We start from the raw sequence: 230,686 nt of genomic DNA, 5'->3' as shown, positions 1-230,686 counted from the left end.
TCTTTGGTATTCTTCATTCATCCGGCTGTATGGCACGGTAATAAATACGCTACCGCTATTGCGAATGTTGTATTTATTCTTGTCAGTTTCGGAGTTTTGCCGCAAGCCTACAACTTCATAGCGAAACACACGACTAGCAGATGAAGAAACGCTACTAGCACCCAATGTGGTTTGACCGAACATTACTTCTCTATCTCCTGTTTGGTTTACAATCCCTGTAGCAGCAACTTAAGCTGGTGTAACGCTGGCTATTTTGCCGCCTTGCTTATGGATTTGCTGGATTTTCTCAGAAAGCCGTTCGTAAGGTACGATGAAAGCTGTGCTGCTTCTTCTTACGCTCGGATAGCCGGGATTGCGAAGTCCTGTAACTTCAATGCGGTAAACACGATCAGCTTGTCCGACAGCGTTGCCTAAGTTCCGCTTCGGCGCTAAATCTGCTGTTGCACGGAAACTCCAGTTACTATTGCTGCCGGAGGGGCCAATAATTGAAGATGATTGATTGCTCGCTAATTCCCGTGCTAACCGTGACTTCTTACCTTCTACTTGGGCGCGATCGCTATTTGCATAGCCTCTGTATAACCGGAAAATCCGGTTAAAACCTACTGTCTTCTGCCCAGGCTGAGTTTCAAAACCACGATAGTAAGGCACGATGTTATCGCCGAAGTTGTTTTGATACTCTACAGAATCAATGTAAGAGTCAATTTCTGCGTCGTAACCTTTGTTTTGGTACAAGTCGAGGTGATGAACAACTTCTGACTCGTCGTAAGGAGCGCGACCCAACAAATGCTTATAGTTGAGTTCGATCAAACGAGTTTGGAAACTGCTATAGAAAAACTTGGTTTTGTAGAGTTCTGATTTGGCAACGCTACGCACAAACTCCCGCACTGTCAGGTTTCCATCCCGCAGGAGTGATTCTGCGCTTACCAGACGTTCTGATGCCATGATGTAATCATTACCCAAGACTTGCCGATACACGGCATGAATCACGGCTTCGACTTCTGCTTTGCTGGCGTTGGGGCGCAGTTCAACTCGACGTGCTTCGCTGTATGGCTCTGTCCCTAGCCTAGATGCTGCTGCTGTAATTGCCATCTTTTATCCCCTTATTGATGTTCGGCGGTTTGCGCCGACTGCTTGCTCTAAAAAGCTTTTTGAATAAGAATTCAGGAGTCAGAAGTCAGAATAACTAGATTTAACCAACGCTGAATTCTGGATTCTGCATTCTTCTTTTCATCCCTACATAAAACTATGCCCGGAGCTTGATCCAACTGCTAGGTGATTACCATCCAGCACTTGTATCCCTCTCCGGGCAGAAAACTATCTAGCTGAGAGCGTTGATAGTATAGTCGATGTAGGTGTTAGCTTCGTTAGCAGCTTGACCAGACAAACCATGATTAGCTTTGATGTATTTCAGAGCTTCTACGTACCAGCTAGGAGACAACTCGAAGGAGCTGTTGATTTCAGCCAAACCAGCAATCAGGTATTCATCCAATGGGCCAGTACCACCAGCAACCAAGCTGTAGGTAATGATGCGGAGGTAGTGACCAACGTCACGAGCGCACTTGGATTTACCACGGCTATCAGCAGCAAAGTTAGGGCCAGGAGTGTTGGTGGTGTAGGGGAATTTTTGGTAAACAGCTTGGGTTGCACCATCGATCAAGCGTTGAGCGTTGGAGGTCAAACCACGAGCAGCTTCTAAGCTTGCAGCAGCACGTACATAACGACCGTTAACAGCTTGTAATTCAGTGTTGCCCAAAAAGCGTCCTTGGGTATCAGCAGCTGCGATAGCTTCGGTAATTGGTGTTTTAACCATCTTTTCAAATCTCCTTGGTATTTTTTAGTCTTTTTACCTGGTTGCCTAAATACTTGCGTATTGAGACTCTAGACTGCTATTAAGCAACAGCAGCAGCAGCGCGATCAAAGTAGCCAGCTACTTCGGAGATCAATGCACTGCAATCACCTTTGGTGATACCGTTGGGATCGTTAGCAATCCCAATAGCTGCATCTTTCATTTTTTGAACGCCAACAGCTACGGAAGAACCAGGAGTACCTAGGGCGCTGTAGGTTTCACGCAAGCCATTCAAGCAGCGATCATCCAGGACACTTGCATCACCAGCCAAAATAGCGTAGGTTACATAGCGCAAAATAATTTCCATGTCGCGCAAGCAAGCAGCCATGCGGCGGTTTGTATAAGCATTACCACCAGGAGCGATCAATTGGGGTTGTTCTTCAAACAAAGAACGAGCAGCGTTGGTAACGATAGAGGAAGCATTGCTGGTGATGCGGTTAACAACATCTAGGCGCTTGCTACCATCTTTAACAACAGCAGCTAGAGCATCCAATTGCTCGTTGCTCAAGAACTCGCCTCTAGAATCGGCTTGAGAAGTTACCTTGGTGAATACATCTAATGTCATGGACTCTAATCTCCTAATTCCTTAGTTGAGAGATGTCTCGATTAAAACTGGTAATGTTTTATCAATTTGGGATGGCATCTAACAGACCAAGTAACCATTTCTCGTTTTGCTGCTTCTCAAGTCCGCCTGTTGCTTCATGAGGAAAATTATGAGAACTAGGGTTTGTTTTATGAGAAACCAGCAAACTTTACGAATTGATTGCCTTGTTTATGTTCTGTCTGTTATTTACCCCTCCAGCTTATGTTTATACAACGCTATAGATCCTTTATTTGTTACAAATTGTGAATAAATAAGTTGCAGTCATAAGAACCACCTCAAATCCTTTACATACAAGGGCTGTAACTGAGAATATGCGCTTTTTTTTGTTACACAACTTTACATTTGATAATTTTTTCCGAAAATATTGCGTGTTTAATATTTTCTTAAGCTTCTTGGAACCCTTACAGAGCAAGATATTGCTGTTTTACACCAGTTTTTGCATCCGGAAGGTTATTGTGAAGAAACATAAAATAAATATTTCGCAACATTTTCGTGAGTGCTGGGTTTAGGGTCAAGAGACGGTTCTCATCGGTCATAGGTCATGGCTAATTTGTTTGTTTTCCCTGACTCCAAGGCTAAAGCTACGCGCGATCGCACCACAGAATCGGTTTCTTGCGCGATCGCAGTTTGTAAAGCCGCCTTTGCTGTTGGTGTGGCTAATTCTTGTAAAGACACCGCCGCAGCATAACGCAGTCCCCAATCTTCAGGAGAAACCAAAGCCCAAATCAACTTTTCTTGTACACAACCAATCACTCCTGCATCTTGAGAATTGCTGGCAATTTTTCCTAAACCCCGTGCTGCAATTCGTCGCACATTACCTTGGCAATGATTTGCTACAGTTGTCCCCAAAACTTCCGCTAACAAATCCATCGCTTCATCTGAACCAATTTGAGCTAAGACTTGAATAATATAAGCTTGTAATCCCTGATCACGAGAAGTTTCATAAGCAGTAATTAAGGGTTTTACTGTGACATTTCCCAACTTAACTAAGGCCTCTACTGCTGCATTTTTCACCCTTGGGTGATGATGACTTAAAGCTGTAATTACAGCATTGATAGAGTCGATTTCTGGAGTATCACTCACAGCTATAGCCCTAATTGCTGTAATTACTTCTTCTGGTGTTGCAGCTTGATTAATTTGGGAAATTAATTGCTCATTCATGGTTCTGCTCACTGATAAAAAATTGCATGGCAAAATAAAGTAAAAAGGTAAAAGTAAAAAAGAGCAAACGAATCAGGTTAGAAAAACGCTCAGGGTCAACTAGTGAGGCAAATCAGATTTGCCACTAATTGTAGACCAATGAATTTTCAACATGGCAGGACTTACGTAAGTGTCACAATTGGTGGTTGGTGCGTGACGCTATAAATCTGATGACTACGTTCAAATCTTCTCGTTGCGTCACACACCCTACGTCAGCCCTATATGAATTTCCCTTTTTACTTTTTACTTGTGATACTAATTTCAAAAAAATGTATTTTGACTTTTAAAGTTGAATTAGTAAATTATCTATCGCTTGAAAAATTAATAAAGCTGTCTCTTCGGCATAACTATGACTTTCTAGAAATGCTTCTAAAATGCGCTTTAAGTTTAATAACTTCAAACTATTAGGAACCTGGGCTTTTAAGATAGCCTGGATAGCTTGTTGATGACCAACTGCGCCTAAGTCAAAAACAGCCGCCCAACGTAAATACATATTGTCGTGGTTGAGGTTTTTGACGATACGTTCAATGTATTCGGGTTGTTGCGTTAACAGATACATATATCGCGCCGCCGCACATTGAACTCGTTCTGAAGGATGTTGCAAAAAATCTTCGATTTGCGGACGTGCAGACCAAACTTGGAGTGTTGCTAATGCTTCAATCAAGGCTTCATAAGGTTGTTCTTGACTGGTTGCTAACAGATGTAACAAAGGAGTCACAGCCCTTTTATCACCAATAGCAGCTAAAGCGGCGATCGCGGCTTCCCTTAAACGCAAATCCTCATCGCACTCTAACGCTTTTACTAACGCTGGTACAGCTTGGGGATTTTTCAATTGTCCTAATGCGCGGGCGGCTTGACGGCGTAGCGGATAACCCCCACCGGGAATGCGATAACGTTCATCAAATAAAGCCTCGCATAACGCCACACAGCCAGCTTGGACTTGATGTTTACCCAACCACCAAGCAGCGTAATAACGAATTTGATTATCCTCACTAGATAATGCCGCGATCGCACTTTCTGGTGAAAGAATTGGTTCAGCAGAGTTAGTAATAGTCATAGTGAAAAGGGTGTAAGGGATTAAGGGTGTAGGGGTGTAGGAATTTTTTTACACCCTTATACCCCTACACCCTCACACCCCATCAAAAAGAGAATTCCTGATTTTTGCTGAAATTTACACTTGAGAGATTTTGATTATCTTACCGCCGCGCTTGTGTATTTCTTGGTAGGTGGTTGAAAGACGTTCGTAAGGTACAGTGTACACTTGGCGGCTACGGCGTACTGATGCTTTAGAGCCAATTGTACCGGCGATCGCTTCAATTACAAACATCCGACTATCTCCGCGTTGAGCCGAACTAATTAAAGTTGGCGCTGCTGAGACAAACCCTGTGCCTGCGGAAGTTGGCGGTAAAATTCCATTAGCTAAATTCAATGAAACTTTCGTCCGCAAGCGAGAATTTCTGCGTCCCATTTGAGCATTATCACTATTACCAGAACCGCGATAAAGCTCACATATCCGATTAAAACCAACAGTTTTCATGCCAGGAATTGATTGAAATCCCCGGTGATAAGGCACAACAGCATTTCCAAAAGCATTTTCATATTCTGGGCTGTAAATGTAAGATTCAATATCTGCATCATAGCCACGCGCAGCATATAAATCTACATGGTAAGCAATCTCTGATTGATCGTAAGGCGCACGTCCCAATAAGTGCTTATAGTTTAATTCGATAAAACGCACTTGGGAGTTGTTATAAAAAAAGCATTCTTTGTAAAATTCAGATTTTGCCAAAGTTTCTACAAATTGCCGCACGCTAATTTTGCCATTCCGCAATAAAGCTTCGGCACTAGTAAATTTTTGGCTGGCGTAGATTCCTTGACGACCAAAAATTTGCTGATAAGCAGCACGAAATACTTTTTGTAATTCGTCTTCGCTCCAATTTTGGCGTAGCTCTACTTTAATGGCAATTGCATCTCTAATGCCTAGTCGGTCTGCAATAGAAGCACTCATTTGGACTATCGCTCCTTTTTCAATTTTGGTTAGCAATAAATTTGGGTCTTTGGCAGTAGAAAACCGCAACAATTTAAGTAGAAAATTTTCCTACTAATTGAGCAATTTTCTATTGACAAAGACCCACAATTTTGTATTAGCTTAAAGCGTTAATTGCATAGTTGAGATAGGTGTTAGCTTCCCCAGCAACATCACCATTTAAACCATGATTGTCACGCACAAATTCGAGTGCAGCTACATACCAGCTAGGAGATAAACCCAAAGCACCATTGAGTTCACTTAAACCAGCAACTACATATTCATCTAAGGGGCCAGTACCGCCAACCACACAGCAATAGCTGATGGTGCGGAGATAGTGATCAATATCGCGTACACACTTGGATTTACCTTCGGGAGTAGACGCATATTGAGGGCCACTCATTTGAGTGGTGTAGGGGAATTTTTGATAAACATGATTGGCGGCTGCTTCTGCCCATTTTTTGCCATTATTGCTAAATGCTTTCGCAGCATCTAAACCTGCACGAGCGCGGTTGAACCGACCAAATACTGCTTGTATTTCGGTATTGCTGAGATAAGAACCACGCAAATCAGCAGCAGATATCGCTTCCGTTAAAGGTGTTTTCATAACTCTCCTAATCTCCTCGATTTTTGACTAATTCCTAACAACCAGTTTGCGAACAGTTGGAACAAACAATTTATTAAACAACAGCACCAGCAGCACGATCAAAATAGCTGGCTAATTCACCAATTAATTGGCTACAATCACCTTTTGTAATACCATTAGAGTCATTAGCAATTGCAATAGCAGCATCTTTCATTTTTTGAATTCCAGAAGCTACAGCATCGCCAGGAGTACCTAGTGCTTGATAGGTTTCACGCAGACCATTTAAGCAGCGATCGTCCATCACACTAGCATCACCAGCTAATACAGAATAAGTAACGTAACGCAGAATAAATCCTAAGTCACGGATACATGCAGCTTGGTTGCGGTTGTGGAAACAAGCACCACCAGCATTAAAAATTTGTGGACGTTCAGCTACTAAAGACCGATAAGCGTTAGCCACAATTGAAGAAGCATTACTGGTGAGTCTGTTAACGATATCTAACCGCTTATTGCTATCAGCAACCATAGCTGATAATGCGTTTATTTCTTCACCGCTTAAATATGAACCTTTTTTATCGGCTTGTTCAACTACTTTGGAAAAAGCGTCGAGCATTTTTGATTCCTCCGACCATTAATTGCAGATATTTATGTGGTTCATAGCAATTAATCTATGGAGCAAAATTCATTGCATTACAAAATCACTACTTCAAATAGTTAATTTGAAATAATAACTTTTTGCCGCAATTAACTATTCTTTAAAACAGCTAACTTTGCTTGTTTTTTTAATTGCTTTTAAAACCTTGTTCGTATTTTATATATTGGTTGAGTTAGTTTATTCTTAAGTTTTATGAAATAGTATTTCTCCATACAGCTTTTTCGCTAAACTATCTCCCTACATAGCTTTGAGGCATCATCAGAAAATTTTTGCTTTACATTCCAACATTTTTAGAAAACTTACTTCACATATTCCCTGGACTTTTTTGAGCTTAGTAACAAATAAAACTTATATATCTAGAATTTCTGACAGTGTAGCTTGAGAAAGTGATTAGCACAGCAGGAATCAAGCTACTGTTCAAGCAGAACCAAAAGTTGAAAATTTAGGGTTGTTGATTGTTAACTTTAAACTTTTGGCTACTAACAGGTGTTAGTAGACTGTGAACAATTTGTTAGAGAAATTTTGTAATTTAAATCACAATTTTGATTTTTATTGCATCAGATAAAAATCAAGAAGATGTCAAGTCTGAAATATATGCTGAATTTGCTTATAACTTTCTGTTTACCAGCCTTTCATCTATTACTACAGCTTGTAAATGAGATTTTTGCCCAAAATTTCTGTGTAAGCTTTTGTAAACCAAAGTAAAGCGAAATCTGAAAATTATTTATATTCTTTTTTCAAGAAGAGACGGCGATTCTGCGGCGGAGGACTTCTAACAAAGTTGTAAAAGTTTGGGGTATTGGTGCTGTAACTTCAATCCAATCTTGTGAAATGGGGTGTTGTAACTTGAGCCGCCAAGCGTGTAATGCTTGACCAGGAAGATTTACACCCACCGAACGACCAGAACTATAAACAGGATCACCCACAATGGGATGACCAATTTTGGCGCTATGAACCCGAATTTGATGGGTACGACCTGTTTCTAATTGAAATTTAATTAATGTGTAATTACCTAAGCGTTCTAGTATATGCCAGTGTGTAACTGCTGTGCGTCCACCTTGTTCTACAGGAATGACAGCCATTTTTTTGCGGTCTTGGGGATGGCGACCGATCGGAAAATCTATCTTACCACTTTCAGTTTTTGGCGCACCGTAAACTACACCTAAATATTCTCGCCGCGCGGTTTTGGCTTGGAGTTGTGCTTGTAAGTGTTGATAAGCAATGTCGGTTTTGGCGATCGCGATCGCACCGGTGGTATCCTTATCCAATCGATGCACAATTCCCGGACGTTGAACTCCGCCAATACCGGGAAGGTTTGGACAATGCGCCAACAAAGCATTTACCAATGTGCCATCATAATGTCCTGGTGCGGGATGGACAACTAAGCCAGCAGGTTTATTGAGGATAAGTAATTGTTCGTCTTCGTAAAGAATATCAAGGGGAATATCTTCTGCCTGTAGCTCTAGGGGCTGTGCTTCTGGTATTTGTAGAATGATGCGATCGCCTATTTTCACATTCTCCTTTTTAGACGTGCAGACTTGACCGTTAACTTGGACATTTCCCTGTTCAATCAACTGCTGAATGCGAGAACGAGAAACATCCGATAACTCTTGTGCAAGATAACGGTCTAAACGTGCGCTATTTTCTAAAACTTCTAAATTAATGTCGGTCTGCATTGAGTATAGGGAGTGGGGAATAACGAAAAATTAAGGGTTTTGACAAGGGTGTAGGGGTACGCTGACAGGTGAGGTTTTGTAGGTTATTTATGCCCCAAAAACCTTGATTTAGGGTGTAGGGGTGTAAGGGTGTGAGGGGAATGGAACTCTGATTCAATCATGATTTTTAGAGTCGCTACTCATCACTCTGTTGAAAACCTACACTTGTGAGGTAGGGGTACAGGGGTATAAGGATGTATCTAAAACCCTTACGCCATAAACCCTTACACCCTTACACCCAATCTTCATAGACAATCTTGGTGCGTAAGTCCTGTTCACACTTCACACTTCATCAGGGTTAATTCCCCTATCGCGGAGTAAAGCGCGGAGTGCTGCTAGTTGAGTTTCGGCTTGTTCAGCGCGTTGACATTCTCGTTCAGCACGTTGGCGTTCTTGCTCGGCTGCTATTTGTGCTTGCTCGCGTTGTTGCGCTAATTCTAAATAGGTGAGAAACTTCTGTCCATCGGGACGATAAATTAGAAGTTCGCCGTCTGATAACTCAAAGCGAATACCCAGACGCGGACTTATCCAGTTAATCATTTGGGGAATTTCGGCTAATTCATGTTCTGAACGCAACCAACCGCTTAACTCTGTTGTCTCTGGGTCATATATATAGTATTCTTCCACCCCATAGCGATCGTAGAATTTATACTTAGCAATCATTTCTTTGGCAGTGTTGCTAGGGGAAAGAATTTCAAATACCACTTGTGGCGGAATGTTACCTTCTTGCCATTGTAAATAAGAACCGCGATCGCCTTTTAGTCTACCAAACACTACCATCACATCAGGCGCTCTCCGCGTCACATTATCACCTTCAACAGGATACCAAAACAGATCACCCGCGACAAATACATTAGGTTCGTTGGCAAATAATAAATCTAAATTCTTTTTAATCAATACAATCAATTCAAACTGCTTTGTATTTTCCGCCATCGGCTGTCCATCAGTTTCCGGGTAGATGATATCTTTTTTGGTAGAAGAAGGTAATTGAGTCACCATGAGCGTAAGTCCAAATTACACAAGTGGCATAGTTAATTCTAGCTTAATAATTCAATAGCTATAATTCAGAATCCAGAAGTCAGAATTCATTAGATTTGAGTAACTCACCAAGCATTCCCAAATGAGCAGCAAACAAATCTTGACTTTTGAACACTGAATTCTTACCTTTTCTCCAACCCTGCACACGATGATTAATTACTGTACTTCTTTAAATTCTCCGGATCTATTGCTATATTTCCGACAATTAAAATCTTTAAATAATAATTATATTTATATCTTCAGAGGTTGTTTATCATAAAAATAACTGGTTTTTATCTGAATACAGAAAAATCTATGATGTTGCCATTTAGCATTTAGCTGAATTTAGATATCCAGCTTCTATCAAGTACACTTTTGACTTTTACATCAGATTGGATTGACAGAACACAAAAATATTTCCGGGTAAATATTTTTCGACCGATAACAGCAAAGCCTGTTTTTAGTGCTGATGCTTCCATTAACTGCTGTAAGTCTTGTTCAGAATCAATATTCAACTTATTACTGGGAAAAATTATGCTACGGAGTTGCAAGATATACTAAAGTAATAAAAAAACAGATGACTCAGTATATACTTAAATTTGCATTTTTAGCCAAAATATCCGTATTTAAAAGTTTTTTTTGTTACTGATGGGTTGGAGCCAATACGTCTAAATGCAAAATATGATGTACTGTTAAACTAGCCAGATTATTACAAGCGAAGAAAGCAAAATTGTTTTTTGGATAATGTTTACCATGAACAAATCCAACTACTTTTTTGTTAAGCGATCGCTTAGTTTGGTATTTCTTAGTTAAGTGTAGTTAGGTTAGCAACATCTTATCAGAGATTGACTACTTTAGAGTTAGGGGTAAAGAATCTCTGTACGAACCCAAATATGACCGCTATATTTAGCTGAATAGAATCTCAAAAATATTTGCTTGTGGATACCAACTAGGTAATTCACAAATTTGCCTTGCCAATATGTACTTTTATCTAAAGATATTTCTATGAAAACCCTCCCTATTAGTAGATATAGATTTTTCCAAAAAATCCAGCCCTTATCTTTATTGAAGAAAATCACCAGTAAATCTGTCACTGGTTGTTTACAAGTCTTTAGTACATCTGGCGCTTGGTCAATATATATAGATGAAGGTAAGCTAATATATGCCTGCTATTCCGAAAAGATGTTTGAACCGCTTTACCGGAATCTACAACATTTGAGTGAGCAAATTTCGACCTTACCGTATGGAATTGACGCTCAACTCAGGACAATATTTGAAAATGGCGCTGGTAGTCAAGCCATACCTAACCCAGATTATTTGGCAATTTGCTGGTTAGTTAATCAAAAGTATATTAGTCCAACAGAAGCAGCCGTACTCATCGAACAACTAGCATTAGAAGTTCTCGACTCATTCTTGAGCCTAGAAGAGGGTAGTTATGAATTCATCCCCGAAAGCTTTTTGGATGATATGCCTAAATTCTGCCATCTTAATCTCCGCTTGTTAGTCGAACGCTGTCAAAAGCGCGGAAAAGAGGGCGTTTATCAAGATAGTTCGCCATATACCGAAAGTAGTTCTGTTGGGTTCAATCATCAAGAGTTCCGTTCATCAACAACTGTGGCGCAGCCATCACCATTTACCACCCCAACCCGGACACAACCCAAACCAGAACCACAATTACCCAAAATTAACCGCTATCCATCGCAGGCTACTAGCCCTAGCCATCATAATTATCAAACTCATTCTTCACCATCACCAGAGAAGAAAGTCTACACAATCTTTTGTATTGATAATAGTCCTGCTTTATTAAATGTCGTGAATAATGCTTTAGATGAGCAAATATTTTCTGTAATTGGAGTTACAGATTCTTTAAAAGCTTTAATGGAAATTTTGCGGACTAAACCAGACATTATTTTATTAAATGTAGATATGCCTGATTTAGATGGCTATGAGTTATGCACTTTATTACGACAACACACATATTTCAAAAATACACCCATAATTATGCTGACAGAAAAAGTCAGCCTCATCGACAGAGCAAAAGCTAAAATAGTCAGAGCTTCTGGCTATCTGACTAAACCTTTTACCCAAGGAGATTTAATGAAAATTATCTTTAAGCATATTGTCTAATTTTCAGATTTAGTTAGAATAAATCAACTAAATCGCTGATATGGAGATTCAGAATTGAGTATTACATGGGTAGGGACAATTCTGATATTAGAAGAAACTCTCAGTGAACTAGCAAATGTGCTGGGAGATAAAGGTTATAAAATTATTAAAGCTAAAACTGCAAAAGAAGCTTTAGAAATGGCTTTAGAAGAAAAGCCAGATGCAATTATTACTAATGTATTTATGCCAGGGATGAATGGTTTTGAATTGTGTCGCTTCCTCACAAGTCATCCCAGACAAGCCAAAGCACCTATCTTAATTTGTAGTACCACAAATCAAACCAGTCATCTAGTGTGGGGTAGAAAACAGGGCGCGGATGCTTATTTAAGCAAGCCTTACACCGCCGAAGAATTGCTGAATGCTATTCAGTTGGTTGAGATTAACTAATTACAGCAGATTCGATGTTTATAAGATACAGCAACTGATTGAAAAAAGTAATGAGTAATGAGTCAGAAATTTACTTATTACTCATTACTTAAGAGGTTGTTTGAAAAGTGTTTGGCTGTGCTATTTAGTACATTCAGATCCCCCCTAACCCCCCTTCAAAAGGGGGGAAAAAGAATCAAAGTCCCCCTTTTTAAGGGGGATTTAGGGGGATCTAAAATGATTTGATACATGATTAAGGACTTTTCAAACATCCTCTAATACTCAATATTTGATTTCTGAAATGTACGTAGGATGTGTTAGCGACAGCGTAACGCATCTATGGCAAAGTTTTCGGTGCGTTACGGCTTACGCCTAACACACCCTACACATACTAGACTCTAGCTTGAAATTTTTAAGCCTTCATTGCCAAATGCAGATTAATCGACTCGTCAAATTTCCAAGTGTAATTACCCGCAGCAGCAAAAGCCTCAGCGACGTGTAACACTTTTGCTTCTAAAATATCTTGTAATGACTCACCCTCATAATCAGCCTTATGCGCCATTTTCAACATATTGTAGTTGATAGTATCATGGGGCAATTTTAGCTGGTCAAAATCTGGAGTCAAATCATATTCGCTATTCTCTAATATATGATGATCGCCAGAATGGTAATGAACATCAAACCACTCTCTGGTGATTCCTCTTCCATTTGGTGCAAATAATATTTGAGACTCTGGAGAGTCGATAACACATTCTGAAATACCTACAGCGATAAACTCAACAGCTAACATCGCTATTAAGGCGTTTCGCATATCGGCTTCTTTATTAATCAAAGTATCCATCGTCATAATTGGTTCTGCTTTTTCAAGCTGGGCTAGGAGTTTAGCACCTTCAGGAGAAAGCTTACCAGTACTGGAATCATTCATGATTCCCACAGCAGTCATCAACTTTTTCCAATAATCTAAATGACTACCTTCTTCAAAACCATAGTCTTTGGCAATACCAGAAATACCATGTTGTAGGGAAGCTAAGATTTTTTCGCGTTCTTTACCTGTGTAGTTGAAGACTAAAAGCAAATTACGGCTGGAATTTTGTTCAGAGAAACGGTTCAAAAACTTCTTGACGTTTCTGATAACAGTGCGAGGAAAGGTTTTGACTATTCCCCAATAAATTGCTGAATATGACACTAGAGAAAAATAATCACCTGCACACATACCTTGGACGACTTTAGAAGCACCCATGATTTGTTTCACTCTCTGAGAGAGTTGAATTATCTCATCAGGCATTTCGGTTAACAACCCCAACTCATCAACAAGAACTTTACCTTGTTGCAATTCTTCCAATTTAATCAAAGGTGTATTCATGATGGTTTTCTCTCTACAAGTAGGTGTGTTGATTCTGACCAAAGTGAACAATTAGCTGAAAGTTGGGAGATGGTTTCAACAGAATTTGCTTGTAATTATCAGCATTGTGTCTTCTCTTCATCCTCCAAAGTGACCCTATTCAGATATGTCTATAGAGTATGAATAGGCAAACAGAGTCTGACCAGAAGTTGTTATATACAACAACAGCCGCTTTAAATCAGCAGATGATTGCAGCAGTTATTCCCAGGGGAAATCCTCAGACTGCACCTGCCTTAATACAGCTATTGATATTCAACAAACTGGTTTCTCTTGCGTGGGAAGATTTGAGAGAATCTAAGACTTGTTGCTAATAATCAAGAAGGTTTTGAAAACATCCTCTTCAGAGGATTCAGTACCTATACTCACCACCCTAAAATGCTGCAAAGTATCATTTTTTATGGGTGGTTTAGAGTAATCTGTCAGAGTTCATTACAACATTAAAAAGTTTTCAGACATCCTCTATGAGTAAGGTTAATTCAATTGAAACTAGTAAGTAGTATAACTTAGCTTTTTTGTATTCTAAATAAATTATTCACGAGTAAGAACATACGGATTTATCACAAATAATAAAAAAGGAATTTATGTCACATGCTATAATGCTGCTTTTTATACATATAAAATAAATATTATTAATACATTACTGACAGTATTAATACATAAACAAAATTTGATTAAGGAATTTTTAGGTTAATGTAAAATAAAAACTTTACTAGATAAATTAAGCAATTCAGGCATAAATTGCTTAAAACAGTCTATTTTATGATTTTTGCTCTTTAATCAATTTTTTATAATTTAGTAACTTTAATCACCTTATATAAAATTAATATAATTTATCAGTGTGTATCTACGTAAGTGATATATATTTAAAATCATAGTGATATTACTGATAAAAACTTCGGATCAAATTTAAATTTACACTTTAATCTTTAACTAAACTACATTTATTTTTTTGCGTGTTAAGTTAACTGCTGATGTCAAGTTTTACAGCAGAAATAAAGGGTTTAAAGAAGGGTGAAGGGGTATATGGGTGTCAGGGCTTGGCTGTGATCATATTTCACTTTAAAAATAATACAGAGATACAAGCAGCGCCTCGACTGACCTCGACTTCTCCTGAAGGAGACGCTGCGCGAACGCTCGGTACAAGTCGCTCGGCGAACAGAAGCAGAGGTACAGAGAAAGTGATTACTTATCATCAAAGATTATTGGTGATTCTAAATCACGTTACGGCGGACGAAATGCAAAATCAGGTGCGATATATCTAGACTCTTTGATCAAACTGGACGACAAGCGGATAAGATATCGTGCAGATTCACTACAGAACCAATAACCGCGATCGCCGGCGCATCAAATTTGGTTTGTTCAACTTGCTCTACAATTGTGCCTAGCTGACCAATGAGTTCTTCTTGATCTGGTCTTGTACCCCAGCGCACTAACGCAATTGGTGTTGCTAAACTTAAACCCGCCGCCGTTAACTCTTCAATGATGTGCGACAAATTATGAACGCCCATATAAATGACAATTGTCTCAGAACCTTGGGCGATCGCTTGCCAATTTACCGTCGGTCTATACTTACCAGCCGACTCATGCCCAGTTACAAAAGTTACTGAAGAACTATGCAATCTATGGGTCAAAGGTATGCCAGCATAAGCTGGAGCGGCGATTCCCGATGTAATTCCTGGCACAACTTCAACAGAAATCCCGGCTTGGACTAAATCTGCCATTTCTTCGCCACCACGACCAAAAATAAACGGGTCGCCGCCTTTGAGTCGTACTATTATGGTGTGGTCTTGGGCTTTATCTATTAATAACTGCGTGGTTTCATCTTGTAATAGTGAATGTCTCCCCATCCGCTTACCAGCGTTGATTTTTTCGGCTTGGGGATTAATCATAGCTAAAATGGCTGGACTCACCAACGCATCATAAATCACGACATCGGCACATTCTAATAAACTTTTGCCTTTGAGAGTCATCAGTCCGGGATCTCCCGGCCCTGCACCTACTAAATAAACTTTTCCCAAATTCTTCTGCTCTTCTTTTTCTGTGCAGTTCATTCCTTCATCAAATCCCAAATCAAATCAGCTAACTCTGCACTTGCTCCCAAAGGTTGAGCTAATTGGAAAGTCACAGCCGGAAATTTTAATTTTAGCGTTTCTGTGAGTTGTGCGATCGCATCGGTTATGCCACCTGCGAATAAAAAATATGGCAAAATTGCAATTTTTTCTTTACCAGCAGCTACCAACTGTTCTACCTGTGCTTCTAAACTAGGAGCCACAGACCAATAGGCTGCTACTGCACCTATATTTGCTGCTATGGTTTCCACTGGCTGTTGAAAACCCGGACGGCGACTCCCATGAGCAATTAAAACCCAGGCTTGGGTTTTAATCTCAGCCATTTGTTGAGATAGCAACTTGCTTAAACCAGGGTTGCTACCTATATATGGTAGTAATTCCAAATTAATATCTTTGCCCAAGGCTTGTTGTGCTAATGCTATTTCTTCAGGGATTTCTTGCATCACATGGACTCCCGGTAAAAGAAATAGCGGTATGATTTTGAGGCTCTCGCATCCAGCCACAAATGCACTATGAGCAAATTCTTTGATTTGGATGTGTAACGGTTCTGGACGTGTTTCTAAGTAAGCCAAGCCGACTAGCTTTTTGCTTGATGAGTAACTTTGCTGTTTTTGACTTAAGAATTCTGTCAATTGCTGTAAAGCGATTTCTGGACGAGGGTCACGGCTTCCGTGCGATACCAACAGATATGCAGATGACATGGGTAAAGGTGTAACTCTTGCTAACTAAGCTTAATCTTAGATGCGGGAGTTAGTGAAGGCTATTGCTGTTCAGCACTGTACGTATAAAAATTATGAAAAGCTCCCACCGTTTCAAACTTGTACCCTGGTAGCCAAGCACCAAGGGTTAAATCTGTCCGATACACACTAAACAACAGAAAATCTTGCCGTTCCGTTGTGGTTCTGACCAAATCTCGCATTTGGGGGTTAGTGGAATCAACAAGTTTGTCACAGCGAGAATTAAGTAAGCTCTCAATTAACTTTGAGGTTTTTTGACACACATCATTTTTGAGATATTGGGTGAGTTGATTGACTGCATAATCTTCATACTCCTTGGATGTCGGATTGGTTTTAGACATGGCTACGCCAACTACAGCAATGCTAGTAGCGATCGCCAATGCCATCATCGTCAAAAGCTTCATATTTCTCACTGTCATCTTCTGATAGCCATTAGTGTTCCTGGACTATACATTAGTAAAGTCCGTTCCTTGAAAAAAACCCTTGCTCAATTACTAAATAGATGCTATGATTATTAATCGATAAGTCAATGGCGAGCGTAGCCAAGTGGTTAAGGCAGTGGTTTGTGGTACCACCATCCGTGGGTTCGAGTCCCATCGTTCGCCCTAGTTAATACAAATTACTCTAATTAAAAGTTATAAACCGGAATGGCTACAATCACCTTTAGCTATCCCGGTAACACTTTTATCAAAACTTTAATTTTAAGTCCTGCCTTGGAATCAACTCTGAGTCTCATAGCGATTAGCCTGAGACTTTATAGCGGTTTTCATTCCAATGATGTACATCAAATCTAGCCCCCCTATCAACTTGTACCGCACTCAACTGAGAAACCCTATATTTCTAGGCGGGATAGGTTTCATAGTTTTTTGCATAAATCTCAATTAAAAAGGGAAGCAAATTTTAGTTTTTTGCTTCCCTATAAATCCTTGATTTCCCAATGTCACTGTTAGAAAATTCCTAAAAGAAAGATAAAAGTCATTCCGCAGAATAGCATGAATGAGACAATTAAAATGTTGCCTATGCTGTGGTCGGTAGTTGTTAATTTATGTGAATGGTCTTGCATATATACCGTCCCTGTTTCTAATTACTTCGTGGTGCAATTATAGCGAGGGCAAATTTAAATTATTCTCACTAATATCAAAAGTTGATTTTATTTGATTTAAATACAAACTCATTGTTGATATCACAACATAAAGATTAAATTTTGTTGCTAAAAATCAGGAGATAATTTTGTTATTTGATAGAACTTTAAATTGAATGACTAATATAACTAACTGTAACAGAATGTATATAAAATGATGAGTATACTGGCCACAAACAAGTATGAATTTTTTACATTTAAAGCAAAATAATTTTACTTTTTAATTAGCAGTGGTTGATAAATTGAGCTAAGGAGAAAAGGAAATAATTTATCAGGCGATCGCTTTTCGATATCAATTGAGAATTGAGGCATTTCCAGCAATAAATATAGTGAATCAGCCTAAAGTTACGAAAATTGTCCGCCTATAGCTAGAGGGAATAATACTGATTATTCGATAGTTTAGGTAAAGAAGAACACGCAAGAAGTCCATAGACTTTGTGAAACACAGATAGAAAGAGTTTATCTGTGTTTATTCGTGTTTGTACCTATTGACTGTGAGGTGAATATGTCTGAATTGATTCAAGCAGTTCTAGAAAGTGAAGAAAAAAATGATTTGCGTGCTTTTATTAGTGAATTACGCCAACAAGAAAAAAATTATTTGCTGAGAAATGACATACTCCAGGTATATAGTGAATATTGTGCTAAACATGGTCAGCCGGAACAGTCTCACAACTTATCTCTGTTAGGAAAACTCCTCTATTACACGCAAGAAATTATTCAAGAAGACTCCAACTTTTGTTTTATTATCCGTCCTTATATTGCTAGTCAAGAAGTTTATCGACTCACAGCAGATTTGAGTGCGGAAGCAATGACAGTACAAGAACTGCTGGATCTGCGCGATCGCCTCGTCAATAAATATCATCCCAACGAAGGTGACTTGTTAGAATTAGACTTCGCCCCTTTTTACGACTACACCCCAGTTATCCGCGACCCGAAAAATATTGGTAAGGGTGTGCAGTATCTCAACCGTTATCTTTCTAGTAAACTCTTCCAAGACCCCAAACAATGGCTAGAAAGCTTATTTAACTTTTTGCGCCTGCACCAATATAACGGTATTCAACTCTTAATTAACAATCGGATTCAATCACAGCAGCAACTTTCCCAACAACTCAAAAAAGCGATCGCATTTGTCAACGAACGCCCCAGTGATGAACCTTACGATGATTTTCGCTTTCAATTGCAAACAATGGGTTTTGAACCTGGTTGGGGTAACACCGCCCAACGAGTACAAGAAACTCTGAATATTTTAGATGAATTAATTGACTCACCCGACCCCCAAACCCTAGAAGCGTTTATCTCCCGCGTCCCGATGATTTTTAGAATCGTCTTGGTTTCCGCACATGGTTGGTTTGGACAAGAGGGAGTTTTAGGAAGACCCGATACAGGTGGTCAAGTAGTTTATGTTCTCGACCAAGCCAGAAATTTAGAAAAGCAACTACAAGAAGATGTCTTACTCGCTGGTTTAGACGGACTCAACGTTAAACCAAAAGTAATTATTCTCTCGCGCTTGATTCCCAATAGTGATGGTACTTTATGTAACGAAAGGTTAGAGAAAGTCCACAGTACAGACAATGCTTGGATTTTGCGCGTACCTTTGCGGGATTTCAATCCCAACATGACCCAAAACTGGATTTCTCGCTTTGAGTTTTGGCCTTATCTCGAAACCTTCGCTATCGACTCAGAAAGAGAATTATTAGCAGAATTTCACGGTAAACCAGACTTAATTGTCGGTAACTACACTGATGGGAACTTAGTAGCTTTCTTATTAGCGCGACGGATGAAAGTTACCCAGTGTAACATCGCCCATGCTTTAGAAAAATCTAAATATTTGTTTAGTAATCTTTACTGGCAAGATTTAGAAGATAAATATCATTTCTCTCTACAATTTACTGCTGACTTGATAGCCATGAATGCTGCTAACTTTGTCGTCAGCAGTACTTATCAAGAAATTGTCGGTACGCCAGATAGTGTGGGACAATATGAGTCTTATAAATGCTTCACCATGCCAGAGTTGTATCATGTGGTGAATGGCATTGAGTTATTCAGCCCGAAATTTAACGTTGTTCCGCCTGGAGTGAACGAAAGTTATTACTTCCCCTACACCAAGACTCAAGAACGGGTAGAAAGCGATCGCTTGCGTCTCGCTGAAATGTTATTTACATTAGAAGACTCTAGCCAAATTTTCGGCAAACTGGATGACCCCAACAAGCGCCCTATCTTTTCAATGGCGCGTCTCGACCGCATTAAAAACTTGACTGGTTTAGCTGAATGTTTTGGTCAAAGTAAAGATTTGCAAGAGCATTGTAACTTGATTTTAGTTGCGGGTAAATTACGCACCGAAGAATCAGACGACAACGAAGAACGTGACGAAATTATCAAACTTTATCACATCATTGATGAATATAATCTTCACGGCAAAATTCGTTGGTTAGGTGTCCGGTTATCAAAAAGTGATTCTGGCGAAATTTATCGCGTGATTGCTGACCATCAAGGTATTTTTGTCCAACCTGCTTTATTTGAAGCCTTTGGTTTAACAATTTTAGAATCAATGATTTCTGGACTACCAACTTTTGCGACTCAATTTGGCGGGCCGCTAGAAATCATTCAAGATAAAGTTAATGGCTTTTACATTAACCCTACGAATTTAGCAGAGACAGCCACGAAAATTTTAGATTTTGTTACCAAATGTGAACAAAATCCCGACTATTGGCAAACAATTTCTCAAAAGGCAATTAACCGAGTTTACACTACCTATACTTGGAAAATACACACCACCAAGCTGTTATCTTTAGCTAGAATTTACGGCTTCTGGAATTTTACCTCCCAAGAAAACCGCGAAGATTTATTGCGTTATTTGGAAGCACTGTTTTACTTAATTTATAAACCCAGGGCGCAACAACTTCTCGAACAGCATAAATATCGGTAATTATGTAAGGAAAAAATAAAAAGGCAAAAGGTAAAAGTAAAAAGGCAAAAGCTTATTTTATTTTGCCTTTTTACTTTTATTTTTATCTTGTTAGATGAAACCAAGTTCTTGGCCCGACTATGCCATCTACATTGATATTGCGACGATTTTGAAAGGCTTTGACAGCACTTTCTGTCAACGCACCGTAAACCCCATCTACACGAATTGTATAGCCATTAGCTATGAGTAACTTTTGTAAAACTCTCACAGCTAGACCTGAATTTCCAAAACGTAAATTAGGTACAGTACGACCACCCAATCTTGTAGACCTAGCTAATAAAAGTTCATCGTCACTCAATTTTTGGGCGATGAGGCGTTGTGAACGCGGAAACTTGATATTTACAGGTTGAAAGTTCTTAAATTCTGATAAGCTATATAAGTCTTTAGCAGGTTTTTTGTCTGTTTTTTTTACTAGATTTTTTTCAGAATTAGCATTAAAAGCTACTAGAGTAGCTTCAGATTTTTCTTGAAGCTGCATGAATTCAGACGGCGTGGTTTTTCTATCTAAATCAAATTGAGATGACTGCCCCTGTGGTGTTTTCTGCACGCCATTATCTAGCTGAATTACATGCTGCTGGTTGATATGAGACGGAGATGGTTGTTTGACAATTAACACGCCCGTCATCAGCAGGACAATATCACTCATTTTTTTTGATGTTATTAACACCCATATTTCCTTTGACAGAAAAATCGTCGTTGTTCCGGAATGGTGTGTCCTAGAAATAAAAAAATATAATAATTTTGCGTAATCATAAACAACTGCGATCGCCTAGCAATCCTCAATTATGCTTGACACAATTGCATCTGAATCGTTGATTTGGTTTTATGTCCTGCTTTCCTTGAAAATAATAAACTCTAGATAATAAAAAATTTTCTCTATCTGAAGCAGTATCTCTAATGGTTAATAAGATTTGAATAAGAAATTACTTTGATTTTTCAGACTTGATAAAGATACAAAAATCTGGTTACGTAGCGAACAAAAATTTAAATTAATTCTATCTCTCAGCAGAAGCGATCGCTCATCAAAGTAACAGCGATCGCTATCTGAATAATTATTACTATCCAATACTGGTAATTACTGGATGAAAGTAAAAAGCAAAACCTAAAACTGTATATGCCGCTAACAACAAAATACCTTCCAACCAATTAGATTTACCATCAGAACTAATACTGTTGGCAATTAATACCGACACAGCCACGGCGACTAATTCAAAGGGATTAAAATCTAAATCCATTGGTTGACCAAATATCCAGCCTGCTATGACTAACACCGGGGCTACAAATAAAGCAATCTGCATACTGGAACCCACAGCTACAGATACCGAAAGATCCATCTTATCTTTCATTGCTACAGTCACAGCCGTGGCGTGTTCTGCGGCATTACCCACAATCGGCACTAAAATTACACCTGTAAACAGTGCTGTTAAACCTAGTTGGGATGTGGCTACTTCTAAAGAATCAACTAACATTTCTGATTCCAGTGCGACTAGCAAGGTACAAACCAATAACACCCCAGTCCACAACCACATATTTGGTTTCTCGTGGGAACCTTCATTGTCTTCCGCCTCAGCCACGCCCACATCATACAAATAAGTATGGGTTTTCATCGAAAACAGCAATGTCAAGGCGTAAACCACAATTAACACCACTGCCACAGCCAAGGAAAGATTTTGTAGAGTTTGTTCATTAATGCCTTTGGAAGTATAGTTCATTGCCGTGGGAAGTAACATGGCAATCACCGCCAAATTCATTGAGGAAGCATTTACACGCGCTACAATAGGCTGAAATGTTTGCTCTTTGTGGCGCAATCCTCCCAGAAACATCGAAAGACCCATCACCAGTAATAAGTTACTGACAATCGAACCTGTAATACTGGCTTTGACTACACCAACCAGTCCCGCGTTCAAAGCAACTAAAGCAATGATTAATTCTGTTGCATTACCAAAGGTGGCGTTTAATAACCCTCCCAGCGTTGGGCCAACCACCACAGCAATTTCCTCTGTTGCTGTTCCCATCCAAGCGGCTAAAGGCAAAATCGCCAAACCAGCAGTGACAAACACTATTAAGTCTCCCCATTCGAGAAAATGCGCCGCCAGCGACACGGGAATAAACAGTAACAGCACGAAAAAAAGAATGTTTTTACCTGACATTTGGTTACTTTAGTAAAAGTTATCCTGGAAAAAGCTGAGTGAAATATGGGGAAGATGAGGTAGTGAAGTAAGTAAAGTGAGTCAACAAAAAATGATTCTTCCCTGTTTTGCTTCTCTTCCTCATCCCCCGCAGTACTCATAACTCAGCACTCCAATAGGATACTCTCAAGTTTTAGTTAACCCATTGAGAGAATTTACTAAACTCGTGGCAATTTATCAAAATTGATGAAAACAGATCAATGCTCAATGTAAACTAACGTTGTGTTTTACAGATTTTCTGCAACATTTTGTAGTAAAAATATCAATTTTCAGGTAGCATACTACACAGGAAATAGAGTTTAATAGATTGAAAGACAATTCATGTTGACCAATAGTCCCTAAATGGTGCAAATGCCCAGATTTATCTGCGGGGTCAGTCTAAAATCTAAAATTGTGAAATAGCTGAAAAATTAGCGATACTTGAAAAACAGAGATAGGATAACGCAGATTTCACACTCTAGTCAGACTGCTGTCTCAAGAATTAAACTGTATCCTATAGCCATAGTTTTAGTCTATACCGGATTTTGTGTTCAAGCCTGTGTAGATGAGGTTGAAAGAAAACGCTTTCCGCGTTGCTGCAAGTTTTTTGTTTTGGATAAATATACTACATGACTTCTGCTGCTGAATTGCCAGCCAGCCCTGGCGCTACGTCTATTGATCATTCAATTACCCAAGATACTCACCAGCATGATCCCCTAAAAACAGCGACTGGTGTGTATGTCACAGTGCATGGTCATTTTTATCAACCACCGCGCGAAAACCCTTATCTAGACGCAATTGAGCGTCAACCCAGTGCTGCACCTTTCCATGATTGGAATGAGCGGATTCACTATGAATGCTATCGTCCCAATGCCTTTGCCAGAATCGTCAATGACCAAGGCGAAGTGATGGGGATCGTGAATAATTACGAGTATCTCAGCTTTAATATTGGCCCTACCTTGATGTCGTGGCTAGAACGCTATGATGTGGAGGTTTATCAACGAATATTAGAAGCAGATGCCAAAAGCGCCGATCGCCTGCAAGGTCATGGCAATGCGATCGCGCAAGTATATAATCACATCATCATGCCTTTGGCTAACGAACGGGATAAATACACGCAGATTCGCTGGGGCAAAGAAGACTTCAAATCTCGCTTTGGTCGTGATCCCGAAGGCATCTGGTTAGCAGAAACAGGTGTAGACTACGCAACTATCGAAGCTTTAATTGCTGAAGGGATTCGTTTCATTATCCTTGCACCATCCCAAGCACAACGTTGTCGTCCTCTACCCAAACAAAATGATCCCCAACCAGAATGGCACGAAGTTGGTGGTAGTCAGATTGATCCCACCCGTCCCTATCGTTGCTATTTGAAAGGAAATAAAGAATGGGGATTTGAAAAAGGAGATATCCTCAACTCACCACTCCCGACATCGGACACTTCTAAATATATAGATATCTTCTTCTACGATGGCCCAATATCCCGCGACATGGGTTTTACAGATGTCACCTATAGTTCCCATCACTTAGCCGGACGTATAGGTTCAGCTGTGCGTGGGGATCATCGTCCCGCCCAATTGATATCTGTGGCTACCGATGGGGAAACCTTTGGACATCATAAAAAAGGCACAGAAAAAACCATCGCCTACGCCTTTACCACCGAACTTCCCCGTCATGGGTGGACAGTCACCAACTTTGCCCACTACCTCAGCTTAAACCCACCAACTTGGGAAGTAGAACTCAAGCCTATCACCGCTTGGAGTTGCGCCCACGGTGTTGATAGATGGCAGGATGACTGTGGTTGTGGTGGTGAGGGTGGTGTTTGGCATCAAAAATGGCGGCGACCTTTACGTAACGCCTTAAATTGGCTGCGGGATCAGCTAGTGGAAGTGTATGAAGAATATGGGCAGCAATTTTTCAAAGATCCGTGGTTAGCTAGGGATGAGTATATCAAAGTCATCCGCGATCGCTCACCCGCTAATGTCAGCCGCTTTCTCTCCCGCCATCAAACCCACAAACTCAATGCCGCCGAACAAGTAGATGCTTTGCGCCTATTGGAAATGCAGCGTCACTCTTTACTAATGTTCACCAGTTGCGGCTGGTTTTTTGAAGAACTATCTCGCCCAGAAGGTACTCAAATTCTGCGTTACGCCGCCCGCGCCTTAGAACTGGCGGGAGATGTCGCAGGTGTGCAGTTAGAAAAAGGCTTCGTCAAACGCTTGGGTTTAGCACCAAGCAATGTAGACTTATTCAAACATGGCGGTGAAATATATCGTCAGTTAGTCTTAACTGCTCAAGTTAGCTTCAAGCAAGTTGCTGCTCACTATGCCATTACTTCACTGTTTAATAATCATCGACCCGTAGAGACTTGCAATTTACCAGGGCAAGATACCTCTGGTAAACTGCGTCATCATTGCCAAAAGCGAGTTTATTGCTACACAAGTAATGAGTTAGACTACCAACGGCAACGCATGGGAGCATTGACTTTAGTTGTCGGACATTTAAAATTAGTTTCCGAAATTACTTGGGAAAGCGAACATTTAGTGTTTGCTGTGCTGCATTTAGGCGGTTGGGATTTTCACTGCTGCATTCAACAGTTTACAGGGCGACGTGATTACAGCCAGTTAAAAGAAAAATTGTTCACCGCACTCCAGCAAGCCAGTGCAGCCCAGACTATTTTGGTGATGACACAGGTGTTTGGCAATGAAACCTTTAGCTTACAGAATTTATTTGCTGAAGAACGCCACCGGATTATGCGGTTAATCAGTCAAGAAACATTAACTCGACTTGACCAACTGTATACCCAAACATACCGCGAAAACTACGGCGTACTCATGGCCTTTCATCGGGATGAACTCGAAGTACCCCAAGAATTGCAAGTGGCTGCCGAGATTGCTTTAGGATATCGCTGTATGACGACATTGCGATCGCTAGAGCAAGACATCACAGAACCGCAATCTTGTGGAAATCACATTGTAGAATTAGAAGCGATCGCCACAGAAGCCAAGCATCTGCGTTGTCGCTTCAATATTCCCGAAGGTAAGCAAATATTAGAGCAATTAATTTTGCGATCGCTCTGGCAATTATTACATGACACCAACGGTAGTTTTGCCACCGATATCCAACTCTTAGAAAGATTGATTGATGTGGGATATCAACTCAACTTAGGTATTTCTCTCTATCGTTCTCAAGAACTATACTTCAGTTGTCTGCACAGTCAGATAGCACCCGCTTGTTTTGCCAGCCTGATCAATAAACAGGATACTAGTCAATGTCGGCAGTTATTAAAATTAGGTCAAAAGTTAGCCGTTGATGTGAAGGGAATTTTAAGTCAGTTAGATTAGTATATTCCTCAAACTTAGATCCCCGATTTCTTCAAGAAGTCGGGGATCTTGCTATTCACGAATGATTGATAATTGCTATAAAACTAGATTAATCGGCCAAATAATCTTGTCTGATATATATGAGGAATGATCGCTCCTATTAGCCTAAATTAAGGGAGCGATCGCTGCACAAACAAAAGTGGAACATTAGTAATTATGTATTGAGTAGCAATCTCATTTAACATACTTAAGATAGATTTACTATACGTCATCAGGCTGATATAGTAACTTGTCTGATTTATTTAAAATCCCCAACTCTACCCTTTTAGTCGTAGTCAATTTTGGATTGACTGATGATTATTGAGCAATCAAACTATTAATTATCTTTTATGACTCGCATTATCGGTTTAATTAGTGGTACATCCGTAGATGGCATTGACGCTGCTTTAGTAGATATTTCTGGTACAGATTTAGACCTGAAAGTTGAGTTATTAGCAGGACAAACATATCCTTATCCGGCTGAACTCCGAGACAGTATTTTAGCTGTTTGTGCAGGTAAAGCCATTTCAATGGCAGAATTAGCAGCATTAGATGATGCGATCGCCTTTAGTTTTGCCCAAGCCGCGCAAAACATTCAAACTGGTCATCAGCCAGCAATTTTAATTGGTTCCCACGGGCAAACAGTTTATCATAGACCACCACAAAGCCAGGGATTTGGGCAACCCCAGTCTCTAGGCTATACACTGCAATTGGGACGAGGTGAATTGATTGCTAGTATCACAGGAATTACTACCATCAGTAATTTCCGTGTTGCTGACATTGCGATTGGTGGTCATGGCGCACCACTAGTACCCAGAGTTGATGCCTTTTTACTAAGTCATCCAGAAGAAGCACGCTGCATTCAAAATTTAGGCGGTATCGGGAATGTGGCTTATATCCCACCCCGCCGCGACAACTGGTTAGAAAAAATGCGCGGTTGGGATACAGGCCCAGGCAACAGCTTGTTAGATTTAGCAGTAGAGCATTTAACTAATGGTGCTAAAAAATATGACGAAGATGGTAAATGGGCGGCGACTGGTAGTCCTTGCCAATCTTTAGTCGAACAATGGTTGCAGCAAGACTACTTTCATTTACCACCGCCCAAATCTACAGGACGTGAGTTATTTGGTGTAGATTACTTAAATCAATGTTTAAAAGATGCCGGGCCATATCAACTCAGTCCGGCGGACTTTCTCGCCACCCTTACCGAACTGACAGCAGCTTCTGTTGTTCACAGTTACCAAACCTTTTTACCGCAAATGCCACAACGGGTATTTTTATGTGGTGGTGGTAGTCGGAATCTGTATTTAAAAGAACGTTTGCAGTCATTATTAAAAACAATCCCCGTTTTAACTACCGATGAAGTCGGCTTGAGTGGAGACTTTAAAGAAGCGATCGCTTTTGCAGTTTTAGCCTACTGGCGACAGCTAGATATGCCTGGAAACCTACCATCAGCCACAGGCGCACCCCATGAAGTCCTGCTGGGAGAAATTCATCCAGCCGAAAAATAAGTTTTGCGGACTTAGCACCTGACATTTTTAGGTTTCAAATATATCTTTAAGTCGTAAGGGTACTTGATTAAGACAAGGAACTGAGAAGGTGGGTCATACTTTTTTAATGGAACCAGGACGCTGGTCATTACAAGGCAATTGGCTAGAACACAATGGAATGCCAATCAGCGTTAAGGGTATGACCCTAGTTGCTTGGAATCGAGATAACTGGTTCACAATGGCAACCAAGCTGATTTTTCCTGGTAGCGATCGCTCAGAAATTTCCTTAGTATACAAAGGGCGGTTGCATGAAGGTGAACGCCAGTATACTTTTTTACTTCAACATAATTTGTTCGGACAGATCGAAGGCGAAGGTTGGATTGGTCTCGATACAATTGTGCAACGCTATTGGGTATTGAGCGATCGTCAACGTCGCAGTGGCTTTGAAACAGTCTATCGTCTCTCAGATGACGCTTATTATTTAAGTTCTGGTGTCATGTCCGGTCATTCCCTCACCAGTACAATGGAAGCCAGTTTAGAACGGCAACCGCTCAAATAGTGCTGAGTTGGAAATGCAGAGTGATGAGTTGTAAAGATACTCAGGACTTATGCAAAAACCGCTAAAACTCTCATTTCTCAGGGAACTCTGCATCTTGCGTCTGGAGTTGTTTAACGTTCCCTAGTCTGTGCATTAATCCTGACCCAATACGGTTCAGATAAGAACCCTAAATGACAACAAAAGCAACAAATAATAACTAATGACTCAATAAAAAACGAAAAAATGATTTTGGAGGGGGTTTGGGGGACGCAACCGTCCCCCAATCGGGGGTGTGGGGGAGAATCCCCCAAATCTTGCTCATTGTCTAATAGGTAGAGCAGAAATTGAGAAATCAACTCTCATCACCTTAACTGAATCGTATTGAGTCCTGACCTTGAAATTACTGGGTTTCTACTTAGGACTCAGTACTCAGCACTTTGCCATATATCAGCGATTGTAAATCAATAGAAACTATAGATAATTATTTAGTCAAATTTGGGCAGACTAGAAATACATCAACATCAGCGTGCGGAATGTGAGCAAACTTCAGGATGAATCTACCATTCCGTAGATTTGAATTGGCATCTTCCACCAATTGTAAACACTAATTGCTGACAAACCGCAGGCCAAGAGTAGCAATTCTCCCCCCAGAGAACTAAAAACTGCTTCTGAACTTGATTGATCTAGAAACTCATTCTAAATCAATCAAAAACGCCAGTTTGAAAATACTTGTTTTCCTACACACTTAACATCAATCTGCTTTTGGAGTCGAATGTTTTATGTCAGACCCCAACATTGGACGCTTACTCGGCAAACGCTACCAGCTTCAGGAACTAATTGGTACTGGAGCAATGGGTCGAGTTTATCGTGCTAAAGATATTTTGTTGGGAGGCGTACCAGTAGCAGTCAAGTTTCTTGCCCTCTCGATTCAAAATGAAAAGATGCGGTTACAAGAACGCTTTGAGCGAGAAGCCAAAACCTGTGCTTTGCTGGGACAAAAAAGCATTCATATTGTGCGAGTCATGGACTATGGCGTAGATGAAAATAATACGCCCTTTTACGTGATGGAATATCTTCAAGGACATGGCCTCAGTCAGATTATTCGTCAGCATCATTTAGCTTTACCCAGATTCTTGAGCATGGTGCGTCAAATCGGACTGGGGTTACAGTGCGCCCATGATGGGATTCCCGTTGATGGCGCTATTTATCCGATTATTCACCGTGATATCAAACCCAGTAATATACTCGTCATTCAAGACTCCAGCTTTGGGGAGTTAATTAAAATTCTTGATTTTGGCATTGCTAAGTTACTCCAAGCCAATAACAACGAGCAAACAAAATTTTATTTAGGAACTTTAGCTTATTCTTCTCCCGAACAGATGGAGGGTAAGGAATTAGATAATCGGTCAGATATTTACAGTTTAGGTGTGATGATGTTTGAGATGCTAACTGGCAAAATGCCGTTAGTCGCTGCAACTCATTCCTTTGGCGCGTGGTACAAAACCCATCACTTGCTAGAACCACGTTCTTTTGCCGCAGTCAATCCTGGGTTAGAAATACCCAAACAAGTAGAAGATTTGGTCATGAGTTGTCTGGCTAAATCACCAAGCGATCGCCCCCAAAAAGTAAGCGAAATTTTGCAGGCCTTAGAATCCATCGAACAGAATTATCGCTCGCCCATCATTCAACCAGATAAACCCGCACCCAAAACAGTAGCAACTCGCAGCTTAACAATTCCTGTAGAAGTTCAGCCCCAGACAAAAGCTGATATAGAGGTATTATCTGCTCATGATGAAATCTTACGTACTACTGCTTGGCCAGACAACAAACCCATAGCGGATATTGTCTTCCCCAAAACAATTCGTTTGAATAACGAAGTTTTACCAACTCTTTGGGTGATGCTACCACAGCAGGAAATTATCAAACGGTTTGCCTGTAATCGTTATAATCAATTTCTCTTTCTGCCTGCACCGCATCCGATGACACTGTGGATTACTGTTATCTACAATCGTCAACATGGTGTAAAGTGGCTGCCTTACTATCTTGATCTCAAAACTAGTTTCGGCCAAGAAATAACTAGATTACTTGCAAAAACTGGTTATTATCGATTGTTATTCTTTGCCAGAGAAGCACCAAGTCGCTGTTCTCACATCTTACTTTGCAGCATCGCTACGGCTCAACGCCAAAATCTCGAACAATGGGCTGAAGAAAGTAAAATCTCAGCATCATCTGTTGATCCACAACTTAGTAAAAATGTACTAAAAAGTGAATACGAGAGAATTAAACCCCAAATTTTATCTAAATTAGAAGCAACGGCTACAGACATTCCCTTTGATCTTTCCGGTGAGAATGTGGCAGATTGCAAAATGTAAACTTTTGTGACGAAAAAACTATATTCGGTTGTAAGCCTTACGTTATAGCAAATATAATGATTAGCGATGGCGAGTGGTCAACTAAATTTAATTGGATCTACGCAGATAGTGCTATGTGTCCAATACAGCACCCAAATTAGTTTGTTTAACTAGCCTTGAGTTAATTACCTGGGCTACCTAATGCGACTAATTTATCCCCTACAATACAGTTTACTCTTAACAATTATGTGCAGCCTTTTAGATGGCTGGTCATAGTTTTGGGTTAAAACAATCAATCTACAATCGCTGAACTAAAGTTGACGCCCCAGCATCCCCAGCTCCTTTCCTTCTTGGAACCGAGCAAGAGAAGGAGGTCGCCCACTGCGACACAAAAATAAGTCTATGCCAGAGTGGAACCTGAGTCTAAGCCCCACTGGTGTTTAAGAAGCTCTTGGTAAGTAGCCTCGCGCACAACCATTTGCTCATAGAGCTTGACCAAAAAGTCTTTCGCTTGGTCATGGCTCATGTGCTGTACTTGAGTAGCAAATGAACGGATGCTGAATTGTTGTTCCAAAGATAATTCAATTGGCTGGTTCATAGTAAACTCCGAAAAACAACGCGTAAAAGTGAGATTTAGGGTTAGAAATCCCTCAAAGGATAGTTTTGGGACTAGCAGTAGCTCTACATTTGTTCCTACGTATTAAGAAAGATAACAATTGTTTGACTATTTGCCCACACCCTTGGGGATTAAATTTTTTGTGTCCTTAACCGTCTTTGCCTAAACCTACTGGTATACAACTCAAGTATATTGAGGCAAATTCCGGGAAATTGCACAAATAGTGAATCTAAATACCTGATGTTAGCCTTTCCGAGTCAAGCTTCTCTGGGAGGGAGAAACTGGTGAGTGCAAAGGTAAATATAAGGTATTAAACCTGAATTATATTCGCTATACCGTATTAGGTGCAAGATGTCAATTCAACAAATTATATAAACTCTACCTCCAACTGCTAAATTTTGGAAGTTAAGAGTATTTTTATCAAGTTGTAAAAAATAAAAATGCTCAGGCTGAACAAATTGCTGAGTATATCTACTAAAGATAACGTTTGGCGAAAATTTGAGTCAGTTGATTCCAGGATTTACTCGTAAAGCTTGGGTTTAGAGGTGAAAGGGTGTTGTATTCAAAACCCCTACACCCTTTCACCCTTGATTTTTCATATCACTGCGTAAGTTTTACATTCTAGACTGGTGGAGGTGGGCTGTATAGTCAGGTAGTGCAGAGAAATGAAGAAAAAGCCATTAACCACAGCAAACTTTACCAGAGGGGCTGCTGGCTGGCGGAAAACAAGAGAAATGTTTGGTCAAAATTACTTTTGACCATTGACAATTGATTTGTTCAGTCTTGTATTTCTACGATCACAACTGTGATGTTATCATGCCCGCCTTGTTCTTTGGCAGCTTCTATGAGGGAGATAGAGGCTTTTTCCAGTATAGGGATGTTTTGCAGACACTCAGCAATTTGTGGGTCTATTAGTTCTTCAGTAAGACCATCACTGCATAATAGCAAGCGATCGCCCCCTTTTACGTCCAGTGGTTGCAAATCAAATTGATTCAGGTCTTCTCGACCCAAACACCGGGATAAGACATGACGAAAAGGGTGCATTCTGGCTTCTTCAGGGGTGATGTCGCCAACTTTAATCGCTCTGGCTACCCAAGTATGGTCTTCGGTGATTTGCTCTAGTTGTGAATTACGCAAGCGATATAATCGAGAGTCGCCAACATGAGCGCACCAAGGAGTTTCTGCTTGACGGAAAAGTACTACAACTACGGTAGTACCCATATCAGCGCGTTCGGGGTGATTTTGCTGATCTAGTAAAATTGCTTCATTAGCTTGCCACAAAGCTTTTTCGAGGATTTTTTCATTTGGTTCAGGCCCATCCCAATTTGCTACTAAATAGGCTTGAATTTCCCTTGTCGCAATGTGGCTTGCTTCTTCACCGCCTGCGTGACCACCCATACCATCAGCAACGACAAAAAATCGTCCTTCAGGATCGATATAATAAGCATCTTGGTTACTCGAACGAATAAGACCCGGATCACTAAAACCCGTGAATTTTAATTTCATAATTTTTTAAGGCAATATTTAATACATACGTTCATAACGGTCGAGGCGAAGAAGCAAACGGATCAGGATTACTGAGACGGCTGCTGCAATCAAGCCAGCTACCACCGCTAACCATACATAATGATTCACCAATAAAATGGTAGCTGACAGAGTAAATCCACTGATTATCAAAGCGTAGCTAATTCCAAGCTGAATACTTGCCTGTCGTCGCAAGAGGCGTTCTGATTCGATAGAACGTACCCGCACCCGCATATCCCCTCGCTCTAATTTTTCCAGAGTATCTTCTAGCCTGCGGGGTAGGCCGAATGCGGTGGTACTCACCTGTACTGCTTGACGACTTAATTCATTTAAAAAGCTATTGCTATCAGCGCCATTCATGTTTGTCATAAGCTGCATTGCATAAGGTTGGGCAACTTCCATAAAGTTAAATTCTGGATCTAAGCCCTTACCTACCCCCTCTAGAGTGGAAAAAGCTCGCATCACAAAAGTAAACGTTGCAGGAAATCTAAATGGCTGATTATAAGCTATTTCGTATAGATCATCACTAATTGCTGCAACTGATTGTGTTTCAAACGGCTTATCCATAAAATTGTCCAGCATATACTGGACAGAACGCCGGACTGGCCCAATATCATCGACTGGTGCGATCGCGCCTAAATTAATTAGTGATTCTACTACGCGATCGCCATCTTTTTGAGCAATGCCAAACAAGGTTTCCATCAGTCCTTCTCGGACATTGGACTTAATGCGTCCCATCATCCCAAAGTCGTAGAAGATTAAACCACCCTCGGCACTGACAGCAATGTTACCTGGATGGGGGTCAGCATGGAAAAAGCCATTATTCAGCAGTTGATGTAAATAAGCTTGAGCGCCTTGACGCGCAATCAATTTCCGGTCTAAACCCGCCGCTTCTAAAGCTTCATATTGACTGATTTTAATGCCGGGTAAATATTCTAAGGTCAGAACTCGTGGTGAAGCGTAACGCCAATAAACTCTAGGCACTTTCACCCAGTCATAACCGCGAAAGTTGCGGCGAAATGTATCAGCGTTACGGCCTTCCCCAAGATAATCAATTTCTTCCCAAAGAATGCGACAACATTCTTCATAAATCCCCATCCAGTCTCGTCCCTTCCCCCATTTGGGATGGTTTTGGAAGTAACGAGCAATTCCTTTGAGAATCTGTAAATCTATTTCAAATAACTTTTTTAATCCAGGACGCTGCACCTTAACGACAACAGCTTCCCCACTGTGCAGCACAGCTTTGTGTACTTGTCCTAAACTTGCAGCCGCTAGTGGAATAGGTTCAAAACTTTGAAAAAGTTCCGGAATTTTCTTCCCTAATTCTTGCTCAATAATCGTTTCTACTTGCTCATAGCTAAATGCCGGCACTTTATCTTGCAGTTTTGACAACTCTTCGACATATTCACTGGGAAAAATATCAGCACGAGTTGAAAACAATTGCCCAACTTTAATAAAAGTCGGACCTAAATCTAGTAATGTATTTCTTACCCAAATTGCTTGGGCTTTGCGCCTTGCTGCTTGTTTGGCTTCTGTTACACCACCTGGATAACTCCAAGATTTGTTATAACGCCAAACTTTGAACATAAAAGTCAACACAAAAGACCAAATGTCCACAAAACGGCGTTTGCTAGAGTAGTTTTCACGATTCCAACGGTATGCTTTGTCTGAATAACTTTGTTCCATATCTTTTGCGTACCGTTGGTTTGTCACTGAATCAACTGGAAGATAAGACACTCTGATTCCTAAACTTTGTTTGATTAAAGAGTCATTTGTCATTCGTCATTGGTCATTTGTCAGTCGTCATTTTGACTCTTGACTATTAACTCTTGACCATTAACTAAACAGAACTGCTGCGATATCGCTGTAGTTCATTCCGCAATAGGGCAATTTCGGCGCGTAATTCGTCAATGTTGGCTTGCAAATCAACTGGGTCTTCTCCGACTGTTGTGGTTTGACCAACATTAGCCGCCTCTGCGGCGCGATTTGCTCTGGCTGTGACTTCTTCTGTAAACTGACGCAGTTGCTCTCTAGCTTCAGCATCAAATTTACCTAACTCACTGAGCGCATCGGTCAAGGCGACTTCTAGGCGCTCATTAATCACTTCCGCTACTGCTCTGCCTACAAAAAAGGCTTGTAAAAGGGGGTTACTCATAAATTTTTGTTACGCTCATCCGCAAGAGAATTATAACTTGCTCGTATGCTTTGCCGCTTCTATCTGAGAGTTTTGGAGTCAATTTTACAGGTTTAAAGTTACCCCCCTTTACAATTCTTTATTATAATCATATAACTGTATATGTATTTAGTTACATATAAAACTATAGATTAAGAAAATCTAAAAATTAATTAATTTAACTTGCTTGTGTTCTTTTCGGAGTGGTTGATTTTTTATTTCCATAGTGAAGTAATTCATTATATATATTTACATTTATTGGTTTAGTCACAAATTTTTAAATATTTTTTCTGCTTAAATGAAAATTAAAATACTGAATTTTGTTTAAGTTTTAAAAAATACAGTAGTTCAGGGATTATAGTAGCAGATATTAAATAATAGTATTTTATCAAGATTGGCATATTTCTTTATACATAATTATGTCCATCAAACTTTGTTGTTTGACCAAAAATCCACTAGGTAAGTTGACTTTAATTTTTGTGGCTATTAGTTTGACCCTTAGTAGCTGTACACCAGAAAGAAGAGCTATGCTCAGAGCTACGGCGGAAAACTTTCGTAACCAAGCTTCTGAGGCGATTAATTCATATAGAGAGATTAATCAACTGCAACTGCGAGATTCTACCGGGGATGACCCAGATAAAATTATTGAGGAATTATTAAATAATCCTATTCTGGAAGATGATAGTGATGGTGGCAGTATTAATTTTCAAGAATTAGATTTAATTATTTTAGGAGAAAAAAAGCAACCAACAGAACTTGATACCGCTTTAAACAATTTACAGGCAGAATATGATCAAGTTGCACAAATATTTAGCAATCTGGAAGCTATTGATTATGGTAGTAGCAAGATAGTAGCACAAACAGCGCGACCAGCAAGGTGTTTAACAGTGAAAATGCTGCGTTTGGCGAAACTTTTGCAAGAAAATCCACCCAAGCCAAAAAACCCTGAACGAGCAGATATTGGAGCCGAATTAATTAAGCTGCGCCAAGCCTACAGACAAGCGAATATATCAAATTCCGAGAAGGAAGGAATTGAAAAGCAAGTCGGTGTGTTAGTTAATCAGTGGCGCAGTTTAGATGTTGAGGAAAAGGAACTGATAGAAGCAGCGATCGCTAAATTTATAGTAGCAGCAGATAAAGGACAAAGACTATCCAAACTCATTGATGAATATCCCCATCTTAGCTTTGATGTGGTGGCGGCGAGAATTACCCAAATCTTAAATTTAACTACAGATATCACTGGTAATAATTACGGTTCACTCAGAGGCAGAATTAATATTGTTGAGCAAGAAATTAAATCTGATCAAACTCTGAGCAGTTTTTTTATTGATGTTGTCAATGGACAATCTCAGCCTGATAAATCTCAACTTAAATGCCAAATTTAACAAGGTAATCATGATGAATAATCAGCCTGTGAATAACATTATAGCGGTGGTTGGCAATAAAACCATAGATAGTTTAGCTACAATTATTCAACAGTTACAAGCGGAACCCAAAAATAGCATTGATTTACCAAAATTGCAGTCTACAGAAGATGAATTAGAAGATATTTTACTTATGTTGCAATTTGAATTAAAACAAGCTAAAGATAAAAGTAATTGGGATTTAGTCAATACCTTAAGACCAGCAATTCAGGAATGTAAATATACCATTGATAGTGTGAGAGCCGCCATTATTAATAAAATTGTGATTGAAGTTAATTCTGATAATTTTGCCGAAATGCAGAAAATTTTGGCGAATATAGATGAAGCCAGTAAAACCCAAACGCAGATTAATGTGGCAATTGGTTTGTTTGGCTTTGTGCGGAGGTTATTATCTGGGAGAATTTTGCTTTAGCAATTTATGAAGCAGAATTCAGAAATCAGGAGTCAGAATGCAGCATGAATTCTGTATGACACTTTGGCAAGCTTAGTGCATCGCTGGGTAATGAATGTTGCTGGAAAACCTCGTCCACCGTGAGCGAAATCAAAATCAAACTTTCTTCTTCATTTAAACTCTATCCCTTTATGGGTGGAGTATTCTGGATTCTGTCTTCTGACTCCTGTTTATTTTATCTGCATTGATAACTGGCACAGGAACTAAACTAATACCCCGGACAAAAATATCTACACAAGTTTCAATATATTCATCACTGGTATAACTCTTGTACTTGAGTTTAGCATTATGACAGAGCATAGCTGCTAATAGCATTCCCGTAAACATATCAACTGCTGGTGCGGGGTCAAGTTCGGGTCTAACTGTACCGTTTTGCTGGCAAGATTTGAGGTATGTAATGAGTTTTTCGCTTAAAGGTTGAGCAGCTTCTTGAATAACTTGTTTAGCTGCTTCTGGATGACGTTTAGCTTCCCCAATAAAAGTACGAATTAAATCTTCTTGCGCTTCTAACATGGAGTTATAAAGTTTGGCATAGTGTCTCAAATCAACACTGAGATTTTGTGTCCAGGTTTCGGGATGAGCCAAAGCTTCTAACTGGAGTGCTACAGCATTTTCAATAACTGCTTTCAGGAGTTGTTCTTTGCTGGCAAAGTGACGAAATAAAGTGACTTCATTCACGCCAGCAACGCGAGCTATTTCGCGGGTGGTTGCGCCTTGCACACCTAAACTGGCAAATACCTGTGAGGCTGCTGTAATTAAACGTGTGCGGGTGAGGGTGGATGAACGGATGTTTTTAGTCATTTTGCTTGCAAGTACTTACTTGCATTATATTTAAGGTTGAATAAGATTTTATTAAGCAACTTACTACAATATCTAACAAAGAGTTGCAAAGTTATAACAGACTAATACTACTGAGATTAATAAAGCTTTACGAAATGTCTATCTACGTGTGTAACGATGCTTAACGCCGATGGGGAAATATTCGCGATCGCCTGTTGCGGTTAAAGTTACCTGTGGTGTTTGATATTCTGGGGGGACATAATTAGCAAACTCACCGTTGAGGCGTAAAAGTTGCACCAAAATTGACTCGGTGATAACTTGGCGTTTGTCTTCACTTTCTTCAACATCGGGTGCGAGTTCTACAACTACAGATAAAAATCGGTTCTTGTCTGCATCTTCTTTGACTTGCAAGACAAATTTCCCTGTTACCCACTCTTGTACTGCGGGTTGTTCTAAACCGACAGAGACGTTTTCGGGATAGATATTGGCACCAAAATAAGACACCGTAAAGTTAGAACGTCCAAAAACGTAGACGAAAGGTAAGGGGTGTATTCCTCTGGGAGAGTGCTGAGTGCTGAGTGCTGAGTTTTGAGTGCTGAGTGCTGAGTGCTGAGTGCTGAGTGTTTCTAGTGGGTTGAAGTTCCATTCTGCTAAAAACTCAAGCATTGCATCGTAGGTAATAATTCCGCCAGTGTCGAGGATGTCGTAACGTACTAGAGGAATGCCATTATCGCCAGAGAATAATAATGAGTTATTCTGCACCTCAAAAAAGCGACTGGTGGGGTCATATTGTACTAATGTGGGTAGACGAGATTCGCCGAATAAAGTTCTAGCAGCATCGGGGTTGTTCGCTAAGAAACGGCGAATGCAAATACTCAACGGTGTTTCATTTCCCAACACCCCAGCATCCGCAGTTCCATAAAGTGAGGCGAAATCATAACAAGGATTTTGGGAACCTAGTCTGTCACCAACTAAACTGCGCCATTCTTCGCTGAATACTTCTCCCGCCATAACTAGTTTGATGTGATATTGTGACCACTGCACGCCACGACTTAAACCAGTATCAATAACATCCTTGAGAAATGGCGGATATCCCAACAGAACCACTTGTTCAAAGTTTCCCCCTAGTTCTTGAACGACGCGCAAGATTTCTTCTTTGTTGTTACCAGGAGTAATAAGGGTAATGGGATAACCTTTACTCGCTAAATAGCGACAACAATTTGTTGTGAACATTCCCCCTACCCAAGTTCCCAGGGTGAAACAAACTACAGCCAGGGTGCGTCGAGTATCTGCAAAAAAACTATCATGAAAAATTTGCTCAAAGCGGGTGGCTATTTGCAGTTCATCGGTGAAGAAGCGAGGCCAAAATGTGGGTTTACCTGTAGAACCAGAGGAAGCGGCTATCATATCGCACTCTGCTAACTGTCCATTGCGGCACAAATCTGGCAGAGGATAACGTTGTATATAATTTTCTTTAGCGATCGCAGGTAATTGCTGAAAATCTTCTAAACTTTGAATTGTCGCTGGATTAATGCCTCTTTCGGCTAAAAATGCCTTGTATGCTGGCACATTCGCCGCCACATCCCTAAACAATGTTAAGACTGTTTGTGAACTAACAGTGTTGTGATGTCTCTGTAGTAGGGTTTCTATAGGAGTAGAGATAAAGTCCGTAAATGCCTTAATACTGCGCTGTTGTTGGGAATTAGCGTTCATAAATCTATATGCAGTCGTTGAATATCAAGCTAGATTTGATTTTAAACGCACTGGTAAACGCGAAGTAAGGCTGAGTGTTCAGTTGGCTAAAAACTTTACTAACTAATATGTCGAAAATGCAATTAATACCATTTATGGAACTGTTACGACTGGCACAGTTTGGCGTTTTCTGCGGTTGCAAGACAGTACAATTACTATTGATTTGACTGAGTATCCCTTACCACCAATAGAGTCTATTTTAAGAAGATTGGTGTATATGGTGAGTTGTCCGTAAACAGAACTACCTCAGTTGTAGTAATTTATAAAAACCCTACCTTATCCTTCAGCACCATGCAGGTTTATTGCAGTAAACAACACGCAAATTTTGAAAGTAATCGGTTTTGTACCTCTTGTGGTGAACCGTTACCGCTTGCGGTTGGGCAGATTGTTAATCAACGCTATCACATTATACGTCAGCTAGGGCAGGGCGGTTTTGGACGTACTTATTTGGCGGAAGATAAACAAAAAGCGAATCAAATGTGTGTGCTGAAGGAATTTGCACCCCAAGTCCAAGCACAGCAAGATTTACAAAAAGCCAAAGAGTTATTTGAAAGGGAAGCCAATGTGCTGAAGCAACTCCAGCACCCACAAATTCCTCGGTTTCATGCTTCTTTACAGGTGCAGTTAGGCAGTAAAGATTTTTTCTTTTTGGTGCAAGATTATATCCAGGGTGAAAATTATTGCCAGTTATTAGAACAGCGTCAAGCTCAAGGACAAACTTTTAGTGAAGAAGAAGTGATTCTGCTGCTGCAACAAATTTTACCTGTGTTGTCCTACATCCACTCAAAAGATGTTGTTCACCGCGATATTTCACCCGATAATTTAATTTGGCGACGTTCAGACCATTTACCTGTATTAATTGATTTTGGTGGGGTGAAACAATTACCCGCTTCCCAAGGTTTTTGGTTTACTAAATTAGCCGTGAATCATACTTTGTTAGGTAAAAAAGGCTACGCACCAGAAGAACAGATTCGCCAGGGAAAAGTATTTTTAAGCAGTGATTTATATTCTTTAGCGGTGACGATACTCGTATTATTAACAGGGAAGGAACCGCAAAAATTATACGACAGCTATCAAGGGCTGTGGTATTGGGGTAAGGAAATTAAAGTTAGCCCCAAATTAGAATCGGTATTGAAAAAAATGCTGGCTTATAAACCAAGCGATCGCTATCAAACAGCCGAACAAGTCCTGAAAGATTTACCATCGCCTGCTGTCACCCAACCCAGCAATCCTTATATTACCAAGTTGAAAACTCAAATTGTTGCCCCTGGGCAGAAACGCGCTAACGCTATAGTCAGTAAAATTCACCAAAGAACTCAAGCTGTCAGCCGCAAATTACCTTTACCTATGTGGTTACGTCCCTTTGCTGTGAGTATGGCGGGGACAGCCATAGTTGGGTTAACCGTGGCGGGAACTTGGGCGGCGGTAAATGCGGTTGTGCGGGGTATCACATCTATCAGCATACCTTCGATTTCTTTGCCCACCATGCCATCATTACCGAATCCCCTAGCGCAACCAGTCAGTAACAAAGGAAATGGGGATGTGATGGCGCGTCGCCAAGAATTAGAAATTTCTGAAGTCTTCTTTATTCGTATGGTAGACTCGTTGTTTTATAGCCAAAAGCCGGAAATGCAAGGGCGAACCATCACCTCAAAATCAGAAGATAAGGCTTTGCGGGATGAATGGTTGAGAATTGCTGATGACTTGTTGGATAAACTAGAACAGGCTGAACTTAGTCCCGCAGCCCGCCGGAAATTGGGTAGTTATAGTCAACAAGATTACGAAAGATGGAGACAGCAAGCCAGAAGTGGAAAGTTCGGTGACTATACAATGAGTCAGTTGAACAGAGAAACCAATCAAAAATTTGAAGAGTTATTTCCCGGAAAACAACGGGAGAAACAGAACCAACAAACTTACGGTCAAATTTGGTATGCGATCGCGGCTGATAAAGTTAGTAAAATACAATCGAACAATTAGTTAAGGTGTCAGGGTGATGAGTGAGTATGGAAGCAGGGGTGCAGGGGTGCAGAGGTGCAGGGGGCATAAAACGAAAATATATTACTTAAAACTCAGCACTCAGCACTAATGACTAAATTTTATTGCTCTAAAGGTCATGTAAATCCCGCAGGTAGTCGGTTTTGTCTCCAGTGTGGTGAAAATTTGCAAGATGTACCTGTAAGTTATGGTATCCAACCTGGGTTAACTTTAAGCGATCGCTATGTAATTGTTCGTCAACTCGGACAAGGTGGGTTTGGACGCACTTATTTAGCGGAAGATATCAACCGTTTCCGCGAACTTTGTGTTTTAAAAGAATTTTCTCCCCAAGTGCAAACAGCCTACGTGCTGCAAAAAGCCGAAGAACTGTTTCAGCGCGAAGCCAGCGTTCTCTATAAATTGCAACATCCCCAAATTCCCCGCTTTCGGGAACTGTTTCGCACAAATCTTCAAGGTAAGGAATATTTGTTTTTAGTCCAAGATTATGTCGAAGGACAAACTTACAATTCCTTATTAAACACCCGCAAGCAGCAAGGGTTACGATTTACAGAAGTAGAAGTCAGACAACTATTACAGCAAATTTTACCAGTTTTAGATTATATTCACTCCCTGGGTGTAATACATCGAGATATTTCCCCAGATAATTTAATTTTACGCGCTGCCGACCAACTGCCAATATTAATTGATTTTGGTGGTGTTAAACAAGTAGTCGCCACCGTAGCTTCTCAATATTACCAACCAGATGCAGCAGGTCAAATGCCTGCACCAACCCTACTAGGAAAAATCGGTTTTGCACCATCAGAACAAATGCAAACTGGTGCAGTATCTCCCCATAGTGACTTATATGCGTTGGCAGTCACCATATTAGTATTATTAACAGGTAAACAACCGCAAGAATTATTAGATAACTACACCCTAACTTGGAAATGGCATCAAGAAGTTAGTCTGAGTCCGATGTTAGGACAGGTGTTAGACAAAATGTTAGCACCCCGACCAAGCGATCGCTATCAATCTGCTAGTCAAGTTCTGCACGTCCTGAACCCAACACCAAGTAACTACGCCGTTACTCAACCACCAGTACCACCAGCGCCAGAAACATCTGCAACTGTCGCTGTCTCGCCTTCTCCTCATATCAACTCCACACCACCCCGCCCAATTTCACCCTCTCCCGCACCTATTCCCCAAGCCAAAAGTCGGTGGACAACAACGAAAACTTTTATGGCAACATTAGCTGTAGTGGGTGTGATTGGAGCAGTTTGGATAGGCACAAATCGCAATCGTAATGATGGTGGAAATGTTGAACCCACACCCACACCAACGGTTACTCAACCTGTGGATGCTTCCGATAATTATTCCCCAGAAGAAAAGCAACGCAAAGAAAAATTAAGCGATCGCCGTCAAGCACTGGGAATTGATCAAGACTTTTATATAAACGTGGTAAATCAAATTTTTTGGCGGAGAAATCCGAGTTTACAAGGACGCACCCTCAGCAATAAACCAGAAGATGAAAGTCTGCGGGCGACTTGGGATAAAACTGCTGATGAATTATTAGGTAAACTAGCCTTTCTCAGCGACCAATCCCGACGGCAACTAGGGAATTATACCGCAACCGACCGCGATCGCTGGAAAGCTGCCGTAAATAACATTAACGTTGGTAGTCGCGCTTTATATGATTTAGGCGATGCAGCTTTTTACCGCGTCTTTCCCGAACAGCGTGGACGAAATTTTATGAATGAACCCATCGGTCAAGTTTGGCATGGGTTTGTGAACGATCAACTAAATGCTATCCTCAATGGCAATGCTTTTGCCAAGATTGTCTTTGATACAGGCGCAACAAGTGAAACCGTCAGTGGAACTCTCAAACCAGGAAGTGGTAAAGTTTTCATAGCTGGACTAGCTCAAGGGCAAACCTTAGACTTAAACCTCAAAGCTAGTTCTAAAGTTTTGTTATCAATTTATTCCCCTTCTGGTAAACTCAAACTCTTAGAAGACTCAACAAAACGCACTTTAACTACAGAGCTACCAGAAAAAGGATACTACGAGTTTGTGATTGTTTCTACAGCCACAACTCCAGTAGATTATCAACTCACCATCTCTGCGGAAAACCCCATCCCTGTAGAGACACCCGCACCCACACCCACAGAAACACCAATAGAAACGCCCACACCTACAGAAACGCCTACAGAAACACCTACGCCTGTGGGAACAGAACAATGAAGAGGCTATTGATTAGACCTCTTGCATAAATATTTTTTTGTCTCACGCAAAGGCGCAAAGAAAAGAGTGCAAATAACGACTTTTGCAAGAAGTCTATTGAGAGTTTTCTGGAAAATACTCACAATACAGATTTTATTATTTCATTCGCACTAAATAGACACAAATTTTCCAAAGCATCCTAAATTGCTACATATTACAAGAGCTATCAATCTAATATACCTTGCAAGCAGGATTGCTTGGGCGATCGCTAATCCTCATCCAAAACCGCCAGTAATACAAGAGCGATCGCACGTCATCTGATAAAATTTCTACTTCCTGCACTCATCGGAAGTAAGGAAGCTATCAAAAATAATGCAGAAATGAAACCATACTCTCTAAAGTGGCTATATGGGCAATTAAAGCACAATAATGACTTTAAGGCTCATAATTACTGAGAGTGGCGGGATATAGGTGCGGAAGTCTCACTTTCATTATTTAAGTGACCAGAACTAAGTAGAGCGAGGTGTTTTGGTGAAATGACTACTCTAATCTGTTTGCCTTGGCACATTTCCCCGAAAGGTTCGAGAAGGTCTTTATTAACATCTTTGTTGCCTGAATCATTCGCTAATTTTGTTAAGAATCCTTTTAATCCTAAAAAAGCTATTTCATAGATTGCTCTTTTGATAAAAACACCCTTAAAATAATCACTGTGTACGTCGATTTTTCTACACTTTAGAAAAGGAATTTTTTCAATATTTAAAAATGGTAAGTTAATAACAGAAAGTCTTGCATACTCCCATATCCCTAGCTTCGGTTTTCCAATCGCTTCGCTGACAACTGGAAATTTAATTCCTTGGAAATTGGGATTATCAATACAATCAATATAATCAGTGCAATCAAAATAAGTAAATAAATCTGCAACTTGGTTTTGTTCACACTTTTCAGATAGTTTTAAACTGTTGTTACTTGAATCGCGAATTTCGAGATAACCAGATGGTAATTTTACTTCATTATTAACATAATTAACAATTCCATAAGCATCTGGTTCGCGTTTATTTGTATTCTTATTAATTATTCTATCACGATCAGAATTTTTTCCATCAGGATAATCATTGCTAACAGTTAAAATACCAAGTCTAGAACCCCGGATGCGATCATTAGTTGGAAAGCTAAAATAATTCGCTGTTGCTGAAAGTATTCGCAAAACTATATCTCCTTCGTTACTGAAGATATACGCTTCCTTCACGCGGTGCAAAGAAGCTCGTAAGAAATTTGCTCGTCCGGTGATAATAGTTTGTACAGGAATATCAGGTGCAACTAAAATTAGCCGTTCTAAATTGAAAGATTTACCAATATTTGAATTAGGATTTTCATCAAGAGAGTTTGAATCAAATACATCAGAAAGTATCCTAATTGTATTTGTAATTACAAAACATCCCATACTATGCCCAATGAAACTCAATTTCACTCTATTATTATCTGGCTCACTCTGTTTCTTTTCTACTTCAATAGCTTTATCAAGTTGTTTAATCAATTCAACTAAATCTGGAACACCAAAGTGATTAGCTCGGTAGCTATCGCGAAAGTAAGCAACGGATCTTAATGAAATTAATGCTACAATAATTCCAATTACAAAAGTAGCTATAGCAATTATTAATGAAGTTCCGAGCCTATCTAATAAGAATTCTAGTATGAGTTTAAAAAATTCTGGTATGGGTTTAAAAAATTCTAGTATGGGTTTAAAAAATTCTAGTATGGGTTTAAAAAGTTTTAGTATGGGTTCAAAAAATTCTAGTATGGGTTTAAAAAGTTTTAGTATGGGTTCAAAGGGTTGTATTAATAGAAATTCAAATGCTATAACTATACACAAAGAGACAGGTAAAGTTGGTGCAAGCAAGTCGAAAGCCTTACTACATTTTAGTATTAATAAAAGTAGCAAAACACTAATAAATATACTAATAATCAATAGTAAAAAGTAATGATTGTATTGGCTGTGAAGAATATGTAAAAAGCCAAACAATAAACCGCCAAAAAGTACCAATAAAAAAACATCAATCAAGCTTTCAATACATTTATTGTTATGTTGATGGCGATGAGATAAAGAAATCCAACTTAAAAATATATAAAAAAAGACAACACCCCATAAAAAATATACATCAGAATCTTTAGGAATTACTGATTGATTTTTCTGTTCTGAAACTAATAAAATTATAAAAAATGAAAGGATAAAAAATCCAGAAAATAACAAAAATCCTAAAATAGTACCAGGCATTGATACCAAATTCTTTCCTAACAGTGGTTTTTCAGAAGGCCAGCAGTAGCCCAAAAAAACGTAGTTTTTATCTTTATCCTTTTCTAAAGAACTTGTATCTTTTGAAAAATAATCAAAAATCCCTTTATGCCAAAATGGCTCTTCTTTTTCTCCTTGAGCGTAGCCATGAACAGCAATAATTAACTCTGATTTTTTTCCGTTATTATTTAATTTTTTAGCAATATCTTGGATATCAGGTTTATTAGGTTGTTTTTTACTATCATTAGGTTTATATGGAAGACATTGAATAGTCCATATTCCTTGCGAGTTATGGCTTGGGTCTTCAACATTTAATTTTGCTGTACTCTTTACAGTATATCCACAAAAATAAGGCTCTTTAGAATTAGAATCGTTCATATTTTTGTTTACCAGATTTTTTTCTTACAAACAAAATAAACTAATGAAAATTGAAAATTATGATGAAATTTATTCTTTTTTGAAATTATCTTTGTACTAATCAGATATGTATATAGTGTGTTAGACATGACTATACAAGATGGCAAGTCCTGTAAAAGAGCAATAGCCACCCTATCACCCCAAGCCTTCAAGCAAAGCCAAGTGATAGTGATAAGGAGAATATACTTTGCAATCCCTCTAAAGCAATGGAAGTTTGCCAACTTAAGCTACGGTGTGCTTAAGAATTGTTACAAACGTCTTTGTAAAATCCTAGTTGTAATCTCTTCAACAACTGAGAAATAGAGCGTTGCATAAATGCGGGATGAGTAGAGAGTTCCGAGCAAAGCACAGTAAAATATTGACTTTTCGCGTCTACTCTGCAATTGCTATTTGCAGTATGCACACAATACAAATCTGCAACACTCAAAATTATTACAGTGTGTTAAGACTCCGCTATTTTTACAAAGTAGAGTGCTTATAATCTCCTAAATAAACTTATAAATTATTAAATTAGTCTATAATCAGATAAATTAACCTGCTTACTATGGTAAATTTCAATCTGATGTCTACATGTTCTGACTAACGAAGATTTACTGCTGCATAACATCCCTACATTTAAACGATATATAAAGTATGAGGCCGCCTCTAGGCGAACTAATTCTCTTGTTTGCCTACAGCTTGTGTAAATCAAATCCAAAATTTTCCTCATGCCTACACAACAACGCAGACGTGGTGCAGTTCTTACCCCAAAAGGATTGCATAAACTTCAGGATGCAAAACAACAAGCAGAATTTAATAAAAACTGTAACAAGCGATTTACTCTTGATGATCTGAGTTATCAGACAGGTTTAGACACTCATACCTTGTGTAAGATTTTTAGGCGTGATAGCAAAGTTGATACGCAGTCGCTGACTCGATGCTTTCAGGCATTTCAACTATTATTAGAGCCGGATGATTATGAAATTCCCATGTCTCCACCGTTCATAACTAGCTGCGATTTACAACAAAGAGAAACAGACAGAAATAAGACTTTAGAAAGACAGGATGAAAAAGAACCTGGACTAAAATTAAAGCTAGATGTAAATGAGGACAGGTTGCCGATGACTGCACCTGAAGAAATTCGCCAAAGAGGAATAACAGTACTCAAAGAATTATCGGGAGAATCTTTAGTAAAGGCTGTTAAATTGTTGGAATCCTTTTCTCAAGAGTCTTCACGGCTAAGTGAAAACAAGCTGAAAAATGACCAGGGTGTTGCTCAGAATATTAAGCCCAGTTAAACTAAAAATCTATGGTAAACAGGGTTGGGTGCATCCAAGTTTTTATTTAGCAACTAGAGAATAAATGTCATTGCGAGGAGGAACGACGAAGCAATCGCATGGTTTTGTTCTTAGTGCGAGACTTTGCGATTGCTTCACTTCACTTCGTTGCGTACCCTACGGGAAGGCTAACGCCTACGCAATGACATACAAAAAAGTGGGATGCTCCCAACAGGGTTGCTGGGCCAATACGCTCATCCTCATCTAAAATCACCATTGCTATGAGGTTGTTTGAAAAATCTAAATTATTACTCACCGGGCGATTAGAAATCGCGGCTACACAGACGAAACCCACACTTCGACAAGCTCAGTGACCGCCTACGTGGGTTTGAAAACCTTGATTTTGTCTTAGTCCACCTGCGTGGACTTTGCCTGTGTAGTAGCGAATTCTATTCGCCCAATACTTTTCAAAAATCCTCTACAAAAGCGATCGCCCATCATCTGATAAAAGTGATACTTCCTGCACCTCATAGCAAGAAATGTCACCTATCACCTGTTTCCTACGATAAGTCATTCAGGCGACTCCATTCATTCCAAGAGCCGTCGTAATTGCGAACATTTGGATAGCCTAGTAGATACTTTAAAACAAACCAAATATATCCAGAACGTCCACCGATCGCACAATAAGGAAAAATTTCTTTATCAGGTGTAATACCTTGGCTGGTATAAAGATTTTTCAATTCAGCAAATGATTTAAAAGTACCGTCCTCATTCAGTGTCAGGATATGCTCAAGATGAACTGCGCTAGGGATATGTCCAGTGCGTTCATTGGCTTTGGGTGGCTGATTAAAAAACCACTCACCGTTGTATTCTTGAATTGTGCGGACATCTAACAAAATGCGTTCCTGTTGATGAATTGCCGCTTTCACTTCAGAATGTAAGACTCTAAAACTATGATCAGGCGCTTGGGGTTGATAATCAGTGGTGGGAAATGTAGATAACTCAGTTGCGAGTGGACGATTTTCTAACTTCCATTTTTGATAGCCGCCATTGAGAACTCGAACATTATCGTGACCAAAGACTTTTAACAACCAAAAAATCCAGCCGCCGATGCCGGGATAATTGCCATAAGCAATAACTGTTGTATCATTACTGATACCAGAGCGTGCCATGAGTTTGGTAAAAGCGATCGCATCTAAATTAATTTTGAAATCTGGTAAAAGTAAGTCTGTAAAAATATTCCAAAATACAGCACCCGGTATATGGGCATTTTTGTAAGGCTCTGGACTTGTATCTACTTCAACAATACGAACATGAGGATCATGGAGATGATCTGCTAACCATTGGGTATCAACGATAACTGATGGATCAGCGTAATCAGAATTGGCAGTCATAGTTAATTTATCCCAAAATCTACACTTAAAACTCAGCACTCAGCACTCACCACTCACCACTCAGTACATTGCTCTAAGATAAATTTGGGGCGATATTACTTCTAGACCTCGAAAGTGTACAATTTGCCTATGGTCGCATTACAAGATATATTTCGGGCAATTGCTCAAGCTCAAGATGAACAGACATTGCGATCGCACATATCCACAGATATCAGTCAGTATTTTGCCGCTACACGCAGTGGGCTATTTTTCTTTGATCAAACTCATCTGATTGACAAAGCAATACTAATTGCCTTATCACCCCAATACAACCCAGTCGCACGTTACTTACTAGAACGCCACGCCCCAGTTCACGAAGCCTTAGTAGTCGAACCAAAAACATGGAAATTGATTTGTCCCCGTCCTGATCACTATCATGTCATGGCCGGGCCAATTGTCAGCACTGGTAAATTAGTAGGTGCATTAGGTTTTACCCGTCAACAAAACATACCTGCATTCGATTCGCAAAACCTCACAGATTTAAGTGCGATTTGTCTGCATATTTCCACTTGGGTAACAATGACAAAATCCCCACCTCCACCTTTCCAAACCGCAAATTTAACCCCTAGAGAAGTGGAAATTGCTACCCTAGTAGCGCAAGGTTGTAGCAACGCAGAAATAAGTCGTGAATTGTGGATTACCCAAAACTCTGTTAAACAAGCTTTAAAAAGAATGTTCCGCAAGTTAGAAGTTTCATCTCGCACGCAAATGTTAGCAAAGCTTTCTAAAATTACCCAGTTCAAACAACTACCAAAAAAGTAATGAGTAATAAATTTACTTATTAGGACTTACGTAAACTCTAAGATTTCTTGGCGTTCTTGGCGACTTGGCGGTACCCTGCGGGAAGCCGCTTCGCGTCTACGATAAATTAAGCTTTTGAGCAATTTTTGCGTAAGTCCTGCTTATTACTCATTACTTATTACTCATAGTCTACTTCACTTACTTACTGCAAAAGTGCTGTAATTTACCAATGTCTTTGCCTTGTCTCTAATTTACTAGCCTTTTAATAAATAAATATTTATTTATAACTTACATAAGAAATACTGAATTAACTTGTTAACTGTCTTAAATGTCCGATTTTATTAACTTTAATAGTCTTAAATGTCTTAACTGTCCGATTGCTAAACTTATTTCTTGATTTGTAAATTAAATTAAAGCAGCAAATAGCTGTTTAACGTATTGACAAACAAAAATTCATTGAATAGTATTATCACATAGTTATCACATTTGATTTTGTAAAAAATCAAAATACATTGATAACTTCTTGATAGTTCCCTATATCTATGATTGATTTAATAAATCAATCTGAACAATAAATAAAACCGCCCCAAGTTTGCCAAGATATCGAGAGAATATAGCAAGTCTAAAATAAGGCTTTGATGTACACTAAACAGCTTCTAAAAAGTCTCTAGCCAGATTTTAGACTTGCTTTGGAAATTGCTCTGTAGGAATCCTATTTGATTTCTGAAGACACATATATAAAAAGGGCTTAACTAGCTTTGAGCTAGTAAGTTTTGCAATACCCATAAAAGTTGTAAATGAGTGAAATAATTCACTTTCAATTGTGCTGGGATTCATCTATGTTTTCAGAAATCAAATGGGGTTCTTAAAGGAGAACTCTGAACTAAATTATCAAAAATATTGGAGAAAAAAATGACAGTTACTGCAACAATTAACAATCTCTATATCGTCCAAAATCAGTGGGGTGGTGCTTCTGCACCTTGGAATCCTGGTGGCGCATGGGTAATTGGAGGTAGATCAAATCAACGTGTTGTCGCGCTCAAAGTTACATCAAACGACAATGGTAAGACTCTAAATGGAACCACCACTTATGCTGGTGAAGGCCCCATTGGTTTTAGAGCTACCTTAACTACCAGCGATACATATAAAGTAGAAAATCAGTGGGGAGGTTCTTCTGCGCCTTGGAATGCAGGTGGAAATTGGGTACTAGGCAGCCGGGGAAATCAAAATGTTGTGGCAATTGATATCACATCCAACGATGGTGGTAACACCTTTAACGGAACAATAACTTATGCAGGCGAAGGCCCCATCGGTTTTAAGAGTGCGGCTGCAAACGGCAGTGTCTACACTGTAGAAAACCAATGGGGAGGTTCTTCTGCACCTTGGAATCCTGGTGGTACTTGGGTACTAGGCAGCCGGGATAATCAAAATGTAGTAGCACTCAATGTTACATCTAATGATGGCGGCAAAACCTTAACTGGAACTAACACATATACAGGCGAAGGCCCCATCGGTTTTAGAGGCAACCTGTTTGGTAGCAATAACTACAACGTAGAAAACCAATGGGGAGGTTCTTCCGCGCCTTGGAATGCAGGTGGAACTTGGGTAATTGGTAGTCGCGCCGGACAAAATGTAGTGGCGGTGAATGTTACATCTAATGATGGTGGCAAAACCTTAACCGGAACCATTACTTATGCTGGTGAAGGCCCCATCGGTTTCCGCGCCACCAAAATCTAAAAAGGCGATCGCGCATAAAGATTAGTATAGTCAGTCAGGTAGGGTAGGCGATCGCATATCCTACTTGACTAGTACTGGTTCTGGCTTAGGTAACGCAGAGACTATCAGTGGGTCGTAGCCTAATTGTTGAGTAATTCGTTGTCTAGCTAAAACCCGATACTCCCAAAAATGTTCTCCCGCAGCACATAGTCCTAAATACATATTCAGAACTTGCGGTTTTGTTCGCAGAATTGCCCAGAGTTGTTGCCAGAACTGCACACGAATTTCTGGTTGACGTAAACCTTGAAGCCAGATTAACTTAACAACCAGCCGCAATGCCTTTCCTGGAGACAATTGCATAGTTTGTTTTCGCTGGGGGAGGGAACCAAGACTCAGACATTGCTGAAAACAGCGTCTCAGATAGTTTCTGGGTTCATATAAAGTCCATAAGCCTTCTACATATTCTCTCGCAATTTCATCAATGGAGCGTGAGGGGATGAAATTCATTAAGGTATTCTGGTCTCCCACTTCAGTTGCACCAATACCCTTACTCTCTAACAAACGCTGCTCTTTTTGCAGACGGTTCCATAAAGCAGTATTAGGCAAAGCTTGAAGAATACCCAACATTGGTTGAGGAATATTGGTTTGTTCGACAAAAGCTTGAATTTTCTCTCCTGCGCCTGGGCGTTCTCCATCAAAACCGAGGATAAACCCTGCATAGATGAGTATACCTGCTTGATTAATTTTCTCACAGGCTTGCACAAGAGGACTACGAGTATTTTGCAGTTTTTGTGTTAATTGCAAACTTTCTTGGTCTGGAGTTTCTATACCGAGAAAGACAGCATAGAAACCTGCTTCATTCATCAATTGCAACAGTTCTTCATCTTCGGCTAAATTCACAGAAGCTTCAGTGATGAATGTGAAGGGATAGGAGTGTTGTTTCATCCACGGAATCAACTCTCGCAAGAAACGTTTGACGTTCCGTTGATTGCCAATAAAGTTATCGTCAACAATAAACAGTGACCCTCGCCAGCCTAAATCATACAGAGCTTGTAACTCAGCAATGGTTTGCTGAGGCTCTTTTGTGCGTGGTTTGCGACCGTAGAGTGTAATAATATCGCAAAATTCGCAGTTAAAGGGGCAACCGCGAGAAAACTGGATAGCCATCATCAAGTAAGCATCCCGTTGCAACAAGTCAAAACGGGGCATTGGGCTTTGGCTGACATCAGGTTTTTCCAGGGAGCGAAATATTCCTTGTTCTTGACCTTGATTGAGGGCTGCTAAAAATTGCGGAACAGTTAATTCCCCCTCATCCAAAATTAAATAATCCGCTCCAGATTTCAAAGCATCTTGTGGAATAGATGTTGGGTAAGGGCCACCAACTGCTACTTTTTTACCTAAGCGGACTGCTTTTTGAATCAGGGTATGAAAATCTGGTTTCTGCACCAGCATGGCCGACAAGATGACGAGATCGCACCACTCCCAATCAGCTTCTGTTTCCAGATTGACATTGCGATCGCAAAATCTAATTTCCCATTCTTTGGGTAATAGTGCTGCAACTGTGATAATTCCTAATGGCGGTAAAACGGCTTTAAGTCCGGCGATTTCCATGAAGCGATCGTAAGACCAAAAAGATTGGGGAAACTGAGGGTAGAGCAATAATGCTTTCATAAAATCCTGGTTGCAAAACTTCTGCTATCTCGGACTCCCATCAATAGCCGACATGATCTGTCTGGAAACTGATATGTTGCTCCAAACAAATTAACGCCTAATATCTGCACTACAGCTTAGGCATATAGGCATGATAAAAATAATAAAAGACTAAAATAAATTCAGTCTTTTAAATTAGCAATACACCTGTCAGAAGATTGAGAATATCTTCCTACTAACTGAGTCAACAAAGACATCTTAAATACTACAACTCAGAAGGCTGTTCTTCTCTCTGTCTAAAGTTAGAACAACCTAAAATTACTAGTCTTACCAATTCTGTATGAAGACGCACCGAATGATATGACGAACCAAAAAGGATGCTCTGTAAAAAGTGAAAAGTAAAAAGTGAAAAGTAAAAAGATAATTCCCATGAATAAATTGATGGGCTTCAAACCATTTTCTTTTTCTTTCTTTTAACTTTTTACTTTTGCTTTATTTGGTCAAACTATTGTTGTTTTGCCTCTGGTTTTTGATATTTACCTGGATACTTTCTTTGGTAATAGTCTTCCATAATTTGTAGAATCATCGGCGCGGCGACGCTACCACCACCACCACCAGAATGTTCTGCAAAAGCGACAATTAGCAGGTCTGGATTATCGGCTGGCGCATACGCACCAAACCAAGCATGATTTTGTTTAACACGACGTTTCCAAGCTTCGGCTGTACCACTTTTACCCGCTACCGGGGGAATTGTCGGTTTATTTAAAACCTTCCCTGTACCTTCAGAAACAACTTTACGCAGTCCATCGCGCAAAATTTTAACGGTTGTTGGCTTCATATTTAAAGATTCGCGCCAACTTTGAGCATCTTCATTATCTTTAAGTAAATGTGGCTGGACTCGATAGCCGCCGTTAGCCGGGACTGCAAACATCACCGCTACTTGTAAAGGTGTGGTTTGTAAAGCACCTTGACCAATAGACATATTAATTGTGTCGCCTACAGTCCAGGGTATTTTCCAAGTTTTCTGTTTCCAGTTTTCATCGGGGACTAACCCTTTGGCTTCTTCTGAGGCGAACTCAAAGCCGGTTTTTTGACCAAATCCATATTTGCGAGTCCATTCAATTAAAGCCGGGCCGCCAACACCTCTACCTATTTGATAAAAGAAAGTATCACTACTCCATTGCATTGCACCAACAAATCCCAAAGGCCCGAAACCTGCGTGGTTCCATTCGCCAAATCTGGTTCCGCCAATGGTTAAAGAACCGTAGGTTTGTAAAATTGTGCTGGGGGAAAATTTGCCTGATTCTAAACCGGCTGTGGTTGTGACAATTTTAAAGGTGCTGGCGGGGGGAAAGACGCTGAGGGCGCGATTCACTAGGGGATGGTCTTCACCTTGTACTGATTCCCAGTCTTTTTGTGTGAGTTTTTGTTTAGAAAAGATGTTGGGGTCAAAGGTGGGATGGGAAACTAAGGCTAAAACTGAGCCATTTTTCGGGTTGATGGCTACTATAGCACCATCGCGATCGCCTAAAGCTTTTTCGGCAGCCCTTTGAATGTCTAAATCTAAAGTTAAATGCAAATCATTCCCGGCTTTGGCTTGTTTTTCTCCTAATACCCGCAATGGTCGTCCAGCCCCATCTACTTCTACTTGCTGACCACCCCATTCACCCCGCAACATTTTCTCATAAGCTTTTTCGACTCCCATTTGACCGATAACATCGCCTAAACGATAGCCATCTTTTTTTCTTTCTTTTAACTGTTCTGCTGTTAATTCTCTGGTATAACCGAGTACATGGGCTAAGGCTGTGCCGTGGGGATAGTAACGTACAGCTTCCGTATGAATTTCCACTTCTGGGAGTTCGTTTTCATACTCTTTGATTGCTGTGACTTGGGCTTCGTTTAAATCACGGGCAATTCTAATTAAAGAAGATGAATTTGCGCCTGCTTCATCTAGCTTTTTTTCAATGTCTGCTTGGGGAATCTCTAAAATGCTGGCTAACCTCGGCCCCACAACTGGCCAAGAAGGTTTTGTGTGCGCCATTGGCCAAAGATACACAGAACGGGGATAACGAGTACTGGCTAAAAGTTTGCCATTCCTGTCAAAAATATTTCCCCGTTCTGGCTGTTTGGCAATAACTCGAATGCGGTTAGACTCGGCGCGTTGGCGGTGTGTGTTTCCCTCAACAATTTGCAAATATGCCAACCGCGCCCCGATACCGCTTAACATTGTGAGGGTAAATATCATCAAAAATATAGACTGAAAATTGCGCCCGACTGTGCGTGTATTTTTTTTGCCACCTAGAGGAGAAGGGTGTAATACTGCCATAAATAAGGTTAATTACTGATAAGTACTATCTGTATACAATGGTTCTGGGCTTCTACCGGGTATTACTGTTAATCACAATAATTTTTTGTATATAGTTTTACTTAAATAAGTAAAACCATATCGCTGATTCAGTTTATCAAGAATTATTGCAATTAGCCATTCGCAAAGTCTATGACCAGAGTAAATTATTTTGGAGAAATTTAGGGGCGAGGGGGACGAGGTAGACAAGGGGGACAAGGTAGAGAGTGTTTTTGAGGGGAAATGTTTACGTATATGGGATATTTGAATAAAATAATCTAATTCCAAGATTCGCAGATATACTCAGTCTCCCGACTCCCTGTCTCGACAAGATGTTTAGAAATCAAATAGGATTGCAATATATCAATGGACTGGATTACGCTACTGCGATCGCTACAGTCTGATTTTATTCAAAGGCTAACATCTGGTTCTCTGCTACATTGCGAAACAGAAGGTCAATACAGCGAAGTAACTATAATTTCTGGGGAGAGATTAAAGATACTCCGCGACTTTTGCTGGCAAATGGCTGAAAAATACAAGCGGGTTTCGCCAGTGCGTGATGTTTTTATCAGCTATCTCAAAGGTAAATTAGGCGAGGAAGTTGTTAAGGAACGTTTGGCTGATTTAATTACCGAAGTTGATTATGAGAAACGCTTTGGTGGCGATGGCAAGATAGATTTTACCCTGACTACTAACCCATCAGTGGGGATTGAAGTCAAATCTCGGCATGGTAGCCTTGATCGGGTGAGATGGTCTGTTAGTTCGGAAGAAGTAGAAAAAAATGCGGTTGTAGTTTGTATTTTAATTCAAGAAGAAGTACACGAAGCGCAATCTGAGTATCATCTTTTTTTAGCCGGATTTCTACCGACTCGGATGATTAAACTCAAAACAGGTAGAATTGCCTTTGGCATAGAACAATTATTATATGGTGGTGGTTTGCGTTGTTATTTAGAACAATATCAATCTACTATTAATTATCAAGAATATCGGACAGAAGATAATCAGAAAACACCAATGTTAGCGGCGCGTCCCGCAGTTAATCAAGATAATCAATTTTTGATTGTGCAGACAGAAATTGATTATGTCAAACTAGGGAATGATTGTTTTGCTAAGGGAGAATATGCAAATGCGATCGCTAACTATAGTCAAGCTTTAAAATTACACCCAAATGATGGAGAGATTTATTATCAACGAGGATTAAGCTATTATCAACTAGGAGATTATACAGAAGCGATCGCAGATTATTCCCAAGCAATTCAACTTAATCTCAATGATGCCAAGTTATATATTAAACGTGGATTAGCAAGTTACCAGTTAAGCGATTATACTTCAGCAATTCATGATTACTCCCAGGCAATTAATATCAATCCTCATCTGGCAGTAGCTTATAAAAATCGTGCCGATGCTCGTTCCCATTTAGGAGATAATCAAGGTGCAATTGAAGATTACAGCCAAGCACTTAAAATTAATCCTAACTATGCCATAAATTATCAAAACCGTGGCATGTCCCGTTATTTTTTAGGATATCAGCAAAGCTTTACTAAAGCTATTAAGTTAAACCCTCACGATGCTATTGCTTACAAAAATCGTGGTAACGCGCGTGCAGATATGGGTGATTATGAAGGTGCAATTGATGATTATACTCAAGTAATTACAATTAACCCTCATGATGCCCATGCTTATTATAATCGAGGTAATGCTCGTTATGATTTAGGCGACAATGCCGGAGCTTTTGAAGATTATACTCAGGCTATACAAATTAACCCAAATTATGGCGATGCTTATTATAATCGCGGCAATGTGCAATCAGCGATCGGCGATAAACAAGCAGCAATGATAGATTTTCAAAAAGCTGTAGAACTTTATCGCAAAGAAGGTAAATTAGATGCGCTTAAAGATGCGCGAGGACGAGTTTTAGATTTACAAATTGAAGAGTCGCTAGATATTTTGAATTTTTAATTTAGGTGATACCAATGGAGTGTATTCAAGTTAACGCCTAGCTACGCGCATTAATAAGAATAAACCTATGCCTAAGAAAATAAAATTAGGCAACCAAGCACCCAAAAAAGGAGAAATCACACCAGCTTGTCCGATCGCACCACTAATAAAAAATAGTAAATAGTAAGTAAAAATCACAATCACGCACACGCCAAAACTTGTACCTCTCCCAGTACGTTGCGGGACGCTTCCCATTGCTGCGCCGACTAAGCCAAACACTAGACAGACAAAGGGTAAAGCAATTTTTTGTTGAATTCTCACTTGCAGCTTGCGAATTTTTTGGCGATCGCCTCCTAATCTTTCCACTGTTAATTGTTCTAAAGATTCGGAAATATTCATTTCACCATAGTCACGGCTTTTTTCTACCAAACTCAGTGGTGTGCGGGGTAGTTTGAGTTGCTGCTGTTCAAAACGTAAAATGTTGCGATAAGAACCATTAGATGCAACTAAATAAATAGTGCCATTATAAAAATCCCAAACGCTTTGCGAACCATTCCATTGTGCTGATTCTGCCACAACCACCTGATTTAAACCTGCTGTAGAACGGTCAATAATAGTTAAACCTTTCATCCGTTTACCGTCAAACTGGTCAGCATAAAATAACCGTGCTAACTGCTTAGTTTTACTACCATCGGCTTCTTGAATATCGCGGTATTCTGGATAAAAAATATTTTGTTGTTTTAAAACTGGCTTATCAGATTTAATAGCACTTTGAAGAGTTTGATTTGCTTGGTAATTGGCTGTTGGTGTAATTTGTTCGTTAAAGACAAATGTCATACCTGTAACTAATAAACTTAACACAATAGCAGGTAGCACCATCCGATAAACACTTACTCCACACCCGCGTAATGCTATGAGTTCACTATCGCTCGAAAGACGACTGTAAGTCATCAAAGTCGCCAGCAGCGTGGACATAGGAAAAGCTAACACAATAAAATATGGCATCTTTAACAAGAAAACTTGAATAGCTATGCCTACAGGTAGACCAGATTCAACAATTTTTCTAATTAGATCAAATACAGCATCAATTGTTACACCAATTGAGGAAAATGCCCCAACTCCAAATAAAAATGGTGGTAGCAATTCACTGAGCAAATAACGATCCATAATCGTAAATGGCAGCAGTGAATTAATACTATAAAAAGACTGTTGCTTTGTGGAAATCATAAGCAATTAAAATTTAATGGTTCAACCCTGGTTAATGCGTAGTTTGTAACTTATAGCAGTCCTATTTGATGTATGAATAAAAGAGACAAGGGAGACAAGGCAGAGAGATGTTGATAAATCATTGAGGATTTTTATATCAATTTAAATTTTTCGGTTTTTTAAACGTGAAAATTATCACCTAAATAGTATTGCCTCACAAGAGGATTGCTGTACAGTTCTTCAGCCGTACCAGAAGCGAGAATTTGTCCTTCGCGCATAATATAGGCGCGGTCAGTAATAGCCAGAGTTTCACGCACATTGTGATCTGTGATTAAGATTCCCATACCGCGATCGCGCAGTCCTGCTACAATTTCTTGAATTTCTGCTACTGCGATCGGATCAACCCCAGCAAACGGTTCATCTAACAATAAAAACTTTGGCCCTTCTCTTCCCGCCGCCAACGCCCTAGCTAATTCTGTTCGTCGTCGTTGACCACCAGAGAGTTGAATCCCTTTACTATTAGCTACTTTCTCTAACCGAAACTCCTTCAGCAAAGTATACAATCGCTTCGACCACTCTCGTTTGGGAACATTGGTTTGCTCTAACACCAAGAGTATATTATCCTGCACACTAAGTTGGCGAAATATACTGGCTTCTTGGGCTAAATAGCCAATACCCAAACGCGCTCTTTTGTCCATTGGCATACCAGTAATATCTTGAGTATCTAGCCAAACGCGCCCTTGATTGGGTCTTTCTAAACCTGTGGCAATATAAAAGGTCGTCGTTTTGCCAGCGCCATTGGGGCCTAGTAAACCAACGACCTCACCTTGAATCACGGAAAGATTGACACGATTGACAATGGCTCGCTTGCCGTAAGATTTGTGAATATTCTCTAAAACAATTTTCACTATCTGCGTTAATTGATACTAAGTAGTAATCGTGAACTGCATACACTAGGACTGCTGAAAAAGGGGCTAGAGGCTAGAAACTAGTTTTTTCCTCAGCACTCATCGCTTTTTCAACTTAGGTTAACCATGCCAATTTTAGATTTTAAATTATTGTGAGGATAAACCAGGAGGTTATTTTCTGCAATTCTACTTAAATGTTAATTGGCTGGCTTGAGATTTGGGGTTTTGGGGGCTGGTGTAGTATTTTGTCCACCTACTTCCGAGTCTTCCACCATATAAATCGATTCGACTTGACGATTACTTTGGGGTAAAGCAACAAACCTGCCTTCATCAATTAAATATGTCACCTTCTCTGCCCGAATACTATTGCCGCCTTGCTGCAAAATATAGACGTTGCCACTAAAATCTATGCGGCGTTCTTTGCTAAAGTATTGTGCTTGAGCCGCCGTTGCTTGGATTTGCCGCGCTGGATACAACATCTGCACATTACCACGGGCGGTGATAATTTGGCTTTTAGCGTCATATTCTTGGATATCTGAGCGAATAGTTAAAGGGCGATTACCACCAGCAGACTGCGCGGTTGCTGTTTGTGTTTGGCTAGGAAAGGTAAATGCGCCTAAAAGTGCGGCTGGGAGTACCAAGGCTAGACCAAAGCGACGTAGGGGTGATGTTAGCGATTGATTGCAGGGCTTCATAGAAATTGGGGGTTCAGAATTTCTGATTTTATACTAATTATCTCAAGTACTTTCTCCAGCGATAACCTCTACAATCTGGAATAGCTTGGGATAAGTCATGGCTGGAAAACTGACGTTTGGCAGAAGGTTGAAGTTTCATGAAAATTTTCATCATGATCATATAAGTCTAATGCGGATTTCCCAAACAAGCGATCGCTCTCTGGATTTGGAATGTTATCATAGCTGAGGAACGTCTTCGCATTTCTATCAGTACCTGGAGAGGTGGCAGAGTGGTTGAATGCGGCGCACTCGAAATGCGTTAAGGATGTAAGTTCTTCGGGGGTTCAAATCCCCCCCTCTCCGTTCTTAAATAAAATCCCTCAAAAAATTAGGGTAGTAACAAATATCTTGTTGACTACCCTAAAGTTTATTTATCTGACTTAATTACTACACAAAATTACTTAACTTCATTAGCAGGAAATTTCGGAACTTTACCTTTTTTCACTGCGACCACAACATCAAAGGTAGAACAGTAAGAAAATGTAACGTTGTTAGCTTTGTTGTAAAGGTTAACAACTTGACCTGCACCACCAGGTTGAATTCCAATTGGTTCAAGGTCGCCAAAGAAAAAACGACGCAGTTGATCACCACTACCAGGTGTACCTTTATGCTTGGTGATCAAATCGATTTCTTGTTGAGGAGTCAAACCTAAAGCATCTTTGCCTTCAGCCGCAATTGCTTGAGTTTGTGAAGGGTTTACGCTTGGTAATGTAACATTAGCAACTGTCAACAACCCAGCTACGGCAACACCTGTTAGTAAAGAAGGGGCGAATTTCATTGGTTAATATTCCTTGTGTTTGAGATTTATAGCAGCTATCCAGAGCATCTCAGACACTACTGAACCTCATCTGAAACTTAGCCATAAATTGTCTGAGTTTATTCCTTGAGAAGATTCAGTTTAAACTCAGCATTTTCTCAGGTAAGTGTGATGTCCAAAAATCTTAGGTAATTTTTAACAGTGTTCCAGCCTGTTATCAGCTAAATATAAGCTAATATCTTTTAGTATTCTGGATGTTATAGGACTTATATTTGATTTATGAAAAAAATCAGTAAACTCAGGTCAGGCTTCTTTCCTACTCCCTACTCCCCATTCCCTACTCCCTGCCTATCGCGCTTGCGCTGCGCTTCTCTGCGAGACGCTTTGCGAACGCGCACCACACAACTAGATTCAGAAATCAAATCGGATTCCTAATATTTGTATTGCAACTATAAGTGGTATTGTTGTGACTAGCCTGAGAAGATGGCATCGTTTCATTGATAGAATTCCCAGTCAAGCCTATCTCTGGCTCGCAATCGTCATTTTCGGCGCATCTGGCGCAATTACGCGCAAATTAACAGAAATCGGCTCGCAAAACTTAATAAATGGCAGAAACCCGATTTCTTTATGTAATGTTTTGTTTGTCGGTAATATCTGCGCCTTATTGGTTCTGATGCTTATCTATAGGCAGCAGTGGAACAAAACAGCATTGAAGCAAATATCTGTGAAGAATTGGTTAGTGTTGTCGGTGGTTTCTATCCTATCAGGAGCTTTAGCCCCTGGGTTAATTTTTCAGGCATTGGCGCTCACCAATGTCAATAATGTGATTTTGGTTGGCAGACTAGAACCACCACTGGCTTTAGCTTTATCAATTTGGTTATTAAAAGAACGGGTAAATCTATGGGAAATTGTGGGTGCGATCGCGGCTTTTATTGGCGTGACACTAACTGTTATACTCCAGCCAACGGGAACTCATATAACTAATATGCCTGGGTTTCACTTGGGTACAGGCGAAATTCTAGCAGCAGTCGCAGCAGTCGCAGCCGCCATCGCTACCGTGATAGGGAAAAAATCTGTCTCCCACATTCCTTTAGGAATTTTTACAATTTATCGCACTGCTTTAGGTACTGTCGTATTTTTCTTTCTGGCTTTAAAGTTATACGGTCAACATCATTTTGTCGAAGTATTTTCGCCTTTTTTGTGGCGGTGGATGTTGCTTTATAGTGTGGTGATTGTAGTTTTAGGCCAGTCCCTGTGGTTTAAAGGTTTGAGAGCTTCTACTGTATCCGTAGCTTCTTTAGTTGGCTCATTTGCTCCCATTGCAGGCATTTTGGCGGCTTATTTTATCTTAGATGAAGTCCCAACTTTACCTCAATATATAGGTGGTAGTTTGATTGTCGTTGGCATATTTATTAGCCAACTGGGAGTGATGCGTCAAACTCGTAGAGTAACCACCGCCAATCAGGTAAATTCTACCGAGGTGCAACAAGTAGAAAGCGAAATGGGATTTAAAGGTATTTAATAACCAATCAATATACTTTTAATTTGGTATGAGGGGTTTGTTTCAAGCAGATGTAGGTTCTTGAGGTAACATTTCTGCATCTTCACCGACAACCGCCTTATCAGAATGATTCGATACAGCAAAGCCATCTCCAACATCTTTAATAAAACCAGCCACTGGTACGGCAATAATTAATCCTAAAACGCCACCAATGTAAGTTCCTACTAATAAAGAAATTAACACCCAAATAGGTCTTATCCCTGTGAAACTTCCTAATAAACGTGGAGCAATCACTTGGTCAATGAGTTGATCTATGATCAAAGCTACGGCTAACACTTTGACTGCTAACCAAAAATCATGGGTAGCGATAATTAAAGTAATTATAATCAAACTAAACACATCACCAAAGGGAATTAAGCTTAAAATTCCTACTCCTAAGCCAAAAAGTAATCCAAACTGGACTTGAAACAGCAAAAACATGAATGTTTGAGCAAGTCCCATCAATAAAGCTAATGTGCCTTGACCAATCAAGTAATTTTGAAAGTTTTGTTGGATTGATTTACCAATTTTTTGGGCAGAATCCCAAGGTAACTTCTTAAATATACCTTGCCACAATCTTGCCCCATCTAACAACAAGTAAAAACTTAAAACTACGGTAATTAATGCACCAGAAATGCTATCAATTGTGTCGATGATAATGCTTAACAGCTTATCTGAAAGATATTCCACTTCTTCGGGAATTTTATCAGTAATTTTGGTAAAAATCTGACTAAAATCTATGCGGCTTTTCTGGCTAAAGGCCCAATCATTTAAAACCTGTAATTTTGTCTCACTAGAATCAATCCATTGGGGTAGTAATTTCACCATTTCATTAAATTGCTGAGAAACTATGGGCAATAACGTAGTTGCAAAAGTTACTAATATCAACGTAGCTAAGACAAAAACTAGCGTAACTCCATAGTTGCGGTTTAATCCTTTCCTCTCTAGTAACGCAACAGGGTAATTTAAAATAAAAGCAAACAAAGATGCTAATACAAGAATAGTTACTAAAGGTTGAAAATATTGAAAAAACTTTAATAATAGCCATCCATTAAGAAATAATAGCGGAAACAAGAGTGTTAAAATTAGCCATTTTAGGAGGCGGTTAACTGATAAATTGATATTCATAATTATTCCTAATTAATTTGTCATGCTTAGTATCAACTTATCAAAAAATTGCTGACTTTATTTTTTTAGGGATGTATCTTAGCAAAAACTCACAGGGGCGCAATATATTTATTGCGCCCCTGTGAATTGCCTGAGCAATAAAAAGATTCAAAAGTAGCAGTTTTAACGCAGGCTGGCCAGTGGTATGCCTAACCAACCTGCAAAATTTTCTTTTTGTGTGTTATTGGGATTGTTAACCGGAACTACTTGATATTTACTTGGACGTGGTGCCGCCAGAGTCACAGAACAGGTACGTAGTTCATCTTGATGGAAAACGGTTACTTGAATTACGTCGTTTGCTTGGTAATCTTTTAAGCGATCGCTTAGTTGATGGGAAGTGACACGGATACCAGCGATCGCTAGTAACTCATCACCCGCATCAATTCCTGCCAATTGTGCAGGCGAACCAAATTCTACAAACTTGACAATTTCTCTGCCATTTTCGGTATTTAATCTCAATCCAAGGTAAGGTTCTTCTTCTTTATCGGCAATCACCTGTAAGCCAAAAGGTTCTAGATACTGATTAAACGGCAACTCGTCCGTGCCATTAATGTAGCGATTAAAGAAGTCCGTCAAATCCATCTCTGCGACAGATTCAATTACTTCCTGCAACTCTTCGGGTGTATAACCAATTTCCGATTTGCCAAATTTGCGCCACATCAACCGCATCACATCATCCAAAGAACGCTGATTTGCCGATCGCTCTCGAATCAGCAAATCTAGCAATAAAGACACCATTTCTCCCTTCAAATAGTAAGAAACTTGGGAATTATTGCTATTAGCATCTGGGCGATAAAGTTTAATCCAGGCATCAAAACTGGACTCAGCCAGTGATTGCACCTTCCGCCCTGGGGTAGTCAAAAATCGGGAAATTTCCTTACTCCAATTATGAAAATATGATTTGGCACCATAAATTCCTGCCCGTAGAGGAATCAGCAAATCATAGTAACTGGTTGTTCCTTCACAAAACCACAGAGACGAAGTGTAGCTTTCCCGGTCGTAATCAAACACCTCTAAAGCTTTTGGGCGAATCCGTTTTACATTCCACAAGTGAAAGAACTCGTGCGCCACCAATTGAATGAAGCGATCGTATTTATCTGGTGAATTAAAACCAAAACGCTGATAAATCAAAGAACAGCAGTTTTTATGTTCCAAGCCACCATAGGCTTGAGCAAACAAATGCAGCAGAAACACATATCTGTCGTAAGGCAACCCGCCAAACATCTGTGCTTCTACATGAATGATTTTTTGAATATCCGCAATTACTTGTTGTGCTTGGTAATTACCCTGTCCCCAAATCGCCAATTCGTGAGGTTTTCCCAAAACCTCAAAGCGGTATAACTTATGATCACCAATTTCAAAGGGAGTATCGACAAGAGTATCAAAATCGGCTGCGTAAAAAGTGAATGACTGTTCATCAACTGAAGGTAAGGCTGTCGTCACTCGCCATTCGGGATGCGGCGGTACAATCGTTACTTGAATTGGCAACGTTTCATAGCCCCGGACTCTAAAAAACAGGGCTGCACCGTTAAAATAACCGTGGGTACCATCCAAATGGTTTGTCCGTACCGATAGCTCATTGGCAAATATACGGTAACGTACAGTTAATTCCGAAATACCGTTTGTGTTGATCTGCCAGTGGTTTTTGTTGATTTTACGCCAAGGTAAAGGTTGCTCTCCACTAAAAGCGGCAAAATCTTGGAGATTCTTGGCGTATTCCCGCACGAGGTAAGAACCTGGTGTCCAGACGGGCATTTTCAAATCCAGGGTTGGGGATGAGTGATTAACCAGCTGCAAGCTCACTTCAAACAGATGGGTTTCTGGTTGGGGCATTGCGACCAGGTAATGAATCGTCGGTACGGTTTCCTTAACGCCAATTTCGAGACGAGGTGCTGTTGCTTCAGTCATTTGTAGTAGTAGACAGGAGTGATAAGTTATGAGTTTATAGTTATTAGTCAATAATTAATAGTCAATGGAGGGACTTTGTAAAGAACGAGGAATCAAGCAGTGTGAAAGCACGATTTGGAAAAAATTTACAATTAATTAATATTTTATAATTAATATCAAAGCTTCCAGTCTTTTTATCCATAATTAATTAATTTTTCCCACCAAGCATCTGTTTCCAGCATTTTTGATGCTTGGGCGTTTTTCATCAAAAATAGTCAGTAGAGCTGATTTCAAAGCTGGTCACTCAACTCTTTATGCTCCACACCATTGCCAAAATTTACGTTTGTGGCTGCTACCGTTTCTTTTTTTCAAGACTTCCTAACACCAGCATCAGTCGTTAGTCCCAAAGTTCCTCAGTCTCGGACTTGGATAGCTAATGTAAATCAGTTGTCGTAGCAGTTGAATTTCTTTGAATCCACATTCAACCCAGAATTAGACTTTCCCTGCCAAATTCATCAGTTGCTTGAAGTTAACCAAGTAAATGATGTTATTAGCATTATCGATTGTGATCCATCCTTTTTCATGCAGTTTTTCCATGATTTTGGTGGTTTCCTCAACTCCGATTTCTGTCACTTCCGCCAAATCTTTAAAGGGAATATTAAAAATTTCTTTACCACGTTCGGAGTCTTGTCCATAACTTTCACCCAAACTAACTAAGGTATGAGCCAGTTTGACGGCTGGTGGTGAAGAGCGAATTTGTAAACGTTGGTTAAATTGTCGGATTCTTCGCACCATCAGTTGCAGCATCCGATGGTGTAATTGTGGATCTTTAAACAAGATTTGAATAAAACGCTCTCTAGAAATACTCAGTAATTTTACAGGTGAAAGGGCAATTACATCAGTAGAACGTGGAGATTCATCTAAAATCGCCATTTCGCCAAAAAAATCACCCCGACCTAAAATCGCTATAGCCACAGAATCTTCGCCAGAGGTACGGCGGACTTTTACCCAGCCGGATACCACAAAGTAAACGGCGTTACCCCAGGCATCTTCCATCAATACGGCTCGTCCTACGGGATATTCGTGATCAACGGCAACATTGAGCAGCCATTCTAAAGTTTGTGGGTTGGCTGTACTCAGCAAGGGGAAAAGTTCACTAAAAACCTCAGTCTGCATGAAATATCTGTAAAAAATGAATTCAATAATGGAAAATTTAGTTGACTGCTATAAGTTTTAAACCTGTTACCATAGTATTAATACATATTTAAAATGTAATAATTAAGACTAACAAGCTATGGTTTTTCGGTCTAATGTTCCCTTACAACATAGCAATTATGTCAGGGATCGAAATCAGAGGTTTTACTGACCCAATTGTGATTTATTATTTGCTCATTGAATCGCTATTTGCTGTGAGTATTTTGACTTGTTGGTCTAAATTTTCCACAATGCGATTTAAATTATCTAAAGCATCTGCTTGCTCTGATGTGAGGCTAGAGTTAAGTATGAGCCGTTGATGCAGTTCTTGTAATTTATAGCTCAGTTGTTGAGAAATACCCAAAACATCACGGCTGAGACGACCTAATTGTTGTTGTTGATAAAACTTTAAAGCGGCTCCCCGCAGTACTTGTAGTGTGGCTTCTTCACCGTAAATCCCTGGCATGACTCGCAGGCGTAATAACAAACGGTTTTGTTGATATAAACATTCTTTTTCTATTTGTTTTGGTTCTGTAATTGTGGCTATAGGTAAACCGGCAAATCGCTTTAATTCATTCAGTACGCCTTGAAACACTGACAGGGGTAAATTATCCAGTACTGACTGGACAACACCGTTATCACTCCAGAGTATCCTACCTTGATAGGGTTGTCTTTCTAAATACAAGCGACCAATGCCACCACCCAAAACTCGACCGAGTAATTCTTCTAGTAGTTTTTTGGGTGGGAGTAGTGCCAGCACTTCCACCGGAGTGGATAGTTCTGGGGTAGGCACTGGCAGGATGGTTAAATTTGTTGCCAGGGATGCTTCGGTGATTTCTGCTTTAAGCTTTTGAGCTAAGGCTGAAAGGTTGGGTTCTGGAATATTTTTAGGAGTTTCCATGTTTTCCACCATTGATGTTGGTGGTTGCTGTTGAGATGATTTGAAATCAGCTTGATTTAAGGTGGGGATATTGGAGCTAAAGGTATTTTTATAGTTGAGGTAGGCTGAGAGGATGTGGCGGTGGCTGTCGCTGGCAATTTCATGAGCCACCATTGTGCAGTTGATATAAGCGAGGATGCGATTTACGTAATCAAGGGCGCTACTGTCTTGCGGATGCACCATCCCCAGGAGTAATTTGTTACCTTCTAGTCGAAAGGGCAGAATTTGGTGGTACAAGCAAGCTTCAAAGGACAAGAGATGATCAATTAGCTGAAATATTTGTTGGCGATCGCTTTCTTGCTCTAAGTTGATCGGTATATTCGATAGTACCTGCTGCTCACTGGCTTCGGTATCATTTGATTTGTCCTCTGAAGACAACATAGGTTTAATTATTTACAGTTTCCTTATATTTTATTTTGCTCTAAGCTAGTTGGCAGTAAATAAAGATACTTTGTGTTCTTGGTAAAAATTAAATTAATCTCAGTAAGATAATGCCAGGTTCGATAGGTATAAATTTTTCTGTACTAGTTAGTCTTGGTTGCTTTTAGGGAGCAGGGAAAGGCTTTCCGCAAAGTCCTTAATGAATTCATGGCTAGGAATTGCGGTGGCTACTTATGCTTCTGATTCTTCGGTTCTCAAGGATTGGGCGGTGAGATAAATTTTTGTCCATTCTCCCATTGCTTGATGAGTTTTCAGACTTAACTGTTGGGCGATCGCTTCTAGGGAATGACCTGCTTTGCGTAAATCTAGCACTTTCTGACCCAATGGCGTTAATTTCTGATAAAGTTGCTGCCATTGGTTAGGTGTCAGTCCTAAATTATGTTCTTCTAAGGAAATGGATAGCCAGCTATTGACCAGTTCTGGTTTACCTTTGAGGGCAAAAACTCTGACTGCATGGTAGCTGATTTTCTCCCGCAGACGATAGATTTCTCGAATGGGTTTTTGCAGTTGTTTGGCAATTTCGTCTTGAGATTTGCCTTGGAGATATAGCCGCAACCAATCTACTGCGTCTTGTCCGAGATTTTCTTGTAAGTAGTCGGCAAATTCTGTTTGCACGGACTGGCGCAGTGCTTGTTGTTCTTCTAGTTGTTGGGCTTCTTGATATTCGGCGATCGCTTGATTATCTACTAAGTTGACGCGATTATCACTGTCATCGGTGAGAATTTCTTCGGAAACCAGTCGCACCATATCGCTACCTGGTACTTGAGTTAAGCCACCGCGCTGAGTCCGACGCAAGTAATTGACAAATCTGTAAACTAGTAGCGGTTGATTGCGGACTGGCCGCAAGGCATACTCTTCAATGCTGGCAAATAGTAATGTATCTTGCAGTCTTCTGTCGGTGGTAAATTCGGCAATGCAGGCCATTTGTTGCTGCATATAATTATCGCTTTGCAGCAGTTCTTGAATCACTTCTTGTAAAACATCCATAACACTGCGCTGGCGATCGCGGCTGAGTGCTACCCAAGTTTGAATTTTATGGCGTAAGCTGACTAAACTCCCCAAGCGAGTAATTAAGTTACGATAAGCTCGTTCTCTACCAAGACCCAAGTAGCGTTGATGTAAAATTTTCCAGCGATATTCCATTGCTTGTTTAGCAATTTCTAGTTGTTTGGGGTCTAATAGTTCAAATCTGTTTAAGTCTTTGCCCAAAAGCCACAAAACAATACTCTCTCTCACAGATGTACTTTGTTCTGGAATTTCTACAGCTAGGCGTTTATGCCAATACTGGGCCAGTTTGTCTGCATCTGTTGCCATAGTGAGATTGTTTTCCTCAAAACCTTGCCTTAAAGTTTGCATCACAACCCCCGTTGATCGTCACTCACTCTTAACATCTTGGCTGGCAGTTGTCCATGAATCGGTCGCTTTCATGAAGACATTTCAGCGATTCTATTTTTATTTACGTTTTTATTCTCAAACTTTATGCAGAAGTTTTCAGATTAATTTGTGATTTTTATTCTCTGCACAATAAAAAATTTTGTAGTTAGCAATTTTTTCCATATTTCACAATTTTCAATTTTTGTCAACTTATCATTAAAATACCTAAAAAGCTAACTAATCCTAAATCAATCTGATCAGGACAAACTAGGATTAAAGGGCTTCAGTTAGTAAAAACGAGAAAGTCTACACTACTGCTCAAGAACTAGTGAGATTTCTCGAAATTCCAGACGTTAGCTTGAGTGGATAAGTTTCACGTCATCAAGTCTTTATTTCGTGTTTTAGGAAATATGTAATTTTTCTTATCAATTTCTACTAACTTGTCTATGGCGATCATATCTAAAAGCCATAGTTTACAGTTCACTCCTTAATTTCTATCGGTAGAGGAAGTTGTGTGAAAGATTGCGGCGATCGCTAACACTACAATTTTCTTAAAATCTCATGCTGTGGGTAAAGCAATTTTTTTTAATTATACGCAAAACTGACAACCAGTCCTCGAAGTAATTTGTTTCTTTTAAGAGTTAGTTGCCCAGGAGAGTAATGCTTGTGACAAATGGAATAAAATTGAAACAGCATACTTAGCAAAAAGTCAATAGTCTAGTCGCAATTATTAATCATTGATTAGCAATTGGACTGGGGACTTTTGACTTTAGCTGTGGGATGAACCTGCTAATTTTATCTGCCGTTACCAGACCTGATGATCGGATTTTCTACAGAGTCACGATACTGCTGTACTTCTGCGGTGTAAGCAATTGGTAAAACAGCCTCAACGTTTTCATGAGGACGAGGGATAATGACCCAAGATTCTAATGTGCCTCCATAAACATTTTCTGCTGCTTCCACACCGGCAGCCATCGCGGTTTTCACTTCCGAAACATCTCCCCGAATATTCACCGTAAAGCGTGCGCTACCAACTCGGATATAACCAACGAGGGTAACTCGTCCTGCTTTTACCATTGCGTCTGCTGCGGCTAACACAGCAGGAAAACCCTTTGTTTCCAGCGAACCAACTGCCTGTAGTGACATTCTTCATCTCCTGATATAGATAAACGTATGTATCGCTGCAAAATTAATTGTAGGCAGCTTTGTTACAAATTTTAATGGCGAAACTGTTTAGAAGATCCGGAAAGGCTCAGATTTCTGGGTGAAGTGGATGGGCAGAACTGTTTCCACATTTTCCGGGGGATTAGGAACTATATAATGGGTGATTACTGTTTCTGCCTTTACCTGCTCCCCAGCGTTTATACCTTGTTCAACAGCTCTGTTGACTTCAGCAACTTGTCCTCGGACAGCAACAACAAAGCGACCACTTTCCGCTAGTCCATAATATACCAGCGTGACTGCGGCAGATTTCACCATTGCATCTGCTGCGGCTAACACAGATGGAAAACCTAAAGTTTCAATTACGCCAACAGCCATTGGCATGGCATTAGCTCCTGAGACAATAAATAGAGTGATCTTTATTTTACGCGGGGTTGGCTCCAATGGTGACATTCAGGAGTGTTTTTTTTCGGTACACTGAGTCATTAGCTAACAAATCAGCACAATTTTGGTGATGGGGTGCTGTAAACTATAATTTATGTTTCCTAGCTTTTTACCAGCCGCAGTTAGGCAATTAACTGAACCAAACTCGATCGCCCTAGCTTGTAGTATCCAAAGTCAAGCGATCGCTACTCCTTTATCTGCCGAACCAATCACCACCACTTATGTGAAACAAGGCAGTGGTGGCACACCAATTTTACTCATCCACGGTTTTGATAGTTCTGTATTAGAATTTCGCCGACTACTACCACTACTGGCAGAAAATAATCAAACCTGGGCAGTGGATTTACTCGGTTTTGGCTTTACCGACAGACTCCAAGACATAGCATTTAGTCCCGTCGCCATTAAAACCCATCTATATTATTTCTGGAAAACCTTAATTAAAGAGCCTGTAATTTTGGTGGGTGCATCGATGGGAGGTGCAGCCGCCATTGACTTTACCCTCACCTATCCAGAAGTCGTCAAAAAACTGGTGTTGATTGATAGTGCTGGGTTAAAAGCAGGTTCACCTTTAGCAAAATTCATGTTTCCGCCCTTGGATAATTGGGCGACAGAATTTTTGCGTAATCCCAAAGTCCGCGATCGCATTTCTCGCACTGCTTATAAAAACCCCAATCTAGTAACTCTAGATGCTACATATTGTGGCGGACTGCATCTAGAAATGCCGAGTTGGCATCTAGCTTTAATTGCTTTTACCAAAAGTGGTGGTTACAGTGCTTTTAGATTTAAGCAACTAGGACAAATTCTGCAACCTACATTAATTCTCTGGGGCGACTCAGACAAAATCTTAGGCACTACAGATGCAAAAAGATTCAAACGTGCCATTCCCCATAGTAAACTCATTTGGATTCAAGACTCAGGTCATATTCCCCATCTAGAACAACCACAAGTTACTGCCCAGCATATTCTCGAATTTCGAGATGAATCATAAAAATTACAGAGGCTATAGCGGTTCTTACTTGCTTGTAATACAGTCGGAACCCCACCCCGCATTTGCTAACGCAAACGCTCCCCTCCCCGCGTGCGGAGAGAAGTTGCGTGCGGGGGTTCCCCCCGTTGAGCAAACTTCGGGGGAGGGGTTGGGGGCTGACAGGTGTAGGTTTTTTACGTTATGCCCCAAAAACCTTGATTTAGGGTGTAGGGGTGTAAGGGTGTTAGGGGGGTGGAACTCTGATTAAATCGTGATTTTTAGAGTCGCTACTCATCACTCTGTTAAAAACCTACACTTGTGAGGGGGTTGGGGGTGGGGTTGAAATGTATCTCATCCAACCGAGAATCGCTATAGTACAGGTCGGCGGAAATATGATTAGCATTTCGCTCCCCCCTAACCTAGGCTAGGGGGGAGCGAAGTACTACCAGGCAACTTTATCAGAGTTGTGTGTACACCCCGGACTTGCGGGGTGGAGTCGAAGCAGCTGCTAGGACTATATTTGATTATTGTTTAGCAGGAGCCACGACAGCTTTGTTAACTACGCTCTTCACACCTTTGATTTCTTGTGCTAGAGGCTGAATTTTATTCAGTTGATCCTGATTTTTGACAGTACCATTCACAGTGACTGTACCTTTTTCATCAGCAGCAACTGTAAGCTGACCATCAGGAATGTTGGCTTCTAATTTAGAACGTACTTCACTGGCTAAGTCGCCTGTTGCTCTTTGGGTATCGCCACCAGTAGCATTGTTGCGTTGTTCTCGCGCCCGGATATCTTCATTAAGTTGTCGGCGGCGCAGTTCACTTTGAGCGTCTTCTTTTGCTTCTTGAGTTGTTTGTGCAGCTGGGAAAGCAGGATTTTGATTTACTGTGTCGGGTGCTGATTCGCTGGTGCGAGAAGGATTTTGACAAGCAACAGCACCAAGAAGTAATAAGCTACTAACAAAAAAGGGCGCTAGTTTTTTCATTGGTTTAATGATCAATAGATTGACAATGAAGGGTTTTTTGTTTTAGTTAAAGTAGGTCGTCTCGGCGATCAACGATGGTGACAGTGGGATCTACACGATCGCCTGTTACTGGATAATTAGCGCGACCAGTTTCAATCACTGGGGTTTCTTGATGTCTTGTCCAATCCCCACCGCGACGGGATTCGGTATCAACATCAGTCGCATCAAAAATGTCAAAGTCTTCAATCCCGCGACGTTGCAGAATAGTTTGGGCGTGTTGAATTTCTGTGTCTGTACCATCGACCATGACTAAGTAATCGCCGCGTTGAAAGCGATCGCTATAAATTCTTGCTCTGTCTTCGGGAATCCCTAATCCCACTAATGCACCAACCAAACCACCAGCAGCTGCACCAATCGCCCCACCAGCTACAGTTGTGGCTAAAGCGGTTGCTAATGCACCACCAGCAATCACAGGCCCAATTCCGGGAATGGCTAATGCACCCAATCCAACTAATAAGCCGCCTAAACCACCCAATGCACCACCTGTAGCGGCTCCGGCTTTCGCACCTTCATCAGCTTTGTTACCGACACCAGCCACACCATGACCATTTGTGTCTTTAGCAATTAGTGAAACGCGATTCATGGGGAAACCAGCATCTCTCAGTTCATTGAGTGCGGCTTCTGCATCATGGCGGTGGGAAAATACACCTATGGCGCGGCGGTTTTGGTGTAAGGGTGTTGTGGCGTGGCTGTGGGGGTCAAAAATTTGCCAATGTTGAATTCTATGGCGGTTGAGAATCGCCGCCGCCCGATGAATTTCGTCATCTGTACCACTGACTGCAACGATGTAATCGCCGTGATTGATGCGCTCGTTATAAAAGCGGGTGCGGTCATCTGGTAATCCATAGCGTACAGCATCCAGGCGATCGCTATAATTCACTTCTTTTAAAGCTGTTTGATTGATTGACTCCCGATGAATCAAGGAAATTTGGCTCAGAGGAAAGCCAGCCACCCGTAAATCATTAATTGCGGCTTCCGCATCTTGACGCAGACTAAAGTAACCTAAAGCATGTTTGACATAACTTGTTGTGGGATCAACTTCATGAGCATGGGGATGATTGTAAATGCCATACTCTTCAATTCCCCGACGATGTAAAATGGCTTCAGCTCTGGCAATTTCATCATCTGTACCATCGACGATGACCAAATAACCACCGCTTTGGACACGTTCGTTATAAACTCTAGCCCGTTCTTCGGGGATTCCCAAACCAATCAAAGCGCCAATTAAACTACCAGCTACTGCGCCAATACCAGCCCCAGCAATAGTAGTGGCGATCGCTGTTGCAGTTGCACCCGCCAACATAATCGGCCCAATTCCAGGGATGGCTAAAGTTCCCAGCCCAACTAATAAGCCTGTTAAACCGCCTAAAGCGCCGCCTGTAGCTGCACCCACCGCCGCACCTTCGTCAGATTTATCGCCCACGCGATCGCTGACTTGCGTACCAGCAATCTCATCTTTACCATCAGCATCTCTCGCAATCACAGAGACTCTATCCATCGGAAAGCCAGAATTTCTCAATTCATGTAATGCTTCTTCAGCATCCCTGCGATTAGAAAATACACCTATAGAGCGTCTCCGTACACCAGCAACCATTCTCACTTCTCCTAATTAATTAAAATCTTGTGATCACAAATTTATTGAGTTCAATAATCCTATTACTATCCTTTTTCGCCATAATTTCCCTCAATCTCGCGGCGTAATTATCTTCTCTATCAACAGATATACGTACGTAGATAATGAATCCAGAAAATTTATTTTTTAAATAAAAAATGGCACCAATAACACACTTTTTACCTAAATAAATATCCCCGATTTATTAAATAAATCGGGGATGTGATGTAGCAAAAATATTTATGATTATTTTATTAGCAACCATAGGACTAATATTCAACTTCTAAAAACAATTAGTTAATTTAGACAAGACTTCTTCCCTACTTTCTTGGCACACCAGTAAATTCGGGAATAAAACCGTATTCCTATAGTTAAGTATAAGAAATAAATTAAACCTAAATTGAAATGAACGGGTTTCGACACTTCGACAGGCTCAGTGCATCGCTCCGCTCAACCCTCTTTTATTAGGTCTATTGAGCATTGAGCGACTCGCCCTGAGCGTAGCCGAAGGGAGTCGAAATGCGTCTTCTAAATAATTGTGTCCACCTAAAAGCAATAGCTCAACAAAACTAATTAAAGAACTGTACCGCGTGTAGATTCGGTCTCAATTGGTTTAATTAGATATAGCTGTAACATGTGCCAAAAAATAGCAACAATTGGCGGAATTTGTTGGAATAATTTCACTATGCCAGGCTGATTACTGTTTTTAATTGCCGCAATTTTCAAGTTATTTTCTGAACACTGTTCTAAGCGCCAGAAAAATAACGGGTGATTTGTATTCAAGATGAGGGGAAATGCGCGTGCAGAAGTGTTATTTGTCTCTTGAATAACTCTGTTGTTGTATTTACGAGGATGAATCCCAATCACTTCGTAAAATGATGCGCGTTCAAATACAGTCATTGTATGGGTAGCAAACACAGTCAGCAAAAAGAATCGCACCCACAATTTTGCTGTCCAACTTTTCCAGAGTTTAGTTTGCGATCGCAACAATGCTTTAAAGAAATCTCCGTGGCGATTTTCGTCTTGACACCAACTCTCAAACTTGCGGAACAACGGATAAAACTGATATTCTGGATGCTCTTGCATGTGCTGATGCACTAAAATATATCGCCAATAACCAATTTTCTCCGATAGGTAAACTGTGTAAATAATCCACTCTGGCGGGAAAAAGGTATATGTGCGGTTTTTGGTTAAAAAGTTTAAATCTAATGACAGGTTCAAATCTGCCATTGATTTATTCAAAAACCCTGCATGACGAGCCTCATCCCGCGCCAAATATTCAAACGCTTGAGATAGCAACGGGTTATTTTTTTTCAGACGACGTGATAATTCTTTAAATAAAAGAAATCCAGAAAACTCCGAAGTACAAGAACGTTCTAAAAAGTCAATAAAGGCGCGGCGTTTTTCTCCTGTAATGTGATCCCATGACTGCTTAAACTCATCATCACGCACAAAGTGATGGCGGTTGTAATCAGCCCGCAATTCATCAATCACAGCCTTGATTTCAGCCTCATTAGCCGATATATCCAATTTCGCCACTGCATCAAAGTCTGTAGTGTAAAACCTGGGTGTTAATAAAGTTTCTGCAACAGGCGCTTTAATACCCGGCTTTAGCAATTGCGGCTCTGGGGTTGCAACTGAATCGACCATGAGACTCCTTTACATTATTTTATCTTTTAATAGTTATATAAGCATAAAATGTTGTAAATCCGCATCAGTTGAATTATGGAAAAGCAAATATCACGAGATAACCTTAATGCTCAGGTTTCTCAGGGTTGTAGCTGTGGTTTTGCGGCTAATTTCCCCGCTTTTAAGAGAAGTAGCAATGCAACATCGCTAAATTTGTCTAAATATTGGGGAATATAAAGAAATATTAATAGCTGTATAGTTATACAAGTATTGATAGTTAAATGATTTTGGGAGAGCAAAAATCTCTCAGAATAGTATCGGCAATGGTAGTTGCTGGTTGAAGTGATAGTGATGCCGATACTTTTCCCCTCTACATCTAGAATAACAATCCTTCATCTCTGACGTAAATTCTTTTAAAAGTGCTGAGTTTTGAGTGCTGAGTGTTGTTCACTGAGCGAAGTCGAAGTGTGAGTGCTGAGTAATTAAAACCAGCCCCTAATCCCTAACCTCTAGCCTCTAGCCTCTAACCTCTCACCCCTAACCTCTAATCTCTCCATTTAATGTAAGTCGGTGATAAAGGAATCCAAAATGAGTAGTAACCTAGCCCTCAAACTGCGTACTGGTACGCAAAAAGCCCACACCGCCGCCGAAAATGTGGGATTTATGAAATGTTTTCTGAAAGGTGTGGTTGATAAAGACTGCTTTGCAAAGTTTTTGGGTAACTTGTATTTTGTTTACAGTGAACTCGAAGCAGCATTAGCCAATCAGCAAAACAACCCGGTAATTGGTGGAATGTACTTTCCTGAATTAAATCGTCAGGCAGCTTTAGAAACAGACATGGTATTTTACTATGGCAGCAACTGGCGCAATTTAATCGCACCTTCTAACAATGGCAAAAAATACATCGCCCGGATTCAACAATTATCTGCTTATGAACCTGCATTATTAATTGGTCACGCCTACACGCGCTACATGGGCGACCTTTCTGGTGGTCAGATGTTACAAAAAATTGCTCAATCTACCCTCAAGCTGTCTGGCTATGAGGGTACTTCTTTTTATAACTTTGACCAAATTCCCGACAAAAAAGCATTTAAGGACAAATACCGCGAAGCTTTAAACGCTGTAGCAGTGGATGATGCGACAGCCGAGAGAATTGTTGCTGAAGCTAACTATGCCTTTAGTTTAAATATGCAAATGGCTGAGGAACTAGAAGGAAGTTTAATTAAAGCGATCGGTCAAGTATTATTTAATAACTTGACCCGTGCTAATAATCCTGGTAGTACAGAAGCAACTGCCACTAATTAATTTTCGCAAAATTTTGCTGTTTGGTTTGAGTCAACACATCATGCACTACAACTGATATCTAAACTAGACAGCAGTTACAAGAAAGAGAGATGAGAGGCTAGAAGCTAGGGACTAGAGAATAGTAGTTTTACTCAGCACTTTCCAGGTAGTTAAAGTTCTTCTCTAGCCTCTAACCCCTAGCCTTTAACCTTTATTTGCAATACAAACAAGTACTTAGGCTGATTTTTTGTGAGTTTGAAAATCTAGCCTACCCATTACATTGGAGGTTTTGATGGTATTCATATTACCCAGTGTCAAGTTTGATTTGGATTTGATCAAAAAGTACGACACAGCAGCACCGAGATATACAAGTTATCCACCAGCTACCGAGTTAAACGAAGCATTTACAACAGATGATTTTCATACAGCGATCGCAGCTTCCAACCACAGAAAATCTCCGCTATCATTTTATTTCCACATTCCTTTCTGTCAAAGTGCTTGTTATTTCTGCGGCTGTAATACAGTAATTTCCAACAACAAGAATATTGCCAAGCCTTATCTAGAACATTTAGCACAAGAAATCAAGCAGATGTCTACCTTAATTTCTCCCGATAGAAAGGTATTGCAAATGCACTGGGGTGGCGGTACACCGAACTACTTAGACTTAGAACAAGTAGAATTTTTGTGGAAGAAGATTACACAGCATTTTGAATTTGACCCCCAAGCCGAAATTTCCATTGAAATTAATCCCCGCTACGTTGACAAAGAATATATTTTCTTTTTGCGGGAGATAGGATTTAATCGTGTGAGTTTTGGTATCCAAGACTTCAATAATGAAGTCCAAGTCGCTGTGAATCGCATCCAGCCAGAGGACTTATTATTTAATGTCATGGATTGGATTAAAGCAGCTAAGTTTGATAGTGTGAACGTTGATTTAATTTATGGTTTACCTTATCAAACACTGCAAACATTTCGAGAGACGATTAGAAAGACCGTTGCATTAGATCCCGACCGCATTGTGGTGTTTAACTTTGCCTATGTGCCTTGGTTAAAACCAGCACAAAAAAATATTCCTCCAGAAGCATTACCAAAACCGCAAGAAAAGTTAGAAATTCTCAAAATGACCATTGAGGAATTAACCAGTAGCCAGTATTTATTTATTGGGATGGATCATTTTGCTAAACCGAACGATGAATTAGCGATCGCGCAAAGAAATCGCACCCTACAACGCAACTTCCAAGGTTACACCACCCACGCTGGTACAGATTTGTTTGGGTTTGGTGCTACATCAATTAGTATGTTGAACGATGCCTACGTCCAAAACCATAAACAACTCAAAGATTATTATCAAGCAGTTGATAATCATGTTTTACCTGTGAGTAAAGGTATCAAACTTACTCAAGATGACATTATCCGCCGGGATGTCATTATGTGTATCATGTCTCATTTTCAGTTGTACAAACAAGATATTGAAGAGAAATACAACATCAATTTTGATGAATATTTCTCCCAAGAATTAGCAGCATTACAACCATTAGTTGAAGATGGACTACTAAAATTATCTGCCCATCACCTACAAATTACCGATACTGGCAGGTTATTAGTGAGAAATATTGCCGTTGTTTTTGATGCTCATAATCAACAACAAGATAAGCAATTTTCTAGGGCAATTTAATTCTAACTGGTGATGAAATTCTGCATTATTTTCAGCATCTTGGTATCACTGTGTAAGTCCTAAGAAGCAATACTATAGTCATATTTTAGTCAATGTATTAGGTGTAAGCCGTAACGCACCACAAGCTTTGCGGTAAATTTTGCTGTAATATTCATGCAGCAAGGTTGAGTGCGAGCAAATGAAAAAAATCTGGCTGCTGAGTTTGACTATAGCGAGTGTTGGTGTATTGCCCTTATGGTTGGGTCTGGGTTCTTTACCAAGGTCGATATCTTCGACAATTCCCACCGCCAAAACCATCCGCTACTTTGAACGCACTTTACCCCAAGGTACAGCTCATGTTTTGTTAATTCCAGCCAACAGCAAATTTGTAGTCACTCCAGCATTATCTCCGCAGACAAACACTGTAGAGGAATTTGCCCAAAAGCATCAAGCTGTGGCTATTATCAACGCTGGCTTTTTTGACCCAGCCAACGAAAAATCTACATCTTATATTATTGCTAATGGTCAATTGGTAGCTGACCCCAGAAATAATGAGAGATTGATTAATAATCCCAAATTAAGACCTTACTTGATTGCAATTTTAAATCGGAGTCAATTTCGCCGCTACTTGTGTGGAGAAACAACCCGCTATGCCATAGCTGTGCATAATGAAACCCCACCAGCCAAATGTCGCATAATTGACGCTATTGGTGCTGGGCCACGACTGTTACCAAAACTCACATCAGAGCAAGAAGCTTTTGTAGATAATACTAACGGACGCGATGCAATTGGAAGTAAACAACTCAACGCTAGAACGGCTGTTGGTATTACCCGCGATCGCAGTATTCTTTTAGTGATGGTAGCTCAAAAGCCTTCACAACCAAATAATTCTGGTGTATCTCTATCGCAACTAGCAGATTTAATGAAAAAGCTGGGCGCATCCGAAGCCATGAACTTAGATGGTGGTAGTTCATCTTCCCTTTATTACAACGGTAAAGCTTTCTACGGCAAAGTTGATTCACAAGGCAATGTCATCAAGCGACCTGTAAAATCAGTTTTATTAGTTAAAGACATAACAGGAGACAGGTAATAGGCTTCCAGCCGAACGGTGACAGATGACAGGGTTAAAGGCTTTGTGCTGTCATTCATTTTATGGGGTAGACATCAAAATTTTTACACCCTCATACTATAAAGCTGCAAGGTAACATAACAAGGCTGACAGTTGACCATTGCCAAACCATTGAGGTGACAACGATCCTAATTGACTAAGCTAGAAATAAATTTAGGTTTCCATAAAGGAATGCAACTATGGCGATCGCTCACCGTTGCCAGACAATTTAAAGCTTGTCATAACCATCATAAAGTTGTCCAGGAGTCAGCACATTATCTAACTGCCAAATTTGAAATTTAGAACTGAGATAAATTCGTTCTGGGGTGGTATATAGTCCCATTGCGCGGTCAAAAAAACGTTCAAATCCCGATAATTGATGGCGATCGTTCACTCCCAACAACATTAACCGCGAACTTTGATAAGTAGTAAATGCCAGACTAATTTGCTGGAGCTGCAACCAGTCAATAAAATGATGCGAAGCAAGTATTTCTACAGGAAGAGCAGCCTGGGCATTAGATTGTAAAAGCATAAACAAAAAATATATCAATGTAGATTAGGTGGAACGAGGTGAAACCCAAAAATATCAAGGTTTTTGCATATTGGGTTTTGTTTCTAAACCCAACCTTTTTAGTTACCAAACATACATACGTATAAAATCAGGTTAACAGGTGATTTAAGTTAATTTAAATACCACTAATCAATAAAAATTAAACCAGCAATTATACATAAATAAACTGTCTGCAACTTCTTTTGACATCAGTTAAGCACAGTAATAGTACTGTAAATTTTTATATCAATTTAAGCTAAAAAAGTATAAGTATTTTTTTCATTTTTAGGTGTTCGTTTCACCTTTTCTAGTTTGCTGAGGTACAAGTTTCTCTGCGTTTATCTGGGTGCATCTGCGGTTAATTCTTCCTCTCTACTACCTCACTAGAGTCAGAAATACTATAGCCCAATTAACCCTCCAGACAAAGATTGAAACATTATGGCATCTACTGTTACTACTGCTATAAAGCAAACTCTAGTCATTATTGATGCAGGAATTGATGACTATCAAATACTAAAGTCAGGCATCCTACCCACCGCTAAAGTCACCGTCCTCAACAAACATACAGATGGTATTACTCAAATCAGCGCCCTGTGCAGCAACTACCCAGCAGCAAGTATTCAGATAATTGCTCACGGTAGCCCAGGTTGCTTGCAACTAGGTAATAGCCAACTCAATTTAGACAACCTCCACAGCTACAGCCAACAACTACAACAATGGCAAGCCACAGAAATTCTGATTTATGGGTGTGAAGTTGCTCAAGGAGAACAGGGTAAAAGCTTTATCCAGAAGCTACACCAAATTACCAAGGCGAACATTGCCGCCTCAGCCGGAAAAATTGGCAACGCCCAACAAGGAGGAAGTTGGGAACTAGAACACAAGCTAGGGGAAATCACTTCCGATGTGGCTTTGTCAGCAGAAATTAGACAAGCCTACCCTGGAGTTTTAGTCACCTTTACCACCGCCACCAACTTCAGCGTTGGCACTAGTCCTTATTCAGTCACAGTGGGCTACTTCAACGGTGACAGCATCCTTGACTTGGCTGTTGCTAACTCCGGCAGCAACAATGTCTCAGTGTTGTTAGGCGACGGCTTAGATGGCTTTGGCACCGCCACCAACTTCAGCGTTGGCACTAGTCCTTATTCAGTCACAGTGGGCTACTTCAACGGTGACAGCATCCTTGACTTGGCTGTTGCTAACTCCGGCAGCAACAACGTCTCAGTGTTGTTAGGCGACGGCTTAGGCGGCTTTGGCACCGCCACCAACTTCACTGTCGGCACTAGTCCTTATTCAGTCACGGTGGGAGACTTCAATGGTGACAGCATCCTTGACTTGGCTGTTGCTAACTCCGGCAGCAACACCGTCTCAGTGTTGTTAGGCGACGGCTTAGGCAACTTCGGCACCGCCACCAACTTCACTGTCGGCACTAGTCCTTATTCAGTCACGGTGGGAGACTTCAACGGCGATGGCAAGCTCGACTTGGCTACCGCTAACGAAAACAGCAGCAACGTCTCAGTGCTGTTAGGCAACGGCTCAGGCGGCTTCGGCACACCTACCAACTTCACCGTCGGTAATGCTCCCCAGTCAGTCACAGTGGGAGACTTCAACGGCGATGGCAAGCTCGACTTGGCTACCGCTAACGAAAACAGCAGCAACGTCTCAGTGCTGTTGAGTACCACCAAAATCAGCATTGCTGCCGGCACCAACCCCAAAGAAGGCATTGCAGATGGCACATTTACCATTACCCTCGATTCTCCTGCCCCAAATGGTGGCTTAACCGTCAACTTCAACACCAACGGTAGCAACGCCACTACTACCAATGACTACACTCTAGAAGCCGGCACAAATATTACTGCTGTCTCAGGCAACACTTTTACCATTGCTCCTGGACAAACTACTGCCACCTTAAGAGTTGTAGCTGTAGCTGATAATGTCACCGACCCCAATGAAACAGTTACTCTTAACCTAGAATCTGGCTCAGACTACATCCTGGACACAAATAATACCGCTACTTTAACAATTGTAGAACCTGTTGCCCCGGTCATTACTCTCACCAGCACAACTCCCATCACCTACACAGAAAATGATGCGGCTACAACCATCGACTCTAGCCTCACCGTTAACGATGTTAATTCCACCAACCTAAATAGTGCCACCATCAGCATTACTAGTGATTCTATTAGAGACGGAGATATCCTTGAGTTCACTAACCAAAATGGCATCACTGGCAGTTATAGCGATGGTGTTTTGACTTTAACTGGTACTGCCACCGTTGCCCAATATCAAACCGCACTGCGAAGTGTTAAATATCGCAACAGCAGCGATAACCCCAGTACCACCACCCGTACCATTAGTTTTGTTGTCAATGATGGCGACCTAGATAGTAATACTGTCACCCGTAATATTAGTGTGAGTGCAGTTGATGATGCCCCTACTATCATTGCTACTAGCCGCACCCTCCAATACACCGAAAACGCGACTACAGCCATTGACTCTAACCTGATAGTTAACGATCCCGACTCCACAAACTTGACTGGTGCCACTGTCAGCATTACTAGTGGTTTTGTCAGCACAGAAGACATTTTGAGCTTTACTAATCAAAACGGCATCACTGGCAGATACAGCAACGGTGTTTTGACTTTAACTGGTACTGCTACTGTTGACCAATATCAAGAGGCACTGCGAAGTATTACATATCGCAACCGCAGCGAAAAACCCAGCACTGTCACCCGCACCATCAGCTTTGTCGTCAATAATAACTTTTCCAGTAATACCGCCACTCGTAATATTAATGTAAGTTCAGTCAATGATGCCCCTGTTGTTGTTACTACTAAGAATGCTGTTAAATATATCAACAACAGCAGCATAACTATTGACTCTAACATTACTGTTACCGATGTTGATTCCCCTAACTTAACTATTGCCGTAATTCGCATTAATGATGGTTTTAATAGCCTAGAAGACATCCTTGAGTTCACTGAGCAAAATGGGATAAATGGCGACTACGATAATGGTTTTTTAACCTTAAGTGGTACTGCCACAGTTGCTCAATATCAAGCAGCACTGCGAAGTATTAAATATCGTAACAGCAGCGATAACCCCAGTACAGGTACTCGCACTATCAGTTTTCTTGTTTATGATGGCGTTGCAGATAGTATCGCTGTTACTCGTAATGTGAATGTGGGGATAAATGAAGCAACAGGATTGACTAACCCCAAAGATGATGTCTTTTTCTTGTCAGGTGAGAATGAAAAAGTCAGACTGAAAGTTCAGTTGACAGGACGTAGTGCCAATGTCGTCAATGAACTGGGTTTCTTTACTGTTGATGATCCTCAAGGTACGATTGACGGTATCGCTCCTGGTGCAAATGGTTATGCCGAAGCTGCATTAACCAGGTCAAAGGTAATTTTATCGGCGCTAAAGAATAACCCCAATGGCTTTGACTATAATAATCTCAGCACCATACTAGAACTAGATAATAGTCAGAATTTCCGCTTTTTATTAGTGACAGACGGTACCCTTGATTCTGTACGCAACAATTCCAGCTTGATTAACAAGTTACTGTTTTCTAGTGTCACCACACAAAAAGTTACTGACTTGGGTGAAAATGCTTTCTCTGTGGGTTGGAAAGACCCTTTTAATAACAATGCGACAGAGTTTAATCATTTAGTGGTGAGAATTCAGCAAACAGATCAAGATTTACCTTTGGGTACAAATCTGCAAAATAATTCCCAAGCGGAACTGATTGATTTACGAGATGTTCAAACTGCGGTGAAAGCCGAATTTTCGGTTTATAGAGAAGCAACCTACGACAACTATGTCGGCTTCTATCAGGTAGTTGATGAAAATGGGGGAATTGATACCAATGGTGACGGCAAGGTTGATTTACTTACAGGACAAGCAGGTTATATTGAGGCTGCGGTGCGGAATCGAGTCGCGGGAATTGATTTGGCGGTAAGTAATCAAGGTAGTGCTTCTTTGACTGGTACTTTCCAACCAGGGGGAATCTTTGTTCCGTTTATTATTGTGAATGGTCGTCCCGATGCGCTGTTAGATAGTAATCCAAATAATGATCCGGCCATTTATTTCCCGTTTTTGGGGGCTAATGCTGACAAAACTGATCACATTCGCTTACTAGGAAATAATACCTTTGGTTTTGAAGATATATCTGGTGGTGGCGATCGCGATTTTAATGATTTAATCGTCAAAATCAATCTTTCAACCGTGGTATAAATTTTCTATTCACAGGCAGATAATACTTATTAAGTAGGGTGTGTTACGGCTACGCAAGGATTTCGGAACTTAAGAAGGTGAAAAATAGCCGTAACACACCATCTTTCTCGATGCGTTCAGCGTTGCCATAATACACACCGTAATTTGAAGTATTACATTTTAAAATATCCTCTCAGGATAAGCAAATTTTGACCCAATTTCTACTTCACAGTTGACTGTGCATAGGCTTCATATACGCCTTTGACGTTGTACCAATTGAGAAAAATTCGAGCTACTTCCAAAGCTAATTGGGGTTTACCTAATTTAATCAGCCAGCGTAGAAAGGGAGCCATTGTATTTTCATTCAGCAGGCCATTAAGTGAGAGAATTCCCCACAGTAAACGGTGCAGCCATGTCATTTGAATCATCATTCGCACTTCCCAAGTGGGATGCTTTTGGTAAAACAAAACTCCCATGCGTCCGCGTTGAATTTCTTTTTCAATCAAGTTTGGAATTTGTTCTAAATTAAAGGGTGGATGCCAATGATATCCTACGGCGGCGGGACATTTAATTAGTTGTAGTCCTAAATTTTTCAGTCGGACACCTAATTCCAAATCTTCCCATCCATAAAGTTGAAAACCAGTATCAAATAAGCCAGCTTTAGTCAACCAATGTTTAGGAATAGCGACGTTACCTGTAGCGAAAAAAGCCGCAGAGAAATCGGTAATTTTATAAGGTTCCGCCGTGGGATTCTCGAAGTTACAAGTATTAATTACTGCACCGTAAGTAAAAAAGCGATCGCTTCCTAATTTCTCTTTTCCCTGCAATAATGCGTCAGCGTGAGCTTGTAGAAAGTTTTCCAGCACTACTAAATCGCTATCGATAAATATAATCGTATCACCAAGTGCTTGCTCTACCCCCAAATTCCGCGCCGCCGCCGGGCCAGCATGGTCTTGCTGAAAGCATCGCACATGGGGAAACTCTTGCTTGTGTGCCGCCAACCATTCTAAGGTTCCATCATTAGAACCATCATCTACTAAAACAACTTCGTAATCAGTAACGATAGTTGACGCACTCAATTCCTGCATTTCCAAGGCTCGGAGGCACTTTTCTAAAATCGGCAGACGATTGTAAGTTGGTATCACAACACTGAAAAACACATTCTCACCCACAACAGAAATTACCCATCTCCAGCTTATGACAATACTGTACTAGACACGGTTCCTGATTGGTCAAGGAGTGGAGAGAGGCAAGGTAGAGGGGGTAGACAAGGTAGAAATATTACTCCCTTATCCTCCTTGTCTCCCTTATCCTCCTTGTCTCCCTTGTCTTTCCTTCCCCCTACGGTCTATTTGTATCAGAAACGATATTAGTTCAACCAAAATCCAGCTACTTTTGCATCTTTCAGGCTAAGTCTCGCTAAAATATCATCGCTGCCATCTTTAAACGACAATTTCCATAAGTAAACTTGATAGTCTTGCTGATTTAATTTTGTTAAGAAAACAGAGGAATAACCTTTCTTGAGGCGTGGCGCTAATTGTTTACTCACATGGGTAAATATTTGTTTGGTTAAACCTTCTTTAAAATCTGGACTTCCTTGAGAGATAAACTGGGTATAATTGTTTTGTTCAATGGCATTGATGAGATTTGTAAAAGTTTTTTGTACAGTTTGTTCTGGTTGATTACTGGGTGTTGATTTAACTCGTTCTTCCACAGTAGCAGCCTGTACATCTTTTGCCATTACTAAAGTCAAGGGTGACATAGTAATAATTGCTGCAATTACCAAGGCTATTTTATTCACTTGCATCAAAATTCTCTTAATTCATATATTATCTGTCACCGATAATAACTCAAAAAACTTCAGATCCTTGATTCCTTTAAGAAGTCAAGGATCTGGTTTGCTCATCATATCTGCAATAGTCCTTCGGGATTAACTGAGAAGAGCGATCGCCTCTGTAAACCTTCCCGGTGTAAAATCTCGTTGGCGGCTAATAAACCACTACTCACAGCACGTTCCATTAAACCGCAGGGAAAAGGCATTTTTACCCAGTCACCCGCAAATATTAAGTTCGGAATATTAGTACTGGTTTCGGGACGTTCAGCATAACTATGGGGTGGATATCCTGAAAAGTTATGTTGGTTCACTAATTCTCGATGCAATATTTTGGCTTGTTTTAACTCTGGCACAATGTTGTATAGTTCTTGTTCAAAAGTTTCTAGCAAAGCTGCTTGGGTAGGAAATTGCTTTTCTTTGTAACAATAGGCATGTAATTCAACCACACTACCACCAGTGCGTTGTGACCACTCAATAAATTGTTGTTGAATGCGATGATAAAGAGTGATGCTATCTGTTAATTGGTAGCCAGATAAAGAAGTAAAATTACTTTGTTGCCATTCAAAATCGCGGTCAAACCAAAAGCGACATACGGCAAAAGGGTCAGCAATACTCAGCTTTTCGACTTGGCTTTGTACTGTTTTATCAACATCGCCATTGATGCGCTGAAATAATGTTTGCACGCCCGGAACATCGGTAGCAAAAATATAATAATCAGCTTGGAGTTTTGCTGGCGATGGCAACTCTTGATTAACTGCTACTAGTTGCAATTCATCACCATCTCGTTGTGCTACTTGAAACTTAGCTAAATCTCGTTTAGCCGGGCCTTTGATAACTTTACCATCCGCCGCAAATTTAGCCCCATGACAAGGACATTGAAAACTACCATCCTCTGCTTTTTGGACAGTGCAACCTTGATGAGTGCAGGTGAGAGAAATTGCTTGCTGAGAACCTACAGGTAATGCAAATACTTCATCAGCCGCGCCAAAATACTCTATCTTGTCATCTGCGATCGCAGTATTTTGTTTCACCGTCAACGGCGCAGAATTATAATTACCATCGGTGCTATATTTCACACCCTCAATTTTACCGTTGGCTGCCACAACTTCAGTCACAGTTGCATCGGTAATAATTTTACCGCCACGCTGCACAATTGCCTGAGCGATCGGTTGGACTAAACTTGTCCCCATATCATCTTTAGTACCATTAAAAGCCAGTCCTTCAGGATTACCAAAAAAGTAAAAATGAAAGAACTGCATCAGTTCTCCCACACTCATTAAATCTGGTGCATTCAAGCTAGATTTGGCAAAAGGCAGAAAATATAAATCATATAAACCTTGGGGAAATTCTGTTTCTACCCAATCAGCCACAGATATATTATCAAATCGCTGATAATTTTTGTCTCTTTGAAAGCCTGTGATAGCTTGAAAGACTTGCAGATGTTTGATTTTCGTTAAATTAATGCCCCAACGCAAACGATTAGGAGATGCGATCGCTAAGTCTATAATATTCCAAGGAAAAGCCGAATGACTGGGGCGAAATACCTCTGGTTTGTATTTAGCATCTTGATAAACCACAGAGTAAAAGTTTAGCGATTGAAAATTATCCTTTATTCCCAATTCTGCTACTAAACTATTCAAGTTATAGTACTGGGGAAAAAAGCCATGAAACCCATGTTCCATCATAAAGGTTTCACCAGCCGCCTCGATTTGCCAACTAGCAATTTTGCCACCTAATTGGGGAGATTTTTCTAATAGTGTGACAATAAATCCTCGTTGACTTAATTCATAAGCACAAGCTAAACCTGCTAAACCACCCCCAATCACAACAACAGTTTTAGGTTTATTTAATATTTGTGGCAAATCTAGAGTATCTTTTTGAAATACCGTTGGTTTAGGCTTACTAAACCGCGAGTATCCTGTAACTCCTGCAACTGTACCAACACCGAACAACTTCAGCAGTGTACGACGGGAGATAGTAGATGATTCCAGCAAATTAGGTATTTGGCTCATTGGTTACAAAATTAACTTTTCCCATCTAACAAAGTCGTGAAATGATCACTGTGAGTTCGCAGATTGTATTGTTAAGAATATTTCTGTGATCACCGTGCTAAGTCCCGAACTGAATTATTTTGCCAGAATGGCAGAAATTGTCAAGAGTAAACAATCCTATAAACTAAATGAGATGAAATATTGGCGCGAAACCATCGCTGTCACCCAGCGCATCTTAATTGAATTACTCCGTCGGCGACGTAGCCTCATTTTTTGGAGTATTTTTCCAATTTCCGTCTTAATTCTCGGTGGGTTTATTTTAGCAGAACGCGCAAAATTACCAATCAACGCAGCTTTTGAATATACTGCACCTTCCACATTAGTCGGTGCAGCTTTATTTTTTAGTTGTTTGGGTGGGACAGTTGCAACTGTCGTTGCAGAACGAGAACAGCAAACTCTCAAACGCTTGTTTCTCTCACCATTGAGTGGTATATCCTACTTTCTCGGAATTTTTTTAGCTCATAGTTGCATTGGCTTAGGACAAGCTTTACTCGTGTATACTGTTGCTGCGTTGTGGGGCGCGACATTTAAAGGTTCAATTTTTTTAGGATTAATCATTATTTTGATGAGTATCGCTGCTTATGTCGGCTTAGGTTTTATTTTAGGTACACAATTAGCTAGGCGAATTGAAGATGTAAATTCCTTAGTTGCTGCCTTTGGTGTACCTTTATTAATCTTAGGTGGAGCCTTTTTACCAAGTTCATTGTTTCCGAAAAGTTTAATCAAAATTGCTCAATACAACCCGATTTATCACATGAATGAGGCATTCGTGGGAGTTTCCACAAATGGCAAGCAACTTAGTGAAATTGCATCACATTTTTGGTTTTTATTAATTTTTACTTTGGTAATGATAACTAGTGGATGGTTATCTTATCGCAGAATGTTACTAGTAGAAAGAAAATTATGAATAGGGAAAAATAAATTATTTTGATAAGTAATACATATAGCGGTTCTCACTTTAGTGATACCATTTCACTTTAAAAATGATACGGATATGCAAGTAGCGCCTCGACTTCGCTCGGCGACCAGAAGCAGAGTTGCAGAGGAAGCGATTTCTATCAGTAATTTCGTGAAATGGTATGAGGTACAAGAACCCCACCCCCAACCCCTCCCCGCAAGCAAGGAGGGGCTATGATGTACCTCATGTGATTAGGAAACGCCATAAACTATGGATTCTTCAATAACAACAAATTCTAATTCTGACCAATTACGAAACCTACTATTCTCTTAACTGAACCGTATTGAACTATAACCAATTACCAATTAAAACATAAGCAGACCAAAAACTAGGCGCTTTGTAATTAGGATGTTGCAAGATTTTGAGTTGAGCATGACGGAGAGCTTGAGCTTTGCTGATGTTTCCTTTGTTTAGCTCTTGATAAAATTCACTAACAAACAAAGCTGTTGATTCATCATCAATTTGCCACAGAGAAGCTAGGGTGCTACGCGCACCGGCTCTGATGGCTGTACCTGCGAGTCCTAAAGCGGCGCGTTTGTCTCCGGTTGCAGTTTGACAGGCGCTTAATACTAATAGTTCGACTGCTTGTGTTTGAGTTTCATCTCGATTGCGAAGTAAGCTGTCAAATTGTTTGACATTAATCGGCCCATCGGCAGCTAAGATAAAGGTCTTGTCAGCACTAGAACTAAACTGGCCGTGGGTGGCTAAATGTACGATATTGAAAGGAACTGAGTTGACTGCTTTTTCGAGAGCTATGCTGGTAAATTCCTGATCTATTAGATTGGTTGTAGCAATTCCCGCACTGGAAATCGAATTAACTTCCATGTGAATTGCTGGTAATGGTGCCAAGTTGGGAAAGTCTGCTGGAGGTTGCGTTAATCCAGCTGCTAAAGCTTTTAATTGTTGTTGTACTATGGGCTGAGGATTTTGCAGTTGTAAACCAACACTTAAAGCGATCGCATATTTTTCAATTAAGAATTTTTCCCCATTGTAAAGCGATGCCATTGGGATGTTACGCAAGACACCATCCAGTACAAAAACCAGAGTGTCAACTTTCCTGGCTGATAATTCCGACTCAACAGGTTTAATCAGCCAGTTATAAATAATCTGCGATTGGCTTTTCACAGCATTAGTCGCTGTGGGATTCACCAAGAGTTTTTGCAGGTTGGTAACAATTGTTTCTACTTCTGCTTGAGTAATATTGATGCTGTAAAGTTTTAGAGTTTGGTTGGGTAGTTTGACAATTACCTGGAGTTGTTGCGGGAGAATAATCGGATAAAAAATCGCAGTGGTGGGATTTTCGATATCTACAACTTGATCGAGAACAATATTTTTCCCTTCTAAACAAGCTTCTTGGAAGAAGTTATCTATTTCTGCTAATTGCAAAGCTTCTATGCGCTGACGTGCTTGATCTAAGATTTTCTCATTTTGTTGCTCTGCTGGAGATTGCAAGAGTAACTCGACTGATTGACGATAAAGCGGTTCAACGCTCTCTCGAAAATTAAATTGTATGTCTTGATTGATGGTTGCTAAATCACTCCGTATAGATTTGATAGTATCGACTGCGGCATCATAAGCAGCGATCGCACCTGTAAAATTTTTTTTCTGCCAAAGTACTCTGCCCAACTGCCACTGCAAACGATAGGCAATATCTGGGATAATGCTACTCTGGGCTAAAATTAACCCTTGTTGAGTTAGACTTTGCGCCTCTGACCATTGTTGAGTTTGTTCGTACAAATGACCTAAACTCAAAAGCGCATTGGCTTCGGTGCGGCGATCGCCTAAACTCTGAGATTGTTTGACAGTATTAGCTAAAATTTGCGCGATTTTTCGCATATCTGGCAGTTGAGAGTACAGATGAGCATATTTTTGACGATTCGCAGTTTTTAGTTTAATCAAGCTTTGGGCGTAATTAATCTGGGAGTAAATAGCCTTGCGACTAGGGGGGAGTTGATTCAGTTGAGATTGAATCTCAGGTAATATTGACAGCGCCTCTGTGAGTTTTTGCTCTTCAATTAACAGACTTAGATAATTCAGTTGTGCAGAAACTTTGGTTAAAGGTGAAGTAGATAGTTTGATAGCTTGTTGATAATAGGCGATCGCATCTGGTTTTTTTTCTTGTTTGCGTGCATTGTTGCCCAAACTCAACACAGTAGCTGCCGTATCATAATCAGATTTTAAGCGTTGAGCGATCGCTAAACTTTGTGCTAAAACTTCTTGGGATTTTTCCAGACTTCCCGATATTAACAAGGCGTTACCCAGCGATCGCAATCCTACAGCTTTTTCCAGGGAATCTGGTTGTGATTGCAACTGTTGATTAACTACCTCTAGCATTTTAATGGCACGACGGTAAAAGCCTTGTGTGTGCCAAGCTTGTGCTTGATTAATTTGCGATCGCACCACACCACTATAATTGTGTGTTTGCTGATAAATTTGCTCAGTTTGCTGCCAACTGATTAAAGCTGCTTCTGGCTTGCCCATCAACAGTTGCAGACGACCTTGAATTTCTAGTGATTGGGCGAATATTGGCGAATTTTGACTATTTTCCAGCAATTGTAAACTTTCAATAATTGCTTGCTGCGCCTTTGTCAGTTCGCCTAATTGTTGGTAAGCCAGGGATAAATTACTGAGGGTAGTAGCTAGTTTAAGTTTATCTCCTGTCTGTTTATATGCTTGGGCTGCTTTGGTTAATACTTCTACCGCTTCCGCAAAACGTCCAGCATCATAAAGAGTTTTACCTTGTTCTAAATCAGTAATGGTTACATTTGTCAATGAAGATGCTGTGTAAATATGATCAGGTAAAGTTGCCAGCACAGGCGAACTCAGCACCAACAGTAGACTGACTACAAAATACAACAATAAACTTAAAATGTGAGTGATTTTGCGGATATTGAGCCAAAAATCCCTAATTTTGGTTTTGATGGGCATGGCAACGAGGAGATGATTAAATAAAAAAGTATAAAGGATGGGGGTTGAAAGTTAAAGACTAAAAACAATTTATTTCATACTTCATGCTTCATACTTCAGCTTTCAAAGATGATTACACCAATGCGTATATTTGTTTTAATTTTTAATGCTCACACAGACAACGAGGGGATTCACACAGTGCGAGTTGGCGATCGCAATAAAATTCTCATGTTTGAGTCAGAAGACGATGCTCTGCGCTTCGCCCTGATGTTAGAAGCTCAGGATTTCCCAACACCAACAGTCGAAGCGATCGATTCAGAAGAAATCAAGGAATTTTGCGAAAGTGCTGGTTACGACTGGGAAATCGTTCCCGAAAATAGTGATTTAATCGTACCACCAGAACTCAACGTCGAGGAAACCGACTGGGAAGCAGAAGCCGCCACCAATGATAGTGATTATCCAGAACAAGTTCCACCCGCCGCAGAAACAGAATTTTCTGAGTCGGAACTCGACAGTATTCGCCGCAAACTAGAAGGATTATTGTAGTTAGTTATTGCTGATGAGTCATTGGTCATTGTTTACTGACAAATGACTAATGACAAATAACAAATAACGCAGGAAACAAAAAAATGGCAGATTTGCAGGAACGCGGGCATCTTCTCACAGAACAAATCAATCCTCTCAGTCAAAATTTAGATCAACTGAGTTCTTTAGAATTAGTAGAACTGTTTAATATAGAAGACCAAAAAGCAGTAGCCGCAGTAGCCGCAGCTAAAGTTGAATTAGCTCAAGCCATTGAAAAGACAGCAGAGCGACTACAGCAAGGCGGACGCTTATTTTATATCGGTGCTGGCACCAGTGGTAGATTAGGCGTATTAGATGCAGCTGAATGTCCTCCTACTTTTTGTACACCTCCAGAATTAGTCCAGGGAATCATTGCTGGTGGTGCTGGCGCATTAGTCCGCAGTTCTGAGGATTTAGAAGACCGCGCCCAAGATGGCGAAGCTGCGATCGCTCAACGACATATCACCCAATTAGATGTAGTAGTGGGGATTACGGCTGGCGGAACAACCCCCTTTGTACATGGGGCGCTGAATGCGGCTCGTCAAAGAGGAGCCGTCACTATATTTATTGCCTGTGTGCCGCAAGAACAAGTTAGTATCGACGTTGATATTGATATTCGGTTGTTAACAGGGCCAGAAGTATTAGCTGGTTCAACTCGCTTAAAAGCTGGTACAGCCACCAAGCTGACCTTAAACATCTTGTCTACTGGGGTAATGGTGAAGCTGGGTAAGGTTTATGGTAATCGGATGGTGGATGTTGCTGTCACAAATCAAAAACTCCGCGATCGGGCTTTGCGAATTCTCCAAGACCTCACAGGTTTAAGTAGAGAAACTGCCGGTCTATTACTAGAACGTAGCGGTAAATGGGTGAAACTCGCTTTATTAATGCACTGGACTGGCTTAGAAAAACAAGCAGGCGATCGACTATTATCAGAAAACCAAGGTAATCTCCGCGCCGCAGTAGCCAGCTACAACAACACCAAAGCTTAAGTATCACCAAATTTAAAACTCAATTTTTCTGCAAAACATCTGGCTGGCTGCTACTAGATTTTGGTGGTCAGCCTTTTTGATGTTTTGCCTCTAGAATATTGCAACAGTCATACCAATTCACGAAATCACGCAACTACGCGGTAATCGAGCGAAGACGAGATTACCGCCTACACATATCTTGCACCATTCTCAATAACCGTAGGGTGGGCAATGCTTACAACTTAAAAATCAAGGTTTGAGCGAATTTTTAGCATTGCCCACCCTGCCTTACTTGCAATAAACCAACTGCTGCAAGATGTGAACCTAGTCGTTTGCATTAGCCCCAAACTGTAAGTCTGACAGGTTTATATGCTATCCGCAAATCTTAGTAAAAAATCAAAAATTTAATTACAAGTCTATCAATGTCTATTAAAGTGTAAAAAAACTTGATATTACATTTGGCAATCTTAATTGTTATTAAAATTATTTTCTACACACGAATAAAAATAATCAACTACTCAACCACATTTTATTTGCAAATGAAAAATATCAACAACCCTTGCGTGTTGGGCATTTTAGCAGTCTTGATTATGTAATTTAAATATCTCATAGCTTACGAAATCAGACAATTTAGTTTTCCTACAAAAAAACACCTAACAAAATAATCAGGTTGATGATTGGTGCTACAGGTTACATATAATCTAAAATTATACAAAAGATACCCAAAGCCTTATATAAACAGCTTTAGAATTTCACGAATATTCAGAATTTTAGTGGAAAATTTAGTTATTGCGTATAATTACTAGTTTTTTATGATACTCAATAATTCATATTTCTTCTGTTAGTTACGAGTTTTTTCTAGTACCAATCACATAAATATTAAGTTAACCTGAATCACATTGTGTTTCCTGCCTTATTTACGCAATTTCTCGGATATCGAGAAACCGAGCAAGTTTAGTGTTCCCTATTGAGTTCAAGATTTTATTCATGACTAAAGTTAATTCTTTGTTATGTTCCTTGGTCGCGTCTACTGCACTTTTGGGACAAACATTTTCTAGTGCATTAGCAGTTACCCCCATTAACATTACAGTTAGATCAGGAGCAAGACAAACATTTCAAGGGTTAGGATTTAGCTCAACAGTTGCTGGTGGTAATAAATATTCCCAACTCACACAATCACAAAAAAACACACTGCAAAAATTAGTGTGTAATGATGCCAAATTCAAGGTTGTCCGGCTATGGTTCCAAGCTCATAAATACTCACCCCAACCAGGTATTGAAAATATGCCTGTGTTCGTCAATCCTTATGTAAAATCAGGATTTATTGCTGATGCCTTAGCAAATGGATGCACAACATTGCTCTTAGCGCCTGATTTTCTCCCACCTTATATGAAGTCTGAAGATAGTGCCTACATAAAAGACACTGAGATATTTAACTATGCAGCTCTTTTAGCAAACTTCATCTATCGTATGAAGCAGGAATATGGAGTCAAAATTCACGCAACAGGCATATTAAACGAGCCTAATGATAATCCCATCAAATTCAAAGATTCTCAATGGCCTGTGATGATTACAGCACTACGCCAAGAGTTAGATAACCGTAATTTAAAAGATGTCAAAATAGTTACACCAGAGTTGGCAAATGCTGATAGTATAGCTGTTCGCATCATCAAAGCTATCAAAAATAACCCTGAAGCATGGAAAGCATTAGCCGCCATTTCCACCCACTCTTACAACATGGCCGCCGCACCCTGGATAAGCTCTCTACTTGAAGGAACAGATAAAGAATATTGGATAACAGAAGCTGGTACTACCGGCCCAGAAGAACCCGGAGATGCACTGATAGCTGCTTCTGGTGCTTCTCGCTTCCTCAATGATATGAACAACCGGGTAACTCACTGGATTTGGTTTATTGGACATGGAGTATCACATCCCGAAGATAACTCTACAAGGTTAATTCCTTACACTATTAGTCCGTTTAAATATCAACTGTTCCAGAAATATCATTACTTCAAGCAACTAACCCGCACTTTTGATATTGGAGCCGTATTCCGAAAAAGCTATAGTTCACTAGAAAAAGATATGACCTGGAGTTCTGGCAAAAAGCCCCGAATTATAGTAGCTAGTGCCAAAAACCCCGATGGTTCTTGGGGAATCGGAATCAGTAATTATACTTCCGACAAATTTTTCTTTCCTCTTCCTGCTGAATTTGGTTATCCAAAAGGCACATTGGTGAGCGATGCTCAATCTGGTCGTGCAGCAGAAGCATTCGCTGTCACAGTCTTTATCGAAGAACTAGCCCAAGCTGGTGACATCAAGATGAAAATGTATCGTTCCAACAGCAATGTTAATAATGTCTACATAGGCTCTGCTGTGATGCGGAAAGGAACAGTGACTATTCCCAAAGTAGATAGTTTGGATCTCATCACTCTCCGCAGTCTGTGAATGACAACATAGCATCTTTTATCCTCAAGAACTAAGTCAGTCATTCACTCATAAACTTTTCAGTAGTGAAATACCATTTAAATTATCAAATTTTTGGCTAGAGTAAATTCTAGCTATTTTTGTCTCTAAAAATCCTAAATAAAATATAATTAATATACATATTCACATTCGTAAGCACATATTAATCCTGATACGCTATGAACGCGATTTTATTAGAAAATCATCTGACTCATGAACTAGAACTATTAATTTGTTGTTCTCGTACTCATATCAAAGAAAAAGACTTAATTAAAATCCAGACATTATTACAAAAACCAATCAATTGGGAATATCTACTAGAACTTGCTGCTTACCACAAAGTTTTACCACTAATATTTATTAGCCTGAATAAAATTGATTCTCAAGCTATTCCTCATAATATTTTCAGCACACTACAAAAATATCATTACCTTAATACACAGCATAGCCTATTAATGGCTAGTAAACTGGTCAATATATTGAATATTTTCACTGAGAATAATATTCCTGTTATTCCCTTTAAAGGGCCAATTTTAGCTACCACAGCTTACGGAGATATATCACGTCGATCTTTTGGAGATTTGGATCTACTTGTGCATCGGGAAGATTTTTTGAGAACTAAACAAATATTAATAGATGCAGGATTTGAGCCATACGCAGACAGTAATGAACAAGAAGCCGCTTATCTTAAATCTCTTAATAGTCAAGACGAAGAAACTTATTTACGTTCTCACTGGGAATTACATTTAATTAATCGAAAAGAGCAAGTCACCTTAGATGTTCACCAAGGGGTTTTATCTAAAAAATTCTCCCTACCTTCCAGTTCAGAATGGATATGGAATGACACAATAACAATAAATTTTGCTGGTAAACAAATACTCAGCTTTTCTATAGAAAACCTCATCCTGATTCTCTGTTCCCAAGGAAGTAAAGACTGTTGGTTCTACTTAAATAGAATTTGTGACTTAGCTGAAGTACTACACACTTCTACTGATGTGAATTGGGAAAAAGTTTGGCAGTTAGCTATTGAATTAAAAATGACAAAAATGCTGCTGTTAGGGCTTTCATTAGCTTATCATATCTTAGATGCTCCACTTCCAGAATTTATTTTACAAAAAATAGAAAATAACTCATCAGTCAAGCGTCTCACTGCTGAAATTATTATTCAACTAACTCGTCCTGTTGCGGATATTGCTACACAAAGCCAATTAAAATCAGCACTTTTTCATCTAAAATTGATAGAACAACCGTGGGACAAAATATCATATTGCTATCAACATCTCATTGTTCCTACAATCGCAGACAAGAGTTTTGTGTCTTTACCTGAATATTTGTCATTTCTGTACTATTTTGTTCGACCATTGAGGCTGATTTTTTTTAATCGAAGCAAAAATTAATTTTTATAATTTTTCAAAATCAATTACATTGGAACGAATTGATTATAAATAGACATTAATTGCTGATAGTTCACTTCTGAAGAGTATTTATATTCATAAATCGATCTGGCATTTTTGCCATAATTAATCATCAATTCATTATGATTAATAGCCCATTTTATTTTAGCTGCTAAATCTTCTGAATTGCCAGCTTCAAAGTATAACCCACTCACATGATCTTCAACAATTTCAGCCATACTACCTAACTGAGAAACTATCACAGGTAAACTAGCTGCAAATGCTTCAACTATCGTTAATGGAAAACCTTCATACCAAATTGAAGGAAAAACTAAAAATTTAGCTTTCTGCATTAATTCTAGCACTATTACTTTATCTTGATATCCCAAAAATTCAATTAAATATTCATAGCCTGCTGTTTGAACTTTTTTCTGCAAAACTTGATGCAGTGGCCCATCACCGACAATTTTTAATGGTGTAGATATATGACTTTTGATATAGGCATCAATTAAAACAGAAACTCCTTTTTCTTCTGATAATCTGCCAACAAATAGTAAGTAATTATCACGTTGGATATTTGACTCTAACTTATTTGGCTGAAAAACAAAATTTGGTTTAATATAAATTTTTTCTGCTGGGAGTCCAGCTTGAATCATTTTTTCTTTTTGAAATTGAGTCAAAACAATATAACCATTTACTTTCTTATGCCAAGTACCTGTTAATCTATGCCATGTAGTCATTGCAGCAACCACAGAACTTTGAAGATGAGAGTTACGATAACAGCTATGTACAACGCTAGACCAAGGTATTAATGTACCAATACAATCTTCACAGATTTTGCCATCTCGAAATGGCATTGCTTTAGGACAAGCTAGGCGATAATTGTGCAGCGTTTGGATGACAGGTACTCCAGCAGCATAACAAGCATCATATACAGCAGGTGATAGTAACGGAAAAAAATTATGTACATGAACTATATCAGGAGAAAAACGTATTATCTCTGCTTGAACTAGTTGCTTAGATGGAAGCGAATATATTGCGCCCCCTGCTGCTGCTAATGTATCCCAAATATTTACTATATTTAGGTTATTTTCTTCTAGTAAAATCACATCATGCCCATTAGCCTCTAATAGACTTTTTTCAATTTGAACTACTTTATCTTCACCACCGGTTAATCGATAGCGATTGTGTAAGATTAACAGCTTCATTGTTTTTATGAACTGGTGGATATGAACTCATACTATTAAGTTAGAGAGTCAGGGTTTTTGGGAGGAGGGATACACTGGTGAATGTTTATTTGAATTTTATTTTTATATGAGTATTCTATAAAACAAGCATAAACTAGGAAAAACTTGCTAGTTTTTCCTGCACGCAAATTTCTTTATAAGATTGAGCAAAAAATAATCCTTTCAATTCCCAACTAAATACATCTCTAACTCTCTTTTTTCCAACCTCACCCATCTTTGATCTCAATTTTACATCTGCAACCAAACATATCATTGCTTGAGTAATATCTTTGACAGCTTGTTCTGGTGTATTTGCTACAATTTTAAAACCAGTTGCTTCAGTAACTTGAAGTGCTGGCCCTCCCAGATTTAAGCAAATGACTGGTAAACCTAGAGACATTGCTTCTAAACAGACTAATCCACCAGAGTCATGCAAACTTGGATGAACTAGTACATGAGAGTCTCTTATTTTACTTAAGGTTTGATCACGAGACAAACTACCCCAAAATTTAACTTGTTTTTCAATACCTAATTCTTGAGTGAGATTTTCCAAGTTTTTTCGCTCAGATCCTTCTCCCACAACCCAATACTCAGAATTAGATATATTTGCTTTGGCAAATGCTAATAATCCTAGATGAAATCCTTTCCAATGCAATAATCTACCCACGCTGATAAACCTGATAATAGATTGATAGGATAAAGATACCTCTGGATAATTCATTAATTCTTCCTGAGATATACCAAGCTGAGAATATACTTGAATATTTTTGGCTCCTAAATATCGTAACCTTTTAGCTGTATCCTCAGTTGTTGCTAAAGCTAAAATACTCCGCCGTGCTGTTAAGTGGACAAAAGGATCAGACTCTCCGATTAAGCAAGCTGCGTTTCTCAGCAACTCATATATTTTGCTACGAAAATTTAAACTTGTCCAAAAGTTTTTGGGAGTTAATTCTCCTCCACCCACAGGCCCCCAAATAAACGGAATTGGTAATAAACAAAGAAAAGACGGACTATTATATTTTACGTAAGTTACGTGATGCACAATATCAAAGCAAATTTTCTGATGAAGCTTTCTGCTCACAAAGTAAGCTGTAATTTGCCATAAATAGTAGTGAAGATATACCCATCTTTGGGTTGATTTTCCTTTCTGACTCCAATCTATCATCCAACCAAAAGGATCTAAATAAATAAAGTTGAGATTAGATGGTGGCTTGCGTGCTAATTCTGCTTCAATAGCGGAGCGGTGACAGTTAGAGGTTAAAACCCAAATCTGATAATATTTGCTCATTTCTTGAACAAAATTCCAACCTACACCCGGTTCAGAACCTTGGCTTGGTTCACAAGCGTATGCAGAAATTAGAATTTTCATAATTATTAGTTGGTATAGAATATTTATTCAGCTTCTGCATCAAAAAGTTGGGGATAACGTTTGTATATTTGCATTGCAGCTAAACCAATCCCATACATTGTCCATAACCAAATACCACCTGTGGGGCCTTCAATAATTACTTCAAATGATGTAACAGTCATACAAGCCACCCAATAAGTAAGTAAAGTTAAAAATATACCAGACCATTTTGTCTGCCCCTTTTTTCTGCACTGTAAATATTTTGATAGTATGCTTCCAGCCCAACCTAACTGAATGACAAGCCAAAGAACGAAACCAGGAACGCCAGTACGAGAAAGCACAGTAATATGACCATTATGTGGACTACGTACAACCCCATCACCTAAAGGATCAAAACCTGTACCAGCTCCCAAGTTAAAACCAAATCCTCGACCCGTCCAAAAATAATCTGAAAAAGTGCTTTTGATGAGATAAGTCCACCATTCTAATCGATATTCTTTTGAACCTTGTCTTTCATTATTATCAATAAAAATACTCAACACTCGATTAATTAATGGTTCAAAAAACTCTGGATTAAAAATGAAAACCAATAAAATAACCAAAATTATAATAGTTATAATGCGCCAAACTTTACTACTTTTATAATTAGCAATTCCCAGCACAAAAAAAGCATTCAAAAAAGCTAGTGTTCCTGAACGATTAGAATTTAGAGCAACTACACCTAAATTGACAAAAAACATTAAAGTAAATAATAATGGTTGAAAATCTAGCAAACTAGATCCAACAAAAAAAGCAGTAATCCCCGATAAATGAGTCATTGTATCTGCTGGTTTCAGAGAGATAATTCTAGCCCCGGAACCAGGTAAACTAGGTAATGGTATTGTTCTAGATATCAACCAGAGAAATGGTATAAGAATAATAAAAATTCTACAAAAGCGCCCATATTGAGCAACCATAAATAAAAATCGCTGTGGCTTACTAATTAGTAAGGTGGCAACTATTAGGGCAAAAAATGTATAGTACCATAAGGCTGCATCACGTATGGCATCTAAGCCATATATGGGTACATAAGGTATGGTATTGAGGCAACACCACACCATAAATATGATTAAAAACCAAACTTGAGGGAGTTTGAGAAGTTTTGGGATTGATTTGTTGATGCTTAAAGTAAACAATCCAAAAATAAGCGTAATTTCTCCGATATAAGCAGGAGGAACACCAAAGTAAGAAAATCCTCGTCCACACAGAGCATATCCCAACAGTACCCAACTATACCAGTTGAGGAATTTATCGGCGATGGAAGATTTTTCTGTCTCATTGTTAGGATAAACACTTGTCTTGTCGAGCATAGGCCCTTTTAGGTGTTACTAGTTGATTTGGAAAAATTAAAAGGATTCAAATATAAATTGCATAGTTGCAATATAAAGATTTTTATAGAAGTTCAAATGATAGTAATTTGTTTATAGATGAGATTCATGAAATTTTTAACAAACTCTGATGAGTAGCTAATTCATAAATTGCCATCATCCGGCTATAGTTCTGTTGCGCTGTGTACTTAGATTCAAATTCATATCTAGCTTCTTGACGCATTTGAGCTAGTCTTGCTTGATTTGCAATCGCCCATTGCACTTTATTTGCTAAATCTTCGGGGTTTCCTGGCGAGAATAGCAATCCAGTACGACCAGAGTCTACTAATTCTGCGATCGCTCCAATATTAGCAGCAATTACGGGCGTACCTTTTGCAAAAGCCTCAACCGCAACTCGACCAAAAGTTTCATACCACTTGGAAGGAAACACTAAAAACATCGCTTCTCCCATTAATTTATGCACTTCAGATATTGGTCTACGTCCTAGCCATTCTACGTTGGGTAATCGTTTGACTAATTCCACCACTTTCTCTGCCAAAGGCCCTTCCCCGATAATCTTCAAAGGAACTTTCCCTTCCAAATAGTTCCAAGCCGCTAGTAAAGTATCTAATCCTTTTTCGGAAGATAGTCTTCCCACAAAAAGAGCATAACCGCCAGAACCATCTCCCACACCAGGATCAGGATGCACAAAGTTAGGCTTGACGACAATTTTTTCGGCGGGGAAACCTCCGGCGATAAATTTTTGTCGAGCAAACTCAGTTAAAGCAATGTACACATCTACCATTTCCAGCCAAGTACCCATAGCGCGATGAGCTGTTAACATAGTTGCTACTGCGATCGTTGCTGGACGATTTTCCCGATAGCAACCATGCCAAACGCCAGGATAGGGAATAAACTTCCCCATACAATCTTCGCAGACGAGTCCATCCCGAAAAAATAAGCCATTGGGACACAATAGGCGATAATTACGCAAAGTTTGCACAACAGGTAATCCTTCTGACTTAGCCGCATAGTGGACAGAAGGAGAAATTAAGGGGAAAAAATTCTGAATATGAACAATGTCACATTTTGAATGCTGAAGTTTTTGTTTGACTATGTTGTAAGATTCTTGAGACCAAATAGAGCGCAACGCCATCGGTACAGCACCAATAGATCCCACTCGGTCATTATGTTCTTGATAAACATCAACTTCATGACCCATTTCCCGTAAGAGTTTTTCTTCAGCCTCACGAGATTCATCTTCGCCGCCACGAATTTGATAATTGTTATGAATGCTTAGAATGTGCATTGAGGAAATTTTGAATGGGATAATGATTAATTAAATAACCTGAGCGTTATTTTCTTTGGTCTGAATTACACTTTTTGATAATAGAGACTGTTGGCAAGTCAAAATATCTTCATAAAGTGCCACTAAAGAATTAGCTTTAATTTCCCAGTTGTATAACTCACTCACCCGCTTTTGACCTGCTTGTCCCATCTTGGCTCTGAGTTCTGGATCTTTAGCTAGACTAACTATTGCCTCTGCCATACCTTTAACAGCATCTTCAGGGTTATTACCAGTAATTTTAAAACCAGTTTGCTCCGTAATCTGAAAAGCTGGGCCTCCTAAATTCAAACAGATTACAGGTCTACTGGCTGCCATTGCTTCTATGCAAACCGTAGGCGAAAAATCATGCAAACTAGGATGAATTAAAGCACAAGATTCTCCCAATATCCTTAGTGCTTCTTCACGAGGCCGACTTCCTAAAAATTTGACCTTTTCAGCAATTCCTAGTTTATTAGCTAAAGCTTCTAATCTTGGACGTTCCGGGCCTTCACCAATAATCCAGTATTCCCCATTTTCTAAGTTAGCTGCTGCAAAGGCACGTAACCCAAGATGAAATCCTTTCCAATGCAGTAAACGCCCCATACTGATAAATCTTATGGGAGCTTGGAATTGCGAAACATTATATTGCTCGAATTGAGCTATATCTTGTTGATTAACACCTGTTTGTCCCAATATCTTCTCAATACGTTTTGTACCTAATGCACTTACACAATCAGCTGTTTCTGATGTGCAAACTATTGCTACAGCACTTCTTTTGGCAGTCATTTTCACAAAAGGGTCGCGTTCACCTATCCAACGGCTAACTTCCCGCAAACTTTCATAAACTTTGCCACTCCAATGAAAATCACGCCAAAATGGCTTCGGTGCAACTTCACCGCCCCCCAATGGCCCCCAAACAAACGGTATAGGTAATAGTGATAAAAAGCTAGGAAAACAATATCGACCGTAGGTAACATGATGTACCAAATTAAAATTAATTTGCTCATGTAGTTTCCTGGCTTGAAAATATGCACCTATTTGCCAAAAATAGTAGTGAAAATACAGTGCTGTTTGTCCTCGGTTCCACCATCTAGCCCAAGCAGGTAAGTCATGATACACAAACTTCAACCCTGGAACTGGCATTCTTGATAGTTCAGCTTCAATGCTGGGTTGATTATCTTGACGTGTAATTACCCATACAGCCTCACATTTGTGAGCTAGTTCTTGAACCATATTCCAACCAACTCCTGGTTCAGACCCCATCTTTGGTCTACAGGCATAGGCAGAAACTAAAATTTTCATATTTTTCATTTCTTAAAATATTTATGCAGGTTTATGGTATGTATCGCATTAATAATTTTCGTGACTGATTTTTCAATAGCTGGATCAGCTTTTGTTTTTGATTTAATTGATAAAAACCTCGAATGGAATAATCCACTTCTATGTGATGTTGTTTGAACAAGTCAACCACAGCCGCCTCTAACCATTTACCTTGAACAATTCCAGTGGGATAATAAGGAAAAATATATTTATCTTGACCATTAAAATAATCAAGATTTTGACAGAAAAATGAATCTTTAATTTTCCTGGCTCTGATGCTACCCCAGCGTTCAAACTCCCATCCTGTTTCATTTGGCTCAAGATAAAATCTGAGTCTATCCTTGACCCACAACCCGGCTTGTAACCCAATCCGATAGTTAGCTTTTTGAGGAATCTCCCATAATAACGGATATTTGGATGATGGTTTATATGGGCCAATTCCCAGAGTTTCTCTTAACCGAATGTGGGAATATCCTTCACATTCCATAATTTCGAGAAAATCATAGAGGATAGTTGTATTGACATAATCATTAAGAAAATAATCATCTTGTACATAAAGAATGTACTGAGAATTAATTTGGTCAAGACAACGAATTAAGCAATCACTCCAACTCGGTCTTGTGCCACTCTCATCATTTATCCCAACTTGAGAACATTGTATATTTAACCCATGATAACTAAATACTTTAGTTTCAGTATTGAGTATTATAGGGTGAGGACAATTAGACCAATACTTTGCAAAAAGAGTAAAGAATGGTTGCCAGCAATCTTCAAAACTGTCGGTACTATTTACGAGAATTGCTAATTGTGAAGTATCATCCATAAATAATCTTACTTTTTCTATGTTTGTTGAATACTTTAAATTAAATTTAAGCTAGTCTAAAAGACTTACATCATTATTATTTTGCTCAAAATCTAAGTTATTTACATCTGATTATTGAGGAGCATTTGGTATTTTTCTTCTAAAATCTGCGTTTGCTTATGAAGATTAAACATATTTTCTACTCGTTGTCGGCCATTTTGACTAAAGCTTTGCCAGAGAACACTATCATTAAATAGCTGTAAAACATACTCTGCAAGAGTTTGAACATCTCGTTCAGGTGCTAGAAAACCAGTCTCTTGATGTGCTACTACTTCAGGAATTCCACCACTAGCAAAGCTAACTACTGGTAAACCCATTGCTTGAGCCTCAGCAAACACTATACCAAAACTTTCGCAATCACCAGACTCCGCTCTAATACTAGGAACACAAAATATTTTGGCTATTTGCATCCAATGTTTTACAACCTCTGGTGGTTGGGAGCCTAGAAAACGATAGTTTTTGAGTAAGGACTTAGCTAAATTTTCTAAAGAATTGCGGAGAGGGCCATCACCGATCACTAGCAAAGCTATTTCAGGATTTTCTGCCTGTACTCTCTCCATCGCTTTTATCAAATACTCACAGCCTTTCTTCTCAACTAGCCGTCCAACAAAAAGAACTATCGGCTCTCGATTAGTTATTGGCTGAGGTTGAAAAAGTTCTGTATCTACACCTATATAATGCACTAATATTTTTTCTGAAGGAAAACCTTGCTGAACAAGTTCCGCTTTCAAAAATTTTGATACAGTAATAAATAAATTGGCCTGTTGTTTAAGTAATTCTCGCCGTTTGAGATAAACACGAGTACTGATAGAATTTTTTCTAGCATATTCATCCTTCATGGTAGCATCGAGTCCATGAAAGGTAACAATCATAGGTAGATTTAAAGACTGTACTAAAGGAAGAGCTAAAGCTCCACAAACGCCAAAATGAGCATGAAGTAAAACAGGATTTAGCTGTTTTACTTTTTTCCTGACTTTTGGTGCTATTCCTGTGACTTTAAACAATACCTCTTGGAAAGCTCCAAAACTTCCACCTTCATTAACTACTAACGTGCGCTCTGAAGGTAGAGATAATCCTTTGACAAAACGAGAACCCACATAATAAGGTTCAAAATTTTTTAGTCCTTCTCCTTGAGCGCGGATAAATGTTTCTGAAGGAGGGAGAATGCGTCCACAGAAAATAACTACATTTGGCTTAGACATACTGTTTTTATGCTGGCTCTAGAATTATATCGCTGTAGAACTTTTATTTTGATTCCTATAAAATAAAGCATATTTCAATTCAAATAATAATTTGTACACTTTAGCCCCAAAAATTACTCTTATAATTCCCTTAGCGAAAAGTTCTCCAGACCAGGGAAGGAATTTTAGTAAGGCAAGAATATAGAAAAGAGCAGTAATTTTATTTCCTTTATCAAGTTCTTTATTTACTCGAAGTAACTGGACGATGGATGTTCTTACTCCTATAACACGATGATAATTAATCGCTCCTGTCCGTTGTTTTATAACTGTCCCCCACTTATTTTTGAAAATCCTTAATCCCTCTAATTTAGCTTGCAAATTACCTCCAATCTGCTGGGGATGAAAATATCTAATAATTAGTGGTTTATCGACTACTAAAAAATGGTTATTGGCTGCTGCTAGACTCAACCATAAATCATAGTCTTGAAAACTAGGTAAACTTTCATCAAAGCCATTAACTTCTAGTAAGGCAGAACGTTTCACCATAAATAGTGAAGTGGTAGGAGGTAGCCAACCTCTCAATAAATCATCAAAAACATCTCCTTCATAAAGATGTAAACTGGGTATTTTCTGTTGTCCCTCTACACATTCATAACCTAAGCAATAAACAACAGTTGCCAGAGGATCATCACTTTCTTGTAAACGTTTTACCTGTAACTCTAACTTCTCAGGTAACCATTCATCATCACTATCTAAAAATGCGATGAATTCTGTGCTGGCTGCTTTAATGCCTTGATTACGTGCATAGCTACCTCCATAATTCTTACCTAAAGGTAAAAACTTAATTCGTGGATCGGTAAATTCTTTAACTACTTCAGCAGTATTATCTGTAGAGCCATCATCAACAATAATCAATTCAAAATTAGAGAAAGTCTGTTGGAGAATACTAGAAATTGCTCTTGATAAAAAATTAGCTCTATTAAATGTTGGAACTATTACACTAACGATTGGTTGTCCTGGGAGAGATGAATTCATAACTTTTAGCTTCTAAAATAATTTAATTCTAAATTTTAATTAGATTTTTACATACAAGATTGATATACATTGCCCGTTATTTTAGCAATGTTTAGCCAATCATATTTCTCTGCTAGTTGGCGATTGTATTGACCCATAGTTGATAGTTGTTTTTGTTGTTCTAACGCCAATTTCATAGCTTGAATTAAACCATATTCATCATCAATTTCATATAAAAATGCTCCAGAATGATCTAAGACTTCTGCGATACATCCTTTGCGGGGCGCAATACAGGCTCGACCAAAAGACATTGCTAACATTACAGCACCTGAAGTGAGAATATCTCGATAGGGAAATACGACTACATCACAAGCGTTCAGATAAATTTGAAGTTTCTCCGAAGGGACAAATCCGGGTATAAATTTGATACTTGGATCGTTATCAATCTTCTGTAAAAGCATATCTGTCATTTCTGGACTATTTTGATATACTTTACCTGCAATCACTAGTTGACTTGCATCATTATGCAGTTGTTTAAATGTATCTATTAGTTCTAAGACTCCTTTGTAGGGTCTAATCATCCCCAGGAATAGGAAAACCACAGCAGAATCATCTATATTTAAGCTTTTGCGGGCTAGAGTTTTTTCGATATTGTTATCGTAACAGTTGATATAGTTACCATGCGGGACTACAAATACTTTATCTTGATTATCGTTCAGGGAAAAACTTTTGATAACTTCTTCTTTAGCTGAGTCACAATGGGCAATAATCGCATCAGCTAATTTAGCCACTAAATAACTACATAAATTATCTAAAACTAAGTTTTTATTTTCATGATTTTTTAGATTATGTACAGTCCAAATAATTTTGGTTCTTAGCAGTTTTAAGATAATTAATTCTAAAATAAAAAATGATAATTTTAGAGATTTTTCTACAGTATTAGAACCTGCGAAAAATGGATGGAGCCAATGTAAGTGTACTACATCTGCTTTTTGAGGAAACAATACTGCTGGTAAAAAGAAAGTTGTTGAAGAGGAAGGATGAGGAAAATCTGCTTGAATATCTAATTTATTGAGGTGATGAATTAGCTCTTTTTGGTAGGGATTATCATCATTTGTTTGTGGTAGAAATATAGATTTCATGTTTAATTAATATTTTTGTAAATGATTATTTTAAATTTTGCACTTGTTAGCAATTTTTAAGATGCTATTTTTGTCTGATTTAACCAATTCCTGAATTTCCAAAATTTGTTGAATAGTTCTACGAAGGTTAAGCGAATTTTTAATTTAATATAATTTGGATAGAAAGTTTTGCTCATAGGAAAACTCTCTAACAGAGCTTTGACAGTTTGAGTATCACCGACATAAACATGGCGATAAGCTGCTAGTAATGCGTAATATGCTAAACAATGCTCCAGGAGAGAACGATATTCTGGGGGACAGTGATTTCTGATGGGTTCTGGATCTGTAAGTTTGGGCCAAGGCGGTCGTACTTCTTTGCGTCCTTGCCCAAGTTCCGATGCTTCAGTATGATGCCACATGAGTGGGGTGGGGTCTAAATAAATTTGGTAATTTAATGCTGCTTGTATCCATAAATAAGAATCTTCGCCATAAGTGCAGCGATCTTTGCTATAAAAACCACCAAATTGTTCGATGATCTGCCGTGAGCATAATACCGCTCCAGAGTGGAAGAAATCGATCGCAGATTTCACTAATTGTGGTTTCATATCTGTGGGCAGTCGCCACGCACCTTCTGTTACCATAAAATGGGGAAGATGTTCTTGCCAACTTGTACGTTCTTCTCCTCGAAAATGTCCACTCACACTCAGCAAGCACTCAGGGTGTTGTTGAAGATTTTCTACTGACTTCTCTAAAAATTCTGGTAGCCACTCATCATCAGCATCAAGAAATGAGAGAAAGGGAGCCTTGCTTTCGGTGATACCTCTGTTACGTGCTGCACCAGGGCCGCTATTTAATTGGTGAATGATGCGGATGCGGGAATCGTGATAATTGCTGACAATATCTGGGCTATCATCCGTAGAGCCATCATTCACAACGATGATTTCAAAGTTTTGATATGTTTGCCCTAGTACAGAGTCGATCGCTCTAGCAATATACTTACCTTTGTTGTACAAAGGTATAATCACACCCACAAGCAGAACTTGGTTTGGCTCCAATTCTTTCATCTTGATGTTCCTACAATGATGAAGGTTTGCTGCATAATTAAGCTAATATCTGTGCGATGAAGTCAAAATTAGTTGCTGTTCTTTGTTTGATTTCTGGTAAAACTGAGTTTAAATGAGCAGATACTTGCTGACGCTGCTGCCAAGCACTACGAATTGTGTTGCAAGCTGTATCAATATCTAGAAACTGTTGAGCAGATATCAGCAATCCTTGGTGAACCATTTCTGCACCCAGTAAATCAGTCATAATTCCTTCGGCTTTGACAGAGTAACCTATGGGTAAGGTACAAACACCACTTGATAAGCCGGCGATCGCAGCGTGCATTCTCTCAGACACAACTAAATCGCAAGTACTGATTAAACCTTTAAATTCTGAGGCTGTATGTTCAGCACCAGCTAACTGGACACGAGGATCGAAGTTTAATAATCTCTGCAATTGTCCGGCGAGAATGCGATCGTCGTTGTGAGGACGATAATCATGTACATGGGGAACCAGTATTACCTGCGCCCCAAATTCATCAAGAATCATCTTGATTACTTGACACCAAACTTTGATGTGTTGCTCATAGTCAGTCCGAGTATAGCGACAAATACCTTGACTAATTCCAAGGGCAACTAAGGGAAGCTCTGGATTGATGTTGTACAATTTCCGCAGATTAGCCACAATTTCTGGCGGTGCTGGTGGGAGCAAAAATGCTGGATCAGCTGTGTGTTTAACGATCTCTGAAGACAGACCTAAATCTTTAGTTACATACTTGTAAGAAAATCCTTCTCTGACAGTCACTAACTTGGAGCGACGAGCAACATTCAGCCAAATTTCGGCTTCTGCTTGAGTTTTAAAAGGCCCAATAGATTGTGCTAGGAATACTACAGGTATGCCAGCATCTAAAGCATACACCAAAGGTTGGAGTTGTCTTTTGAGAAAGTTCACACCGTAATCAGAGCTAAATACATCGCCACCAGATGCGATCGCCACCGATGCACCATCCAGCAACCGCAACATATCTTTGTAGGCAGGCGCTATGGGCTTGTAAAACTGAGATAAATTGTTCCGCCAGCGTTGAAGTTTATGAAGAGGTCTTAAGGAACCATCACTAATTAAATCTACGTTGTACTGTTGCAACCTAACTTCATCATAATCAAGCGTTTCCGTGAGGATACTCATATCCAGCTTTGGCTGACGTTGGCGTAGCTGCTCAATGGTGGTAACAACCATTGCTTCCACACCCCGGTTACGTAATCCAGTAATTCCTGTAATAACTGCTTTCACTTGATTGCCAACTCCATCTCTAGTAGTATTTTTTACTTAACTAATAGGCTTTTGATAAATTTTTTACACTTTTGAATAAATTGCTTCCATAAAACAGTAGATGGATAAGTCAATTGATATTGCAACACCAAAAAATTCATATTTTTTGGGAAAACAGAAAACTGTCCAGATTTGATAGCTTTTTGAAAAGCAATGTGACTTTCCTCGCCTAATTTGATTCTCAGTTCTTGTCGTTTTTGCAGTTGTCTACTCAAATGACTAACTTGTGATTTAACCCGCTTATTCGGCCGCCATGCACCACGTTTGTCCGCCAAATATAAACGGTAGGCTAAACCTTCTCTGCGATGGTTTAGTCCCGAAGATTGTGATTTTGCAACTTCATCGGCCGTGATGACATTAAGATGTAGATTACCTGTATTTATTGCTTGTTCAATTAATTTTTGAATTAATACATTACGAACAACAACTACATTTGTGCCTTGACTATCATTAACATATTCAGGTAGCCAAGCATCACCAACAACTATATCTGCTGCTTCCGCAATTACATCATCACAATATTCACAAGCTTTATATTTAAAAAAACCATGTCCCCAATCCCAACCATATAAATCACGCACTGGACTAACATATTCAATCACTTCACCATCTTTTAAACCAACAGCTTTCATCCCATATTGATTTGCACCTCTATCAGCCAACTTATATCGGAAATCAAACTCTAAAAGATCACCTGGTTTGATTCCACCTTGCCAAGCAAACATTTGTGCAAAATGAATACTTTTTAAATGTCCACAAATTAGACCCACACAAAATTTTATTCGTTCAGCAATTATGGGATCTTGCTTCATCAGCAGCCGAATAGCTTTAATAAAACATGGAATACCAACTATTACATAACTTCCTGGCTGCTCTCGTAGCATTTGTATAACTTCCGAGATTTCAATTGGGTAATATCGTGATTTTGCTCCGGTACGCACCTCTTCTATAGTTTTAGATATTTGGTATTTAAATAATCTGGGATCTGTTGGCGAAGGCGTACAAGGCTTAACATGAATAACTCCATCAACTAAACCCTCACTCAGAAGTTGAGTAACAATCCAATTACCCATACCACCTGAACTACCACGTTTACGGAAATCACTTTCGGTGACAAAACCTGCATAAGTTGTCAGATAGTAGCCAATTTGGTTGTGATATTGACAATCTTTACCGAATATTTCCTCAGCAAGCTGATTTTCATTTAATCCTTCATTTGAAAAAGGACAAACTGTTTCTAATGAAACCTGATGAGAGGTTTGAACAACTGGCTCATTCAGCGTGGCACAAAGCTTGCCATATTCATCGAGTTTCATCTTGATGGGAGAATCAACTACAGCAGCACAAGCACCACAACCTATACAATAACCACCATCTACTACAGTTTCAAATAGTTTGGATATTTCTTGATTTTTTGATGTATTGCCTAACATTAATCACATTCTCCTCTTGACTGATCAAGCAACCTTTATTTTTTTAAACTCATTTTAGGAAATAATGAACTCAGGAGATTTCTTATCTGTTGTAGATATTGTGGGGCAATTAGTGTAATGGTTCCGGTATATATCAAAAAACCACCTACTATACAAAGGAAAAGCAAAGTGTATGAATTAACTATATCTGGAAAATTGAATAAATTTTTTATACTGAAATTAAACAAACTTTTAATCCCTAAAATTCCAGCCCCCATTGCTAGAGTCGCTACTAACGGAGTGAGATATTGCTGCAAGTAAGTTGTTAATTTAATATTGATTAATTTTTTCAAGACAAATATGGGTATAGGCGACATAATATAAGCACGAATAACATAAGATGCTGCGACCGCTACTATTCCCCAACGTACTGCTATCCAAAAGCACGTAAAGTTGCCAATTGCCTGAATACAATACAGTGCTAAATTCCAACCAGGTTTGCCCATAGCCATAATGACTGTACCATTGTAATAAAAACCCGCATACAAGGGGCCAACGAGAGTTAATATCTGCAAGACTGGTACACTCGTCTTCCACTTTTCTCCAAAAAAAGTCACTATTAAATCAGGGGATAAAATTGAAATGCCTATAAAAACTGGAAAAGCCACAAGACTAGTAAAGCTAATTGCGTTATAAAATGCTTTTCGCATCTTTTCTGGTTCTTGTTGCAAGCGTGAGAAGACAGGCATTGCTATCTTCTGAATCACAGAAATCATTAACTGAGTAACTATCATAAAAATTCGATAAGCCACTGAGTAATAACCAAGAGCGACAGAATCAAGAAAATAGCCGATTAATAAATTATCAGAGTTTTGATTAACAAAATTAAGTAGGTTAATACCAGTTACATTAATCCCAAATGCAAATAATTCTTTGAAGTGCTTTCGGGAAAATCTAAATCTAGGTCGCCAATCGCTAACCCACCATAAAGCAATGACTTGAGTCACACTATTAGCTAAATACTGACCAACTAAACTCCAAACACCAAAACCTAAAAATGCTAAAATTATGCCGACAATACCACCAACTACCACAGCTATCAAGGAACGTATAGCTAAACTTTTGAAAGCTAGTGAACGTTGTAGAAGAGCTTGTTGGACACTGCTAAGACCATTCAGTACAAAGTTTAAAGATAGCCAGCAAATAATCGGTACAATTTTAGGTTCCTTAAAGAATAAGGCCACTAAACCAGAACAAATAATACTCAAAGTCGCAAGTAATATGCTCACTCCTAAGTTAGTCCAAAAGGCAGTATCTAAATGCTCTGGTTCTAAGTCTTGGCGCTGAACAATTGCTGTCGAAAATCCCTGATCTACAAAAATTTGCAGAAAGCTTAAAAATATCCCCGATAAAGCTACTAAACCGAATGCTTCTGGCCCTAATAATCGGGCGAGTAAGAAGAACACTCCAAAGGAAACAGCCTGTTTTCCCCAACTTTCAATCGCAGACCAAAGTACGCCTTTAACTGCTTTTTGTCGTAAATTTGATGTTTGTTTTGGTGGTTCCATTACAGGCTTTACCTATGCAAAGGATGAAAATACCTATTATATTTCACTCCCACTGTCTATTTGAGCAGACAAGCATCTCATCTTGATTCACAACTGTGAAAAATTGCTATGAAAAAAGATTATCTCTCAACATAAGAAATTAACTATGAATCAAGATAAATATGCAGTGATCTTCAAAATTTACTCAATGCTATTTTGAATTTGATATGAGTTTTGAATCATCATGAAAACTCATATTGACTAAACAAAACAATCGTTATTCCACTGTAGTTTTTGGAAAAACGGCAGCAATACGACTAGATAAAAATAACTGTTTAGCCGCCAGCCAGATGAATATAGGGATTGTTGTTGTGTAGCGCCGCCACAGTCGTCGCGGTTCTTGAAGCCAGCGATATAGCCATTCTAAGCCTAAGTCTCTCATGATACGTGGCGCACGCTTGTGAATGCCGGCATACACAGGGAAAACGCCGCCTACTCCGATCATGACTGCACGAATTTTACCTTTGTGTTGCGCTATCCATTTTTCTTGTTTTGGACATCCCAAAGATACCCAAACTACACCAGCCCCACTGGAGTTGATTTTATTGACTAAAACTTCATCTTCAGTTTCTGTGAGTGGGCGGAAGGGTAGGGGTTCCATTCCAGCTATTTTTAGTTGGGGAAATTCTTGTTTTAATCTGGCTTGTATTCTCGCCAGAATTTCAGTTTGTGAACCGACAAAGAAAAAACTTAAATTATGTGTTTGGGCGTATTGACATGTTTCCAAAAAAATATCCATACCCGCTACACGATCTTGGTAAGGAGATCCCATTCGGCGCATCATCCAGACTAAAGGCATACCATCAGGAGTCACCATATCTGAATTTCTCAGAATGTTAGCGAACTCAGGCTGCCAGTGCGCTTCTATGAGCATGTGTACATTTGCTACATATACACTTCTACTTTCATGAGCGATCGCCCATTCTATAATTTTCTGTATCTGATCCTCAAAGCTTAAAGCAGTAATAGGGAAATCAAGCACTTTTTGAGTAGGTAGTAACACTTCTGCTACCATAGCTCACTCCTTCTGTCAAAGATAAATAACAACAGATTACCTAGAGCAACCTTTATGTCTAAATAAGCCAATTAGATGAATCTTGACTTTTTCTGAGCTTGTAGCATTCTTACAAGAACACACATTGATTTATCACAGTTTTTCAGCAATTTTACTGTTTGCTGAATCCTCTTCAAAACCATCATAACCGTAGATTAGCTTACTTGCTTAACGAAAGTTTATTACAAGGAGATATTAAACTTTATATTTACTTTATGTTTTTCTAGAGATTAGTTCATCCAAACATTACATTACTACTTCATGCCTCTTACGAGAGTGTATCTATCTTCGGCAAAGTTTTTACTTGTCATCTGTCTAAAAGATGAGTTAGTACAATCATATATATTTAAATTAATAGGCATAACCGTATAAATTCATAATTTTTTTTTATGAAAAATTATTTCTACAAGGTCTAATTTAACCTAGATTCTCAAAATACAGTGTCAAATAGTCAGATAAGTATATTAATCCATGAAACGGTGTGGGAATAGTATTTCTGAAAGCAACTTATTATCCATAAAGCTATAGAAATACGGTTTGATTCCTGAATCTAGTTGTGTAAGCAGGGAGTAGGGAATGGGGAGTAGGGAGTAGGAAAGACGGCTGGTCTGGGTGTACTGATTTTTTTCATAAATCAAATATGAGTCCTATATTTGTATACGGTTGATATTATTTCACTGGCTTAAATTACAAAAATTAGCCAAAAAAGAGGGGGAGAATTTCTCCCCCCCCTTTTGATTGTTGCCTTTGTTATCTGATTGCTTATTTTCCTTTAAGCGTTGCCTCAGCATCTGTCTTTGTTTTTTAAGTTGCCGCTTTCTTGCTGAACCGCCTTTACCTTTATCATTTCTCCCTTCTCGGCGGGGAGATTCCCATCTTTTTAAGCGCATAAAAATTTTTTAGCCTTTAACTTTAGATTGTAGTCTTATTGTAATACATATATTGATCAATTGTCCATCCCAATCTCAGAAATCTTTTATCTGATTTTCTCCATGACATCAAGAATCAATATGTTATTACAAGCTCCTGGAATACTTGATGCTTTATTTTAGCTATCTACTCTATGAAACTAGTGTGCATTCAAGTTGTATATTCTCTGCTTGAGCCTGTCATTTGACAATGGACACTGGGACTGGTTCTGGATTTTAGATGTTTCTCAGCTTCAATAGGCTGTGTTTAGCACATATAAGTTCATTCGTCTACTATATTATTCTACGACCGTAGCATAACACACTAAAACTACTAGAAATAGTGCGTTAGGCTTGCTTTATTACACTTCAACCAACCTGAAATTTATAAGGTAAGCTTGTGTCTGATTTAGAACTACACAAATATCTTCCCAAACTTCCCGAAGCAGCACTACAAGAATTTACAGAATGGTGTGTTTTAGAACAGTCAAAAGCCGCAGGTATAGAATTTACACCTAACAAAACCAAGTTAGAAAATCTCATACCAAACGAGTATATTTGGCAACTAATTGATCAGTTCATGAAAGAGAAACCAGACCCCATCAAAGCGGGTTTAGTAGCAACAATGGCTGGTCAAGAAGCTGATAGTCATGGTTTGATAGGGTCGGCAATTATGGCTGATTTTATCGCCCTTTATGTGAAGTATTTGATTCCCGAAAATGGCACAACGCCAGAAGAAGCGAAACAGTTAATCACAGAAGCCGCCATTCAGCAGTATGAAAAGCTATCTGAACTGGCTGATAAATATAATGTAACGTTCTAAATTGTGGTTATTTGTTAATTATTCCGAGGCTTTGTCTTTTTTATGAGACAAAGCCATTAAGTTGTAACATAAGGATACAACAAAGCAGATTATGAATTAAATTATGCCTTATAGTGACTTTACACTCAAAAAGGTTAAAAAAGATTTTGGGCTGACGGTTATTGAACCTTTTGATTTTCTCCAAGACATTGAACCTGTAACTCCTAGCCAGTTTTTAATAGAGACTATCAATAAACGCTTAAGTTTAGCCTTGGCGAATAATAGTCCGATACCTATAATTTACGGTGCAATTACGTCAGGCGATCGCTGGAAGTTTCTCAAACTAGAATCCCAAACCGTCACAATTGGTCTAACAGAGTATAACATTCATCCTGTCGATAAGGTTTTGGGTATATTGTTAAGCTTTGTTTCGAGTACCAGTTGAGTAGTTTTTATTCAACTTAGACACCTAAATAGTATGACAAAAAAGAAATTGATATTCTAATATTAGGTTTTGATAGACATGATGACCGCTTGTTAGGGCAACGATAGTATATTCTTACTTCTTTCTAACTGATTCTACCCATTGACGCTGAAACTCTTCTTGTTCTTCCACAGAAACAGGTTCGACATCTTCTCCAGATGCAAAAATGTGTACTAACTGACTACGGCTAGGAAAACTACCAATTTCTGCTTTATACACTTTTAGACCTAAAGCCATATCTGCCGCCATACCAGTAATAATGATTTTACGACTGGCTCCGTAACACATGGGATAAAGATATCGCAGAGCTAGTTGCTCACGAACCCGCTTAAAAGCTACAAAGAAAATCCCTTCAATACACTCAATTTCACCATCATCCCATTTCAGCTTTATCCGACATTCAGTATGTCGTCCTCTATCATCATTCCAATCTCGACAACCAAGTTCTACACTTGCTGGAAATAACTGTCCATCAGAATTTTGAAGGAAAATATGATATTGACCTAATGGTTTTTCATTAACATTTGACATACAACAAATAAGATAGCCTAAAGGTTTAATTCACTAGTTTCCATTGTTATATTCCATAATGCTAACTATTATTGGTTGCGGAAATCTCAATCGCTGCGATGATGCTGTAGGTGTAATTATCGCCCAACGCTTACAACAATATCTAGCCGAAAATCCTCACCTTCATGTGCGTGTGTATGACTGTGGAACCGCAGGGATGGAGGTAATGTTTCAAGCTAGAGGTAGTAAAAAATTAGTAATTATTGATGCTAGTTCAACCAATTCTGAAGCGGGTGCAATATTTAAGGTTCCAGGTAAAGAATTAGAAGCTTTACCGGAACCTAGTTATAACTTGCATGATTTTCGTTGGGATAATGCACTAGCCGCCGGAAGGAAAATATTTCAGGATGAATTTCCCGAAGATGTGACAGTTTATTTAATTGAGGCGGCAAATCTTAGCCTTGGACTAGAGTTAAGTCCTGTGGTGAAAAGTTCGGCTAACTTAGTTTTTGAAGAGGTAGTTACAATTATTTGTAATTGGTCAATGATAAATAATCAATAGTCTTTCCTACTCTCTTCATACACGCTTTTTCTAACCAGCCATATCACGGTAAACAGCAATTTCATCTACCCTCATTTCAAAAGGTATACCTTGGCTTTCGGGAGGACAAACGCGGATTTTAGCACTGGTGACAATTGACTGGAGTAATGACCCCATTGCGACGATTTGTTGTAGAACTCGCCAGTTGGTAACAGGATCGGGACATTCAATTACTAAGGTCATCGCACTAGCGTCACTGGTGACATACCAGCGACAATGAGAAAGAAGATTTTGAATTGTGCGATCGCACGCTTCATAAAAGTATTTACTAATAGAATGCTCTAGTTGTTGCCGTAAAATAATATCTGCCGATGACGGTTGCATTGGACGGTAATCGTAATCATCGTTGTAACAGAACATATACCTAGCCATCTCTACTTACAAAACTACTTAATTGCCAATAGCCATTGCGTAGAGAATATCCATTTTTGTTTCTAAGAAACTCTGGGTTTCATCGTCATAAAACGCGCCAATTCCGCTACATTGTATCCCCAAGTAATTACTACTCAGGTAAACTCTGTGTCCTAAAAAACCTGCTAACTGCATAGCGGTTTGATAACTTGTATAGTCAGACACAAAAAACAAAGTTACTGCACAATCACGCGCAATAGCCTGATTAATGCACAAATAACCAGTATGTTCGCTAAAATCGCCACTTTTAATCAGATGATTGTTTTGATATAACCCAGGGGATATCCCCTCTACTCGATGCACGACTGAATAAACTTTGATTGCTTCACAACTTTCTGTGGGAATTGGTTGCTTTAGTTGTTGCAATATCCTGAAATAATCTTCTTGAGAAATCAACTGTTTCCGGAAACGTCTATTTGAACGTCTATGCCAAACAGTTTGATAAAATTTATCCTTGTCAAACTTAAATTTGGGATGCTCTAGCTGTTGTTTTGGACTCTTGTGTAAAGCTGTTACCTGATAGCCATCTTCAATAAATTGATGAGCTTCAAAATAATCTGTACCACTCACAAAAGGAATTTTCAGCCTTAAGCGTCTCACATGCTTTTCTTCTACTTCCCCACATAGAACACTAGCCGTCACAAACTCTTTATTCTCAAAACCTAAGTCAGAATTAAGAGCTAACTTATCAAAGTCAAACATTAGCTGGATATTTTTGTCATAGAGATCAGCCGATGCGGCAATTGTACCTAAATGGTGTCCGCTATCTAAAAAGCAATATCTCAGACTTCTGTTTTTATATTTCCAACTAGACCTATAATAAACGCAACTAATTAAAAAAATGACTCCCTTGATACATTTGCCCGGTATAATATAACTTTCCAAGCCATCATCTATTAATTCATAGATGAGTGTTAGACAATTATTCTCAACTTCTAGATGGTAGATGCCATCAACTATTTCCGGGATGCCACGAATTTGTACATAAATCTCAGTAGGATATAACCCACCCGCAGAAGGATTAACACGTAGTTGATAGGCTACATCCTTATAAGTCTTTTCTAAGGTGATTGCACTTGTTAAGTAAATGAAAGAATGAATGGGATGATTGAGATTTAATTGCAGCCTGCGATAAAATTTTGGATATTGCTTAAAAGCAGATGGTTGCGTTGTTGGGTCTACATAATTAGGGTCAAGCTGCACTGATAGGTAAGAATGTTTAGTCCTTTGATGAAAATTTTTGCTAGATAATTCATTTTGTAGCATCTTTCAGCATCCTTAAAACTTCGATAGTGCTGGCAAAATCTATAGCTTTGTAATCGTCTAAGTTTTTTAAATTTAAATTCGGATGATGTTGTAAAAGTAACTTGACTACTTCTGCTTTACCTGCTGAAGCTGCATACATTAACACTGTTGCACCGTTATCGTTTTGGTTATCGATATTAATTTTCATTTCTAGCAGCAAATTAATTAATTCATAATGATTGCCAAAGCAAGCAAACCATAAGGCATTATTACTATCATTATTTCTGGCATTAATATCCGCGCCTGCACTAATCAATTCTTGAACTACTGAATAATTACCTATCCTAGTAGCTTTCATTAAAGCTGTATCACCATTTTCACCACGCTGATTTAAATCTTCAGGATTGTAATTATTACCTATCAACCATTCACAAGTTGTTTGACTCAAACTTTGCTGATTTTGTGGTTTCATAAACTGCTTTAATTCACTAATAAAAGGGAATGGTGGACAATGCCCACCATTCACAAAAACTTTTTGAAAATACTGTCCATGAGATGAACTTTTACCCCTCCCTAACCCTCCCCTTGGAAAGGGGAGGGAATTAGATTTCTTAGTTTCCCCCCTTTATAAGGGGGGCTAGGGGGGATCAACAGTTTAATAATTCTCAGATATCCTCATTAGACAGCATTCATTGTTTGGTTAGGTTGCTCACCTGCGACCATTGGTTTGGGTTCTTCAGAGAATAGTTCTCTAGAAGATTTATCTTGCTTGGTTGCACCATAAAAACCAGCTTCAGCTTCGAGTTCATCTACGAAATCCCAAGCTTCAATTGTGCGTTTAGAGTCTGGGCCATAATTCGCAGAAATTGCCCGTGCGTTGGAGACTGCTTTATATATCTCTTTTTGCAAGAATAGGAGTTTTGGTTTATCTACAAAGTCGCCTTTGTGGATAATATCGCTGATAGTAATCATCCCAAGTAATTCACCACGGATGACAGGCGCACTCCGCATCCCTGTATTAATCAATAACCTTGCAACATATTCTAAATCAAGGTCAGGATCTACAGTGACACAGGGTTTGCTCATTATTTCGTAAACATAAGTTCTTTGAGGATCTTTTCCATAAGCAACCACTTTGGCTGCAATATCACTCTCAGTCATAATGCCGTAAGCATCACCACTATGACGAGGTTCTACAATCAATTCTTGCAGTTGTTTGAGCCTTAATAATTTCACTGCTTCTGCTACTGTAGCGGAGCCGCGAATGGTAGCTACATCTTGAGTCATAATATGTTTGGCTCGCATAATTCCTGCTCCTTATTTATTGCAAGTAAGGGAATTGTTTCTAAACTGCTGCACTTATTCCCAAACTGTGTTTGCTTCGTCTAAGTATGATGAAAATTAGACACAGGTTTTACGCAGTATTAGCCCTAAATTCTACTTAGTAGAATCATCAATTATCAGTATAAGATTTACACATTTTCCCTACTCTATTGCTGAAGCGATCGCATCGTCTGTCTAACTTTCAGATGTACCAGGATTTAGGTAGAAATGTCTTTGATAACCCTGTAATCTCTTGCTGCTGAAGTTTGGTTCACTAGCAACAATTTAGCTTACTTATATATTATCACTCTGATAGGTTTGTTCTATAAATAAGTGTGTATTCTCATAAAGATATTGGTTAAATATCACAAAAAAATATCAAAATGCAGCACAAAATACATTTAATTATTTAATAGTATGTTTATTCAGACTGCTTGTTTAATATCAAAATTTATAGATATTGATTTGTTTACTAGGTAACAATTATTTTTTGAAATTAAGTTTTGTAGACATAGTTCATGTATCAATATTTTAACTAAAAATATTCTTAAGTAGTGATATATTGTGCTACTTATTTCAACTCAAATTCTCCCTCTAGCGGAGTATTTTTAGTAGTATGACTGTTAGCTTTAGAGGCTTTGTATAAATTATATCTAGTAATTTTATAAAGAAAATCTAAAAAATCACCTTGATATTCCAAAAAGTTGGTATTGTTTCAAACAATCATGATTTAAAAAGAAATAAAAACATGGAAATTAGTGCGCGTAATGCGTTAAAAACCACCGTTAAGAAGGTTATAACTGGTTCAGTTAATACTGAAGTAACTTTAGAATTAGCACCTGGAATAGAGTTAGTCTCTATTATTACCAAAACCTCAGCCGATAACCTGGGTTTGGTAGAAGGTAAGCAAGCTTATGCTGTTATTAAAGCGTCCGATGTTATTGTCGCTATTGATTGATAAATCACTAATTCATTAAATGGAATTTTTTTATTTTTGTAGAGACGTTGTATACAACGTCTCTACAGAATTTATATATTACGCGATGTGCAACTTATGTTTGAAACCCCTCTCCAAACCTCTCCCCGACGCGGAGAGAGGCTTTAAGTCTTGCTCCCCTTCCCTACCAGGGAAGGGGTTGGGGGTTAGGTTTGAGAGAAAGTTGCACACGGCGTTATCTTACATATTTTCATTGAGAAGACGCATTTCGACTACGCTCAATGCTCAATAAGCTGACTCAAAGAGGGTTGAGCGAAGCGTTCACTGAGCTTTGCTGAAGTGTGAATACTGAGCGCAGCACCGCCCTGAGCCTGTCGAAGGTGTCGAAGTATCGAAACTAGGTAATCTCACATTAGGTTTAATTTAGTCCTTCTACTTCACCAGTAGTAGATTTTAGCTTGAATTTAGTTATCAACTATCCGCACGTAAATAGTCTGAGCAACTTCTTGGCTTAAACTGAGAGATTCTCCAGCAACTTTCATTTGTAATAAAGGAAGTTGCTGTTCTAGGGTAATACAAGTTCCAATTTTTATGCCTGCTGAATGAATCTGGTCTAGGATTTTCTGATCTTGAGTTTGATAAAAAGCTATAATACCTTGCTCTCCAGGTTGGAGTAGTGCTAAAGAACAGCCGCTTACACTAAAAGGCTTAAACATTAAAAGTATGAAGTGTGAAGTATGAAGTATGAAAGATAATTTTCTTTACCTTTCATATTTTTTGGATTGCTAAAAATAGCTGTAGTGATGAAAAATTGCAGCTATACAATCTGAATCTGTGTAGAGAGATTTTGACTGTATAGCTGCAACTTCTGTGCATAATCTAAGACATCAATTATACGAGGTAAGGCTCTTGGTGAGTCTTGATTGTGCAGTTAGAACGAGGATAGGTAACGCACAACAGAGCAAATCCTTTAGATACTTGCTCATCATCCAAGAAGTTTTGATCAGATTGATCAACTTCACCTTCTGTAACTTTACCTACACAGCTAGAGCAAGAACCTGCATGGCAAGAGAAAGGTAACTCAATACCAGCTTCTTCTGCTGCGTCTAAAATTGTAGTGTCTTCATCTACCTCAATTGTGGTATCGATGTCTTCTTTTTTGTTGATTAATCTTACTTGATAGGTAGCCATTTTCCGATTCTCCTCATTACGGTTCGGTTGGTTCTCGAAGTGTGTCAGTCTCCTCTTCGAGAAAGCATGAATAGGAAGACACAGCATTTGATGAGTTTTATACCTATTTAGATAATGATTAAGACAAATGGATTGATATAACTTAGATGCAGATAGTAATTCTCAATCCAAAATCCAAAATCTAAAATCCAAAATAGTATTAGCTAGTGTCTCTGACATTTAGTGCGGAGTACGTTTACGAAAAGCCTATATGGTTTGACTTAACACTAAAAGAAGACTCTTTTAGCTACAAGGAACACCATCTGGCGTACAGTCTCCTGTTTTGAAAGATTTGCCGCAACCGCAGGTACTAGTTGCATTAGGGTTGGTAAATTTGAAACCGCTTTCTACCACCCCTTCGACAAAATCAATCACGATTCCTTCTAATAAGGGCGCACTTTTGGCATCGACGTAAACCAACACACTACCTTGTTGGATTACTAAATCATCTGGTTGGGGTTGGCTGGTGACATCCATACCATATTCATAGCCATTGCAACCGCCACCTTTGACAGAGATTCGGATACCTTTAGTGCTATTCTCATCAGAACCGGAACCTCGCAGGAAAGCCCGCAAACGAAATTCTGCTTTTTCTGTTAAAGTAACAGTCATTCAATCTCCTAATCTGTAGCGATTGATTGTTCTAATCTAGAATTTGGGTTTTTTGTGATAATTGTCCTTTGTCATTAGGATGTGTTTCAAAAGTCTTAGATCCCCCCAACCCCCCTTAAAAAGGGGGGCTAAGAGCCTCTTAAAGTCCCCCTTTTTAAGGGGGATTTAGGGGGATCTAAAAAGTTCGCCAGTTAAACAAATAGTTTGAAAACATATTTGTAAATACAAATGACTAATGACAAAGGACAAAATACTTATTAAGTTGTAAAATTACTGGTGGTTTCCATTGATGGAGATTGCGAGTATCTCCAAGGTGCATTGTTACCGCATACTTGACAAGAGCGATCGCGGTATGAACGACGCTTGGCAAATTCCATCCGGTTGAAGTCTATTGTCAGCAATTGTGACAATAAAGGCTGACTAAACCCAGTAATCAGCTTGACTGCTTCCAGTGCTGTCAAACAAGCCAATGTCCCAGAAACGGCACCTAGCACGGAGAAACCACGCCGATCCCACTCAGGTTTTTCGGGAAACAGACAAGATAAACAAGGCGTGACACCGGGAATAATTGTTGTCAGGTAAGCTTCCATCCCATCCATTGCAGCTTCTACCATTGGTTTGCGCCAGCGCACACAAGCTGCATTCAACAAATCGCGTTCTGTAAAATTATGAGCGCAGTCCAGTGCCATATCTGCGGACTGTACCAAAGAATCTACATTTTCAGCAGTAACATAATCATGAACCGCTTCGATTTCAATATCAGGATTGATGGCTTGCAAGGTTTCTTTAGCCTTAAATACCCTTGGCTTACCAACCCAATCATCAGTCATGAGAATCTGACGATTCATATCATCAAGGCGTAAATCACCACCCCGGACGAGAATTAGTTTGCCAACGCCTGCTACTGCTAAGTAAAGCGCGGCTGTACCACCTAATCCCCCCACACCTGTAACCAATACTGTCGCTGACTTCAGGCGCTTCTGAGCCGCTTCGCCAAAATTCGGAAGCATCATTTGGCGACTATAACGTTCTAACTCGGTAGGAGTTAGGTTGATCACTATTTACCTCCTAATCAGAAGAGAGTTCTGTCAGCGTAATTACATTTTTGGGCTTGTCTTTAAAGACTTTGAACACCTTTTGTTCTTGGGGTGTTGATTCGAGAAATATCTCGTAAGCCTGTTGTAAAGCCAAGCAATATTGATTCAGTTTTTCTTCAGCAGTTAAATCAGCAGCTTGTTCGTCAATTTCTTGGATATATTGCGAGAACTTTTTCAATATATGGAGACGATTTACATTTACAACTTTTTGGTCGTAAGGTAATTCAAAGAATTTCAAAAATTCTTCGGCATCACTTAATTTTTTGAATTCTTCAATAGTTTTACTCATTTACCCTCCAATGCTGTTAGCTGCTGCTTTAGCTCATCCAGTTGCCGATATATTTCATAAGTTGCGGCTGCAACATCCATAAGTTGTTTGTAATCTGTTGGCAAACCTTCTGCTAAATCATGCAGATCCATTTTCATTTGACCTGCTTTGCTGTTGAGGCGTTTAATTTGAGTTTTCAATTCCTCGATGGTCATTTGTCATTTGTCCTTTGTCATTTGTAAATAAACATGAGTTTGATAAACCTCTCCCCAACCCCTCTCCGACGCGGAGAAGGGCAAAAATATTCTGCGTTTTCAAAGCCTCTCTCCCTGGGGGGGAGAGGTTTGGAGAGGGGTTTAAATAACGAATAACTAATGACTAATGACTAACGTTTAAATCTTGCCTACTTCTGGGAAGCGATTAACTAAATCCAATCCTTTTTGGACAAAAGTTTCGCCTTCTTCTGCTAACTTTTCGAGAGATTCAAAGCCGAAACGATGAGCATCTCTGAGAGTTTTTACTGTTAGCAAAAGCCGACCAGAAAATACTAAAGCCCAGCCGAAGCCCTCATGATTGATATTAATTACAACCTGAGAAATTAGATTGGTTTCTTGTTCAATTCTGGCAGCAACAGCACGGTAAAAAACTAATATCCGGGCTTGAGTTGCGGCATCGACTTCGCCTTCAATGGGGATTTCGCGTTTCTTTTTTTTGGGGACGATGAATGCTTTGAGGATTAATTCATCTGACCAATTACGGTAGAATCCGTAACTATCTTGCCCACGAATTTGGAGAACTAAAGCCTTAATGAAGGGAGAGTTTAAGGCTGCGAGACTAGTAGTGCCGTTAACAGTATTATCTGCGGTCATACAGTTGCTTCATTTTCAAGTTCATCTGTAAAACTTTTGGTTTTGGGTTGGAGAGCTTTCCGCAACCAAGGTGGAGGATTACCTTTAAGAGTTTGGACTAATTTAGTCAATAACTCTTCAATTTTTTCTTCTTCAGTGCGGGCTTTAACTGGGGTGACACCTTTCTTGATTAACTTAGCAGCAGCAGTTCCACCAATTGCTGTTACATAAACAATTGCACAGTCAACCAGTGCATCAAGTTTGGGTGTAATTTTATCTTCGTTACCATCTTCTTTTAGCTCACCCTCAAAGTTGAGAGTGTGTAAAAATTGATATCCTTCGCCATCGATTTCGTAGACATCAATTTCTCTCGCCCAGCCAAAGTGAGCATTGACATGAATGTGGTCACTGGTTGTAAAGGCAATTTTCATTCTGTTCTCCTACTTGTGTAGGGAGTGGGGAGTGGGGAGTGGGGAGTAGAAATTCAGATATTGCTTATTTGCGAGATGATTTTTATAGTTTTGTGGGATGGGCATCTTGCCCGTCCTTATTTATTTCGGGGCGGGCAAGATGCCCACCCTACAAGAATCATCCCTTGATTTAGCAATCCTAAAATTCACTACTCCCTATTCCCTAATCCCAATTCCCCAATTACTAATCATTGAAAAAGTGTTTAACGCGCTCTTCTTCAGCTTCTAAAAAGAGGTTGCCAATGCCAAACAAAAGCTCCATCGTGCCGCGATAACCAACTTTTGTGAATAGACCATTTCCTAAACGGTCGTAGATGGGCAAACCTAAACGATAAAGAGGAATCGACAGACGTTTAGCGATCGCAGCCAGGTTAGAATTACCAATCACTAGGTCAGAACCTACTGCTAGTTCTTCAAAGTCTTCTAAATCGCCGATAGTAACGCTCTTGATGGGGAGTTTTTCGAGTAAAGGCGATCGCGTTGTGGTGACGGCCGCATGAATTTGACATCCCATCGATTGCAAGAAGCGCACTGTTCCCCAAAGTAAATCAGGCTCTAATGCTAGAGATACCCGTTTTGCACCAAAATAAAAGTGCGTATCGAGCATTGCATCTTGCAACTGGCGACGTTGGCGGCGGTATTTTTCGGGGACTGGGTTGCTGCTTAAAATTGATAATGCTTGCAAAAACTCATCTACTGGTTCTAAACCAGTCAATTCCCCAAACACTTCGTAGGGAATGTTGAACCGTTCATCGAGAATTTTGGCAGCACCCCGCATACTTTCACCCAAAGCGATGGTGAAAGCAGAACAACCTACTTGTCGTAGTTGTTTGACGCTTGTACCGCTACCTGTCACCGCACTATAGTTATCTTCTAAGTGACCATCTAAAGAAGCGCCAAGGTCAGGTACAAAGATAGGTTCTAATCCAAAAGCGGTGACAATCTCTTTGATTTCTTGTAAATCGCCGGGAGTAAAAGCAGAACCAGCCAAAATTGTCACTTGTTCGCTTCTAATTCCGCCTGCTTGGGGAATTTCCTTAACGATGCTTTCCACAGCAGTAGCAAAACCATCTTGTAATGCACCTTTAAAATCTGGTGTTGGTGCAAAGATAACGGGGATGTGGTCTAATTCCCGATGGCGATCGCGGATATCCTTTAAGAAGCGTTCAATATCATCGCCTCTGGTTTCGGTTAATCCAGTGGTACACAAACCGATAATTTCTGGCTTGGCCTTTTCTACCAACGTCAGAAGCGCCTGTTCCACATTCTCTTCGCCACCCAAAATCGTAGTTACTTCAGTCATGGCTGTAGTGGCTAAGGGAATCGCTTCCCGAAAATGCCGTACAAGCACAACTTTGGCGAAGGCGGTACACCCTTGAGAACCGTGAAACAGAGGTATCATTCCCTTTAATCCCAAAAAGGCGAGGGATGCACCTAAAGCTTGGCTTTGTTTGAGGGGATTAACTGCAACTGATTTTTCGGGAACAGTAACGATCGCCATCTAAAATACCTCTTCTATTGAAGCAGAGAAAATATCTTCTGCTGACAAACTAAAATTATTTAAAGTCCCTGCTGCTTCATCCCAAGGCGCAGGTTTACGGATTTGACTCCAAATCGGGCTGTAGAGGGCTTCGTATAACTCCCTTGCCATCTCTAACATTCCCATATACCCAGCATACGGATGATGGCGTTCTTGGTTGATGTCAAGGAAAGGAATCCGCGCTTTCAGGGCTGTGTATTGGTTACGACCACCCGCAATTAACATATCAGCGTTGGAGTCACGTACCAATTGCAACAACTCCTGAGCATTGCCTTTTTCTAGCATGATGCCATCCGTACCGAGCAAGCGTTTGATTTTTGCCTTATCTTCTTCCGTACTCTTGCGGGTGCTAGTAGCCACAACTTCTATCCCCAAGTCCTTAGCGGCGGAGATAATAGACCAACTTTTCACACCGCCAGTATACAGAACTACACGCTTACCCTTGAGGCGGGCGCGATAGGGAGCCAAGGCGATATCCAAAGCCGCAGTTTCATCAGCAATTAGCTGTTCAGTCCGCGCTTGTAAATCAGGGTCGCCCAACTTCGCCGCCACATTCCGCAAGCAACGATTTATATCATCAATCCCATAAAAAGACTCTTCAATGTAGGGAATCCCATATTGCTCCTCCATCTTTCTCGCCATATTGAGCAAAGCCCGCGAACAAATCATCACGTTCAACTTGGCACGGTGAGCGTAACGAATTTCTTCATAACGAGCATCACCCGTGATTTTAGATAGTACGCGGATGCCTAATTTTTCAAATAAAGGCAGGACTCCCCACATTTCCCCGGCGATATTGTATTCGCCAATCAAGTTTATATCATAGGGGGTTGTGAACTCCGGTTCTGCTGTCCCGACAACATAATCTAATAAAGCTTCACCGCCAAAACGGTTGCCCAAATTCTTACTCCCAATAAATCCCGGCGCAATCACCGGGACAACCGGAGTCCCTATTTTTTCCGCCGCCGCCTTACAAACAGCATTGATATCATCGCCAATCAAAGCCGTCACACAAGTAGCGTAGACAAACACAGCCTTGGGATTGTAACGCTGATGAATTTCTAAAATTGCCTTGTAAAGCTTCTTCTCACCACCGAAAATCACATCATTTTCCGTCATATCGGTAGTGAAACCTGTTTTATAAAGTACAGGCCCAGAAGATAGACTACCACGACTACCCCAAGAATTACCCGCACAGGCGATCGGGCCGTGAACCAAATGCGCCGCATCAGTAATTGGAACTAGAGCAATCATCGCCCCATCAAAAGCACAGCCACCTTGAGCCGCCCCAGGTTGCGCTTGTTGTGTACAAGACTTATTCTTCTTCTCGCCCTTCTTCTGCTGATTATGTTCGCATCCCGACTCATTCAGCAGTTCATTAACCTTCTTTTGGGTGTTCATCTCTCTTCCTCTGTGTTCTCCGCGCTACGCCAGTTCGCTCAAGTCGGGAAACCCTTTCGGCAGTCGCTCATGGGGGAAACCCCCAAGACCGCGCTACCTCACCACGCGACTGGCTCCTCTGTGGTTCGATAAAAATCCCATCTTCTCTGCTTGAGAAAAAACAGTTAACAATAATCACTTATATATTCACTAGACCTCTTTGCGTCTTTGCGCCTCTGCGTGAGACAAAAAAATATATATGCAAGAGGTCTACCGATTACTGTTAACTGTTAACTGATTACTGTCACAAAAACTTCCTGCAAAAATCTTCACTATACCTGACACACAATTCCCCATGTGCATCAGTAATTCATTTCTATAACATCGACTTTTACAAGAAACTTTAAAGTATGCTTGACTACCAATAACAAAAAACTTGCTTTCTGCTCCAAATACTCCTAAATTAATTGTGAAACTCTTTCTTTCCTCTCTTGGCGTACTTGGCGCACTTGGCGGTTCGTCAAAAAAGAATCCGTTCACAACTCACAAGGATTGCTATAACTTCCAGATAATAAGTAAATTAGCAAATATACCTTGTCACATCCTCACCACATTCATCAGCGAGGTAAGACAAAGCCCGAAAACGTAACCCAACAAACTCATCATAGAGAGGATTTAGCTTACACAAAGCCGGAATATGATAAGTCCGTCCAAATAAACTAATATTTCGCTCAAAAGGGCAACAGCAGGGAATAACCTGACAGATGAGATGAGCGAAGCGATTATTTTTAACATTAATTCCGTCCACAAAACGACGCAGAGGATTAAGTAGAGGAGACTTTTTATAGTTAGGTGGATGGTAATTAACGTGAGAATGAGCGTGATTGATGCTGTCCATGATAGAGAAAACGAATCAAGGGATAGGTAGGTTGAAAAAGTAAAAGGTAAAAAGTCAAAAGGCAAAAGAGTAAATTTCTTTGCCTTTTACCTTTTGACTTACTTAGCTGTTTTTAACAAACCAGCTTGTAGCAATTTCTAGCGAATCAAGTCGAAGGAGATATCGGTCTTACCAGTGATGTTGGTGCTGCGATCCATTTCATCCAACAGGGTGTTAACAACCCAGTTGAGGATATTTAGACCACCTTGGTAGCCAAGGGTAGCATAGCGGTGTAAGTGGTGGCGATCGAACAGAGGATAACCAATCCGCACCATTGGGATTTTGGTATCGCGCCACAGGTACTTACCGTAGGAGTTACCGATGAAGAAGTCTACAGGCTCAGTGAACAACAAAGAGCGTAAGTGCCACAAGTCTTTTTGAATCCAAACGGTAGCTTCTTTACCGAAGGGACTAGCAGCGAGAATAGCTTCCATTTCTTTCTTGAAAACTTCGTCGCCGTTGTTGCAGAGGATGTGTACAGGCTCTGCACCCATTTCTAACAAGAAGCTGGTGATAGAGATGATCAAATCAGGATCGCCGTAGATAGCGAACTTCTTACCATGAATCCAAGCGTAGGAGTCTGTGATAGCATCAACTAAACGACCGCGATCGATTTCCAACTCTTCAGGAATCGCTTTACCAGTCAATTCAGAGATCGCAGTCAAGAACTCGTCAGTACCCTTAACACCGAAGGGACGCAGAACTTGTGTTTCTTGCTTCCACTGGGTTTTAATGTATTCGCGGGTCTTGGGAGTGGTGTAAGCTTGGAGAGCTACTGTTGCCTTAGCGTTGATAGAATCAGCAGCATCTTCCAGCTTGGTACCACCTGGGTACATATCGAATTCACCAGTGTTGGGTGAATCGAAGTAGTCGCTGCTGTCAGACAGAATAGTGTAGTCAACACCCATTGCATTCAACATCCGCTTAACTTCGCGGTTGTTACCAACGTATGTATCAAAACCAGGGATGATGTTGATTTTGCCGTTGCTGGTAGCTTTCTTCTTACCTTCTGTCAGGTTCAACAGAATTCCCTTCATCATGTTGTCGTAACCAGTGATGTGGGAACCTACGAAACTGGGGGTGTGAGCAAAAGGTACTGGGAAATCTTGAGGAATAGAACCAGCATTCTTAGAGTTGGTGATGAACGCCCCTAAATCGTCACCGATAACTTCAGCCATACAGGTGGTGCAAACAGCAATCATCTTAGGCTTGTACAGTTGGTATGAAACTTGCATACCTTCAATCATGTTGTTCAAGCCACCGAATACTGCTGCGTCTTCTGTCATGGAAGAAGAAACTGCGGAGCAAGGCTCTTTATAGTGACGGCTGAGGTGGGTACGGAAGTAAGCCACGCAACCTTGAGAACCTTGAACGAAGGGAAGAGTACCTTCAAAACCTAAAGCCGCGAACATTGCGCCTACAGGTTGACAACCTTTAGCGGGGTTAACGGTTAAAGCTTCACGAGCGAAGTTCTTTTCCCGGTAGTCCCAAGATTTTGTCCATTCAGAAACTCTTTCAACTTCTTCAGGAGGATGTGCGCCTTCAAAGTTCTTTCTCTTGTTTTCAAATAGCTCGGTGTATTCTGGCTGTTTGAATAGATCAACGTGGTCTACAATTCTTTCAGGATTCTGTGGCATTTGTCTATCTCTCTACGCTTGCTGGTTGGTGTAGTAATTGAAGTTTTGGGAGAGCCTGGGGACTTCGCTCCTCCCCTGGGGAGTCACGAGTGATGAATCATGAATAATGAATAAAAGTCTTCATCCAGCATTCAGCATTCACCATTCTTCCCTAGGTTCCTGGGGCGACAAACCCCAGGCTATCCGTTTGATTCTTGGGAATGAATTAAGCAGCAGCCTTAGCTTTAGTAGCAGCTTTCTTCCAAGGAGCGCCAATCAAGCTCCAAGTTGGGCTGTTGAGAGCTAAGTCCATATCACGAGCGAAGATAGCGAATCCGTCATAACCGTGATAAGGGCCGGAGTAATCCCAAGAGTGCATTTGACGGAAGGGAAGACCCATTTTTTGGAAGGCGTACTTCTCTTTAATACCGGAAGCGATTAAATCAGGCTTCTTAGCTTTAACGAATTCCTCGAATTCGTAAGCGGTAACGTCATCGTAAATGATGGTGGCGTTATCGATATAGTGGGTGGTACGTTTGTAGTCGTCGTTGTGAGCGAATTCGTAGCCTGTACCGACAACCTTGATACCCAAATCTTCAAAAGCGGGAACAACGTGGCGAGGACGTAGACCACCTACGTACAACATTACGGTGTTACCTTCCAAGCGAGGACGATACTTTTCAAGTACCGAATTCATCACTGGTGTGTACTTAGCGATGACTTTCTCAGCGTTTTCTTGAATCTTGGAGTCAAATTTAGCTGCAATTTCGCGTAAAGATGCAGCAATTTTGGTGGGGCCGAAGAAGTTGAATTCCATCCAAGGCATACCGTATTGTTCTTCCAAACTACGGCAGATGTAGTTCATAGAACGGTAGCAGTGGATCAGAACTAATTTAGCAGCAGGGCCTTGAATCAACTCGTTGAGTGTACCGTCACCAGACCACTGAGCAACAACACGCAAGCCCATTTCTTCTAATAACATCCGGCTTGCCCAAGCATCACCACCGATGTTGTAGTCACCGATTAATGCTACGTCGTAGGGGCTTGGCTCGAAGTCGATTGTGTTGTTTTTCTTAGCTTTGTCAAATTCAGGGAAAATCCAGTCACGGATAGCGTCGTTAGCGATGTGGTGGCCTAAAGACTGAGATACACCACGGAAACCTTCGCAACGTAGGGGTACAACTGGCTTACCAATTTGCTTAGAAGCTTTTTTAGCAACAGCTTCGATGTCATCCCCGATTAGACCGATGGGACATTCAGATTGAATGGAGATACCACGGCTGAGGGGGAAAAGAACTTCTAGTTCTTCGATGATTTTGGTGAGTTTTTTGTCACCACCGAATACGATGTCGCGTTCTTGGAAGTCGGAGGTGAAGTGCATAGTACCAAAAGAGTTGATACCTGTTACACCTACGTAGTAGTTACGACGACCAGACCAAGACCAGTAACCGCAACCTACTGGGCCGTGGCTGATGTGGATCATGTCCTTAATAGGCCCCCAAACCACACCTTTAGAACCTGCGTAAGCACAACCACGAGCGGTCATTACACCAGGAATGGATTTGATGTTAGACTTAACGCCGCAATCGGATTTGCTTTCTTCGTGGACATTGAGGTGTTTTTCGCGTTTTTTGCGAGCTTTTTCGGGATAAGCTTGCAGAACTTCTTTAATTAGTTCCTTATTTTCATCTACAAGATTCTTGTTTTCTGGAGGTGTCATAGTCTGCCTCGGTAACAGTTAAAGATGGGGAAATCAGGGAAAAAGGGAGAGGAGAAGAATGAAGGCTGAAGGCTAAAGCTGAATGAAGGGAATTTTCATACTTCACACTTCATACTTCATACTTTCCTTGACTCCTAATTAGGGAATTACTTACTTGGTAGCTTCTGCGGGCTTACCAATGATTTCTGCGTGCTTAGAATCGTCATCGAGAATACCGTATTCGATCAACAGTGCTTCTAGTTCATCCATCTCGATTGGTGTAGGAATGGTGAGCTTGTCGTTGTTGATGATCTTCTTAGCTAATGCACGGTATTCGTTACCTTGAATGCTGTCTGGTGCGTACTCGTTAACGGTCATCCGACGCAATTCAGCGTGTTGAACGATGTTGTCACGAGGTACGAAGTGAATCATTTGGGTGTTCAAACGTTCAGCCAAGTTTTCGATCAGTTCAGCTTCACGGTCAACTTTACGGCTGTTACAAATCAAACCACCTAAGCGTACACCACCGGAGTGAGCGTATTTCAAAATACCACGAGCGATGTTGTTTGCAGCGTACATCGCCATCATTTCACCAGAGGTAACGATGTAGATTTCTTGTGCTTTACCTTCACGGATAGGCATAGCGAAACCACCGCATACAACGTCACCCAATACGTCGTAGGATACGAAGTCTAGGTCTTGGTAAGCGCCGTTTTCTTCTAAGAAGTTGATGGCGGTGATGATACCACGACCAGCGCAACCTACACCTGGTTCTGGGCCACCAGATTCTACGCAACGAACACCACGGAAACCGGTGAGCATTACTTCTTCGAGTTCGAGGTCTTCTACTGCACCGCGTTCAGCAGCCAAGTGTAATACGGTGGTTTGAGCTTTGGCATGGAGCATCAAACGGGTGGAGTCAGCTTTAGGGTCGCAACCTACGATCATGATGCGTTGACCCATTTCTGCCATAGCTGCCAGGGTGTTTTGGGAGGTGGTAGATTTACCGATACCGCCTTTACCATAGAAAGCTATCTGTCTGATTCTTTCGTCAGTCATGGTTCTCTTTTCCTACAATTGGTTGGTTAGTGGGTCTTTGTTTTTGTTTGAGAATCTCACGCCTGTTGAGCTATGGCTGTGAGTGGTTGTAGAACGCCGCCGGTGGCGATCGCTCTACCGAAAATCGCGTTAGCATAATGTACATTCGGTTGGTTATGAAGTTGTGAAAGTTCTTTTGGTTGTTGACAGTGAACAGTTAACTGTCAACTGTTAATTAGACTGCTTCTACTACAATGTCTTTGCTAATGCGATCGCGCAGTCTCGATTCAATCGCTATCTTTAAGGTGGCGGTGCTGCTGGGACAAGAACCGCAAGCACCTTTGAGGATGACTTTAACAGTGTTTCCTTCGATGTCGTACAGTTCTACATCTCCACCGTCTGCAATTAAGACGGGTCTGACTTCTTCATCGAGAACTTTTTGAATTAAGGCAATTTTTTGAACGTTTGTTAGTGGTCTTGTGGCTGTGGCTATTTGACCTAATTTAAGAATTTCTGGAGCTTTTATGCCGTTAATGCTGTTTTTACTGGCTGTGGCGACTTCCTGCTCTACATCTTTAATAATATCATCAATTTTTGTTAAACAGGAACCGCATCCGCCACCAGCTTTGACATAATTTGTTACCTGCTCCGCAGTCGTAAGGTTATTTTCTTTCACTACGCGGCGAATTTTTGTATCAGTGATACCAAAGCAGGAGCAAATTAAAACGCCTTCATCATCGTCATCATGGGCAGCCAAAGGAATGCCACGATAATTATAAATTGCGGCTTCTAGGGCTTCTTGACCCATAACTGAGCAGTGCATTTTGGCTTCAGGTAAGCCGCCGAGGTAATTGGCAATATCTTTATTAGATACCTTCAAGGCTTCATCTAAAGTCAAACCCTTAACCATTTCGGTCAATGCACTCGAAGAAGCGATCGCACTGGTACAGCCAAAGGTTTGGAAACGTGCATCCAGAATCTTATCAGATTCTACTTCTACTTTCAGGTGGAGTCTTAAAGCATCACCGCAGGCGATACTTCCTACTTCTCCCGTTGCAACCTTAACTCCAGGTTCACCCGTTTCTTCGATGACTCCCTGATTCTTGGGATCGTAAAACAGTTCTAATACTTTATCTGTGTAGTCCCACATATTTTAAGTGCTGAGTGCTGAGTGCTGAGTTGGGTAGGGGAGTGGGGAGTAGTGAGTGGGGAGTGGTGAAAATATATTTGATTTCCCAACTCTCGTTAGGGGGTGATGAGTAGTAAATTCTTTACCCAACTCCCTATTCCCAACTCCCTACTCCCTATTTACTTACCGATGTGCCAGTGTTTGTTCTTGAGATTGCAGCCAACCTGCGTCGTCGTTTTTGAATGGCGACAGAGCGCGGAGACGTTCTACAATTTCGGGCATGACTTCAATGACGCGATCGATTTCAGCGTCGGTGGTGTAGCGACAAAGGCTGAAGCGAATGGAACCATGCAAAGTAGTGTATGGTAAACCCATTGCCCGGAGAACGTGGGATGGTTCTAGTGAACCGGAGGTGCAAGCGGAACCAGATGAGGCACAGATATTGTGTTTATTTAACAAAAGTAGGATTGCTTCACCTTCGATATATTTAAAACCGATGTTGGTGGTGTTGGGCAATCTATTTTTGATATCGCCGTTAACTTCACAATCAGGGATTTTAGCGAGGAGAGTTTGTTCCAGGCGATCGCGCAACTTTCTTTCTCTCGCAGTTGCTTCTTCTAAATGCAGCAATTCCAACTCGGCTGCTTTTCCTAAACCAACGATACCTGGAACATTCTCTGTACCCGCGCGGCGACCGCGTTCTTGGTGTCCACCAATCAACAGCGGCCGGAATCTCACGCCCCGGCGCACATACAACGCGCCAATCCCTTTGGGTGCGTGAATTTTGTGACCAGACATAGTTAACATATCTACTGTGCTGGTCTTCATGTTCAGGGGAATCTTACCCACTGCTTGCACTGCATCGACGTGGAACAGTGCGCCGCGTTCTTTGACGCGCAATCCAATCTGCTCAATCGGGAAAATCGTACCTGTTTCGTTGTTAGCATACATGATGCTCACCAAGGCGGTATTCCCAGTCAGGGAGGCTTCTAGTTCATCTAGATCCAACTGCCCCTGACTATTCACCGAAAGATAAGTAACACTATAACCTTGGGTTTCTAATTGTTTGCAGACATTCAGCACCGCCGGATGTTCTACTTGGGTGGTGATGATGTGGCGCTTTTCGGGCTGGGCTAACAAAGCGGCGCGAATGGCTGCGTTATCTCCCTCGGTTCCACAACTGGTAAAAACAATTTCTGATTCATCTGCACCTAAGAGGGCGGCTAGTTGTTCCCTGGCTGTTTTCACTGCTTTAGCCAGTTGACCGCCAAAGGTGTGCATACTTGAGGGGTTGGCATAATATTCGGTTAAATAAGGCATCATTGCCTCTAAAACCTGTGGGTCTACCTTAGTAGTCGCATTATTATCTAGATAAATGACGCTCATTATTTATACCCCTAGGATTTCACCCTGATGCTTTTGCATTTGTTCAGAGAACTTCTGAGAATAACAGTCAAACCAACGTTCCCAATAATCTTGTTTTTTTGTTAACTTCCCGACGACACGGTTATATTTAGCAAACCAGCTTTCCCAATAATCGTTTGTTTCTTTAACGCAACCATCACAGGTGGGGCAACCAGCTTTGCATTGAGGTACTGTGTGAATAGTACCAACACAGTCTGTGCATAGTTCAGAATCAATCCAGTGGCGTGAGCCTTCTACTTTAATTGCGCCGGTGGGGCATACAGACTCACAGAGATTGCAGGAAATACATTGGCTGGTAATCTTATAAGCCATGATTATTCTCCTTGCGAATGAGGGGAGTGGGGAGTGGTGAGTAGGGAGTGGGGAGTGGGTAGTGGTGAGTGGGGAGTGGTCAGGGAAAATTCCCTATTGCCTGTTCCCTACTCCCTATTCCCTATTCCCGATTCCCTAATTCTTTGACGTACTGTTCGTAAAACTCTAAAGCAACTTTCTCGATTACGTCGTAAGCTTCAACGGTCTGTATGCCAGCTGCGTGCAATTTTTCTTTGGGACAGTTGCCAATTTTAGAAACCAATACTGCTTTACAATCTGCAATTGTCTTCATGATATTCTCTGCGGTGGCGGCTTCACCGTATCCACCTTGACAATATTGATCAATTTTGCGGTGACTGATAAAGCGGACTTCGTGGCCGTCAACTTCGTAAACTTGGAATTCTTTGACATGGCCGAAGTGTTGGTTCACTAAGCCGCCGCCTTTGGTGGCGACTGCAACTAAGATTTTAGGATTGTTGGCTGCTTGCTGTGTGCCAGCTTTTGCCTTTTCTTTGGCTGCTTTAATTTCTTCTCTAAATTTCTCAATACCTTCGTGAACTTCTTGGCGTTTGCTGAAGTCGTACTCTGGTGTCATTTCCAAGAAATTTTCTTTGGTGAATTCTTGGCTGCGGTCTTCACCTAACAAACCAATGGCATCTGCACGACATTGACGGCAGTGGCGCATCATTTTCATGTTGCCGGCGCATTGGTCTTGAACGGTTTTGAGTTCTGTTTGTGTGGGGCCGCGTTGACCTGTTAAGCCGAAGTGTGTGCCGTGTTCTGGTGCAGAAATCAAAGGCATGATGTTGTGTAGGAATGCACCATGTTCACGAATGGCTTTGTTGACTTCTACTAAGTGTTGGTCGTTGATTCCGGGAATCATCACGGAATTGACTTTGCACAGAATGTCGGCTTCTCTCAGAGCTTGTAAGCCTTCTAACTGCTTTTCGAGCAGGATTCTAGCTCCTTCAATGCCTCTGTAACGCTTGCGCTTATAGTGAACCCAAGAGTAAATCTGTGCGCCGATTTCTGGGTCGATGGTATTTAGGGTGATAGTAACGTGATCTATATTTAGTTGTTTAATGCGATCGATGTATTCAGTTAACATCAAACCGTTGGTTGATAAGCACAGTTTGATATCTGGTGCTTTGTCTGCAACCAACTCAAAGGTGCGGAAGGTTTTTTCGGGGTTGGCGAGGGGGTCGCCAGGGCCAGCAATTCCTAAAACTGTCATTTGAGGAATTTTGCCAGCAATTACTAATGCTTTGTGGGCTGCTTCTTCGGGTGTGAGTAATTCGCTGACTACACCAGGACGGCTTTCGTTGGCGCAGTCATATTTGCGGTTGCAATAGTTGCATTGAATGTTGCAAGCAGGTGCAACTGCAACGTGCATTCTGGCGTAATGGTGGTGAGCTTCTTCGCTGTAGCAGGGATGTTTAGCAATACGCTCTTGGAGCTTTTCGTCCATTTCCACGGTGGCGCTGCTTTTGCTGTCGCATCCGCAACCACCAGATTTTGCTTGGGTTGGTGTCGATTCAGTAACGGAGGAGCCTGTAACCTGTGGTGTCATTGAATTTCGCAAATGTCGGTGGACTAAGCTGCCACTGTGGGAGATGCAGTTGCTATTTGATTTGCCTTAGTAGAATGGAAGTCACGACTCTCACACTGCCCGCAGGAGTGCATCCTTTGGTTGTAGCAAAGCGACTTGGTGGGCAACTTTGCTGATGATGGCAGGCTATGAATCCTTGTGTTCCGGCTGGTGTGTGTCAACTTTTCGGTTTTGGGTAGAGTTGGTGTGGAAAGCCGTGACTTCAATTCACCGAGGCATGGTGCTATCTCATCCCTCCACTCACTTTTGGCTCTCTGTTTTGCTTTGAGCTTTAAGTGATTGGCGATATATGATTTATAGCAGCCGTTGTTGAGCAGGGCTGGTGGTTATTTTTGGATAGAATTTATTGGATTTATTAGATTTGTACTCAAATCTGGAAACCTTGATATTGAGCTATCAAAAAATTTATATATTTTATTTTTGGGTAGGGGTTCTAGTATTTTTAGGTCAGGGTTCTTGTATTTTTAGAGTGGGGTTTAGGATTTCTTTGTACTCAGCTATAACCCAATCTCAGCAAAGTTTTGAGGCAATTTGCTGCTGATTTCGGGATACAAAAAGTTGTACTCAACTGTCCCTTAAATCCTGCTCAAAACCGCGACGGGTAAAGGATTTAGGGGGAAAAACTGGAGTAGATTTGTTGGTACTACTCCAGATACGTGCGAAATTCAATTCTGTATACAACATATCATTTTTTTTTAGAGAAAAATGTAATTCATATTTTCTTAAGTTTTATCAGTTTAATGAAATTAAATCGCACTGAAAAGTATGATATTGTTGGGTTTTGCGGTTCTTGTCCGAGTCAAAATTAATGAATATCAGTTGCAAAAATTAATTTTTTTATATAAAAAGTAAAATATTTTGATATGCAAATAGAAGCATATTTAACAGATAGCATAAAAAGTTAATTACGGCACAAACTGGGGGCGATCGCTACAAATTCCCACACATCACCAGAACTTACGCACAAAGATTATCTGTGGAGATTGGGTGTAAGGGTGAAAGGGTTTGGGGGGTAAGGATTTTGAATCAGTACACCCTTATACCCCTGAACCCCTACACCCTCGCCAAAACCCTTGATTTTTCGTTTTGATGCGTAAGTCCTAATCGCAATAGAGGCTAGTTTTCTACGCTTTCCAAAAAATCATGATAATATGGTTGTTTTATTTTTACCTTGGTTCAAGGTAATACATTTATCTACGTAATATTTCTGATATAAATTTATGCAGAAGAAAGCACTTATTTGTGGTGTTTCAGGTCAAGATGGGGCTTATTTAGCAGAGTTACTCTTAAATCAGGGATACATTGTCTGTGGAACTTCACGAGACGCGCAGATGTCCTCGTTTAGTAATTTAGTGCGTTTGGGTATCCGTGATCAAATTAAATTAGCTTCGGTGGCGTTGACTGATTTTCGTAGTGTTTTGCAGGTTTTGACAAAAATTCAGCCAGATGAAGTTTACAACTTAGCTGGACAAAGTTCTGTGGGTTTGTCTTTTGAACAACCAGTGGAAACGTTAGAGAGTATTGCTACTGGGACTTTGAATTTATTAGAAGCGATTCGTTTTATTGGTGCGCCAATTAAACTTTATAATGCTGGTTCTAGTGAATGCTTTGGGAATACGGGTGAACAGCCAGCCGATGAAGATACACCATTTCGTCCGCGCAGTCCTTATGGTGTGGCTAAGGCTACGGCTTTTTGGGAAGTGGCTAATTACAGAGAAGCTTATGGTTTGTTTGCTTGTTCTGGTATTTTATACAACCATGAGTCACCGTTAAGACCAGAAAGATTTGTCACGCAGAAAATTATTTCTGCGGCTTGTCGTATTGCTAAAGGCGAGCAGAATCACCTTTATTTAGGTAATATATCTGTTCAACGTGACTGGGGTTGGGCTCCTGAGTATGTTGAGGCGATGTATTTAATGTTGCAACAAGATGAACCAGATGATTATGTAATTGCAACTGGTGAGACATCAAAATTAGAAGATTTTGTAGCAGAAGCTTTTGCTTGTTTAGGTTTAGATTGGCAAGAATATGTGACTACGGATGGTAGTTTATTACGACCTACAGATATTGTAATTGGCAGAGGCAACCCAGCCAGGGCTAAAGAAAAGTTAGGATGGCAAGCAAAATACACAATGAAAGATGTAGTGCGAATGATGATAGAAGATAAGCAAAAAGATTATTTGTAATTTCAAGTTGCAATGTCTCAATTTTGTAGAGATGTTGTATGCAATGTCTCTACAACGATTAATTATACTGGTGCTGATGCGATCGCCCTTGAAAAATCCCTAGTACAACAAGGCAAAAGGAAAAAGGCAAAAGGAAAAAGAAAGAATAACGATACTACAAGCCTTGTAGCAATTTCTTATAGTCTGTTTATTTACGCCGACCTGTACTAGTCATCTTGCTGCTCACCAATATCCATCATCTCTCCCTTGTCCCCCTTGTCTCCCTTGTCTCCCTTCCCTTGTCCATATAACGGGGTTAAATCATCCTAAACTCAGAAATGCTGGCTAAAGCTGGTGTATATACTCGTAATTAAAATCTCTGCGGATGCGGGTATTATGCTTGATTGGTTGGTTATCTGGGGAGTTGCTCAAGGTGCTGGTTTGATTGTTAAACCAATTTTAGAAGACTTAGCCAAAGATGCGGCGAAAGATTGGGCGAAGGATATATTAAAAGGCATTCCTGGGAAGGTTTTTGAGAAACTGCAAAAGGAAGATATTGAAATTGCTGCGGGTAAAGCGTTGAAAGAGTTTTTACAACTGATGCAGCAGCAGTTAAAGGTGCGGTGTAAACTGCGGGAAGATGAAATTAAAGAATATACCGGGGATATTAAGAAATTTATTAGTGATAAATCTGTCAAAGAAACTCTTGGTAAAGCTTTTGATATTAACTGTGAAGATTTAAATGCTGAAGTTTTAGCAGAGACTTGGCAGAAACTCCAACTTAGACCTTTACCAACTAAATTTAATTGGCAATCATTAACCGAGCAGTATTTTAACCAAGTTCAAGAATTGCTTTTAGAATCAAAAGAATTAAATTCTATTTTAGAATTGCAAAAATTATCGAGTATTGAAACCCATGCTAAAGAGATTGCTGGTGTTGTTGCTGATTTTGATTTAAATAAATATCAAGAATCAATCCGCGAACGCTACGGTAATTTGAAGTTAGATAGTTTAGATACAACGGGTTATGCCTATAACGAACTGAAGTTATGGCGAATGTTTATTGCTCAAAATGTGCGGGAGGTACATCAAGTTTTACCGCAAGTTCATGAACTGCCAAAAGAGCATTTAAAACGATTGCGAGATAGTGAACAACTAGAGGCGGAAATTGCAGCAGAAGAATTAGAAAATCACAAATGGGTTTATTTAGAGCAACCAATACGTTCTGTATTAGATGTTGTTAATGAAAAACAGACTTATAAATATATTGTAGTTTTGGGTGATCCTGGTTCGGGTAAGTCTACATTATTGCAGTATTTAGCTTTGAATTGGGCAGAATCACCACTAGATAATGTTATTTCATTACCAATACCGTTGCTCATTGAGTTACGCACTTATATGCGGCGGCGTGAAGATAAAGAATGTCATAACTTTCTTGAATTTTTTCATAAATGTAGCGGTGTAATGACTCACCTAAATCAACATCAACTGCATGAACAACTAAAAGCTGGTAACGCTTTAGTGATGTTTGATGGTTTAGATGAAGTATTTGACCCTGGTAAGCGGGAAGATGTGATTACTGATATTCATCGCTTTACTAATGACTATCCTAATGTGCAGGTAATTGTCACTTCTCGCGTGATTGGTTATAAACCGCAAAGATTACGTGATGCAGAGTTTCGTCACTTTATGCTGCAAGATTTAGACTCAGAACAAATTCAAGAATTTATTCACCGTTGGCATGAGTTAACTTTTAGTGATGAAGCAGATAAAGTAAGAAAACGGGAAAGATTACAAAGAGGAATTGAAGCTTCTAAAGCTATTACTGAACTAGCGGGAAATCCTCTGCTGTTAACGATGATGGCAATTCTGAATCGGAATCAGGAATTACCTAGAGATAGAGCAACACTTTATGAGCAAGCATCGCGGGTATTGCTGCATCAGTGGGATGTGGAACGTGCTTTAGTAGAAGATCATCGACTAGACAATAAAACCATTGATTATAAAGATAAACAGGCAATGTTGCGTCAAGTTGCTTATAGTATGCAAACCAGTGATAAAGGTTTGGCGGGTAATTTGATTAGCGCCAGTCAATTAGAAAATATTTTGGCTACATATTTAAGAAATTTAGAAATTAATCAACCCAGACAAGCCGCAAGGGTAATGATTAATCAACTGCGGACTCGTAACTTTATGTTATGTTTCCTGGGGGCTGATTATTATGCCTTTGTGCATCGGACTTTTTTAGAATATTTCTGTGCGTGGGAGTTTGTTTGGCAGTTTAAAGAAACGCAAACGCTCAGTATTGAACAACTCAAGCAAGAAGTTTTTGGTAAACACTGGCATGATGAAACTTGGCATGAGGTTTTGCTGTTAATTGCTGGGATGATTGAGGCAAAATTTGTGGGAGAAGTAATTAAATATTTAATGGTACAAGATGGTGAAACAGAAAAGTTTCTCAATCTCTTTTTAGCAGCTAAGTGTTTAGCAGAAGTGAGAAATCGTCAGGAAATTGAAGTCATAGCTGACGAATTGCTGAACAAACTCAAAGATTTAACTAAGTATGACCTGTGGTATTATTATGAGCCTGATAGAGATGAAGAAGAAACTAAGCTAGTTCAAGAAATTCGCACTCAAGCAGTTGTGGAAATTGCCACTACTTGGATAAAATATCCCCAAACTCTCACCTGGCTCAAACACCGCGCCCAACATGATGATAATTGGGATGTGCGACGTGCAGCAGTGCAAGAATTAGCCCGTGGCTATAAACATGAGCCGGAAATTCTCGCCTTCCTCAAACACCACGCCCAACATGATCGTGATAACGATGTGCGACATGCAGCAGTGCAAGAATTAGCCCGTGGCTACAAAGATGAGCCGGAAGTTCTCGCCTTCCTCAAACACTGCGCCCAACATGATAATAAATGGGATGTGCGAGAAGCAGCAGTGCAAGAATTAGCCCGTGCCTACAAACATGACCCGGAAATTCTCACCATTCTCAAACACCGCGCCCAACGTGATGATTACCCTTTGCGATATGCAGCAGTGCAAGAATTAGCCCGTGGCTATAAACATGACCCCCAAATTCTCGACATCCTCAAACACTGCGCCCAACATGATGATAGATACGATGTGCGAGTTGCAGCAGTGCAAGAATTAGCCCGTGGCTACAAAGATGACCCCCAAATTCTCGCCATCCTCAAACACTGCGCCCAACATGATGATACTTGGGTTGTGCGAGTTGCAGCAGTGCAAGAATTAGCCCGTGGCTACAAGGATGACTCGGAAATTCTCGCCTTCCTCAAACACCACGCCCAAGATGATGATGATTACAGTGTGCGAAAAGCAGCAGTGCAAGAATTAGCCCGTGGCTATAAACATGACCCCCAAATTCTCGCCTTCCTCAAACACCGCGCCCAACATGATAATAAATGGGATGTGCGAAAAGCAGCAGTGCAAGAATTAGCCCGTGGTTATAAACATGACCCCCAAATTCTCGCCTTCCTCAAACACTGCGCCCAATATGATGATGATAACGATGTGCGAATTGCAGCAGTACAAGAATTAGCCCGTGGTTATAAACATGACCCCCAAATTCTCGCCTTCCTCAAACACCGCGCCCAACATGATCATGATTACCCTGTGCGAGAAGCAGCAGTGCAAGAATTAGCCCGTGGCTATAAACATGACCCCCAAATTCTCGCCTTCCTCAAACACTGCGCCCAATATGATGATAAATGGAATGTGCGACGAGCAGCAGTGCAAGAATTAGCCCGTGGTTACAAAGATGAGCCGGAAATTCTCGCCTTCCTCAAACACCGCGCCCAAGATGATGATTGGTACAGTGTGCGATATACGGCAGTGCAAGAATTGGGCAAATATTTCAAAAATCAACCTGAGTTGTTTGACATCTACTACCATTGCGCTGTCAATGACCCCTTTCAGCGAGAATATGGTTGGGAAAACAACCCGCGCCAAGTTGCACTGGAAATAATTATCAAACAATTTCCCCGTCATCCCCAGACTTTACCACTGTTGCGTGACAGAGCCGAAAATGACCCAGATGAGGAGGTGCGGGAGTATGCAGAGAAACAGTTGAAACGGTGGCGTGGGTGAACATAAACTGAGGTTATGCCCAAGAAAATTAGAGAACTCAAAAGCTTATTGCTAAAAGCTGGGTTTATATTATGTCTGCCACATTACTTACGATATGTCATTGCGAGGCTTCCGAAGCAATCGCAATGACCCTGCGATTACTTCACTTCGCTATCGCTCCGTTCGTAATGACATTGTGCAATTAATTTTGTTTACCTACTTAGAATAAAGCAAAGAGACTGAAGAATGAAATACACAATTATTATTCAATGGTCAGATGAAGACCAATGTTATGTAGTTTCGCTGCCTGAATTTACTAATGTCATGCAGCCTTGTACACACGGAGATACTTACGAGGAAGCTTTAAAAAATGCTCAGGAAGTTTTAGAAATGCTAATTGAATCAGCTTTAGAAGATGGTGAAACTTTGCCAGAGCCGCAAACTTTGGGCAAGTCTTTAAAAGTAGCATAATAAAATTAAACAGGTCATACCAATTCAATGTGAAGTAGCACATATCTCGATCCCCCTAAATTCCCTTTAAAAAGAGGGACTTGAAGAAAATTCCCCTCTTTTTAAGGCTACAGTGTATGCACAAGTCGAAAATTTGCTCGATGAAAACACATCCCGCCTTGAACTAAAGTTCCAGGCTCATAGCTAAAGTCCACTCAAGTGGACTGAAATGAACTTTTACTTGAGTCATCTTCAGAGGAATTGCACTATGAGACTCGGAATTGATTCCGAGGCGGGATAGATACACTTAAGCCGGATTTTCTGTGTACACCGTAGCCTTTTTAAGGGGAGCCAGCACCGTGGTGATATCATTTCACTTTAAAAATGATACTGATATGAAAGTAGCGCCTCGACTTCTCCTGACGGAGACGCTCCGCGAACGGCTGCGCTCAGTAACCAGGGTGTGAGGGGGATGGAACTCTGATTAAATCTTGATTTTTAGATTCGCTACTCATCACTCTTAGGACTTACGCAAAAAAACGAAAAAATAAGGTTTGAGAACAGGGTGCAGGGGTATGAGGGTGTAAGGGTGAAAGTATTCAAAACCCTTACGCCCCATACCCTTTCACCTTCACACCCAATCCCCACAGAAAATTTTGATGCGTAAGTCCTGACTCTGTTAAAAACCTACACTTGTAAGACCACCCTTACCCCCTCAATTTTATACATCAATCCCAGTTGTGTATATTTTTATGACAATAAACTGGGCTGGTTCAGTATAAATGTGTTAGCTACATCGAAATATATGGCAGTAGCCAAATTAGTTTGGACATCGGTAAATTAAATTAAAGTCACAAATTTGTAACGCTGTAACCTATTATCTGTCTGCTGCGGAATAGTTTAAAAAAGCTAAACAAAGCATGAAGAATGGGAAAAGTCAAGATAAAGTAAAACACAGTATAGATTCGGATACGTAAATCACACATTTTTCAAAGAACCTTGACACCAGATGTATAATTAGCGCGTCTCCTCTTGGATCAAAAAATCACATTGAGGACTGGCCGCTTGCTGTTTTCTGTACCTGGGATTAGGAGCTTATGGGGCAACAACAAAAACAAGATAGTGCGATCGTCAACCTGGTATTATCGTTAGCTTTAGCTACATCTCCGATGGCAGCGACTTGGCTTGTGTCGGCACCAGTGTTGGCGCAATCGGCCACTGACACTCCCTCATTTTCACTGCCAAAAACAGTGGAGAATGGATCTACGGTGCGTGTTGATGGCTCTAGTACTTTGGCGCTGGTAAATCAAAACATGAAGGCCAGTTTTGAGAAACAGTTTGCTGGTACAAAGGTAGAAGTAGCCAACAACGGTACAGAAGCGGCGATTAAAGCTGTATTGGAAGGACAAGCCGATATTGCGTCCATTGGGCGTGGTTTAACTCCTGAAGAAAAAGCCCAAGGTTTAGAGCAAGTGCGGTTACACCGCGAAAAAATTGCCATTATTGTCGGTGAAGAAAATCCCTTTAAAGGCAGTTTGACTGATAGACAATTTGCCAGAATTTTCCGGGGTAAAAGCATTACTGATTGGTCACAGTTGGGCGGGCGAGCAGGCAAAATCAGAGTTATTGACCGTCCCGATAGTAGTGATACACGTCAAGCACTCAACAATTACCCAGTTTTTAAAGCCGCAAAATTCGCTACAGGAGATACGGCTACTAAATTAACGGAAGATAACACCGCCGAAATTGTCAAACAACTGGGTAAAGATGGTATTAGTTATGCCAGAGTGAATCAAATCAGTCAGTTACCTGGGGTGCGGGTACTGCAATTACATCAAGCTTTACCTAATGATCCGAAATATCCTTTTTCTCAACCTTTAGTTTACGTTTATAAAAAGAATCCTAACCCGGCTGTCGCAGGTTTTCTCGGCTTTGCTTTAGCAAAACCAGGAAAACAAGCAATAGAAACAGCGAGAATGGAAGAAGCAGAAGCGATCGCTCAGGGTGAATCTCCTAGCCTGCTGTTGGCTGTCAATGCCCAATCTACACCAGCCGCCACACCGCAAACTAGTACTGTGCCGTTTACCACACCAGCCGCGATCGCCACGACAGCCCCCACAGCAGCAGCCACAGGGGAACCGCAACCATTAGCTTCTACTGCCCCAGCCGCTATCGGTGAACAACCACCACAGCCTGCTAATGCTCCAGCCGCGACAGGTGAACAGCAAACCCCTGCACCCGCCGCAAATAATCCCATCACTCAAGGACAAATACCACTGTGGTGGTTAGTCCTACCCATAGCGGTAATTGCAGGTTTGTTGTTGTGGATGATTAGAACCAGTCCCTCAAGTCCCCCAGAAGCAGAAGACACACCACCCCCAACCCCGCAACCACCTACACCAGATATTGCCGCAGCCACTGAACCAACAGTAATTAGCGAACCTCCAGAAGTTCCCCCCACTAATTGGGCTAACGGGAATGGGTATCACAATGGTGCGAAAGTTTTGGAAGGTACGATCGCAGCTTCCGCCACAGATGCGGCTTTAGCTGTGGGTACAGGGGCGGCGCTCGGTTCTCTGATTGTCAACAAAGACTCCAACAATCATCACAACCCAGATAATCATGATGATCTCAGCATCTCACCTTGGGATATGGAAGCACCAGCCGCAGTTGTGAATACTGCCTATCCGCCGATTTTAGATAGGTCAACCACTGTCAATTCTGAATCATCCAGCATATCTGACGAGCCAGAAGCAACGGTCGAATCAACTCCAGAACCATTAGAAATCAGTCCGACGGAAACAGAAATCAATGCAACTATCGACTTGCCAGAATTTTCTGACAACTTGACGGATGACAATGATTGGGATTTTGACCTCACAGAAAATCTGCCCACAACAGACTCGCAACTAGACCCAGAAATCGAGAAATTGAATTTCGTCGCCGATGCCGCAGAACCTGAGCCAGAAGAAACAGAGGAGTTAATTGTGACTAATTCAGAAAGCTTACCAGGTGCAGGGATAGGCAGTTGGTCGGGGATAAATCCACCAGCCGCAACACCACAAACACCAGCCATTACCACAACGGAAATTTTAGCGATCGCTGATCCTTATAGTAAAGTGGTTCTCATCCCCAAAACCCATGATTTAGCCGAGGTGAGTTGGGAAATTTCCCCCACTGCCCAACAAATGCTGCAAAATGCGGGTCAATCCCAATTTGTTTTGCGGTTGTATGATGTCACCAATATTGATATGAGCTACCAGCAGCCCCACTTGGTGCAGCAATATGAATGTGATATCCACACCTCTGGCGGCTCGGTAGCGATTCCTGAAACTGAGCGTGATTATATAGCAGCTATTGGCTATGGCAACGTAGATGATCGCTGGGTGACATTAGCTCATTCTGATATTGCCCGGATTTTTGGTAGTCCTCATGTCACAAATCAAGCCGCCAATGTGGTGTTAGTTGATGAAACCAGCAGCGTGAGTTTGATACCGCGCACACACCAGTTAGCTGATGTTTCTTGGCACATTTCCGACACCAGCAAACAAATGTTGCAAAATGGCGGTATTTTCCAATTAGCGGTGCGGCTGTATGATGTCACCAATATTGATATGAGCTATCAGCAGCCACAATTGGTACAGCAATCGGAATTTGACTTTGCCACATCCGAGACCTCTGTGGGTATTCCCATAGCTGATCATGATTACATTGCAGAAATTGGCTATTCTATTGTTGGCGATCGCTGGGTGAGTATTACACGTTCTTCAATTGTCCGCGTCTTCAGCCCTCTGTTTACCGAAGATGCACATCCCGCAGTTAAAGAACAGTCATCTCCCTCACCCATCGACAACAGTAGTATTACCCTGACTCCACGCACTCCTAAATGGGCTTATGCAGCTTGGGAACTTTCCGAAACCCGCAAACAAATACTGCAAGATGCTGGCATTTTACAATTAGCACTGCGGCTTTATGATGCAACTGATTTGGATATGAGTTATCAGCCACCGCAATTAATTCAGCAGTATGAATGCGAAGAAATCACCCATGACCGCTATGTGGCAATTCCCACCAGCGATCGCGATTATCTCATCGAACTTGGCTATGCTACAGAAACCGAAGGTTGGGTGACAATTGCCCGTTCGTCTGCGGTTCGCATCTTCAGCCGTCCCCAACGCGATTTCTGGTTTGTCGCCGATGCCGAGTTAATTATTCACGGTGCAACTGAACCTAATGCCACTGTGAATATTGCCGGAAATCCCATCGCCCTCAAACCCGATGGCACATTTCACTTGCGTGTTCCCTTCTCCGAGAACTTGATTGACTACATCATGACGGCAGTGGCGGCTGATGGCGAAAAATCCAAGACAATTCACAAAAAGTTCTCCCAAGAACTGCCAGAAGCGTAGTTGTTGATTCCAGAAAATCAGGAACAGTCAATTATGTCTGTTCCTGATTCCGAGAAATATACTCTCAGAATAGACGGGATTGATCATCCATGATTTATTGATTGTGATGGGAGAATTTTGAAATATTTAATACTTAATACGGAACTTTCATCTTGAGGTAGATACTGTGGTGAAAACTATTGTTTAAAATTTCCTATGGAGAATGATTTTACTTTAGGAAATTGCTTTGATTAATCATCTGCACAACCGCTTTCGAGATTTCAAGAAAAGAAAAGTTGAACCAGGACAACTACAACAGCTTGTAGAAGAATTTTTTGCAGAATCTACCCCCAACACCACATATTTGATTTTAATTATTGGTTCTTGTGCGATCGCTACATTTGGTTTACTCTCTAATAGCACGGCTGTAATTATTGGAGCAATGATTATTGCCCCTTTAATGTTGCCAATTCGCGGTTTAGCTTTTGGCGCATTAGTGGGCAATGTCAACTTATTTCGTCAAGGTACAATAGCCGTTTTATGTGGCACATTATTAGCTCTTTTAATTTCCTACAGTATAGGTTTGCTAGTTAATTTACCTAGTTTTGGCAGTGAAGTCCTATCTCGCTCTAAACCTACCTTACTAGATTTAGGAATTGCTGTGGCAGCAGGTGGTATTAGTGGTTATGCTAAGGTAAATTCAAAAATCTCGGCGAGTGTAGCAGGTACAGCAATAGCTGTGGCTCTGATGCCTCCAATTTGTGTTATCGGTTTAGGTCTAGCAAAATCTGACTGGGCGTTAAGTTTAGGCGCAACTTTACTTTACCTCACCAATCTTTTAGGCATTAGTCTTGCCTGTATGCTGACATTCTTCGTCACTGGCTATTCGCCTTTTCATCACGCCCGAAAAGTACTGTTATGGGCATTAGCTTTAACAGGGATTTTACTAATACCTTTAACCGTGAGCTTTAGCGAATTATTTAGACAAGCACAACTCGAAACTTCTTTGAAAAAAGCTTTATTAAATCGTACCGTAACTTTTCAGCGTTTGGAACTGCTAACAACTGATACTAATTGGCTTGCTAATCCGCCTGAAGTTCGCTTGAGTGTGCGTGCTAAAGAACCTGTAACATCTAAACAAGTGCATCTTTTAGAAGAATTTATTAAAAAAGAAATGGGTCAAGTATTCAGGTTGGTTTTTGAAGTCAGTCAAGTCACAGAAGTTAGGGGAGAAACGCCTAATTTGTATAATAAAATGCCAAAATTTAAAGAAGAATCCAGAAGTCAGAATTCAGGAGTCAGAATCAATTAGTGGCGGATCTAAATCTACCCCTAAATCCAAGATTTAATGGTAGTACTAAACCCACTGATTCATCCGCCGGCGATGTACTGAGCTTGCTGAAGTGTCGTACAGAATTCAGAATGAATTCTGGCTCCTGACTCCTGAATGCTATTTCGATAAAACTTATTTTTCATCCTATTTATAGACTACAAAACCAACTACAGAAGGAGTTAATTAACCAAAGTTTTTCTTATTATTAGCATTGCTGATCATTAAGCAAGTGTCATGAATGCAGATATATCTGCCCTCTGGAACAAAATCCAGGGAATGATTAACGGATTTATTGTTTTGCTGCCGAATCTCGTGCTGGCATTGATTGTATTTACAATCTTCTTTTTTGTGGCTAGAGCCATTAAGAGACTAGTTAAACGCTTAACCCGCGATCGCCACCAAGCTCGAAATTTAGGACTAGTACTAGGACGGTTAGCCCAGGGTACAACACTGCTACTAGGGCTATTTATTGCTTTGTCAATTGTCATTCCGACATTCCGCGCCGGAGATTTAGTGCAACTGCTAGGGATTAGTGGTGTGGCAATTGGCTTTGCGTTTCGAGATATTCTGCAAAATTTTTTGGCAGGTATTCTGATTTTATTGACAGAGCCATTCCGCATTGATGACCAAATAGTTTTTAAAGATTTTGAAGGAACTGTAGAAAATATTGAAACACGAGCCACAACACTTAAAACTTATGATGGTCGCCGCATTGTAATTCCCAATTCAGAATTATTCACTAACTCAGTCACGGTGAACACTGCCTTTGAAAGTCGGCGGCTCCAGTATGATGTCGGTATTGGCTACGGTGATGATATTGACCAAGCCAAGGAGTTAATGCTTCAAGCCCTACATAGTGTGGCAGAAGTACTGCAAGACCCTGCACCCGATGTCCTTGTCATGGAACTTGCTGAAAGTACTGTTAACATCCGCGTTCGTTGGTGGGTAAAACCGCCGCGACGTGCAGATGACCTCGCCTCACGGGACAAGGTACTGTCAGCAATTAAGAAAACTTTAGTCGCAAACGGCATTGATTTACCCTTTCCCACACAACAAATTTTGTTTCACGACCAAACAGAAGAAACCGATGGGAACCGCTCTCGTCAGCGAGAAGGCTGGCCGGCTGGCAGAGGCGAAGTACCAAAACCGCGCCGCATCAGCGATTCACTTCAAATGCTTGCTCAAATGCAGCCCCAGAGAAATGATCATAATAACGGCAAAGTTTAGTGGTAAATGTTCTCTTAAATTGGAATATCCTTATGACATTAGATTCGGCTACAGGCGAAGTTTTAATTGCAGAACAACTCAAGCAATTTCTTTTAGTACTTTCTGTCTCTTTAGGTGTAGCAACACTACCACAAATTTTTAGTTGGTTACGCCGCATTCCTTATACATTGCTACTCGTCATAGTCGGATTAGGATTAGCATTTGTAAATGTGCGATTAGTCAGCCTTTCTCCAGCATTGATCTTGGTAATTTTCTTGCCACCATTGCTGTTTGAAGCTGCTTGGAATTTAAAATGGTCAGACTTAAAACGAGATTTATTACCTATTTGTTTGTATGCAGTGATTGGGGTAATAATTTCGATTGCTGGAGTCGCATTTGGTTTGAATCAATTTGCAGGAATTGAGTTGAGTATTGCGCTATTGGTGGGAGCTAGTCTATCAGCAACAGATCCAGTTTCAGTAACGGCTTTGTTTCGAGAACTGGGAGCAGGTAAACGCCTAAAAACCCTGATGGAAGGGGAAAGTTTATTTAATGATGGTATGGCGGTTGTAGCTTTTGGTTTATTGGTAGCTCTGCCACTGGGTGATACTAAACTAGATTTACAATCTGCTGTATTAGAATTTTTTCAGGTTGTAGGTATTGGGATTGGCGTTGGCGGATTAACGGGATTTGGTATTTCTTACCTCACACAACGTTTTGATTTACCATTAGTAGAACAGTCGCTCACTTTAGTTTCTGCCTACAGCACTTACTTAATTACAGAACATTTGGGTGGTTCTGGGGTAATTGGTGTAGTCACTACAGCTTTGATTTTAGGTAACTTTGGTTCGCGCATTGGGATGAATCCACGTACACGCATTATTGTCACAGAATTTTGGGAATTTTTGGCTTTTTTTGTGAATTCAATTGTCTTTTTGTTAATTGGTGATCAGGTTCACTTTCTCGTTTTAGGAGATAACCTCAAAACTATTGCAGTCACAATTGCTGCAATGACTTTAGCTAGAGCTGTATCTATTTATGTTTTGAGTAGTATTAGTAATTGGGTAGCTAAATCAGAAATTCCTTTAGCTGAACAAGCTGTGTTGACTTGGGGTGGACTTCGTGGTTCGGTTTCTATTGCCTTGGCTTTGAGTGTACCAGCTATACTGCCGCAAAGAGAAGAAATTATTGCCACAGTATTTGGCGTAGTTTTATTTACTTTATTAGTACAGGGTTTAACTACCCAAGCATTATTAGAAAAATTACAACTTTTAGGTTCGCAACCATTACGCCAACAATATATGGAAGCAATTGCGCGTCAAGTGGCCCTCCAGCGATCGCTAGAATATTTAGAGACAGCACAAAAGCGTCCTGGTATTAGCCTAGAGTTTTATCATTATCAAAAAACGCTACTCAAAGGAGAGATTAATTTTTTACAAGAAAAAATTGATAAATTGTTGGATGAATATCCAAATTTGCAAGAGTTTACTGCTGAAGAACTGCGAGGAGAACTGTTAGCTATTGAAGCAGAAACCTACGCTGAGTTTGTGCGTGCAGGGAAGTTGAATAAAGAACTGTCACCTTTTTTGCAAACAAATCATAACAGTAATCATCAAGAACAGTGATTTTGGGTAACTTCCAAATAAATATGTTCTAAACGTACAGGCTGACGCGCGATCGCTTCAATATTTATCCCGGCGAATCGGTCAAGAATTTCTTTTAATTCCAGTGTTTCTGGTAGCCAAAAAGCCAACTCATTACCGTAATATTTAGGTGTAAAATTATATTCCTGGGCGCGGGCGATCGCTTGTTCCTTTTCAGCAGTTTGTAACACTAAAACTTCGGCGGCTGGAATTAATTTACGTAACTCGGTTAAACTGCCCTCAGCCAAAATTTGCCCATCTTTGAGAATCCCAATTTTATGACAAAGGCGCTCGGCTTCATCTAATAAATGCGTCGTCAATAAAATGGTAATTCCCTGATTACTCAACTGTCGAATTAACTCCCAAATCTCGTATCTTGATTCAATATCTAATCCGGTAGTTGGCTCGTCTAAAATTAAAAATTTTGGTTGATGAACCAAAGCAACAGCAATATTCAATCGTCTTTGCATCCCACCACTGAGAGTTTCTACAGGATTTTTTGCCCTATCCCATAACCTTACTGCCGTCAGCGTTGTTTGTATTTGTTCCTGGCAAGTTCTTTTATCTAATCCATAAATATCAGCAAAAAACTTTAAATTTTCCTCACAAGTCAAAGTTTTATACAGTAAATTTTCTTGTGGTGCAACACCAATAATTTTTTTTGTCGCCTCTGAAATTGGCTGATGATTAATTGTAATATCACCACTATCAGCCTTGAGTAAATTACAAATAATATTAATCGTGGTTGTCTTACCAGCGCCATTCGCACCAAGTAAGCCATAAATTTCTCCTGCTGCTATGTGCAGGTTTAAACTTTGAATAACTTTTCTTTGAGAATAAGATTTATTTAGGTTTCTAATAGTTAGCATATTTTAAATTTTGGATTATGTAGTCAACCTAGTTAATGGTTAATATATTTGCTCGATGTCTCATAGCATCAAACATTACAGCATATTTCATCTGGATGAGGTAAATTTTTCTAGCCTCTAGCCTCTCTCCCCTTGAAAGGTGTACTGCACAAACTTAAAAACGCTATATGTTCTCATTGATTTACAATTTGGAACAACAGCAGAACAGATTCGGTCAGAGAAAATCAGTATGACACTTGCGCTAGGGATGATTGAAGTTTATGGAGTTCCCGCCGCCGTAGAAGCGGCAGATGCTATGTGTAAAGCTGCTTGTATTACTTTTGTTGGTTACGAAAATACTGACTTGGGCAGAATAACCGTACTGATTCGGGGAGAAGTTGGGGAAGTTAACGTTGCAGTCGTCTCAGGACTAGCCGCAATATCTCGCGTCAATGGTGGTGAGGTGCTTTCTTTTCATATTATTCCTCGTCCTCACGACAATCTCGAATATGTTTTACCTATTCATCTTTCAGCAAATATAGAAAATTTCAATGCAGATATTCGGTTTCCTCCACCCTTGTCAGCGTAAACGTGCTAACAATCACAACCAACTACTTTTCACACAACCGCAAAAAAAATAAAATATATTAAGATTATTTAAGTAAGATAATTACTTACTTAGCGACAAAACCAAAAAACGCCCGATAGCACCGTGAATTAAAACCATAACAAAATTCAGATGTATTGATATGAATTTAACATCAGCAGTTAAGAAAGGTAGGATTAATTCTGCGTTTAAGCAACTCATGTCTGTACATTGGATCATGTCTGCCTGTTATTTAGTTTTATTTATAACTGGTTCAGGTATGGCGCGTTTATCCCGTGGAACTTTATTCAGATCAGAACTATATGATTTTCATAAATCAATCGGAGCTTTGGTAGTAGCTTTGCTAACTTGGCGGATTTTAGTGTTGTTGCAGGTATGGTGGCGAAAATACACTAAAAATTTGCCAAGATTTACGCCTGAATGGACACGTAAATTTATACTCCATACTCTGCTTTATCTCTTGATGTTTGCAGTTCCAGTTAGTGGGTTCTTTTTTTCCAACTCTTATAAAAGTAACAATGTCAATTTTTTTTGGTTGACTTTACCAGATTTTTTCCCACAAAACTCTAGTTTAGTAGACTTAGGTCGAAGCGTTCATTTTTGGATAGCCTATACATTTTTAGCTTTGATTCTTCTGCACATACTACAACAATGGAAAGTTGTCAAAGCAAACTGGCGGAGGTTTAAAGGCTTTTTGATGACGAGAAAACTGAATAAAATTCCTAATTAGAAATGAGCTATAGCCTTTCCTAGTCTGCTGAGGTACAAATTTATCTGCGTTCATCTGCGGTTAATTATTCTTGCTTGTACTTCACTAGAATAAGAAACACTATAACAATACTGGACTTACGCAACTAGTACAATCGCAGGTGCATCTGCCGCTTCTACGGCGGCAGATGCTATATGTAAGCTTAAATGTGCTAATAATCACAACCAGTTACTTTTCAAACAACCTCCAAAAAAAATAAAATATCAATTTCAGTCAAGGAATATATCAGTTTGTATATATTAGTTACAAAAACATTGGTTATTTACTGATTTTGGGATTAATAGAGCCATCAACCTTGTTGCTTCTACTGAATTATGCAGTATCCTTTGGAACTTACATTTAAATTTTGGGCATTAGCACCCCAAATTTCTATTGTTAACGCTCAGGGTAATTTAGTTTTCTACGTTAAACAGAAACTTTTTAAGCTCAAAGAAGCGATAACAATTTTTGCTGATGCTGAACAAACTAACCCTCAATACTACATCAAAGCCGATCGCATTATTGATTTCTCAGCTCGTTATGAATTTAGCGACACTAACGGTACAAATATCGGTGCGGTCAAACGTCGCGGTTTAAAATCTATTTGGCGGGCGCGGTATGACATTTTTGATGGCGAAAATACTTATTTAACTATCCAAGAAAAAAATCCTTGGGTGAAGGTTGCGGATGCTTTATTTGCCGAAATTCCCGTTGTGGGTATGTTTACTGGTTTTGTGTTCAACCCTGTCTATTTGGTGAGTCGGGCGGATGGTACGGTGGTGATGCGGTTGGAGAAAATTCCGACTTTCTTGTCGCGCAAATTTATTATTAAAGCTGTTGATCAAATTAGCGATCGCGAAGAACAACAGATTTTGTTAAGTTTAATTATGATGCTGCTATTAGAGAAAAATCGTGGCTAATTTCTCCAGGCAAAATATTTTATAGGACTGACGCATAAAAACTAAAAATCAATGATTGGGGAGAGGGTGTGTGTATCTAAAACCCTCACACCCCATACCCTTTCACCCAGTCTTCACAGAAAATCTTTATACGTAAGCCCGATTTTATTTTGCCTGACTTAATTGCTAATAATTAGCCAATTAATTTTTGCCAAGTATTTGGCCCAACAATTCCATCAGCAGTTAAACCATTTTGCTGCTGATATTTTTTAATTGCTGCTTCTGTTTGTGGCCCGTAAATCCCATCAGCTTCTACACCTACACGATATTGTAAGTATCTCACAACTGTTCCACCAGCATGGTTGGGGCGGATAATGCGTTTAGCCAAAATCAAATTAATTGCATTCCATGTAGATGTGTTAGCAACACCTGATGCGGCTATTCCGACAATTTTTTGAAAGTTTTCTACAGCAGAACTCGTGATTTCGCCCAGTACATTATCTTCTACCAAGGGCTTACCATTTTTATCGGTAATTTTTAATCGGTTTAAGGCTTTTTGCAATCTTAGGGTTGTTGTATCAACATTCTGTTCTTCATCTGGTACTGGCGGAACTGGAGTAGTTGGAACTTGACCTGTTAAACCTTTGACAATAGCATTAGCCATTGTTTCTGAATTAAACAGATTAATATCTTTTTGCGAATCAATAAAGCAACATTCAACTAAAATCGCCGGCATATTTGTATTGCGGATGACAAATAAGTGAGAACCACTTTTAACACCACGATTAAAAAAACCTAGTTTGATAATTTCATCTAATACAGATTTTGCTATTCTTCGACTTGTTTCACTACCTGCAAAAACTTCTGTACCGTTGGCTTGACCGTTAAAGGCATTAAAATGTATGGATACAAAGAGTTCAACTCGATTAGCATTAGCTTTATTGACTCTTTGTGAAAGTGAGTCTTTCACCGAAGATGTCGGACGGTCTGGTCTGCATGGTATCACTTCATGACCTAATGCTTTGAGTTTTTCTATAACTTTATTGCCTACTTCCAGTGTTAAATTATCTTCTATTCTGATGCCTCTAGCACCTGTATCTGGTGGAGAGTTATGGCCGATATCAATTCCAAATTTCATGCGCTGTTCCTTGTTTTTATTTGATACTAACTTAATGCTTGAAAGCTGAAAAGTTTACTTGCAAGCAATCTATATTTTTCTAAATATACTATTTATAATAAAATTCTACTTATGCCATTGTTATTTTAACAAACACTAATTGTTATTTACTTTATTTATTAACATAAACAGAATTATAATTATTTATTTATTTTTTAACGAGATAAAAATATACCCCTCCATTTCACATCAATAATATAGTGTAGTCAGGCTTATCCATTTGATTTGAGAATGTTTGTGAATTAAACCTCCGCATCTGGTTGTAGCAAAACAAGTTAAGAATAGCATGTGATCCAGGCTGGTTTTGCAGATGTTTAAGTTCACGTCATAACTCAAATCATGGGGATTATCTTAGGTTATGCCACATGAACGGCAAAAATTAGCAAATAATTAATGATTGTGTGCTGACGAAGGTGCGATCGCCGCTAAAATGCCTACTAACAGTTGTTGTGCTAACGCTTGTTATAGACATGACTTACAGCATCTCAATCGGTGAGAGTAGATTCAATACGGTTTGGTTAACAAATGTATCTGTTGAGGTGAGCAGGGGGGCGGAGGAGCTTCAGGTGCAGGGGAGAGCGTACCTTCGTTCCCCCTTTCACCCCTGCACCCTTGCTTGCCTACACAAGTAAGTTTCTTATCCGAACCGTATTGAGAGTAGATTTAAGAGAAATTGCCCAAGATGAAATATTTTGCTCTGATATTGCTAGTGATACTCTCAAATTTCTACATTTTCCCCGCGTATGCTGCTGTCTGCCGTAATTACAATGGTCATCAGATTTGCATTCTCAGTATTAACCGCAGCGCCAAAAATTATTGGGAGTATCGGGCAGTTCTGAGTGTGGATGGCAAAAAAAGACCCCTGGAAGTATACAACTGCCGTCAAAAAGTCAAAACTCAGTCAGATGGGACTGTTGTACCATTGGAAAATCAAGACCCTGGACAGTTCATCTGTAAGTTTTTCAAAAAACCTTGACTTTTCTCGGAGTTATTTTTTCTGGGTGGCAAACACACAACCAATGATAAACACCGTAAACGCCACATAACCCAAGACAGTTACCCATTCTTCCCAGTTACCCAATGTATTGTTCATCCGTTCCTAAAACCAGACTCTCCATTTAAATCCTAAAGGCTGGGGTTGTTAGTTGTGCATGAATATTGTCCAAAATATAGGACTTATACCAATTCGTAATTCGCAAGTCGTAATTAAAAAATAAGGATTTATCCAAAATCCTTACACCCTATACCCTTACACCCTTTCACCCAGTTTCTACAGAGAAACTGTGTGCGTAAGTTCAAAATAGTTAGACAAATTCCCAAAAAATTTTTCCTCGGTTTCCGGAATTCATCTTGGTGTAGTGGTATTACCTATCAGTACAGCGATTTATACAGAAACTCTATATGTAAATTTGGGGAATATAGCCCCACTGCCTTTCTCAAAAGCCCGGCCATTATGGCTGGGCTTTTGAGTGTCAGAGACTGGGTGTAGGGGTGTGAGGGTGTAAGAGTTTTTGCTTCCTTACACCCCTATACCCCTTCACCCTCCCTCAAACCCTTTATTTTGCTTATCACTGTGTCAATCTAAAAAGAATATCTCCCCTGGGAAACAAACAGACTGCTCTAGATTTTGAGTAGATTAGGAATAGACCATCCTAGAGAAAGTTATGAGTGCTGAAGATTTGGTGCTGGTTGTTGGTGCTACTGGTGGGGTTGGGCAGTTGGTTGTAGGAAAGCTGTTAGAGAAGAATGTCAAGGTGCGCGTCCTGACTCGCAATGCGGCAAAAGCCCAAAAGATGTTTGATAACAAAGTAGAAATTGCTGTAGGAGATATCCGGGAAACTGACACATTACCGGCAGCGATGCCGAATATTACTCACATTATCTGTTGTACTGGCACAACTGCTTTTCCTTCAACGAGATGGGACTTTGACCCTCAACCAAATTTTTTAGAATGGGGACAAATTTTTCTGGATGCTGAATATCGGGAAGCTAAGGCAAAAAATACGCCGGCGAAGGTGGATGCTGAGGGGGTGAGTAATTTGGTAGCGGCTGCACCTCGCAATTTGCAACGATTTGTGTTTGTGTCTTCTTGTGGTGTTTACCGCAAAGATAAATTTCCCTTTAGTGTGCTGAATGCTTTTGGTGTATTGGATGCTAAACAAAAAGGTGAAACTGCGATCGCTAATTCTGGTTTACCATACACTATCATTCGCCCCGGTCGTTTAATTGACGGGCCTTTCACTTCCTATGACTTGAATACTCTCCTCAAAGCCACCACTAATGGTAAGTTGGGTGTAGTTTTAGGTCAAGGCGACACCTTATCAGGAGATGCCAGCCGTATCGATGTTGCCGCCGCTTGTGTAGAATCAATTTCTATACCATCTACCACTAATAAAGCTTTTGACATCATCAATCAAGGAACCAGACCTGCTGTAATTAATTGGGAAGCACTGTTTTCTCAGTTGTAGCCAAGTGCTGAGTGCTGTACACTTCGACTTCTCCTATCGGAGACGCTGCGCGAACGCTCAGTGTACGTCTGGAGGAGAAATGTAATTTCAATACTTTGAGAAATAGACATACCTTAAAAATGGGTGTATGGGTATGATTTTAGATAGATGCACCCCTGCACTCTTATACTCTTGATTTATTGTTGTTCTGCGTAATTCCTATAGGAAATAAGGAGTGGGGAGTGGCGGAAACACATAAATTATTTCATCACTGGCAACACACACTGCAATTTTTTGGCATTGACCAAGATAAAATAGCCACAACTTTTACTCAATTAGTTGACGCATATCATACCCCTGGGCGTTATTACCATACACTGCAACATATTGATGATGTGTTGCATAACATTCAAGCTTTGCAAGCTTATGCTCAACATTTGCCTGTTGTACAGCTTGCGACTTGGTTTCATGATGTAGTGTATAATTCTCAAGCGCCAGATAACGAAGCCAAAAGTGCTGAATATGCTGGTCAGGTATTAACTTATTTGGCAATTCCCCAAAATCAAATCACAACTGTTCAGCGTCTCATTCTCAACACCAAACACCATAAAGCAGCTAATGACGATATTGATAGCCAAATTTTATTAGATGCTGATTTGGCAATTTTAGCTGCTGGCTCTGTTGATTATCAAAAATATGCTGATGCTATTCGTCAAGAATATGCTTGGGTAACAGAATCAGAATATATTCAAGGGCGCAAACAAGTCCTGGAAAAATTTCTGCAAAGACAGCGTATATATTTTACACCTCTAATGTTTGAGGTGGCTGAAGCATCTGCCAGAGCTAACTTGCAAGCAGAAATTTACAACCTTTCTAGTATTTAAGATTTCAGTACCGAGGTTGTCTTTTAAAAAAGGGTGAAAGGGTGTGAGGGTGAAGGGGTGTAAGGTTTTTGTTTCGCCATACTCTTTACAGTTGCTTGGTGCAGAATATAGCGGTTCTCGGTTAGATGAGGTACATTTTAACCCCACCCCCAACCCCTCCCCGCAAGCGGGGAGGGGAGCGTTTGCGTCAGCAAATGCGGGGTGGGGTTCCAACTACTGCTATATAGCAGCCCTAAATCATTTGTAAAATTTCTATATCTTTTTCTTCTTTCTTCCCTTTGCGTCCTTGGCACGGCAGTCGCTTCAAGCCGGGAAACCCGTCCAACGCGCTGCCTCGTTTTTGGCGGTTCGTTTCCATATCTATGTTTTTCACGACTAATTTAGGATTGCTATATAAAATATGGCATTTTGCTTGCGGAATGTACTGAAATTAAAAAGCAATATGGCATTTTATTTGCGGAATATACCAAAATTAGTAAACAATTCGGCAAAATGAGTTAGCAGTATGGCATTTTACTTGCGGAATACACCAAAAACAGTCAGTAATTTAACAAAATAAGTTAGCAGTATAGCATTTTACTTGTGGAATATACCAAAATCAGTAAACAGTTTGGCAAAATAAGTCAACAATCTGCCAAATTGCCTACTAAGATCCAATTTATTGGTTTTCTTTGTGTTGATTGGTAAACATCCTGGCAATATTGATAAGACGTACAATGAGCGAAACGTACACTGAGCGAAACGTACACTTCGACTTCGCTCAGTGTACGTTACTCAGCATTTGTGTTGTGGTGTGGCTACCATTTGCATTCCGGCGGGTGAAGCTAAAGTTAAACCACGACGTACGGGACGCACTGGGCGTTTATTTAGTAAAGAGACTTGGAACTGCGACAAAATTGTGGCGAGGGCAATTTTCATTTCATACTGAGCAAAGGCTAAACCAATACACCGACGATTTCCGCCACCAAAGGGTAAATATTCATAAGGGGAAAATTGTCTTTCTAAAAAGCGTTCTGGTTTGAATTGGTTTGGCTGTGGGTAAACTTCTGGGCGATGGTGAGCTAAATAAATACTAGGCAGAACTCTTGTACCTGCGGGTAATTTGTAGCCCATAATTTCAATTGGGTATTTTAGCACCCGAAAGAAAGCAGTGATTACAATGGGATAGATCCGTAAGGTTTCTTGGCAAACGGCTGTTAAATAAGGCAATTTGGCAATATCACTTGGTTCTGGGTTAGCGCCTAAAGTACTCAATTCTTGGAGTAATTTTTCGCGGACTTCTGGTAAACGGTCAAGCCAATAAAAAGCCCAAGTTAATGCGGAAGCTGTGGTTTCATGTCCAGCAACCAACATTGTCATTAATTCATCGCGTAATTCGACATCTGACATTGGTTGACCATCATCATAACGTGCGGCAATCAGTAAACTGAGGATATCTTGGCGATTCTGCCCAGTTTCAGCCCGGCGTTCTTGAATGAGTGCATAAATGAGTTGATCAATTTGTTGGAGTTGGCGGACAATTTTTCCCCAAGGACTCCATGCGCCCCAGTCTTGTTGCAGAAACCGAAAGAAGAAAGCACTAGACATCAAAGGGGAACTCATAATGTCTAAGGTAGAAGTGAGTAATGGGCGCAGTTGTTGAAACATCGGCCCTTCATCCACACCAAATACCACCCGCAAAATAACGCGCAAGGTGATTTCTTGCATAGAAGTGCGGATATTAAAAGGTTTACCTATCACCCATTCATGGCTAACTTCTTGGGTGATTTCGCGCATAGTTTGACCGTAAGCCCGCATTCGCTCACCATGAAAAGGCGGTGTGAGTAATTGGCGTTGGCGTTGGTGGCGATCGCCATCGAGTAATATCAAGGAATGATCACCAAGCAAAAATCTTAAAATTTGATTACCTCTGCCAGCCTCAAAATAACTTGCATCAGTAGTAAAAATCTGCTCTAGTGCTTGGGGATGACTAAAATAAACAAGTTGATTCTCCCCATTTCCCCAAACTGTAAAGTTATCACCGTAAACCTTGGCAAAATCTTCGACATAATCTATCGGTCGAAAGATAAACTTAATCATTCGCCGCCAATACGGTATTCTTGGCCCATCAGGCAAGCTGTTAATTACTGTCATAAAATCTCGTCAGAATTTATCATGACTATTTTTATTTTGGCGATTTTTCCCTGTGCTGCGGGTCACACAAAGCGGTATATTTTTGTATGGCGGGATAGAAAGCCATAGCAATTTGCAAAAAATGCGACACCTAAAGCCATCTCCAATCCAAAATCTCAAATCGTAGAAGCAGTGCCAAAAATCGTCGCTATCCTCAACGGTAAAGGAGGAGTCGGCAAAACGACTACCTCAATCAATTTAGCTGCACAATTTTCTAAACGAAAAACAGTGCTGCTGGTAGATGCAGATATTCAAGGTTCTGCTAGTTGGTGGTTTGGACGCAATGATCAAGGAATGGGATTTGATTTATCGCAAGAAACAGATCCACAGCTATTAGGCCATTTACGTAAAATAAAAGGTTACGATTTAGTAGTGGTGGATACGCCTCCAGCTTTGCACTCTGAAGCATTGGCAACAGTAGTAGCGATCGCAGATTATATACTTTTACCTACACCCCCATCCGCAATGGATTTAGCTGTTTTGATTGAAACAGTAAAATCAGCCGTCGTCCCCACAGGAGTTCCCCATCGTGTACTCTTAACTAAAGTCGATGCGCGGAGTATTGGTGAAGCAATGGAAGCACAAAACTCTCTCGTTAAGCTAGGTATCCCTGTTTGTAAAGGCTTCATCCGTACCTATAAAGCCCACGAAAGAGCCGCATTAGAGGGTGTTGCAATCAATCAATGGCGAGGCAAAAATGCTTGGGAGGCGGAATCAGACTATCGCCGCGTGGCTGATGAATTACAGCGTGATTGGAGAAAATAATGGCTAGGAAACAAAATCTTTCTGACTTAATTCAAGCAGAAGCACAAAAATTAACACCAAATAGTGCAGTAGACGAAGGTGCAATCGAAGTTCCGGCTGTGGAAGTTGTGGAATCAACAACAGCCGCAGATGAAGATGTAAATGAATCAACCACTGCTAAACGTAATACTCCCACCAAAGCAGACTTAGAAGCTACTATTAAAGACTTAAAAACAACTTTAGAAAAAAATCAGGACACAGAAAAAGCTCTACAAAAACAAATTAAAGAATTAAAATCAGCTTTATCAGAACAGCAAGCCTCTGTAGAACGCCTAACCAAAGAACTAGAAGAAGCAAAAACCACTGTACTTCAACTGGCAGAAGCAAATTCTAAACTCATCGAAGAAAATAAAGCCCTACAACAACCAAAGGCTAGTATTGTTCCTCAGAAAAAAGACAATTATCATCAAACTGATTACAGAAAATCTCACCGCGTCCCCGAAAAACTCCCTGATATGCCAGCAGAAACAAAAGATGATTTTGCGGCTAATACTTGGTTGTATGACTAAATATCAGTAACTTAAAGCCCTCAGACTGGAAGTCTAGGGATAGATAAACAAAGCCTGCCTAGCCAACGCAGGCTATTTGTCTTATCTTTTGCGTGAAATTTGATAAGACCAAATTAAGTAATGGACTGACACGACTAAAATGTTGCATTAGAGATGAAATAAAATTAACCGCAGATAAACGCGGATGGACGCGGATGGAATTTCGATAATTGCCATAAATTAGCTGTGTCAGTCTACTAGTTTGCTTCTGGCATCAGATAAATTATTGTGCGATAAATAATTATTCATCAAAATATAACTTGTACTGTACTTAAATTATTGATTTTGTCGCTGGCAAGTATCACTGAGAGGGAAAACATGAAATTGTGTGGTTATACGATCGCAGGTACTCTTGTGACAATTTTAGTAGGAGCGATCGCAAATGGATGTACTAGTTTTGCAACTTCCAATGTGCAGCAAAGCAAAAGCTTAAATCCTCCCACCACCACAAATCAAGCCCAACTTCCTCACACTAGCAATCCCGTCTCCAAGTTGAATCTCCAAGCAGGTATGCCATATCAAAAAGCACGAGAACAAGTGCTTCAACAAGGTTGGCAACCAAATCTACAAGGCGATGCACCGAATCTTCAAGATAGCTCAGTAAAAGAATTATATGATTTCGGATATACAGAGGTGAAAGACTGTTCCGGGACAGGAGTTGGTGCTTGTCGATTTGAATTTACCAACCAAGTCGGAGAACTATTGTGGATTTCAGCCACCATCGCTGACCGCACTAATACAGAACGAGTCGTTTGGCATTGGTCAATTGAGAAAAATGGCAATCAACAAACTTCACAGTCTACTCGTCCAGAAAAACCACCATTTATCGGCACTCGCTCATTTAATTTTCTCGGAGGCAGTGGCACAGGTCAATCAATTGCGATCGCACCTGATGGCACTACGATAGTTACACTTCATGGTAAATTTCAAAGTTCCATTCAATACCAAGGCAAATTCTCCAATCCCATCATCTTGCAAGATGGCAGTGGTTTTGGATTACTTTTTAAAGACGGTAAAGTTTACAGCCTTGCAGCTAATGGACAAATTGCCAAAGGTTGCAAAGGTGATGCAACAGTTTGCGAATCAGCTTTAATCGCAGCTACATCTGCGCCAATTAAACCAGGGTTTTATGTATTTGGCGGCACTGATCAAGGTTTAGAAGTCAAAGGAGAACAGTATCGATATTATGATGAGGCTGGCGAACAAGAATGGAGACCAATTTCAGAATTAAATTATATTCAAGAAAATCTCATATTTGATGGCAAAAATTATTGGTGTATTCCACCCAGAAGCGAAGCCGGAGTATGCACAGAAAACGGCTGGATGCCTGTCAGATAATAAGTTGATTAATGTAAAAAATTGATAAATATTTATGGTTAAAAAAAGTCAAACCCCTGTTAAAAAAACATGGATTAAAGAAATACTGAGATTTCAAGGTTCTGTAATTCCTGGGGTTTTAGAACGTTCTCTTTTTTGTGGTGCATTTGGATTTTTAATTTCTTGTCTTCACTTTTGGCAACTACCAGTTTCTGAACCAATGTTAGGTGGTGTGATTCCTAGCATTGTTTTGGGTTTGTTGTTAGTTTTTCGGACTAATACAGCTTATGAGCGATTTTGGGAAGGGAGAAAACTTTGGGGGAGTACAGTTAATACTGTCCGCAATTTAGCTTGGAAAATTTGGGTCGCCGTGGATGAAGTTGAAGCCAGCGACAGAGAACGCAAAATAGCCGCTTTACGTTTATTACCAGCATTTGCGATCGCCAAAAAATTATATCTTCGTTATGAACCAGCCAGTGAAGAATTAAAGCCTTGGGTTTCCCCGGCTCAATATAGCAATTTGCAAAATATTCAAAACATGCCTTTAGAAATATCCCGCCTGTTAGGAAAATACTTACAGCAAGAATATAAACGCGGTCTTTTAACAAATTATCAATTGACTAGTATTCACACGCTCATGAATAACTTGATGGATAATGTCGGCGGCTGCGAACGTATTTTAAAAACACCAATTCCCCCGGCTTATGTGATTCATCTCAATCAATTATTACTCATCTATTGTTTAATTCTGCCCTTTCATTTTGTTAAAGATTTAGGTTGGTGGACAGGTATATTTGTCGCTATTGTCAGTTTTGCTTTGTTTGGCATTGAAGAAATTGGCGTAGAAATTGAAAATCCTTTTGGTTACGACCATAATGATTTGCCATTAGATAAAATTTGCCAAACTATTCAAAATAATATTGAAGAATTTATCGCTTTTCAAGTAACTCAAGACCAAGACAATATAGAAAAACAAATTAACTTTTCATACAGCAATCCAGATATCTAAGCGTTTTTATCTGCGTTCATCGGCGTTTAATTATTCATTTGAAAGCTTGAACGCCAGGAATATTAAGACTTTTTCTCCTGCCTTTTGCTATAAATAAAGTGCGATCGCCTATAATCAAATAATTCATTTTTATGAAAACTCTCGGCATTCATCATATAGCAATTATTTGTTCCGACTATGAACGCTCGAAAAGATTTTACGTAGAAGTTCTCGGCTTTGCCATTATTCAAGAAACATTTCGAGCCGCCAGAAACTCTTATAAACTAGATTTACGTGTTAATGAACATACCCAAATTGAATTATTTTCTTTTCCCAATCCTCCCCAACGATTCAGCAATCCTGAAGCTTGTGGTTTAAGACATTTAGCCTTTGCTGTGGAAAATATAGAAGCAACCGTGGCTGACTTAAACTTGCACAACATAGAGACAGAAAATATTAGGGTTGATGAAATTACGGGTAAGAAGTTTACCTTTTTCCAAGACCCAGATAACTTACCATTAGAAATTTATGAAGTTTAAAAACACAATTCTTGGCTACTTAATTTGTCAGTCTCCATAGATGGGTTTGAGTTGCAAATCCAATATTTATGCTTACTTGCAAAGAATATGCTGTGTGTGTGGCTCAAGATGGATGATTGAATTACTTATTTTATATATCACAATATCTAGCAATTAGAGCAAAGCTTAAAATAAAAAAAATGAGCAAATAAATCCCTATACAATAGATATAAATTAAAAATCCAGGATTTGCGGATGACTCAGATTGATTCCTTATCATCACAATCGAAACAGCCAGATTTTGTTATTAATGCAGAAGCAAAAACATCTCCAGGTATTCTCATTGCTGGTCTGATTTTAGGATTGTGGGTAATAAGTATCACACTATTTTTTTTAATCAATATTTATCAAACCCCAATTCCCTTAATAGCTATAGCGTTACTTTGGCAGACATTTTTATATACAGGATTATTTATTACTGCTCATGATGCGATGCACGGTGTAGTTTTTCCCCAGAATCCTAAAATTAATAATTGGATAGGTAGAATATGTGTATTTTTGTACGCACTATTTTCTTATCAAGAGCTACTCCAAAAACACTGGTCACATCACCGCTATCCTGCTACTAAAGATGACCCAGATTTTTATGATCATCAGCAACAAAACTTTTTCGCTTGGTATTTTAACTTCATTAAATCATATTGGAATTGGCGACAACATCTAAGATTTATATTGGTATATATTTTTCTGAGATATATCTGTAATATACATGAAGCTAATCTGATTTTATTTTGGTGTATACCATCTATTTTGAGTTCAATTCAATTATTTTATTTCGGCACATTTCTTCCTCATAGAAGACTTGCAGAAGGATACACAAGTTCGCACTGTACACGCAGTACACATTTACCTGTGTTTTGGTCATTTATTACTTGCTACCATTTTGGTTATCATAAAGAACATCACGAATATCCTCATGTTCCTTGGTGGCGATTACCAGAGGTTTATCAGGACGGAAAGCAGCAATAAGTTTATCGAGTATTTGAGCAACCTAATTTAGTAATTTACTCAAATACGACTGTGCGATTACCATAAACTAACACACGGTTTTGTAAGTGTAATCGTACCGCTCTAGCTAATACTATTCTCTCTAAATCTTTACCTTTTCTGACCAAATCTTCTACTTCATCGCGGTGGCTAACTCTCACTACATCTTGTTCAATAATTGGCCCCGCATCTAAATCTTGAGTCACATAATGAGAAGTTGCACCAATGATTTTTACGCCTCTTTCAAAAGCTCTGTGATAGGGATTTGCACCAACAAAAGCTGGTAAAAATGAGTGGTGAATATTAATAATTTGAGGAAATTGAGCAATAAAATCAGAACTGACAATTTGCATATATTTTGCCAATACAACCAAATCAATTTTGTATTGCCGCAATAATTCCAATTGTTTAGCTTCTTGTTCTGGTTTGTTTTCTTTTGTAATGGGAATGTGATGAAAATCAATCCCAAATTGCTCGGCGGCTACTTTTAAATGAGGATGATTGCTAATAATTAACGGAATTTCGGCGGCAAATTCTTTAGCACGGTGTCGCCAAATTAAATCATAAAGACAGTGGTCTTGGCGGCTGACCCAAATTGCGATGCGTGGTATAGTATCAGAAAAATGAAGTTGCCATTTAGCGCCCAAAGGTTGAGCGATCGCATTAAACGCTGGGCCAATTAAATCTTTAGGTAAGTTAAATCCTTCTAACTGCCATTCTATACGAGTGAGAAACAACCCCGCCGAAAAATCTGTGTGCTGATCTGCATGAATAATATTGCCACCATTGGCATAAATAAAGTTAGCAATTTTGGCAACAAGTCCTCTTTGATCAGGACAAGAAATGAGCAGGGTGGCAGTTGTCGTGGACATAAAATAATGCGTAATTCAATAAATTTTATTTGAGTTTATAGCGTTTCTTGGTTGAGTGCAGTACAAGTAGATGGAGAAAAGAGGCTAGAGGCTAGGGAAATGTACCTCACTGGAATGAGAACTGCTATATTCACTTTTCATACTTCATACTTCTTCTAAGGTGTTGGGAGAGGAAGATTAGTGGGTAAAGGTGTTGATTTACTGTTATCAACAGTTTGTCGCCATTCTGATAACTCCCTGTTAACCGCATTGACAAAATCGGTAGATACTAATAATACATTGATATTGCCGTTTGGTTGTGTACCTGAGTCAGCTTGAGCATACACAAAACGATTATTAAAATTAGATTTGCCCAAAATTAACTGATGGGTTTGCTGATTTTTCAGTTTAATCTCAATGGTGGCGTTGGGTTGAGCTAAACCAAATTCTGTGAGTTGGTTAGCAGAGGTTGATACAGTGTTATTGCTCTTACCTTTAACCAACAAATCCATTAAATAAGAAACGATCGCATCATTGGCTGAATCTGATACTGGATATTTCAGCAACCATTTGGGATTACTCCCCTGAGAGTTGCGTTCTAACATCAGAGTGTAAGCTTTGGTTTTCACTGTCAAAGACTGCACATCATCTTCCGCAAACGTGAAAATTTGCTGTTGTTTCGCCTTGACTTCTTCTTGTTGAGTTGCATTTCTAATTTCATAGAAATACACGAAACCACCCAAACCCAGCGCCAACAATACCAAAATTAAAGTTGTCTTTGGAATAGTCATTTGTTATTTGTCATTTGTCAATGGTCAAAAAGCAGAATAATGAAATTTCAGACTTCAGACTTCACACTTCATACTTTCCCTCTTCATCGTCTTCGCCACCAAATAAAAGCAGCTGTTAAAAAGCCAAGCAAAGGTAATACCAACAAAGATGACAATGTTAAAACATTGGCTTGTGATGTTGATAAAGTGATGCGACGATTTTTTGGTTCTTTGGGACGAATAGAAAGAGTCTGCTGATCTTGTTGACTCAGCCAAGATACAGAGTTGAGAAATACGTCACCATTTAATTGCTGTTGAAACACTCCATCAGTAGCAAAGTCTGAATTTCCAAAGACTACTAAACGTGATTCTTTCGGAGTTTGTTCAGATTTCTCGGCTGTTGTAGGTGATGGCGTTGCTGGGGTTGTTGGTGTCGGTAACGGTGAGGGTGTTGCTGGGGTTGTTGGTGTGGGTAACGGTGATGGCGTTGCTGGGGTTGTTGGTGTGGGTAAAGGTGATGGTGTTGCTGGGGTTGTTGGTGTTGGTGTAGCTGTGGGAGTAGGCGTTGTTTGGGTTGTCGGTGTGGGTGTTGCTGGTAATTTTCTCGTCAACGCCGCGCCTAAAGTTAGTGGCCCTTTGAGGTCTTTGTCAGGGTTGAATTCTAATTTTTCGCTTTTTAGGTCGCTTTCCGCCCAACTATTAGGATAGGCTTTGGTTCGCACTAGGGGCGTAGACTCAACACCAGCCACGGAGGTAATTTCTACTGGTCTAGCCAAGCGATAAAAAGAAATACCGTTGCCAAAATCCTTGGTAATTGGGTGTTGTCCGTAGTCTGTGATGATGGGTGCTGCGGGGCCGAGTCCCACACCTGCACCGGAAACATCGACGGCTAAACGATTATCGAGACGCACACCCCACTCTTGTAATAAGGGGTTGAGTTTGGGGTCTGTATCAGGGTCAACCATTAGCAGCAAGTTACCGCCACGATTGAGATAATCTTGTAAAGCTTTCACCTCTGCGTCAAAAAAGCCACGTTTAGCACCTGCTACTACTACAACAGCAGCATCATTGGGAACTTGCAATTTATCAGCTAAGTTGAGTGGTTCAACGGTGTAACCTTTCTCGCTTAATCCTTGCACAGCCTGAGAAATACCGCTTTCACCACCAGTCAGGGGATGTTCACCGTGACCTTGGACAAAGTAAGCTTTAATAACTGTGGAATTAATTAATTGTTGTAGTCGGTTAGTTAATTTAATTTCTGATAAACGTTCGTTGACATTTAAAGATTGCACTAATTGGCGTTTGTTACCCGATTCTAAATAAACTTCTCCATATTCTTTCACCCCAAATCTTTCTGCGATTCCGGGTCGGCTTTGGGGGTCAACATATTCAAATTGAAATTTAGAACTTTGACGTTGATAATTTTCTAATAATTCTCTATCTTGGGGATTTTGATTAGTATCAAATACCCAAATTTTGACTGTTTGTGGTAGCCGGCGGACTAATTCTTGTGATTGGGGTGCAAGGGTAAATAACTGAGTTTCAGTTAAATCTTGGCGTAGTTGATAACGAACACCTAAAAAGTTAATTAACCCTAAAATTACCAACACAGCCGCAGTCGCAACAACCGCATTAGTTCCTGCTTGGGTAGAACGACTCGCCCACCAACGGCTGTGCTGACTTTGCCAAAATACCCAAAATCCAATAATGGCAATTCCGGGAATCATAAATGCTAGGGGTAATAATCCCCAGCTACCAGATACTAACCCGGCTGTGAAACCGACCATAAATAGAAACGGCCCCAGCCAAAACAAATATTTCCAAGGTTGCTTTTTTGTGATTTTTTTCATATTTTGTCCTCTGTCATTTGTCTTAACCAATGAACGCCAGTTGCTACAAGTCGGCGAAGCCGCCCAACGCACTGGCTCCTAATGACTAATGACTACTTATTTATTGCCGTTGAAAACGCAGAGCATCAATTGATTGTGCTGTGAGAAAGATACCTAAAAAAATGTAAGTAGCAAATAAAATTAAGGCGCTGGTGTCAAAAATTCCTTGAATAAATGTGTTGAAATGTTTGAGTAATGATAAATGAGCGATCGCTTCGCCCACGGGGCCGCCTATACTTTTAGCAATTAAATCCACAAATAACAGTAATAAAACTAAAGCAAAGGTCATCACAGCAGCCAGAATTGTACTGTCTGTTAAGGAAGAAACAAACATTCCCAGTGATAAAATTGCGGCTGCCAGCAAAATTAAGCCTAAATGACCGACTAGAAGAATCACTGGCGACATGGGAGGGTTAGAAGCACCAATGGCGATCGCTTCAAATATCAACAGTGGTGCGACCATTGTAATTAAGAATGTCACCACACCTAATAATTTGCCAACTGCTACCGCCCAATTGGTTAAAGGTGAGGTGGCTAATAACTCTAATGTGCCGCGTTTGCGTTCTTCGGCGTACAGTCCCATCGACAAAATTGGCAAAATAAACAGCAATAACCAACCCATCCGGTCTAAAAATGCCCGAATAAATTCATAAGGGACATCAATTAATGGTACTGGTACACCTTGTTGACCTTGTAAGTCGATGGCTGCAACGGCTGGTAAAATTCCATCGGGGCCGAACAAAATGGTGACAAAAAATAACCCGGAGATAAACCAAAATACCCCAGCGATCGCATAAGCTAAGGGCGAGACAAAGTAACTCTGTAACTCTCGGCGATAAATGGCAATAATATTCGCCAGTACTATACCCATTTATGCTGCTTCTCCTTCATTGGCGATTGAGTCTGTCTCTGGTTCAAAACGCTTTTCTTCTGTAGTTAGTTGCAAGAACACATCTTCTAAAGTGGCGCTGACTCGGCGCATTTCTTGTAACCCAAACCCAGCGCGGATTAAGGTGGCGGCGATGTCTCTTCCTGGTTCGGTTCCCGGTTGAGCAATCACGCGCAAATAAGCCCGTCCGTCTGTAGGATTGATCAGATGATGACCAGGAATTGATTCTACCAGACTCACGCCCGCAACATTTTGTAATACTTGTTTGGCGAGATTCGCTTCGCCATCAATTTCCAACTCATATCCTGAGCCACCTGTCAACTGTGTCATCAGGCTTTCAGGTGTGTTAGTAGCTACGACTTTTCCCCGATTAATAATAGCAACACGACTACAAGTCATACTCACTTCTGGCAAAATGTGAGTAGACAAAATGATGGTATGTGTTCCGGCTAGGCTTTTAATGAGATTTCGGACTTCGATGATTTGTCTGGGGTCAAGTCCAACGGTAGGTTCATCTAAAATAATGGCTGGTGGATCATGGACGATCGCCTGAGCAATACCCACTCTTTGGCGATATCCTTTAGAAAGTTTGCGAATAATGACTTTTTGCTTATCTTCTAAATTACATCGGGCGATCGCTGCTTTGACTTTGGTAGTGCGATCGCCTGCGGGTACGCCTTTGATTCTGGCGACAAAATGCAAAAACCCCTCCACCGTCATCTCTGGATATAACGGCGGTGTTTCTGGTAAATAACCAATGCGTTGACGCACCGCCAAAGAATTATCATGGACATCAAACCCAGAAATTTTCGCTGTACCGCTAGTTGCAGGTAAATAACCCGCTAAAATTCGCATCGTTGTGGTTTTACCAGCGCCATTCGGCCCCAAAAACCCTAAAATTTCCCCTGGTTCAACCCGAAAAGTTACATCCGTAATCGCTGGGGTAGAACCGTAAGTTTTACTGAGATGTTCAACTTCAATCATCGGTCTGTGGGCGATCGTCAATTAAACAATACCCAACAATCTTAGATCAATTCGTAATTCGCTGCGGGCGATCGTATCGCCACCCCACATGAACCGCGAAAACTCAACGATGATTTCTGCACTTGGTGTAATTCGTAATTAAATAAGACTTACATACAGGTTATGCAATAACGAACCACAGAGGCGCAGAGGTCACGGAGTAATGAGAGTTTGAGAGAGTTATTGCGTAAGTCCTATTAAAATTAATCGTAGGTTTGTCTTTTTTAACTTTCACGACACCCAACACCCTGTTTATGATAGCCTCCTCTCAAGCAAACTATTTCACACCCGAAGAATATCTCCAAATGGAGGAAACAAGCTCCATTAAACATGAATACATCGACGGCTACATTTACGCAATGGCTGGAGCAAGTGATCCTCATGTTACCGTTGCTCTCAACCTTGCTGTACTTCTGCGGAGTCATGTGCGCGGTTCTGGATGTCGTGTTTACATTGCTGATATGAAAGCGCGAATTGAATCTTTAAATCGATATTACTATCCTGATGTGATGGTGACTTGCGACTCAAGAGATCAAGAAACACCTGTACATAAAAGATTTCCTTGTTTAATTGTCGAAGTTCTATCTGACTCGACTGAAGCCTTCGACAGAGGTGATAAATTTGCTGATTATCAAGCAATAGAAAGTCTAAAAGAATATGTTTTAATTAACACAAAACGCCAGCGAGTTGAATGTTTTCGACGTAATGAAGATAATTTGTGGGTTTTACAAACATACACATCCCAAGAAAAATATTTTCAACTCAATAGCATTAATTTTGAGGCAACAATCGCAGAACTTTACGAAGATGTAATGTAATAAACAGGCGTAGGTTGGGTGGAGCGCAGCGCAACCCAACAAAAATCTCGGACACTCAACATGGATATACGAATTAACGCCGTGTGCAACTTTCTCTCAAACCTAACCCCCAACCCCCTACCGTGTACACACAAGTCAAAAATTTTCGTGTTCAACCACATCCCGCCTAGAACTAAAGTTCCAGGCTCATAGCCAAAGTCCACAAAGCGTGGACTGGAATACATTTTTGGTTGAGTCATCTTCAGATGACTTGCGCTATGAGACTCGGAATTCATTCCGAGGCGGGACAGATGCACTCAACGAACATTTTACCGAAAGGGTTTCCCGACTTGAGGCGACTGGCGTGAGAGGTTTATTGAGAGTATTAGCTTCACCAGAGCGATCGCCTACCGCACGAATTAGTGGCAGAGCTTGGTTGTAATACAATAGTGCCTGCTGTTTTTCTCCCAAATCGGAGTAGACTTTACCGATTCCAATCAAAGTTAAAGCTTCGTTAGATTTATCGCCTAGTTTCTGCCACAGGGGTAAGGCAATTTGCCATTTTGCAAGTGCTTGTTGTAAGCTTTCGGCTGTGCCTTGCTTGTATAACTCAAATCCTTCATTAAATGCTTGTTTTGCTGCGGCGCGGGTTGCTTCTGGTTGGGTTGGTTGTTGTGCTATCTGCAAGTCTTGGGTTTTTGATGTAGCTCTCACTGCATCGGATAGCAGCAGCGAACTCAGCAATAAAGGCAAAAATAATAATTTGTAATTCATAATACTTCGCCTATTTCAGTATAAGTTCGTAATTTGTAATTTGATGATGGGTGATTAGATTCCCGACTTCTTGAAGAAGTCGGGGATCTGACTACATCTATTCACCTGTCATCAGAGATATTGCGGAAAATCTATTGTTATCTTACTAATTCGCCAGATTATTTCTGTTGTTGTTGCGTTTTTTGCAACAATGTTCTCTCTTCCCCACCTATACCAGTCCAGTAGGGTGTGCTAGGCGTAAGCCGTAACGCACCGAAAACTTTGGGCTAGATGCAGTACTCTCGCTGATAACACATCCTACTGGCGTGGCAAGCCTTAAATGTTGCATTAAAAAATAGATTTTATCTGTGTTCATCAGCGTTTATCTGCGTTTTTATCCAAATCTAATGCACTACTTTAGCCTTGCCACGCCACTACGTACATTTCAGAAATCAAATATTAGTCCTATATGTTTTGCTAAATCAGATAAATAAAAAAGCTCAAAATGCTATTTATACCTCCAATATTTTGGCATTTTGGCAGTTAGTTAAAATTTATCTATGCTAAATTGAAGAATACTACAAGAATGACCTTGAGCTAAACACTAAGCATGGTGTAAAAACTCTTCTTATTGTCTAAATCATCAGTCTTCTTGACGACCTATTAAGTTTAATTACTATTCTTTTTGATAATCCAAGGTGTGTCGCCACTTTCAAGCTATTTCGACGGGTGCAAGCCCGTCTTTTATTTTGCTGATATAGCAAAGCTTAACCCTAATACAAAAGTCGGTAATTATATCAGCAGTTTTGAATTTTGAAGGATTTTATGGCAATTATTTTATTTCAATGTAATTAAGAATACCTGTCTCGCTTAATATCAGCTTTTATAAGTTTTGGATACATCCTATAGGAAGATGCTACAAAGTAAAAATCATGAGTAAATAAATGCGGGATGTTGTTATGCACTGGATTTATAGTCAGGTTTGGTGGTGAGCCAAACCTTTTTTCTTTTGCAGTTATTCAAAGAATTTGACACAGCTTACTCAGGGAAAAAAGGAATTGATTGCTGCTGGAAATTTGCAATTAAGTAGGTAGATACAATGATTTAGAAGACGCATTTCGACTTCTCCCCAAGGGAGACGCTACGCGAACGCTCAATGCTCGATCCTTGAAAAGACAAGGGTTGAGCGCAGCGATGCACTGAGCCTGTCGAAGTGTCGAAACCCGGTAAATTTAAGTTAGGTTTAATTTAGTCCTTCTACTTAACTGCAATTATCCATAGCATTCCTCAATCATTTATCAACAACAAGACCCCCGACTTCTTGAAGAAGTCGGGGGTCTGAAAGTCACGCTACTAAAACAGAAATGTACTGCGAAGAATACCAATAGTAATCGGGTCACTGTCTGGTGTATGACCCGGTTCTAATATATGAATTATCCCTGGCGTAATGTAGATGTTATCTGTCATTTTAAAACGATAAAAAGCTTCAATTTGAGTTGTGGTTCCTGGTTGTCCGCCTGCACGTCCTAAACCTGTATTCTCAAAATCAGGGACATTATTACCCACAGGTAAATTACTACTAGTAATTTTTGGTGGTTGTCCGACATAAATACCACCTAAATTACCTTGAGCAAATAAATCGGGGAAGTTTAAAAATACCATGTAATTAGTCGTTTCCACACTACCCGATCGCCCAGGAATCGAGGAAGTAGTATAACCACCCCACGCGCCGACAGTGAAGCGGGGCGAAATTTGCCAACTGAGTGTCCCACCATAGGCGTTGGTTTGTAAAGGTGCATTGGTCGCTGTTAAACATTCATCACCAACAAAGGTGAGCAAACAACCATCAGAAGCATAATTATTAACGTAATACAAACTTAAATCAACAGTATCAGTCGGTGTTAATAACAATTGCACTGCTGTAGTTGTAGTTCCATCAAACAAACCACTACGTTCACCCGGTTTCCCAGGAGTATAACTAGTATATAAAGCTTGTAAACTGGCACGTTTAGCAAATTGCCAATCTACAGCAATTCCACCATGACCAAAACCAATATCTAAAATCGGGTTTCTTTGGGCTAACCAAGATAAAGGCCCTGTAGCTGCACTCTCGACTCGCACCGGGCCTCGGAAAGCGTTGGTCATATTTACGCCTTCTGTTCCTACCATAACCGCTAATTTGTCATTGACTAACCAGCGATAATTCAAGTCAATCACAGTTAATTTGTTATCTGTGGGATATTCGTAACTCAGGGCAAAGTCATTACTTAATTTAGGTTTTGTGGTACCATCGGCAGCCGCTAACCCTGTAAATAGATAACTACGAGGTGTGAGTTGGGTGGTTAAACTTAGGTAGGAAAAGTTAATAACATTAAAGTTTGTGCCATTATCATCTGAGTCTTTGACACCATCTCTAGGGTTAACGTCACCACGGTTAGAACTCCGCCCTTGAACACCTACAATTAACAGTCCGTTAAGTTTAGTTGTGGTAGAAAATTGGTTAGCTTCCAGTTCCGCAGTCCGCGCTTCTAAACTATCTACTCGTCCCCGCAAGGTGGCTAATTCGCTGCTAAATTCTGATTGTAAGCGTTTAATTGTATCCAAGTCTGCACGGGTCACTAATTCGGCGCTGGGTGCTGCAACTGCAAGAATTTGGTTGATTTTATCTAAGCAAGCATTCATCCCAGCAGCAAATTCATAGCGAGAGACAGCGCGATCGCCCCGAAATGAATTATCAGGATAGCCAGCAATGCAGTTATAGCGTTCTACTAAAGATTGCAACGCGGTAAAAGCCCAATCACTTGGTTGGACATCATTCAATTGTGACACCGATGTCACTTGTGCCATCGGTTCGGTATTTTCTATTACACCCTGATCAATAGAAGCGGCAGGAAATATTGGAGAATCTTGATTGTCTAAACTTAAACTTGGTTGTGTTTCAGTACTAGTATAATCTTGGGCGGAGGCTATCTGTGATCCGCCGTTTAATCCCGCCATCACAAAAGACGCAATTACCCAGTATTTGAGATGATTATAGCGAATCACGTTAAGTTCCAATTTATTAAAGTCTACATTGAATACTGAAGTTCGAGTGTAAGCAAAATTATCAGTTTCGGCATGAGAAATTTTACCGAGTTTGTACCAAATAAGACGAAACTGATTCTGGTCAATAGGCGAAAACGCGAGTATAAAAGTAGAAATAACCAGCCTTGCACCACCTATTAGATTGACCGAGAAGCACTATGGCACATCAATCGCGCAGACTATCGCTAAAATTCTTGAAACGCAATCAAACTTCCCCCGAAATTGCCGAAAAAGTACCCCAAGAGGGAAGTTTACTGTCATCAACGGTAGCGGTTACTGTTTTATTCAGTAGTGCTGGGTTAATTTTGATATTTGCTTGGATTAGTTGGCTGTTTATCTTCAATCCCGACAAAATTGTTTGGATGAACAAGTTTTTACCAGAATGGGCGCAAATTCCCTTTGGTTATAGCGAACATCCCCACACCCTTTCCGAAATTCAAGCCAGCATACAAGCACAAAAACAAACATCCGGCGAGACTCTAGCTTTAGATAAAAATAACAACGAGTTTTTATTGCCGGTTTTTCAGCAACGTCCTAATTGTCAGTCTGATTGTGATGAACTGGTAGCATTGCGAGTTTATCAACTAGCAACAGACTCAGAATTTCAATCAAAAAGCGAAAAATACTATCGTTTAGCAACTCAATTAGCTGTAACTGGGATAGACAAGTCATTTGTAGATAGTAAAGCCGAGAATGAGGATAATAACCTCTTACCTTTCACCACAATCAAAAGTTTTGATGATGAAACGCCTGCTGCTGGTGTTTGGTTTAATGTGCAAGGAGAATATCAAAAAAGCTCAGGTGCGATCGCTTATGGACAGATTTTATATTACAATCCAGTTCGTTCTAACTTAATTCAACTGCTGTCATGGAAGAGTTCTAACGGTCAATCACCAAAATGGCAGCAAGTGACTGGTAATGATGATAAAGAGTTAATCTTAGACCAAACAGCCGGTTTAGAACCCCAATTACGGGTTTACCAAGTTAAACCAACCAAACTTTATCTCAACCCAATTCAGTTAGATAAAATTTCTCTCAAACCACCAGCTATTAAAGAGACTCCTTACCAAAACGCCATCTCAATTGCCCGTAGCGGTTTATGGACACCAGCCCTAGAATCGTTAAAATCTCTGCAAAAACAACGCAGAAACGCCTTACCCGCCACAGCCCAAGCCCAAGTTGATTTTATTCGCTTACACTCTGAATTCACCAAAGCACAAGCCGAAAAAACTTGGGCTAGTCCCAGTGAACAAGTGTTAGCAGATTTAATTGATGGTCGTTGGGATAAAGCTTTAAAAGTATTTAAAGCATCACCTCAAAATGTTCAAGAAATTTCTATTCTGTTAAAAGGCGAAAAAGGCAAGTTGTGGAATCGTGTCGCATCAGCATTAGAAGTTAATCCACAACAGCCAGATGTACTCACATGGGGGGCTTTAATCTTAGCTGTTCAGCAAGGAGATGCAAGTGCTACGGCTTGGCTAGAAAAACAGCCAAAAATCTCCAAAGATACCATTGCAGAAATTCAAGATTTACTCAAACGACTGCATCATGAATCGGAAAAATGAAGAGGCAGAATCAAGTCAAAAGTCAAAAGTCAAAAGTCAAAACTTTTTTACTTTTTACTTTTTACTTTTGACTTTTTTTAGGGGTGTAGGTGTGAAAAATCCTTACACCCATTTTCAACATATAGCCTTTATGCGTGAGTTTTGAATTTAATTGACAATAAAGTGACAGCACTGACAGCTAAAATAGGTGCGATCGCATCTGATTCAGGAATTGGGATAACTCTCCCCGAACCACTAATTGTATTAGTAAAAATGCCAAAATCAGCTACTCTTCGACCAGTTGTCACTAAAAAGTATTTGCGTTTTGATGTTAGTTGTCTGTTGAATGTCACAGTATCGCCAGTGGTGGTTGTACTTGCGATCAAAACATTATTCAACTGTTGATTAAGATTAAAACTATCCTGATATAAAGCCAAGAAAATATCCCATCGAGAATTACTTCCAGATGTACCACTGATAGTATATGTTCCTGATTGATTAACGATAAAATCGAACACATTATAAGGTACACTCATTCCTAATGTGCCATCTCTTTCACCAGAAATCAGCGTAGGTGGATTACCCGGTGCGACACGCCGCCAAATAGGTTGATTTGTTGTATCACCCTGATAAGTAAAGTTGGCTGCTTGAGCCTGTTGAGTAACAGAAATTGCTGTTAATGTTAATCCTAGAGTTACTATTAATTTTTTAATAAAAAACTGAATTTTTAACATAAAACTTTCGCTGGAATGAAGTACAAAAAAATAATTAACCGCAGATAAACGCGGATGGACGCAGATGAATCTGGGGAGCATCCCACTTTTTTGAATACGTCATTGCGAGCGCAACGAAGTGGAGTGAAGCAATCGCAAAATCCCTCACTAACAACGAGTCCATGCGATTGCTACCCTGCGGGAAGTCTTACGCCTACGTCGTGCCTCCTCTCTGCGAGACGCTACGCGAACGCAATGACAGGATTATTATTTTGCTGAGTAATAAAAACTGGGATGCACCCATGAATCTGTGTCCTATCCAAGTTAAAAGTGCTATGTTTTGATGTTTTGAAAAAATTAAGGATAGCGAAAATCTTTCAATTCTAAAGGCGAAGGTGGTGCAGAAAGTATGACAATATTTCTTACATTACTAACATAACGTCCACCTGCTCTATCACCAGGAACTACTAAACGAGCAAAACCTTCATCTGTTAGTAATTGAACTGTACCGTCGCTGGCTTTTTTGGCAAATGCAACCAGTACAGATTTATTTTCAAAATTCGGATGAATTTCACCAACAGCTACAACTGCACCATAACAATCAGTCGCTTCAACTAAAACATATTGTCGCAAAAAAGCATTTTTAGTATTCTGCCCAGAATTACCAGGTTTTAGTCCGCCACCAGCTTTTGTATTATTAATCAAATCCCACAGTGTAACTCCATAATATGTTTCGGTTCTGGGGCCTGAACCTGTTTGAAAACTCACTGTGAGTTCTGTAACTGCTGATGGATTTTGAGTTTTGATAGTATCTCTTAATTCTGTAAGTTTCTGTAGAGTAAAATTGCTGGCTTGATTTACTTCTCCACTTAGGCGAAACTTATCTACAAATCCTCCCAGACATCTGTTTTTTGCCCAAGGTGCTGGTGTGTCCTGTCTTCGCCAAGGTGAAAAATTACCAGGATCAGCTAAAGTTGGTTGCCAAAATCCGAGTATGGACAGCATTAAAGAAACGCTGGCTATCCGGCGTGTAAAATACATACAATATTCCCGAATTACAGTTGATATTTCTATTCAGAAAACTATGGCTGCGCGTACCAAATTAACTTAGTTTCCATCAACTTTGTGAGCAGAAAATGTTTTTCTGTCTCACATTCCTGGAAAAACTAAGTAAATATTCTGATGAGGTAATAATACCAACTTTATTGGATTTAATCAATATAGTTGGTAATTATGAAAGATTTAGCAGCAAATACTGTTAATATATATAGCAAGTAGCAGGTTATAACTCTATATTTATTGGTAATGGCACAGTACAGAAATGATGACGGAGTAACTTTTTACTATAACTAATGCCTATTTTTTCAAAAACTATCGAATGTTTGATTAGCTCTAAAAAGCGTCGTTTGTCAAATATACCTTGAATTAGCACATCTATTTCTGTTGCTTGGGGATGGGGAAAATATTCATAATAACTCTTCTCTCAGCGACTCTGCGTCTCTGCGTGAGATTTTCATATCTGTTTGCATTTTAAGGAAAAAGGATGGGAAGCTTATGTTTCCCATCCCCTCGAAAAATAAACAACCAACCAAATAGTAGAGAAGGAGAACAGTCTAAATAAAATACTAATTCCGCATTAAAAAATCGAAAAAGTTGCGGTTAAAAGCGGTAAAGCGAAAACATCCAAAACAATTAGTCAGCTATGAGCATACCTCCAAATTTTGCTAGATAGAGTGGGCTATTTTCGCCCACCTAAGCTTATTCAGTCGCTAACAAGGTTTACCCAGCAACTATTTCTACGTTGCCTTTTTTGATTGCTTCTAGTGCTTCACCTTCAGCATCTTCTTGGCGCTTTTCTTTCTCGTCTTGCGCTTGTGCTGTGGCGGTGAGTTTCTGCACTTGTTCATCGCTTTCCAGAATACCAAACTCAATCAACAAGTCTTCTAACTCGTCCATCTCTAGAGGAGTTGGAACAGCCATAAAGTCGTTGTTGATAATCTTTGTAGCGAGTGTGCGGTATTCATTCGCTTGGTTACTTTCGGGTGCGTACTCGTTCACTGTCATCCGACGTAATTCAGCGTGTTGAACGATGTTGTCACGAGGTACAAAGTGAATCATTTGAGTGCTAATTCTTCTCGCTAATTCACTAATTAAGTCCCATTCGCGGTCTGTTTTACGGCTGTTACAAATCAAGCCACCTAAGCGCACACCGCCAGAGTGGGCATATTTGAGAATACCGCGAGAGATGTTGTTAGCCGCAAACATCGCCATCATTTCACCAGAAGTAACGATGTAGATTTCTTGCGCTTTGCCCTCACGAATAGGCATGGCGAAACCACCACATACAACGTCACCTAATACGTCGTAGGAGACGAAATCTAGGTCTTGATAAGCGCCGTTTTCTTCAAGGAAGTTGATGGCGGTGATAATACCACGTCCAGCACAACCTACACCGGGTTCAGGGCCACCAGACTCCACGCATCGGATATCACGAAAACCATTGATAACGACTTCTTCGAGTTCAAGGTCTTCAACTGCGCCTTTTTCGGCGGCGAGGTGTAGTACTGTGGTTTGGGCTTTACAGTGGAGGATCAAACGAGTAGAGTCAGCTTTGGGGTCGCATCCCACAATCAAAATTCGCTTACCCATTTCTGCCATTGCAGCGAGGGTGTTTTGAGAGGTGGTAGATTTACCAATACCACCTTTACCGTAAAAAGCTATCTGTCTAATTCTTTCGTCAGACATGATGATTTAGTCTCCTAGTAGTGTGTGAATTTGTGTGGGTCTGCGATGTGAAGAGTTCGGACGATGTAGAACGTCGCTGGGGGCGATCGCTCTACGCCCACAACCGTTAAAATCAAATACATATTCAATGAAGTGAAAAATCTGAAGTGTTTTCGCCTTTGGCGTTTGTGTGGGATAGTATGAAGTCTAAAAAGTGTTATCCTTCCCTACTCCCCACTCCCTATTCCCTATCCTAAACAGTCGCTACTACTTCCCCAATTCTCCTAATGTCGTAGCCACCGAGAACTTCTAACTGTGAGTGAACCATACGATGTCCCAAGGTACTCAGCAATTGTTGTATGGGTGCTTCTTCGAGATATTCCTTGAGAATTACTAAGTCGTAGCGTGATTGATGTAATGGGATAAATCCTAACCCGAAGGTTGCAGCGATGGATGCGGTGCTAATACCTGCGTCGGCTAAACCTAATGCCACAGCTTGGGCAACATCTTGATGGCTGGTAACGATTTGGTCAAATCCTTTGACAGCATCAAATGATATCTGCGCTTCTTGCAGTTTGCGTTCTAACAGCATCCGGCTACCAGCACCAGGTTCTCGATTAATAATGGTTGCTTTAGCTTTGACTAAATCAGATAATGTTTCCCAGCCTTTGGGATTACCAGATTCTACTAATAATCCTTCTTCCCATAAACCAAGGGTAATGACTACTGCTGACTTGTCGGCTAAAACTTCTCGCACAAACGGAACATTATGTTCGCCTGTTTTGGGATCATACAGGTGCATCCCGGCAATGTGGGCTTCACCTCTGCATAAACTGTGCAATGCAGCCATGCTGTTGGCAAAGGTAAAATGGACTCGCAACTGCGGATGCCAGCGTTCGGTAGCCCTTGCCCAGAGCGAAATTACAGGGGAACAACCAGCAATTACTACTGTATTGTGCAGTGCTTCGAGGTTGTCATCCAAAAGCCGGACTATGACTTTATCTTTACCTATTTGCTTTGCCGCCTCACCCTCCGGGTTCGACAGTTTGCTTATGCCGGGTAACCCTTTCGGCAGTTCCTTCTGGGGGAAACCCCCAAGATCGGACTGCCTCACCACCGCAACTGTCTCACCATCAGCAGGTGTCATATCTTGACGGAATGCGTCTTTTCCCACTAAGGGGTAAGCTATCCATTGTCCGCCGACTCTCGCTAGGCTAACGCGCAGAGGTTGATTAATTGTGACAGGTTTGGCGAGAGTGGCTTCAATTTCCGGTAAATCTTGCTCTAACCAGAATAGATCCTCTACTTGACAGCCAAGGGCTTTTGCTAGTTTCAGGGTGATGGCTACAGAAGGAGCATACTGCCCTGACTCTACACCACTAATAGTTTGACGAGTTACCCCAGCAATATTAGCTAAATCTTGCTGGCTCATCCCTAAGCGGGTTCTAATTGACTTCAAGTTGTTGCGGAGGTCGCTATCCTGCTTCATTGGCTGCCTTTTTTCTCAACTGTAACTAAGCCTGAGCGGATTTACCTGTATCGGTGCTTGCAAAAGGTTTGCTTTGTTTTTTGCTTTGCCCTTTCGATTCCCTCTACAGAAAGAATAACATACGTCTTGCTAGTTTTCTTGCTAAAAAATCAAAAATTTTTGCGCCAAGTTCATTTTACCTGCTTAATGTTAAGAAATTGGAAAGCCAGAATGCTGATAAAGTCCGCTTTTCGGGTTTTTAGGCTGAGATAAAATTTTTCGGAAATTTTGCCTTCATCTTTTTTGTTTATACCATTTAAGTTGGTAAATAGCTGTATTTGATACAGTTTTTGGGTTGAGTTTGGGTTTTGATGCTTTTTAGGCAGGCAGGTAATCTCGCTAGTGAAGTATATACCAACCGATATTGTGACAGGGATCAAGCGATCGCACCATTAACGATTCAATATCACAATGACTTACGCACAAAGATTGGCTATTGAGACTGGGTACATACACCCTTTCTACAACCCTTGATTTGTCGTCTCACTGCGTAAGTCAATATCCCTTCCTGCAAGATTTTAGAGGCAAGCAAGTATGATTACCGAAGAAGATTTGGCACAGCAATTTGCGACTATTGTCGAACACACTCATCCTAGTGCATGGGAAGTCATTCGCCACTGTTATGTGAAAGTCAACAACCCGCAATTCCGATATCTGCATCCGAGTTATTTTCACAAACGATATGTGACTGTTTATTGTCCAGATAAGCTAATGAGTGCTGTCCTCACACAAAAAAACTTACTGCGAGAAGTCGCCCAGTATTTAGGACTGATGGAAGTTGTGTGCTTGAATGCTACCAACTTAGTACGAGACCCTATGTCTCAACTTAAACACACGCATCCACAATTATGGTTAGATTTATTATGGATTTTGTCAACTAAACATGAAAGTTAATCCTCATAATTTCATCTGAAAAACTTCTGAATTAACTCTTGAGATAGATGTTTTTTTAGATGCGATCGCCTGATTTCAAATATGACTTGATGTAGTAGAGAATTACCCATAATAAAGGGCAGTAAATCTGCCCTTTATTTGCTGTATTAATAAACTGATTTAAATTAATTAATCAATGGCAATCATCACATCAGTAGCTTTAACAATGGCATAAACTTCTTTACCTTCAGAGAGTTGCAGATTTTCTGCCGATGATTTTGTAATGATTGCTGTTACTTCTACACCATTGGCAATTTCTACGGTGACTTCTGTATTGACACTGCCAACTTCAACTTTTTTAACTGTCCCTTTTAAAGCATTCCGCGCACTGACTTGCATTTTATATTGCTCCCTGGTTCGGTATTATTGACAGATTCAATATAGCATTTACTATCTTCAAAATTTAGCGATATTAGGATTATCACTCTTTTTTAACCATATTTTTATATTTATCTTATCTCTGTAGTTTATACCAATAAAGTTGGAATAATTGAATAAAGTTGGTAATTTGGCTGTAAGATTATCTTTGAAGACTGAGTGTAAGAATTCAAGGATATAGGGGTGTAAAAGCTTTTCCTCACCTATACCCCCACACCCTTCTTACCCAGAGGATGAATATTTTCCTGGGTTGTTAACATTCCCACACAACTTTGCTGGGTAAACTTTTAAACTGTCCTTAACCCGTGATAAACTAGCTTTACCAACTTTATTGGTTTAGTATATACTTTTACCAGTACAGTAGTGTAATTCAGTTCAGGTGTGAGGCTCATGAATAGTGTTTTCCGCAGCGCAGTATGGATCAGTCCAATACTGTTACTTGCTAGTTTTGTTACGACTCAAAAGGCGTTAGCAAATTCTGTAGTTCAGTCTCCAGAGGAATTACAGGCAGAAAGTATCAAGTTAGGTTCACCACAACTAAAAGATCATCTGGTTGCTCAAACGGAAACTGAAGTCAATCAAACCTCTGTATCAGAATTAACGCAAGAAACTGATAATTCCGATACCATGAGTCAAGTAACATCCGTATCGCAACTATCAGATGTCCAACCAACAGACTGGGCATTTCAAGCACTACAATCTTTAGTTGAACGATATGGGTGTATTGCAGGTTATCCCGATAGCACCTATCGGGGTAATCGGGCGATGACGCGCTATGAATTTGCGGCTGGGTTAAATGCTTGTTTGGAAAAAATTAATGAATTAATTGCCACAAGTACCGCCGACGCTGTGAGAAAAGAAGATTTAGAAACCTTACAAAAGCTGCAACAAGAATTTGCTGATGGTTTAGTTGAGTTGCGTGGCAGAATTGACCCATTAGAAGCACGCACCGCCGAACTAGAAGCCAATCAATTTTCCACCACAACCAAATTATCTGGGGATGTGATCTTGACCTTTGGTGGTGTGTATGGTGAAGAAAAAGCTTTAACTTCCGATGCGTGGCGGACTATCAATAATACCCCTGGTGGAAGTAGAACCGCTAGAGAAGCCGCAGCCTATAGAAGTGCTGGCGGACGCGACTTAGCAGATAACACAATTTTTGCTGACCGGGTGCGAATCATCTTTGATTCCAGTTTTTACGGTCAAGACCGCTTGCGCGTGATTTTGAGAGCGAATAATACTCTGGCTTTCAACGCCACAAATCAAGTCTCCGGGACAAATATGACGCGGTTGGCTTGGGATACGACTCTTGAGCCAGATAATAGTTTTGGCTTGGCTAAGTTATTTTATAACTTCCCGATTGGGGATAAGTTAAATGTGACGGTTGATGCTATTGGCGGTTCGTTCTTTGATAATTTCAACACCGTTAACCCCTTATTTTCAGCTGCAACGACAGGCGCTATATCGCGGTTTGGTCGTTTCGCGCCCATTTATCGTGCAAGTAACTCTGGTCTGGCGGTTGGTAGAGGTTCTGGTGTCAGTGCTATCTTCAAGCTGAGTGATGCTATTACTTTGTCAGGTGGTTATATAGCGAGAAATGCCGAAAATCCTCTGGATGGTAGAGGTTTGTTTGATGGGAGTTATGGCGCGTTAGGACAAGTGGCGTTTCAACCAAATAAAGATTTGACTCTGGCTTTTACTTATGCCCATTCTTACTTTAGTGCGGTTGATGGTAATGGCGTTGCAACTGGTGATGTGAATGTCTCCGGTTCGGAAGGAAGTGCGTTTGCGAATAATCCATTTGGAACAACTGCAATTCCTATTGCCACATCAGCTAATCACTATGGCATTCAAAGTAGTTACAAGTTGAGTAATAAATTCATCATATCTGGTTGGGTGGGTTACACACAGGCGATCGCCGAAGCCAGTTCTGGAAGAAACTCTGTTACCAATACAGTCAATAGAGGTGATAAAGCTGATATTTGGAACTGGGCTGTGACTCTAGGATTTCCCGACTTGGGTAAAAAAGGTAATGTCGGTGGGATTATTTTTGGTCAACCGCCAAAGGTAACAAGCAATGATTACGGGCCACGCACTCTGACGGCGACAAGTGCGCGTCGGGAAGATAGCGATACTTCTTACCATTTAGAAGCTTTGTATCGTTATCAAGTTAACAGCAATATCTCAATTACCCCAGGGTTGATCATTCTGTTCAACCCCGAACACAACCGCAACAACGACACTATCTATGTGGGGACAATTCGGACAACTTTCCGATTCTAGAAATTCTTAGTCAAATCTTTTAACTAAGTTGTTTGAGTACTCAACTGCTCAAACAGCTTTTTCATTCTATTCACACTCAAACCTCTCACCACGTACAGAAGATCAGTAGTGTACACATATCCTCATAATTTAGGATAGTGGTAGATTAATCTGTACAACAGGTTTTCAGTGTCAAAACTTGTTTAATTTTGATAGCGATCGCCAAAGTTAGGTTCTCTGGTTAGAAAATTTTCTCAACTAAGTGTTTAAGCGTTTATTAAAGGTTCAGGTTGATGTTATGTCGGCGATCGCTTTGGTTCAGGGAACTTATTCTTCGTCAGAATGAGTCGCCGCTAACCGTTGTTCTTTCAAGTTTTGCAACTGCTGTAACAGAGAATCTACCTCGGCTTCCAGGTTCTTAAACTTGGCTTGCTGATCTGCTTGATAATAGGACTTGTTTAGTTCGTTAACTAAAGCAGCTTGGGATTTCCGTTCTGAAACACTAGATGTAGACATTGTTATATTAAATAGATACACAACTCAACTCACACCAATATTAAATATTATAGTAATGTCGGTTTAAGGTTTGTTAAATGATTGTATAGTTTTAATCACATCATTTAATGGATTGTGAGTTTTGTGATAAGCGACGGCGATGAGTAGTGGAGTGTTCCAAAGTTTCGCACTGACGCACCAAGTTTGGCTGTTGAGGATGGGTGTAAGGGTGTGGGGGTATAGGGGTGTAAGCCTTTCAGCCTCACCAAAACCCTTGATTTTTCCTCTCACTCTTAAATCCTAAAAAACGTAGGTGTACAAAGGCTTTATGGTAAACTAACTATCTGCACGAAATAAAAAAATCTCAAAAACTACACCAAACAAAGATAATATTTTTCTGGAATAGGTGGAGAAAGAAAGCTCAAACTTGGCTTTCGTATCCATAAATTAATCAATCTTTAGTGAAAAACTGTTAAAACCTGTGACTGTGAGCTTGTCTGTTGCTAAATCTCATCGCCAACCTTGGCCCGGACTGATAGAAGCCTACCGTGAGTACTTACCTGTCAGTGACACAACGCCTGTTGTTACCTTGTTAGAGGGTAATACTCCTTTAATTCCGGTGCCAGCGATCGCAGAACGCATTGGCAGACAAGTGAGTGTATTTGTCAAGTACGATGGCCTCAACCCCACTGGTAGTTTCAAAGACCGGGGAATGACAATGGCCATTTCCAAAGCCAAGGAAGCAGGCGCAAAAGCCGTAATTTGTGCCAGTACTGGTAACACTTCCGCCGCCGCCGCCGCCTATGCTAAACGTGGTGGAATGAAAGCCTTTGTCTTGATTCCTGATGGTTACGTCGCTTTGGGCAAATTGGCACAAGCTTTATTGTATGGTGCCGAAGTTTTAGCAATTAAAGGTAACTTTGACCGCGCCTTAGAAATTGTCCGGGACATGGCTGAGAGTTACCCAATAACCTTGGTAAATTCCGTTAACCCTTACCGTTTAGAAGGACAAAAAACCGGAGCCTTTGAAGTGGTTGATGCTTTGGGTAACGCTCCTGATTGGCTATGTATCCCGGTGGGCAATGCGGGAAATATATCAGCATATTGGATGGGTTTTTGTCAATACCACCAAGCTGGTAAATGCGATCGCCTCCCCAAGATGATGGGATTCCAAGCCGCAGGTGCAGCACCATTAGTCAACGGTCAACCAGTAGCCCATCCTGACACCATCGCCACAGCCATTCGCATCGGGAATCCAGCCAGTTGGGATAAAGCGATCGCCGCGCAAACTGCGAGTCAAGGAAGTTTTGCAGCTGTCACTGATGCAGAAATTCTCGATGCTTATCGCTTATTAGCTGCATCCGAAGGTATTTTCTGCGAACCAGCCAGCGCCGCTTCTGTGGCGGGATTATTAAAAGTCAAAGACCAAGTACCCACAGGTGCAACAGTGGTGTGTGTATTGACTGGTAATGGTTTGAAAGACCCTGATACAGCAATTAAGCACAGTAACAGTCAATTTCAGCAAGGCATCCCCGCAGAACTGAAAGATGTAGCCACCGCAATGGGATTTTAAAAGTTGTTTTTGGCGATATGCGATCGCTTTTCGATCAACTAGAACCCCAGCTTTGTGAAAAAGTTGGGGTTTTATGTACCAATTGCGTATCAATATCATTAAACTTCTTGCATAAATACTTTGGTGTTGCTAACAATACTATTTAAAAGCTCACGCAAAGGCAAGGCAGTGCGTTGGGCGGCTTTGCCGACTTGAAGCAACTGCCGCGCAAAGACGCAAAGAGTAACAGAAAATTCGCTTCAGGTAAGGAAATATTAATACTGCTCATAACTTTGGTAGTTCAGTTGAACTTTCTTCTATGTTATCAGGGTTCTTAAACGTTGCCTTGGGGAGAAATGTAGCGATCGCAGCCTGAAATTTGCCACAAGGGTGATCAATTCAAAATTATGTAGGTGAAAAATCAAACCTATTCTTTAGGATAGATATACCCTTGCGGGAAATTGTGTTTTAGAAAACTTTATGAATATTTTTATACAAATACCGTTGATTCCTTGTAATCATAGCGATGCTGGGCAATCAATGTTGTTATGGCTGCATATTGTATCTGATAGTTTGATTGCGATCGCTTATTATTCTATTCCCTGCACCCTACTATATTTTGTTTGCAAACGCCGAGATTTGCCATTTAACTGGATTTTTTTGCTGTTTGCTTTATTGATGCTCAGTTGTGGTACAACTCACTGGATCGAGATTTGGACACATTGGCATCCTGTCTATTGGCTGAGTGGTGTGATGAAAGCGATCGCATCTGTAATATCACTGTACACTGCATTAGAACTGATACATTTGATGCCACAAGCACTAGCTTTTCCCAGTTCTGTACAACTAGAAGCCACAAACAAAGAACTAGAGCGAGAAATTAGCGAACGCCAAAAAATAGAAGCGGCTTTACGGTGTAGTGAAGAACGTTGGCACTTAGCTGTGGCTGGTACGAGTGAGGCGATTTGGGATTGGGACATAGCAACTAATCAAACTTATCGCTCAGAACGTTGGTTTGAAATGCTGGGATATGAGCATCATGAATTAAGCTGTGAGGATGATGAATGGAGTAAACGCATACATCCTGATGATTATGCACAAGTAATGGCTGCTCAAACAGCTTATTTATTACAACAAGCCCCAGAGTATAACGTTGAATATCGATTACGCCGTAGAGATGGTAGTTATGGATGGTTTAGATCCCGCGCCAAAGCTGTTTGGGATCAGCAAGGAAACCCTGTGCGGTTGGTTGGTTCATTGGCAGAGATTACAGACCGCAAACAAGTAGAACTCGCTTTGCAAGAACGAGAAGCAATGTTGCGGCGAATTGGCGATAACTTACCGAATGGGGCAATTTACAAAGTCATTCGAGAATTAGATGGTAGCGATCGCTTTTATTATTTAAGCGCGGGAATTGAAAACATCATGGAAGTGAGTGCCGCAGATGCACTCCAAAATGCCAGTCTACTTTATCGTCAGTTTATCCCAGAAGACATCCCCCGACTTGAAACTGCTGAAAATGAGTCAAAACAGCATCTGAGTATTTTTGATATTCAACTGCGAATCTGTACACCCAGTGGTAAATTGAAGTGGTGTCATTTTCGTTCCTCGCCACGTCGGTTGGAAGATGGTCGCATAGCTTGGGATGGCATGGTAGTTGATGTTACAGAAATTAAACGCACTGAAGAAATACTCCGCAAAAATGAAGCTTTGTTAGAAGAAGCGCAGCGCGTTGCTCGTTTGGGTAACTGGGAGTATGACTTGGCTACAGGCAAAATTAGCTGGTCAAAAGGGTTGTTTGAACTTTTTCAACGAGACATTCAACTTTCAACACCCACATATACAGAAAATTTACAGCTATATCACCCCGAAGATCAAGAAAAATTAGACCAAGCTGTAGCGCGTGCTATTACCACTGGTGAATCTTACAAACTAGTTCTGCGTGCTACTAGAACTGACAATGTTGATATTTATGTGGAGGGGATTGGCTATGCCGAGTTTAATAGTAATGGAGAAGTAGCCCGCCTTTACGGTACCGCTCAAGATATTACAGAACGCAAACAAGCAGAAGCCGCTTTACAAGCCAGCGAACGTAGATTTCGTGGCATTTTCAACAATTCATTTCAGTTTATCGGGCTGCTGAGTGTTGATGGAACTTTGCTAGAGGCAAATCAAACTGCGCTCGATTTTGCAGGAATGAAGCCGGAAGATGTAATTAATCGGCCATTTTGGGACACACACTGGTGGACAATTTCACCAGAAACTCAAGAGCAACTTAAACAGGCAATTGCTTCAGCAGCTCAAGGAAACTTTGTCCGCTATGAAGTGGAAGTTTTGGGAGCAAATAACCAAATAGCAACCATTGATTTCTCCTTGCGTCCACTCCAGGATGAAACTGGCGAAGTTATTTTGTTAATTCCTGAAGGACGAGATATTACTGAACGACAAGCGGCATTACGCGATCGCATTCAAGCAGAGGAAAAATTACGTCGCAGTGAATTACAGCTAAATGCTGCCCAGCATATCGCCCATGTTGGCAGTTGGGAATGGAACTTGGGTGATGAACAGCTAATTTGGTCAACGGAAACCTTTCTGATTTTTGGTCTTTCCCCCATTCAACCAGCACCAACTCAAGCAGAATTTCTGCAAATGGTTCACCCAGATGATCGGCCAGTTTTGCAAGCTCATTTTTTAGCGGCGATTGTTGATGCTGTCCCGATTAACGTAGAGTACCGGATTATTCGACCTGATGGCTCAATGCGCTACTTAGAATCAAAAGCAGAGGTAGCTTATGATACAAAACGTCAACAGGTGAAGTTATTTGGAGCCGTTATTGATATTACAGAACGAAAACAAGCTGAGTTAGAAATTATCAAGAGCCGTGATTTGCGTGAAGCCATTTATAACGAATCTGCTGATGCTCTGTTTTTGGTTAGTCCCCAAACATTATTAACCATCGACTGCAATTATCGAGCCGTAGAATTATTTGCAGCGCGATGTAAAGCTGACTTGATTGGAATAGAAGGACATACCCTGCATAAACGACCATTTAATTCTCAGGAGGTAGCTGAGATCCTCGCAAAAATGAATCAGCAAGGATATTGGAGCCAGGAAATCGAGTATGTTACCCAGCAGGGCAATTGTTTTTGGGGAAACACCGCAGTTAAACAAATTCAAGTTGCCCAGCAGGTGATGAATCTGGTACGAGTAACTGATATTAGCGATCGCAAACAAGCAGAACAAGCATTGCAAGAAAAAGAAAATTTTTTACGCAGTATTTACGACGGTGTAGCCCAGGCAATTTTTGTGGTTGATGTGGTTGATGATGATTTTCGTTATGCTGGTTTGAACCCTACTCACGAAGAACTCACGGGTTTTTGTTCCGATTATATCCAAGGCAAAACCCCAGAACAGTTGCTTCCTCCCACGGCGGCGATGAAGGTGAGACAACATTATCAAGATTGTCTCAACGCAGGCACAACTATCACTTATGAAGAATGTTTACCATTTAAAGGCCAAGAAACTTGGTGGTTTACCAGCCTGACTCCCTTGAGAGATGATCATCACCGTGTTTACCGCATTGTGGGAAGTTGTATTGATATCACCAAACAAAAACACGCTCAACAAATGCTCGAACTGCAAGCAGTGATTACACGCAACATGGCTGAAGGAATTTGCTTGGTTCGCGCCAGTGATGGAATTATCGTTTATGCCAATCCTAAGTTTGAGAAAATGTTTGGTTATGACACTGATGAATTAATCGGTCTACATATCTCAACTATTAACTATGCTGAGGATCAAGCACAAGCAGAAGCGGTAAACCAAGCCATCAGTGCAACTGTTTTAGAACATGGCGAAGCCAGCTATGAAGTCCACAATGTGAAAAAAGATGGCACACCTTTTTGGTGTAGTGCGACAACTTCTATGTTTGAGCATCCTGAGTATGGAAAAGTTTTCGTTGTCGTTCACCAAGACATTACCGAACAAAAGCAAGTCCAAGAGCAACTAAAAGCATCTCTAAAAGAAAAAGAGGTTTTACTCAAAGAAATTCATCATCGTGTCAAAAACAATTTAGGCATTGTTAGTAGTTTGTTACAAATGCAATGCCGACGGACGCAAGACACCGAAGCCGCAGCAATTCTGCGCGATAGTCAAAACCGCATTGCTTCTATTGCCTTAGTTCATGAAAAACTCTATCGTTCCGCCGATTTAGCAAACATAGATTTTGCCCAATACATCCCCGATTTAACCACTCATTTATTTGATTCTTACAATGTCACGTCTAACTGTATTAAACTTAAAATCCAAGTTAATAATGCCAGCTTAGACATTGAAACAGCCATCCCTTGTGGTTTGATTATCAATGAATTAGTTTCCAATGCTTTAAAATACGCTTTTCCTCATCAAAGTACAGGAGAAATTACCGTTAGCTTAGAGCAACAAGATAATTACAATTTGATATTAATCATTCAAGACAATGGCGTTGGACTACCTCAAAACTTTGATCCTAAACACACAAAAACATTAGGGATTATTCTTGTCCAAGGTTTAGTGAAGCAGTTAAGAGGAACTATTGAAGTTAATTCTCAACAAGGAACAGAATTTAAAATTACTTTTACAAAAAGTAGGGCATGAATATGATAGATATCTCCTCCGATATAAGCACAACCAAGACAGTGAAAGTCTTGGTTGTGGAAGATGAGTATATTCTTGCCATTAATTTGCAAGAAAGTTTAGAGTCTTTGGGCTACACCGTTGTTGATATTGCAGATACCGCAGAAGCCGCTATAGAAAAAGCAACTGTTCTGCGTCCAACCTTGATTTTGATGGATATTAGGTTGCGGGGTGAAAGTGATGGTATTCAAGCCGCAGAAGCAATCTGGAATGATTTACAAATCCCGATTATTTATGTTACAGGTCACTCTGACCAAAGTACTGTAGAACGAGCAACTCTCACTTTTCCCTTTGGTTATATTCTCAAACCCATCAGAGATCAAGAACTCTACGTGGCCATTCAAACGGCGCTAAATCGCTATGAACGAGAACAGTTTTTAAGTACTGTGTTGCGAGGTATGGGAGATGGGGTGATTGTAGTTGATCCCCAGTTGCAGATTAAGTATATGAATCAAGTGGCAGAAACCCTTACAGGCTGGCAATTATATGAAGCGAGAAACCAATTATTAGAAAAAATTTTTTCCCTAGTTGACGAACAAAGTAAAATACCTGTATTAAATCCCATTCATACAGCTTTAGAACAAAAAACTACTGCATATTTAAGCGATCGCACTTTATTAATTACCAAAGATAAAAAAACTATTCCCATTGCCGATAGTGCGGCTCCTCTGCGCGACAACCAAGGTAAAATTACAGGCGCAGTCTTGGTATTTCGAGATGATACCCAACGCAGATTAAGCCAAGAACGCAATCTAGCCAGCGAACGCGCCCATCAGTTAGAAATTCAAATGGCAGAATTGCAACGACTAAACCAATTAAAAGAAGATTTTTTAGCAGCTACTTCTCATGAAATGCGTACGCCATTATCAAATATTAAAATGGCAATTACAATGCTGGAAACTATTCTCGACCGCCGACGGATGATTCAGTCTGGTAAACCTCCTGAATTAAATGCTGTAGCTCGCTACATTAATATCTTACGTTACGAATGCGAACGCGAACTAAATTTAATCGATGATTTATTAAATATGCGTTTTGTAGACGCAGATATGTATCCCTTAGAATTAACTTCTATGCGTCTACAAGATTGGCTACCTCATATTACTGAAAGCTATCAGGATATTGCCCAAACTCAACAGCAAATTTTAAAAGTTGAAGTTCCTCCAGATTTGCCGAATGTGACTACTGATTTGGCTATCTTGACGCGGATTTTATCAGAGTTATTAATGAATGCTTGTAAACATACTCCCTTGGGTGCAATTATTACAGTGGGAGTTCAATTAACCCAAATCTTTAATCAATTAAATTTTCCAGAAATTTCACCTGATGTGCCAATTTCTGGAGTAGAAATTATTGTGAGTAATTCTGGTGTCGAAATTCCGGTCAAAGAACAAGCTCAAATTTTTGAACCGTTTTATCGCATATCCCAAAATCAAAATCAAGATAAATTATCAATTTTTGATTATACCCAAGTTATGCAAAACGCATCTACATTTAATCATGGTAGTGGGTTAGGTTTAACTTTGGTCAAAAAACTCGTGGAATATCTGCAAGGAAATATTACAGTTACTAGTTCTCAAGGTTGGACAAGGTTTATAGTTCAGTTACCATTAACCTTGTCAGAGCATGTTTAGTGAAAAATTGATCATAAAGACAGTAGGAGACACGGGGGACACAGGGGACACGGGAGACACGGGAGACAAGGGGGACAAGGGAGACAAGGGGGACAAGGGGGACAAGGGGGACAAGGAAGCAAGATTTATACTTTACATTTCTACCTTGTCTACCCCCTCTCCCTTGTCTAATTCCACTCAGCACTTTTTCAAAGGCCTAAATGTTGGCGTAGTGCTTGGCGCATAATCTCAACTGGTACAGTTTCTGTTTGTAACCAAATTTTTAAGGCGGCTGCACCTTGTTGAACTAGCATTTCTAAGCCATCAATGACTATAGCGCCTTGATTTTGGGCTTGTTGGAGAAATTTTGTTGGTTTGGGGATGTAAATTAAATCATAAGCGATCGCACCTTGGGGTAAATCAGCCATTTCTGCGACACTTAAAGGGGAGTTTTCTACTTGGGGATACATCCCAATGGGGGTTGTATTCACCAATAAATGTGCTTGGGGAATCAATTTGGACAAACTACCCCAGGTATAAACCTGCAACTTTTCGGCTATGGGTGAACTTCCCCAACTATCACGAAACTCAATTAATTTTTGTTCATTGCGTCCCACAACATAAATTTCCGCAAAACCCAGTTGATAACAGCCGGCGACTACAGCCCTCGCTGCACCACCATTACCTAAAATAACTGCTACTTTCTGACTCCAATCTTGTTGGTATGTTGTTTGTAAGGGGGCGATGAATCCTTCAATATCTGTGTTTGTCCCTATCCATCCCTGATTTTGGCGAGTCACAGTATTAACTGCACCTATCGCTTGGGCTACGGGGGTAATTTCTGATAATAACGGCATAATTGCCTGTTTATGGGGAATTGTCACACTAAAACCTTTTACCCCAATTGCCGCAAAACCTGCGATCGCTATTTCTAAGTTATCAGGTGCGATCGGCAAAGGTAAATAAACGTAATCTAACCCTAATTCTGATATCGCAGCATTGTGCATCAACGGTGACAGTGAATGTTCCACCGGATGTCCAATTACCCCTAATAATTTGGTAGTGCCTGTAATTTTAGTCATTGGTCATTTGTCATTGGTCATTGGTCATTAGTTCTTCTCCCCCACACTTCTCACACCTCCCACACTTCCCACACTTCCCACACTTCCCAAACCTCCCACACTTCCCACACCTCCCACACTTCCCACACCTCCCACACTTCCCACACCTCCCACACTTCCCACACCTCCCACACCTCCCACACCTCCCACACTTCCCACACCTCTATACCCTCACATCCTCTACAATTATTAACAACTACTTAACATTACTTAAAATTATGCAAGTTAGTACAGCCCCTTTGACAAATCCGGTTCCTGGGCAATATTGGCAGTGGCGAGGGCAGAAAATTTACTATGTACATGCAGGAAATTCACAATCCCAACGTCCACCGTTGCTGTTGGTGCATGGGTTTGGTGCTTCTACAGACCACTGGCGAAAGAATATTAGTGGATTGTATCAAGATTTTGAAGTGTTTGCGATCGACTTGTTGGGATTTGGGCGATCGGCTAAACCCAAACTCCAGTACAGTGGAGACTTATGGCGTGACCAACTGCATGATTTTATCAGTGAAATCATTGGTCGCCAAGCGATCGTTGCAGGTAACTCTCTTGGTGGCTATGCAAGTTTGTCTGTTGCTGCCCAATATCCTGATAGTGTTGCTGGGGTAGTATTACTCAATAGTGCTGGCCCTTTTAGCGAAACTCAAGCCACAGAAGAACCAGAAGCGTTACAATCACAAATCCAACCACCCAAACAACCATCACCCCTACAAAAAATCTTGGGTAGTAGTGTCAAGTGGATTTTTAAACAATCTTTTTCCCGGTTTGTGATATTTCAATATGTGCGACAACGTTGGGTAATTCGCCGCACTTTAGAAAAAGTTTATTTAGATAAAACTGCAATTACAGACCAATTAGTAGAAGAAATTGCTCGCCCTGCTTATGATACAGGGGCTTTTGATGTGTTTGTTTCTGTTTTTAGCAGTCCTCAAGGAGAAAAAGTTGATGTGCTGTTGCAACGCTTAACTTGTCCTTTATTATTACTTTGGGGCGAAGCTGATCCTTGGATGAAGGCGCGAGAACGTTCACAAAAATTCCACCAATATTACCCCCAACTGACTGAATATTTTCTCAGGGCTGGTCATTGTCCCCATGATGAAATTCCAGATCAGGTCAATCAACTTTTAAGAGATTGGGTGATATCTATTTCTGAGTAAAAATTTAAAGTCATAATTCTATGTGAAAACGAGTGACATACTCTTTCAAGTAGGTTGGGTGTAGCGATCGCGTAACCCAACAAAGTATACGTGAATGTTGGGTTCTGTTCCTCCACTCAACCTACGCCTTACGTATAAAAACGAAAAATCAAGGGTTTTGGCGAGGGTGTAGGGGTACAGAGGTATAGGGGAGCCAAGTGGCGTGTGTATGTATCTAAAACCCTTACGCCACAAACCCTTACACCCTTATACCCAATCTTAATAGACAATCTTGGTGCGTAAGTCCTGAAAGAGTGTTTTTTCAGAGTATATGCACCGTTTTCTCTGGAGAAATAATGATATTATTTCTCAATAATCCTCAGATTGTTCGAGAGATTGAATGCTCAGTAATGAAACGACTGCAATATTGTTTGCCCTAATATCGGCGTTTTTTGCAGCTTTAACGACTATCTTCGCCAAGATAGGAGTCGAGACGATTAACCCCAATTTAGCAACTGCGATCCGCACCGTAGTCATTTTAGTCATGGTTTGGGGTTGGGTTTTTGCCAAAGGACAACTAGATACACTGCTGACAATTTCGCCTAAAACTCTGTTATTTCTCGTCTTTTCTGGTTTATCAACGGGTTTATCTTGGTTATTTTACTTTCGGGCTTTACAAGTCGGGAAAGCTTCTTTAGTCGCGTCTTTAGATAAATCGAGTTTACTTTTGGTACTGGTTTTTTCAGCACTGTTTCTCAAAGAACAACTAACGCCGCAAGTGATGTTGGGAACTGGCTTGATTTTAGCTGGTACACTGGTTTTGATTCGTTAATATACGCTAGTACAATTTAAGCTTTATTTGATAACAGGACTTACGCACCAAAATTGTTTGTGGGGATTGGGTGTAGGGGTGAAAGGGTATGAGGGTGTAAGGGTTTTGAATACTTACACCCTTACACCCTCATACCCCTGCATCCTGTTCTAAAACCTTATTTTTTCGTTTTTTTGCGTAAGTCCTAGATATATTGAATGACAACCGCCTCATAATCTTAACTTATAACCAATGAGACTCAGCACTTCAAACCACATGCTGCACTTTGCGATCGAGAAAACGTTCTACCTCGGAAGTATTTATTAGTTTGATAAAATCAGCGACCAACTAAACCAACTGATGACAAATCAACCGCCTCAAACTTTGGATGTGGGTTTTAAGAATAGCCACGCTACAAAAAATGTCGCTGCTGTGAATAGTTGCGTTAAATCTAAAGCAGAGAGATAACCATCTGCAAAAGAAGCGATACTGCGATCGGTAATGCCAAAGACCCAAGAAGAGAGTCCAAATAGCCAAATCCCATTCTTGAGATTGCCTACGAACTCTTTAGAGTCGGATGTTTTTTGGTCTTTCATGTCTTCTACTCCGATGGTGGAAAATCCAGTATCTGCAAATAAAGAACGTTTTGATTTTTGACACTGATTTATAACTATATTAATAAATATTTCTTGGTCTTGACTAAACTGCCAAAAGACACATCTAGTAAATTCATCATTTATCTTTGGTAGTTATATCTCTGGGAGAATACCTAACCAGGGCAAAATTAAGTCACAATAGCAGTAGGCAATCATAGAGGGTGCTGCTATGGATCGTCTAGTTCAAATTCTTCAGAATATCTTTATTCGCCTTGAAGGTTATTTTTCTGTAGTTTTTAAGGCTGTTTTCGGTTTTTTTGGAAGTATTTTTGGCTTTTTTGCGAAAGTTTTCGGATTTAATAGCTCTGGCTATTATTTGGAATCTGATGCGGCGCAAACTATCAAGCGAGTTTCAGAAGAACAAGCAAAAACAGAGCAGAAAACCACCTCGGAAACTCCTTCATTTGTCCGCCGTCGTTCTCAGAAAAAAGTAGAAGACTATTACCTCAACATGGCGCGTGATGTTGGCAAGAAGTAAAAATTAACTGCCAATATCAATCATCTTCAGGTGGGCAATGTTTACAACATAACAGTCTGTTGAAACCCGATTGTGAACTATTGGCTCACCTGATTTTAAACTGGGTCACACTGACTTCAGCTTCATCAACCATCATCATCTGGCGGTGCGTTAGGCGCTTGTATGTAGTTGTTGTGATTCATTCGCTCACAATATGCGCCTAACACACCTACAAGAACTTTTACTTTATCAGGACTTATGAAAGTGTCAAAATTGGTAGTTGGTGCGTGACGCTATCAATCTTATGACTACGTTCAAATCTTCTCTTTGCGTCACACACCCTACAGAAAAAATATGTCAGTTGCGTAAGTCCTATTTATAAATAACCTCTAAACCATGTGTTGCAGTCGAGACAAACGCTCTGAGTAGTTTTTGATGACGTGTAGTGCAAACATAGGTGTTTCTTGAACGGCGAAGAGAAATCTTCTTTCGTCTAAGGAGACGAGTTTGCATTCAGTTTTAGCGATCGCAGTATAAGTCCGATTCTTGATGCCTACAAGTACCCCTGTTCCAAACACATCACCAGTTGTAATTGTCTCTACAACTTTGCCGTTCACTAAGATGTTAATTTCTCCTGCGATAATACCAAGCATAAAATCACCAGGCTGTCCTTCTGCAAAGATGATCTGACCGGCTGCATATATTTGAGGTTCGGCTTGTTTTTGAAATATCTCAATGGTTACAACTGGATTTAACAACATTAGAGCAGTACCAAACTTATACTTAGGCGATATAAACCAGAGTAGATTATACTACTAGGGTTTGATATGCCAGTGACAAACTCAACAGATATTCATGCAGTTTATGGAAAGGTTTAAAAACCTGTAGAGTCAGATTTGAGATAAGAAGAATAGAGACAAGGGGGACAAGGTAGATAGATATTTGTCAATCAAATAGGATTGCTATATATAGGATTTAATTTGATTTCTGAAAAAAATCAGTACATCCAGAAAAGATTTCTTTTCTACTCCCTACTCCCTGACTACATCAGTAAATTCGGAAATAAAACCATATTTCTATATCTTTAGATACTAGTATTTTCTGTAGATTTATCATTTTTTGCTAATTATTGTTAGTTTTTATTTACTAAAGATGAATGGCTAATGACGGATGAATAAATATTTTAATATCGCTAAAATCATTGACAAGTTTGGATTTTAGCTAAGGTTTGAATATGCGACGTATTGCTGATTTTATGTTGCTGATTGTTTGTGGCGGGGTTTGGTATTTACTGGGGATTTTATCAGCGATCGCTACACCACCAATGCAAGTTAGAGAAGAAAGTCAAAGTCGCAAACCCCAAAATTTACTGGATAAAAGTGATTGTTTATATAATGCGCGATCGCCTTATATTCAATGTGCTGTAAATCCAACACAATTGTGTGAGCAATGTATGTATTTTGTAGAATATAGCAATCCTCAATAATTGGTCTTTGTTTGTCACATCTCAAATCAGACTGCTATATTTTCAGATACTTCCCCTCTCATTCTGTAGAATTAAATTGAAGCTAAACCAGATTTGAGGGTGAAGTAAGCAGCACAAAATCGACCACCATTGGGATGTTTGAGTACGGCTTTTCCTAAATAAAAATCATCATCAATTTGAACTAATTGGTCTACCAACTCCCGAATCATAAATCGAGGGTTTTCTGGTAAATCGAAGCTCAAACGTAAAACGTCAATATCTGGTTCTAATAAACATTGATCACGGGAGGTCTGAAATTTAAAGGCCAGGGTTCTTCCTCTCGTATCTGCCACATAACCATTATATGAAGGCCAAATTAAGCGCCCTAGTAATAAACCATCATTGGTAAAAATATTATCACCAGTGTGATTGTTGGCATCAAATGTTTTACCTTCCCAAGGTAGCCACATCTTTGTGATGATATCTAACCAACTATCTAAAACTGGATTGAAATTAGCAGTCAAAAACTCACCCCAATAGCGACCGTTTAAAGTTTGTTCTGGAACTTTACCTTGGCGATAAATCTGATCTAAGGCGGCAATTCCACCTTTTTGGTCAGATTTTAACTGTCTTTTCGCTACTTCCAGTTCTGTACGTAAATTAACATTGAGTTGCTGATCAATATTCATGAGTCGCCTCACTGAGTTTAGTTGATTCCTGAAAGCTAGGATTGACGCAATGAAGGAGATTTCACTATTGAGACTCAATCAAGTAACTGCTTATATTATGACAATTCACAACGCTAGATTCAGTCACCAGCGCCAGATTTAGTAAATTTACCTGAATTGTTCGGCTTAATTATCCACCTCAGACTTCCCCAGACAGTAAATTTGACTACCGTTGAATTTTTAATTTTTGCCAATTTGGCAAACAAATTGTTGTGAATACTGATATTGTTTGTATTGTGCAAGGGGTGTACCAGAAGTTGTCCTGACTTTATGGTCGGGGCAACTTCTCCAAAAATATTACCAGCAAGAAAAGTAGTACAGATAAACTGAGTCACCCAAGTCGTCTCAAAGTATTGTTCTCCGGGGTGTTAGTGCTGAGTTTTAAATAAGGTTAATAAAAGATAAAAATTAAATTAAAAATTTATAATTTATATATATAAATTGCAATAAATTCTGACTGCTGGGCGAAAATGGATGGTTTTTATAAAGTGTTAAGAGTTATTATCGATCCCAAGGAATAAATTAACAACTTGTAAAAAATCATATCAATTGAGTGAACTACCCAAGCGTTTACATTTCGGAACAAACCAGTCCCATAAATTTAACTGGCGATATGGGACAAGCTGTGCAAATTTCTATTCATGCACCGAGTAAATATATATGTACTAATTGCGAACGGATATTACCAGATTGGAAACAAGAACCCTTTTTTTGGGTTGTGGTTGTTTTGCAGCGATCGCAATTTTCTTTAGTGGAAAGCACCAAAGAAATCGAGGCGGAGAAACAAAAGTTACGCCAAAGGTTTATGGGATTTGGTTGTGATGTGGCTTTTGAATTGCGCGATCGCGGTTATCTCTCAGACTTAATTGATCCGCGTACAGGCTATCCTTTACTTTCGCGTCCCGGTGCAATGCCGCACAATGATACTGCTGTAGTTAAAGCGTTACTTGGCTATCCAGTCATTAAAAATAAATGCTGTGTGCTGGTTCATCCAATTTGGGGTACAGCAATTTATCCGAGTATTTTAATCTCCGCCGCACCGCCAACGCTGATTGAATTTGTCGTTAAAGAAATCGCCTGTCAACATGGATGGGAAGAGGAAGTATGAAGTATGAAGTGTGAAGTGTGAAAGTTTTTTCATTCTACGAAGTAGATGGATAGGAATTTTGTAATCCCAGTATTAAATTTTGGCATTAGTAATGATTTTACTTCTTCCTCCGGTTGGTGAGCGAAGCCGAACCACTGCCTTCTTTTGCAAGACTGCGATATTCCCAAGGGTTGGTAAATTTGCTATCACTCCAAACACCTAGTTTTTGCTGTTGTGCTTGTGCTTCTGCTTTTTGAACTAAATCTTTACTCGGACATTTGTTTAGATAAGGGCGATAAACCTTAGCTAAACCTTCTTTTAATAAGACTTCTTGGACAAAAGTACCATCTTTTAAGCGGACTTCTGCAACCTTTCTACCATAGCGATCGCTATCTGTAATCGTCAACATCACGCGATCGCCTGATTGTTGGACTAATTGTTGTAAGCGTGCTTGTGCTTTGGCACCCCAGTCAAATTGATTGCGATCGCTGGCGAGTTTACTGTTCCTTTCTTTTTGGGAATGGGGTACTTCTGGCGCATCAATACAAGCAAAGCGCACATTGAATTTAATTCCTTTCGCATCTTTGACAGCTAAAGTATCCCCATCACTCACCCTTTCTACCAAGTCTCCAGAAGCACCAAAGAATTTATCACAACTCACCAAACCCAAAACCATCACAACTGCACTTAGCCAAAGTACCATCTGTTTTGTTAATTTCTGCATTCAACCTCACCTAACTCTGATGGATGATACTATATTTGATTTTTGAAATAGATGCGGCTCCGATTGAAGTGCCAACATTAAAAATAGTGATATATTTACTGAGATCGGTTCTGATGGGGAGCAGCCATCAGACGTAAGGGGGAAAGTTCGGTGAAAATCCGGCACTGTCCCGCAACTGTGAACCAAAATTGGGTGAGTCAGGATGCCCGCCGATATAACTGAATATATTTACATAAATCTGCGAGGTACAGATTATGAACAGAAAAAAGCAGGCTTTAGCTAGTCTATGCCTGATGGCAGTAATTAGTTTTTATTTAGTAGTTGGTTTACCCAAACCCGCCTACGCAATGCACATTATGGAAGGTTTTTTACCAGTGCAGTGGGCGATTTTTTGGTGGGTTGTAGCATTGCCATTTTTTTTATTAGGGTTGCGGAGTTTGACACGCATTACCCAAGCCAACCCCCAACTTAAACTACTACTCGGCTTGGCGGGTGCGTTTACTTTTGTACTTTCCGCCTTGAAAATCCCTTCGGTTACAGGTAGCTGTTCTCATCCTACCGGCACAGGGTTAGGTGCGGTGCTGTTTGGCCCCTTAACTATGTCGGTTTTGGGTAGTTTAGTATTGTTGTTTCAGGCTTTGTTGTTAGCACATGGCGGTTTGACAACCCTGGGTGCAAATGCCTTTTCGATGGCGATCGCCGGGCCATTTGCCGCTTACTGGATATATAATTTCACAATTAAATTAGGTGGTAAAGCAAAAATCGCCATATTTCTCGCCGCAGCCATTTCAGATTTACTCACCTACATTATTACTTCTATCCAACTCGCCTTAGCTTTTCCCGCGCCTGTTGGTGGCTTCATTGCTTCATTTACCAAATTCGCCGGAATTTTTGCTCTAACTCAAGTCCCTCTCGCAATTAGTGAAGGATTGCTAACTGTATTAGTGTGGAACTGGTTGCAATCTTATAATCCTCAAGAATTAGAATTGCTGAAATTAATCAAACGGGAACCCCAAGGAAATGAATCAGTCTAAAAAAGGGTTGAGTAACTGGTTATTAGTATTAGCTGTATTGGCTTTAGCTGTTGCACCCTTAATCTTTGTCCGTAATGCAGAATTTGGCGGTGCTGATGGCAAAGCACAAGAAGCTATAAGTGAGATACAACCAGAATATAAACCTTGGTTTAAATCAATTTTTGAACCAGCTAGTGGTGAAATAGCAAGCTTATTATTTGCTTCGCAAGCAGCTTTGGGTGCGGGAGTAATTGGTTACGCAATTGGGTTATATAAAGGCCGTTCCCAACAACAAAAGCATGAAGAATGAGTTTGCAATTAGATACGTTAGCTTATACTAATCGGTTGCGAAAATTACCACCAGAGCATAAACTAATTTTTGCCTTGACTACTCTTGCTATTGCCCTTGCTACCCATCCATTCGTGCAGATTTTAATAGCAATTTGGATGGGTGTTTGGACAATGGTTTATGCCAAAATTCCGGCTAGTATTTATTTCCGTTTGTTATTATTTACCATCGTTTTTTGTTTGACAAGTTTACCCGCCTTAATCATCAATGGTGTGTCAATTAATGATTTGCCAAAGGTGCAATTAGATGCTTTATATGGGCTAAGTTTTGGACAATTCTATATTTATGTTAGTCATCATGGCAGTCTGCAAGCCTGGGCAATCTTCACCAGAGCATTAGCCTCAGTTTCCTGCTTATATTTTCTCATGTTAACTGTTCCGTTTACGGAAATCTTACAAACTCTGCGTTACTTGCGATTTCCAGTGCTGTTAACTGATTTGTTATTACTAATGTATCGGTTTATTTTCATTTTGCTGAATACAGCCAATGAAATATGGACAGCGCAAAATTCCCGTGGTGGCTATCGCACTTGGCGTATTTGGATGAAAAGTTTAGCCATATTAATTGGACAACTTTTACAGCGCACATTACAAACATATAATCAGTTTTCTCTGGGTTTAGAAGCGCGGGGTTTTGTTGGGGAATTTAAAGTTTGGCATCCTCGCCGCTATCATCCCCAAACCAGATATATTATCGAAGCAATTTGCGGCTGTATTTGTTTAATTGGATTGGAATTTTGGCGAAATGCAGGAATATTTATTAGAATTTGAGCAAGTATCTTACACCTATTCCGGCGCACAGCAATCAGCTTTGAATGGTCTTAACTTAAAAGTTCCATTGGGTAAAAGATGTGCGTTAATTGGGCAGAATGGTTGTGGGAAAACCACATTATTTTTATTAGCTAATGGTTTATATAAACCTGATAAGGGTGTTGTACGGTGGCGCGGAGAACCGTTAACTTATCATCGTAATTATCTGGGGAAATTGCGTCAACAAGTCGGGCTAATCTTTCAAGATCCCGAACAGCAATTAGTAGCTTCTACTGTGGAAGAAGATATATCTTATGGTTTGTGTAATTTAGGACTTCCAGTTTTGCAAATTCAAGCACGAGTAGAACAAATATTATTAGAATTTGGGTTGACAGCTTTAGCTGAAAGACCAGTACATCATTTAAGTTTAGGACAAAAAAAGCGGGTTTCTATAGCAGATGTGATGGTATTGAATCCTGAATTATTATTGTTAGATGAACCGACAGCTTATTTAGATGTGAAACATACACGGAATTTGCTGAAAACTCTGCAAAAAATTCATCGAGACGGCAAAACTTTAATGATGGCAACCCACGATTTAGATTTGGTGTATCGTTGGGCAGATTGGGTTTTTGTCATGGATAAAGGACAATTGATAGTAGAAGGTGAACCGCAAGATGTATTTAGTCAGCGTTCTTTATTAGAAGAGTTAGAGTTAGGCGTACCGTTGATATATGAAATGTTATTCGATGGGTTATCAGGTGAGGATGAAGCCGTTAGACAAAGGGTAAGGCAAAGAATATTAAAATTATTTCATGATTTTGCATCGTGATATAGCAATCCTAAATGAGTCGTGAAAAACTATAGATAAGGAAACGAACCGCCAAGAACGCCTTCGCGTAGCGTCTCGTAGAGAAGGACGCAAAGGTAAGAAAGAAGAAAAAGATATAGAAATTTTACAAATGATTTAGGACTGCTATATAGTTTAGACTTGTCAATAACTGTGGTTTGCTAAAGTGAGAAGTATCTAATAAATCCCCAGCTTGGCAAATGGTGAAAACACAAGCAATACCTCCTTTGGAAAGTGGCGATCGCTTAACTCGTCCTGAATTTGAACGTCGTTATGATGCTGCACCCCATATCAAGAAAGCAGAGTTGATTGAAGGAATCGTTTACGTGGCCTCTCCCTTAAGACATGAACAGCATGGTAAACCCCACAGTCGGGTGATGACTTGGTTAGGAGTCTATCAAGCCATGACTCCTGGTGTTGACTTGAGTGTGGAACCAACAGTCAGATTAGATTTAGATAACGAACCCCAACCAGACGCAGTACTTTTTATTGAACCTGCGGCGGGTGGACAAACTCGATTAAGCCGTGACGGTTATATTGAAGGTTCTCCCGAATTAATTGTGGAAATTGCTGCAAGTAGCGTCTCAATTGATACGGGTATTAAAAAGCAAGTTTATCGTCGGAATGGGGTGTTGGAGTATGTTATCTGGCAATCTTATGAGAATCAATTGGCATGGTTTTGCTTAGTTGATGGCGAGTATCAATTGCTATCTCCTGGTGCAGATGGCATTATTCGTTCTCAGGTGTTTCCGGGGTTGTGGTTGGCAGAGGAGGCGCTGTTAAATAATCAGATGGCGCGAGTTTTGGAGGTGTTACAAGAGGGGTTGAAGTCGTCGGAATATGCTGCGTTTGTGCAGCGATTTGTTTAACTAACCACAGAGACACAGAGAACGCAGAGAGAAAGACTCTGGGTTTCAAAATCAACGCTTCTCCTCCAGCACAATTGTAGACTCAGCAGTGCGTCCAAATTCTTCTGGTGCATACTGCAAATGTGCTTCTGCGCCAGGCCATGTATATGTACCGGGAGTCACAGAACGGACTAGGTAATGTAGGCTATAAACTCCTGGTTCGAGGTGGTCGGCGTAGGCGATAATGCGATCGCGGTAAATATTGCGATAACCAAGTTGCCAACTATCGGCTTTGGCTTGCAATGCGGCTGTCGCAGTTTGAAAACTCTGGTCTACGGCTTCAAATCCTGCTGGTAATGGGTCTTTAATGACTATATGGTCTACAGGATGGTCTGCAATTATTTCTAAACCAATATCAAATACTTGTCCACTATCGACAGTTAAGGGTTTATCTACAGCATACATCCCGGTTTTTTGCAGAACTTTTTCTTCTCCGACTTTGCTAATTTCGCGTGTGACACGTAAACCGTTAAATCTGCCTGGTTGATTACCTTGCAAGCGATAATTATAGGCAACTAAATAATGTAATTTGCCCCTACCCGATTTTTGTATTATCAAATCATGACGACCACGGGGTAATTTATCCATTGCAACATTTAGCTGCAAGTTAGGATTTTTGTAACCATCAAAGCGATTTTCACCTAACTTTTGACGAGCTAATTGAACTGTGGTGGCAAAGTTTGGTGGTGTGGGTTGGAGTTGACTATATTCTACTAATGCTGTTAAAGCTTGAGCATTATTATAGTTAGTTTGCCATGTACCATCTCGGCGTAAACTTAATAGACTTTGGAATAATTTATCCAGAACTTCCGGTTTACTTTGTTTGGCAATAAATAACCTTAAAGCTTGTGCTTGGGCGGTGGTAGATGAATTCATCCATCCCCAACTTTGGGGTAAACTAATTACGGCGTTGCGTCCAGTTTCATAGATATTTTGTTGTAACTGGTTCTGCATTTGTTGTGATTCATCTTGCCATTCGGGGAATTGCGATAAATATCGCGCTAGTTTGATTTGGGTGACGATATCAAAGTTATTGCGTTGTTGGTAAATATCGCCTAAGAAACTGTTGCTTTTATCACCTAATTCTGCTAAGGCGATTAAGGCGTTTAATTGCAGTTGATGTTTACAAATTTGCTGTTTACAAAATTCATACTGTCCTGGGTTTGCTACTACCTTTTGTAGATAATTTTTCAAGCGCGAAAGTGTTGCAGTATCTACAGAATCGGGAAATGCTTGATTAGCTTTTACTAAAGATTCCGCCGAGTATGCAGAAACCCAAGGATCTGATTTTTCTTGTCCCGGATAAGCAGCAAAACCACCATCGGCTATTTGTAATTTTTGCAGTTGGGTAATGGCTTGATTTGCTTTTTGACTAGGATTAAATTCTGCAAATGTTTGACTATATTGTTTACCTAAAGTTTGCAGGTTAGCAGCAATAATTAATTGACTGGCGGCTGGTTCTGCAAAGGGTAAATCATCATCTTCTAAAACTTGTTTAGCCGGTGCTTTAATTTCGGGTATTAATGTACTCGCTAGTTGAATATCTAAACCACCTGCTTCCGGGTAGACATTTTTATCAACATTCAGGGGAATTTTGACTTGCTTTTCTGTCACGCCAGCTTCTACAACTTGTTCGGTAATTTCTAACGGCTTCACTTCTAAAGGCAGTTCAAAAGCATCGGCTGTATTATTTAGTTGGGTGGTGAACCTAACTTTACTTTCGCCAACGCCACCTGCAATCATGGGGAAGCGATAAGCTTTGGTGGCTGGTTCGGCGTTGGTTTGCAATGAAGTTGTGCTGGGGTTATTTTCGGCAAACTTGACTGTACCGCTAAGTTCGCCGTTAATTGACAGGTTTCCGGTATTCCCGGTGGTGTTGGTGACGGATAAACCTGCGAAGATGCGATCGCCTGGACGGACAAACTGTGGCAAGATGGCATTAGTTAGCAGTGGTTTGGTGGTGATAAATGTCGCATCAGCATTACCAAAGCGTAAGTTTCCATCAGTAGCGACAGTCATCACCCGCCACGTCGTAAAATCATCCGGTAATTTAAAGGTTATCTGCGCCTTACCACTCGCATCAGCTAACACTGAACCGTTGTAGTAAGCCAAAGCTTGAAAATCTGTGCGGACGCGGGTATTTGCTGCACCGACAGAAAAACCACCGCCATAACCCCAACCTTTAGGCTTTGCTATATCTTGGGGTTGTATCACCACATCAGGACGATTATCGCTGAACCGGGTAGATATTTGCTGTTCTGCGTAGACTGTATCTACCAAGTCTGGCGGACGATAACCAGATAGTTGCAACACCGCTTCATTCACCACCATGACAGTAAATTGCCCTGGTGTGGGGTTGTTTTGGTTGTCTTTCAGTTCTAGTTGTATTGTTTGTTCTGCACCCGGTTCTAAAGATGCTTGCAAAGGTGTAACTTGCACTTTCAAATATTTATCTTGCAAGTTGACTTTAAAAGGTGAGAAACCAATTTTTACTAATTTATCTAAACTTCCTGGTTCGACTTGCTTAAGAGGTGCGCCTTGTCTGACTAATACAGCTTCTACTGCTGCATTAGGTAACATTTCTGGTGTGACTTGAAACTGAATTTGGGGTGCGCCTCCCTTAATTTTGGTGACTTGTTGATAAATTGGTTTATCTTTAATAACCGCAAAATATAATTCTGCTTCGGGGTAGGGAGATTGAATTAAAGCTGTGGCAGTTTCTCCAGGATTATACTCTTTTTTATCTAGTTTAACTTCTAGGCGATCGCGGTCTTCCGAACTCCAATAAACTGGGGTTTCTCCTGTTGCCCAAATTTGTAAATCTGTCGCCGTTAATTCCTCTTTTTTATCCCTAAAATTAGCTCTAATTCTGTATGAGCCTGATTCGGGTGGTGTTAAAGTTAATATCTGGGCAGTATCAGCAGAAGTAATATCGGTTTGTTCTACTGTTTTATACTCCACTTGATTTTTCGCAGTGCGACTTCCTTCCACTAACTGCGTCACACTACTATATTTCATCTGTTGTAATTCTAAATGCACTCGTTGACCTGTGATGGGTTTTCCTGTAGGTTCAGTCACTATTATTTCTACAGGTAAAGCCTTACCAGCATCAGCAATAAAATTACTTTTGAGTCCAATAAGTTTGTTACTGGGTAAAGCGGTAAACTTTTGAGAAGCAGCCACAGATAAATTAGAAACATCCGCAACTTGCACATCTACTTGATAAGTCATTGGGTAAGGTAAATCTTTCGCCACCGTCACAGTTTGACTCGTTTTACCACTTGCATCTAACTTGTCACTAGTTTGCAAAACCTCACTGGTTAACGATGGACTTTCTTCCGGCCAAAACCATTGTCTACCAAAACTAAATTCTTCCCAACCTTTAGGGATAAAACTAGTTTGTTGGCGCGTGACAAAATATTTTGCTTCCCCAGCTTCTACAGGCGCACCAAATAAATAGTTACTCGCGGCTTTCGCTTCTACTTTATCATTAGCTAGGGCAAATTCTTTATCTAAATTAAGTTCAACTTTAAAGTTAGGCGGTTTAAATTCAGCCACCCGAAACTCGCCGGAAATTTCTTGTCCTTTTTTGCCTTTACCCTGAATTGTATAGTAGCCCAAAGCCTGAGTTTTCTGAATGGGTAACTCTAAAGAGAAAGTCCCAAACTCATTGGTAGTTTTGCCACCTAATTGGGTTTTCTGTCCGTCGGGATTAATTAGAGTTAATTGATAAACAGCGTTTTTATCTTGCTGGAGAGTCCCATTTTCTAAATAATCAGCAAAACCAGTAAACCAAGCTTTTTCTCCTGGCTGATATAAGTCTCTATCAGAAAAAATTACACCTCGTGATTCTGCTTTAGCTTCTTGCCAACCTGCATCAATACCATAACCAAAAGACCCGCTATATTCTTCGGTTCTGGCAAAAGCCCAATCTTGATTTTCTCGCGCAATTACTAATAGTTGTGGCGATTTCGTAAATCTTTGATTATCAGGAAAACACTGTTTTAAATTATCAACTTGTAGTCTTAAAGTGCCATTTTCATCAGTTGTACCAGTCGCGCAAGGTACAGCATTACTGGGATATTTTTCCTCTAACTTTGATGGATACACTTCAATAGCTGCATTCTTAGCTGGTGAACCATCACTCAAATGATGTACACGAATTAAACCAGAGTCAGGAAACCATTGACTAAATACACCTAAATTTGTCAACTGTACTAAACCATAAGTTACAGGTTCCCGCCACAATTCCTTGCCATTATCTTGATATTTATTTGTGCGTGCTTGGACTCCATAAGCTAACATCCCTGTTGGACTACCAAGCTTTTCTCGTAATGGGACATTGACATCAACAAGTTGATTTTTCTTAAAGTTTACTTTAAAGCTTTGCCATGAATTTAGCTGGGGTAATAATTCATTATCATTACCTTTCGGCGAAGCATTATTAAAATAAACTAAATCGCTGGGCTGAACTACACGAAAAGCGGCTTTATATTTAGACTCTGGTAAATTAACTGTACTAATATTTAACTGTAAATTTTGATTGGACGGAAAGATATGTAAATCTGACGGAACCCAAATATCACCCGCCAAATCGCCAGTATTATATTGTAGGGTGACGGGTTTGTTTAAAGTCTGTCCGAATTTATCTTTAATATTTGTCCCAATCGTAATTTTATAATTAGTCGCAGGTTCTAAAGCGTAGGGATTAAGCGTCACTAAATTAGATTCTTCGGGAACTTGGAACAGTCGAGAGATATCTTTTGGTGCTGGGTCAATTTTGATATTATCTTTAACCGAATCTGCCAATAATATATTATTAAATTCTAGCTGTGGACTACCTTTAATGAATCGCCCATAAGCTCCGTTAACATCAGGCTGTCCGTAAAAGTTGATTGTTTTAAATTCTAAAGGTGAATAAGTCGCCAACTTACTCAACGACTCTTTATCTGTTGGTAAGTTACCGTAATTTGGTAATATACCAGGGGAAAATACCAGACGGTAATTAGTCGCTTTTTCTAAACTTTGCTGCGGTATGAGATTATAAACCCAATTACGTGCTGAAGGGTCAAACTTTTGTAATGGGTCTTCACCTTCTGTTGGTTTTTCCTCTTTCGCTAAGTCTATATTAAAACTGATATCTTTATTTTTACCTTCGGGGACAAGCTTAAGATGTTTTTGTAATGAATCTAAGTTTAATTCGACATTTGAAGTAAATTGCAGTTTTTGTTTTAAATCTATAGGTTGAATCTCTGCCTTTTCCACAGGATTCACACCGGGTAAATCAGTTAATTTAATAGGTTCAGTGTTAAAAGTCCAAGCTAAATCTTGATTTAACTTGTGATTTTTTAAATCTGCCAAACCTGCTTTTAAAGTAACTTGAAACCTTGTGGCTTGGGGTAGGGATTTATCTACTTGAAAACCTACCATACGCGGTGTTAAAAAGCGAAATTGACCGGGTAAAGGCGGCCATAAAGTAAATTTTTGTAATAAATTTTGTTGTTCTGGGCTGTCAAGATTTTCAACAGGAATTAACGCTTCCTTAAAGCGAATACGAATCTGATTTAAAGGTATAGCATCACCTATAGGGCTAATTTGTTCAATCCAGTCTGGTAATTTTGGTGGTGTGAGAGGAGAAACTGCGGGTAACGGTTCTTTATTGGAGGATACACCTAATAAACTACAGCCGCTAATGCTGAGTAAAAAGGTCAGAATAATAAATAATTGCAGAATAATTTTAATAATCATATTAAATAGAATAATTTTGGATCACGCAGAGACGCAGAGGCGCGGAGAAGAGATTAAGAGTAGTTATACTAATTCTGTATGAAGATGCACAGAATCTTAAGAAACGAACCGCCAAGAGCGCCAAGAATTTTGAGTTTCATAGAGTGCAGCTTCACATTAAATTGATATTAGAATTAAAATTTAAACACTCATACTCTCTGCGCCTCCGCGCCTTTGCGTGAGATTCTTTTCCTATATGGATAACTAACCGCCCATAGCCATTTACAAAAATCACTACAATTCTTAATTTAAATTGGTATAAATTGTTAAGTCTTTGCAATATTACCTGATAAACAAATAGCCAGCACGTCACAATTAAAGTAGGTTTTACTATCCAGGGAGTCTCTGATGAGACTAAGTAGGCGGCTCATCCGAAAGTCAAAATTTTTCTTAGCTGTTGTATTTGTATGTATAGTGGTGCGGCTACTGCCCTATTTTGCGCCTATACATACCGCAGATATAGCCCAAAATCAACTGGCTTTGGAATTTAGCGATCGCAATGGGCTACCATTAGGAACAATCCTCACCCGTGACCAAGAACATACCGCCGTCGTCCCCTTAAATCAAGTTTCTCCCCAATTTATCAAGGCAATTATCGCCGCCGAAGATAGTAGTTTCTACCATCATGGCGCGTTGGATATCAAAGCAATTATCCGCGCCATCAACCAAGCCATTCACGCCAAACAAATTGTTTCTGGTGCTTCTACAATTACCATGCAGTTAGCACGAATGTTAGAACCATCCACACGCAACTTCTCAGGGAAATTGCAGGAAATTTGGTTAGCTTGGCGGTTAGCGGCGGGAATGAATAAAGAGGAAATTCTCGCTGCATATATCAACCGTCTGCCAATGGGCGGCAATATATATGGTGTAGAAGCCGCATCCCGGACTTATTTTTCAACACCCGCCAGTGAGTTAAATCTTGCCCAAGCGAGTCTTTTGGCTGCTATCCCTAATAATCCCACCTACTTTGACCCGCTACAACATTGGGATAGACTCAAACAGCGTCAGAAATACGTCCTCAACCGGATGGTACAGGATGGTTATATCACTCAACAAATAGCCGAGAAAACTCAAACCGAAAAGGTGGTTTTTCAGTCTCGCCAACGGGGAATTATCGCTGCACCTCATTTCTTGTTTTGGTTAGCAAATCAGTTATCAAATACCAAGCAACAAGAAACATCTCCCATTTTTACCACCATCGATAGACCATTACAAAAATTCGTCGAAGCCCAAGCACAGCAAGTCATCTCCAACCTAGCCGCTAACAACGTCCACGATGCAGCAGCTTTAGTAATTGACAACCATACGGGCGAAGTTTTAGCTTACGTCGGTTCACCCGACTATTTCAACGAAACCAAACTTGGACGTAACGACGGCGTACAAGCCCTACGTCAACCCGGTTCTACCCTCAAACCCTTTGTTTATGAGTTGGCGTTAGAAAAAAAACTGATTCGCCCAAACACCATCTTGGCTGATGTCCCCGCCCACTATGCTATCCCTGGTGCGAAACTTTATAGCCCTACAGATTATACTCAACGCTTTCTCGGCCCGGTGCGGGTGCGGATAGCGTTAGCCAATTCTTTAAATGTACCTGCGGTGAGAGTTTTAGAGAAAATTGGCGTACCGAACTTTCTAGAACGTCTGCATGAATTAGGCTTTACTCACCTGAATCAAACCCCAGAATATTACGGTTTGGGTTTAACTCTCGGTAGTGGCGAAGTCACGTTATGGGAACTGGCTCAAGCTTACGTCACAATGGCGAGACAAGGACAAAGCATCCCACTTGTAACAACACTCTCTTATTCCCCACTCCCCACTCCCCACTCCCCACTCCCTACGATATGGCAACTGATTACTGATATGTTGAGCGATCGCCACGCCCGCGCCACCGCTTTTGGTGTAGACTCAGTATTAAACTTGCCCTTCCCCGCCGCCGTCAAAACTGGTACTTCTTCCAACTTCCGCGATACTTGGACTGTGGGCTTTACTAGCGACTACACCGTTGCAACTTGGGTAGGAAATTTCAACGGCGAACCGATGCGTCAAGTATCTGGCGTGATGGGTGCAGCACCTTTATGGAACCGTATCATGTTGCACCTGCACGAAAACCAAGAACCCGCAGCGTTTACAGTTCCCCAAGGGTTAATTCAACTTCCTATATGTGCAGATTCCGGTTTACGCCCTACAGCAGATTGTAACTCTGTTGTACAAGAGTATTTTTACCCAGAAGATAAAATTGCTTACGCAACGCAAGATAAGTTTAATTTACCACCCGAATATAATGATTGGTTAGCCAAGCAGCAATCAAATTTTGTCTCTAGTAATTTACGAATTGTCTCCCCCCAAAATGGTGATTTGTTCTTACTCTATCCCGGTACAGAAGGACAGCAAAAATTAGAATTTAAACTAGCCGGAAATCCATCATCAGTTGAGTGGCGGTTAAATGGTGAAAAACTCGATACCCAATCAACTAATTTATTTTGGTATCTGCGTCCAGGAAACTGGAATTTAGAAGCGCGGAGTGCAGACACCAGCGATAAAGTGAGTTTTCAAGTAGAATTGGCTAAAATTCGCCCAACAAAGCGGGGTTTTTCAGTTGTTAATTCTCAGAGGTAAATGTGGTTTTTGAGTATACCATAAAAAGTGCCTAATACGGTTTAGATCAGGCGAAGTTCCTGAGAATAAACCAAATCAATTCAAATCTTGATTTATCGGCGTTTATCGGCGTACATCGGCGGTTAAATATTCTTATCTGAACCTGTTTAGTACCGCCAAATGATTATACTGCGTTAGGCACTTGTATATAATTGCTGTGATTAATTAGCCCACAGTCTGCGCCTATAAATAACCTCTTAAATTTCTTTGCCATCGTTCATCTTGAGTAAAGATTGGGAACACTAAGTTTACGTAAGTTAACACAGTACTAGCAATCTCTAGCATGACATTGGCATTTGTTCCCTATTCCATTTACGTGACTGGGTTTATTCCACATGGACATTGTTATCTCTGGAAACCCGAACTTGTATGGCTAAATATTATTTCTGATGGTGCGATCGCTCTAGCTTATTATTCCATACCTCTGCTATTAATTTACTTTATTTCCAAACGTCAAGATGTCCCCTTTAATGGAGTATTTCTGTTATTTGGGGCTTTTATCTTGGCTTGTGGTAGTGGACATTTAATAGATATTTGGACGCTTTGGCATCCTGATTATTGGGTTTCATCGATTGTCAAAGCGTTTACAGCAATTATCTCAATATATACAGCCTTTGCCTTAATTTATCTCATGCCACAAGCTCTGACGCTGCCTAGTCCAGCACAGTTAGAAGCTATCAATAAAGTGCTTAAAACTGAAATTATTGAGCGTAAACGTATCGAACAAGAACTACGCCTTGCTGAAGAAGCTGCTAAAAATTCTAGCCAAGCCAAGAGTGAATTTCTTGCTAATATGAGCCATGAATTACGCACACCACTCAACGGTATTCTTGGCTATACACAAATTCTCCAACGCACAGAAAAATTAAGCGAAAAAGGGAGTAAAGGTGTCGGAATTATTTATCAGTGTGGTTCTCATTTATTAACCCTAATTAATGATATTTTAGATTTGTCTAAAATCGAAGCTAGAAAACTAGAATTAAATCTCATTGATTTTTATTTACCTGCATTTATCGATAGCGTCAGTGAAATTTGTCGTATCCGCGCTGAACAAAAAGTCATCGGGTTTCATGTATTACTTGACCCAGATTTACCTATTGGGATTCGGGCTGATGAAAAACGTTTACGCCAAGTGTTGATTAACTTGCTTGGTAATGCTATTAAATTTACGCAACAAGGCAGTGTTACCTTTAAAATTAAAGTTATTAACCAAGCTATTCATGATGAAGGTAAAATTATCTATAAACTTCGTTTTGAAGTGATAGATACTGGCACAGGTATTACACCCGAACAACTCGAAAAAATCTTTGTACCGTTTGAACAAGCAGGAAGTCAAAAACGCCAAACAGAAGGCACAGGATTAGGACTAGCCATCAGCCAAAAAATTATTTCATTGATGGGCAGTCAAATTCAAGTAGTAAGTGAATTTGGCAAAGGCAGTACTTTTTGGTTTGAAATAGAATCACCAGAATCTAAAGATTGGGCGAAAGTTTCTAGAGTAGTTGAACAGGGAATTATTATTGGTTATCAAGGAAAAAAACGCACAATTTTGATTGTGGATGATAAATGGGAAAATCGCTCGGTGATTGTCAATTTATTAGAACCAGTAGGGTTTGATGTCATAGAAGCCATTCATGGAAAAGAAGCATGGGAGAAAATCAACACTCATCAACCAGACTTGATAATTACTGATTTAGTCATGCCTGTGATGGATGGGTTTGAGTTGATTAAGAGTTTGCGTCAGGCTAGTCAATTTGCCAACATACCTGCGATCGCTTCTTCTGCCAGTGTCTTTGCAATTGACGAATATAAAAGTATTGATATGGGCGCGAATGCCTTTCTCTCTAAGCCAGTAGAAGCAGAAACACTCCTGGAACTACTGCGGCAATTTCTACAACTGGAATGGTTATACGAAAATCAACAAAACACTACAAACCAACCTAAAACAGATACTTTAGATAATTTTATTTTGCCAGCAAAAGAAGTTTTACAACAATTCTTAGAACTCACTCAAGATGGCGACGTGCAGAACATTTTAGAACTAGCTGAACAACTCGCTTCTCAGCCGCAGTTCCACAACTTTACTAATCACATTATCCAGTTAGCAAAAAACTTTCAACTCAAACGTTTAGAAACTTTTATTCAACAACAAATTAGTTAATACAGCATCATGAATCAGGTTTTAACAAAGGGATTTATTTTGATTGTGGACGATAATCCCACCAATTTATCTGTACTTTCAGAAGCACTCGCGGGTGAGGGTTGGCGTTTTCGTGTCGCGGTGGATGGCGAAAGTGCGATCGCTCAAGCCGAACGCAACCAACCAGAATTAATTTTACTTGATGTCCAAATGCCCGGTATTGACGGCTTTGAAACCTGTCGTCGTCTCAAGGCGAACCCAGTAACACAAAACATTCCGGTTATTTTCACCACAGCCTTAGCTGATACAGAAAGCAAAATTCACGGATTTTCCCTGGGTGCGGTTGATTATATCCCCAAACCCTTTGCCCAAGCAGAAGTTATTGCGCGAGTGCGTGTGCATTTACAACTCCAGCAATTAACCCAATCTTTAGAAGAACAAGTACGCGATCGCACCACTGCGTTACAAAAAGCCCAAGTACAACTGGTACAACAAGAAAAACTCTCAACTCTTGGAGAGTTAATCGCGGGAATCGCTCACGAAATGAACAACCCCATTGGCTTTATCGTTAACAATATCCCGCCCTTACAAGAATATATTGCTGACATCACCAAGCTACTGCAACTGTACGAACAAGAATATCCCGTCCCAAGCGCCACAATTACGACTTTTATACATAACTTGGATTTGCCATTTGTGCTTGAAGACTTAGAAAAAATTGTCAGTTCCATCGAGGTAGGTTCCGAACGCATTCAACACCTTTCAACCTCACTCCGCAGTTTCTCACGCTCAGATAGCGACACCAAATTACCTGCTGATTTGCATACGGGTATGGATAGTACGCTGTTGATTTTACAACATCGCCTCAAGCCTAATGGCGATCGCCCGGCAATTGAAGTGATTCGCGCTTACGGTAAGTTACCTCATGTTCCCTGCTACATCGGTGAAATGAATCAAGTATTTATGAATCTGCTGGCTAACGCCGTTGATGCTCTGGATGAAGCAATTATCCAAGGTAAAATGAGCGATCGCATCCCGCAAATTCAAATTACCACCGATGTCAATTCCCAACAAATGGCGGTAATTAAAATTGCTGACAATGGTATCGGGATTCCTGAAAGACTCAAACAACGACTGTTTGAACCTTTATTTACAACAAAACCCGTCGGTAAAGGTACGGGACTTGGTTTATCTATTGCCCATCAAATTATCGTCGAAAAACACAACGGCACAATGGAAGTTAATTCTCAGCCCGGTATCGGAACCGAGTTTACCATCGCAATTCCCATCTCATGACGATACTTTACTTAGATGACGTAGACCATAGGTATAGCAAAATGCTTGGAATTGGAGAATATTTTTATACCTTGCGATCGCCTAAATAAACTTAATAATACCTCTTCAGAAATTTGCTGTTTTGAAATTGATGATTTAAAGTAGTGCTGAGTTTTTCGGAAACAATCATCAATGACTACTTTAACGACAGAAAAGCAAAAATCCACCAAGCAGAAAAAACAGTCTTTTGGGCGCGTAGATATCGGTTCTCCCAAAGTTCCATTCCGCAAAACCAAAAAAATCAAACAAGAACATGAGTTACTCAGTGACTGGGAACACGCTAGTTAATTAATTACGACTGGCAAAACTCCACTGACACAATTGAGATACTGGTGTCATTCGGGGGCGATTGTATTGGTAAAATCCCTCAAGATTGAGTAAAGCTTTGCGGTACAAAATCCACGTAGCACTATCCTCGTCAACATTGACGGTATTGAGGATATTTGCCTGACTAAGTGTTAAATGTTCTTCTGCATCCCACTTAAATTCAGCAGAATCAACTGTATTTTTCTGCGGAATATCCCACACAATACTTAGACCTTCGCCTGTGATCAGATTTTTATCTGCTATCCCACGCACACAAACAAATTGATCAGAGTGCGGATACCCATAATAACCATTCACTTGATTTCCAGTTTTAGAGAAATTAAAACAAACTCCAGCACCATCCCGCCAATTTTGGGGGTCAGGTTGACTGCAAAATTGATATTGACCATTTACTAAACCGGCAATATTGACTGGTTGATTTGTTAACTGCAAGTCTTGAGCAAAAAGAACCTTACCAGAAATCAGTGAACCTGTGAATAAAGTTAAACAGACAATACCCATTGGTAAGAAATTGCTCATGATTAGCATTATCTCACCGCTATATTTCTGGGAGACTTGGTTGGAGAAAAAGATTTAAATTAACTAATTTCTACACAACTGGGGACGCAGCAACCACCATAAACATTAGCAATGCCAACATCAAAACCAAGAGTTTGACAATTAGGTAAGTTGTAGGATCATAAAGTGAAAAATCGCTAAACATGAGACACCTCCATTAACCATGTTTGCAAAGTTAATTTCAGCAATAAACCTGAAGGGGAAACAGAGGCTAATTTCTATTTTTACCTTTGTTTCCTACATTTATATTTTCTCTCAAAATTCTCTGACCAGAACCATTATGTAATTTTAGGTAACATTTCTCCTGTGTAAGCAGGGTGGGCAGTTTGCCCGCCCAATTAATGCGATCGTAATTTTAAGTATGTTGACATAATTATTTATATTTAGAAGACGCATTTCGACTTCGCTCAATGCTCAATAGCCTTGCTAAAAGAGGGTTGAGCGCAGTCGAAACCCGCCAATCTCAAGTTAAGTTGAATTCAGTCCTTCTACTTAATTTAACTTTCAGGCACATCAATCAAAATACTGCCTTCTTCCACACGTATTGGAAAAACTGGCAGTGTTTTTTGTTGTGAAACTAACGACAATACCTTACCAACTCCTGGCGGCCAGGGACACCAATTATTCACCTCGCCAGTACCTAAATCAAAAGCACTGCGGTGAAACGGGCAAACAATCGCGCCGTCTTCAATTTTGCCATTCTTCAGAGGTAATTTTAAATGTGGGCAAGTATTTTCTACTGCATATAATTTATTCTCATGATTCAGCAAGAGAATTTTGCGCTTACCGACATTCACAACTTCTCTCGCACCTGGGGCAAGTGCATTAGCCGCCAGAACTTTAGTCCAGCCCATTGAGTTCTCCTTCATTAATGGATCTGTTCTCAGTTTCCCGCAATTGTGACCCTAGTGTGTATTGTTGCCTCCTGACTGCTTCCATAACAGGCGGTATAACATAGAGTAGACAAGATACTCACTTTAAATTACTTTACAAAGGTCGGAAAAAATGGGTCGCATAAATCCCTACACCCTGCAAATGCAAATTACCCGGATGTTTGACCAAGGACAATCATTTTTCGCTACAACCAAAGTCCAGGAATGGTTAAAAGAACGCAATCAAAATCCCCTAGACTACGATATTATTTTCCACCAAAAACCCGCGCCTCCTGGCTCTAAAGAAGTCATGGTGGTAGAAATTGAACTCCGACGCAAAGATGGACAGCCTGTAGATGCTTGGTTGCAAGAACAAGCCAACCTTCATGCGTAAGTCTTGAAAGTGCTGAGTGCTGAGTGCTGAGTAGTAACCCAGTTCCTCGCAAATGCTTGGTGGACTCCTATAAAATTTAAGATTTTGGATTTTAAATTATCCGTAAGAAGGGTGGACAAAACTTTGCCCACCCTTCTTGCTATCGAAATGATTAATTCTGACTTCTGACTTCTAATACCAAATTGAAGAATGATTGCGACAAATGAATTGCTCAAAAGCTTACCAGTAAAGCCTGTCTCAATCCAAAATCTAAAATCTAAAATCCAAAATGGTATAACTTCTTCATCAATGATGATGATGATGGTGATGATGTTCAGTTAAGTGAGGATTCACTGTCACAGCTTGTTCTGACAGCAAATCGGCAATATGAGAATTTGCCCATTCTGCCGCCATTGCCAAAAATTCTGGATTGTCGTTCACACAAGCCATCTGCACATAATCCACACCAGAATGCTGCTTTTCTAAAGCATGAATAATGTGGTGGACATCTAATAAAGTTTCATGGTTTTCCGTAGCAAAACCAATGGGCATAAATACTATGACTTTTGCCCCTAATTGAATCAGGTTTTTAGCAGCTTGTTCAGCGTTCGGCTGTGTCCATTCAATTAAAGGTGTATCGTGATTCAACCAACCCACAGATATTAAAGGATAGCGGTTAATCAACTTATCTCGGACTAAATCATACAGTGCTTGGCTTTCGGTGATCCCAGAGGTGAAACCTTTGGCTTTGTGGGGACAACCGTGATTCATTAATACAATCCCGATTTGGGAAGGTAAGTAATTTGCGGCTAAATCAGCATCGATTTTTTCTTCCACCAGATGCGCCATCAAATCGATGTATGCTGGTTCGTTGTAAAAAGACGGAATGTAACGCTGTCCTTTCACCCAGTGTTCTTCTCCGGCTGCGATTTCGGCTAAAGCGTTATTTACTTGCTCGATCGCAATTCCACTGGTAAAAATCGAATCAACAACCAACAGGGGGTAAATTAACAGCTTATCAAATCCTTGGCTTTGGATTTCTGCTAAAACTTGCTTGGGTAAGAAAGGCGCACAAAAGTTAAATGCTTTGAATACTTGAACGCGATCGCCCCACTTCGCCTGTAAATTCTGTTCAATGCCGGCTCGTTGCTGCTCAAATATGGCGTTGTGTGGCGAAATAAAATCATGGTGTGTATGACCCCATTCATGGCGGTCAAATAAAGCCAAAAGCCTTGCTAGAGGCGGATAAATCCAAGTTGGAACGGGTGCAAACTTCGCTGTCAGTAAATTTAAAGCCTGTTCATTATAATTGGCAAAATCTTCGTAGCTTTCGACTTCACCATAGCCCATCAATAATACAGCTACACGGTCTTGACCAGGTAGATGCTCATGGGTGTGTTGCAATTTTTCTGGGGTAGCAACCACAATACATTCCTCAATATAAATTCAGAGTCAAGAGCTAGGTAATAACTCTCGTGTATTTTTCTGAATCATAAATCATTATCCCTTCCGGGGGGATAGGATAACCAGAAAATTAACAACAATACTTCAAAAGACATACTTAGAATTAATCCTAGATACTGAGTATGACAAAATAATTACCGAGTATCCTCAAGAAAAATTTAACTAATTCGTTCTATTTATGCAAGATTTTTAAGTGTTTTTTATATCTTTTTGTTTAAATAGAAATACTTAATCTAATTCTGGATGAATGAACAAAAACACTAGAACGAGCAACTGTAACTTGTGAGCATAAAAGATAAATGATGATCATCCTTTGCCCAGGAATTCATGAACCCGAACTCACGGAAAACTTTATTTCAGGCTGGTTAAGCCAAAAAAGAGATAAAATTATGGTGTTTCCGGGGCAAGGTGTTTTAGCATTATCAGCCCCACATATTTTGCAATTTTTAGGCGATCGCTGCAAAAATCGTCAAAATTCACCTATTGTATTTATTAGCTTCAGTGCGGGAGTCGCGGGAGCGATCGCCGCCGCCTGGAACTGGCAAATCTTGGGAGGACAAGTCAAAGCGTTTATTGCTATAGATGGATGGGGTGTACCTTTATGGGGGAATTTTCCTATTCATCGCCTCAGCCACGATTATTTTACACATTGGAGTTCTTTGTTACTCGGTAGTGGGCATAATAATTTTTACGCAGAACCAACCGTTGACCATTTATCTATGTGGCGATCGCCCCAAAATGTTCAAGGTTGGTGGGTAGACTCTTCTTATGAAGATTTTCCCCAACAAATGCGCTTGACTGCTGCTGAGTTTTTGCATTTGTTGCTAAAACGCTATGAATAAAAATAGTCCGGAAAACAGCGTCAGTAAACAGGAGTGAGAAATAGGAAGCAGCCAGGGAGCAACTCTACTCCCCACTCCCTACTCCCTACTCCCCCAGCTGTTCTATCTACCCTAGTCGTTATCACTAAGAACCGATGTTTCCAACTGAACCTGCTGCTGTCAATCATGGGTTTAGCGCACTGCTAAAAAACCGTGGCTTCATGCTTCTGTGGATTGGACAACTCATTTCCCAGTTGGCAGATAAAGTCTTTTTCGTATTGATGATTGCCTTACTGGAATTTTATCCAGCCCCACCAGGATTAGCCGAGAACTCGATGTACTCAACCTTAATGGTGGCATTTACCATCCCCGCCATTTTATTCGGTTCTGCGGGCGGTATATTTGTCGATCGGTTGCCAAAAAAGTTGATTATGGTAGGCTCCGATATTGTGCGTGGGCTATTGACACTGTGTCTGCCCTTTTTACCAAGAGAATTTTTTATTTTATTAATTCTCACCTTTTGCATCTCTACAGTAACGCAGTTTTTTGCCCCCGCAGAACAAGCAGCCATCCCTTTGTTAGTGCGTCGAGAAAATTTAATGGCAGCCAACGCCCTGTTTAGCAGCACCATGATGGGCGCGTTGATAGTAGGTTTCGCCATTGGAGAACCCATATTAAGTTGGGCTAAAACCCTAATGGGAGAAGAATACGGTCAAGAAATTATCGTTGGCGGACTGTACATTTTATCGGGTGTGATGATGCAGCCGATTCAGTTTAAAGAACATAAACCCCATCGAGAACATCGAGTATCTGCAAACCCTTGGGCGGAATTTAGAGAAAGTGTGCGCTATCTCAAGAAAAACCGCTTAGTATTAAACGCAATGCTGCAATTAACCACCTTATATTGTGTGTTTGCAGCTTTAACAGTCCTGACAATTCGATTAGCAGAAGAGTTTGGTTTAAAAGAAAAACAGTTTGGCTTTTTCTTAGCAGCAGCTGGAGTCGGAATGCTCATCGGGGCAGGAATTTTAGGTCACTGGGGGGATAAATTACACCACAAACCCTTGCCTTTGATGGGATTTTTAGCAATGGCACTCGTTTTGGGAGTTTTTACATTTACCCATAACTTATTGCTGGCATTAGGGCTGTGTACATTGTTAGGTATAGGTGCGGCCTTGATTGGCGTACCCATGCAAACTTTAATTCAGCAGCAAACACCGCCAACCATGCACGGTAAAGTATTTGGCTTTCAAAACCATGCCGTAAATATTGCTTTATCTGTACCTTTAGCCATCACTGGGCCATTAACAGATGCCCTTGGGTTGCGTGTGGTATTAGTGACAATGAGCGTTGTAGTTGCTGCCGTTGGTGTTTGGGCATGGCAAAACACCCGCCGAGTATTACAGGATGTGATTTAAAAAGCTTGATAACTCATCGTTAGCGCAATTTGAGGATGAGTTTGGTGAACACATAGCAGAAGGCACTCCGGCAAAGCCGGAGAAGTCAAAAGTAAAAAACCAAAAGTCAAAAGTATTCTTCATTTTTGCCTTTTTACTTTTGCCTTTTGACTTACCGCTACGCGGTTGAGGCAGAAGGCAGGAGGAAAAGTCTTACTATTCCTGGCATTTAAACTTTCAAATTGTCCTAACATATCTGACTACGGCTATAGATGAAATAAGGGAGAGTATCAAAGCAGGCGATAACATTCTCGCCAAGAAATCGTAGAGTCTGCCTAAGTCATAAGGGAATAGCTCGTGCCTCAAGAAAAAAATAAGGGGTGTGCTGGAACACATTCCCCTGATTTGCTTTTAGCGCAGTTCCAAGCCCGTCGCCGTGAACCGTAACCGCTCTGGGCGTACTCCCAAAGCAGTCTCTAGGGCTACCCCGGCAACCTCGCGGTAGGTATTGAGCAATTCTTGGTCGTTCTGCTCAATTGCTACTGTGTAGCCTGCCAAAGGTAGGGTCGCCATCAGCACGAAGGTTTCATAGAGTTTTTGGCGCTCTTGGCTGTTCAGTGCTTTAAAGGTCGTCGATGAACCGAAGGCCGCATCGCTATTTGCTTGGAGATTCATCAGCGCGGCTTCGGTGGGTTCTTCGCCGTAGTGTACCATGTAGCAAACTCCCACCAAGTAAGTGAAGGCCATCGCCACATTGTTGGGGCGGCCTAAACGGCGGGCTTCTTGCTCGAAAGCTTTGAAGCCCTCGGAGAAGGCTTTGGTTGACTCGCGTACTACGGCGGGGTCACTGCTCAAGCTGCGGGCGAACTGCGTCAGCAACAATCGCTGCGGGACGGGTCGAAAAGTGGTTTTTGGGGCAGTTTGGGCTTGGGTGCGGGCGGTGGTTTGGGCGCTCCGGTTGCTGTTGTTGCTCCGATTGATGCTGTTGAGCCTTCTCTGAGCTTCACGCACCAGCGCAGCATTTTGCTGAACGCTGAGATAGGCGTTCATGTTGCTGAAGCTGAGACTACTGGGTGCGCCAAATTGGGCCATAGTTGGTTTACCAGAGACACCAACGACGATGGCGGTAGTGAGGATGACCTTGATGTATGGGTTCATGGGTTTTCCTGTATGGGTCTTGGGATTTACACAGTTGAAAACTTGAGCATTACAGTGCCATTTTTCACACTTACAATTAAAATGTTACACCCTACACAACTTACCAAAAACGATCGCCTACGGTGGGCAGATGCCCTCCCGCCTTCTGCTATGATTTCAGCAAACTTATACCATTTTGGATTTTAGATTTTGCGAAAAGTTGCGTGGGCGGGTTCCCCGACTTGAGCAAACTTTTCAAGACAGATTTTGGATTGGGTAAGGGTTAATTGGTAAGCTTTTGAGCCATCCATTTGTCGCAATCATTTTTTAATTTGGTATTATCTATCCTGCATTGCGCGAACGGTGAGTGATAATCATGCTGAATTGTCTATGATTAAAAATAGTCAGCTTTGCTGATTAAAACCAGCGCAGCTTTGTTATTTCATATTTTTAAGATATTCAGCACAAACAGATAAATCTGTTTATCACTTCTATCCTGTGATTGATATTTAAAAAATCGGTAGGCACTAAATCGAACTTTTCCATTAAAATGAAATCTTAACTACAGAATTTCAGCGTTAACTTAGCTATTATTTGAGGTTCGATCGTGACCTTGAGCTTGCCTTCCCCGATTAGTCCCGCAAAAACCGAGAATCAACACCAGTCTGCTGCTCAATCGTCAGTTGTGACACCCAAAAGGGCAACTGGTGGTTTCGCTTTACTAGATAGCCTGCTGCGCCACGGCGTTGAGTATATATTCGGTTATCCTGGTGGGGCAATCCTGCCGATTTATGATGATTTATACAAAGTAGAATCCACTGGTGCGCTAAAGCACATCCTGGTAAGGCATGAACAAGGCGCAGCCCACGCCGCAGACGGCTATGCCCGCGCCACTGGTAAGGTAGGAGTTTGCTTTGGTACTTCTGGCCCAGGGGCGACAAACTTGGTAACAGGCATTGCTACAGCCTACATGGATTCAATTCCAATGGTGATCGTCACGGGACAAGTACCCCGGAAAATGATCGGTACAGATGCGTTCCAAGAAACCGATATTTACGGCATTACTTTACCCATAGTCAAGCACTCTTATGTGGTGCGTGACCCTAAAGATATGGCCAGAATCGTGGCTGAAGCATTCCACATTGCCAGCACTGGCAGGCCAGGGCCAGTTTTAATTGATGTCCCCAAAGATGTCGCCTTTGAAGAATTTGATTATGAGCCTGTAGAACCAGGTACAGTCAAATTACCGGGCTATCGCCCCACCGTTAAGGGAAACCCGCGCCAAATCAATGCGGCAATTAAGTTACTGAAAGAAAGCCGTCGTCCATTGTTGTATGTTGGTGGTGGTGCGATCGCAT

The 230,686-nt window shown here is 40.3% G+C and carries 190 protein-coding genes, 2 tRNA genes and 1 riboswitch (2 of these 193 running past the window's edge); of the genes, 79 read left to right on the top strand and 113 right to left on the bottom strand.

Annotated elements, in window-relative coordinates; genetic code table 11:
* The 11 genes from H6G79_RS03890 to H6G79_RS03840 form a co-directional block, all read right to left on the bottom strand.
* A protein-coding gene (locus H6G79_RS03890; RefSeq protein ID WP_062292420.1) for a phycobilisome linker polypeptide crosses the window boundary here: on the bottom strand, positions 1 to 183 show its 5' portion. Its footprint begins 60 nt before the window's first position; only the first 183 of its 243 coding nucleotides appear in the window; it begins with the start codon at positions 181 to 183; the stop codon falls past the left edge of the window.
* Between the two features lie 45 nt (positions 184 to 228).
* The gene (locus tag H6G79_RS03885; protein ID WP_190589765.1) at positions 229 to 1,089 is read right to left on the bottom strand and encodes a phycobilisome linker polypeptide; all 861 of its coding nucleotides are present in this window, start codon (positions 1,087 to 1,089) and stop codon (positions 229 to 231) included.
* Positions 1,090 to 1,318: 229 nt separating this feature from the next.
* Entirely contained in the window at positions 1,319 to 1,810 is a 492-nt protein-coding gene (cpcA, locus tag H6G79_RS03880) for a phycocyanin subunit alpha (RefSeq protein ID WP_190589766.1), read from the bottom strand.
* A gap of 79 nt (positions 1,811 to 1,889) precedes the next feature.
* Positions 1,890 to 2,411: a phycocyanin subunit beta gene (locus H6G79_RS03875; protein ID WP_190589767.1), complete on the bottom strand. Its 522-nt coding sequence runs from the start codon at positions 2,409 to 2,411 to the stop codon at positions 1,890 to 1,892.
* Positions 2,412 to 2,975: 564 nt separating this feature from the next.
* A complete protein-coding gene (locus H6G79_RS03870) occupies positions 2,976 to 3,611 on the bottom strand; it encodes a HEAT repeat domain-containing protein (RefSeq protein WP_190589768.1) in 636 nt (211 codons plus the stop codon).
* Between the two features lie 322 nt (positions 3,612 to 3,933).
* Positions 3,934 to 4,707, bottom strand: a complete 774-nt coding sequence (locus tag H6G79_RS03865) for a HEAT repeat domain-containing protein (protein ID WP_190589769.1) — start codon at positions 4,705 to 4,707, stop codon at positions 3,934 to 3,936.
* 114 nt (positions 4,708 to 4,821) lie between these two features.
* Positions 4,822 to 5,658, bottom strand: a complete 837-nt coding sequence (locus H6G79_RS03860) for a phycobilisome linker polypeptide (RefSeq protein ID WP_190589770.1) — start codon at positions 5,656 to 5,658, stop codon at positions 4,822 to 4,824.
* A 136-nt stretch (positions 5,659 to 5,794) separates the two neighbouring features.
* Positions 5,795 to 6,283 carry a phycocyanin alpha subunit gene (locus H6G79_RS03855; RefSeq protein WP_190589771.1) on the bottom strand — a complete coding sequence of 163 codons (489 nt, stop codon included), beginning with the start codon at positions 6,281 to 6,283 and terminating at the stop codon, positions 5,795 to 5,797.
* Between the two features lie 73 nt (positions 6,284 to 6,356).
* Positions 6,357 to 6,875 (bottom strand): phycocyanin/phycoerythrocyanin subunit beta, encoded by a 519-nt coding sequence (locus H6G79_RS03850; protein ID WP_190589772.1) that lies wholly within the window; start codon positions 6,873 to 6,875, stop codon positions 6,357 to 6,359.
* Positions 6,876 to 7,654: 779 nt separating this feature from the next.
* Entirely contained in the window at positions 7,655 to 8,593 is a 939-nt protein-coding gene (locus tag H6G79_RS03845) for an RluA family pseudouridine synthase (protein WP_190589773.1), read from the bottom strand.
* A gap of 321 nt (positions 8,594 to 8,914) precedes the next feature.
* A complete protein-coding gene (locus H6G79_RS03840; RefSeq protein WP_190589774.1) occupies positions 8,915 to 9,631 on the bottom strand; it encodes a Uma2 family endonuclease in 717 nt (238 codons plus the stop codon).
* Between the two features lie 1,023 nt (positions 9,632 to 10,654).
* Here H6G79_RS03840 and H6G79_RS03835 point away from each other — a divergent pair.
* Both H6G79_RS03835 and H6G79_RS03830 read left to right on the top strand, forming a co-directional pair.
* Positions 10,655 to 11,776 carry a response regulator gene (locus H6G79_RS03835; protein WP_190589775.1) on the top strand — a complete coding sequence of 374 codons (1,122 nt, stop codon included), beginning with the start codon at positions 10,655 to 10,657 and terminating at the stop codon, positions 11,774 to 11,776.
* 54 nt (positions 11,777 to 11,830) lie between these two features.
* Positions 11,831 to 12,202, top strand: a complete 372-nt coding sequence (locus tag H6G79_RS03830; protein WP_190589776.1) for a PleD family two-component system response regulator — start codon at positions 11,831 to 11,833, stop codon at positions 12,200 to 12,202.
* A 391-nt stretch (positions 12,203 to 12,593) separates the two neighbouring features.
* On the opposite strand, the gene H6G79_RS03825 is transcribed toward H6G79_RS03830, so the two are convergent.
* The gene (locus H6G79_RS03825) at positions 12,594 to 13,544 is read right to left on the bottom strand and encodes a hypothetical protein (protein WP_190589777.1); all 951 of its coding nucleotides are present in this window, start codon (positions 13,542 to 13,544) and stop codon (positions 12,594 to 12,596) included.
* 158 nt (positions 13,545 to 13,702) lie between these two features.
* Here H6G79_RS03825 and H6G79_RS03820 point away from each other — a divergent pair, with 158 nt between their 5' ends.
* Positions 13,703 to 13,894 (top strand): hypothetical protein, encoded by a 192-nt coding sequence (locus H6G79_RS03820; protein WP_190589778.1) that lies wholly within the window; start codon positions 13,703 to 13,705, stop codon positions 13,892 to 13,894.
* Positions 13,895 to 14,854: 960 nt separating this feature from the next.
* On the opposite strand, the gene cobA is transcribed toward H6G79_RS03820, so the two are convergent.
* The 3 genes from cobA to H6G79_RS03805 are packed head-to-tail and all read right to left on the bottom strand — an operon-like array spanning position 14,855 to position 16,793.
* Positions 14,855 to 15,634, bottom strand: a complete 780-nt coding sequence (cobA, locus tag H6G79_RS03815) for a uroporphyrinogen-III C-methyltransferase (RefSeq protein WP_190589779.1) — start codon at positions 15,632 to 15,634, stop codon at positions 14,855 to 14,857.
* Complete coding sequence (locus tag H6G79_RS03810) at positions 15,631 to 16,353, bottom strand: sirohydrochlorin chelatase (RefSeq protein WP_190589780.1); 723 nt, start codon at positions 16,351 to 16,353, stop codon at positions 15,631 to 15,633. Before H6G79_RS03810 ends, cobA begins: the two co-directional genes overlap by 4 nt.
* A gap of 59 nt (positions 16,354 to 16,412) precedes the next feature.
* Positions 16,413 to 16,793, bottom strand: coding sequence for a DUF4359 domain-containing protein (locus H6G79_RS03805; RefSeq protein ID WP_190589885.1), 381 nt, complete (start codon positions 16,791 to 16,793; stop codon positions 16,413 to 16,415).
* Positions 16,794 to 16,921: 128 nt separating this feature from the next.
* Between H6G79_RS03805 and H6G79_RS03800 the strand changes: the two genes are divergently transcribed.
* From H6G79_RS03800 to H6G79_RS03790, 3 genes are all read left to right on the top strand, one after another.
* Positions 16,922 to 16,994 (top strand) — tRNA-His (locus tag H6G79_RS03800).
* Between the two features lie 42 nt (positions 16,995 to 17,036).
* A complete protein-coding gene (locus tag H6G79_RS03795; protein ID WP_190589781.1) occupies positions 17,037 to 17,183 on the top strand; it encodes a hypothetical protein in 147 nt (48 codons plus the stop codon).
* Between the two features lie 852 nt (positions 17,184 to 18,035).
* Positions 18,036 to 20,456, top strand: a complete 2,421-nt coding sequence (locus tag H6G79_RS03790) for a sucrose synthase (protein ID WP_190589782.1) — start codon at positions 18,036 to 18,038, stop codon at positions 20,454 to 20,456.
* A gap of 82 nt (positions 20,457 to 20,538) precedes the next feature.
* Here the strand turns inward: H6G79_RS03790 and H6G79_RS03785 are convergent, their stop codons facing one another.
* Positions 20,539 to 21,141 carry a peptidoglycan-binding protein gene (locus H6G79_RS03785; protein ID WP_242048187.1) on the bottom strand — a complete coding sequence of 201 codons (603 nt, stop codon included), beginning with the start codon at positions 21,139 to 21,141 and terminating at the stop codon, positions 20,539 to 20,541.
* Between the two features lie 412 nt (positions 21,142 to 21,553).
* Positions 21,554 to 22,645 carry a calcium/proton exchanger gene (cax, locus tag H6G79_RS03780; RefSeq protein WP_190589783.1) on the bottom strand — a complete coding sequence of 364 codons (1,092 nt, stop codon included), beginning with the start codon at positions 22,643 to 22,645 and terminating at the stop codon, positions 21,554 to 21,556.
* A 647-nt stretch (positions 22,646 to 23,292) separates the two neighbouring features.
* On the opposite strand from cax, the gene H6G79_RS03775 reads away from it, so the two are divergent.
* From H6G79_RS03775 to H6G79_RS03760, 4 genes are all read left to right on the top strand, one after another.
* Positions 23,293 to 26,004, top strand: a complete 2,712-nt coding sequence (locus H6G79_RS03775; protein WP_190589784.1) for a DUF3536 domain-containing protein — start codon at positions 23,293 to 23,295, stop codon at positions 26,002 to 26,004.
* A gap of 368 nt (positions 26,005 to 26,372) precedes the next feature.
* Positions 26,373 to 27,533, top strand: a complete 1,161-nt coding sequence (locus H6G79_RS03770; protein WP_190589785.1) for an anhydro-N-acetylmuramic acid kinase — start codon at positions 26,373 to 26,375, stop codon at positions 27,531 to 27,533.
* Positions 27,534 to 27,621: 88 nt separating this feature from the next.
* Positions 27,622 to 28,071, top strand: coding sequence for a hypothetical protein (locus H6G79_RS03765; RefSeq protein WP_190589786.1), 450 nt, complete (start codon positions 27,622 to 27,624; stop codon positions 28,069 to 28,071).
* Positions 28,072 to 28,829: 758 nt separating this feature from the next.
* Positions 28,830 to 30,422: a serine/threonine-protein kinase gene (locus H6G79_RS03760; RefSeq protein WP_190589787.1), complete on the top strand. Its 1,593-nt coding sequence runs from the start codon at positions 28,830 to 28,832 to the stop codon at positions 30,420 to 30,422.
* A 379-nt stretch (positions 30,423 to 30,801) separates the two neighbouring features.
* Here the strand turns inward: H6G79_RS03760 and H6G79_RS03755 are convergent, their stop codons facing one another.
* From H6G79_RS03755 to H6G79_RS03740, 4 genes are all read right to left on the bottom strand, one after another.
* Positions 30,802 to 30,999 carry an NblA/ycf18 family protein gene (locus H6G79_RS03755; protein WP_015113604.1) on the bottom strand — a complete coding sequence of 66 codons (198 nt, stop codon included), beginning with the start codon at positions 30,997 to 30,999 and terminating at the stop codon, positions 30,802 to 30,804.
* A gap of 795 nt (positions 31,000 to 31,794) precedes the next feature.
* Positions 31,795 to 32,523 (bottom strand): PP2C family serine/threonine-protein phosphatase, encoded by a 729-nt coding sequence (locus H6G79_RS03750; RefSeq protein WP_190589788.1) that lies wholly within the window; start codon positions 32,521 to 32,523, stop codon positions 31,795 to 31,797.
* 18 nt (positions 32,524 to 32,541) lie between these two features.
* Positions 32,542 to 34,227, bottom strand: coding sequence for an AarF/ABC1/UbiB kinase family protein (locus H6G79_RS03745; RefSeq protein WP_190589887.1), 1,686 nt, complete (start codon positions 34,225 to 34,227; stop codon positions 32,542 to 32,544).
* Between the two features lie 154 nt (positions 34,228 to 34,381).
* The gene (locus tag H6G79_RS03740) at positions 34,382 to 34,696 is read right to left on the bottom strand and encodes a DUF6825 family protein (RefSeq protein WP_190589789.1); all 315 of its coding nucleotides are present in this window, start codon (positions 34,694 to 34,696) and stop codon (positions 34,382 to 34,384) included.
* A 437-nt stretch (positions 34,697 to 35,133) separates the two neighbouring features.
* On the opposite strand from H6G79_RS03740, the gene H6G79_RS03735 reads away from it, so the two are divergent.
* Complete coding sequence (locus H6G79_RS03735; RefSeq protein ID WP_190589790.1) at positions 35,134 to 36,099, top strand: hypothetical protein; 966 nt, start codon at positions 35,134 to 35,136, stop codon at positions 36,097 to 36,099.
* Positions 36,100 to 36,109: 10 nt separating this feature from the next.
* Positions 36,110 to 36,550 carry a hypothetical protein gene (locus H6G79_RS03730; RefSeq protein WP_190589791.1) on the top strand — a complete coding sequence of 147 codons (441 nt, stop codon included), beginning with the start codon at positions 36,110 to 36,112 and terminating at the stop codon, positions 36,548 to 36,550.
* A 168-nt stretch (positions 36,551 to 36,718) separates the two neighbouring features.
* Here the strand turns inward: H6G79_RS03730 and H6G79_RS03725 are convergent, their stop codons facing one another.
* Positions 36,719 to 37,390: a TetR/AcrR family transcriptional regulator gene (locus H6G79_RS03725; protein WP_190589792.1), complete on the bottom strand. Its 672-nt coding sequence runs from the start codon at positions 37,388 to 37,390 to the stop codon at positions 36,719 to 36,721.
* 138 nt (positions 37,391 to 37,528) lie between these two features.
* Positions 37,529 to 39,082, bottom strand: coding sequence for a phenylacetate--CoA ligase family protein (locus H6G79_RS03720; protein ID WP_190589793.1), 1,554 nt, complete (start codon positions 39,080 to 39,082; stop codon positions 37,529 to 37,531).
* Between the two features lie 330 nt (positions 39,083 to 39,412).
* Between H6G79_RS03720 and H6G79_RS03715 the strand changes: the two genes are divergently transcribed.
* The gene (locus H6G79_RS03715) at positions 39,413 to 41,098 is read left to right on the top strand and encodes a serine/threonine-protein kinase (protein WP_190589794.1); all 1,686 of its coding nucleotides are present in this window, start codon (positions 39,413 to 39,415) and stop codon (positions 41,096 to 41,098) included.
* 108 nt (positions 41,099 to 41,206) lie between these two features.
* On the top strand, positions 41,207 to 43,333 hold the full coding sequence (locus tag H6G79_RS03710; protein WP_190589795.1) for a serine/threonine-protein kinase: 2,127 nt from the start codon (positions 41,207 to 41,209) through the stop codon (positions 43,331 to 43,333).
* A 427-nt stretch (positions 43,334 to 43,760) separates the two neighbouring features.
* On the opposite strand, the gene H6G79_RS03705 is transcribed toward H6G79_RS03710, so the two are convergent.
* A complete protein-coding gene (locus H6G79_RS03705) occupies positions 43,761 to 45,980 on the bottom strand; it encodes an alpha/beta hydrolase (protein ID WP_190589796.1) in 2,220 nt (739 codons plus the stop codon).
* A gap of 746 nt (positions 45,981 to 46,726) precedes the next feature.
* Here H6G79_RS03705 and H6G79_RS03700 point away from each other — a divergent pair.
* A complete protein-coding gene (locus H6G79_RS03700) occupies positions 46,727 to 47,296 on the top strand; it encodes a hypothetical protein (protein WP_190589797.1) in 570 nt (189 codons plus the stop codon).
* Between the two features lie 539 nt (positions 47,297 to 47,835).
* On the opposite strand, the gene H6G79_RS03695 is transcribed toward H6G79_RS03700, so the two are convergent.
* The gene (locus H6G79_RS03695; RefSeq protein WP_190589798.1) at positions 47,836 to 48,669 is read right to left on the bottom strand and encodes a sulfurtransferase; all 834 of its coding nucleotides are present in this window, start codon (positions 48,667 to 48,669) and stop codon (positions 47,836 to 47,838) included.
* 129 nt (positions 48,670 to 48,798) lie between these two features.
* Here H6G79_RS03695 and H6G79_RS03690 point away from each other — a divergent pair, with 129 nt between their 5' ends.
* Together H6G79_RS03690 and H6G79_RS03685 are read left to right on the top strand one after the other, a co-directional pair.
* Entirely contained in the window at positions 48,799 to 49,470 is a 672-nt protein-coding gene (locus H6G79_RS03690; protein WP_190589799.1) for a LuxR C-terminal-related transcriptional regulator, read from the top strand.
* An 891-nt stretch (positions 49,471 to 50,361) separates the two neighbouring features.
* Positions 50,362 to 51,186, top strand: coding sequence for a lectin ESA-2 (locus H6G79_RS03685; protein WP_190589800.1), 825 nt, complete (start codon positions 50,362 to 50,364; stop codon positions 51,184 to 51,186).
* 60 nt (positions 51,187 to 51,246) lie between these two features.
* Here H6G79_RS03685 and H6G79_RS03680 read toward each other — a convergent pair whose 3' ends face one another.
* The gene (locus H6G79_RS03680) at positions 51,247 to 52,836 is read right to left on the bottom strand and encodes a B12-binding domain-containing radical SAM protein (protein ID WP_190589801.1); all 1,590 of its coding nucleotides are present in this window, start codon (positions 52,834 to 52,836) and stop codon (positions 51,247 to 51,249) included.
* 484 nt (positions 52,837 to 53,320) lie between these two features.
* Entirely contained in the window at positions 53,321 to 55,141 is a 1,821-nt protein-coding gene (gene mrdA, locus H6G79_RS03675) for a penicillin-binding protein 2 (RefSeq protein WP_190589802.1), read from the bottom strand.
* A gap of 384 nt (positions 55,142 to 55,525) precedes the next feature.
* Between mrdA and H6G79_RS03670 the strand changes: the two genes are divergently transcribed.
* Entirely contained in the window at positions 55,526 to 57,118 is a 1,593-nt protein-coding gene (locus tag H6G79_RS03670) for a tetratricopeptide repeat protein (RefSeq protein WP_190589803.1), read from the top strand.
* A 30-nt stretch (positions 57,119 to 57,148) separates the two neighbouring features.
* Here H6G79_RS03670 and H6G79_RS03665 read toward each other — a convergent pair whose 3' ends face one another.
* From H6G79_RS03665 to H6G79_RS03655, 3 genes are all read right to left on the bottom strand, one after another.
* Positions 57,149 to 58,264, bottom strand: coding sequence for an LptF/LptG family permease (locus tag H6G79_RS03665; RefSeq protein ID WP_190589804.1), 1,116 nt, complete (start codon positions 58,262 to 58,264; stop codon positions 57,149 to 57,151).
* A gap of 218 nt (positions 58,265 to 58,482) precedes the next feature.
* The gene (gene lptB / locus H6G79_RS03660) at positions 58,483 to 59,211 is read right to left on the bottom strand and encodes an LPS export ABC transporter ATP-binding protein (protein ID WP_190589805.1); all 729 of its coding nucleotides are present in this window, start codon (positions 59,209 to 59,211) and stop codon (positions 58,483 to 58,485) included.
* Between the two features lie 197 nt (positions 59,212 to 59,408).
* A complete protein-coding gene (locus H6G79_RS03655) occupies positions 59,409 to 59,906 on the bottom strand; it encodes an LptA/OstA family protein (RefSeq protein ID WP_190589806.1) in 498 nt (165 codons plus the stop codon).
* A 255-nt stretch (positions 59,907 to 60,161) separates the two neighbouring features.
* On the opposite strand from H6G79_RS03655, the gene H6G79_RS03650 reads away from it, so the two are divergent.
* Positions 60,162 to 60,248, top strand: a tRNA-Ser gene (locus H6G79_RS03650).
* A 94-nt stretch (positions 60,249 to 60,342) separates the two neighbouring features.
* Here the strand turns inward: H6G79_RS03650 and H6G79_RS03645 are convergent.
* Positions 60,343 to 60,723, bottom strand: a complete 381-nt coding sequence (locus H6G79_RS03645; protein WP_190589807.1) for a hypothetical protein — start codon at positions 60,721 to 60,723, stop codon at positions 60,343 to 60,345.
* Positions 60,724 to 61,168: 445 nt separating this feature from the next.
* Here H6G79_RS03645 and H6G79_RS03640 point away from each other — a divergent pair, with 445 nt between their 5' ends.
* Complete coding sequence (locus H6G79_RS03640; protein WP_190589808.1) at positions 61,169 to 62,224, top strand: DMT family transporter; 1,056 nt, start codon at positions 61,169 to 61,171, stop codon at positions 62,222 to 62,224.
* A 42-nt stretch (positions 62,225 to 62,266) separates the two neighbouring features.
* Here H6G79_RS03640 and H6G79_RS03635 read toward each other — a convergent pair whose 3' ends face one another.
* The 7 genes from H6G79_RS03635 to H6G79_RS03605 all read right to left on the bottom strand — a co-directional run bounded on the left by H6G79_RS03635 (position 62,267) and on the right by H6G79_RS03605 (position 70,790).
* Positions 62,267 to 63,364: an AI-2E family transporter gene (locus H6G79_RS03635; RefSeq protein WP_190589888.1), complete on the bottom strand. Its 1,098-nt coding sequence runs from the start codon at positions 63,362 to 63,364 to the stop codon at positions 62,267 to 62,269.
* Between the two features lie 168 nt (positions 63,365 to 63,532).
* A complete protein-coding gene (locus H6G79_RS03630) occupies positions 63,533 to 65,317 on the bottom strand; it encodes a M61 family metallopeptidase (protein ID WP_190589809.1) in 1,785 nt (594 codons plus the stop codon).
* Between the two features lie 471 nt (positions 65,318 to 65,788).
* Positions 65,789 to 66,472, bottom strand: a complete 684-nt coding sequence (locus tag H6G79_RS03625) for a Crp/Fnr family transcriptional regulator (RefSeq protein ID WP_190589810.1) — start codon at positions 66,470 to 66,472, stop codon at positions 65,789 to 65,791.
* 205 nt (positions 66,473 to 66,677) lie between these two features.
* Entirely contained in the window at positions 66,678 to 67,811 is a 1,134-nt protein-coding gene (locus H6G79_RS03620) for a pilus assembly protein PilB (protein ID WP_190589811.1), read from the bottom strand.
* Between the two features lie 231 nt (positions 67,812 to 68,042).
* Entirely contained in the window at positions 68,043 to 69,227 is a 1,185-nt protein-coding gene (locus H6G79_RS03615; protein ID WP_190589812.1) for a HetZ-related protein 2, read from the bottom strand.
* Positions 69,228 to 70,040: 813 nt separating this feature from the next.
* Complete coding sequence (locus tag H6G79_RS03610; RefSeq protein WP_190589813.1) at positions 70,041 to 70,391, bottom strand: carbon dioxide-concentrating mechanism protein CcmK; 351 nt, start codon at positions 70,389 to 70,391, stop codon at positions 70,041 to 70,043.
* 87 nt (positions 70,392 to 70,478) lie between these two features.
* Positions 70,479 to 70,790: a carbon dioxide-concentrating mechanism protein CcmK gene (locus H6G79_RS03605; protein ID WP_062287987.1), complete on the bottom strand. Its 312-nt coding sequence runs from the start codon at positions 70,788 to 70,790 to the stop codon at positions 70,479 to 70,481.
* Between the two features lie 154 nt (positions 70,791 to 70,944).
* Here H6G79_RS03605 and H6G79_RS03600 point away from each other — a divergent pair, with 154 nt between their 5' ends.
* Positions 70,945 to 71,838: an alpha/beta fold hydrolase gene (locus H6G79_RS03600; RefSeq protein WP_190589814.1), complete on the top strand. Its 894-nt coding sequence runs from the start codon at positions 70,945 to 70,947 to the stop codon at positions 71,836 to 71,838.
* A 503-nt stretch (positions 71,839 to 72,341) separates the two neighbouring features.
* Here H6G79_RS03600 and H6G79_RS03595 read toward each other — a convergent pair.
* From H6G79_RS03595 to acsF, 3 genes are all read right to left on the bottom strand, one after another.
* On the bottom strand, positions 72,342 to 72,803 hold the full coding sequence (locus H6G79_RS03595) for a BON domain-containing protein (RefSeq protein WP_190589815.1): 462 nt from the start codon (positions 72,801 to 72,803) through the stop codon (positions 72,342 to 72,344).
* A 46-nt stretch (positions 72,804 to 72,849) separates the two neighbouring features.
* Positions 72,850 to 74,436, bottom strand: a complete 1,587-nt coding sequence (locus H6G79_RS03590) for a general stress protein (protein ID WP_190589816.1) — start codon at positions 74,434 to 74,436, stop codon at positions 72,850 to 72,852.
* Positions 74,437 to 75,027: 591 nt separating this feature from the next.
* Entirely contained in the window at positions 75,028 to 76,104 is a 1,077-nt protein-coding gene (acsF, locus tag H6G79_RS03585; protein WP_190589817.1) for a magnesium-protoporphyrin IX monomethyl ester (oxidative) cyclase, read from the bottom strand.
* A gap of 567 nt (positions 76,105 to 76,671) precedes the next feature.
* Between acsF and H6G79_RS03580 the strand changes: the two genes are divergently transcribed.
* The 3 genes from H6G79_RS03580 (at position 76,672) to H6G79_RS03570 (ending at position 80,111) form a co-directional block, all read left to right on the top strand.
* Positions 76,672 to 77,388 carry a heme oxygenase (biliverdin-producing) gene (locus tag H6G79_RS03580; RefSeq protein ID WP_190589818.1) on the top strand — a complete coding sequence of 239 codons (717 nt, stop codon included), beginning with the start codon at positions 76,672 to 76,674 and terminating at the stop codon, positions 77,386 to 77,388.
* 271 nt (positions 77,389 to 77,659) lie between these two features.
* Positions 77,660 to 79,042 (top strand): oxygen-independent coproporphyrinogen III oxidase, encoded by a 1,383-nt coding sequence (hemN, locus tag H6G79_RS03575; RefSeq protein WP_190589819.1) that lies wholly within the window; start codon positions 77,660 to 77,662, stop codon positions 79,040 to 79,042.
* Positions 79,043 to 79,220: 178 nt separating this feature from the next.
* A complete protein-coding gene (locus tag H6G79_RS03570) occupies positions 79,221 to 80,111 on the top strand; it encodes a phosphodiester glycosidase family protein (RefSeq protein WP_190589820.1) in 891 nt (296 codons plus the stop codon).
* A gap of 247 nt (positions 80,112 to 80,358) precedes the next feature.
* Here the strand turns inward: H6G79_RS03570 and H6G79_RS03565 are convergent, their stop codons facing one another.
* Positions 80,359 to 80,661 (bottom strand): DUF4915 domain-containing protein, encoded by a 303-nt coding sequence (locus tag H6G79_RS03565; RefSeq protein WP_199331496.1) that lies wholly within the window; start codon positions 80,659 to 80,661, stop codon positions 80,359 to 80,361.
* A 456-nt stretch (positions 80,662 to 81,117) separates the two neighbouring features.
* Here H6G79_RS03565 and H6G79_RS03560 point away from each other — a divergent pair, with 456 nt between their 5' ends.
* The gene (locus tag H6G79_RS03560; RefSeq protein WP_190589821.1) at positions 81,118 to 84,912 is read left to right on the top strand and encodes a DUF4347 domain-containing protein; all 3,795 of its coding nucleotides are present in this window, start codon (positions 81,118 to 81,120) and stop codon (positions 84,910 to 84,912) included.
* Between the two features lie 200 nt (positions 84,913 to 85,112).
* Here the strand turns inward: H6G79_RS03560 and H6G79_RS03555 are convergent, their stop codons facing one another.
* The 3 genes from H6G79_RS03555 to H6G79_RS03545 all read right to left on the bottom strand — a co-directional run bounded on the left by H6G79_RS03555 (position 85,113) and on the right by H6G79_RS03545 (position 88,737).
* The gene (locus tag H6G79_RS03555; RefSeq protein ID WP_313933878.1) at positions 85,113 to 86,063 is read right to left on the bottom strand and encodes a glycosyltransferase; all 951 of its coding nucleotides are present in this window, start codon (positions 86,061 to 86,063) and stop codon (positions 85,113 to 85,115) included.
* Positions 86,064 to 86,260: 197 nt separating this feature from the next.
* A complete protein-coding gene (locus tag H6G79_RS03550; protein WP_199331495.1) occupies positions 86,261 to 86,698 on the bottom strand; it encodes a hypothetical protein in 438 nt (145 codons plus the stop codon).
* A 98-nt stretch (positions 86,699 to 86,796) separates the two neighbouring features.
* On the bottom strand, positions 86,797 to 88,737 hold the full coding sequence (locus H6G79_RS03545) for an FAD-dependent oxidoreductase (protein WP_190589823.1): 1,941 nt from the start codon (positions 88,735 to 88,737) through the stop codon (positions 86,797 to 86,799).
* Between the two features lie 172 nt (positions 88,738 to 88,909).
* On the opposite strand from H6G79_RS03545, the gene H6G79_RS03540 reads away from it, so the two are divergent.
* Positions 88,910 to 89,683, top strand: coding sequence for an ABC transporter permease (locus tag H6G79_RS03540; RefSeq protein ID WP_190589890.1), 774 nt, complete (start codon positions 88,910 to 88,912; stop codon positions 89,681 to 89,683).
* Positions 89,684 to 90,022: 339 nt separating this feature from the next.
* Here the strand turns inward: H6G79_RS03540 and H6G79_RS03535 are convergent, their stop codons facing one another.
* Positions 90,023 to 92,662, bottom strand: coding sequence for a CHAT domain-containing protein (locus H6G79_RS03535; RefSeq protein WP_190589824.1), 2,640 nt, complete (start codon positions 92,660 to 92,662; stop codon positions 90,023 to 90,025).
* Positions 92,663 to 92,770: 108 nt separating this feature from the next.
* Between H6G79_RS03535 and H6G79_RS03530 the strand changes: the two genes are divergently transcribed.
* The 4 genes from H6G79_RS03530 to H6G79_RS03515 all read left to right on the top strand — a co-directional run bounded on the left by H6G79_RS03530 (position 92,771) and on the right by H6G79_RS03515 (position 98,033).
* Positions 92,771 to 93,187 (top strand): DUF3110 domain-containing protein, encoded by a 417-nt coding sequence (locus tag H6G79_RS03530; protein WP_190589825.1) that lies wholly within the window; start codon positions 92,771 to 92,773, stop codon positions 93,185 to 93,187.
* Positions 93,188 to 93,270: 83 nt separating this feature from the next.
* A complete protein-coding gene (gene murQ / locus H6G79_RS03525; protein WP_190589826.1) occupies positions 93,271 to 94,194 on the top strand; it encodes an N-acetylmuramic acid 6-phosphate etherase in 924 nt (307 codons plus the stop codon).
* Between the two features lie 966 nt (positions 94,195 to 95,160).
* The gene (locus H6G79_RS03520; RefSeq protein ID WP_190589827.1) at positions 95,161 to 96,618 is read left to right on the top strand and encodes a hypothetical protein; all 1,458 of its coding nucleotides are present in this window, start codon (positions 95,161 to 95,163) and stop codon (positions 96,616 to 96,618) included.
* Between the two features lie 197 nt (positions 96,619 to 96,815).
* On the top strand, positions 96,816 to 98,033 hold the full coding sequence (locus tag H6G79_RS03515) for a nucleotidyltransferase family protein (protein WP_190589828.1): 1,218 nt from the start codon (positions 96,816 to 96,818) through the stop codon (positions 98,031 to 98,033).
* A gap of 23 nt (positions 98,034 to 98,056) precedes the next feature.
* Here H6G79_RS03515 and H6G79_RS03510 read toward each other — a convergent pair whose 3' ends face one another.
* The 15 genes from H6G79_RS03510 to H6G79_RS36585 form a co-directional block, all read right to left on the bottom strand.
* On the bottom strand, positions 98,057 to 99,238 hold the full coding sequence (locus tag H6G79_RS03510; RefSeq protein ID WP_190589829.1) for a glycosyltransferase family 4 protein: 1,182 nt from the start codon (positions 99,236 to 99,238) through the stop codon (positions 98,057 to 98,059).
* A gap of 133 nt (positions 99,239 to 99,371) precedes the next feature.
* Positions 99,372 to 100,625, bottom strand: a complete 1,254-nt coding sequence (locus H6G79_RS03505; RefSeq protein ID WP_190589830.1) for a glycosyltransferase — start codon at positions 100,623 to 100,625, stop codon at positions 99,372 to 99,374.
* A 23-nt stretch (positions 100,626 to 100,648) separates the two neighbouring features.
* Positions 100,649 to 101,863 (bottom strand): O-antigen ligase, encoded by a 1,215-nt coding sequence (locus H6G79_RS03500; RefSeq protein ID WP_242048186.1) that lies wholly within the window; start codon positions 101,861 to 101,863, stop codon positions 100,649 to 100,651.
* 214 nt (positions 101,864 to 102,077) lie between these two features.
* On the bottom strand, positions 102,078 to 103,259 hold the full coding sequence (locus tag H6G79_RS03495; RefSeq protein WP_190589832.1) for a glycosyltransferase family 4 protein: 1,182 nt from the start codon (positions 103,257 to 103,259) through the stop codon (positions 102,078 to 102,080).
* Between the two features lie 30 nt (positions 103,260 to 103,289).
* Positions 103,290 to 104,579 (bottom strand): glycosyltransferase family 4 protein, encoded by a 1,290-nt coding sequence (locus H6G79_RS03490; RefSeq protein ID WP_190589833.1) that lies wholly within the window; start codon positions 104,577 to 104,579, stop codon positions 103,290 to 103,292.
* Between the two features lie 31 nt (positions 104,580 to 104,610).
* Entirely contained in the window at positions 104,611 to 105,420 is an 810-nt protein-coding gene (locus H6G79_RS03485; protein WP_190589834.1) for a hypothetical protein, read from the bottom strand.
* 101 nt (positions 105,421 to 105,521) lie between these two features.
* Positions 105,522 to 106,661: a glycosyltransferase gene (locus H6G79_RS03480; RefSeq protein WP_190589835.1), complete on the bottom strand. Its 1,140-nt coding sequence runs from the start codon at positions 106,659 to 106,661 to the stop codon at positions 105,522 to 105,524.
* Between the two features lie 24 nt (positions 106,662 to 106,685).
* Positions 106,686 to 107,675 carry a glycosyltransferase family A protein gene (locus tag H6G79_RS03475; RefSeq protein ID WP_190589836.1) on the bottom strand — a complete coding sequence of 330 codons (990 nt, stop codon included), beginning with the start codon at positions 107,673 to 107,675 and terminating at the stop codon, positions 106,686 to 106,688.
* A gap of 47 nt (positions 107,676 to 107,722) precedes the next feature.
* A complete protein-coding gene (locus H6G79_RS03470; RefSeq protein WP_190589837.1) occupies positions 107,723 to 108,796 on the bottom strand; it encodes a glycosyltransferase family 4 protein in 1,074 nt (357 codons plus the stop codon).
* 56 nt (positions 108,797 to 108,852) lie between these two features.
* A complete protein-coding gene (locus tag H6G79_RS03465) occupies positions 108,853 to 109,839 on the bottom strand; it encodes a glycosyltransferase family 2 protein (RefSeq protein ID WP_190589838.1) in 987 nt (328 codons plus the stop codon).
* A 37-nt stretch (positions 109,840 to 109,876) separates the two neighbouring features.
* Positions 109,877 to 111,106: a polysaccharide pyruvyl transferase family protein gene (locus H6G79_RS03460; RefSeq protein WP_190589839.1), complete on the bottom strand. Its 1,230-nt coding sequence runs from the start codon at positions 111,104 to 111,106 to the stop codon at positions 109,877 to 109,879.
* 32 nt (positions 111,107 to 111,138) lie between these two features.
* Positions 111,139 to 112,578, bottom strand: coding sequence for a Coenzyme F420 hydrogenase/dehydrogenase, beta subunit C-terminal domain (locus H6G79_RS03455; RefSeq protein WP_190589840.1), 1,440 nt, complete (start codon positions 112,576 to 112,578; stop codon positions 111,139 to 111,141).
* 35 nt (positions 112,579 to 112,613) lie between these two features.
* The gene (locus tag H6G79_RS03450; RefSeq protein ID WP_190589841.1) at positions 112,614 to 114,125 is read right to left on the bottom strand and encodes a lipopolysaccharide biosynthesis protein; all 1,512 of its coding nucleotides are present in this window, start codon (positions 114,123 to 114,125) and stop codon (positions 112,614 to 112,616) included.
* A gap of 256 nt (positions 114,126 to 114,381) precedes the next feature.
* Entirely contained in the window at positions 114,382 to 115,179 is a 798-nt protein-coding gene (locus tag H6G79_RS03445) for a WecB/TagA/CpsF family glycosyltransferase (protein ID WP_190589842.1), read from the bottom strand.
* Positions 115,180 to 115,892: 713 nt separating this feature from the next.
* Complete coding sequence (locus tag H6G79_RS36585; RefSeq protein WP_242048184.1) at positions 115,893 to 116,108, bottom strand: hypothetical protein; 216 nt, start codon at positions 116,106 to 116,108, stop codon at positions 115,893 to 115,895.
* Positions 116,109 to 116,526: 418 nt separating this feature from the next.
* Between H6G79_RS36585 and H6G79_RS03440 the strand changes: the two genes are divergently transcribed.
* Together H6G79_RS03440 and H6G79_RS03435 are read left to right on the top strand one after the other, a co-directional pair.
* The gene (locus H6G79_RS03440; RefSeq protein ID WP_190589843.1) at positions 116,527 to 116,949 is read left to right on the top strand and encodes a hypothetical protein; all 423 of its coding nucleotides are present in this window, start codon (positions 116,527 to 116,529) and stop codon (positions 116,947 to 116,949) included.
* A 103-nt stretch (positions 116,950 to 117,052) separates the two neighbouring features.
* Positions 117,053 to 117,373 carry a hypothetical protein gene (locus tag H6G79_RS03435; protein ID WP_190589844.1) on the top strand — a complete coding sequence of 107 codons (321 nt, stop codon included), beginning with the start codon at positions 117,053 to 117,055 and terminating at the stop codon, positions 117,371 to 117,373.
* Positions 117,374 to 117,487: 114 nt separating this feature from the next.
* Here H6G79_RS03435 and H6G79_RS03430 read toward each other — a convergent pair whose 3' ends face one another.
* Positions 117,488 to 117,943 carry a hypothetical protein gene (locus H6G79_RS03430; protein ID WP_190589845.1) on the bottom strand — a complete coding sequence of 152 codons (456 nt, stop codon included), beginning with the start codon at positions 117,941 to 117,943 and terminating at the stop codon, positions 117,488 to 117,490.
* A gap of 58 nt (positions 117,944 to 118,001) precedes the next feature.
* On the opposite strand from H6G79_RS03430, the gene H6G79_RS03425 reads away from it, so the two are divergent.
* Positions 118,002 to 118,484 (top strand): hydrogenase maturation protease, encoded by a 483-nt coding sequence (locus tag H6G79_RS03425; protein WP_190589846.1) that lies wholly within the window; start codon positions 118,002 to 118,004, stop codon positions 118,482 to 118,484.
* A gap of 30 nt (positions 118,485 to 118,514) precedes the next feature.
* On the opposite strand, the gene H6G79_RS03420 is transcribed toward H6G79_RS03425, so the two are convergent.
* The 4 genes from H6G79_RS03420 to H6G79_RS03405 all read right to left on the bottom strand — a co-directional run bounded on the left by H6G79_RS03420 (position 118,515) and on the right by H6G79_RS03405 (position 121,484).
* Positions 118,515 to 118,895 carry a hypothetical protein gene (locus tag H6G79_RS03420; protein ID WP_190589847.1) on the bottom strand — a complete coding sequence of 127 codons (381 nt, stop codon included), beginning with the start codon at positions 118,893 to 118,895 and terminating at the stop codon, positions 118,515 to 118,517.
* 18 nt (positions 118,896 to 118,913) lie between these two features.
* Positions 118,914 to 120,200 carry a nitroreductase family protein gene (locus tag H6G79_RS03415; RefSeq protein WP_190589848.1) on the bottom strand — a complete coding sequence of 429 codons (1,287 nt, stop codon included), beginning with the start codon at positions 120,198 to 120,200 and terminating at the stop codon, positions 118,914 to 118,916.
* Positions 120,187 to 120,651 carry an ankyrin repeat domain-containing protein gene (locus tag H6G79_RS03410; protein WP_190589849.1) on the bottom strand — a complete coding sequence of 155 codons (465 nt, stop codon included), beginning with the start codon at positions 120,649 to 120,651 and terminating at the stop codon, positions 120,187 to 120,189. Before H6G79_RS03410 ends, H6G79_RS03415 begins: the two co-directional genes overlap by 14 nt.
* A 206-nt stretch (positions 120,652 to 120,857) precedes the next feature.
* On the bottom strand, positions 120,858 to 121,484 hold the full coding sequence (locus H6G79_RS03405; protein WP_190589850.1) for a CBS domain-containing protein: 627 nt from the start codon (positions 121,482 to 121,484) through the stop codon (positions 120,858 to 120,860).
* A 766-nt stretch (positions 121,485 to 122,250) separates the two neighbouring features.
* On the opposite strand from H6G79_RS03405, the gene H6G79_RS03400 reads away from it, so the two are divergent.
* Positions 122,251 to 122,460 (top strand): molybdopterin-binding protein, encoded by a 210-nt coding sequence (locus H6G79_RS03400; RefSeq protein WP_190589891.1) that lies wholly within the window; start codon positions 122,251 to 122,253, stop codon positions 122,458 to 122,460.
* Between the two features lie 443 nt (positions 122,461 to 122,903).
* Here the strand turns inward: H6G79_RS03400 and H6G79_RS03395 are convergent, their stop codons facing one another.
* The 18 genes from H6G79_RS03395 to nifB form a co-directional block, all read right to left on the bottom strand.
* Positions 122,904 to 123,155, bottom strand: coding sequence for a FeoA family protein (locus H6G79_RS03395; RefSeq protein ID WP_190589851.1), 252 nt, complete (start codon positions 123,153 to 123,155; stop codon positions 122,904 to 122,906).
* 175 nt (positions 123,156 to 123,330) lie between these two features.
* Complete coding sequence (locus H6G79_RS03390) at positions 123,331 to 123,630, bottom strand: 2Fe-2S iron-sulfur cluster-binding protein (protein WP_190589852.1); 300 nt, start codon at positions 123,628 to 123,630, stop codon at positions 123,331 to 123,333.
* A 282-nt stretch (positions 123,631 to 123,912) separates the two neighbouring features.
* Positions 123,913 to 124,281 (bottom strand): iron-sulfur cluster assembly accessory protein, encoded by a 369-nt coding sequence (locus H6G79_RS03385; protein ID WP_190589853.1) that lies wholly within the window; start codon positions 124,279 to 124,281, stop codon positions 123,913 to 123,915.
* A gap of 257 nt (positions 124,282 to 124,538) precedes the next feature.
* Positions 124,539 to 125,339: a ThiF family adenylyltransferase gene (locus tag H6G79_RS03380; protein ID WP_190589854.1), complete on the bottom strand. Its 801-nt coding sequence runs from the start codon at positions 125,337 to 125,339 to the stop codon at positions 124,539 to 124,541.
* Between the two features lie 10 nt (positions 125,340 to 125,349).
* On the bottom strand, positions 125,350 to 125,667 hold the full coding sequence (nifW, locus tag H6G79_RS03375; protein WP_190589855.1) for a nitrogenase-stabilizing/protective protein NifW: 318 nt from the start codon (positions 125,665 to 125,667) through the stop codon (positions 125,350 to 125,352).
* A complete protein-coding gene (locus H6G79_RS03370) occupies positions 125,664 to 125,861 on the bottom strand; it encodes a CCE_0567 family metalloprotein (protein ID WP_190589856.1) in 198 nt (65 codons plus the stop codon). The genes nifW and H6G79_RS03370 overlap by 4 nt, the downstream gene beginning before the upstream one ends.
* A gap of 177 nt (positions 125,862 to 126,038) precedes the next feature.
* Positions 126,039 to 126,515, bottom strand: a complete 477-nt coding sequence (locus H6G79_RS03365; RefSeq protein WP_190589857.1) for a NifX-associated nitrogen fixation protein — start codon at positions 126,513 to 126,515, stop codon at positions 126,039 to 126,041.
* Positions 126,512 to 126,925, bottom strand: a complete 414-nt coding sequence (gene nifX / locus H6G79_RS03360; protein ID WP_190589858.1) for a nitrogen fixation protein NifX — start codon at positions 126,923 to 126,925, stop codon at positions 126,512 to 126,514. The genes H6G79_RS03365 and nifX overlap by 4 nt, the downstream gene beginning before the upstream one ends.
* A gap of 223 nt (positions 126,926 to 127,148) precedes the next feature.
* Entirely contained in the window at positions 127,149 to 128,465 is a 1,317-nt protein-coding gene (gene nifN, locus H6G79_RS03355) for a nitrogenase iron-molybdenum cofactor biosynthesis protein NifN (RefSeq protein WP_190589859.1), read from the bottom strand.
* Positions 128,466 to 129,905: a nitrogenase iron-molybdenum cofactor biosynthesis protein NifE gene (gene nifE / locus H6G79_RS03350; protein WP_190589860.1), complete on the bottom strand. Its 1,440-nt coding sequence runs from the start codon at positions 129,903 to 129,905 to the stop codon at positions 128,466 to 128,468.
* Between the two features lie 559 nt (positions 129,906 to 130,464).
* Positions 130,465 to 130,782, bottom strand: a complete 318-nt coding sequence (locus tag H6G79_RS03345) for a Mo-dependent nitrogenase C-terminal domain-containing protein (protein ID WP_190589861.1) — start codon at positions 130,780 to 130,782, stop codon at positions 130,465 to 130,467.
* 137 nt (positions 130,783 to 130,919) lie between these two features.
* Entirely contained in the window at positions 130,920 to 132,458 is a 1,539-nt protein-coding gene (gene nifK / locus H6G79_RS03340; RefSeq protein WP_190589862.1) for a nitrogenase molybdenum-iron protein subunit beta, read from the bottom strand.
* Between the two features lie 205 nt (positions 132,459 to 132,663).
* Entirely contained in the window at positions 132,664 to 134,157 is a 1,494-nt protein-coding gene (gene nifD / locus H6G79_RS03335) for a nitrogenase molybdenum-iron protein alpha chain (protein WP_190589863.1), read from the bottom strand.
* 150 nt (positions 134,158 to 134,307) lie between these two features.
* On the bottom strand, positions 134,308 to 135,195 hold the full coding sequence (nifH, locus tag H6G79_RS03330) for a nitrogenase iron protein (RefSeq protein WP_190589864.1): 888 nt from the start codon (positions 135,193 to 135,195) through the stop codon (positions 134,308 to 134,310).
* A gap of 214 nt (positions 135,196 to 135,409) precedes the next feature.
* Positions 135,410 to 136,324 carry a Fe-S cluster assembly protein NifU gene (gene nifU / locus H6G79_RS03325; RefSeq protein WP_190589865.1) on the bottom strand — a complete coding sequence of 305 codons (915 nt, stop codon included), beginning with the start codon at positions 136,322 to 136,324 and terminating at the stop codon, positions 135,410 to 135,412.
* A gap of 162 nt (positions 136,325 to 136,486) precedes the next feature.
* Positions 136,487 to 137,689 (bottom strand): cysteine desulfurase NifS, encoded by a 1,203-nt coding sequence (gene nifS / locus H6G79_RS03320; RefSeq protein WP_190589866.1) that lies wholly within the window; start codon positions 137,687 to 137,689, stop codon positions 136,487 to 136,489.
* 3 nt (positions 137,690 to 137,692) lie between these two features.
* Entirely contained in the window at positions 137,693 to 138,040 is a 348-nt protein-coding gene (locus tag H6G79_RS03315) for a DUF362 domain-containing protein (RefSeq protein WP_190589867.1), read from the bottom strand.
* Positions 138,041 to 138,161: 121 nt separating this feature from the next.
* Positions 138,162 to 139,610 carry a nitrogenase cofactor biosynthesis protein NifB gene (gene nifB, locus H6G79_RS03310; RefSeq protein ID WP_190589868.1) on the bottom strand — a complete coding sequence of 483 codons (1,449 nt, stop codon included), beginning with the start codon at positions 139,608 to 139,610 and terminating at the stop codon, positions 138,162 to 138,164.
* Between the two features lie 1,259 nt (positions 139,611 to 140,869).
* Here nifB and H6G79_RS03305 point away from each other — a divergent pair.
* From H6G79_RS03305 to H6G79_RS03275, 7 genes are all read left to right on the top strand, one after another.
* Positions 140,870 to 141,835, top strand: a complete 966-nt coding sequence (locus H6G79_RS03305) for a GDP-mannose 4,6-dehydratase (RefSeq protein ID WP_190589869.1) — start codon at positions 140,870 to 140,872, stop codon at positions 141,833 to 141,835.
* Between the two features lie 375 nt (positions 141,836 to 142,210).
* A complete protein-coding gene (locus tag H6G79_RS03300; protein ID WP_191049341.1) occupies positions 142,211 to 145,930 on the top strand; it encodes a HEAT repeat domain-containing protein in 3,720 nt (1,239 codons plus the stop codon).
* A 225-nt stretch (positions 145,931 to 146,155) separates the two neighbouring features.
* Positions 146,156 to 146,380 (top strand): type II toxin-antitoxin system HicB family antitoxin, encoded by a 225-nt coding sequence (locus tag H6G79_RS03295; RefSeq protein WP_190589871.1) that lies wholly within the window; start codon positions 146,156 to 146,158, stop codon positions 146,378 to 146,380.
* Between the two features lie 1,076 nt (positions 146,381 to 147,456).
* Positions 147,457 to 150,768 (top strand): DUF4912 domain-containing protein, encoded by a 3,312-nt coding sequence (locus tag H6G79_RS03290; RefSeq protein WP_190589872.1) that lies wholly within the window; start codon positions 147,457 to 147,459, stop codon positions 150,766 to 150,768.
* A 226-nt stretch (positions 150,769 to 150,994) separates the two neighbouring features.
* Positions 150,995 to 152,059, top strand: coding sequence for a DUF389 domain-containing protein (locus H6G79_RS03285; RefSeq protein WP_190589873.1), 1,065 nt, complete (start codon positions 150,995 to 150,997; stop codon positions 152,057 to 152,059).
* 255 nt (positions 152,060 to 152,314) lie between these two features.
* Positions 152,315 to 153,307 carry a mechanosensitive ion channel family protein gene (locus tag H6G79_RS03280; RefSeq protein ID WP_190589874.1) on the top strand — a complete coding sequence of 331 codons (993 nt, stop codon included), beginning with the start codon at positions 152,315 to 152,317 and terminating at the stop codon, positions 153,305 to 153,307.
* Between the two features lie 32 nt (positions 153,308 to 153,339).
* Positions 153,340 to 154,911, top strand: a complete 1,572-nt coding sequence (locus H6G79_RS03275; protein WP_190589875.1) for a sodium:proton antiporter — start codon at positions 153,340 to 153,342, stop codon at positions 154,909 to 154,911.
* Here H6G79_RS03275 and H6G79_RS03270 read toward each other — a convergent pair.
* Positions 154,899 to 155,798, bottom strand: coding sequence for an ABC transporter ATP-binding protein (locus H6G79_RS03270; RefSeq protein WP_190589876.1), 900 nt, complete (start codon positions 155,796 to 155,798; stop codon positions 154,899 to 154,901). The two genes, H6G79_RS03275 and H6G79_RS03270, sit on opposite strands and share 13 nt — an antisense overlap.
* 229 nt (positions 155,799 to 156,027) lie before the next feature.
* Here H6G79_RS03270 and H6G79_RS03265 point away from each other — a divergent pair, with 229 nt between their 5' ends.
* From H6G79_RS03265 to H6G79_RS03255, 3 genes are all read left to right on the top strand, one after another.
* Positions 156,028 to 156,366 carry a carbon dioxide-concentrating mechanism protein CcmK gene (locus H6G79_RS03265; protein ID WP_190589877.1) on the top strand — a complete coding sequence of 113 codons (339 nt, stop codon included), beginning with the start codon at positions 156,028 to 156,030 and terminating at the stop codon, positions 156,364 to 156,366.
* A gap of 160 nt (positions 156,367 to 156,526) precedes the next feature.
* Positions 156,527 to 157,114 carry a cytochrome b gene (locus tag H6G79_RS03260; protein WP_190589878.1) on the top strand — a complete coding sequence of 196 codons (588 nt, stop codon included), beginning with the start codon at positions 156,527 to 156,529 and terminating at the stop codon, positions 157,112 to 157,114.
* A gap of 353 nt (positions 157,115 to 157,467) precedes the next feature.
* A complete protein-coding gene (locus H6G79_RS03255) occupies positions 157,468 to 158,052 on the top strand; it encodes a hypothetical protein (RefSeq protein WP_190589879.1) in 585 nt (194 codons plus the stop codon).
* Between the two features lie 172 nt (positions 158,053 to 158,224).
* Here H6G79_RS03255 and H6G79_RS03250 read toward each other — a convergent pair whose 3' ends face one another.
* The gene (locus H6G79_RS03250) at positions 158,225 to 159,169 is read right to left on the bottom strand and encodes an N-acetylmuramoyl-L-alanine amidase (RefSeq protein WP_190589880.1); all 945 of its coding nucleotides are present in this window, start codon (positions 159,167 to 159,169) and stop codon (positions 158,225 to 158,227) included.
* Positions 159,170 to 159,890: 721 nt separating this feature from the next.
* On the opposite strand from H6G79_RS03250, the gene H6G79_RS03245 reads away from it, so the two are divergent.
* The 3 genes from H6G79_RS03245 (at position 159,891) to H6G79_RS03235 (ending at position 162,539) form a co-directional block, all read left to right on the top strand.
* Positions 159,891 to 160,184, top strand: coding sequence for a hypothetical protein (locus H6G79_RS03245; protein ID WP_190592105.1), 294 nt, complete (start codon positions 159,891 to 159,893; stop codon positions 160,182 to 160,184).
* A gap of 688 nt (positions 160,185 to 160,872) precedes the next feature.
* Positions 160,873 to 161,676 carry an SDR family oxidoreductase gene (locus H6G79_RS03240; protein WP_190592106.1) on the top strand — a complete coding sequence of 268 codons (804 nt, stop codon included), beginning with the start codon at positions 160,873 to 160,875 and terminating at the stop codon, positions 161,674 to 161,676.
* A 221-nt stretch (positions 161,677 to 161,897) separates the two neighbouring features.
* Positions 161,898 to 162,539 carry a hypothetical protein gene (locus tag H6G79_RS03235; RefSeq protein WP_190592107.1) on the top strand — a complete coding sequence of 214 codons (642 nt, stop codon included), beginning with the start codon at positions 161,898 to 161,900 and terminating at the stop codon, positions 162,537 to 162,539.
* 232 nt (positions 162,540 to 162,771) lie between these two features.
* Here H6G79_RS03235 and H6G79_RS37240 read toward each other — a convergent pair whose 3' ends face one another.
* Together H6G79_RS37240 and H6G79_RS03225 are read right to left on the bottom strand one after the other, a co-directional pair.
* Complete coding sequence (locus H6G79_RS37240) at positions 162,772 to 162,897, bottom strand: hypothetical protein (protein WP_277877204.1); 126 nt, start codon at positions 162,895 to 162,897, stop codon at positions 162,772 to 162,774.
* 416 nt (positions 162,898 to 163,313) lie between these two features.
* Complete coding sequence (locus H6G79_RS03225) at positions 163,314 to 164,672, bottom strand: cytochrome P450 (RefSeq protein WP_190592108.1); 1,359 nt, start codon at positions 164,670 to 164,672, stop codon at positions 163,314 to 163,316.
* Between the two features lie 171 nt (positions 164,673 to 164,843).
* On the opposite strand from H6G79_RS03225, the gene H6G79_RS03220 reads away from it, so the two are divergent.
* The 6 genes from H6G79_RS03220 to crtW all read left to right on the top strand — a co-directional run bounded on the left by H6G79_RS03220 (position 164,844) and on the right by crtW (position 169,915).
* Entirely contained in the window at positions 164,844 to 165,476 is a 633-nt protein-coding gene (locus tag H6G79_RS03220; RefSeq protein WP_190592109.1) for an AAA family ATPase, read from the top strand.
* Positions 165,476 to 166,024, top strand: a complete 549-nt coding sequence (locus H6G79_RS03215) for a hypothetical protein (protein ID WP_190592110.1) — start codon at positions 165,476 to 165,478, stop codon at positions 166,022 to 166,024. The genes H6G79_RS03220 and H6G79_RS03215 overlap by 1 nt, the downstream gene beginning before the upstream one ends.
* Positions 166,025 to 166,381: 357 nt before the next feature.
* Positions 166,382 to 167,401: a hypothetical protein gene (locus H6G79_RS03210; protein ID WP_190592111.1), complete on the top strand. Its 1,020-nt coding sequence runs from the start codon at positions 166,382 to 166,384 to the stop codon at positions 167,399 to 167,401.
* A gap of 34 nt (positions 167,402 to 167,435) precedes the next feature.
* On the top strand, positions 167,436 to 168,389 hold the full coding sequence (locus H6G79_RS03205) for a bestrophin family protein (RefSeq protein WP_190592112.1): 954 nt from the start codon (positions 167,436 to 167,438) through the stop codon (positions 168,387 to 168,389).
* 131 nt (positions 168,390 to 168,520) lie between these two features.
* Positions 168,521 to 168,907, top strand: a complete 387-nt coding sequence (locus tag H6G79_RS03200) for a VOC family protein (protein WP_190592113.1) — start codon at positions 168,521 to 168,523, stop codon at positions 168,905 to 168,907.
* Positions 168,908 to 169,141: 234 nt separating this feature from the next.
* A complete protein-coding gene (crtW, locus tag H6G79_RS03195; protein WP_190592114.1) occupies positions 169,142 to 169,915 on the top strand; it encodes a beta-carotene ketolase CrtW in 774 nt (257 codons plus the stop codon).
* Between the two features lie 35 nt (positions 169,916 to 169,950).
* Here crtW and purU read toward each other — a convergent pair whose 3' ends face one another.
* From purU to H6G79_RS03170, 5 genes are all read right to left on the bottom strand, one after another.
* On the bottom strand, positions 169,951 to 170,805 hold the full coding sequence (gene purU / locus H6G79_RS03190) for a formyltetrahydrofolate deformylase (RefSeq protein WP_190592115.1): 855 nt from the start codon (positions 170,803 to 170,805) through the stop codon (positions 169,951 to 169,953).
* A gap of 155 nt (positions 170,806 to 170,960) precedes the next feature.
* Entirely contained in the window at positions 170,961 to 171,575 is a 615-nt protein-coding gene (locus H6G79_RS03185) for a DUF4340 domain-containing protein (protein WP_190592116.1), read from the bottom strand.
* A gap of 83 nt (positions 171,576 to 171,658) precedes the next feature.
* On the bottom strand, positions 171,659 to 173,404 hold the full coding sequence (locus H6G79_RS03180; protein ID WP_190592117.1) for a Gldg family protein: 1,746 nt from the start codon (positions 173,402 to 173,404) through the stop codon (positions 171,659 to 171,661).
* A gap of 100 nt (positions 173,405 to 173,504) precedes the next feature.
* Entirely contained in the window at positions 173,505 to 174,314 is an 810-nt protein-coding gene (locus H6G79_RS03175; RefSeq protein WP_190592118.1) for an ABC transporter permease, read from the bottom strand.
* A complete protein-coding gene (locus H6G79_RS03170) occupies positions 174,315 to 175,316 on the bottom strand; it encodes an ABC transporter ATP-binding protein (protein ID WP_190592119.1) in 1,002 nt (333 codons plus the stop codon).
* Between the two features lie 293 nt (positions 175,317 to 175,609).
* Here H6G79_RS03170 and H6G79_RS03165 point away from each other — a divergent pair, with 293 nt between their 5' ends.
* A complete protein-coding gene (locus H6G79_RS03165; protein ID WP_190592120.1) occupies positions 175,610 to 176,173 on the top strand; it encodes a Uma2 family endonuclease in 564 nt (187 codons plus the stop codon).
* Between the two features lie 255 nt (positions 176,174 to 176,428).
* Here the strand turns inward: H6G79_RS03165 and H6G79_RS03160 are convergent, their stop codons facing one another.
* From H6G79_RS03160 to H6G79_RS03150, 3 genes are all read right to left on the bottom strand, one after another.
* A complete protein-coding gene (locus tag H6G79_RS03160) occupies positions 176,429 to 176,926 on the bottom strand; it encodes a tetratricopeptide repeat protein (RefSeq protein ID WP_313933876.1) in 498 nt (165 codons plus the stop codon).
* A 208-nt stretch (positions 176,927 to 177,134) separates the two neighbouring features.
* Positions 177,135 to 177,281, bottom strand: a complete 147-nt coding sequence (locus H6G79_RS03155) for a hypothetical protein (protein WP_190592121.1) — start codon at positions 177,279 to 177,281, stop codon at positions 177,135 to 177,137.
* Between the two features lie 977 nt (positions 177,282 to 178,258).
* Entirely contained in the window at positions 178,259 to 179,902 is a 1,644-nt protein-coding gene (locus H6G79_RS03150; protein WP_190592197.1) for an iron uptake porin, read from the bottom strand.
* Positions 179,903 to 180,147: 245 nt separating this feature from the next.
* On the opposite strand from H6G79_RS03150, the gene H6G79_RS03145 reads away from it, so the two are divergent.
* Positions 180,148 to 181,554 carry a hypothetical protein gene (locus H6G79_RS03145; protein WP_190592122.1) on the top strand — a complete coding sequence of 469 codons (1,407 nt, stop codon included), beginning with the start codon at positions 180,148 to 180,150 and terminating at the stop codon, positions 181,552 to 181,554.
* A gap of 128 nt (positions 181,555 to 181,682) precedes the next feature.
* Here the strand turns inward: H6G79_RS03145 and H6G79_RS03140 are convergent, their stop codons facing one another.
* From H6G79_RS03140 to H6G79_RS03125, 4 genes are all read right to left on the bottom strand, one after another.
* On the bottom strand, positions 181,683 to 182,267 hold the full coding sequence (locus H6G79_RS03140) for a PEP-CTERM sorting domain-containing protein (protein ID WP_190592123.1): 585 nt from the start codon (positions 182,265 to 182,267) through the stop codon (positions 181,683 to 181,685).
* Between the two features lie 336 nt (positions 182,268 to 182,603).
* Positions 182,604 to 183,287, bottom strand: a complete 684-nt coding sequence (locus H6G79_RS03135; RefSeq protein WP_190592124.1) for a hypothetical protein — start codon at positions 183,285 to 183,287, stop codon at positions 182,604 to 182,606.
* 738 nt (positions 183,288 to 184,025) lie between these two features.
* Positions 184,026 to 184,991, bottom strand: a complete 966-nt coding sequence (nifH, locus tag H6G79_RS03130; protein WP_190592125.1) for a nitrogenase iron protein — start codon at positions 184,989 to 184,991, stop codon at positions 184,026 to 184,028.
* Positions 184,992 to 185,223: 232 nt separating this feature from the next.
* The gene (locus H6G79_RS03125) at positions 185,224 to 186,459 is read right to left on the bottom strand and encodes a substrate-binding domain-containing protein (protein WP_190592126.1); all 1,236 of its coding nucleotides are present in this window, start codon (positions 186,457 to 186,459) and stop codon (positions 185,224 to 185,226) included.
* Between the two features lie 350 nt (positions 186,460 to 186,809).
* On the opposite strand from H6G79_RS03125, the gene H6G79_RS37235 reads away from it, so the two are divergent.
* Both H6G79_RS37235 and H6G79_RS03120 read left to right on the top strand, forming a co-directional pair.
* Positions 186,810 to 186,938, top strand: coding sequence for a hypothetical protein (locus tag H6G79_RS37235; RefSeq protein WP_277877203.1), 129 nt, complete (start codon positions 186,810 to 186,812; stop codon positions 186,936 to 186,938).
* Positions 186,939 to 187,032: 94 nt separating this feature from the next.
* The gene (locus H6G79_RS03120; RefSeq protein ID WP_190592127.1) at positions 187,033 to 187,392 is read left to right on the top strand and encodes a hypothetical protein; all 360 of its coding nucleotides are present in this window, start codon (positions 187,033 to 187,035) and stop codon (positions 187,390 to 187,392) included.
* Positions 187,393 to 187,560: 168 nt separating this feature from the next.
* On the opposite strand, the gene H6G79_RS03115 is transcribed toward H6G79_RS03120, so the two are convergent.
* Complete coding sequence (locus H6G79_RS03115; protein WP_190592128.1) at positions 187,561 to 187,770, bottom strand: molybdopterin-binding protein; 210 nt, start codon at positions 187,768 to 187,770, stop codon at positions 187,561 to 187,563.
* 429 nt (positions 187,771 to 188,199) lie between these two features.
* Between H6G79_RS03115 and H6G79_RS03110 the strand changes: the two genes are divergently transcribed.
* Positions 188,200 to 190,092, top strand: a complete 1,893-nt coding sequence (locus H6G79_RS03110; RefSeq protein WP_190592129.1) for an iron uptake porin — start codon at positions 188,200 to 188,202, stop codon at positions 190,090 to 190,092.
* Between the two features lie 306 nt (positions 190,093 to 190,398).
* Here H6G79_RS03110 and H6G79_RS03105 read toward each other — a convergent pair whose 3' ends face one another.
* Positions 190,399 to 190,587, bottom strand: a complete 189-nt coding sequence (locus H6G79_RS03105) for a hypothetical protein (protein WP_190592130.1) — start codon at positions 190,585 to 190,587, stop codon at positions 190,399 to 190,401.
* A 460-nt stretch (positions 190,588 to 191,047) separates the two neighbouring features.
* Here H6G79_RS03105 and thrC point away from each other — a divergent pair, with 460 nt between their 5' ends.
* The 3 genes from thrC (at position 191,048) to H6G79_RS03085 (ending at position 198,426) form a co-directional block, all read left to right on the top strand.
* Positions 191,048 to 192,139, top strand: coding sequence for a threonine synthase (thrC, locus tag H6G79_RS03095; RefSeq protein ID WP_190592131.1), 1,092 nt, complete (start codon positions 191,048 to 191,050; stop codon positions 192,137 to 192,139).
* A 459-nt stretch (positions 192,140 to 192,598) separates the two neighbouring features.
* Complete coding sequence (locus H6G79_RS03090; protein ID WP_190592132.1) at positions 192,599 to 196,753, top strand: PAS domain S-box protein; 4,155 nt, start codon at positions 192,599 to 192,601, stop codon at positions 196,751 to 196,753.
* A 2-nt stretch (positions 196,754 to 196,755) separates the two neighbouring features.
* Positions 196,756 to 198,426, top strand: coding sequence for a response regulator (locus tag H6G79_RS03085; protein WP_190592133.1), 1,671 nt, complete (start codon positions 196,756 to 196,758; stop codon positions 198,424 to 198,426).
* Between the two features lie 188 nt (positions 198,427 to 198,614).
* On the opposite strand, the gene H6G79_RS03080 is transcribed toward H6G79_RS03085, so the two are convergent.
* The gene (locus H6G79_RS03080) at positions 198,615 to 199,487 is read right to left on the bottom strand and encodes a shikimate dehydrogenase (RefSeq protein ID WP_190592134.1); all 873 of its coding nucleotides are present in this window, start codon (positions 199,485 to 199,487) and stop codon (positions 198,615 to 198,617) included.
* 27 nt (positions 199,488 to 199,514) lie between these two features.
* The gene (locus tag H6G79_RS03075) at positions 199,515 to 199,685 is read right to left on the bottom strand and encodes a hypothetical protein (RefSeq protein WP_190592135.1); all 171 of its coding nucleotides are present in this window, start codon (positions 199,683 to 199,685) and stop codon (positions 199,515 to 199,517) included.
* Between the two features lie 59 nt (positions 199,686 to 199,744).
* Here H6G79_RS03075 and H6G79_RS03070 point away from each other — a divergent pair, with 59 nt between their 5' ends.
* Together H6G79_RS03070 and H6G79_RS03065 are read left to right on the top strand one after the other, a co-directional pair.
* On the top strand, positions 199,745 to 200,683 hold the full coding sequence (locus tag H6G79_RS03070; RefSeq protein WP_190592136.1) for an alpha/beta fold hydrolase: 939 nt from the start codon (positions 199,745 to 199,747) through the stop codon (positions 200,681 to 200,683).
* Positions 200,684 to 201,062: 379 nt separating this feature from the next.
* Positions 201,063 to 201,494, top strand: coding sequence for an EamA family transporter (locus H6G79_RS03065; protein WP_190592137.1), 432 nt, complete (start codon positions 201,063 to 201,065; stop codon positions 201,492 to 201,494).
* A 356-nt stretch (positions 201,495 to 201,850) separates the two neighbouring features.
* Here the strand turns inward: H6G79_RS03065 and H6G79_RS03060 are convergent, their stop codons facing one another.
* A complete protein-coding gene (locus H6G79_RS03060; RefSeq protein WP_190592138.1) occupies positions 201,851 to 202,069 on the bottom strand; it encodes a hypothetical protein in 219 nt (72 codons plus the stop codon).
* A gap of 229 nt (positions 202,070 to 202,298) precedes the next feature.
* Here H6G79_RS03060 and H6G79_RS03055 point away from each other — a divergent pair, with 229 nt between their 5' ends.
* On the top strand, positions 202,299 to 202,607 hold the full coding sequence (locus H6G79_RS03055) for a threonine dehydratase (protein ID WP_190592139.1): 309 nt from the start codon (positions 202,299 to 202,301) through the stop codon (positions 202,605 to 202,607).
* A gap of 368 nt (positions 202,608 to 202,975) precedes the next feature.
* Here the strand turns inward: H6G79_RS03055 and H6G79_RS03050 are convergent, their stop codons facing one another.
* A complete protein-coding gene (locus tag H6G79_RS03050) occupies positions 202,976 to 203,344 on the bottom strand; it encodes a cyclic nucleotide-binding domain-containing protein (RefSeq protein WP_190592198.1) in 369 nt (122 codons plus the stop codon).
* Between the two features lie 476 nt (positions 203,345 to 203,820).
* Here H6G79_RS03050 and H6G79_RS03045 point away from each other — a divergent pair, with 476 nt between their 5' ends.
* Positions 203,821 to 204,072 carry a DUF6464 family protein gene (locus H6G79_RS03045; protein ID WP_190592140.1) on the top strand — a complete coding sequence of 84 codons (252 nt, stop codon included), beginning with the start codon at positions 203,821 to 203,823 and terminating at the stop codon, positions 204,070 to 204,072.
* A 71-nt stretch (positions 204,073 to 204,143) separates the two neighbouring features.
* Here H6G79_RS03045 and H6G79_RS03040 read toward each other — a convergent pair whose 3' ends face one another.
* On the bottom strand, positions 204,144 to 204,740 hold the full coding sequence (locus tag H6G79_RS03040) for a hypothetical protein (RefSeq protein WP_190592141.1): 597 nt from the start codon (positions 204,738 to 204,740) through the stop codon (positions 204,144 to 204,146).
* A 652-nt stretch (positions 204,741 to 205,392) separates the two neighbouring features.
* Here H6G79_RS03040 and H6G79_RS03035 point away from each other — a divergent pair.
* Complete coding sequence (locus H6G79_RS03035) at positions 205,393 to 205,887, top strand: methylmalonic aciduria and homocystinuria type D protein (RefSeq protein WP_190592199.1); 495 nt, start codon at positions 205,393 to 205,395, stop codon at positions 205,885 to 205,887.
* Positions 205,888 to 205,984: 97 nt separating this feature from the next.
* Here the strand turns inward: H6G79_RS03035 and H6G79_RS03030 are convergent, their stop codons facing one another.
* Complete coding sequence (locus H6G79_RS03030; protein WP_190592142.1) at positions 205,985 to 206,590, bottom strand: thermonuclease family protein; 606 nt, start codon at positions 206,588 to 206,590, stop codon at positions 205,985 to 205,987.
* An 88-nt stretch (positions 206,591 to 206,678) separates the two neighbouring features.
* Positions 206,679 to 206,819: riboswitch (cobalamin riboswitch) on the top strand.
* 25 nt (positions 206,820 to 206,844) lie between these two features.
* Here H6G79_RS03030 and H6G79_RS03025 point away from each other — a divergent pair.
* The 5 genes from H6G79_RS03025 (at position 206,845) to H6G79_RS03005 (ending at position 210,420) form a co-directional block, all read left to right on the top strand.
* A complete protein-coding gene (locus tag H6G79_RS03025; protein ID WP_190592143.1) occupies positions 206,845 to 207,624 on the top strand; it encodes an energy-coupling factor ABC transporter permease in 780 nt (259 codons plus the stop codon).
* Positions 207,611 to 207,913: an energy-coupling factor ABC transporter substrate-binding protein gene (locus H6G79_RS03020; RefSeq protein WP_190592144.1), complete on the top strand. Its 303-nt coding sequence runs from the start codon at positions 207,611 to 207,613 to the stop codon at positions 207,911 to 207,913. The genes H6G79_RS03025 and H6G79_RS03020 overlap by 14 nt, the downstream gene beginning before the upstream one ends.
* Complete coding sequence (gene cbiQ, locus H6G79_RS03015; RefSeq protein ID WP_190592145.1) at positions 207,910 to 208,722, top strand: cobalt ECF transporter T component CbiQ; 813 nt, start codon at positions 207,910 to 207,912, stop codon at positions 208,720 to 208,722. Before H6G79_RS03020 ends, cbiQ begins: the two co-directional genes overlap by 4 nt.
* On the top strand, positions 208,697 to 209,533 hold the full coding sequence (locus H6G79_RS03010; protein WP_190592146.1) for an energy-coupling factor ABC transporter ATP-binding protein: 837 nt from the start codon (positions 208,697 to 208,699) through the stop codon (positions 209,531 to 209,533). The genes cbiQ and H6G79_RS03010 overlap by 26 nt, the downstream gene beginning before the upstream one ends.
* Positions 209,534 to 209,751: 218 nt before the next feature.
* Positions 209,752 to 210,420 carry a Uma2 family endonuclease gene (locus H6G79_RS03005; protein ID WP_190592147.1) on the top strand — a complete coding sequence of 223 codons (669 nt, stop codon included), beginning with the start codon at positions 209,752 to 209,754 and terminating at the stop codon, positions 210,418 to 210,420.
* Between the two features lie 51 nt (positions 210,421 to 210,471).
* Here the strand turns inward: H6G79_RS03005 and H6G79_RS03000 are convergent, their stop codons facing one another.
* Entirely contained in the window at positions 210,472 to 216,207 is a 5,736-nt protein-coding gene (locus H6G79_RS03000) for an alpha-2-macroglobulin (RefSeq protein ID WP_190592148.1), read from the bottom strand.
* Between the two features lie 387 nt (positions 216,208 to 216,594).
* Between H6G79_RS03000 and pbpC the strand changes: the two genes are divergently transcribed.
* The 4 genes from pbpC (at position 216,595) to H6G79_RS02980 (ending at position 222,667) form a co-directional block, all read left to right on the top strand.
* The gene (pbpC, locus tag H6G79_RS02995; protein ID WP_190592149.1) at positions 216,595 to 218,865 is read left to right on the top strand and encodes a penicillin-binding protein 1C; all 2,271 of its coding nucleotides are present in this window, start codon (positions 216,595 to 216,597) and stop codon (positions 218,863 to 218,865) included.
* A gap of 322 nt (positions 218,866 to 219,187) precedes the next feature.
* Complete coding sequence (locus tag H6G79_RS02990) at positions 219,188 to 221,065, top strand: ATP-binding protein (protein WP_190592150.1); 1,878 nt, start codon at positions 219,188 to 219,190, stop codon at positions 221,063 to 221,065.
* A gap of 9 nt (positions 221,066 to 221,074) precedes the next feature.
* The gene (locus H6G79_RS02985) at positions 221,075 to 222,340 is read left to right on the top strand and encodes a sensor histidine kinase (RefSeq protein WP_190592151.1); all 1,266 of its coding nucleotides are present in this window, start codon (positions 221,075 to 221,077) and stop codon (positions 222,338 to 222,340) included.
* Between the two features lie 171 nt (positions 222,341 to 222,511).
* Complete coding sequence (locus H6G79_RS02980) at positions 222,512 to 222,667, top strand: hypothetical protein (RefSeq protein ID WP_190592152.1); 156 nt, start codon at positions 222,512 to 222,514, stop codon at positions 222,665 to 222,667.
* Here the strand turns inward: H6G79_RS02980 and H6G79_RS02975 are convergent, their stop codons facing one another.
* A complete protein-coding gene (locus H6G79_RS02975) occupies positions 222,668 to 223,225 on the bottom strand; it encodes a hypothetical protein (protein WP_242048181.1) in 558 nt (185 codons plus the stop codon).
* A 536-nt stretch (positions 223,226 to 223,761) separates the two neighbouring features.
* The gene (locus H6G79_RS02970; protein WP_190592154.1) at positions 223,762 to 224,118 is read right to left on the bottom strand and encodes a Rieske (2Fe-2S) protein; all 357 of its coding nucleotides are present in this window, start codon (positions 224,116 to 224,118) and stop codon (positions 223,762 to 223,764) included.
* Between the two features lie 151 nt (positions 224,119 to 224,269).
* On the opposite strand from H6G79_RS02970, the gene H6G79_RS02965 reads away from it, so the two are divergent.
* The gene (locus tag H6G79_RS02965; RefSeq protein WP_190592155.1) at positions 224,270 to 224,530 is read left to right on the top strand and encodes a hypothetical protein; all 261 of its coding nucleotides are present in this window, start codon (positions 224,270 to 224,272) and stop codon (positions 224,528 to 224,530) included.
* 285 nt (positions 224,531 to 224,815) lie between these two features.
* Here the strand turns inward: H6G79_RS02965 and H6G79_RS02960 are convergent, their stop codons facing one another.
* Complete coding sequence (locus H6G79_RS02960; RefSeq protein ID WP_190592156.1) at positions 224,816 to 225,934, bottom strand: ferrochelatase; 1,119 nt, start codon at positions 225,932 to 225,934, stop codon at positions 224,816 to 224,818.
* Between the two features lie 338 nt (positions 225,935 to 226,272).
* Here H6G79_RS02960 and H6G79_RS02955 point away from each other — a divergent pair, with 338 nt between their 5' ends.
* Together H6G79_RS02955 and H6G79_RS02950 are read left to right on the top strand one after the other, a co-directional pair.
* On the top strand, positions 226,273 to 226,815 hold the full coding sequence (locus H6G79_RS02955) for a hypothetical protein (protein ID WP_190592157.1): 543 nt from the start codon (positions 226,273 to 226,275) through the stop codon (positions 226,813 to 226,815).
* 134 nt (positions 226,816 to 226,949) lie between these two features.
* Complete coding sequence (locus tag H6G79_RS02950) at positions 226,950 to 228,212, top strand: MFS transporter (protein WP_190592158.1); 1,263 nt, start codon at positions 226,950 to 226,952, stop codon at positions 228,210 to 228,212.
* Positions 228,213 to 228,602: 390 nt separating this feature from the next.
* Here H6G79_RS02950 and H6G79_RS02945 read toward each other — a convergent pair whose 3' ends face one another.
* Positions 228,603 to 229,349: a DUF6683 family protein gene (locus H6G79_RS02945; protein WP_190592159.1), complete on the bottom strand. Its 747-nt coding sequence runs from the start codon at positions 229,347 to 229,349 to the stop codon at positions 228,603 to 228,605.
* Positions 229,350 to 229,935: 586 nt separating this feature from the next.
* On the opposite strand from H6G79_RS02945, the gene ilvB reads away from it, so the two are divergent.
* Positions 229,936 to 230,686: the beginning of a biosynthetic-type acetolactate synthase large subunit gene (ilvB, locus tag H6G79_RS02940; RefSeq protein WP_190592160.1), read on the top strand. Its footprint extends 1,145 nt past the window's final position; the window shows 751 of its 1,896 coding nt (coding positions 1-751); its start codon is at positions 229,936 to 229,938; its stop codon lies beyond the right edge, outside the window.

Source organism: Anabaena sp. FACHB-83, from assembly GCF_014697485.1.
GTDB lineage: Bacteria > Cyanobacteriota > Cyanobacteriia > Cyanobacteriales > Nostocaceae > Nostoc_B.
The sequence above is the reverse complement of the archived record's forward strand: the minus strand, read 5'-3'. Positions and strand labels throughout refer to the sequence as shown.

Coding starts and splice junctions, on each gene's coding strand:
- H6G79_RS03885 (WP_190589765.1), bottom strand. CDS start 1,089: ATGGCAATTACAGCAGCAGCATCTAGGCTAGGGACAGAGCCATACAGC.
- cpcA (WP_190589766.1), bottom strand. CDS start 1,810: ATGGTTAAAACACCAATTACCGAAGCTATCGCAGCTGCTGATACCCAA.
- H6G79_RS03875 (WP_190589767.1), bottom strand. CDS start 2,411: ATGACATTAGATGTATTCACCAAGGTAACTTCTCAAGCCGATTCTAGA.
- H6G79_RS03870 (WP_190589768.1), bottom strand. CDS start 3,611: ATGAATGAGCAATTAATTTCCCAAATTAATCAAGCTGCAACACCAGAA.
- H6G79_RS03865 (WP_190589769.1), bottom strand. CDS start 4,707: ATGACTATTACTAACTCTGCTGAACCAATTCTTTCACCAGAAAGTGCG.
- H6G79_RS03860 (WP_190589770.1), bottom strand. CDS start 5,658: ATGAGTGCTTCTATTGCAGACCGACTAGGCATTAGAGATGCAATTGCC.
- H6G79_RS03855 (WP_190589771.1), bottom strand. CDS start 6,283: ATGAAAACACCTTTAACGGAAGCGATATCTGCTGCTGATTTGCGTGGT.
- H6G79_RS03850 (WP_190589772.1), bottom strand. CDS start 6,875: ATGCTCGACGCTTTTTCCAAAGTAGTTGAACAAGCCGATAAAAAAGGT.
- H6G79_RS03845 (WP_190589773.1), bottom strand. CDS start 8,593: ATGCAGACCGACATTAATTTAGAAGTTTTAGAAAATAGCGCACGTTTA.
- H6G79_RS03840 (WP_190589774.1), bottom strand. CDS start 9,631: ATGGTGACTCAATTACCTTCTTCTACCAAAAAAGATATCATCTACCCG.
- H6G79_RS03835 (WP_190589775.1), top strand. CDS start 10,655: ATGAAAACCCTCCCTATTAGTAGATATAGATTTTTCCAAAAAATCCAG.
- H6G79_RS03825 (WP_190589777.1), bottom strand. CDS start 13,544: ATGAATACACCTTTGATTAAATTGGAAGAATTGCAACAAGGTAAAGTT.
- H6G79_RS03820 (WP_190589778.1), top strand. CDS start 13,703: ATGAATAGGCAAACAGAGTCTGACCAGAAGTTGTTATATACAACAACA.
- cobA (WP_190589779.1), bottom strand. CDS start 15,634: ATGAACTGCACAGAAAAAGAAGAGCAGAAGAATTTGGGAAAAGTTTAT.
- H6G79_RS03810 (WP_190589780.1), bottom strand. CDS start 16,353: ATGTCATCTGCATATCTGTTGGTATCGCACGGAAGCCGTGACCCTCGT.
- H6G79_RS03805 (WP_190589885.1), bottom strand. CDS start 16,793: ATGAAGCTTTTGACGATGATGGCATTGGCGATCGCTACTAGCATTGCT.
- H6G79_RS03795 (WP_190589781.1), top strand. CDS start 17,037: ATGGCTACAATCACCTTTAGCTATCCCGGTAACACTTTTATCAAAACT.
- H6G79_RS03790 (WP_190589782.1), top strand. CDS start 18,036: ATGTCTGAATTGATTCAAGCAGTTCTAGAAAGTGAAGAAAAAAATGAT.
- H6G79_RS03785 (WP_242048187.1), bottom strand. CDS start 21,141: ATGAGTGATATTGTCCTGCTGATGACGGGCGTGTTAATTGTCAAACAA.
- cax (WP_190589783.1), bottom strand. CDS start 22,645: ATGTCAGGTAAAAACATTCTTTTTTTCGTGCTGTTACTGTTTATTCCC.
- H6G79_RS03775 (WP_190589784.1), top strand. CDS start 23,293: ATGACTTCTGCTGCTGAATTGCCAGCCAGCCCTGGCGCTACGTCTATT.
- H6G79_RS03770 (WP_190589785.1), top strand. CDS start 26,373: ATGACTCGCATTATCGGTTTAATTAGTGGTACATCCGTAGATGGCATT.
- H6G79_RS03760 (WP_190589787.1), top strand. CDS start 28,830: ATGTCAGACCCCAACATTGGACGCTTACTCGGCAAACGCTACCAGCTT.
- H6G79_RS03755 (WP_015113604.1), bottom strand. CDS start 30,999: ATGAACCAGCCAATTGAATTATCTTTGGAACAACAATTCAGCATCCGT.
- H6G79_RS03750 (WP_190589788.1), bottom strand. CDS start 32,523: ATGAAATTAAAATTCACGGGTTTTAGTGATCCGGGTCTTATTCGTTCG.
- H6G79_RS03745 (WP_190589887.1), bottom strand. CDS start 34,227: ATGGAACAAAGTTATTCAGACAAAGCATACCGTTGGAATCGTGAAAAC.
- H6G79_RS03740 (WP_190589789.1), bottom strand. CDS start 34,696: ATGAGTAACCCCCTTTTACAAGCCTTTTTTGTAGGCAGAGCAGTAGCG.
- H6G79_RS03735 (WP_190589790.1), top strand. CDS start 35,134: ATGTCCATCAAACTTTGTTGTTTGACCAAAAATCCACTAGGTAAGTTG.
- H6G79_RS03730 (WP_190589791.1), top strand. CDS start 36,110: ATGATGAATAATCAGCCTGTGAATAACATTATAGCGGTGGTTGGCAAT.
- H6G79_RS03725 (WP_190589792.1), bottom strand. CDS start 37,390: ATGACTAAAAACATCCGTTCATCCACCCTCACCCGCACACGTTTAATT.
- H6G79_RS03720 (WP_190589793.1), bottom strand. CDS start 39,082: ATGAACGCTAATTCCCAACAACAGCGCAGTATTAAGGCATTTACGGAC.
- H6G79_RS03715 (WP_190589794.1), top strand. CDS start 39,413: ATGCAGGTTTATTGCAGTAAACAACACGCAAATTTTGAAAGTAATCGG.
- H6G79_RS03710 (WP_190589795.1), top strand. CDS start 41,207: ATGACTAAATTTTATTGCTCTAAAGGTCATGTAAATCCCGCAGGTAGT.
- H6G79_RS03705 (WP_190589796.1), bottom strand. CDS start 45,980: ATGAACGATTCTAATTCTAAAGAGCCTTATTTTTGTGGATATACTGTA.
- H6G79_RS03700 (WP_190589797.1), top strand. CDS start 46,727: ATGCCTACACAACAACGCAGACGTGGTGCAGTTCTTACCCCAAAAGGA.
- H6G79_RS03695 (WP_190589798.1), bottom strand. CDS start 48,669: ATGACTGCCAATTCTGATTACGCTGATCCATCAGTTATCGTTGATACC.
- H6G79_RS03690 (WP_190589799.1), top strand. CDS start 48,799: ATGGTCGCATTACAAGATATATTTCGGGCAATTGCTCAAGCTCAAGAT.
- H6G79_RS03685 (WP_190589800.1), top strand. CDS start 50,362: ATGACAGTTACTGCAACAATTAACAATCTCTATATCGTCCAAAATCAG.
- H6G79_RS03680 (WP_190589801.1), bottom strand. CDS start 52,836: ATGAAAGCATTATTGCTCTACCCTCAGTTTCCCCAATCTTTTTGGTCT.
- mrdA (WP_190589802.1), bottom strand. CDS start 55,141: ATGGCAGTATTACACCCTTCTCCTCTAGGTGGCAAAAAAAATACACGC.
- H6G79_RS03670 (WP_190589803.1), top strand. CDS start 55,526: ATGGACTGGATTACGCTACTGCGATCGCTACAGTCTGATTTTATTCAA.
- H6G79_RS03665 (WP_190589804.1), bottom strand. CDS start 58,264: ATGGATCGTTATTTGCTCAGTGAATTGCTACCACCATTTTTATTTGGA.
- H6G79_RS03655 (WP_190589806.1), bottom strand. CDS start 59,906: ATGAAGCCCTGCAATCAATCGCTAACATCACCCCTACGTCGCTTTGGT.
- H6G79_RS03645 (WP_190589807.1), bottom strand. CDS start 60,723: ATGAAATTCGCCCCTTCTTTACTAACAGGTGTTGCCGTAGCTGGGTTG.
- H6G79_RS03630 (WP_190589809.1), bottom strand. CDS start 65,317: ATGACTGAAGCAACAGCACCTCGTCTCGAAATTGGCGTTAAGGAAACC.
- H6G79_RS03625 (WP_190589810.1), bottom strand. CDS start 66,472: ATGCAGACTGAGGTTTTTAGTGAACTTTTCCCCTTGCTGAGTACAGCC.
- H6G79_RS03620 (WP_190589811.1), bottom strand. CDS start 67,811: ATGTTGTCTTCAGAGGACAAATCAAATGATACCGAAGCCAGTGAGCAG.
- H6G79_RS03615 (WP_190589812.1), bottom strand. CDS start 69,227: ATGCAAACTTTAAGGCAAGGTTTTGAGGAAAACAATCTCACTATGGCA.
- H6G79_RS03610 (WP_190589813.1), bottom strand. CDS start 70,391: ATGTCACTACAGGCAGTTGGTTCGCTGGAAACAAAGGGTTTTCCTGCT.
- H6G79_RS03605 (WP_062287987.1), bottom strand. CDS start 70,790: ATGCCAATGGCTGTTGGCGTAATTGAAACTTTAGGTTTTCCATCTGTG.
- H6G79_RS03600 (WP_190589814.1), top strand. CDS start 70,945: ATGTTTCCTAGCTTTTTACCAGCCGCAGTTAGGCAATTAACTGAACCA.
- H6G79_RS03595 (WP_190589815.1), bottom strand. CDS start 72,803: ATGAAAAAACTAGCGCCCTTTTTTGTTAGTAGCTTATTACTTCTTGGT.
- H6G79_RS03590 (WP_190589816.1), bottom strand. CDS start 74,436: ATGGTTGCTGGTGTACGGAGACGCTCTATAGGTGTATTTTCTAATCGC.
- acsF (WP_190589817.1), bottom strand. CDS start 76,104: ATGGTCGATTCAGTTGCAACCCCAGAGCCGCAATTGCTAAAGCCGGGT.
- H6G79_RS03580 (WP_190589818.1), top strand. CDS start 76,672: ATGAGTAGTAACCTAGCCCTCAAACTGCGTACTGGTACGCAAAAAGCC.
- hemN (WP_190589819.1), top strand. CDS start 77,660: ATGGTATTCATATTACCCAGTGTCAAGTTTGATTTGGATTTGATCAAA.
- H6G79_RS03570 (WP_190589820.1), top strand. CDS start 79,221: ATGAAAAAAATCTGGCTGCTGAGTTTGACTATAGCGAGTGTTGGTGTA.
- H6G79_RS03565 (WP_199331496.1), bottom strand. CDS start 80,661: ATGCTTTTACAATCTAATGCCCAGGCTGCTCTTCCTGTAGAAATACTT.
- H6G79_RS03560 (WP_190589821.1), top strand. CDS start 81,118: ATGGCATCTACTGTTACTACTGCTATAAAGCAAACTCTAGTCATTATT.
- H6G79_RS03550 (WP_199331495.1), bottom strand. CDS start 86,698: ATGCAAGTGAATAAAATAGCCTTGGTAATTGCAGCAATTATTACTATG.
- H6G79_RS03545 (WP_190589823.1), bottom strand. CDS start 88,737: ATGAGCCAAATACCTAATTTGCTGGAATCATCTACTATCTCCCGTCGT.
- H6G79_RS03540 (WP_190589890.1), top strand. CDS start 88,910: ATGAAATATTGGCGCGAAACCATCGCTGTCACCCAGCGCATCTTAATT.
- H6G79_RS03535 (WP_190589824.1), bottom strand. CDS start 92,662: ATGCCCATCAAAACCAAAATTAGGGATTTTTGGCTCAATATCCGCAAA.
- H6G79_RS03530 (WP_190589825.1), top strand. CDS start 92,771: ATGATTACACCAATGCGTATATTTGTTTTAATTTTTAATGCTCACACA.
- murQ (WP_190589826.1), top strand. CDS start 93,271: ATGGCAGATTTGCAGGAACGCGGGCATCTTCTCACAGAACAAATCAAT.
- H6G79_RS03520 (WP_190589827.1), top strand. CDS start 95,161: ATGACTAAAGTTAATTCTTTGTTATGTTCCTTGGTCGCGTCTACTGCA.
- H6G79_RS03515 (WP_190589828.1), top strand. CDS start 96,816: ATGAACGCGATTTTATTAGAAAATCATCTGACTCATGAACTAGAACTA.
- H6G79_RS03510 (WP_190589829.1), bottom strand. CDS start 99,238: ATGAAGCTGTTAATCTTACACAATCGCTATCGATTAACCGGTGGTGAA.
- H6G79_RS03505 (WP_190589830.1), bottom strand. CDS start 100,625: ATGAAAATTCTAATTTCTGCATACGCTTGTGAACCAAGCCAAGGTTCT.
- H6G79_RS03495 (WP_190589832.1), bottom strand. CDS start 103,259: ATGCACATTCTAAGCATTCATAACAATTATCAAATTCGTGGCGGCGAA.
- H6G79_RS03490 (WP_190589833.1), bottom strand. CDS start 104,579: ATGAAAATTTTAGTTTCTGCCTATGCCTGTAGACCAAAGATGGGGTCT.
- H6G79_RS03485 (WP_190589834.1), bottom strand. CDS start 105,420: ATGGATGATACTTCACAATTAGCAATTCTCGTAAATAGTACCGACAGT.
- H6G79_RS03480 (WP_190589835.1), bottom strand. CDS start 106,661: ATGTCTAAGCCAAATGTAGTTATTTTCTGTGGACGCATTCTCCCTCCT.
- H6G79_RS03475 (WP_190589836.1), bottom strand. CDS start 107,675: ATGAATTCATCTCTCCCAGGACAACCAATCGTTAGTGTAATAGTTCCA.
- H6G79_RS03470 (WP_190589837.1), bottom strand. CDS start 108,796: ATGAAATCTATATTTCTACCACAAACAAATGATGATAATCCCTACCAA.
- H6G79_RS03465 (WP_190589838.1), bottom strand. CDS start 109,839: ATGAAAGAATTGGAGCCAAACCAAGTTCTGCTTGTGGGTGTGATTATA.
- H6G79_RS03455 (WP_190589840.1), bottom strand. CDS start 112,578: ATGTTAGGCAATACATCAAAAAATCAAGAAATATCCAAACTATTTGAA.
- H6G79_RS03450 (WP_190589841.1), bottom strand. CDS start 114,125: ATGGAACCACCAAAACAAACATCAAATTTACGACAAAAAGCAGTTAAA.
- H6G79_RS03445 (WP_190589842.1), bottom strand. CDS start 115,179: ATGGTAGCAGAAGTGTTACTACCTACTCAAAAAGTGCTTGATTTCCCT.
- H6G79_RS36585 (WP_242048184.1), bottom strand. CDS start 116,108: ATGCGCTTAAAAAGATGGGAATCTCCCCGCCGAGAAGGGAGAAATGAT.
- H6G79_RS03435 (WP_190589844.1), top strand. CDS start 117,053: ATGCCTTATAGTGACTTTACACTCAAAAAGGTTAAAAAAGATTTTGGG.
- H6G79_RS03430 (WP_190589845.1), bottom strand. CDS start 117,943: ATGTCAAATGTTAATGAAAAACCATTAGGTCAATATCATATTTTCCTT.
- H6G79_RS03425 (WP_190589846.1), top strand. CDS start 118,002: ATGCTAACTATTATTGGTTGCGGAAATCTCAATCGCTGCGATGATGCT.
- H6G79_RS03420 (WP_190589847.1), bottom strand. CDS start 118,895: ATGGCTAGGTATATGTTCTGTTACAACGATGATTACGATTACCGTCCA.
- H6G79_RS03415 (WP_190589848.1), bottom strand. CDS start 120,200: ATGCTACAAAATGAATTATCTAGCAAAAATTTTCATCAAAGGACTAAA.
- H6G79_RS03410 (WP_190589849.1), bottom strand. CDS start 120,651: ATGAAACCACAAAATCAGCAAAGTTTGAGTCAAACAACTTGTGAATGG.
- H6G79_RS03405 (WP_190589850.1), bottom strand. CDS start 121,484: ATGCGAGCCAAACATATTATGACTCAAGATGTAGCTACCATTCGCGGC.
- H6G79_RS03400 (WP_190589891.1), top strand. CDS start 122,251: ATGGAAATTAGTGCGCGTAATGCGTTAAAAACCACCGTTAAGAAGGTT.
- H6G79_RS03395 (WP_190589851.1), bottom strand. CDS start 123,155: ATGTTTAAGCCTTTTAGTGTAAGCGGCTGTTCTTTAGCACTACTCCAA.
- H6G79_RS03390 (WP_190589852.1), bottom strand. CDS start 123,630: ATGGCTACCTATCAAGTAAGATTAATCAACAAAAAAGAAGACATCGAT.
- H6G79_RS03385 (WP_190589853.1), bottom strand. CDS start 124,281: ATGACTGTTACTTTAACAGAAAAAGCAGAATTTCGTTTGCGGGCTTTC.
- nifW (WP_190589855.1), bottom strand. CDS start 125,667: ATGAGTAAAACTATTGAAGAATTCAAAAAATTAAGTGATGCCGAAGAA.
- H6G79_RS03370 (WP_190589856.1), bottom strand. CDS start 125,861: ATGACCATCGAGGAATTGAAAACTCAAATTAAACGCCTCAACAGCAAA.
- H6G79_RS03365 (WP_190589857.1), bottom strand. CDS start 126,515: ATGACCGCAGATAATACTGTTAACGGCACTACTAGTCTCGCAGCCTTA.
- nifX (WP_190589858.1), bottom strand. CDS start 126,925: ATGAAAATTGCCTTTACAACCAGTGACCACATTCATGTCAATGCTCAC.
- nifN (WP_190589859.1), bottom strand. CDS start 128,465: ATGGCGATCGTTACTGTTCCCGAAAAATCAGTTGCAGTTAATCCCCTC.
- nifE (WP_190589860.1), bottom strand. CDS start 129,905: ATGAACACCCAAAAGAAGGTTAATGAACTGCTGAATGAGTCGGGATGC.
- H6G79_RS03345 (WP_190589861.1), bottom strand. CDS start 130,782: ATGGACAGCATCAATCACGCTCATTCTCACGTTAATTACCATCCACCT.
- nifK (WP_190589862.1), bottom strand. CDS start 132,458: ATGCCACAGAATCCTGAAAGAATTGTAGACCACGTTGATCTATTCAAA.
- nifD (WP_190589863.1), bottom strand. CDS start 134,157: ATGACACCTCCAGAAAACAAGAATCTTGTAGATGAAAATAAGGAACTA.
- nifH (WP_190589864.1), bottom strand. CDS start 135,195: ATGACTGACGAAAGAATCAGACAGATAGCTTTCTATGGTAAAGGCGGT.
- nifU (WP_190589865.1), bottom strand. CDS start 136,324: ATGTGGGACTACACAGATAAAGTATTAGAACTGTTTTACGATCCCAAG.
- nifS (WP_190589866.1), bottom strand. CDS start 137,689: ATGAGCGTCATTTATCTAGATAATAATGCGACTACTAAGGTAGACCCA.
- H6G79_RS03315 (WP_190589867.1), bottom strand. CDS start 138,040: ATGGCTTATAAGATTACCAGCCAATGTATTTCCTGCAATCTCTGTGAG.
- nifB (WP_190589868.1), bottom strand. CDS start 139,610: ATGACACCACAGGTTACAGGCTCCTCCGTTACTGAATCGACACCAACC.
- H6G79_RS03305 (WP_190589869.1), top strand. CDS start 140,870: ATGCAGAAGAAAGCACTTATTTGTGGTGTTTCAGGTCAAGATGGGGCT.
- H6G79_RS03300 (WP_191049341.1), top strand. CDS start 142,211: ATGCTTGATTGGTTGGTTATCTGGGGAGTTGCTCAAGGTGCTGGTTTG.
- H6G79_RS03295 (WP_190589871.1), top strand. CDS start 146,156: ATGAAATACACAATTATTATTCAATGGTCAGATGAAGACCAATGTTAT.
- H6G79_RS03290 (WP_190589872.1), top strand. CDS start 147,457: ATGGGGCAACAACAAAAACAAGATAGTGCGATCGTCAACCTGGTATTA.
- H6G79_RS03280 (WP_190589874.1), top strand. CDS start 152,315: ATGAATGCAGATATATCTGCCCTCTGGAACAAAATCCAGGGAATGATT.
- H6G79_RS03275 (WP_190589875.1), top strand. CDS start 153,340: ATGACATTAGATTCGGCTACAGGCGAAGTTTTAATTGCAGAACAACTC.
- H6G79_RS03270 (WP_190589876.1), bottom strand. CDS start 155,798: ATGCTAACTATTAGAAACCTAAATAAATCTTATTCTCAAAGAAAAGTT.
- H6G79_RS03265 (WP_190589877.1), top strand. CDS start 156,028: ATGACACTTGCGCTAGGGATGATTGAAGTTTATGGAGTTCCCGCCGCC.
- H6G79_RS03260 (WP_190589878.1), top strand. CDS start 156,527: ATGAATTTAACATCAGCAGTTAAGAAAGGTAGGATTAATTCTGCGTTT.
- H6G79_RS03255 (WP_190589879.1), top strand. CDS start 157,468: ATGCAGTATCCTTTGGAACTTACATTTAAATTTTGGGCATTAGCACCC.
- H6G79_RS03250 (WP_190589880.1), bottom strand. CDS start 159,169: ATGAAATTTGGAATTGATATCGGCCATAACTCTCCACCAGATACAGGT.
- H6G79_RS03245 (WP_190592105.1), top strand. CDS start 159,891: ATGAAATATTTTGCTCTGATATTGCTAGTGATACTCTCAAATTTCTAC.
- H6G79_RS03240 (WP_190592106.1), top strand. CDS start 160,873: ATGAGTGCTGAAGATTTGGTGCTGGTTGTTGGTGCTACTGGTGGGGTT.
- H6G79_RS37240 (WP_277877204.1), bottom strand. CDS start 162,897: ATGGAAACGAACCGCCAAAAACGAGGCAGCGCGTTGGACGGGTTTCCC.
- H6G79_RS03225 (WP_190592108.1), bottom strand. CDS start 164,672: ATGACAGTAATTAACAGCTTGCCTGATGGGCCAAGAATACCGTATTGG.
- H6G79_RS03215 (WP_190592110.1), top strand. CDS start 165,476: ATGGCTAGGAAACAAAATCTTTCTGACTTAATTCAAGCAGAAGCACAA.
- H6G79_RS03210 (WP_190592111.1), top strand. CDS start 166,382: ATGAAATTGTGTGGTTATACGATCGCAGGTACTCTTGTGACAATTTTA.
- H6G79_RS03205 (WP_190592112.1), top strand. CDS start 167,436: ATGGTTAAAAAAAGTCAAACCCCTGTTAAAAAAACATGGATTAAAGAA.
- H6G79_RS03200 (WP_190592113.1), top strand. CDS start 168,521: ATGAAAACTCTCGGCATTCATCATATAGCAATTATTTGTTCCGACTAT.
- crtW (WP_190592114.1), top strand. CDS start 169,142: ATGACTCAGATTGATTCCTTATCATCACAATCGAAACAGCCAGATTTT.
- purU (WP_190592115.1), bottom strand. CDS start 170,805: ATGTCCACGACAACTGCCACCCTGCTCATTTCTTGTCCTGATCAAAGA.
- H6G79_RS03185 (WP_190592116.1), bottom strand. CDS start 171,575: ATGACTATTCCAAAGACAACTTTAATTTTGGTATTGTTGGCGCTGGGT.
- H6G79_RS03180 (WP_190592117.1), bottom strand. CDS start 173,404: ATGAAAAAAATCACAAAAAAGCAACCTTGGAAATATTTGTTTTGGCTG.
- H6G79_RS03175 (WP_190592118.1), bottom strand. CDS start 174,314: ATGGGTATAGTACTGGCGAATATTATTGCCATTTATCGCCGAGAGTTA.
- H6G79_RS03170 (WP_190592119.1), bottom strand. CDS start 175,316: ATGATTGAAGTTGAACATCTCAGTAAAACTTACGGTTCTACCCCAGCG.
- H6G79_RS03165 (WP_190592120.1), top strand. CDS start 175,610: ATGATAGCCTCCTCTCAAGCAAACTATTTCACACCCGAAGAATATCTC.
- H6G79_RS03160 (WP_313933876.1), bottom strand. CDS start 176,926: ATGAATTACAAATTATTATTTTTGCCTTTATTGCTGAGTTCGCTGCTG.
- H6G79_RS03155 (WP_190592121.1), bottom strand. CDS start 177,281: ATGAACACAGATAAAATCTATTTTTTAATGCAACATTTAAGGCTTGCC.
- H6G79_RS03150 (WP_190592197.1), bottom strand. CDS start 179,902: ATGGCGGGATTAAACGGCGGATCACAGATAGCCTCCGCCCAAGATTAT.
- H6G79_RS03145 (WP_190592122.1), top strand. CDS start 180,148: ATGGCACATCAATCGCGCAGACTATCGCTAAAATTCTTGAAACGCAAT.
- H6G79_RS03140 (WP_190592123.1), bottom strand. CDS start 182,267: ATGTTAAAAATTCAGTTTTTTATTAAAAAATTAATAGTAACTCTAGGA.
- H6G79_RS03135 (WP_190592124.1), bottom strand. CDS start 183,287: ATGTATTTTACACGCCGGATAGCCAGCGTTTCTTTAATGCTGTCCATA.
- nifH (WP_190592125.1), bottom strand. CDS start 184,991: ATGTCTGACGAAAGAATTAGACAGATAGCTTTTTACGGTAAAGGTGGT.
- H6G79_RS03125 (WP_190592126.1), bottom strand. CDS start 186,459: ATGAAGCAGGATAGCGACCTCCGCAACAACTTGAAGTCAATTAGAACC.
- H6G79_RS37235 (WP_277877203.1), top strand. CDS start 186,810: ATGCTTTTTAGGCAGGCAGGTAATCTCGCTAGTGAAGTATATACCAAC.
- H6G79_RS03120 (WP_190592127.1), top strand. CDS start 187,033: ATGATTACCGAAGAAGATTTGGCACAGCAATTTGCGACTATTGTCGAA.
- H6G79_RS03115 (WP_190592128.1), bottom strand. CDS start 187,770: ATGCAAGTCAGTGCGCGGAATGCTTTAAAAGGGACAGTTAAAAAAGTT.
- H6G79_RS03110 (WP_190592129.1), top strand. CDS start 188,200: ATGAATAGTGTTTTCCGCAGCGCAGTATGGATCAGTCCAATACTGTTA.
- H6G79_RS03105 (WP_190592130.1), bottom strand. CDS start 190,587: ATGTCTACATCTAGTGTTTCAGAACGGAAATCCCAAGCTGCTTTAGTT.
- H6G79_RS03090 (WP_190592132.1), top strand. CDS start 192,599: ATGAATATTTTTATACAAATACCGTTGATTCCTTGTAATCATAGCGAT.
- H6G79_RS03085 (WP_190592133.1), top strand. CDS start 196,756: ATGATAGATATCTCCTCCGATATAAGCACAACCAAGACAGTGAAAGTC.
- H6G79_RS03080 (WP_190592134.1), bottom strand. CDS start 199,487: ATGACTAAAATTACAGGCACTACCAAATTATTAGGGGTAATTGGACAT.
- H6G79_RS03070 (WP_190592136.1), top strand. CDS start 199,745: ATGCAAGTTAGTACAGCCCCTTTGACAAATCCGGTTCCTGGGCAATAT.
- H6G79_RS03065 (WP_190592137.1), top strand. CDS start 201,063: ATGCTCAGTAATGAAACGACTGCAATATTGTTTGCCCTAATATCGGCG.
- H6G79_RS03060 (WP_190592138.1), bottom strand. CDS start 202,069: ATGAAAGACCAAAAAACATCCGACTCTAAAGAGTTCGTAGGCAATCTC.
- H6G79_RS03055 (WP_190592139.1), top strand. CDS start 202,299: ATGGATCGTCTAGTTCAAATTCTTCAGAATATCTTTATTCGCCTTGAA.
- H6G79_RS03045 (WP_190592140.1), top strand. CDS start 203,821: ATGCGACGTATTGCTGATTTTATGTTGCTGATTGTTTGTGGCGGGGTT.
- H6G79_RS03040 (WP_190592141.1), bottom strand. CDS start 204,740: ATGAATATTGATCAGCAACTCAATGTTAATTTACGTACAGAACTGGAA.
- H6G79_RS03035 (WP_190592199.1), top strand. CDS start 205,393: ATGGGACAAGCTGTGCAAATTTCTATTCATGCACCGAGTAAATATATA.
- H6G79_RS03030 (WP_190592142.1), bottom strand. CDS start 206,590: ATGCAGAAATTAACAAAACAGATGGTACTTTGGCTAAGTGCAGTTGTG.
- H6G79_RS03025 (WP_190592143.1), top strand. CDS start 206,845: ATGAACAGAAAAAAGCAGGCTTTAGCTAGTCTATGCCTGATGGCAGTA.
- H6G79_RS03020 (WP_190592144.1), top strand. CDS start 207,611: ATGAATCAGTCTAAAAAAGGGTTGAGTAACTGGTTATTAGTATTAGCT.
- cbiQ (WP_190592145.1), top strand. CDS start 207,910: ATGAGTTTGCAATTAGATACGTTAGCTTATACTAATCGGTTGCGAAAA.
- H6G79_RS03010 (WP_190592146.1), top strand. CDS start 208,697: ATGCAGGAATATTTATTAGAATTTGAGCAAGTATCTTACACCTATTCC.
- H6G79_RS03005 (WP_190592147.1), top strand. CDS start 209,752: ATGGTGAAAACACAAGCAATACCTCCTTTGGAAAGTGGCGATCGCTTA.
- H6G79_RS03000 (WP_190592148.1), bottom strand. CDS start 216,207: ATGATTATTAAAATTATTCTGCAATTATTTATTATTCTGACCTTTTTA.
- pbpC (WP_190592149.1), top strand. CDS start 216,595: ATGAGACTAAGTAGGCGGCTCATCCGAAAGTCAAAATTTTTCTTAGCT.
- H6G79_RS02990 (WP_190592150.1), top strand. CDS start 219,188: ATGACATTGGCATTTGTTCCCTATTCCATTTACGTGACTGGGTTTATT.
- H6G79_RS02985 (WP_190592151.1), top strand. CDS start 221,075: ATGAATCAGGTTTTAACAAAGGGATTTATTTTGATTGTGGACGATAAT.
- H6G79_RS02980 (WP_190592152.1), top strand. CDS start 222,512: ATGACTACTTTAACGACAGAAAAGCAAAAATCCACCAAGCAGAAAAAA.
- H6G79_RS02975 (WP_242048181.1), bottom strand. CDS start 223,225: ATGAGCAATTTCTTACCAATGGGTATTGTCTGTTTAACTTTATTCACA.
- H6G79_RS02970 (WP_190592154.1), bottom strand. CDS start 224,118: ATGGGCTGGACTAAAGTTCTGGCGGCTAATGCACTTGCCCCAGGTGCG.
- H6G79_RS02965 (WP_190592155.1), top strand. CDS start 224,270: ATGGGTCGCATAAATCCCTACACCCTGCAAATGCAAATTACCCGGATG.
- H6G79_RS02955 (WP_190592157.1), top strand. CDS start 226,273: ATGATGATCATCCTTTGCCCAGGAATTCATGAACCCGAACTCACGGAA.
- H6G79_RS02950 (WP_190592158.1), top strand. CDS start 226,950: ATGTTTCCAACTGAACCTGCTGCTGTCAATCATGGGTTTAGCGCACTG.
- H6G79_RS02945 (WP_190592159.1), bottom strand. CDS start 229,349: ATGAACCCATACATCAAGGTCATCCTCACTACCGCCATCGTCGTTGGT.